The 230,686-nt window shown below is 53.5% G+C and carries 212 protein-coding genes, 1 tRNA gene, 1 other RNA gene, 1 pseudogene and 1 other annotated feature (2 of these 216 cut by a window edge); of the genes and pseudogenes, 122 read left to right on the forward strand and 93 right to left on the reverse strand.

Translation table 11 applies throughout. The features are described from left to right. The 3 genes in view from prpC to prpE are tightly spaced (at most 39 nt apart) and all read left to right on the forward strand, a layout consistent with a single transcriptional unit that may run on beyond the window. Positions 1-1,072, forward strand: partial view of a 2-methylcitrate synthase gene (gene prpC / locus N0B36_RS00555; RefSeq protein WP_016151947.1) — the 3' portion only. The gene continues 98 nt to the left of window position 1, outside the view; only the last 1,072 of its 1,170 coding nucleotides appear in the window; its start codon lies off the left edge, out of view; its stop codon occupies positions 1,070-1,072. 37 nt (positions 1,073-1,109) lie between these two features. After that, positions 1,110-2,561, forward strand: coding sequence for a bifunctional 2-methylcitrate dehydratase/aconitate hydratase (locus tag N0B36_RS00560; protein WP_259685220.1), 1,452 nt, complete (start codon positions 1,110-1,112; stop codon positions 2,559-2,561). Positions 2,562-2,600: 39 nt separating this feature from the next. After that, the gene (prpE, locus tag N0B36_RS00565) at positions 2,601-4,487 is read left to right on the forward strand and encodes a propionate--CoA ligase (protein ID WP_065554251.1); all 1,887 of its coding nucleotides are present in this window, start codon (positions 2,601-2,603) and stop codon (positions 4,485-4,487) included. A 44-nt stretch (positions 4,488-4,531) separates the two neighbouring features. On the opposite strand, the gene N0B36_RS00570 is transcribed toward prpE, so the two are convergent. From N0B36_RS00570 to N0B36_RS00585, 4 genes are all read right to left on the reverse strand, one after another. Then, positions 4,532-4,804 (reverse strand): YceK/YidQ family lipoprotein, encoded by a 273-nt coding sequence (locus tag N0B36_RS00570; protein ID WP_049282024.1) that lies wholly within the window; start codon positions 4,802-4,804, stop codon positions 4,532-4,534. 155 nt (positions 4,805-4,959) lie between these two features. Next, the gene (locus tag N0B36_RS00575; protein WP_016151951.1) at positions 4,960-6,213 is read right to left on the reverse strand and encodes an MFS transporter; all 1,254 of its coding nucleotides are present in this window, start codon (positions 6,211-6,213) and stop codon (positions 4,960-4,962) included. 52 nt (positions 6,214-6,265) lie between these two features. Beyond that, on the reverse strand, positions 6,266-9,349 hold the full coding sequence (locus tag N0B36_RS00580) for a beta-galactosidase (protein WP_259685227.1): 3,084 nt from the start codon (positions 9,347-9,349) through the stop codon (positions 6,266-6,268). Between the two features lie 121 nt (positions 9,350-9,470). Further along, positions 9,471-10,553, reverse strand: coding sequence for a LacI family DNA-binding transcriptional regulator (locus N0B36_RS00585; RefSeq protein ID WP_047497888.1), 1,083 nt, complete (start codon positions 10,551-10,553; stop codon positions 9,471-9,473). Positions 10,554-10,717: 164 nt separating this feature from the next. On the opposite strand from N0B36_RS00585, the gene N0B36_RS00590 reads away from it, so the two are divergent. The 3 genes from N0B36_RS00590 (at position 10,718) to N0B36_RS00600 (ending at position 12,566) form a co-directional block, all read left to right on the forward strand. Continuing rightward, a complete protein-coding gene (locus N0B36_RS00590; protein WP_259685230.1) occupies positions 10,718-11,326 on the forward strand; it encodes a class I SAM-dependent methyltransferase in 609 nt (202 codons plus the stop codon). Between the two features lie 431 nt (positions 11,327-11,757). Then, positions 11,758-12,003, forward strand: a complete 246-nt coding sequence (locus tag N0B36_RS00595) for a DUF2543 family protein (protein ID WP_019076120.1) — start codon at positions 11,758-11,760, stop codon at positions 12,001-12,003. 86 nt (positions 12,004-12,089) lie between these two features. Then, positions 12,090-12,566, forward strand: coding sequence for a cold-shock protein (locus N0B36_RS00600; protein ID WP_016151966.1), 477 nt, complete (start codon positions 12,090-12,092; stop codon positions 12,564-12,566). Positions 12,567-12,693: 127 nt separating this feature from the next. Here N0B36_RS00600 and N0B36_RS00605 read toward each other — a convergent pair whose 3' ends face one another. Next, positions 12,694-13,002 carry a putative quinol monooxygenase gene (locus N0B36_RS00605; RefSeq protein WP_046275619.1) on the reverse strand — a complete coding sequence of 103 codons (309 nt, stop codon included), beginning with the start codon at positions 13,000-13,002 and terminating at the stop codon, positions 12,694-12,696. A gap of 135 nt (positions 13,003-13,137) precedes the next feature. Further along, positions 13,138-13,950, reverse strand: a complete 813-nt coding sequence (locus N0B36_RS00610) for a DNA-binding transcriptional regulator (RefSeq protein ID WP_046275638.1) — start codon at positions 13,948-13,950, stop codon at positions 13,138-13,140. A gap of 192 nt (positions 13,951-14,142) precedes the next feature. Here N0B36_RS00610 and N0B36_RS00615 point away from each other — a divergent pair, with 192 nt between their 5' ends. The 9 genes from N0B36_RS00615 (at position 14,143) to mmuM (ending at position 24,310) form a co-directional block, all read left to right on the forward strand. Next, complete coding sequence (locus N0B36_RS00615) at positions 14,143-15,807, forward strand: bifunctional 3-(3-hydroxy-phenyl)propionate/3-hydroxycinnamic acid hydroxylase (protein ID WP_259685239.1); 1,665 nt, start codon at positions 14,143-14,145, stop codon at positions 15,805-15,807. Position 15,808: 1 nt separating this feature from the next. Continuing rightward, positions 15,809-16,753: a 2,3-dihydroxyphenylpropionate/2,3-dihydroxicinnamic acid 1,2-dioxygenase gene (gene mhpB, locus N0B36_RS00620; RefSeq protein WP_016151972.1), complete on the forward strand. Its 945-nt coding sequence runs from the start codon at positions 15,809-15,811 to the stop codon at positions 16,751-16,753. Positions 16,754-16,781: 28 nt separating this feature from the next. Continuing rightward, positions 16,782-17,648, forward strand: a complete 867-nt coding sequence (mhpC, locus tag N0B36_RS00625) for a 2-hydroxy-6-oxonona-2,4-dienedioate hydrolase (RefSeq protein ID WP_259685241.1) — start codon at positions 16,782-16,784, stop codon at positions 17,646-17,648. A 9-nt stretch (positions 17,649-17,657) separates the two neighbouring features. Then, complete coding sequence (gene mhpD / locus N0B36_RS00630; RefSeq protein WP_016151974.1) at positions 17,658-18,467, forward strand: 2-keto-4-pentenoate hydratase; 810 nt, start codon at positions 17,658-17,660, stop codon at positions 18,465-18,467. After that, complete coding sequence (gene mhpF, locus N0B36_RS00635; RefSeq protein WP_259685242.1) at positions 18,464-19,414, forward strand: acetaldehyde dehydrogenase; 951 nt, start codon at positions 18,464-18,466, stop codon at positions 19,412-19,414. Before mhpD ends, mhpF begins: the two co-directional genes overlap by 4 nt. Continuing rightward, positions 19,411-20,424: a 4-hydroxy-2-oxovalerate aldolase gene (gene mhpE / locus N0B36_RS00640; RefSeq protein WP_016151976.1), complete on the forward strand. Its 1,014-nt coding sequence runs from the start codon at positions 19,411-19,413 to the stop codon at positions 20,422-20,424. Before mhpF ends, mhpE begins: the two co-directional genes overlap by 4 nt. A gap of 68 nt (positions 20,425-20,492) precedes the next feature. After that, positions 20,493-21,704 carry a 3-(3-hydroxy-phenyl)propionate transporter MhpT gene (gene mhpT / locus N0B36_RS00645; protein WP_047357704.1) on the forward strand — a complete coding sequence of 404 codons (1,212 nt, stop codon included), beginning with the start codon at positions 20,493-20,495 and terminating at the stop codon, positions 21,702-21,704. Positions 21,705-21,978: 274 nt separating this feature from the next. After that, positions 21,979-23,382: an S-methylmethionine permease gene (gene mmuP / locus N0B36_RS00650; RefSeq protein ID WP_259685246.1), complete on the forward strand. Its 1,404-nt coding sequence runs from the start codon at positions 21,979-21,981 to the stop codon at positions 23,380-23,382. Then, positions 23,369-24,310, forward strand: a complete 942-nt coding sequence (gene mmuM / locus N0B36_RS00655) for a homocysteine S-methyltransferase (protein ID WP_047497862.1) — start codon at positions 23,369-23,371, stop codon at positions 24,308-24,310. Before mmuP ends, mmuM begins: the two co-directional genes overlap by 14 nt. Positions 24,311-24,380: 70 nt before the next feature. Here the strand turns inward: mmuM and fbpC are convergent, their stop codons facing one another. The 6 genes and pseudogenes from fbpC to N0B36_RS00685 form a co-directional block, all read right to left on the reverse strand. Then, positions 24,381-25,427, reverse strand: a complete 1,047-nt coding sequence (fbpC, locus tag N0B36_RS00660) for a ferric ABC transporter ATP-binding protein (RefSeq protein WP_049270222.1) — start codon at positions 25,425-25,427, stop codon at positions 24,381-24,383. Positions 25,428-25,438: 11 nt separating this feature from the next. Further along, entirely contained in the window at positions 25,439-27,517 is a 2,079-nt protein-coding gene (locus N0B36_RS00665) for an iron ABC transporter permease (RefSeq protein WP_019076131.1), read from the reverse strand. A 69-nt stretch (positions 27,518-27,586) separates the two neighbouring features. Continuing rightward, positions 27,587-28,618: an ABC transporter substrate-binding protein gene (locus N0B36_RS00670; protein WP_016151983.1), complete on the reverse strand. Its 1,032-nt coding sequence runs from the start codon at positions 28,616-28,618 to the stop codon at positions 27,587-27,589. Beyond that, entirely contained in the window at positions 28,615-29,919 is a 1,305-nt protein-coding gene (uhpC, locus tag N0B36_RS00675; RefSeq protein WP_047357663.1) for an MFS transporter family glucose-6-phosphate receptor UhpC, read from the reverse strand. Before uhpC ends, N0B36_RS00670 begins: the two co-directional genes overlap by 4 nt. Before the next feature lie 85 nt (positions 29,920-30,004). After that, positions 30,005-31,545, reverse strand: a pseudogene (locus N0B36_RS00680) (MASE1 domain-containing protein). Continuing rightward, complete coding sequence (locus N0B36_RS00685) at positions 31,545-32,174, reverse strand: response regulator transcription factor (protein ID WP_029139427.1); 630 nt, start codon at positions 32,172-32,174, stop codon at positions 31,545-31,547. The pseudogene N0B36_RS00680 and the gene N0B36_RS00685 overlap by 1 nt, the downstream one beginning before the upstream one ends. A 256-nt stretch (positions 32,175-32,430) precedes the next feature. Between N0B36_RS00685 and tauA the strand changes: the two genes are divergently transcribed. From tauA to tauD, 4 genes are read left to right on the forward strand one after another with little or no spacing between them, the layout of a single operon-like run. Continuing rightward, on the forward strand, positions 32,431-33,393 hold the full coding sequence (tauA, locus tag N0B36_RS00690; RefSeq protein ID WP_049042255.1) for a taurine ABC transporter substrate-binding protein: 963 nt from the start codon (positions 32,431-32,433) through the stop codon (positions 33,391-33,393). Between the two features lie 14 nt (positions 33,394-33,407). After that, complete coding sequence (gene tauB / locus N0B36_RS00695; protein WP_103928963.1) at positions 33,408-34,175, forward strand: taurine ABC transporter ATP-binding subunit; 768 nt, start codon at positions 33,408-33,410, stop codon at positions 34,173-34,175. Continuing rightward, positions 34,172-35,002 carry a taurine ABC transporter permease TauC gene (gene tauC, locus N0B36_RS00700; RefSeq protein ID WP_016155826.1) on the forward strand — a complete coding sequence of 277 codons (831 nt, stop codon included), beginning with the start codon at positions 34,172-34,174 and terminating at the stop codon, positions 35,000-35,002. The genes tauB and tauC overlap by 4 nt, the downstream gene beginning before the upstream one ends. Next, the gene (tauD, locus tag N0B36_RS00705) at positions 34,999-35,850 is read left to right on the forward strand and encodes a taurine dioxygenase (RefSeq protein ID WP_049270213.1); all 852 of its coding nucleotides are present in this window, start codon (positions 34,999-35,001) and stop codon (positions 35,848-35,850) included. The genes tauC and tauD overlap by 4 nt, the downstream gene beginning before the upstream one ends. A 78-nt stretch (positions 35,851-35,928) precedes the next feature. On the opposite strand, the gene hemB is transcribed toward tauD, so the two are convergent. Beyond that, entirely contained in the window at positions 35,929-36,903 is a 975-nt protein-coding gene (gene hemB, locus N0B36_RS00710; protein ID WP_016151991.1) for a porphobilinogen synthase, read from the reverse strand. A gap of 510 nt (positions 36,904-37,413) precedes the next feature. Here hemB and ehaB point away from each other — a divergent pair. Beyond that, positions 37,414-40,338, forward strand: coding sequence for an autotransporter adhesin EhaB (ehaB, locus tag N0B36_RS00715; protein ID WP_259685258.1), 2,925 nt, complete (start codon positions 37,414-37,416; stop codon positions 40,336-40,338). Between the two features lie 89 nt (positions 40,339-40,427). After that, positions 40,428-41,051 (forward strand): hydrogen peroxide resistance inhibitor IprA, encoded by a 624-nt coding sequence (gene iprA, locus N0B36_RS00720; RefSeq protein WP_047497841.1) that lies wholly within the window; start codon positions 40,428-40,430, stop codon positions 41,049-41,051. Between the two features lies 1 nt (position 41,052). On the opposite strand, the gene ampH is transcribed toward iprA, so the two are convergent. After that, on the reverse strand, positions 41,053-42,210 hold the full coding sequence (gene ampH, locus N0B36_RS00725; protein ID WP_047497838.1) for a D-alanyl-D-alanine-carboxypeptidase/endopeptidase AmpH: 1,158 nt from the start codon (positions 42,208-42,210) through the stop codon (positions 41,053-41,055). A gap of 383 nt (positions 42,211-42,593) precedes the next feature. On the opposite strand from ampH, the gene sbmA reads away from it, so the two are divergent. Then, positions 42,594-43,814 carry a peptide antibiotic transporter SbmA gene (gene sbmA, locus N0B36_RS00730; RefSeq protein ID WP_049282012.1) on the forward strand — a complete coding sequence of 407 codons (1,221 nt, stop codon included), beginning with the start codon at positions 42,594-42,596 and terminating at the stop codon, positions 43,812-43,814. 16 nt (positions 43,815-43,830) lie between these two features. Beyond that, on the forward strand, positions 43,831-44,934 hold the full coding sequence (locus N0B36_RS00735) for a DUF1615 domain-containing protein (protein ID WP_049282011.1): 1,104 nt from the start codon (positions 43,831-43,833) through the stop codon (positions 44,932-44,934). Here N0B36_RS00735 and N0B36_RS00740 read toward each other — a convergent pair. Further along, positions 44,919-45,242, reverse strand: coding sequence for a DUF2755 family protein (locus tag N0B36_RS00740; protein WP_016151998.1), 324 nt, complete (start codon positions 45,240-45,242; stop codon positions 44,919-44,921). The two genes, N0B36_RS00735 and N0B36_RS00740, sit on opposite strands and share 16 nt — an antisense overlap. Before the next feature lie 263 nt (positions 45,243-45,505). Here N0B36_RS00740 and N0B36_RS00745 point away from each other — a divergent pair, with 263 nt between their 5' ends. Further along, complete coding sequence (locus N0B36_RS00745) at positions 45,506-45,727, forward strand: DUF2754 domain-containing protein (protein ID WP_019076140.1); 222 nt, start codon at positions 45,506-45,508, stop codon at positions 45,725-45,727. A 25-nt stretch (positions 45,728-45,752) separates the two neighbouring features. Here N0B36_RS00745 and ddlA read toward each other — a convergent pair whose 3' ends face one another. After that, the gene (gene ddlA / locus N0B36_RS00750) at positions 45,753-46,847 is read right to left on the reverse strand and encodes a D-alanine--D-alanine ligase (protein ID WP_047416933.1); all 1,095 of its coding nucleotides are present in this window, start codon (positions 46,845-46,847) and stop codon (positions 45,753-45,755) included. Between the two features lie 301 nt (positions 46,848-47,148). On the opposite strand from ddlA, the gene N0B36_RS00755 reads away from it, so the two are divergent. The 5 genes from N0B36_RS00755 (at position 47,149) to adrA (ending at position 51,982) form a co-directional block, all read left to right on the forward strand. Next, positions 47,149-48,345, forward strand: coding sequence for a multidrug efflux MFS transporter (locus tag N0B36_RS00755; RefSeq protein ID WP_046275379.1), 1,197 nt, complete (start codon positions 47,149-47,151; stop codon positions 48,343-48,345). A gap of 249 nt (positions 48,346-48,594) precedes the next feature. Next, a complete protein-coding gene (locus tag N0B36_RS00760; RefSeq protein ID WP_016152002.1) occupies positions 48,595-48,837 on the forward strand; it encodes a sigma-S stabilization anti-adapter protein IraP in 243 nt (80 codons plus the stop codon). A 104-nt stretch (positions 48,838-48,941) separates the two neighbouring features. Beyond that, positions 48,942-50,357 carry an alkaline phosphatase gene (phoA, locus tag N0B36_RS00765; RefSeq protein WP_200047355.1) on the forward strand — a complete coding sequence of 472 codons (1,416 nt, stop codon included), beginning with the start codon at positions 48,942-48,944 and terminating at the stop codon, positions 50,355-50,357. A 97-nt stretch (positions 50,358-50,454) separates the two neighbouring features. Beyond that, positions 50,455-50,775, forward strand: a complete 321-nt coding sequence (gene psiF / locus N0B36_RS00770; RefSeq protein ID WP_259685269.1) for a phosphate starvation-inducible protein PsiF — start codon at positions 50,455-50,457, stop codon at positions 50,773-50,775. Between the two features lie 91 nt (positions 50,776-50,866). Continuing rightward, positions 50,867-51,982 carry a diguanylate cyclase AdrA gene (gene adrA / locus N0B36_RS00775; RefSeq protein ID WP_088583121.1) on the forward strand — a complete coding sequence of 372 codons (1,116 nt, stop codon included), beginning with the start codon at positions 50,867-50,869 and terminating at the stop codon, positions 51,980-51,982. Between the two features lie 17 nt (positions 51,983-51,999). Here adrA and proC read toward each other — a convergent pair whose 3' ends face one another. Beyond that, positions 52,000-52,809 (reverse strand): pyrroline-5-carboxylate reductase, encoded by an 810-nt coding sequence (gene proC / locus N0B36_RS00780; protein WP_016152005.1) that lies wholly within the window; start codon positions 52,807-52,809, stop codon positions 52,000-52,002. A gap of 148 nt (positions 52,810-52,957) precedes the next feature. Between proC and N0B36_RS00785 the strand changes: the two genes are divergently transcribed. From N0B36_RS00785 to ppnP, 5 genes are all read left to right on the forward strand, one after another. Then, positions 52,958-53,413, forward strand: coding sequence for a YaiI/YqxD family protein (locus N0B36_RS00785; protein WP_155574017.1), 456 nt, complete (start codon positions 52,958-52,960; stop codon positions 53,411-53,413). Between the two features lie 185 nt (positions 53,414-53,598). Further along, positions 53,599-54,144: a shikimate kinase AroL gene (aroL, locus tag N0B36_RS00790; protein ID WP_016155838.1), complete on the forward strand. Its 546-nt coding sequence runs from the start codon at positions 53,599-53,601 to the stop codon at positions 54,142-54,144. Positions 54,145-54,170: 26 nt separating this feature from the next. Beyond that, a complete protein-coding gene (gene yaiA / locus N0B36_RS00795; RefSeq protein WP_016155839.1) occupies positions 54,171-54,362 on the forward strand; it encodes a protein YaiA in 192 nt (63 codons plus the stop codon). Between the two features lie 247 nt (positions 54,363-54,609). Beyond that, complete coding sequence (locus N0B36_RS00800; RefSeq protein WP_153690678.1) at positions 54,610-55,287, forward strand: AroM family protein; 678 nt, start codon at positions 54,610-54,612, stop codon at positions 55,285-55,287. 71 nt (positions 55,288-55,358) lie between these two features. Continuing rightward, positions 55,359-55,643: a pyrimidine/purine nucleoside phosphorylase gene (gene ppnP / locus N0B36_RS00805; RefSeq protein WP_016152010.1), complete on the forward strand. Its 285-nt coding sequence runs from the start codon at positions 55,359-55,361 to the stop codon at positions 55,641-55,643. 50 nt (positions 55,644-55,693) lie between these two features. On the opposite strand, the gene rdgC is transcribed toward ppnP, so the two are convergent. Next, positions 55,694-56,605: a recombination-associated protein RdgC gene (gene rdgC / locus N0B36_RS00810; protein WP_003021479.1), complete on the reverse strand. Its 912-nt coding sequence runs from the start codon at positions 56,603-56,605 to the stop codon at positions 55,694-55,696. A gap of 91 nt (positions 56,606-56,696) precedes the next feature. On the opposite strand from rdgC, the gene mak reads away from it, so the two are divergent. After that, the gene (gene mak, locus N0B36_RS00815; RefSeq protein WP_016155842.1) at positions 56,697-57,605 is read left to right on the forward strand and encodes a fructokinase; all 909 of its coding nucleotides are present in this window, start codon (positions 56,697-56,699) and stop codon (positions 57,603-57,605) included. Between the two features lie 27 nt (positions 57,606-57,632). On the opposite strand, the gene araJ is transcribed toward mak, so the two are convergent. The 3 genes from araJ to sbcD form a co-directional block, all read right to left on the reverse strand. Continuing rightward, positions 57,633-58,805 (reverse strand): MFS transporter AraJ, encoded by a 1,173-nt coding sequence (araJ, locus tag N0B36_RS00820; protein ID WP_259685308.1) that lies wholly within the window; start codon positions 58,803-58,805, stop codon positions 57,633-57,635. Positions 58,806-58,992: 187 nt separating this feature from the next. Next, positions 58,993-62,139, reverse strand: coding sequence for an exonuclease subunit SbcC (sbcC, locus tag N0B36_RS00825; protein ID WP_259685310.1), 3,147 nt, complete (start codon positions 62,137-62,139; stop codon positions 58,993-58,995). Continuing rightward, positions 62,136-63,338, reverse strand: coding sequence for an exonuclease subunit SbcD (gene sbcD, locus N0B36_RS00830; RefSeq protein ID WP_200051351.1), 1,203 nt, complete (start codon positions 63,336-63,338; stop codon positions 62,136-62,138). Before sbcD ends, sbcC begins: the two co-directional genes overlap by 4 nt. A 190-nt stretch (positions 63,339-63,528) precedes the next feature. Between sbcD and phoB the strand changes: the two genes are divergently transcribed. The 5 genes from phoB (at position 63,529) to malZ (ending at position 70,699) form a co-directional block, all read left to right on the forward strand. Beyond that, positions 63,529-64,218 (forward strand): phosphate response regulator transcription factor PhoB, encoded by a 690-nt coding sequence (phoB, locus tag N0B36_RS00835; protein ID WP_003021496.1) that lies wholly within the window; start codon positions 63,529-63,531, stop codon positions 64,216-64,218. Between the two features lie 50 nt (positions 64,219-64,268). Beyond that, positions 64,269-65,564, forward strand: coding sequence for a phosphate regulon sensor histidine kinase PhoR (gene phoR / locus N0B36_RS00840; RefSeq protein WP_029139432.1), 1,296 nt, complete (start codon positions 64,269-64,271; stop codon positions 65,562-65,564). A gap of 405 nt (positions 65,565-65,969) precedes the next feature. Continuing rightward, positions 65,970-67,289, forward strand: coding sequence for a branched-chain amino acid transporter carrier protein BrnQ (brnQ, locus tag N0B36_RS00845; protein WP_016152017.1), 1,320 nt, complete (start codon positions 65,970-65,972; stop codon positions 67,287-67,289). 80 nt (positions 67,290-67,369) lie between these two features. Further along, on the forward strand, positions 67,370-68,743 hold the full coding sequence (gene proY / locus N0B36_RS00850; protein WP_216403687.1) for a proline-specific permease ProY: 1,374 nt from the start codon (positions 67,370-67,372) through the stop codon (positions 68,741-68,743). 138 nt (positions 68,744-68,881) lie between these two features. Beyond that, positions 68,882-70,699, forward strand: coding sequence for a maltodextrin glucosidase (gene malZ, locus N0B36_RS00855; protein WP_259685322.1), 1,818 nt, complete (start codon positions 68,882-68,884; stop codon positions 70,697-70,699). Here malZ and N0B36_RS00860 read toward each other — a convergent pair. After that, positions 70,605-71,597 (reverse strand): LysR family transcriptional regulator, encoded by a 993-nt coding sequence (locus N0B36_RS00860; RefSeq protein WP_409065449.1) that lies wholly within the window; start codon positions 71,595-71,597, stop codon positions 70,605-70,607. The genes malZ and N0B36_RS00860 overlap by 95 nt on opposite strands. 273 nt (positions 71,598-71,870) lie before the next feature. On the opposite strand from N0B36_RS00860, the gene N0B36_RS00865 reads away from it, so the two are divergent. The 5 genes from N0B36_RS00865 to N0B36_RS00885 all read left to right on the forward strand — a co-directional run bounded on the left by N0B36_RS00865 (position 71,871) and on the right by N0B36_RS00885 (position 79,300). Further along, positions 71,871-72,512: a hydrolase gene (locus tag N0B36_RS00865; RefSeq protein ID WP_003021513.1), complete on the forward strand. Its 642-nt coding sequence runs from the start codon at positions 71,871-71,873 to the stop codon at positions 72,510-72,512. A 173-nt stretch (positions 72,513-72,685) separates the two neighbouring features. Next, positions 72,686-73,231, forward strand: coding sequence for an antibiotic biosynthesis monooxygenase (locus N0B36_RS00870; protein WP_259685328.1), 546 nt, complete (start codon positions 72,686-72,688; stop codon positions 73,229-73,231). 21 nt (positions 73,232-73,252) lie between these two features. Beyond that, positions 73,253-75,121 carry an amidohydrolase gene (locus N0B36_RS00875; RefSeq protein ID WP_259685330.1) on the forward strand — a complete coding sequence of 623 codons (1,869 nt, stop codon included), beginning with the start codon at positions 73,253-73,255 and terminating at the stop codon, positions 75,119-75,121. Positions 75,122-75,257: 136 nt separating this feature from the next. Next, entirely contained in the window at positions 75,258-77,900 is a 2,643-nt protein-coding gene (locus tag N0B36_RS00880; RefSeq protein ID WP_259685332.1) for a DUF2339 domain-containing protein, read from the forward strand. Then, positions 77,897-79,300 carry a DUF3999 domain-containing protein gene (locus tag N0B36_RS00885; protein ID WP_259685334.1) on the forward strand — a complete coding sequence of 468 codons (1,404 nt, stop codon included), beginning with the start codon at positions 77,897-77,899 and terminating at the stop codon, positions 79,298-79,300. Before N0B36_RS00880 ends, N0B36_RS00885 begins: the two co-directional genes overlap by 4 nt. 48 nt (positions 79,301-79,348) lie before the next feature. Here N0B36_RS00885 and N0B36_RS00890 read toward each other — a convergent pair whose 3' ends face one another. Together N0B36_RS00890 and acpH are read right to left on the reverse strand one after the other, a co-directional pair. Beyond that, positions 79,349-79,951 carry a peroxiredoxin gene (locus tag N0B36_RS00890; protein ID WP_003021524.1) on the reverse strand — a complete coding sequence of 201 codons (603 nt, stop codon included), beginning with the start codon at positions 79,949-79,951 and terminating at the stop codon, positions 79,349-79,351. 169 nt (positions 79,952-80,120) lie between these two features. Continuing rightward, on the reverse strand, positions 80,121-80,702 hold the full coding sequence (acpH, locus tag N0B36_RS00895) for an ACP phosphodiesterase (protein ID WP_016152027.1): 582 nt from the start codon (positions 80,700-80,702) through the stop codon (positions 80,121-80,123). Between the two features lie 217 nt (positions 80,703-80,919). Here acpH and queA point away from each other — a divergent pair, with 217 nt between their 5' ends. The 7 genes from queA (at position 80,920) to N0B36_RS00930 (ending at position 87,636) form a co-directional block, all read left to right on the forward strand. Beyond that, entirely contained in the window at positions 80,920-81,990 is a 1,071-nt protein-coding gene (queA, locus tag N0B36_RS00900) for a tRNA preQ1(34) S-adenosylmethionine ribosyltransferase-isomerase QueA (protein WP_048212442.1), read from the forward strand. A gap of 55 nt (positions 81,991-82,045) precedes the next feature. Beyond that, the gene (gene tgt / locus N0B36_RS00905) at positions 82,046-83,173 is read left to right on the forward strand and encodes a tRNA guanosine(34) transglycosylase Tgt (protein WP_003021535.1); all 1,128 of its coding nucleotides are present in this window, start codon (positions 82,046-82,048) and stop codon (positions 83,171-83,173) included. 22 nt (positions 83,174-83,195) lie between these two features. Continuing rightward, positions 83,196-83,528 carry a preprotein translocase subunit YajC gene (gene yajC, locus N0B36_RS00910; RefSeq protein ID WP_003021544.1) on the forward strand — a complete coding sequence of 111 codons (333 nt, stop codon included), beginning with the start codon at positions 83,196-83,198 and terminating at the stop codon, positions 83,526-83,528. A gap of 27 nt (positions 83,529-83,555) precedes the next feature. Continuing rightward, entirely contained in the window at positions 83,556-85,403 is a 1,848-nt protein-coding gene (gene secD, locus N0B36_RS00915) for a protein translocase subunit SecD (RefSeq protein WP_003021547.1), read from the forward strand. 10 nt (positions 85,404-85,413) lie between these two features. Then, the gene (gene secF / locus N0B36_RS00920; protein ID WP_003021550.1) at positions 85,414-86,385 is read left to right on the forward strand and encodes a protein translocase subunit SecF; all 972 of its coding nucleotides are present in this window, start codon (positions 85,414-85,416) and stop codon (positions 86,383-86,385) included. A 169-nt stretch (positions 86,386-86,554) separates the two neighbouring features. Continuing rightward, complete coding sequence (locus N0B36_RS00925; protein WP_016152028.1) at positions 86,555-86,920, forward strand: VOC family protein; 366 nt, start codon at positions 86,555-86,557, stop codon at positions 86,918-86,920. 23 nt (positions 86,921-86,943) lie between these two features. Further along, on the forward strand, positions 86,944-87,636 hold the full coding sequence (locus N0B36_RS00930; RefSeq protein ID WP_200079430.1) for a YafY family protein: 693 nt from the start codon (positions 86,944-86,946) through the stop codon (positions 87,634-87,636). Between the two features lie 45 nt (positions 87,637-87,681). Here the strand turns inward: N0B36_RS00930 and N0B36_RS00935 are convergent, their stop codons facing one another. Both N0B36_RS00935 and N0B36_RS00940 read right to left on the reverse strand, forming a co-directional pair. Further along, positions 87,682-88,545 (reverse strand): nucleoside-specific channel-forming protein Tsx, encoded by an 864-nt coding sequence (locus N0B36_RS00935; protein ID WP_003021561.1) that lies wholly within the window; start codon positions 88,543-88,545, stop codon positions 87,682-87,684. Positions 88,546-88,843: 298 nt separating this feature from the next. Next, positions 88,844-89,383 (reverse strand): DUF3251 domain-containing protein, encoded by a 540-nt coding sequence (locus N0B36_RS00940; protein WP_029139433.1) that lies wholly within the window; start codon positions 89,381-89,383, stop codon positions 88,844-88,846. Positions 89,384-89,536: 153 nt separating this feature from the next. On the opposite strand from N0B36_RS00940, the gene nrdR reads away from it, so the two are divergent. From nrdR to pgpA, 6 genes are all read left to right on the forward strand, one after another. Further along, entirely contained in the window at positions 89,537-89,986 is a 450-nt protein-coding gene (nrdR, locus tag N0B36_RS00945) for a transcriptional regulator NrdR (RefSeq protein ID WP_016152032.1), read from the forward strand. Positions 89,987-89,989: 3 nt separating this feature from the next. After that, positions 89,990-91,093, forward strand: a complete 1,104-nt coding sequence (gene ribD / locus N0B36_RS00950) for a bifunctional diaminohydroxyphosphoribosylaminopyrimidine deaminase/5-amino-6-(5-phosphoribosylamino)uracil reductase RibD (protein ID WP_016152033.1) — start codon at positions 89,990-89,992, stop codon at positions 91,091-91,093. Between the two features lie 86 nt (positions 91,094-91,179). Further along, on the forward strand, positions 91,180-91,650 hold the full coding sequence (gene ribE / locus N0B36_RS00955; RefSeq protein WP_016152034.1) for a 6,7-dimethyl-8-ribityllumazine synthase: 471 nt from the start codon (positions 91,180-91,182) through the stop codon (positions 91,648-91,650). 19 nt (positions 91,651-91,669) lie between these two features. After that, the gene (gene nusB / locus N0B36_RS00960) at positions 91,670-92,089 is read left to right on the forward strand and encodes a transcription antitermination factor NusB (protein WP_000801129.1); all 420 of its coding nucleotides are present in this window, start codon (positions 91,670-91,672) and stop codon (positions 92,087-92,089) included. 77 nt (positions 92,090-92,166) lie between these two features. After that, on the forward strand, positions 92,167-93,144 hold the full coding sequence (gene thiL / locus N0B36_RS00965) for a thiamine-phosphate kinase (protein ID WP_019076158.1): 978 nt from the start codon (positions 92,167-92,169) through the stop codon (positions 93,142-93,144). Further along, complete coding sequence (gene pgpA / locus N0B36_RS00970) at positions 93,122-93,640, forward strand: phosphatidylglycerophosphatase A (protein WP_259685491.1); 519 nt, start codon at positions 93,122-93,124, stop codon at positions 93,638-93,640. Before thiL ends, pgpA begins: the two co-directional genes overlap by 23 nt. A gap of 100 nt (positions 93,641-93,740) precedes the next feature. Here pgpA and yajO read toward each other — a convergent pair whose 3' ends face one another. Genes yajO through xseB form a run of 4 tightly spaced genes read right to left on the reverse strand, consistent with a single transcriptional unit; the run spans position 93,741 to position 97,801 of the window. Further along, a complete protein-coding gene (gene yajO, locus N0B36_RS00975) occupies positions 93,741-94,715 on the reverse strand; it encodes a 1-deoxyxylulose-5-phosphate synthase YajO (protein WP_259685493.1) in 975 nt (324 codons plus the stop codon). A 56-nt stretch (positions 94,716-94,771) separates the two neighbouring features. Continuing rightward, positions 94,772-96,634 carry a 1-deoxy-D-xylulose-5-phosphate synthase gene (gene dxs, locus N0B36_RS00980; RefSeq protein WP_019076160.1) on the reverse strand — a complete coding sequence of 621 codons (1,863 nt, stop codon included), beginning with the start codon at positions 96,632-96,634 and terminating at the stop codon, positions 94,772-94,774. Between the two features lie 24 nt (positions 96,635-96,658). Then, positions 96,659-97,558: a (2E,6E)-farnesyl diphosphate synthase gene (gene ispA / locus N0B36_RS00985; protein WP_016152039.1), complete on the reverse strand. Its 900-nt coding sequence runs from the start codon at positions 97,556-97,558 to the stop codon at positions 96,659-96,661. After that, positions 97,559-97,801, reverse strand: coding sequence for an exodeoxyribonuclease VII small subunit (xseB, locus tag N0B36_RS00990; protein ID WP_016152040.1), 243 nt, complete (start codon positions 97,799-97,801; stop codon positions 97,559-97,561). It lies immediately after the preceding gene. A 208-nt stretch (positions 97,802-98,009) separates the two neighbouring features. Here xseB and thiI point away from each other — a divergent pair, with 208 nt between their 5' ends. Continuing rightward, entirely contained in the window at positions 98,010-99,458 is a 1,449-nt protein-coding gene (thiI, locus tag N0B36_RS00995; RefSeq protein ID WP_005125147.1) for a tRNA uracil 4-sulfurtransferase ThiI, read from the forward strand. A gap of 99 nt (positions 99,459-99,557) precedes the next feature. Here thiI and N0B36_RS01000 read toward each other — a convergent pair whose 3' ends face one another. Genes N0B36_RS01000 through panE form a run of 3 tightly spaced genes read right to left on the reverse strand, consistent with a single transcriptional unit; the run spans position 99,558 to position 102,133 of the window. Further along, entirely contained in the window at positions 99,558-100,637 is a 1,080-nt protein-coding gene (locus N0B36_RS01000) for a hypothetical protein (RefSeq protein WP_311044820.1), read from the reverse strand. A 31-nt stretch (positions 100,638-100,668) separates the two neighbouring features. Beyond that, on the reverse strand, positions 100,669-101,259 hold the full coding sequence (gene yajL / locus N0B36_RS01005; RefSeq protein WP_259685528.1) for a protein deglycase YajL: 591 nt from the start codon (positions 101,257-101,259) through the stop codon (positions 100,669-100,671). Beyond that, positions 101,222-102,133, reverse strand: a complete 912-nt coding sequence (panE, locus tag N0B36_RS01010) for a 2-dehydropantoate 2-reductase (protein WP_016155860.1) — start codon at positions 102,131-102,133, stop codon at positions 101,222-101,224. Before panE ends, yajL begins: the two co-directional genes overlap by 38 nt. Positions 102,134-102,307: 174 nt before the next feature. On the opposite strand from panE, the gene N0B36_RS01015 reads away from it, so the two are divergent. Next, entirely contained in the window at positions 102,308-102,799 is a 492-nt protein-coding gene (locus N0B36_RS01015) for a YajQ family cyclic di-GMP-binding protein (RefSeq protein ID WP_003831002.1), read from the forward strand. Positions 102,800-102,893: 94 nt separating this feature from the next. On the opposite strand, the gene N0B36_RS01020 is transcribed toward N0B36_RS01015, so the two are convergent. Then, on the reverse strand, positions 102,894-104,258 hold the full coding sequence (locus N0B36_RS01020; protein ID WP_016152045.1) for an MFS transporter: 1,365 nt from the start codon (positions 104,256-104,258) through the stop codon (positions 102,894-102,896). Between the two features lie 182 nt (positions 104,259-104,440). Here N0B36_RS01020 and N0B36_RS01025 point away from each other — a divergent pair, with 182 nt between their 5' ends. The 3 genes from N0B36_RS01025 to N0B36_RS01035 are packed head-to-tail and all read left to right on the forward strand — an operon-like array spanning position 104,441 to position 105,725. Further along, positions 104,441-104,923, forward strand: coding sequence for a type VI secretion system tube protein TssD (locus N0B36_RS01025; protein ID WP_016155861.1), 483 nt, complete (start codon positions 104,441-104,443; stop codon positions 104,921-104,923). Between the two features lie 11 nt (positions 104,924-104,934). After that, positions 104,935-105,402, forward strand: coding sequence for an STM2901 family protein (locus N0B36_RS01030; RefSeq protein ID WP_016152047.1), 468 nt, complete (start codon positions 104,935-104,937; stop codon positions 105,400-105,402). Then, positions 105,402-105,725 carry a DUF1493 family protein gene (locus N0B36_RS01035; protein ID WP_016152048.1) on the forward strand — a complete coding sequence of 108 codons (324 nt, stop codon included), beginning with the start codon at positions 105,402-105,404 and terminating at the stop codon, positions 105,723-105,725. Before N0B36_RS01030 ends, N0B36_RS01035 begins: the two co-directional genes overlap by 1 nt. Positions 105,726-105,784: 59 nt before the next feature. Here the strand turns inward: N0B36_RS01035 and cyoE are convergent, their stop codons facing one another. From cyoE to N0B36_RS01070, 7 genes are all read right to left on the reverse strand, one after another. After that, positions 105,785-106,675, reverse strand: coding sequence for a heme o synthase (gene cyoE, locus N0B36_RS01040; protein WP_003831005.1), 891 nt, complete (start codon positions 106,673-106,675; stop codon positions 105,785-105,787). An 11-nt stretch (positions 106,676-106,686) separates the two neighbouring features. Continuing rightward, a complete protein-coding gene (locus N0B36_RS01045; RefSeq protein WP_003831006.1) occupies positions 106,687-107,016 on the reverse strand; it encodes a cytochrome o ubiquinol oxidase subunit IV in 330 nt (109 codons plus the stop codon). Further along, positions 107,016-107,630, reverse strand: a complete 615-nt coding sequence (locus N0B36_RS01050; RefSeq protein WP_003831007.1) for a cytochrome o ubiquinol oxidase subunit III — start codon at positions 107,628-107,630, stop codon at positions 107,016-107,018. Before N0B36_RS01050 ends, N0B36_RS01045 begins: the two co-directional genes overlap by 1 nt. After that, positions 107,620-109,611 (reverse strand): cytochrome o ubiquinol oxidase subunit I, encoded by a 1,992-nt coding sequence (cyoB, locus tag N0B36_RS01055; RefSeq protein WP_003831008.1) that lies wholly within the window; start codon positions 109,609-109,611, stop codon positions 107,620-107,622. The genes N0B36_RS01050 and cyoB overlap by 11 nt, the downstream gene beginning before the upstream one ends. A 19-nt stretch (positions 109,612-109,630) precedes the next feature. Next, a complete protein-coding gene (cyoA, locus tag N0B36_RS01060; RefSeq protein ID WP_003847580.1) occupies positions 109,631-110,578 on the reverse strand; it encodes a cytochrome o ubiquinol oxidase subunit II in 948 nt (315 codons plus the stop codon). A gap of 459 nt (positions 110,579-111,037) precedes the next feature. Next, positions 111,038-112,513: a muropeptide MFS transporter AmpG gene (gene ampG, locus N0B36_RS01065; protein ID WP_259685570.1), complete on the reverse strand. Its 1,476-nt coding sequence runs from the start codon at positions 112,511-112,513 to the stop codon at positions 111,038-111,040. A gap of 44 nt (positions 112,514-112,557) precedes the next feature. Next, positions 112,558-113,136: a lipoprotein gene (locus N0B36_RS01070; RefSeq protein WP_016152050.1), complete on the reverse strand. Its 579-nt coding sequence runs from the start codon at positions 113,134-113,136 to the stop codon at positions 112,558-112,560. Between the two features lie 306 nt (positions 113,137-113,442). Between N0B36_RS01070 and bolA the strand changes: the two genes are divergently transcribed. From bolA to fadM, 9 genes are all read left to right on the forward strand, one after another. After that, positions 113,443-113,760: a transcriptional regulator BolA gene (gene bolA / locus N0B36_RS01075; RefSeq protein WP_016152051.1), complete on the forward strand. Its 318-nt coding sequence runs from the start codon at positions 113,443-113,445 to the stop codon at positions 113,758-113,760. A 344-nt stretch (positions 113,761-114,104) separates the two neighbouring features. Further along, positions 114,105-115,403, forward strand: coding sequence for a trigger factor (tig, locus tag N0B36_RS01080; protein WP_003021622.1), 1,299 nt, complete (start codon positions 114,105-114,107; stop codon positions 115,401-115,403). A gap of 247 nt (positions 115,404-115,650) precedes the next feature. Continuing rightward, positions 115,651-116,274: an ATP-dependent Clp endopeptidase proteolytic subunit ClpP gene (clpP, locus tag N0B36_RS01085; protein ID WP_003021624.1), complete on the forward strand. Its 624-nt coding sequence runs from the start codon at positions 115,651-115,653 to the stop codon at positions 116,272-116,274. Positions 116,275-116,400: 126 nt separating this feature from the next. Then, positions 116,401-117,675, forward strand: a complete 1,275-nt coding sequence (gene clpX, locus N0B36_RS01090) for an ATP-dependent protease ATP-binding subunit ClpX (RefSeq protein ID WP_003831013.1) — start codon at positions 116,401-116,403, stop codon at positions 117,673-117,675. 184 nt (positions 117,676-117,859) lie between these two features. After that, positions 117,860-120,214 (forward strand): endopeptidase La, encoded by a 2,355-nt coding sequence (lon, locus tag N0B36_RS01095; protein ID WP_016152052.1) that lies wholly within the window; start codon positions 117,860-117,862, stop codon positions 120,212-120,214. Positions 120,215-120,404: 190 nt separating this feature from the next. Continuing rightward, entirely contained in the window at positions 120,405-120,695 is a 291-nt protein-coding gene (hupB, locus tag N0B36_RS01100) for a nucleoid-associated protein HU-beta (protein ID WP_219352570.1), read from the forward strand. A 267-nt stretch (positions 120,696-120,962) separates the two neighbouring features. After that, entirely contained in the window at positions 120,963-122,837 is a 1,875-nt protein-coding gene (gene ppiD, locus N0B36_RS01105) for a peptidylprolyl isomerase (protein ID WP_259685571.1), read from the forward strand. Positions 122,838-122,983: 146 nt separating this feature from the next. Beyond that, positions 122,984-123,358, forward strand: coding sequence for a helix-hairpin-helix domain-containing protein (locus tag N0B36_RS01110; RefSeq protein WP_047416882.1), 375 nt, complete (start codon positions 122,984-122,986; stop codon positions 123,356-123,358). Positions 123,359-123,463: 105 nt separating this feature from the next. Continuing rightward, entirely contained in the window at positions 123,464-123,862 is a 399-nt protein-coding gene (gene fadM, locus N0B36_RS01115) for a long-chain acyl-CoA thioesterase FadM (protein WP_016152055.1), read from the forward strand. 107 nt (positions 123,863-123,969) lie between these two features. Here the strand turns inward: fadM and queC are convergent, their stop codons facing one another. Beyond that, positions 123,970-124,665 (reverse strand): 7-cyano-7-deazaguanine synthase QueC, encoded by a 696-nt coding sequence (gene queC / locus N0B36_RS01120; protein WP_003021638.1) that lies wholly within the window; start codon positions 124,663-124,665, stop codon positions 123,970-123,972. A 64-nt stretch (positions 124,666-124,729) separates the two neighbouring features. Then, positions 124,730-126,430: an SgrR family transcriptional regulator gene (locus N0B36_RS01125; RefSeq protein WP_200046354.1), complete on the reverse strand. Its 1,701-nt coding sequence runs from the start codon at positions 126,428-126,430 to the stop codon at positions 124,730-124,732. 217 nt (positions 126,431-126,647) lie between these two features. On the opposite strand from N0B36_RS01125, the gene cof reads away from it, so the two are divergent. Next, positions 126,648-127,466, forward strand: coding sequence for an HMP-PP phosphatase (gene cof, locus N0B36_RS01130; protein WP_259685572.1), 819 nt, complete (start codon positions 126,648-126,650; stop codon positions 127,464-127,466). Positions 127,467-127,515: 49 nt separating this feature from the next. On the opposite strand, the gene N0B36_RS01135 is transcribed toward cof, so the two are convergent. After that, positions 127,516-128,571 carry a PLP-dependent cysteine synthase family protein gene (locus N0B36_RS01135; protein WP_259685573.1) on the reverse strand — a complete coding sequence of 352 codons (1,056 nt, stop codon included), beginning with the start codon at positions 128,569-128,571 and terminating at the stop codon, positions 127,516-127,518. 116 nt (positions 128,572-128,687) lie between these two features. Here N0B36_RS01135 and decR point away from each other — a divergent pair, with 116 nt between their 5' ends. From decR to amtB, 5 genes are all read left to right on the forward strand, one after another. Next, the gene (gene decR, locus N0B36_RS01140; protein WP_016152059.1) at positions 128,688-129,146 is read left to right on the forward strand and encodes a DNA-binding transcriptional regulator DecR; all 459 of its coding nucleotides are present in this window, start codon (positions 128,688-128,690) and stop codon (positions 129,144-129,146) included. A gap of 44 nt (positions 129,147-129,190) precedes the next feature. After that, positions 129,191-130,963, forward strand: a complete 1,773-nt coding sequence (locus N0B36_RS01145) for a SmdA family multidrug ABC transporter permease/ATP-binding protein (RefSeq protein ID WP_080858958.1) — start codon at positions 129,191-129,193, stop codon at positions 130,961-130,963. Beyond that, entirely contained in the window at positions 130,956-132,734 is a 1,779-nt protein-coding gene (locus tag N0B36_RS01150) for a SmdB family multidrug efflux ABC transporter permease/ATP-binding protein (RefSeq protein ID WP_016152061.1), read from the forward strand. The genes N0B36_RS01145 and N0B36_RS01150 overlap by 8 nt, the downstream gene beginning before the upstream one ends. Before the next feature lie 256 nt (positions 132,735-132,990). Continuing rightward, entirely contained in the window at positions 132,991-133,329 is a 339-nt protein-coding gene (gene glnK, locus N0B36_RS01155) for a P-II family nitrogen regulator (RefSeq protein ID WP_003021657.1), read from the forward strand. Positions 133,330-133,360: 31 nt separating this feature from the next. Then, on the forward strand, positions 133,361-134,647 hold the full coding sequence (amtB, locus tag N0B36_RS01160; RefSeq protein WP_053388980.1) for an ammonium transporter AmtB: 1,287 nt from the start codon (positions 133,361-133,363) through the stop codon (positions 134,645-134,647). A gap of 49 nt (positions 134,648-134,696) precedes the next feature. On the opposite strand, the gene tesB is transcribed toward amtB, so the two are convergent. Beyond that, positions 134,697-135,557 carry an acyl-CoA thioesterase II gene (gene tesB / locus N0B36_RS01165; RefSeq protein ID WP_016152062.1) on the reverse strand — a complete coding sequence of 287 codons (861 nt, stop codon included), beginning with the start codon at positions 135,555-135,557 and terminating at the stop codon, positions 134,697-134,699. A 212-nt stretch (positions 135,558-135,769) separates the two neighbouring features. Here tesB and N0B36_RS01170 point away from each other — a divergent pair, with 212 nt between their 5' ends. Continuing rightward, positions 135,770-136,339 carry a YbaY family lipoprotein gene (locus tag N0B36_RS01170; RefSeq protein ID WP_016152063.1) on the forward strand — a complete coding sequence of 190 codons (570 nt, stop codon included), beginning with the start codon at positions 135,770-135,772 and terminating at the stop codon, positions 136,337-136,339. 31 nt (positions 136,340-136,370) lie between these two features. On the opposite strand, the gene N0B36_RS01175 is transcribed toward N0B36_RS01170, so the two are convergent. Further along, on the reverse strand, positions 136,371-136,682 hold the full coding sequence (locus N0B36_RS01175; protein WP_259686070.1) for an MGMT family protein: 312 nt from the start codon (positions 136,680-136,682) through the stop codon (positions 136,371-136,373). Positions 136,683-136,844: 162 nt separating this feature from the next. Here N0B36_RS01175 and ffs point away from each other — a divergent pair. From ffs to N0B36_RS01190, 3 genes are all read left to right on the forward strand, one after another. Further along, positions 136,845-136,941, forward strand: an RNA gene (ffs, locus tag N0B36_RS01180) — signal recognition particle sRNA small type. Positions 136,942-137,138: 197 nt separating this feature from the next. Further along, the gene (locus N0B36_RS01185; RefSeq protein WP_259685574.1) at positions 137,139-137,390 is read left to right on the forward strand and encodes a hypothetical protein; all 252 of its coding nucleotides are present in this window, start codon (positions 137,139-137,141) and stop codon (positions 137,388-137,390) included. Further along, positions 137,387-137,605, forward strand: coding sequence for a hypothetical protein (locus N0B36_RS01190; protein WP_016152066.1), 219 nt, complete (start codon positions 137,387-137,389; stop codon positions 137,603-137,605). Before N0B36_RS01185 ends, N0B36_RS01190 begins: the two co-directional genes overlap by 4 nt. 59 nt (positions 137,606-137,664) lie before the next feature. On the opposite strand, the gene N0B36_RS01195 is transcribed toward N0B36_RS01190, so the two are convergent. Continuing rightward, positions 137,665-139,092: a PLP-dependent aminotransferase family protein gene (locus N0B36_RS01195; RefSeq protein WP_046276084.1), complete on the reverse strand. Its 1,428-nt coding sequence runs from the start codon at positions 139,090-139,092 to the stop codon at positions 137,665-137,667. Between the two features lie 87 nt (positions 139,093-139,179). On the opposite strand from N0B36_RS01195, the gene N0B36_RS01200 reads away from it, so the two are divergent. Together N0B36_RS01200 and N0B36_RS01205 are read left to right on the forward strand one after the other, a co-directional pair. Next, a complete protein-coding gene (locus tag N0B36_RS01200; RefSeq protein WP_016155872.1) occupies positions 139,180-139,809 on the forward strand; it encodes a YitT family protein in 630 nt (209 codons plus the stop codon). Between the two features lie 64 nt (positions 139,810-139,873). Continuing rightward, positions 139,874-140,227 (forward strand): DUF1428 domain-containing protein, encoded by a 354-nt coding sequence (locus N0B36_RS01205; protein ID WP_259685575.1) that lies wholly within the window; start codon positions 139,874-139,876, stop codon positions 140,225-140,227. A 51-nt stretch (positions 140,228-140,278) separates the two neighbouring features. Here N0B36_RS01205 and N0B36_RS01210 read toward each other — a convergent pair whose 3' ends face one another. Further along, entirely contained in the window at positions 140,279-141,832 is a 1,554-nt protein-coding gene (locus tag N0B36_RS01210) for an EAL domain-containing protein (protein ID WP_259685576.1), read from the reverse strand. 188 nt (positions 141,833-142,020) lie between these two features. Here N0B36_RS01210 and N0B36_RS01215 point away from each other — a divergent pair, with 188 nt between their 5' ends. Next, complete coding sequence (locus N0B36_RS01215) at positions 142,021-142,281, forward strand: type B 50S ribosomal protein L31 (RefSeq protein ID WP_016152070.1); 261 nt, start codon at positions 142,021-142,023, stop codon at positions 142,279-142,281. Between the two features lies 1 nt (position 142,282). Continuing rightward, a complete protein-coding gene (gene ykgO / locus N0B36_RS01220; RefSeq protein ID WP_005125190.1) occupies positions 142,283-142,423 on the forward strand; it encodes a type B 50S ribosomal protein L36 in 141 nt (46 codons plus the stop codon). Between the two features lie 78 nt (positions 142,424-142,501). Here the strand turns inward: ykgO and N0B36_RS01225 are convergent, their stop codons facing one another. The 6 genes from N0B36_RS01225 to acrA all read right to left on the reverse strand — a co-directional run bounded on the left by N0B36_RS01225 (position 142,502) and on the right by acrA (position 149,295). Next, complete coding sequence (locus N0B36_RS01225; protein WP_016152071.1) at positions 142,502-142,972, reverse strand: YlaC family protein; 471 nt, start codon at positions 142,970-142,972, stop codon at positions 142,502-142,504. Between the two features lie 116 nt (positions 142,973-143,088). Then, positions 143,089-143,640, reverse strand: a complete 552-nt coding sequence (gene maa, locus N0B36_RS01230; protein WP_016152072.1) for a maltose O-acetyltransferase — start codon at positions 143,638-143,640, stop codon at positions 143,089-143,091. Between the two features lie 180 nt (positions 143,641-143,820). Beyond that, the gene (locus tag N0B36_RS01235) at positions 143,821-144,039 is read right to left on the reverse strand and encodes an HHA domain-containing protein (RefSeq protein ID WP_002892050.1); all 219 of its coding nucleotides are present in this window, start codon (positions 144,037-144,039) and stop codon (positions 143,821-143,823) included. A gap of 27 nt (positions 144,040-144,066) precedes the next feature. Then, entirely contained in the window at positions 144,067-144,441 is a 375-nt protein-coding gene (tomB, locus tag N0B36_RS01240) for an Hha toxicity modulator TomB (protein WP_019076175.1), read from the reverse strand. 488 nt (positions 144,442-144,929) lie between these two features. Further along, positions 144,930-148,079: an efflux RND transporter permease AcrB gene (acrB, locus tag N0B36_RS01245; RefSeq protein ID WP_016152073.1), complete on the reverse strand. Its 3,150-nt coding sequence runs from the start codon at positions 148,077-148,079 to the stop codon at positions 144,930-144,932. 22 nt (positions 148,080-148,101) lie between these two features. Next, on the reverse strand, positions 148,102-149,295 hold the full coding sequence (gene acrA, locus N0B36_RS01250; RefSeq protein ID WP_016152074.1) for a multidrug efflux RND transporter periplasmic adaptor subunit AcrA: 1,194 nt from the start codon (positions 149,293-149,295) through the stop codon (positions 148,102-148,104). Positions 149,296-149,436: 141 nt separating this feature from the next. Here acrA and acrR point away from each other — a divergent pair, with 141 nt between their 5' ends. Both acrR and mscK read left to right on the forward strand, forming a co-directional pair. Continuing rightward, positions 149,437-150,087 carry a multidrug efflux transporter transcriptional repressor AcrR gene (gene acrR / locus N0B36_RS01255; protein WP_016152075.1) on the forward strand — a complete coding sequence of 217 codons (651 nt, stop codon included), beginning with the start codon at positions 149,437-149,439 and terminating at the stop codon, positions 150,085-150,087. Positions 150,088-150,214: 127 nt separating this feature from the next. After that, positions 150,215-153,580 carry a mechanosensitive channel MscK gene (mscK, locus tag N0B36_RS01260; RefSeq protein ID WP_047501900.1) on the forward strand — a complete coding sequence of 1,122 codons (3,366 nt, stop codon included), beginning with the start codon at positions 150,215-150,217 and terminating at the stop codon, positions 153,578-153,580. Positions 153,581-153,654: 74 nt separating this feature from the next. Here mscK and rsmS read toward each other — a convergent pair whose 3' ends face one another. Both rsmS and priC read right to left on the reverse strand, forming a co-directional pair. Next, positions 153,655-153,816, reverse strand: a complete 162-nt coding sequence (gene rsmS / locus N0B36_RS01265) for a pleiotropic regulatory protein RsmS (protein WP_019076177.1) — start codon at positions 153,814-153,816, stop codon at positions 153,655-153,657. Between the two features lie 14 nt (positions 153,817-153,830). After that, positions 153,831-154,358, reverse strand: coding sequence for a primosomal replication protein N'' (gene priC / locus N0B36_RS01270; RefSeq protein ID WP_016152078.1), 528 nt, complete (start codon positions 154,356-154,358; stop codon positions 153,831-153,833). Between the two features lie 69 nt (positions 154,359-154,427). On the opposite strand from priC, the gene N0B36_RS01275 reads away from it, so the two are divergent. From N0B36_RS01275 to hemH, 8 genes are all read left to right on the forward strand, one after another. Then, entirely contained in the window at positions 154,428-154,805 is a 378-nt protein-coding gene (locus N0B36_RS01275; RefSeq protein ID WP_029139439.1) for a DUF454 family protein, read from the forward strand. Between the two features lie 193 nt (positions 154,806-154,998). Then, complete coding sequence (apt, locus tag N0B36_RS01280) at positions 154,999-155,550, forward strand: adenine phosphoribosyltransferase (RefSeq protein WP_006685676.1); 552 nt, start codon at positions 154,999-155,001, stop codon at positions 155,548-155,550. A 118-nt stretch (positions 155,551-155,668) separates the two neighbouring features. Beyond that, a complete protein-coding gene (gene dnaX, locus N0B36_RS01285) occupies positions 155,669-157,600 on the forward strand; it encodes a DNA polymerase III subunit gamma/tau (RefSeq protein WP_200079441.1) in 1,932 nt (643 codons plus the stop codon). Then, positions 156,933-156,997: a sequence feature (DnaX frameshifting element), on the forward strand. It overlaps the preceding gene by 65 nt. Positions 157,601-157,658: 58 nt before the next feature. Beyond that, on the forward strand, positions 157,659-157,988 hold the full coding sequence (locus N0B36_RS01290) for a YbaB/EbfC family nucleoid-associated protein (RefSeq protein ID WP_003021764.1): 330 nt from the start codon (positions 157,659-157,661) through the stop codon (positions 157,986-157,988). After that, positions 157,988-158,593, forward strand: a complete 606-nt coding sequence (gene recR / locus N0B36_RS01295; RefSeq protein WP_016152082.1) for a recombination mediator RecR — start codon at positions 157,988-157,990, stop codon at positions 158,591-158,593. The genes N0B36_RS01290 and recR overlap by 1 nt, the downstream gene beginning before the upstream one ends. Positions 158,594-158,703: 110 nt before the next feature. Next, complete coding sequence (gene htpG, locus N0B36_RS01300; protein ID WP_016152083.1) at positions 158,704-160,578, forward strand: molecular chaperone HtpG; 1,875 nt, start codon at positions 158,704-158,706, stop codon at positions 160,576-160,578. Positions 160,579-160,810: 232 nt separating this feature from the next. After that, positions 160,811-161,455 carry an adenylate kinase gene (gene adk, locus N0B36_RS01305; protein WP_003021773.1) on the forward strand — a complete coding sequence of 215 codons (645 nt, stop codon included), beginning with the start codon at positions 160,811-160,813 and terminating at the stop codon, positions 161,453-161,455. A 180-nt stretch (positions 161,456-161,635) separates the two neighbouring features. Then, positions 161,636-162,598 (forward strand): ferrochelatase, encoded by a 963-nt coding sequence (gene hemH / locus N0B36_RS01310; protein WP_016152084.1) that lies wholly within the window; start codon positions 161,636-161,638, stop codon positions 162,596-162,598. Here hemH and aes read toward each other — a convergent pair. Then, positions 162,595-163,554, reverse strand: coding sequence for an acetyl esterase (aes, locus tag N0B36_RS01315; RefSeq protein ID WP_200079442.1), 960 nt, complete (start codon positions 163,552-163,554; stop codon positions 162,595-162,597). The genes hemH and aes overlap by 4 nt on opposite strands. Before the next feature lie 152 nt (positions 163,555-163,706). Between aes and gsk the strand changes: the two genes are divergently transcribed. After that, positions 163,707-165,011 carry an inosine/guanosine kinase gene (gsk, locus tag N0B36_RS01320; protein ID WP_016152086.1) on the forward strand — a complete coding sequence of 435 codons (1,305 nt, stop codon included), beginning with the start codon at positions 163,707-163,709 and terminating at the stop codon, positions 165,009-165,011. A gap of 45 nt (positions 165,012-165,056) precedes the next feature. Here gsk and ybaL read toward each other — a convergent pair whose 3' ends face one another. Together ybaL and fsr are read right to left on the reverse strand one after the other, a co-directional pair. Beyond that, a complete protein-coding gene (ybaL, locus tag N0B36_RS01325; RefSeq protein WP_016152087.1) occupies positions 165,057-166,736 on the reverse strand; it encodes a YbaL family putative K(+) efflux transporter in 1,680 nt (559 codons plus the stop codon). Positions 166,737-166,960: 224 nt separating this feature from the next. After that, on the reverse strand, positions 166,961-168,181 hold the full coding sequence (gene fsr / locus N0B36_RS01330; protein WP_016155879.1) for a fosmidomycin MFS transporter: 1,221 nt from the start codon (positions 168,179-168,181) through the stop codon (positions 166,961-166,963). A 297-nt stretch (positions 168,182-168,478) separates the two neighbouring features. Here fsr and ushA point away from each other — a divergent pair, with 297 nt between their 5' ends. After that, on the forward strand, positions 168,479-170,131 hold the full coding sequence (gene ushA, locus N0B36_RS01335; protein ID WP_200079443.1) for a bifunctional UDP-sugar hydrolase/5'-nucleotidase UshA: 1,653 nt from the start codon (positions 168,479-168,481) through the stop codon (positions 170,129-170,131). Between the two features lie 181 nt (positions 170,132-170,312). Here the strand turns inward: ushA and ybaK are convergent, their stop codons facing one another. From ybaK to N0B36_RS01385, 10 genes are all read right to left on the reverse strand, one after another. Beyond that, positions 170,313-170,792 carry a Cys-tRNA(Pro)/Cys-tRNA(Cys) deacylase YbaK gene (gene ybaK, locus N0B36_RS01340; protein WP_016152092.1) on the reverse strand — a complete coding sequence of 160 codons (480 nt, stop codon included), beginning with the start codon at positions 170,790-170,792 and terminating at the stop codon, positions 170,313-170,315. A 200-nt stretch (positions 170,793-170,992) separates the two neighbouring features. Beyond that, positions 170,993-171,787, reverse strand: a complete 795-nt coding sequence (locus N0B36_RS01345) for a TraB/GumN family protein (RefSeq protein ID WP_047358021.1) — start codon at positions 171,785-171,787, stop codon at positions 170,993-170,995. Positions 171,788-171,989: 202 nt separating this feature from the next. After that, positions 171,990-174,491, reverse strand: a complete 2,502-nt coding sequence (gene copA / locus N0B36_RS01350; protein WP_259685622.1) for a copper-exporting P-type ATPase CopA — start codon at positions 174,489-174,491, stop codon at positions 171,990-171,992. A gap of 146 nt (positions 174,492-174,637) precedes the next feature. Further along, positions 174,638-175,408, reverse strand: coding sequence for a heme ABC transporter ATP-binding protein (locus tag N0B36_RS01355; RefSeq protein ID WP_259685629.1), 771 nt, complete (start codon positions 175,406-175,408; stop codon positions 174,638-174,640). Further along, positions 175,405-176,397 carry an iron ABC transporter permease gene (locus N0B36_RS01360; RefSeq protein WP_016152096.1) on the reverse strand — a complete coding sequence of 331 codons (993 nt, stop codon included), beginning with the start codon at positions 176,395-176,397 and terminating at the stop codon, positions 175,405-175,407. Before N0B36_RS01360 ends, N0B36_RS01355 begins: the two co-directional genes overlap by 4 nt. Before the next feature lie 51 nt (positions 176,398-176,448). After that, the gene (gene chuY, locus N0B36_RS01365; protein WP_016152097.1) at positions 176,449-177,072 is read right to left on the reverse strand and encodes an anaerobilin reductase; all 624 of its coding nucleotides are present in this window, start codon (positions 177,070-177,072) and stop codon (positions 176,449-176,451) included. Then, positions 177,072-177,566: a heme utilization cystosolic carrier protein HutX gene (hutX, locus tag N0B36_RS01370; protein WP_016155886.1), complete on the reverse strand. Its 495-nt coding sequence runs from the start codon at positions 177,564-177,566 to the stop codon at positions 177,072-177,074. Before hutX ends, chuY begins: the two co-directional genes overlap by 1 nt. A 3-nt stretch (positions 177,567-177,569) precedes the next feature. Further along, the gene (hutW, locus tag N0B36_RS01375; RefSeq protein ID WP_259685639.1) at positions 177,570-178,916 is read right to left on the reverse strand and encodes a heme anaerobic degradation radical SAM methyltransferase ChuW/HutW; all 1,347 of its coding nucleotides are present in this window, start codon (positions 178,914-178,916) and stop codon (positions 177,570-177,572) included. Between the two features lie 18 nt (positions 178,917-178,934). Further along, on the reverse strand, positions 178,935-179,759 hold the full coding sequence (locus N0B36_RS01380) for a hemin ABC transporter substrate-binding protein (protein WP_259685644.1): 825 nt from the start codon (positions 179,757-179,759) through the stop codon (positions 178,935-178,937). A 2-nt stretch (positions 179,760-179,761) separates the two neighbouring features. Then, the gene (locus N0B36_RS01385; RefSeq protein ID WP_047501876.1) at positions 179,762-181,906 is read right to left on the reverse strand and encodes a TonB-dependent siderophore receptor; all 2,145 of its coding nucleotides are present in this window, start codon (positions 181,904-181,906) and stop codon (positions 179,762-179,764) included. Between the two features lie 290 nt (positions 181,907-182,196). Here N0B36_RS01385 and cueR point away from each other — a divergent pair, with 290 nt between their 5' ends. Beyond that, the gene (gene cueR, locus N0B36_RS01390; protein WP_029139441.1) at positions 182,197-182,607 is read left to right on the forward strand and encodes a Cu(I)-responsive transcriptional regulator; all 411 of its coding nucleotides are present in this window, start codon (positions 182,197-182,199) and stop codon (positions 182,605-182,607) included. On the opposite strand, the gene N0B36_RS01395 is transcribed toward cueR, so the two are convergent. From N0B36_RS01395 to N0B36_RS01410, 4 genes are read right to left on the reverse strand one after another with little or no spacing between them, the layout of a single operon-like run. Further along, positions 182,604-183,320 carry a DUF3142 domain-containing protein gene (locus tag N0B36_RS01395; protein WP_049282502.1) on the reverse strand — a complete coding sequence of 239 codons (717 nt, stop codon included), beginning with the start codon at positions 183,318-183,320 and terminating at the stop codon, positions 182,604-182,606. The genes cueR and N0B36_RS01395 overlap by 4 nt on opposite strands. Next, on the reverse strand, positions 183,290-185,434 hold the full coding sequence (locus N0B36_RS01400; RefSeq protein ID WP_103765968.1) for a hypothetical protein: 2,145 nt from the start codon (positions 185,432-185,434) through the stop codon (positions 183,290-183,292). The genes N0B36_RS01395 and N0B36_RS01400 overlap by 31 nt, the downstream gene beginning before the upstream one ends. A gap of 19 nt (positions 185,435-185,453) precedes the next feature. Then, entirely contained in the window at positions 185,454-185,912 is a 459-nt protein-coding gene (locus N0B36_RS01405; protein ID WP_016152105.1) for an NfeD family protein, read from the reverse strand. Next, positions 185,909-186,826: an SPFH domain-containing protein gene (locus N0B36_RS01410; RefSeq protein WP_016152106.1), complete on the reverse strand. Its 918-nt coding sequence runs from the start codon at positions 186,824-186,826 to the stop codon at positions 185,909-185,911. The genes N0B36_RS01405 and N0B36_RS01410 overlap by 4 nt, the downstream gene beginning before the upstream one ends. Positions 186,827-186,960: 134 nt before the next feature. Here N0B36_RS01410 and fetA point away from each other — a divergent pair, with 134 nt between their 5' ends. Together fetA and fetB are read left to right on the forward strand one after the other, a co-directional pair. Beyond that, a complete protein-coding gene (gene fetA, locus N0B36_RS01415) occupies positions 186,961-187,638 on the forward strand; it encodes an iron efflux ABC transporter ATP-binding subunit FetA (RefSeq protein ID WP_019076194.1) in 678 nt (225 codons plus the stop codon). Next, positions 187,625-188,404, forward strand: a complete 780-nt coding sequence (gene fetB / locus N0B36_RS01420; RefSeq protein ID WP_016155894.1) for an iron efflux ABC transporter permease subunit FetB — start codon at positions 187,625-187,627, stop codon at positions 188,402-188,404. Before fetA ends, fetB begins: the two co-directional genes overlap by 14 nt. Before the next feature lie 78 nt (positions 188,405-188,482). Here the strand turns inward: fetB and N0B36_RS01425 are convergent, their stop codons facing one another. The 3 genes from N0B36_RS01425 to tesA are packed head-to-tail and all read right to left on the reverse strand — an operon-like array spanning position 188,483 to position 190,821. Then, the gene (locus tag N0B36_RS01425) at positions 188,483-189,337 is read right to left on the reverse strand and encodes a co-chaperone YbbN (RefSeq protein ID WP_047501870.1); all 855 of its coding nucleotides are present in this window, start codon (positions 189,335-189,337) and stop codon (positions 188,483-188,485) included. Between the two features lie 58 nt (positions 189,338-189,395). Next, the gene (locus N0B36_RS01430; RefSeq protein WP_259685663.1) at positions 189,396-190,166 is read right to left on the reverse strand and encodes an SDR family oxidoreductase; all 771 of its coding nucleotides are present in this window, start codon (positions 190,164-190,166) and stop codon (positions 189,396-189,398) included. A gap of 28 nt (positions 190,167-190,194) precedes the next feature. Next, positions 190,195-190,821, reverse strand: coding sequence for a multifunctional acyl-CoA thioesterase I/protease I/lysophospholipase L1 (gene tesA / locus N0B36_RS01435; RefSeq protein WP_101700628.1), 627 nt, complete (start codon positions 190,819-190,821; stop codon positions 190,195-190,197). Here tesA and ybbA point away from each other — a divergent pair. From ybbA to N0B36_RS01465, 6 genes are all read left to right on the forward strand, one after another. Further along, positions 190,789-191,475 (forward strand): putative ABC transporter ATP-binding protein YbbA, encoded by a 687-nt coding sequence (ybbA, locus tag N0B36_RS01440; protein WP_016152113.1) that lies wholly within the window; start codon positions 190,789-190,791, stop codon positions 191,473-191,475. The genes tesA and ybbA overlap by 33 nt on opposite strands. Then, positions 191,472-193,886: a putative ABC transporter permease subunit YbbP gene (ybbP, locus tag N0B36_RS01445; RefSeq protein ID WP_016152114.1), complete on the forward strand. Its 2,415-nt coding sequence runs from the start codon at positions 191,472-191,474 to the stop codon at positions 193,884-193,886. The genes ybbA and ybbP overlap by 4 nt, the downstream gene beginning before the upstream one ends. A gap of 186 nt (positions 193,887-194,072) precedes the next feature. After that, the gene (locus tag N0B36_RS01450) at positions 194,073-195,206 is read left to right on the forward strand and encodes a porin (RefSeq protein WP_259685678.1); all 1,134 of its coding nucleotides are present in this window, start codon (positions 194,073-194,075) and stop codon (positions 195,204-195,206) included. A 245-nt stretch (positions 195,207-195,451) separates the two neighbouring features. Continuing rightward, a complete protein-coding gene (locus N0B36_RS01455) occupies positions 195,452-196,282 on the forward strand; it encodes a MetQ/NlpA family ABC transporter substrate-binding protein (RefSeq protein ID WP_016152116.1) in 831 nt (276 codons plus the stop codon). A gap of 62 nt (positions 196,283-196,344) precedes the next feature. Then, on the forward strand, positions 196,345-197,361 hold the full coding sequence (sfbB, locus tag N0B36_RS01460) for a virulence-associated ABC transporter ATP-binding protein SfbB (protein ID WP_259685689.1): 1,017 nt from the start codon (positions 196,345-196,347) through the stop codon (positions 197,359-197,361). Beyond that, positions 197,354-198,013 (forward strand): methionine ABC transporter permease, encoded by a 660-nt coding sequence (locus tag N0B36_RS01465; protein ID WP_003831085.1) that lies wholly within the window; start codon positions 197,354-197,356, stop codon positions 198,011-198,013. The genes sfbB and N0B36_RS01465 overlap by 8 nt, the downstream gene beginning before the upstream one ends. On the opposite strand, the gene mnmH is transcribed toward N0B36_RS01465, so the two are convergent. The 5 genes from mnmH to ppiB form a co-directional block, all read right to left on the reverse strand. Further along, the gene (gene mnmH, locus N0B36_RS01470) at positions 198,014-199,099 is read right to left on the reverse strand and encodes a tRNA 2-selenouridine(34) synthase MnmH (RefSeq protein WP_259685694.1); all 1,086 of its coding nucleotides are present in this window, start codon (positions 199,097-199,099) and stop codon (positions 198,014-198,016) included. Between the two features lie 97 nt (positions 199,100-199,196). After that, entirely contained in the window at positions 199,197-200,264 is a 1,068-nt protein-coding gene (purK, locus tag N0B36_RS01475) for a 5-(carboxyamino)imidazole ribonucleotide synthase (RefSeq protein WP_259685702.1), read from the reverse strand. Next, the gene (gene purE, locus N0B36_RS01480; protein WP_016152120.1) at positions 200,261-200,770 is read right to left on the reverse strand and encodes a 5-(carboxyamino)imidazole ribonucleotide mutase; all 510 of its coding nucleotides are present in this window, start codon (positions 200,768-200,770) and stop codon (positions 200,261-200,263) included. The genes purK and purE overlap by 4 nt, the downstream gene beginning before the upstream one ends. A gap of 173 nt (positions 200,771-200,943) precedes the next feature. Further along, positions 200,944-201,666, reverse strand: a complete 723-nt coding sequence (lpxH, locus tag N0B36_RS01485; RefSeq protein WP_259685713.1) for a UDP-2,3-diacylglucosamine diphosphatase — start codon at positions 201,664-201,666, stop codon at positions 200,944-200,946. Between the two features lie 2 nt (positions 201,667-201,668). Beyond that, positions 201,669-202,163, reverse strand: coding sequence for a peptidylprolyl isomerase B (gene ppiB / locus N0B36_RS01490; protein ID WP_003021875.1), 495 nt, complete (start codon positions 202,161-202,163; stop codon positions 201,669-201,671). 173 nt (positions 202,164-202,336) lie between these two features. Here ppiB and cysS point away from each other — a divergent pair, with 173 nt between their 5' ends. Continuing rightward, on the forward strand, positions 202,337-203,722 hold the full coding sequence (cysS, locus tag N0B36_RS01495) for a cysteine--tRNA ligase (RefSeq protein WP_006685638.1): 1,386 nt from the start codon (positions 202,337-202,339) through the stop codon (positions 203,720-203,722). Positions 203,723-203,815: 93 nt separating this feature from the next. Here the strand turns inward: cysS and N0B36_RS01500 are convergent, their stop codons facing one another. The 3 genes from N0B36_RS01500 to folD form a co-directional block, all read right to left on the reverse strand. Continuing rightward, complete coding sequence (locus N0B36_RS01500) at positions 203,816-204,340, reverse strand: metal-dependent hydrolase (RefSeq protein ID WP_046276061.1); 525 nt, start codon at positions 204,338-204,340, stop codon at positions 203,816-203,818. A 123-nt stretch (positions 204,341-204,463) separates the two neighbouring features. Beyond that, positions 204,464-204,676: a ribosome-associated protein YbcJ gene (gene ybcJ / locus N0B36_RS01505; RefSeq protein WP_016152124.1), complete on the reverse strand. Its 213-nt coding sequence runs from the start codon at positions 204,674-204,676 to the stop codon at positions 204,464-204,466. 1 nt (position 204,677) lies between these two features. Further along, entirely contained in the window at positions 204,678-205,544 is an 867-nt protein-coding gene (gene folD / locus N0B36_RS01510) for a bifunctional methylenetetrahydrofolate dehydrogenase/methenyltetrahydrofolate cyclohydrolase FolD (protein ID WP_003021887.1), read from the reverse strand. 575 nt (positions 205,545-206,119) lie between these two features. Between folD and fimA the strand changes: the two genes are divergently transcribed. From fimA to sfmF, 6 genes are all read left to right on the forward strand, one after another. Further along, the gene (gene fimA, locus N0B36_RS01515) at positions 206,120-206,674 is read left to right on the forward strand and encodes a type 1 fimbrial major subunit FimA (protein WP_032931075.1); all 555 of its coding nucleotides are present in this window, start codon (positions 206,120-206,122) and stop codon (positions 206,672-206,674) included. Positions 206,675-206,751: 77 nt separating this feature from the next. Beyond that, a complete protein-coding gene (fimI, locus tag N0B36_RS01520) occupies positions 206,752-207,285 on the forward strand; it encodes a type 1 fimbrial protein subunit FimI (RefSeq protein ID WP_016152126.1) in 534 nt (177 codons plus the stop codon). 41 nt (positions 207,286-207,326) lie between these two features. Then, on the forward strand, positions 207,327-208,019 hold the full coding sequence (gene fimC, locus N0B36_RS01525; RefSeq protein WP_016152127.1) for a type 1 fimbria chaperone FimC: 693 nt from the start codon (positions 207,327-207,329) through the stop codon (positions 208,017-208,019). 7 nt (positions 208,020-208,026) lie between these two features. Next, positions 208,027-210,648, forward strand: a complete 2,622-nt coding sequence (locus tag N0B36_RS01530; RefSeq protein WP_047501860.1) for a fimbrial biogenesis usher protein — start codon at positions 208,027-208,029, stop codon at positions 210,646-210,648. A gap of 4 nt (positions 210,649-210,652) precedes the next feature. Further along, on the forward strand, positions 210,653-211,660 hold the full coding sequence (gene fimH, locus N0B36_RS01535; protein WP_047501858.1) for a type 1 fimbria D-mannose specific adhesin FimH: 1,008 nt from the start codon (positions 210,653-210,655) through the stop codon (positions 211,658-211,660). After that, a complete protein-coding gene (gene sfmF, locus N0B36_RS01540; RefSeq protein ID WP_200051379.1) occupies positions 211,653-212,189 on the forward strand; it encodes a fimbria assembly protein in 537 nt (178 codons plus the stop codon). Before fimH ends, sfmF begins: the two co-directional genes overlap by 8 nt. A 49-nt stretch (positions 212,190-212,238) precedes the next feature. On the opposite strand, the gene fimZ is transcribed toward sfmF, so the two are convergent. The 3 genes from fimZ to fimW all read right to left on the reverse strand — a co-directional run bounded on the left by fimZ (position 212,239) and on the right by fimW (position 215,160). Then, positions 212,239-212,871: a fimbria biosynthesis transcriptional regulator FimZ gene (gene fimZ / locus N0B36_RS01545; RefSeq protein ID WP_016152131.1), complete on the reverse strand. Its 633-nt coding sequence runs from the start codon at positions 212,869-212,871 to the stop codon at positions 212,239-212,241. Positions 212,872-213,458: 587 nt separating this feature from the next. After that, positions 213,459-214,181 (reverse strand): hypothetical protein, encoded by a 723-nt coding sequence (locus N0B36_RS01550; protein ID WP_047501853.1) that lies wholly within the window; start codon positions 214,179-214,181, stop codon positions 213,459-213,461. 385 nt (positions 214,182-214,566) lie between these two features. Further along, a complete protein-coding gene (gene fimW, locus N0B36_RS01555; protein WP_016155913.1) occupies positions 214,567-215,160 on the reverse strand; it encodes a fimbria biosynthesis transcriptional regulator FimW in 594 nt (197 codons plus the stop codon). Between the two features lie 37 nt (positions 215,161-215,197). Here fimW and N0B36_RS01560 point away from each other — a divergent pair, with 37 nt between their 5' ends. Both N0B36_RS01560 and N0B36_RS01565 read left to right on the forward strand, forming a co-directional pair. Next, a complete protein-coding gene (locus N0B36_RS01560; RefSeq protein WP_016152134.1) occupies positions 215,198-215,377 on the forward strand; it encodes a hypothetical protein in 180 nt (59 codons plus the stop codon). A 39-nt stretch (positions 215,378-215,416) separates the two neighbouring features. Continuing rightward, positions 215,417-215,493: transfer RNA gene (locus tag N0B36_RS01565), tRNA-Arg, on the forward strand. Positions 215,494-215,501: 8 nt separating this feature from the next. Here the strand turns inward: N0B36_RS01565 and torS are convergent. Further along, positions 215,502-218,288 carry a TMAO reductase system sensor histidine kinase/response regulator TorS gene (gene torS / locus N0B36_RS01570; RefSeq protein ID WP_259685751.1) on the reverse strand — a complete coding sequence of 929 codons (2,787 nt, stop codon included), beginning with the start codon at positions 218,286-218,288 and terminating at the stop codon, positions 215,502-215,504. A gap of 82 nt (positions 218,289-218,370) precedes the next feature. Here torS and torT point away from each other — a divergent pair, with 82 nt between their 5' ends. After that, a complete protein-coding gene (gene torT / locus N0B36_RS01575) occupies positions 218,371-219,402 on the forward strand; it encodes a TMAO reductase system periplasmic protein TorT (RefSeq protein ID WP_200046367.1) in 1,032 nt (343 codons plus the stop codon). Here torT and torR read toward each other — a convergent pair. Next, entirely contained in the window at positions 219,375-220,067 is a 693-nt protein-coding gene (torR, locus tag N0B36_RS01580) for a two-component system response regulator TorR (protein WP_200046368.1), read from the reverse strand. The genes torT and torR overlap by 28 nt on opposite strands. 131 nt (positions 220,068-220,198) lie before the next feature. Between torR and torC the strand changes: the two genes are divergently transcribed. From torC to torD, 3 genes are read left to right on the forward strand one after another with little or no spacing between them, the layout of a single operon-like run. Further along, entirely contained in the window at positions 220,199-221,377 is a 1,179-nt protein-coding gene (gene torC, locus N0B36_RS01585) for a pentaheme c-type cytochrome TorC (RefSeq protein ID WP_016152138.1), read from the forward strand. Then, positions 221,367-223,907 (forward strand): trimethylamine-N-oxide reductase TorA, encoded by a 2,541-nt coding sequence (gene torA, locus N0B36_RS01590; RefSeq protein ID WP_016152139.1) that lies wholly within the window; start codon positions 221,367-221,369, stop codon positions 223,905-223,907. Before torC ends, torA begins: the two co-directional genes overlap by 11 nt. Next, complete coding sequence (gene torD, locus N0B36_RS01595) at positions 223,904-224,518, forward strand: molecular chaperone TorD (protein WP_191220270.1); 615 nt, start codon at positions 223,904-223,906, stop codon at positions 224,516-224,518. The genes torA and torD overlap by 4 nt, the downstream gene beginning before the upstream one ends. A 240-nt stretch (positions 224,519-224,758) precedes the next feature. Here torD and uspF read toward each other — a convergent pair whose 3' ends face one another. Continuing rightward, positions 224,759-225,187 (reverse strand): universal stress protein UspF, encoded by a 429-nt coding sequence (uspF, locus tag N0B36_RS01600; protein WP_016152141.1) that lies wholly within the window; start codon positions 225,185-225,187, stop codon positions 224,759-224,761. A gap of 528 nt (positions 225,188-225,715) precedes the next feature. Between uspF and N0B36_RS01605 the strand changes: the two genes are divergently transcribed. Next, positions 225,716-226,810 carry a NapC/NirT family cytochrome c gene (locus tag N0B36_RS01605; RefSeq protein ID WP_259685766.1) on the forward strand — a complete coding sequence of 365 codons (1,095 nt, stop codon included), beginning with the start codon at positions 225,716-225,718 and terminating at the stop codon, positions 226,808-226,810. Positions 226,811-226,830: 20 nt separating this feature from the next. After that, positions 226,831-229,275, forward strand: coding sequence for a trimethylamine-N-oxide reductase 2 (locus N0B36_RS01610; RefSeq protein ID WP_259685768.1), 2,445 nt, complete (start codon positions 226,831-226,833; stop codon positions 229,273-229,275). Between the two features lie 69 nt (positions 229,276-229,344). Here the strand turns inward: N0B36_RS01610 and N0B36_RS01615 are convergent, their stop codons facing one another. The 3 genes from N0B36_RS01615 to N0B36_RS01625 all read right to left on the reverse strand — a co-directional run. Then, a complete protein-coding gene (locus tag N0B36_RS01615; RefSeq protein ID WP_259685774.1) occupies positions 229,345-230,148 on the reverse strand; it encodes an MBL fold metallo-hydrolase in 804 nt (267 codons plus the stop codon). An 80-nt stretch (positions 230,149-230,228) separates the two neighbouring features. After that, a complete protein-coding gene (locus tag N0B36_RS01620; protein ID WP_016155920.1) occupies positions 230,229-230,480 on the reverse strand; it encodes a membrane lipoprotein lipid attachment site-containing protein in 252 nt (83 codons plus the stop codon). Between the two features lie 14 nt (positions 230,481-230,494). Next, positions 230,495-230,686, reverse strand: partial view of a hypothetical protein gene (locus N0B36_RS01625; RefSeq protein WP_259685778.1) — the 3' end only. It continues 315 nt past the right edge of the window; the window shows 192 of its 507 coding nt (coding positions 316-507); its start codon lies beyond the right edge, outside the window; the stop codon is at positions 230,495-230,497.

The raw sequence follows: 230,686 nt of genomic DNA on the forward strand, positions 1-230,686 counted from the left end.
TACCGTAGGCAAAAGCGGTAACGACCTGCACTATCGCGGCTACGATATTCTCGACCTGGCGCAGCAGTGCGAATTTGAAGAAGTCGCGCACCTGCTGATCCACGGGAAATTGCCCACCCGTGATGAGCTCACCGCCTATAAAAGCAAATTAAAAGCGCTGCGCGGGCTGCCCGCAAACGTGCGTACCGTTCTGGAAGCGCTGCCTGCTGCCTCGCACCCGATGGACGTGATGCGCACCGGCGTCTCCGCGCTGGGCTGTACTTTGCCGGAAAAAGAAGGGCATACCGTCTCCGGCGCACGCGATATTGCCGATAAGCTGCTGGCATCGCTCAGTTCTATTCTCCTGTACTGGTATCACTACAGCCATAACGGCGAGCGTATTCAGCCTGAAACTGACGATGATTCCATTGGCGGCCACTTCCTGCATCTGCTGCATGGCGAAAAGCCGTCGCGAAGCTGGGAAAAAGCGATGCATATTTCGCTGGTGCTGTATGCCGAACACGAATTCAACGCCTCCACCTTCACCAGCCGCGTGATTGCAGGGACCGGATCCGATATGTATTCCGCGATTATCGGCGCGATTGGCGCATTGCGTGGTCCGAAACACGGCGGGGCGAATGAAGTATCGCTGGAGATCCAACAGCGCTACGAAACGCCAGACGAAGCGGAAGCGGATATCCGTAAACGCGTTGAAAACAAAGAAGTGGTGATTGGCTTTGGTCATCCGGTTTACACCATCGCCGACCCGCGTCATCAGGTGATAAAGCGCGTGGCGAAACAGCTTTCTCAGGAAGGCGGTTCGCTGAAAATGTACAACATCGCCGACCGTCTGGAAGACGTGATGTGGGAAACGAAAAAGATGTTCCCCAACCTCGACTGGTTCTCGGCAGTCTCCTACAACATGATGGGCGTCCCGACTGAAATGTTCACACCGCTGTTTGTCATCGCCCGCGTCACCGGCTGGGCGGCGCACATCATTGAACAGCGCCAGGACAACAAAATTATCCGTCCTTCCGCCAACTACACCGGCCCGGAAGATCGTGTCTTTGTCGCGATAGATCAGCGTTGCTAATGCAAAACCTCTAAATATAAAAACAGGAACCCTTGTTATGTCTGCACATATTTCGAACGTCCGCCCGGAATTTGACCGTGAAATCGTTGATATCGTTGATTACGTCATGAATTACGAGATCACTTCGACGGTAGCGTATGACACCGCGCATTATTGCCTGCTTGATACCATAGGCTGCGGCCTGGAAGCGCTGGAATATCCGGCCTGTAAAAAACTGCTGGGGCCGGTAGTCCCAGGGACTGTGGTGCCGAACGGCGTGCGCGTTCCGGGCACCCAGTTCCAACTCGACCCGGTGCAGGCGGCGTTTAACATCGGCGCGATGATCCGCTGGCTGGACTTTAACGACACCTGGCTGGCCGCGGAATGGGGGCATCCTTCCGATAACCTCGGCGGCATTCTGGCTACGGCTGACTGGCTGTCACGCAATGCGGTAGCGGTGGGGAAAGCGCCGTTAACCATGAAAAAAGTGCTCACCGGAATGATTAAAGCCCATGAAATTCAGGGCTGCATCGCGCTGGAAAACTCTTTTAACCGCGTCGGTCTCGATCACGTCCTGCTGGTCAAAGTGGCCTCCACGGCGGTGGTAGCCGAGATGCTTGGCCTGAACCGGGATGAAATTCTCAACGCCGTGTCGCAGGCGTGGGTTGACGGGCAGTCGCTGCGTACCTATCGCCATGCGCCAAATACCGGCACGCGTAAATCCTGGGCAGCTGGCGATGCAACCTCGCGCGCGGTACGTCTGGCGCTGATGGCGAAAACCGGTGAGATGGGGTATCCGTCTGCGCTGACGGCGAAAACCTGGGGCTTTTATGACGTCTCTTTCAAAGGCGAATCGTTCCGCTTCCAGCGCCCGTACGGCTCTTATGTGATGGAAAACGTGCTGTTTAAAATCTCCTTCCCGGCCGAGTTCCACTCGCAGACTGCGGTAGAGGCGGCGATGACGCTGTACGAGCAGCTGCTGGCTACCGGGAAAACGGCGGCGGATATCGAAAAAGTGACCATTCGTACGCACGAAGCCTGTATCCGCATCATCGATAAAAAAGGCCCGCTGAATAACCCGGCGGATCGCGATCACTGCATCCAGTATATGGTCGCCATTCCGCTGCTGTTCGGGCGTTTAACCGCGGCAGATTATGAAGACGGCGTGGCGCAGGACAAACGCATTGATGCCCTGCGCGAGAAGATCAACTGCTTTGAAGATCCGGCCTTTACAGCCGATTACCACGATCCTGAAAAACGCGCCATCGCGAATGCCATCACCCTGGAATTCACCGACGGCTCACGTTTTGAAGAAGTGGTGGTGGAGTACCCAATCGGCCACGCGCGCCGTCGTAACGACGGGATGCCGAAGCTGGTCGAGAAGTTCAAAATCAACCTGGCGCGTCAGTTCCCGACCCGTCAGCAGCAGCGCATTCTGGATGTCTCCCTGGACAGAACTCGCCTGGAGCAGATGCCGGTCAATGAGTATATGGATTTGTTTGTTATCTGAAACCCGACTCATCAGGCGTAAGTTCAACAGGAGAGCATTATGTCTTATAGCGAGTTTTATCAACGTTCTATTACGCAGCCGGAGTCGTTCTGGGCCGAGCAGGCCCAGCGTATTGACTGGCAGCAGCCGTATACGCAGATACTGGACCACAGCAATCCGCCGTTTGCCCGCTGGTTTTGCGGCGGGACGACCAACCTGTGCCATAACGCCATCGACCGCTGGCTGGAGAAACAGCCCGAGGCGCTGGCGCTGATTGCTGTGTCATCAGAAACCGAAGAAGAACGCACGTTTACCTTTCGTCAGTTGTATGACGAAGTGAATATTGTGGCAGCGATGCTGTTGTCGCTCGGCGTACAGCGCGGGGATCGGGTACTGGTTTATATGCCGATGATCGCCGAAGCGCACATTACGCTGCTGGCCTGCGCACGCATTGGGGCGATCCATTCGGTGGTGTTCGGTGGTTTTGCTTCGCACAGCGTGGCGGCGCGCATCGACGACGCCCGACCAGTGGTTATCGTTTCGGCGGATGCCGGCGCGCGCGGCGGCAAGATCCTGCCCTATAAAAAGCTACTCGATGATGCGATCGATCAGGCTCAGCATCAGCCGCGTCATGTGGTGCTGGTCGACCGCGGTCTGGCGAAAATGGCGCGGGTGGAGGGGCGTGACCTCGACTTTGCCGCGCTACGCCAACAGCATCTCGGCGCACGGGTGCCGGTTGTCTGGCTGGAATCGAACGAAACGTCCTGCATTCTCTACACCTCCGGGACAACCGGTAAACCGAAAGGCGTCCAGCGCGATGTTGGTGGCTATGCGGTCGCGCTGGCGACCTCGATGGACACCATTTTCGGCGGCAAAGCGGGCGGCGTGTTCTTCTGCGCGTCGGATATCGGCTGGGTGGTTGGGCATTCCTATATCGTGTATGCCCCGCTGCTGGCGGGGATGGCGACGGTAGTTTACGAAGGGCTGCCAACGTACCCGGACTGCGGCGTATGGTGGAAAATTGTTGAGAAGTATCAGGTCAGCCGGATGTTCTCGGCCCCGACCGCCATCCGCGTGCTGAAAAAATTCCCAACCGCGCAAATCCGCAATCACGATCTCTCCTCGCTGGAGGTGCTGTATCTGGCGGGTGAGCCGCTGGACGAACCGACCGCCAGTTGGGTAACGGAAACGCTGGGCGTCCCGGTTATCGACAACTACTGGCAGACTGAATCCGGCTGGCCGATTATGGCTATCGCCCGCGGGCTGGACGACCGACCGTCGCGGCTGGGCAGTCCTGGCGTGCCGATGTACGGCTATAACGTGCAGTTGCTCAATGAGGTGACCGGTGAACCTTGTGCGGCGAACGAGAAGGGGATGCTGGTGATTGAAGGGCCGCTGCCGCCGGGCTGTATTCAGACTATCTGGGGGGATGACGCGCGGTTTGTGAATACCTACTGGTCGCTGTTTTCCCGCCAGGTGTACGCCACCTTTGACTGGGGCATTCGCGATGCCGATGGCTATTACTTCATTCTGGGCCGTACGGATGACGTGATCAACGTGGCCGGACACCGGCTGGGGACGCGCGAGATAGAGGAGAGTATTTCCAGCTATCCAAACGTCGCCGAGGTGGCGGTAGTTGGTGTGAAGGATGCGCTGAAAGGGCAGGTGGCGGTCGCGTTTGTTATTCCAAAACAGAGCGACAGTCTGGAAGACAGCGACATTGCCCATTCGGAAGAGAAGGCGATTATGGCGCTGGTGGACAGTCAAATTGGTAATTTTGGTCGTCCGGCGCACGTCTGGTTTGTGTCGCAACTGCCGAAAACACGCTCCGGCAAAATGCTCAGACGGACGATTCAGGCGATCTGCGAAGGCCGCGATCCTGGCGATCTAACGACCATTGACGATCCCGCATCGTTGCAGCAAATCCGTCAGGCGATCGAGGAGTAACGTCGTGTGATGCCCGGTGGCGCAATGCTTACCGGGCCTACGTGTTAATCAACTTTCTTATACGGCCCGTGATAGTAATCAAACGGCGCATAAACCGTATCGGCCACGAACGATAACGGCACATCAACAAATAACAGCGCTAAATCGAAATAGTTATAATCGTAAGCGCCCGGGTTTTTTAGTTTATCAATATCATGGCGCATACCCACGTAATACGTATCTGAATCCTCGCCTGCCGTGCGCGCTTCAATGCTGCCACATCCTGTAAGTAATACGCTGATAAAGAGCGTTGTTACCGCAACCGTCTTTTTGCTCATGCTATGACCTGGCTTCTCGCCCCGTTTTACCATAACGATAAAAAAGCGGCGTGTTGTCCTCGGAACTTAAACCACCAGGTCAGGACTCATCGTGTGAGGATGGCACATCGAAGGCCGGATAAACCACGTGAGTGGTGTATCCGGCAAAGAGGCTTTTACAGCGTGACGCTTTCGCGACGACGCAGCAGAGAAAACGGCCCCGGTCCACTTAGGGTAAATACGGAAATCAACGTGAAGCTTAGCGCAATTATCCCCAGCACCAGATACGCCCCCTGGAAACCAATACTCTCATACATTTTTCCGGCCAGAACTGACATGAAAATCATTGCTAACTGTTTGAAGAAACAGAAGCACACCAGGTAAATTGTGGCCGAGAAGCGCACTTCAAACTGACTGGTGATGTATTTGAAGCAACCGACGATCAGGAATGGTATTTCAAACATATGCAGCGTTTTGAGAATGACGACCTCCAGCGCAGAGGTAGCGAAGGAGGAGCCGATGATCCGCACCGACATTATCGTACCGGCCAGCAGCAGGGCGTTCTTTCCGCCAATGCGGTTCACAATCAGCGGCGCAAAGAACATGATAGAGGCATTAAGTAATTCCCCCATGGTTGTGACGTAGCCAAACACACGGGTACCCTGTTCGCCGGTGGCAAAGAACGAGGTAAAGAAGTTGGCGAACTGCTGGTCAAACACATCATACGTACAGGAAACGCCGACCACGTACAGGGAGAGGAACCAGAGTTTCGGTTGTTTAAATAACTCCAGCGCCAGCTTCAGACTGAATGCCGAGTTGTTGGCGCCTACCGCATCCGCAACTTTTGCAGAAGAGGGGACCTCTGTTTTTGAAAAGAGCAGCAGCAATGCCAGAATGACCGCACAGCCGGAACCTAACCAGAAGACAAACTGGTTATTGATGGTGAACATAATCCCGGCAATTGAGGCGCACAGCGCCCAGCCCACGCAGCCAAACATGCGCGCGCGACCAAATTCAAAATTGCTTCGGCGGCTGGCTTTTTCAATATAGGCTTCAATCGCCGGGGCGCCGGCATTGTAGATAAAGCCAAGGTAAATCCCGCCGACAATCGAACCCAGTAAAATATTAACCTGTAATAACGGGCCAAAGACGTAAATAAAGAATGGGGCAAACATTACCAGCATTCCGGTAATTACCCACAGCAGGTGTTTACGCAGGCCAAGCTTATCGGAAAGCAGTCCGAAAACAGGCTGGAATAATAACGAAAATAGTGAAATACAGGCGAAAATGATCCCGGTGTCACCTTTACTAATATGGTTTACATCGTGTAACCAGATAGGGAAGAAGGGAAAATAGGCACCCATAATGAAAAAGTAAAAGAAAAAGAAGAAGCCGAACATCCAAAAGTTAGTGTTTTTCAAATAATACATAATGGACTTCCTTACGATGAATGCGGGCAGGGGGGAACCTGCCCGATTATTATTATTTTTGACCCCAGACCAGCTGGTAGTGGTAGCGTCCGGCACTCAGCAGGAACTCTGGTGAAACGGAAGGACTCCAGGAGTCGTCACCGCCCACGCCCATATGGAAGCCATCAATATTGACCCAGGTACCTGCCTCCGGTTGCAGCAGATGGCGGTGGCTGGTTTCCATCAGTTGCTTCTGGCTAAAGCGGCTGATGTTGAACAGGAAGTCCCCTCGCCATTGATGCGCGCCGTAGCGTAGCTCACGCGTGTTGCAGCGCAGACCGTTTTCGCCAGGGAAAACATACGGGGTGTACATCTCATCAAGTGACAAATCCCAACGATCAAAACAGGCGGCGCTCAGGCGATCCGGGTAGTTCTCATGTGGGCCGAGACCTAACCAGTTCACGCGCTCAGCGACCTGCGCCAGCTGGCAGCTCAGGCCGATGCGGGCCGGATGTGGCGTGCCGCTGGCGACGTCGACATCCACCGTTATCTGCATCTCACCATTGCCGTCAATACGGTAGCTTTTTCGGCTGACGAACAGCGTTTCGCCCTGATACTGCCACGCATGTTCGGTGGCGATCAGTACCGCATTGCTTAGCGTGTCGGCAGCACAGTGCAGTAACGTTGCTTCGACCAGATAATGACCGGCGGCTTTCCAGCGTTCGACCCAGGCGTTAGGGTCGATGCGGGTTGACTCGCTCACGCCGATGTCGTTGTCCAGCGGCGCGCGGGTGAACTGGTCAGTAAGCGGGGTTAACAGCTGGGCTGCGTCGCCAATCCAGTACTGTGTCAGCAGGCCAGACTGACGGTCGAATTGCCAGCGCTTGTCGTTGATCTCAACAGTAAAGGTGTTTTCGCTCACGTTCAGCAGTGGTGCGGTACGGGCAGTTGGCCGTGGCGCCAGGCTGAGTTTCTCTTCCAGCTTCCATTGCTGCCAGGCGCTAATGTGCCCGGCGTCTGACCATGCGGTGGCCTGAGGTTGCTCTACGCGTACCGTTAGCCATAACTGGCCGGCGGTTTCCGGTAGCGGGACATCTGGCAGGGTAATCACCTGGCGACTCTGTGGGGCGATATCCAGCACGATTTCTCCGGCGGCCAGCGGGTTGCCATCCTGGGCAATCGACCAGTGCAGAACTTCGTTATCGCTGTGGCGGAACAGATATTCGCTGGTTATTTCAATCTGGCGTTTGGGTCCCGGCAGCAGTGTAAACTGGAAAAACTGCTGCACATGTTTGGCCTCGTATAATGCCGGATGCGGGGTGCGATCGGCGAACACCAGGCCGTTCATGCAAAATTGACGATCGTTAGGCGTGTCGCCAAAATCACCACCGTAGGCAGACCATGCCTTGCCGTTCTCATCATATTTAATCAGCGACTGATCTACCCAGTCCCAGACAAACCCGCCCTGTAGGCGCGGAAATTGACGGAACGCTTGCCAGTATTTGGCGAAGCCGCCAAAACTGTTGCCCATGGCGTGGGCGTATTCGCAGAGGATCAGCGGACGCTGCTCGCCGGGCATCGACAGCCACTTTTTAATCGACCATTTGGGTACCGCAGGGAAGGGCTGATCCTGATCGACGCGGGCGTACATTGGGCAAATAATGTCGGTCGCTGTGGTATTTGCGCCGCCGCCTTCATACTGTACCGGGCGGGACGGATCTTCTGATTTTATCCAGCGGTAGAGCGCGTCATGGTTGGCGCCATGCCCGGATTCATTGCCCAGTGACCAGATGATGATGCTCGGGTGGTTGCGATCGCGTTGCACCATGCGCGTGACGCGCTGGCTCATGGCTGGCAGCCACGCGGGATCGTCGGTGAGGCGATTCATCGGCACCATGCCGTGGGTTTCAATGTTGGCTTCGTCGACCACATACAGGCCGTAGCGATCGCACAGGGTGTACCACAATGGATGGTTCGGGTAATGGGAGCAGCGCACGGCGTTAAAGTTGTTCTGCTTCATCAGCAGAATATCCTGCACCATCGTCGCCTCGTCCATCACCTGACCGTTGACCGGATGGTGCTCATGACGGTTGGTGCCGCGAATCAACAGCGGCTTACCGTTGAGTAACAGCAGGCCGTTTTCAATACGAACCTGACGAAAGCCGACATCACAGGCTTCCGCTTCAATCAGCACTCCGTCAGCGGTACGTAACTGGACCACAGCGCGGTACAGATTAGGCGTTTCGGCACTCCACAGCGCCGGGTTTTCGACGTTCAGACGCAGGGTAACCCGATCATGATAAGCGCCGCGTTCATCAATAATTTCGCTGCCGAGCGGGGAAGTCGTTTCGTGAGTGAGCGTTTCACCGTCCCACAATTGCAGGGTGACGCGTAAATCTTCGCACTCGTTGCCCGTCACTCTGACTTCTGTTTCCAGCGTGGCGCGGCTGAAATCGTCGTTAAAACGGGTGTTAATGCGCAGGTCGCGGATTTGCGTAGCGGGCTTATGCAGCAAAGATACATCGCGAAAGATCCCGCTCATGCGCCACATGTCCTGGTCTTCCAGATAACTGCCGTCGCTCCAGCGCAGCACCATCACTGCCAGGCGGTTTTCGCCTGGCAGCAGATAATCGCTAAGATCGAATTCTGACGGCAGGCGGCTGTCCTGACCGTAGCCAACCCAGCGCCCATTGCACCACAAATGAAACGCGGAATTCACCCCGTCAAAAATAATGCGCGTCTGACCTTCATCTAACCACGCGTCTTCGATACTGAATGTGAGCGAGTAACATCCTGTCGGATTCTGCGCTGGAACGTACGGGGGGTTAACCGGGATCGGGTAGGTGACGTTGGTATAAATTGGCGCGTCGTAACCGTCCATCTGCCAGTTAGAGGGGACGTTGATAGTATCAGCCTGTGGCAGATCGCTCGTCAGCCAGCTTTCCGGCACGGCCTCAGGCGCGGAAAACCAGGCGAACTGCCACTTGCCATTCAGCGAGCGTAACTGAGTTGAACGCTGATTGGTGCGCGCATCATCCGCTGAGCGCCAGCTACAAAACGGCGGGTGCGCCTCCAGGCGGTTGAGCTGCGTGACGCCGGGATTTTCCCAGTCACGGCGGGCCAGTACAGCGGAGAGTGAATCTGTGTTCAGGTTCATAACGGTATCCTGTTTGAATTTGTTATTCGCTCACAATTTCAATCAAAATACGAATAAGCGATCCCAACTGTAAAGGATGGGGCGCTCAATGAGTGAACTGACTCACATAATTGTTATGCGTTCACAATTTGGGTGTGAGCTGCGAAACTTGCCGCGCTAGCTGGATCAGTGAGTCGGCCAGCACCTGGGGTGAGAGGGTTTGCGTATCGGGAGGCAGAACCGTATTGCGCTTAACCAGGGTTACGGGCAGCAGTTGGTTGCCCACGCTTGAGGTCCCACGGGGAAGTTGCAGCAGTCTGTCGACGCTGGTTTCACCCAGTAACGGAAAATCCTGCCTGATGGTGGTCAGTGGTGGGATGTAGCAGGCGCTGTCTTCGGTGTCATCGTAGCCGATCACCGAGATATCAACCGCCACCCGCAGACCGAACTCGCTGATCGCCCGCATCGCGCCCAGCGCCATTTGATCGTTAGCGACCAGCATGGCGGTGGGGAGATTACCACCATTAAGCATATGCAGCGTTTGCTGAAAACCTGACATCGCGCTCCAGTCGCCTTCCAGCTCCGCGGTGGGTTGCAACTGGTAGTGCGCCAGATATTTATGCCACCCCGCATGGCGAAGTCTTGCCGAAACCGAAGTGTGTGGCCCGCTCAGCAGGGCGATACGCTGATGCCCATGCTGCACCAAATGTTCAACGCCGAGACGTGCGCCGTCGTCATGGGAGAAAATCACGCTGTTAATTGGCGTCTGATCAGAGACATCGAGAAACAGCACCGGCACCGTACCGCAGGCGGCAGCCACGGCAATGGCGTCTTCTTCATCCAACGGGTAGTTGATGATAAGCCCGGTTACGCGTTGAGAAAGCAGGTTGTGGACTGCGGCTTTACATGCCTCAACGCCGCTACGTTCGACCATGGCGATCACCACGCTGGCCCCGGACTGGTCGGCGCGGGATTTTATGGCGGCAACGATTTGCGAGGGGGCGTGCAGGGCAAGGTTCGCCGTCACGACGCCAATCAGTGGCGTCTGTTTGCCCGCCAGCTGCTGTGCGACGCGGTTGGGGATGTAATTGAGCTCCGCCATCGCGGCCTCAACTTTCTGTCGGGTTTTTGCGGAAACGTGGCTGGCCTGATTCACGACGCGCGAGACGGTCTGGTAAGAGACTCCTGCATGGTCTGCCACATCGTATAGCGTTACCGGTTTCACGTTTATCACCCCTGTCATGACGTTATCTGCGCGCTATGATGCCACAGCGGGACGGTTTTGGGGTATTTGCGCATTGGTTCTGCGAGGCGCATTCCAGGGTTGCAAATCGTGTGCTGGAGGATTTATCGTCGTGATGCTTAACAGAATAAAAAAGTGAGGACATCGTGAGCGACTCTGCGGCAAACAACATTCTGTCCATCTACCAACGTCATGCGGAGGCCTTTGCCAGCCAGCGTTCACGCGCACTGTTCGAGAAAAGCTGGCTGGATAAGTTCATCACCGTGATGGGCGGACAGGGCAGCATTGTGGATATTGGCTGCGGCAACGGTCAGCCGATTGCTGGTTATTTTATTCAGCAAGGCTTTCAGCTTACGGGAATTGATGGTTCAGCGGCGATGCTGGCGCGGGCCCGACACTCTTTTCCCGCACAGCGCTGGCTGGAGCAGGATATGCGCGAGCTGGGACTTAACGAGACTTTCGATGGTCTGATCGCCTGGGACAGCTTTTTCCATTTAACTCAGCAGGATCAGCAAAAGATGTTCCCGATTTTTGACCGACTCAGCCGTCCCGGCAGCGCGCTGATGTTTACCAGCGGGACGGAAAACGGTATCGCGATGGGGCAATTTGAGGGCGAGCCGCTGTTTCACTCCAGCCTCGCGCCGGATGAATACCGCGCATTGCTGTCAGCGCACGGTTTTGTGGTGGTAGAGATGGTGATGGAAGATCCGCACTGCGCCGGGCATACCATCTGGCTGGCGCAAAAACGTGGCTAATCGCCGCCAAAGGTGATGCGCTGTGTGGCGTTACGGATTTGCGTGATGTTCATGGTGTTTGCTCCACATGTTGGGTCAGTGGTGTCATCGTAGAGTGTTGCCCAGAAGATGAATGTGGGCAAATGGGCGACTAGCGATGAGATTGGGCCAATAGCAGATGGCAGAGTTCGATAATGTAATTAGAATTAAAGTAATTGAATATTTCCTTTGCGACTCTTTATTTAATTCGCAGCCATTATCTCGTACTGAAAAAAACGTCATTTAAATAAGAGTAGATTTATTAAATTCGAAGCGGCTCCAGAAAATAGTGTTGCTATATGCAACGTATTGCAGCCAATAAAACATATCGCGAACCATGAAATAAGAATGCTATCATTCACACCAGACGCGGCAGGCAACTGCTGGCACACGCATTTACCCCGGGGCACCCGATGAACAACGACATTCCGCTAAAATTTTATGATATCGCCGACGAATACGCGACTGAAGCTGCAAAGCCGGTGAGCGATACAGAACGCGACGCACTGGCACTCTACTTCCAGCAGTTGATCACTCGTTTGATGAACAATGAAGAGATCAGCGAAGAAGCGCAGCAGGAGATGGCAACCGAGGCTGGAGTCGACGCACAGCGTATCGATGATATCGCGGAGTTCCTCAATCGTTGGGGTAACGAGTAGCCAAAGACATGGCCTGTGTTTTACACTGCGCGCAAATTGAGTAGGTATACTCTACAAGTAATAGGTTTAATCAGGCGGAAACAGCAATGAACGGAACAATCACAACGTGGTTTAAAGATAAAGGCTTTGGATTTATCAAAGATGAAAACGGCGACAACCGCTATTTTCATGTGATTAAGGTTGCTAATCCTGAGCTGATCAAGAAAGACGCGGCGGTGACCTTTGAGCCTACCACCAACAACAAAGGCTTATCTGCCTACGCGGTAAAAGTCATTCCCGACAGCAAATACATCTATATCGCGGGTGAGCGTCTGAAGCTCACGGCGATCAAGTCTTACCTGGTCTACAGCGAAGAAGTCCCTGCTGAGACTCGTATCGACAAAGAAAATGCGGTGCTGTCCGTTGGTGTGCTGATGAACAGCATCCGACCGAAATCAGACGTGAAGCCTGGTGAAATGCGCACGCTGAAAAAGCTGGCCATCACCACCTTCCAGGGCACGACGCTGATCTTCTCGGAAGATGAAATCGATATCGACGAGACGGTGAAACTGCTTAAGGTCTGAAGCCCTTCAGAGTGAATGAAAACCGAAATCCTGCTCTCTTCAGAAGCGGGGTTTCGGTTTTTTTATGCGTATTTTTGTCAGAAGGGAATATCCATTAGAGCCAAATAGCAAATTCCATTCTGTTTTTTTATTTTGACGAGGCACCTGGAATTACCACGTCATCCATCAGTATGTAACGTGCTTCCTGGCGCGTGTATTGATCGATTAACGGCACAAGTCGCCGGAAATGCTCACTGGCACAATGTTCATCGAGAGCCGCGTGGTTTGGCCATTCTTCGATAAAAATAAAATGCCCCGGATCTTTTTCATCAATATAGAGGTCATAAGCAATGCATTGCGGCTCTTTCTTCGTCGCCGATATTAGCTCACGGTACCAAGGGAGAACGGTTTCAATATACTCAGGTTTGATGAAATCTTCGGCAATGACCTTTAACATGCAGCCTCCTGGCAGAAAACGAATGCACACTATGTGATGAAGATATATTTAGGGCAAGACGCCACAGTGTTATATCGGTCGGTGAGTGAGTTATCTCAGCTATTAATCAGATGATCCGCTTAACTGTGATCCATCTCACCTCCCGGCAACCAAAATCTCCTGCGACTCAACGCCATCTTCTATCTGTTTCGCCACCTTTTGTAAGGCCGGAAGATGTTTTTCCGCGGCCTGTTCGATGGTCATGGCGCTGGCCATATACACCAGATTCAGGCAGCCGATCACCCGCTGTTCACTGCGAATGGGGACGGCGATAGAGGCGATTTTCTCCTCCTGATCCCAACCGCGAAAGTTCTGGCCAAAACCGTCTTTACGCGCACGGCTCAAAATGGCGTCGAGCTTCAGCGGTTCGCGCGCCAACTGGAACTCATCTCCTGGTCGTGAAGCCAGCATTTCAATCAGTTCCTGACGTTCATTCTCCGGGCTAAATGCCAGCCAGGTCAGGCCGGATGCGGTTTTCAGCAGCGGCAAACGACGCCCGACCATCGCCCGATGAAACGACAGGCGGCTGAAGCGATGGGTGGTTTCACGCACCACCATCGCGTCCACATCCAGCGTGGAAACGTCGGTCGGCCAGATGACCTCGCGCAGCAAATCTCCCAACAGCGGGGCGGCGAGCGCAGAAATCCACTGCTCGTCACGAAATCCCTCACTGAGCTGACGGACCTTAATGGTTAAGCGAAAGCTGTCATCGGACAGACTGCGCCGGACGTAACCCTCATCCTGCAGGGTTTCCAGTAGTCGCCTGACCGTGGTGCGGTGCAGGCCGCTCAGCTCTGCCAGCAGGCCAACGCTGGCCCCGCCGTCGAGACGATTTAACATATTTAATAACATTAGTCCGCGCGTTAACCCGCGCACGGTTTTGTATTCGGTACCGTCGTCACTTTTCATATTTATTGACAAATCTACAGTTAAAACAAAGTTGTGCACTTAGTGCACATCCAGGCATGTTTTGATTGTAGCGCAAAAACTCACTTCTATACTGACCGCACAATAAAAAATTATTCACATTCTTTTAACAAAAAACAATTGCGCCTCACCAGGGTCTGCAATTGCATTTTGTCCGAGTAGTGAGGTTCTGAAATGACAACAATAAATCCAGATATCCAACCCGCTGTGCAGCACACCGTGCAGGTAGCGATTGCCGGAGCCGGTCCGGTAGGGCTGATGATGGCGAACTATCTTGGCCAGATGGGCATTGAGGTGCTGGTGGTGGAGAAGCTCGATACCCTTATCGACTATCCTCGCGCCATCGGCATTGACGATGAAGCGCTGCGCACCATGCAGTCCGTCGGTCTGGTCGAAAATGTTCTGCCGCACACCACGCCGTGGCATGCGATGCGCTTTCTCACCCCGAAAGGGCGCTGTTTTGCTGATATCCAGCCGATGACCGACGAATTTGGCTGGTCGCGCCGCAACGCGTTTATTCAGCCGCAGGTGGACGCGGTGATGCTGGAAGGGCTGTCGCGTTTTCCCAACGTGCGCTGCCTGTTCTCCCGCGAACTGGAAGCTTTCAGCCAGCAAAATGGTGAAGTGACGTTGAACCTGAAAGCGCCGGATGGCCAGCGTGAAACGGTGAAAGCTCAGTGGCTGGTGGCCTGCGACGGTGGGGCCAGCAACGTCAGACGTTCGCTGAATGTGCCATTTGAAGGCAAAACCGCGCCGAATCAGTGGATTGTGGTGGATATCGCTAACGATCCGCTCAGCACGCCGCATGTGTATCTGTGCTGCGATCCGGTGCGCCCGTATGTCTCCGCCGCGCTGCCGCACGCGGTGCGCCGCTTTGAATTTATGGTGATGCCGGGGGAAACCGAAGCGCAGCTCAGCGAACCGCAGAATATGCGCCAGCTTTTGAGCAAAGTGCTGCCGAACCCGGACAACGTCGAGCTGATCCGCCAGCGCGTATATACCCATAACGCACGTCTGGCCGAACGTTTTCGCATTGACCGCGTGCTGCTGGCGGGCGATGCGGCGCACATTATGCCGGTCTGGCAAGGGCAGGGGTACAACAGCGGCATGCGCGATGCCTTCAATCTGGCGTGGAAACTGGCGCTGGTGATTGAGGGTAAAGCCGGTGATGCGCTGTTGGATACCTACCAGCAGGAGCGCCGCGACCACGCCAAAGCGATGATCGATCTCTCGGTGACCGCAGGCAACGTACTTGCGCCGCCGAAACGCTGGCACGGCGCGGTGCGCGACGGGGTTTCCTGGCTGCTGAACTACATTCCGCCGGTCAAACGCTACTTCCTTGAAATGCGCTTTAAGCCGATGCCGCAGTACCACGCCGGGGCGCTGGTGCGTGAAGGCGACGCGAAAACCTCCCCCGTTGGCAAGATGTTTATCCAGCCGAAGGTAACGCTGGAATCGGGTGAAGTGACGCTGCTCGACAACGCCATCGGGCCGAATTTCGCGGTGATCGGTTGGGGCTGTAACCCGCTGTGGGGCATGAGCGAGGCGCAGATCCAACAGTGGCAGGCGCTGGGGACGCAGTTTATCCAGGTGGTGCCGGATACACAGATACAAACCGATCAGGATAACCACGACGGCGTTACCCGCATTGGCGATACGCAAAACCGCCTGCGCGCGTGGTTTGCCCAGCACAACGCCGCGCTGGTGGTGATACGCCCGGACCGCTTTGTGGCCGCCATCGCCATTCCGCAAACCCTGGGTAGTACCCTGAATAAACTGGCGTCGGTGATGACGCTTACCCGCGTTAATGCCCACATTCCCGCTGAAAAGGTGGCCTGATATGCACGCTTATCTTCACTGTCTTTCCCACTCGCCGCTGGTGGGTTACGTCGACCCGGCGCAGGCCGTGCTCGACGAGGTTAACGGTGTGATCGCCAGCGCCCGGGCACGTATTGCGGCGTTCGACCCTGAACTGGTGGTGCTGTTTGCCCCCGATCACTACAACGGATTTTTCTACGACGTGATGCCGCCGTTCTGTTTAGGCGTAGGCGCTACGGCGATCGGCGATTTCGGTAGCGCGGCGGGGGAACTGCCGGTGCCGACAGATCTCGCTGAAGCCTGCGCCCACGCGGTAATGAAAAGCGGCATCGATCTCGCCGTGTCCTACAACATGCAGGTCGATCACGGTTTCGCGCAGCCGCTGGAGTTTTTGCTCGGCGGTCTGGATAACGTGCCGGTGCTGCCAGTGTTTATTAACGGCGTCGCCACGCCGCTGCCGGGCTTTCAGCGTACCCGCATGCTCGGTGAAGCGATTGGCCGATTCGCCAGCTCGCTGAATCAGCGTGTGCTGTTTTTAGGCTCCGGCGGCCTGTCGCATCAGCCGCCGGTCCCGGAGCTGGCGAAGGCTGATGCCCATATGCGCGACCGCCTGCTCGGCAGCGGCAAACAACTGCCTGAAAACGAGCGCGAGCTGCGCCAGCAGCGGGTGATCAGCGCCGCCGAGAAGTTTGTGGCCGATCAAAACACGCTGCATCCGCTTAATCCTGTCTGGGATAACCGCTTTATGACGCTGCTTGAACAGGGACGTTTGCAGGAGCTGGACGCGGTCAGTAACGAAGAACTGTCCGCGATGGCGGGCAAATCAACGCACGAAGTTAAAACCTGGGTTGCTGCCTTCGCCGCTATTTCTGCCTTTGGCAACTGGCGCAGCGAAGGCCGTTATTACCGCCCGATCCCAGAGTGGATCGCTGGATTCGGCTCCCTGAGCGCCACCACACAGAACTGAAACAGAACTGAATATGCAGGAGAACATCATGACTTACCAACCGCAAACCGAAGCCGCAACCAGTCGTTTTCTGCAGGTGCAGGAAGCAGGCGAAACGCTGCGCGTGCATTTCAATGACTGTGGGCAGGGCGAAGAGACCGTCGTGCTGTTGCATGGGTCTGGTCCGGGTGCGACGGGCTGGGCGAACTTCAGCCGCAATATCGATCCGCTGGTGGAGGCTGGATACCGGGTGATCCTGCTGGATTGTCCTGGCTGGGGCAAAAGCGATGGCATCGTTAACCGCGGTTCGCGATCCGATCTTAATGCTCGCATCCTGAAAAGCGTGGTCGATCAGTTGGATATTCAGAAAATCCATCTGCTGGGCAACTCGATGGGGGGCCACAGTGCCGTGGCGTTCACCCTGAGCTGGCCGGAGCGTGTGGGCAAGCTGGTGCTGATGGGCGGCGGGACGGGGGGCATGAGCCTGTTTACCCCGATGCCGACCGAAGGCATCAAGCGCCTGAATCAGCTGTACCGCGAACCGACCATCGAGAACCTGAAGCTGATGATGGAGATCTTTGTCTTCGACACCAGCGACTTGACCGAGGCGCTGTTTGAGGCGCGTCTGAATAACATGCTGTCGCGTCGCGATCACCTGGAAAACTTTGTCCACAGCCTTGAAGCCAACCCGAAACAGTTTCCGGATTTCAGCCCGTGCCTGGGGGAAATCAAAGCCCGGACCCTGATTGTCTGGGGACGCAACGACCGCTTCGTGCCGATGGACGCCGGCCTGCGCCTGCTCTCCGGGATTGCCGGGTCTGAGCTGCACATCTACCGCGACTGCGGGCACTGGGCACAGTGGGAACATGCGGATGCTTTTAACCAGCTGGTGCTGAACTTCCTCGCACGCCCTTAAGGAACGGACATGACGAATCTTAATCTTGAGCAGTTAGCCGCCGATTTACGTCAGGCTGAGGAAAAAGGGGACGCTATCGCACCGTTGCGTGAACTGATCGGCGTGGATAACGCCGAAGCGGCCTACGCCATTCAGCGTATCAATGTGCAGTATGACGTGGCGCGAGGGCGTCGCGTCGTCGGGCGCAAAGTGGGGCTGACGCACCCGAAAGTGCAACAGCAGCTGGGCGTCGATCAGCCGGACTTCGGCACGCTGTTCGCCGACATGTGCTACGGCGACAACGACACCATTGCGTTTGCCCGCGTGCTACAACCGCGTATTGAAGCGGAGATTGCGCTGGTGCTGAACCGCGATCTGCCCAATGCCGATACCACCTTTGACGAGCTGTACAACGCCATCGAGTGGGTGCTACCCGCGCTGGAAGTGGTCGGCAGCCGTATTCGCGACTGGTCGATCAAGTTTGTTGATACCGTGGCGGATAACGCCTCCTGTGGCGTGTATGTGGTCGGCGGCCCGGCACAACGTCCGGCAGGATTAGATCTGAAAAACTGCGCGATGAAAATGACGCGCAATAACGAAGAGGTTTCCAGCGGGCGCGGTAGCGAATGTCTGGGACATCCGATCAACGCCGCCGTGTGGCTGGCGCGCAAAATGGCCAGCCTTGGCGAGCCGCTGCGTGCCGGGGACATTATTCTCACCGGGGCGTTAGGCCCGATGGTGGCGGTGAATGCGGGCGATCGTTTCGAAGCCCATATCGACGGTATTGGTTCAGTTGCCGCCACCTTTTCAGCGGCGGTTACAAAAGGAAGTCAGTCATGAGTAAGCGTAAAGTCGCCATTATCGGCTCTGGCAACATCGGCACCGATTTGATGATTAAAATTCTGCGTCACGGCGTACGTCTGGAGATGGCGGTGATGGTGGGGATTGATCCGCAATCCGACGGTCTGGCACGCGCCCGGCGTATGGGCGTTGCCACCACCCATGAAGGGGTGACGGGGCTTCTTGCGATGCCAGAATTCGCCGACATCGACATCGTGTTTGATGCCACCAGCGCGGGCGCGCACGTGAAAAATGACGCCGCGCTGCGCGCCGTAAAACCGGGGATCCGTCTGATCGACCTGACGCCCGCAGCGATCGGCCCGTACTGCGTCCCGGTGGTGAATCTGGAGGCCAACGTTAACCAGCAGAACGTCAATATGGTGACCTGCGGCGGGCAGGCGACCATCCCGATGGTGGCGGCGGTTTCTCGCGTGGCAAAAGTCCATTACGCCGAAATTATCGCCTCGATCGCCAGTAAATCTGCGGGACCGGGCACCCGCGCCAATATCGACGAGTTTACCGAAACCACCTCGAAGGCGATTGAAGTGGTGGGGGGCGCGGCTAAAGGCAAAGCCATTATCGTACTTAACCCGGCTGAGCCGCCGCTGATGATGCGCGACACGGTGTATGTGTTGAGCGAAGCGGCCTCCCAGCTTGAAGTTGAAGCGTCGATTAATGACATGGCGGCGGCGGTGCAGGCGTATGTGCCGGGCTATCGCCTGAAACAGCGCGTCCAGTTTGAAGTCATCCCGGAGGATAAACCGGTGAATCTGCCGGGTATTGGTCAGTTTTCCGGGCTGAAAACCGCGGTGTATCTGGAAGTGGAAGGTGCGGCGCACTATTTACCCGCCTACGCGGGCAACCTCGACATTATGACCTCCAGCGCGCTGGCGACCGCTGAGCAGCTGGCGCAGTCACTCACCCGTCAGGCAGGAGAAGCAGCATGAACGGTAAAAAACTCTATATCTCTGACGTGACTCTGCGCGACGGTATGCATGCGATTCGTCACCAGTATTCGCTGGAAAACGTGCGCCAGATTGCCAAAGCGCTGGACGACGCGCGGGTTGATTCTATTGAGGTGGCCCACGGCGACGGTTTACAAGGTTCCAGCTTTAACTACGGCTTTGGCGCGCACAGCGATCTCGAGTGGATTGAAGCGGCTGCAGACGTGGTCAAACACGCAAAGATCGCCACGCTGTTGCTGCCGGGCATCGGCACTCTTCATGACCTGAAAAACGCGTATCAGGCCGGCGCGCGAGTGGTGCGCGTGGCGACCCACTGCACCGAAGCGGACGTGTCGGCCCAGCATATTCAGTACGCGCGTGAGCTCGGCATGGATACCGTCGGCTTTCTGATGATGAGCCATATGACCACGCCGGAGAATCTGGCGCAGCAGGCGAAGCTGATGGAAAACTACGGCGCGACGTGTATCTACGTGGTCGATTCTGGCGGGGCGATGAATATGAGCGATATTCGCGCCCGCTTCCGCGCCCTGAAAGCGGTGCTGAAGCCAGAGACAGAAACCGGAATGCATGCGCATCACAACCTGAGCCTCGGCGTGGCGAACTCGATTGCCGCGGTGGAAGAGGGCTGCGACCGTATCGACGCCAGCCTGGCGGGTATGGGCGCTGGCGCGGGCAACGCGCCGCTGGAAGTGTTTATCGCCGCTGCGGATAAGCTCGGCTGGCAGCACGGCACCGATCTGTATGCGCTGATGGACGCCGCCGACGATCTGGTGCGTCCATTGCAGGACCGTCCGGTGCGGGTGGATCGCGAAACGCTGGCACTGGGCTATGCCGGGGTGTACTCCAGCTTCTTGCGTCACTGCGAAGTGGCGGCGGCGCGTTATGGCCTGAGCGCGGTCGATATTCTGGTTGAGCTGGGCAAACGCCGAATGGTGGGCGGCCAGGAAGATATGATCGTCGACGTGGCGCTGGATCTGCGCAATAGCAAATAAAAATGATTACGCGGCTGGCAACGTATCAGCCGCGACTCACCTGCATCGTGACCTCAGAGGTACATCTTATGACTACCCGTACCCCCACATCTTACCGCCTGACGTTAACCGTCGGGCTTTGCTTTTTAGTTGCCCTGATGGAAGGGCTGGATCTACAGGCCGCCGGGATCGCTGCCGTCGGTATCGCCCAGGCATTTTCGCTGGATAAAATGCAGATGGGCTGGATCTTCAGTGCGGGCATTCTCGGGCTGCTGCCCGGCGCGCTGGTGGGCGGCATGCTGGCCGATCGCTATGGGCGCAAGCGCATTCTTATTGCCTCCGTGGCGCTGTTCGGCCTGTTCTCGCTGGCGACGGCGATTTCCTGGGATTTCTCGTCGCTGGTGTTTGCCCGTCTGATGACCGGCGTCGGGTTGGGCGCGGCGTTGCCGAATCTGATCGCGCTGACCTCCGAAGCGGCGGGCCCGCGTTTTCGCGGTACGGCGGTGAGCCTGATGTACTGTGGCGTGCCGATTGGCGCGGCGTTAGCGGCGGCGCTCGGGTTTAGCGGTCTGGCCGCCGCCTGGCAAACGGTGTTCTGGGTTGGTGGAGTGATCCCGCTGCTGCTGGTGCCGTTGTTGATGCGCTGGCTGCCAGAATCACAGGTTTATGCCCAGCAAACGCAGGTGGCCGCCGCGCCGTTGCGCGCCCTGTTCGCACCCGCTACCGCGACAGCCACGCTGCTGCTCTGGCTGTGCTATTTCTTCACCCTGCTGGTGGTGTATATGCTGATCAACTGGCTGCCGATGCTGCTGGTGGAGCAGGGCTTTCAGCCCTCGCAGGCGGCTGGCGTGATGTTTGCTCTGCAAATCGGCGCAGCCAGCGGCACGTTAATTCTCGGGGCGTTAATGGACAAACTGCGCCCGGTGGTCATGTCGCTTCTGATCTACACTGGGATGTTGGCTTCGCTGCTGGCGCTGGGGACGGTGTCGTCATTGAGCGGTATGCTGATGGCTGGATTTGTGGCGGGGATGTTTGCCACTGGAGGACAAAGCGTGCTGTATGCGCTGGCTCCGCTGTTTTACAGCACGCAGATCCGCGCGACAGGCGTGGGTACCGCCGTCGCCGTTGGGCGTCTGGGGGCGATGAGCGGCCCGCTGCTGGCAGGAAAAATGTTAGCGCTCGGCACTGGAACGGTAGGCGTGATGGCAGCTTCTGCGCCGGGCATTTTACTGGCAGGGCTGGCGGTATTTTTCCTGATGAGCCGTAAATCGCAGATGCCGATCCCGACCAGTGGCTCATAAACAATCGTTCGGTTGTATGAGTGGGGATATACGGTTCCCACTTCCGGGTGAACGCCAGCCGGCGATGACGTTGCCAGAGTTTATATAAAGCCTGGCAACGGAGGCGTTATGAGCTGGCGGCCCTTTTTATATTTGATAATTAACCCCCACCCGATATTAAGCGCCCGGCGCGGTCATCTGCGTCTGGTGCAGGGTTGACTTTGCATTGTGTTAACAAACGCGGTATAACACACCTTCTTTGGATGTTTAGATGTCCATACGTTTGGAAGGTTATATGCAAACAACACAACAAAATGCGCCACTGAAGCGCACGATGAAAACGCGTCACCTGATTATGCTCTCCTTGGGTGGCGTGATTGGCACAGGGTTATTCTTCAATACCGGTTACATCATCTCCACTACCGGGGCCGCGGGAACGCTGCTGGCCTATCTGATTGGCGCGCTGGTGGTCTGGCTGGTTATGCAGTGTCTGGGCGAGCTGTCGGTCGCGATGCCGGAGACCGGGGCGTTTCACGTCTATGCCGCGCGCTATCTCGGCCCGGCGACGGGGTATACGGTGGCCTGGCTCTACTGGCTGACCTGGACCGTGGCGCTTGGTTCGAGTTTTACCGCTGCCGGATTCTGTATGCAGTACTGGTTTCCGCTGGTGCCGGTATGGGTCTGGTGCGTGGTGTTCTGTGTGATTATTTTTGGCCTGAACGTTATCTCCACGCGCTTTTTTGCCGAAGGGGAGTTCTGGTTCTCGCTGGTGAAAGTGGTCACTATCATCGCCTTTATTATCCTTGGTGGGGCGGCGATTTTTGGCTTTATCCCGATGCAGGATGGCTCGCCCGCGCCGGGGCTGAGTAATATCACGGCGGAAGGTTGGTTCCCGCATGGCGGCTTACCGATCCTGATGACGATGGTGGCGGTGAACTTTGCTTTTTCGGGAACGGAGCTTATCGGTATTGCCGCCGGTGAAACGGAAAATCCGCGCAAGGTGATCCCGGTGGCGATTCGTACCACCATCGCGCGACTGATTATTTTCTTTATCGGCACCGTGTTTGTGCTGGCGGCGCTGATCCCGATGCAGCAGGCGGGCGTGGAGAAAAGCCCGTTTGTGCTGGTGTTTGAGAAGGTAGGTATTCCGTACGCCGCCGATATTTTTAACTTCGTGATCCTGACAGCCATTCTTTCTGCGGCGAACTCCGGGCTGTATGCCTCCGGGCGCATGCTCTGGTCGCTGTCGAATGAACGTACGCTGCCAGCCTGTTTTGGGCGAGTAACGAAAAACGGCGTGCCGCTGACGGCGCTGTCGGTCAGTATGCTCGGCGGCGTACTGGCGCTGTTTTCCAGCGTGGTGGCCCCGGACACGGTATTTGTCGCGCTGTCGGCAATCTCCGGGTTTGCGGTGGTGGCGGTGTGGCTGAGCATCTGCGCCTCGCACTTTGTTTTTCGCCGCCGTCATCTGCAACAGGGTAAAGCATTGAGTGCATTACATTATCGTGCGCCGTGGTATCCGCTGGTGCCGGTATTGGGATTTGTGTTGTGCCTGGTGGCCTGTGTAGGGCTGGCATTCGATCCAGCGCAGAGAATTGCGTTGTGGTGCGGGTTACCGTTTGTTGCGTTGTGCTATGGTGCATATTTCCTTTCTCAACCCCGTAACGCAAAACAGGAGCCAGAACATGTCGCAGAATAATCCGTTACGCGCTCTCCTTGAGAAACAGGATGTCCTGTTACTGGATGGCGCGATGGCGACGGAGCTGGAAGCGCGAGGGTGTAACTTAGCCGACAGCCTGTGGTCAGCCAAAGTGCTGGTAGAAAACCCGGAGCTTATCCGCGAAGTGCATCTTGATTATTACCGGGCGGGGGCGCAATGCGCGATCACCGCCAGCTATCAGGCGACACCGGCGGGCTTTGCCGCGCGTGGCCTGGATGAAGCGCAGTCGAAAGCGCTGATTGGCAAAAGCGTGGAGCTGGCGCGTAAAGCGCGTGAAGCGTATCTGGCAGAGAACCCGCAAGCGGGCACGCTGTTGGTGGCGGGATCTGTCGGACCTTACGGCGCGTATCTGGCGGACGGCTCTGAATACCGTGGCGATTACCAGCGCAGCGCCGAGGCGTTCCAGGCGTTTCATCGCCCGCGCGTGGAAGCATTGCTGGATGCCGGGGCCGATCTGCTGGCCTGCGAAACTCTGCCGAATTTTGTCGAGATTGGCGCACTGGCTGCGCTGTTGACCGCGTACCCGCGTGCGCGTGCCTGGTTCTCATTTACTCTGCGTGACAGCGAGCACCTGAGCGACGGTACGCCGCTGCGTGACGTGGTCGCGTTGCTGGCGGATTATCCGCAGGTGGTGGCGTTAGGCATTAACTGCATTGCGCTGGAAAACACCACCGCTGCGTTGCAGCATTTACACGGCTTAACGGCGCTGCCGCTGGTGGTGTATCCGAATTCGGGCGAGCAGTACGATGCCGCGAGCAAAACCTGGCATCATCACGGTGAGTCTTGTGCGCAACTGGCCGATTATCTGCCACAGTGGCAGGCCGCTGGCGCACGATTGATTGGCGGGTGCTGTCGCACCACGCCTGCGGATATTGCCGCGTTAAAAGTTCAGGCCCAGGCCCGATAAGACGTAAGCCGCCATCGGGCATTTTTTGCCAGATGGCGATACGGTATGAACCGGAAACATGGGTAACACTTTATGCCGCATCCGCCAGCACAAACATGCCGTACGGATGGATTTCGAGATAATACTGCTCGCCGACGTCCGGCTGCAGACGCGTAGCGTTGACCTGCAATAAAATCTCCTGTCCGTGCCACTCCACCGTGACCTCATATTGGGGTCCCATATACGCGACATGGCTGATTACGCAGCGCTGGCTCTCTTCGCCGCGGTCGCTGAGCGTGATCGCTTCCGGGCGCACGCCTACCATGCCCTCGCCTTGATCGCTAAAGTGCAGTGGGCGCGGCAGATGATAGCCGTAGATATCAACGTATCTGTCGCTGAAGGTGGCCGGGAACAGGTTGGCATCGCCCATAAAGCTCGCCATAAAGCGGGAGGCGGGCTGGCGATAGAGATCTTGCGGCGAGCCGATCTGCATGATGTGTCCCTTGTTCATCACCAATACGGTATCGGAAACCGCAAAGGCTTCGCTTTGATCGTGGGTGACGTACAGCGAGGTGATATCAAACTGCTTTTGCAGCTCGCGGATCTTGTCGCGCATACTGCGACGCAGGTTGGCGTCCAGGTTACTTAACGGTTCATCAAACAGCAGCACTTTCGGTTTGAGGATCAACGCACGGGCCAGCGCCACGCGCTGCTGCTGACCGCCGGAGATCTGATCGACAAAGCGGTCTTCAAATCCTTCCAGATCCACCATCGCCAGCGCCTCTTTGACGCGGGTTTTCACCTCCGCGCGCGACACGCCGAGCATCTTCAGGCCATAACCGACGTTCTCCCCTAACGACATGTGCGGGAACAGGGCATATGACTGAAACACCATACAGATATCGCGCTGCTGAATAGAACGATGGGTAACGTCTTCGCCATCAATGAAAATTTGTCCTTCGCTCGGTTTTTCCAGCCCGGCAACCAGACGCAAGATGGTGGTTTTACCGCAGCCGGACGGGCCGAGCAGCGTTACCATTTGCCCCTGCGGAATGGTGAGATTGATATTGTCGATAACCGTGTTGCTGCCAAATCGTTTAGTGACGTTGCGCAGTTCAACGAAATTTTTCTGAGTCATAGTGCGCTCCATTACGCCTGGTTTTTGGCTTTTGAACGGGAGGTACGTGATTCACCGATCAGCCAGTCAAAGATGAAAATAATCGCCAGCATCACCACGATCAAAATGGAACCGTAGGCAATCGCCACGCCGTATTCGCCGTCTTCTACGCGGTTCAGGATGTAGGCCGTGGCCACGCGGGTATCCGGCGTGACGAGGAACACAATGGCGCTGACGGTGGTAATGGCGCGCACAAAGCTGTAGATCAGCGCTGAGAGGATCGCCGGGCGCAGCAGCGGCAACAGGATGTGCGTAATGGTGCGCAGGGAACCGGCACGCAGACTGAGCGAGGCTTCATCCAGCGATTTATCGATTTGGCCTAAGCCCGCAATGCCTGCCCGGATACCGACCGGGACGTTACGCATCACCATTGAGATAATCACGATGGCGGCGGTGCCGGTGAGGTATACCGGGGCGCTGTTAAAGGCCAGAATGTACGATACGCCCGCTACGGTGCCCGGAACGGCAAAGCACAGCATAGTGGTGAACTCGATGGTTTTTTTGCCTTTAAACTGCTGACGCACCACAACCCATGCGATCAGCAGGCCAAAGATAGCGGTGATCGGCGCGGCAATCCCGGCGTAGAGCAGGGTGTCGAGCAGTGAAGGCCACGCGCCGTCGCTCATTCCCTGACCGAACAGTTTGGTAAAGTTGGCCAGCGTCAGGGTGTAGTCCACGCCCCAGTTAACGGTGAAACTGCCGTAGAAAATGCTGCCGTAGAGCAGGGCGTTAAAGGCAATCCACACCGCCAGCAGCGCGACCACGCTCCATACCAGCGTTACCGGCAGCGGCTGCACGTCGCCCCGATAGGATTTACCGGAAACGGTGACGTACGAGCGTTTACCAATCCACATGTACTGCACGCAGAACACCAGCAGCGAGAACAGTAACAGGAAGGCACCCAGCGTACTGGCGGCCTGGTAGTCGAGCTGGGAACCGGTGATGTAGAAGTAGATTTGCGTTGCCAGCACGTCGAAGTTACCGCCAAGCACCAGCGGGTTACTGAAGTCGGCCAGCGACTGCACCACCACAATTAAAAAGGCGTTTGCCAGCGCCGGTTTTAGCAGCGGGACAAACACGCCGTTAAAGGTTTGCCAGCGGCTGGCGCGCAGGGTGTATGACGCCTCCTCCAGCGACGGATGAATGGTTTTGATCGCCCCGTCGAGGATCATAAACGCCATCGGAGTGAAGGCCAGCACCTGCGCCAGCCAGATGCCGGTAAAACCGTACAGCCAGTTGGTGTTGGTCAAACCAAACCATTCGACCATAAATTCGGTGATGTAACCGGAGCGTCCCATCATCAGCGTTACGCCTAAACCCACAACAAACGGCGGGGTGACGATCGGCAGAATCGAGAAAATACGTCCAATAATGGCGCTGCGTTTCGCAATACGGGTGGTGTAGATAGCCAGCACCAGGCCAAAGAAGGTACAGCCGACGCCGACGGCAATCGACAGCATAATCGAGTTGAGGATCACCTGAATGATATGCGCCTGCGACAGCACATTCATAAACGCCAGCGGAGCAAATTCTCCGGCGTCGTTGGTGAACATCGGAATGAAAATAGCGATACTTGGCCAGACGATAAAAATACCGATCAGCGCGACAATCGCGGTGAGCGAGCCGATGACGAAACGGTCGCCGCCCAGCCATTCCAAACGGGTGAGCGCCAGGGTCATGATCGCGCCAAGTGCCACAAACAGCACGATGGTGGCATAGCCTAAGCCGCGTCCCTCAATAGTCGCGCTGGCGACGATAAACGCCATACAGAAAAACGCCCAGCCCGCGTCAAAATAATGGCGGCTGCGCTGTTCGCGTCTGGCTTCATGGAACGGGCGCACCAGCAGCAGGCTTGGCAGCAGATACCAGAGCCAACTGATATTGAACTGTGACCAGCCGTAGGCGGCGAGAATTTCTTCGCGCGTCGATTCCAGCAGACCGTAGTCCAGGCTCCAGCTCGGCAGCAGGGCAAACGCCAGCCAGCCGAGTAAAATCCAAAGAAATATCGCATCCCGTTTTTTCACGGGATGGAGTGCAAGTGTGTGTGACATAGCGGTTCCGGTATTTCAGGCCGGATATGGCGTTGAGGCCGTATCCGGCAAATGAACGCAAATCTGGGGTTATTTACCCATCTTCACTTCGCTGACCCACTTATTGATCAGGGCTTTACGCACGTCGGTCGAGCCGTACTTATCCATGTCGTAATTGATAAGCTTCAGGTCGTCGAGCTTCAGCGAGTTAGGGGACGTTTCGGCGGTGGTGTTGGTCAGGATCTGATAGGATTTACCTTTCTTCCACGCCAACTCCTGCGCGTCTTTCGACAGTACCCAGTCAACGAACAGTTTGGCGTTATCGAGGTTGCGCGCGCCTTTCAGGATGCTGACACCGCCGATTTCATAACCGGTACCTTCGCACGGTGAGACAAGTTCCAGCGGTGCGCCCTGTTCTTTTTCCAGCGAGTAGTCGTGCAAGAAACCGATGCCGATAGCCGTTTCGCCACGGGCGGCGTTACGCGCCGGGGCAATGCCGGATTTGGTGTACTGCGAGACGTTGGCGTTGAGCTGTTTCAGGTAGTCAAAGGCCTGGTCTTCCCCCCACAGTTGGGCAAAAGTCGCCAGTGCGGTATAGGCGGTACCGGAGCTTTGCGGATCAGCAATCTGGATTTCGCCTTTGTATTCCGGTTTGGTCAGATCCTTCCAGCATTTTGGCACCGGTAGGTTTTTCTCTTTCAGGCGCTGGGTATTGACGCCAAAGCCCAGAATACCGACATAAACCGCCGAGGAGAGGTTGCCCTTTACTTTTGCCGGATCGCGGAACTTCTCCATGATTTGTTCGAGGTTTGGTGATTTATACGGCTGCAGCAGCCCCATTTCACCGGCCTGAGACTGTGGATCCAGCGTACCGCCGTACCAGACATCCGCTTGCGGGTTTTTCTTCTCGGCATCCACTTTCGCCAGCGTACTGCCTGAGCCGTTGCGAATGAATGAAGTCTTCACATCATATTTTTCACCGAAGGCTTTGGTTTCGGTTTCGCACATTTCGTTGGTGGCGCTGCAATACACCACCAGACGACCCTGCGCCTGAGCTGCACTGCTGAAGGCTGCCAGCGTCAGAGCGGAGGCAATTAGGGTAGAGGTAAGCGTCAGTTTCATTGTTTTATCCTTTGACTGAGAGAAGGGGGAATGCCCGCAATGAGCAATGGCATCAGCAATAAACCCATAAAGACAGCGGCAACCGAGAGCAAACTGAACATTCCCGACCAGCCGTAGTGTTCTATGACCAGCGACAGCGGCCAACCCGCCAGCGCGGCCCCCAGATAGGCGAACAGCCCGAGAAAACCAGTAATTGAACCTGCCGCCGCCTTATGTCCGCATTCCACGGCCGCGAGGCCAATTAGCATCTGTGGGCCAAACACAAAAAAGCCCACGGTAAAGAAACACACTGCCAGTAGCGCGTAGTGGTGCACCGGCGCCAGCCACAGCGCGGCGACGGAGACCATCAGCCCCAGTGTGAACAGCAAAATCATTGGGGCACGCTGACCGCTGAACAGCAAATCCGATCCCCATCCGGCAAACAGCGCCCCCAGCAAGCCGCCGACTTCAAACAGCATTACCGTGGCATTGGCGCTGAGCAGGTTCACACCGTGGCTTTCCGTCAGCCAGATGTTGCCCCAGTCGTTGAGCGCAATGCGGATCAAATAGACCAACACATATGACACACCGAGTAGCCAGATCATCGGGTTCTTCAGCATGGTGGTGCGTAACATTTGCCACAGTCCCATCGGCGGGCTTTGCTGCTCCTGACGCAACTCCAGCGGGTCTTGCCGCCATTCCCCAACCGTGGGTAAGCCTTCTTCCCGGGGCGTGCCTTTCAGTTGCAGGGTGAGCCAGATGCCTAACGCCATGCTGATTATTCCCGGCGCCAGCATGGCTGCCTGCCAACCCCACCAGTGGGCGGCAAAGGCGCTAATCAGCGGGATGATGGCCCCACCGATGTTGATCGACATATTCCAGCAGCCCCACCAGAAGCCGCGTTCGTTGCGCGAGTACCAGTGAGTCAGTAGTCGGGCGCAGGGCGGCCAGCCCCAGCCCTGAAAAAATCCGTTCAGCGTCCAGACCACCAGGAGCAGCGTCAGCGATTCACCAAAGGCGAACAGCACGTTTAAAACGCCGGTGGCAAACAGGCCAATGCCCATAAACGCGCGCTGTCCGTGGCTGTCGTGCCATAGCCCGGCGGTGAATTTCGACAGGCCATAGGTCAGATAAAACAGCGATCCCAGCAGGCCGATATCGCCTTTATCCAGACCCAGATCCGTTTGCAGCGCCGGGAGGACGTAGTTAACACTTTTGCGCGTCAGATAAAACGCGGCGTACCCAATCACCATACACATCAGCAGCCGGGGGCGTAGCGCCCGGTATTGTTGGTCTGTTTCGCGTGATGCACGTGCATGCATGGCAGCCTCCGTTTGTGCTGACTATAGGAAAGTGAAAGCAAAATGGGATGAGATAAAGTCCGCAGTGACTAAGACTTTTTCCTGGTTAACGGCTGATTTGTTGCAAATTTGTGGGCAGGTTAACAATTACCCGCGTGCCGTTGTTCGATTCGAGCGTCAGTTCGCCGCCAAGGGCGCTGACCCGCTCACGCATCCCCTGGATACCGAACCCGGGGATTTTCTCCGCGAGAATACCTACACCGTTGTCAGCGACGTGCAGAAATACGCGGTGTTCCTGCTGGCGCAGCGTAATCGACACTTCGCTGGCGTCGGCATGTTTACAGACGTTATTGAGCAACTCCTGCAGCAGGCGATACAGTGTGAAACGCACCGTTTCATTTTCTGGCGTATTTTCAAGCTGATAGTCAAACCAACAGCGAATGCCGCGTTCGGCAAAGGCAAATTCATTCACCAGATGATGCAGTGCATCTTTAAAGGCCAGTTCATCGAGCGCGGGCGGTCGTAGCTGGCGCAGCAGTTGGCGGGTGGAGTGGTGAATGCGCCGGGCAAGGTCGTTGATCTGATTTGCCGCTTCAAGCGTTTGCTCGCGACCCGGCGCGCGCTTGACCAGTTGCGACTGAATTTGAATGGCGGTGATGTTCTGACCAATTTCGTCGTGTAGCTCCCGCGCCAGGCTTTTGCGCGTATTTTCCTCGGTGCGGATCAGTTGTTCGGTCAGCGCGCGTCGCGCTGCCAGTTCGGCTTCCAGACGCTGGCGATAATGGTGCAGGTTTTGCGCCAGATGCTGCTGGCGGCTGATAGCGATCCCCAGCCCTATGCCCAGCAGCGCCTGGGTGGCGAGGAAAATCTCCAACTCCAGTAAATTGCTGAACCCGACGCCGATTTGCCGGGCGATGGTGATCATCATGCTGCCGAGCAGTCCGGACAACACGCCGCCCTGCCAGCCAAATTTCCACGCCATCACCACGTTCGGTAAGAACACCACGATTAGCAGCAGGCGCTCGATCTCTGGTGACAGCACCATCTGGGTACCTATGCCAATAATGAAAAACAGACTGCACCAGATGATAAGCGAGGTACGCAGGGGGGGATTGGTGGTATCCAGTCCGAGCAAATGATAGCGGTGCTGCTGGCGCAGAAACTCATAGATCAGATAGACAAACGGCGTCAGCAGTACGCCGCCAGTAAACGATGCCAGGCCAATTAACGTTGCCGGGCTTTGGATAAACGGTGAAAGCAGGAGGGTATTGAGCAATGACGTGATCGTCACCGCGGCCAGCAGCAGCGTTAAGCGCTGCCAGTAAAGGGGGAAGCGGTGCCAGTATGACTGGCCGATACTCGCCGGGATCAGGCTAATCAACGGCGCAGCCAGCAGGATATAGCCATTCACTAATTGCTCGCTGTGCAGCCAGAACAGCATCAGCATCGGCGGCAGTACCAGCGCGGGCCAGTAACGGCGAGAAAGCAGGATTAGCAGGGCGAGATAGACGCCGTGCGGCAGGAATAGCGCTGCCTGCTGGCCGTTGTGGGTCAGGTAAAACCCAGCGTCCACAGCATCAGCCAGCCCGATCCCCAGGCCAGCAGAATAAACAGAGAAATAACCCCATGACGAAGGCTGCGTGACATTAATGCCCCGTCAGCAACTGGTGGTCGAGTGCAAAATGCACCAGATCGATGGTGCTGTGGCATTGCAGTTTGCCCAGCACGTTCGCACGATGAACGTGCACCGTTTTATGGCTGAGGTCGAGCTTGAAGGCGATCTCTTTTACGCTGTCGCCTTTGACCAGCAGATCAAACACTTCGCGCTCGCGCGGGGTCAGTACCTCCAGTACCTGCGCGGGCTGTTCGCCGCCGCGTAGCGCCCGTAGCGCGTCGGCGCACAGGTAATGCCCGCCCATACCAACCGATCGTACCGCCTGCACCAGTTCCTCCGGTCCGCAACGTTTGGTCAGATAACCGCTGGCACCGGCATCCAGTGCGCTTTGCACAAACGTGGGTGAGTCATAGATGCTGAGAATAATGGCGCGAAAACCGGGCTTCTGCGCCCGCAGTCGTTTTAACAGGCTCAGGCCATTTTCATCCGGCATGGCGATATCCATCACCGCAACGTTGACGTCATCATGCAGTAATGCAGGCCACGCCTGTGCCGCGCTGCTGTACTGGCCAGCAACGTTGAGATCGTCTTCGAGACTGAGTAATTGCGCAAAGCCGGAACGCACCACCACATGGTCATCCACCAGCACAACATGAATCATGATCTTGCTCTCTTGCCTGACAATGGCATCTATGATGCCTGCCAGCGCCGCGCTGGCAATCCCCGTGGCGCGGATATGTAACGAATGTAACAAAATCGCAATAATTTGCCGGCCTGCAATCAAATGCATTTCCGGGCTAAGCATTGCCGCTTTTTTTCTAAAAACAGATCGCTATTAGCCAGAATTTTTAATTCCTTTATCAAATTGTGCCGCAACGAAATACTGCCCCCATAACAAGACAGGGGAGCAGACAATCATGGCTATTTCATCGCGTAACGCACTACTTGCCGCACTGGCATTCATCGCATTTCAGGCACAGGCGGTGAACGTCACCGTTGCTTATCAGACCTCCGCTGAACCCGCTAAAGTGGCGCAGGCGGATAACACCTTTGCTAAAGAGAGCGGGGCTACCGTTGACTGGCGCAAATTCGACAGCGGTGCGAGCATCGTCCGTGCGCTGGCATCCGGTGATGTGCAGATCGGTAATCTTGGCTCCAGCCCGCTGGCGGTCGCTGCCAGCCAGCAGGTGCCTATTGAGGTTTTCCTGCTGGCGTCAAAACTCGGCAATTCTGAAGCGCTGGTGGTGAAGAAAAACATCAGTAAACCGCAAGATTTGATTGGTAAACGCATTGCCGTGCCGTTTATTTCCACTACCCATTACAGCCTGCTGGCGGCGTTGAAACACTGGGGTATCAAAGCAGGGCAGGTGGAGATTGTGAACCTGCAGCCACCCGCGATTATTGCCGCCTGGCAGCGCGGAGATATTGATGGTGCTTATGTCTGGGCGCCTGCGGTAAACGCGCTGGAAAAAGATGGCAAGGTATTAACCGACTCATCGCAGGTTGGCGAGTGGGGCGCACCGACGCTGGACGTGTGGGTGGTGCGCAAAGATTTTGCCGAGAAGCATCCTGAGGTGGTGAAAGCCTTTGCCAAAAGCGCCATCGACGCCCAGCAGCCTTATATCGCTAATCCCGATGAATGGCTGAAACAGCCGGAGAATATCAGCAAACTGTCGCGTTTGAGTGGCGTACCGGAGGCGGATGTGCCAGGGCTGGTGAAAGGTAACACCTATTTGACGGCACAACAGCAAACCGCTGAGCTAACCGGCCCGGTGAATAAAGCGATTATCGACACCGCGCAGTTCCTCAAAGAGCAGGGCAAAGTCCCCGCCGTCGCGACGGATTACAGCCAGTATGTGACCGATCGCTTCGTGCAATAAATAAGGAGGCGCTGATGCTGCAAATCTCTCATCTTGCCGCCAGCTACGGTGGAAAACCGGTGCTGGAAGATATCAACCTGACGCTCGATAGTGGCGAACTGCTGGTGGTACTCGGACCTTCTGGTTGCGGAAAAACCACGCTGTTAAATCTGATTGCCGGGTTTGTGCCGTATCAGCATGGCAGCATTATGCTGGCGGGCAACAAAGTTGAAGGTCCAGGCGCAGAGCGCGGGGTTGTGTTCCAGAACGAAGGCCTGCTGCCCTGGCGCAACGTGCAGGACAACGTGGCCTTCGGGCTGCAACTGGCGGGGATGGAGAAGCCCCAACGTCAACGAATCGCGCGGGAGATGTTGCAGAAAGTTGGGCTGGAGGATGCGGGAAAACGTTTTATCTGGCAGCTCTCTGGTGGTCAGCGTCAGCGCGTCGGCATTGCGAGGGCGTTGGCTGCCAACCCGCAGCTGTTGTTGCTGGATGAACCCTTTGGCGCGCTCGACGCCTTTACCCGCGAGCAGATGCAAACCCTGCTGCTGAAGTTGTGGCATGAGACTGGCAAACAGGTGCTGTTGATTACCCACGATATTGAAGAAGCCGTTTTTATGGCAACGGAGCTGGTATTGCTGTCGCCAGGCCCTGGCCGGGTACTGGAGCGTCTGCCGCTGAATTTCGCTCGTCGCTTTGTGGCCGGAGAGCCGAGCCGCAGCATTAAGTCCGACCCGCAGTTTATCGCCATGCGCGAGTATGTGTTAGGTCGTGTCTTTGAACAACGGGAGGCATTCTCATGAGCGTGGTGATTAATGATAAACCCCGTCGCCAGCGCGCGCTGAATTGGCGCTGGCCGTTCTCGCGGCAGATTACCTTAAGCTTTGGTACGCTGGTCGTCATTCTGGCTGTGTGGTGGACGGTGGCGGCGCTGCAGTTAATCAGTCCGCTGTTTTTACCCCCGCCGGGCCAGGTTTTGCAAAAACTGATGGTTATTGCCGGGCCGCAGGGGTTTATGGATGCCACGCTGTGGCAGCATCTGGCGGCGAGCCTGACGCGTATTGTTATCGCGCTGCTGGCGGCGGTACTGCTCGGCGTTCCGGTTGGGATCGCTATGGGGCTGAGTCCGACGATGCGCGGCATTCTCGATCCGATCATTGAACTGTATCGTCCGGTTCCGCCATTGGCCTATTTGCCGCTGATGGTGATCTGGTTTGGCATTGGTGAGACCTCCAAGATCCTGCTGATCTATCTGGCGATTTTCGCCCCTGTAGCGATGTCGGCGCTGGCGGGGGTTAAAAGCGCGCAGCAGGTGAGAGTGCGTGCCGCACAGTCGCTGGGAGCCAGCCGTACGCAGGTGCTGTGGTTTGTTATTTTGCCGGGGGCATTGCCGGAGATACTCACAGGGTTGCGTATCGGGCTTGGCGTGGGCTGGTCGACGTTGGTGGCAGCAGAGCTGATTGCCGCCACGCGAGGTTTAGGATTTATGGTGCAGTCAGCCGGTGAGTTTCTGGCAACGGATGTGGTGCTGGCGGGGATCGCGGTGATTGCCGTTATCGCGTTTATTTTAGAACTGGGTCTGCGCGCGCTTCAGCGCCGCCTGACGCCCTGGCATGGAGAAGTACAATGAGTGAACGTCTGAGCATTACCCCGCTGGGGCCGAACATTGGCGCGCAAATCACCGGTGCGGATTTGACGCGTCCGCTGAGCGATAATCAGTTTGAACAGCTTTATCACGCCGTACTGCGCCATCAGGTGGTGTTTCTGCGTGAGCAGGTGATTACGCCGCAACAACAGCGGGCGCTGGCGCTGCGTTTTGGCGATCTGCATATTCACCCTGTCTATCCGCATGCCGAAGGGGTTGAAGAGATTATCGTGCTGGATACTCATAACGATAATCCGCCGGATAACGACAACTGGCACACCGATGTAACCTTTATCGACACGCCGCCAGCGGGTGCGATTCTGGCGGCAAAAGAGCTGCCATCGACCGGGGGAGACACCCTGTGGACCAGCGGGATTGCCGCTTATGACGCATTATCTGAGCCGTTTCGCCAGTTGCTGAGCGGCCTGCAGGCAGAGCATGATTTTCGTAAATCCTTCCAGGAATATAAATACCGCCAGACGCCAGAGGAGCATCAGCGCTGGCTGGAGGCGGTGGCAAAGCATCCGCCCCTGCTGCATCCGGTGGTGCGCACGCATCCAGTGAGCGGGAAGCAGGCGCTGTTCGTGAATGAAGGATTTACCACGCGAATTGTCGATGTGACGGAAAAAGAGAGCGAGGCGTTACTGCGCTTTTTGTTCGCGCATATCACTAAACCGGAGTTCCAGGTGCGCTGGCGTTGGCAGCCCAACGATGTGGCGATTTGGGATAATCGCGTGACGCAGCATTATGCGAATGCGGATTATCTGCCCCAGCGGCGCATTATGCACCGGGCGACAATTTTGGGAGACAAGCCGTTTTTTCGGGCGGGATGATTATCGGAGACGCTTCATTTACCGGGCCTACGACCTGTAGGTCCGGTAAAGCGAAGCCGTCATTAGGCAACAAAGTGATTAGCGCAGGATTTTTTTCTCAGCCAGATCCAGTGCGAAGTAGCTGAAGATCAGATCCGCGCCAGCGCGTTTGATCGAGCCTAAGCTTTCCAGCACCACTTTCTCTTCATCTATTGCACCCGCGAGGGCTGCAAACTTGATCATCGCGTATTCACCGCTGACCTGATAAGCGCCAATCGGCAGCTCGGTGCGCTCGCGGATATCGCGCAGAATATCGAGGTATGCGCCAGCCGGTTTGACCATCAGGCAGTCTGCGCCCTGGGCTTCATCCAGCAGCGATTCGCGGATCGCTTCCCGACGGTTCATCGGGTTCATCTGATAGGTTTTACGATCGCCCTTCAGCGCGGTACCTGCGGCTTCACGGAATGGGCCATAGAAAGAAGAGGCAAATTTGGTGGAGTAGGACATGATCGCGGTATCGGTAAAGCCCGCGGCATCCAGCGCCTGGCGAATCGCCTGCACCTGTCCGTCCATTGCGGCGGAAGGGGCGATGAAATCTGCGCCCGCAGCGGCGGCAACGACCGCCTGTTTGCCGAGATTGGCAAGGGTTAAATCGTTATCAACGCCGTGCTCGCATAATACGCCGCAGTGACCGTGCGAGGTGTATTCACAGAAGCAGGTGTCGGACATGACGATCATCTCCGGTACGGTCTGCTTACAGATACGCGACATGCGCGCCACCAGACCGTCTTCTTTCCAGGCATCGCTGCCGGTGTCATCGGTGTGATGAGAAATGCCGAAGGTCATGACCGAGCGGATGCCTGCATTCGCAATGCGTTCAATTTCGCGCGCCAGATGCTTCTCTGGAATGCGCATCACGCCGGGCATGGCCTCGATAGCTTTGTAATCGTCGAGTTCTTCTTCAACAAAGATCGGCAACACCAGGTCATTTAAGCTGAGTGTTGTCTCTTCAAACATAGCGCGCAGCGCAGGTGATTTGCGCAGGCGGCGAGGGCGTTGGATTAGGTCTGTCATGGTATGCCTGATGTTTGTGGAATCGAAGGCCGTAGTATACCCGAACCTGAGGGTGGGTGGTTTACGAAAGTTGGCGTTATATCTGGATTTTCCATGGTGGAAGGCTGAATCATTAGAGCAATTTATTCACATTTATGGCAAATTATTCATATTCATTATTTTGTTTGTTTCTATTTTATTATTTTAAATATCGATGCGTTTATTTTTATAGATGTGGAAATAATTGCATTTCATTTATTGTTTATTTGTTTAGGTGAGTGGTGAGTTATTTATTAATTATATGCTTCAGAAATGTCTTGTGAGATATTTCATTGAAAGAATAAGTTTTTTTTGTCTTTTGTGTCAGAGGCGAGGGTATTCGTGGTGTTGTCCGGTTTCGGACGACTAGCAAAGAATAATTGAACCTTTCCTTTGTGAAACCGCATAATCGTCCCCGCGAAACATAAAATGTTTTCTTTGCATTGATAATTGATGGATCAACTATATTACGTCCCTGAGGAGGGATGACAAATGCACACTTGGAAAAAGAAACTTGTAGTCTCACAATTAGCATTAGCCTGTACTTTGGCAATCACTTCTCAGGCGAATGCTTCTACTGATATTTCTGGGACGACGTACACAACGTTCACCCATTATAATGACGCATCACATGTTGATGACGTTTACTTCGATGGCTATGTCGGTTGGAACAATTACGGCACTGATAGTATTTATAACGGTGATATTTATCCGGTAATCAATAACGCTACTGTCAACGGCGTTATTTCTACTTATTATCTGGATGATGGACTGTCAACCAACGGCAATTATAACAGCCTGACGATTAAAAACAGTACCATTCACGGTATGGTGACATCCGAATGTATGACCACGGATTGTACTAACCGTACGGGTACCGACTATTACTACGATCGTCTGGCGATGAACGTCATCAACTCCACTATCGATGATAACTACGAACATTATACCTACAACGGTACCTATAATGACGTGGCTGATACGCACGTTGTCGACGTTTATAACCTGGGTACGGCTATCACTCTGGATCAAGAAGTTGATCTGTCTATCACCAACAACTCTCACGTTGCGGGTATTACCCTGACTCAAGGTTATGAGTGGGAAGATATTGACGATAATACCGTCATCACCGGCGTAAACAGCGGCGAAGTGTTTAACAACACTATCGCTGTTACCGACTCTACCCTGACCTCCGGTTCCTGGTCTGATGAAGGAAGATCCGGCTGGTTTGGTAACACCAGCAATGCGAGCGACTACAACGGTAACGGTTGGAACGCGAATGATATCGCATTGGCGGTTATTGCTCATCCCGATGCAGATAACGCGATGCAGACCACCGCCACGTTTGATAACGCTACGCTGATGGGCGATGTGCTGTTCTCCAGCAACTTTGATGAGAACTTCTTCCCGAACGGTGCTGATACTTACCGTGATACTGATGCCGATCTGGATACCAACGGCTGGGATGGTACTGACCGTCTGGATCTGACCCTGAACCACGGCAGCAAGTGGGTTGGTGCGGCAATGTCCGTCCATCAGGTTGACGTTGATGGTGATGGCGTTTACGAAAGCTATGCTGAGGGCACTGAAGCCACCGCTACGCTGATTGATATCGCTGCCAACAGCTTGTGGCCTTCTTCAACCTACGGTATCGATAGCGACACAACCTCTTATGACGAAAATGGTCATGTGGTTGGCAATACCGTTTATCAGAGCGGTCTGTTCAACGTGACGCTGAACGGCGCTTCCCAGTGGGATACCACCAAAACTTCTCTGATTGACACTCTGAGCATCAACAGCGGTTCCGTTGTCAACGTGGGCGATTCTGCGCTGGTTTCTGACTCCATCACTCTGACCGGTGCTTCCGCACTGAACATCAATGAAGATGGTCGTGTTGCGACTAATACGCTGTCTATTGACAACAGTACCGCAACGATTGCTGATGATGTCTCTGCCGGCTGGAATGTGCTTAATGCCGCGCTGTATGCCAATACCATTAACGTCACCAACAACGGCGTTCTGGATGTGGGCAACAGCACCGGAAACGCGCTGCAGGTTGATACCCTGAATCTAACCAGCTACACCGATGCTTACAACCATGTTAATGCGGGTGTTTTCGACATCAACAGCGCTAACTATGTGTTGAATGCTGACCTGACCAACGATCGTACCAACGATACGCGCCAGGCTAACTACGGTTATGGCGTGATCGCGATGAACTCTGATGGTCATCTGACTATCAACGGTAACGGCGATTCTGACACCTCAGGCGATCAGTCTGAAGTTGATAACTACGGTGATCACGTAGCAGCGGCAACCGGTAACTATAAAGTTCGCATCGATAACGCCACTGGCGCAGGTTCTGTTGCTGATTACAACGGTAACGAGCTGATCTACGTTAACGACACGAACAGCACCGCAACTTTCTCTGCAGCCAACAAAGCAGACCTGGGTGCTTACACCTATCAGGCTCAGCAGCAGGGTAACACCGTTGTTCTGCAGCAGATGGAGCTGACCGACTACGCGAACATGGCGCTGAGCATTCCGTCTGCCAACACCAATATCTGGAACCTGGAACAAGACACCGTTGGTACTCGTCTGACTAACGCGCGTCATGGTCTGGTAGATAACGGTGGTGCATGGGTGAGCTACTTCGGCGGTAGCTTCGATGCGGATAACGGCAACATTAACTATGATCAGGATGTTAACGGCATCATGGTCGGTGTTGATTCCAAAATCGATGGTAACAACGCTAAGTGGATTGTCGGTGCTGCGGCAGGCTTCGCGAAAGGTGATATGAGTGATCGTACCGGTCAGGTAGATCAGGATAGCCAGACTGCCTATATCTACTCTTCTGCTCGTTTTGCGAACAACATCTTTGTTGACAGTAACTTAAGCTACTCCCACTTCAACAACGATCTGTCTGCCAGCATGAGCAACGGTCAGTATGTTGATGGCAGCACCTCTTCTGATGCCTGGGGCTTTGGCTTGAAACTGGGTTATGACCTGAAGCTGGGTGACGCAGGTTACGTAACCCCTTACGGTAGCGTATCCGGTCTGTTCCAGTCTGGTGATGACTATAAGCTGAGCAACGACATGAAAGTTGACGGTCAGTCTTATGACAGCATGCGTTATGAACTTGGTGTAGATGCAGGTTATACCTTCGCCTACAGCGATGACCAGGCGTTGACCCCGTACTTCAAACTGGCCTACGTTTACGACGACTCTAACAACGATTCTGATGTAAACGGTGATTCTATCGACAACGGCGTAGAAGGTTCTGCGGTACGCGTTGGGCTGGGTACTCAGTTCAGCTTCACCAAGAACTTCAGCGCGTACACCGATGCTAATTACCTCGGTGGCGGTGATGTCGATCAAGACTGGTCTGCAAACGTTGGTGTTAAATATACCTGGTAACAACTTTCTCGCAGAGAAATAAAAGGTAATTTAATTTAGAATAATGCCCGTCACGGATTTGACGGGCATTTATTGCAAGGAATGCCCACATGCTATCTTCAAATAAACCTCTTCTTGAGTTTGGTAAGCTTGATAAATGTTTAGCGAAATATGGTAAACACTTTGAGTGTGAGAACGATAAAGAAATAATTTATTCCGGTGATATTAATAGTGATGATACTTTCGTTATTTTAAGTGGTGTTGTTTCCTTGCGTAGAGGGGAAAGCGTGCTGGTCGGGATTGCACAGGCACCTTTTATTATGGGCCTTTCTGATGGCGTGATGAAAACAGATGTACAATACAAATTAATAACCGAAAGTAATTGTACAGGATACCACCTGCCTGCTTCGCAAACGATAAATATAATTGAACAATGCCAGCTTTGGCGTGAAGCCTTTTGCTGGCTGGCATGGCAAAACTCCATGTTTGAGTTGCGCGATCTGCAACTGATCGGCAATAACTCCTACGATCAGATCCGCGCGACGCTGATATCCATGACAAAATGGGACGACGTACTGCGTTCGCGTATCGGCGTCATGAACTATATTCACCAACGCACGCGAATTTCACGCTCAGTTGTCGCTGAGGTTCTCGCGGCATTGCGTAAAGGTGGTTACATTGAAATGAATAAAGGCAAACTGGTGAGCATTAACCGTTTGCCTTTTGAGTATTAAGTCAGGATGCAGGAATAACCTGCGGTTTGTTCCCGCTCAGCTCAGCAACCAGATCGTTGATACCGTCGCTCATATTGGTAAAGCGGGTTAGCGGAGAGCGGGTCACCACGATAAATGCCCCGACGTTTTGCTGCGGGATCATCGCCATATAGGTAATGAAGCCGCCGCCGCCACCGGTTTTTTGAATAATTCCCGGTCGCCCATTTTTCGGCGCCATATAGACCCAGCCCAAACCCAGCGCATCGGCTCTACCCGGAACATCCATCCCTATCACTTTTGTTAACTGCGTACGCTGATAAATCAGCGTCTGCATACGGTCGGCCTGCTGGCTACGATGGTAAAAATCAGATGAGAGATACTGCTGCATCCAGCGCATCATATCGCCGGGCGTTGAATAAACACCGCCGCTGCCCATTGCCGCCAGGGTATTGTTGCAAGGACTGGCGCCTTTTTCCGCGACCATCAGGCGTCTGCATTGATCGGGGGATGGGGTAAAGGTGGTGTCTTTCATCCCCAGCGGACGGGTAATTTTTTCTTCAAACAGCTGCGGATAAGGCTTTCCGGATGCGGTTCCTAGCGCATCGGCCAGCAGGTCAAACGCCAGGTTGGAATAAGAAGCCTGCGAGCCCGGTGCGGTTTTAAGCGTGGCGGTTGAGAGATAGCTCCAGCGCTGTTCACGGGTTGGCCAGACAAACACTGGGCGCTTCGCCGCGCCGCCAGGTTGTTCGCGCGGTAGCGCGCTGGTATGCGTCGCCAGATTCACCAGCGTAATCGGCGTGCCCTGATAAGTTGGCACGCGCGCGCCAGGCGGCGCATATTTGCTCAATGGATCGTTGAGTTTAACCGTACCCTGATCGAGTAATTTCACCAGCATTTCGCTGGTCATTAATTTAGTAATAGAGGCAATTCGAATAACGGAATCCAGCTGCGGATGAACGTTATTGCCAGGGCGTGTTTCGCCGAAGCTGCGAAATACGCGCTGGTTACCATCAATCACCACGAGCGCCATCCCCGTAGCACCGCTGCCGTAAAATATATGGTCGGCATAACGATCGACGATATCAGAGGCGAAGACCGGATCGGTTATAGGCTGTGCCGCCTGGACAGATGTCAATGACGCCGCACACAGCGCGGCAGAAAAAAGCAGACTACGTTTCAACGGTGGTGTCCATGAGTTAGAGAAAGTGAAAAAGGATGTCGTGCGTATGCGTATTTATACTACTCATCGGCGTATTGCAAAGCGCTTATCAGCCAATGATAGTGTGAAAAACGTAACGATGAGTAAACGCGAGCGTTTCCCGGATTACGGATGTTCGCTTTTGTGATCTCACGCTGTGATAATCTGCACTTGCTGGAACGTTGTCGAGTGTGAAAATCACAGAAACAATTCTTCATACCCGGGGGCGAACTAAGTGCCGCGGTTTTGGTCACACTTGTCGGTTTCAGCTTGTGTTTTTGGGCGTAAGCCGTCTGGCCACCGCACTCCACGGTGGCAAATACACAGCAGTCGTCATAACGATAAGAAGTTAGCAGGAGAGCACTATGTTTAAGTCTTTTTTCCCAAAGCCGGGGCCGTTCTTTATTTCGGCATTTATTTGGGCACTGGTCGCCGTTGTATTCTGGCAAGGAGGAGGGGGAGCCTGGGTTGCACATATTACCGGCGCGTCGGGAGACGTACCGATTAGCGCGGCCCGATTCTGGTCGCTGGATTACCTGATTTTTTATGCGTATTACATTCTTTGTGTTGGTGTGTTCGCGCTGTTCTGGTTTATCTACAGCCCGCACCGCTGGCAGTACTGGTCCATACTGGGCACGTCGCTGATTATTTTCGTGACCTGGTTTCTGGTTGAAGTTGGCGTCGCCGTCAACGCCTGGTATGCGCCATTCTATGATCTGATTCAGTCCGCGTTGAGTGCGCCGCATAAGGTGAAGATTGAGCAGTTCTATCATGAAGTAGGCATCTTTCTTGGCATTGCGCTGATTGCCGTGGTCATTGGGGTGATGAACAACTTCTTCGTCAGCCACTATGTATTCCGCTGGCGTACCGCAATGAACGAACACTATATGGCGCACTGGCAGCATCTGCGTCATATCGAAGGCGCGGCGCAGCGTGTGCAGGAAGATACCATGCGTTTTGCCTCCACGCTTGAAAATATGGGGGTCAGCTTTATCAATGCGATTATGACGCTGATTGCCTTCTTACCTGTCCTGGTCACTCTCTCAGCCCATGTGCCGGACCTGCCAATTGTTGGACATGTTCCTTATGGCCTGGTGATTGCCGCGATTGTCTGGTCGTTGATGGGAACCGGCTTGCTGGCGGTAGTCGGCATCAAACTTCCGGGGCTGGAGTTTAAAAACCAGCGCGTGGAAGCGGCCTACCGTAAAGAACTGGTTTACGGCGAAGATGACGCTAATCGTGCGACCCCGCCGACGGTGCGTGAACTGTTCCATGCGGTGCGCCAGAACTATTTCCGCCTCTATTTTCACTATATGTACTTCAATATCGCCCGTATTCTATACCTGCAGGTTGATAACGTTTTCGGCTTGTTCCTGCTGTTCCCGTCGATTGTTGCCGGTACGATTACGCTCGGCCTGATGACGCAAATCACCAACGTGTTTGGCCAGGTGCGCGGCTCGTTCCAGTATTTGATTAACTCCTGGACAACGTTAGTCGAACTGATGTCTATTTATAAGCGTCTGCGCAGCTTTGAACGTGAGCTTGATGGCCAGGATATTCAGGAAGTTACCCATACGCTTAGTTAATAAAAAAGGAGATGTTATGTCGACGGTTTCCCGTCTTTACCCCTTGTCCGGTCTGGCCGCTCTGGTGCTGGTGGGATGTAGTAGCCAACCCGCGCAGCCGCTAAAAAAAGGGGAGAAAGCCGTCGATGTGGCGAGCGTGGTGCGCCAGAAAATGCCCGCCAGCGTGAAAGACCGGGACGCATGGGCGCAGGATTTAGCGAAGACGTTTGAAAGCCAGAAGCTGGCGCCGACGGTTGAAAATATCTGTTCGGTGCTGGCGGTCGCGCAACAGGAGTCAAACTATCAGGCGGATCCGGCCGTTCCAAACTTAAGTAAAATCGCCTGGAAAGAGATCGACCGGCGCGCCGAGCGTATGCATATCCCGCAGTTTGTGGTGCATACCGCACTGAAGATTAACTCGCCAACGGGCAAAAGCTACAGCGAGCGTCTGGATACGGTGAAAACGGAAAAACAGCTTAGCGCCATTTTTGATGATTTTATCAATATGGTACCGATGGGGCAGACGCTGTTTGGTTCGCTTAATCCGGTACATACCGGTGGGCCAATGCAGGTCAGTATCGCGTTTGCCGAGCAGCACGCCGACGGGTATCCGTGGAAAATGGCCGGAACAGTTCGTCAGGAAGTGTTCAGCCGCCGCGGTGGGCTGTGGTTCGGTACGTATCATCTGCTTAACTACCCGGCGAATTACAGCGCGCCAATCTTCCGTTTCGCCGATTTCAATGCGGGATGGTATGCCAGCCGCAATGCAGCTTTCCAGAATGCGGTCAGTAAAGCCAGCGGAGTGAAGCTGGTGATGGATGGTGATTTGATTCTCTACGGCAGCAGCGAGCCGGGCAAAACCGAGCTGGCGGTACGTAAACTGACCGGGAAGCTGGGGATGAGCGAGAGTGAGATCCACCGCCAACTGCAAAAAGGTGACAGTCTGGCCTTTGAGGATACCGCGCTGTACGAGAAGGTCTATAAGCTGGCGGAAGCGAAGACTGGGAAAGCGCTACCCCGTGAAATGCTGCCAGGCATTCAGCTGGAAAGCCCGAAGATTACACGTAATCTGACTACCGCGTGGTTTGCGAAACGCGTGGACGATCGTCGGGCGAAATGTATGGGTCAGTCATCGTTATGATGACGGCGGCGCCAGCGCACGAATGCCGCGATGGCGCCAAGAATCAGACTTCCGGCAAGGAAAGGGACCAGCCCAAAAAGGGTACCGACGCCTAAGCCAATTTCAACTCGTGGGCGTCCTGTCTCTTGCATTTGCAACTGCATCAGCTGTTCATAGATGCCGGGAGCGTGGGCCAACAGATTTAAAACCTGCGCGCCTGCCCAAAAGCAAAACAGCACAAATACGGCATACGCAATGTTGCCGGGCAGGGAGGAGGTATCCCGATGCTTGCCCTTAAACAGGGATTTTGAGAGCGTAAAATCAGCCATAAAGACCTCCGGAAATAACCTGCTTTTTTGACGTGATGCCTGGAACTGACAGTGAGTCTGACAGGTGATCGGCAATGTCAATATCAGAATGATGGTAATTTCAGGTAGAGATTATTCCTGGATCTCGGTTTTTTGCTGATTGTCACAATTACGTAACCTTAAGTGAGATCAAGTTACATTTCAGAAATTCCGCACAGGCCACAGACGTCTATGAGGAAATGTGCGAGGATGCGCTTTCACGTTGTATTTCCACCGGAGCCGTTATGAACCTGCCTGTTAAAATCCGCCGAGACTGGCACTACTATGCCTTCGCTATTGGGCTTATCTTTATTCTGAACGGTGTGGTCGGCTTACTGGGTTTTGAAGCGCAGGGATGGCAGACCTATGCGGTGGGGTTGGTGACGTGGGTGATTAGCTTTTGGCTGGCTGGATTAATTATCCGTCGCCGCGTGGAAGATGAAGAAGAAGCAAAGGATGCCCAATAGCTCTCGATCAGGCATCCAGGCGGATTTACATACTGGTTTTCAACGCGCTATCCGCCGCATGACGTTCCAGCGCCAGTTCGATCAGGCGAGTGATCAAATCGGTATAGCCTAAGCCGCTCGCCTGCCACAGTTTTGGATACATGCTGATGTTGGTAAAGCCCGGCAGCGTATTGATCTCATTGATCACAACATCGTTCTCTGCGGTTAAGAAAACGTCCACGCGCGCCATACCGGCGCAGCCCAGCGCCTGATAAGCCTGAATAGCAATGTCGCGGATCTTATCGTTAACTTCCGGTGCGATCGCTGCCGGAACAACCACTTTGGCACCGTTATCGTCAATGTATTTGGTGTCGTAAGCGTAAAAATCACTGTTCAGCACGATCTCGCCACAGGTACTGGCCTGCGGTTGATCGTTGCCCAGCACCGCGCATTCGATCTCGCGGCCCTTAATCCCTTGTTCCACCACGACTTTATGGTCGAATTCAAATGCCAGCGCGACGGCCTGATTGTATTGCGCTTCGCTGGTCACTTTACTGACGCCAACGGACGAGCCCTGGTTGGCTGGTTTCACAAACAGCGGCAGGCCAAGGCGGGATTCCACCTCGGCAAAGCTGATGCGGTTGCGATTGGCGCGAGTGAGCGTAATAAATGGCGCGATGTTTAATCCGGCATCGCGCAGTAGACGTTTGGTCACGTCTTTATCCATACAGGCCGCAGAACCCAGGACATCAGAACCGACGAACGGCAGATTCGCCACGCGCAGCATACCCTGCAGAGAGCCATCTTCACCCAACGTGCCGTGTACGATCGGGAAAATAACATCGACCGTTGGCAGTGGCTGACCGTTTTGCGCATCGATCAACTGGTGCTCTTGTTTACCCGGGACCTGAGCCAGGCTGGTCGCGGAAGGACGCAGCGCAATATGCGCTGGATCATCTGAATTGAGCAGATAGTTACTGGCATCGCTAATGTGCCATTGTCCTTGCTTATCAATACCTAACAGCACAACGTCAAAGCGAGTCTTGTCGATGGCATCGACAATATTTTTTGCCGATTGCAATGACACTTCATGTTCCGCTGATTTACCACCAAATACGATTCCTACCCGCAACTTTGCCATCTTAAAAACCCATTCCATGAATGCAAAGCACATACATTACCACGACAAAACGCAGGTTTCCTCGGCTTCTGGCAGATTGTTTTGGTGGGCAACAGAGGAACAGATAAGCGCAAACGCGCAGAACGGACGCGGAGCATAAACCCCTGCTGATATTGTGGGGTTGATGTGAGGTATATCACAAATATGATGAGCGGGAAGATAAAATCCTAAACTGTGATATATCGCACCTGTGGACCCTTATTTGGCTAAGTAATTTGTTAAGCTACTCACAGTTTTCAGCTACTTATCGTTATGAGTCCCTATGGAATCCTGGAGAGTCAACCTCATTTCCGTATGGTTCGGTTGCTTTTTCACCGGCCTGGCAATCAGCCAAATCCTGCCTTTTTTACCGCTCTATATCTCCCAACTGGGGGTAAGCTCCCATGAAGCACTCTCAATGTGGTCCGGCTTAACGTTTAGCGTCACCTTCCTGATTTCAGCCATAGTCTCTCCGATGTGGGGGAGTTTAGCCGACCGTAAAGGACGCAAGCTAATGCTGCTGCGGGCCTCTTTGGGTATGGCGATTGCGATTTTACTGCAGGCCTTTGCCACTAACGTCTGGCAGCTTTTTCTGCTGCGTGGGGTCATGGGGTTAACGTCTGGCTATATTCCCAATGCGATGGCGCTGGTAGCCTCACAGGTTCCGCGCGAACGCAGCGGGTGGGCGCTGAGTACGCTCTCGACGGCGCAAATTAGCGGCGTTATTGGCGGACCACTGATGGGGGGCTTTATTGCCGACCACGTTGGCTTACGGGCGGTATTCTGTATTACCGCGGCTTTGCTGGTAGTGAGTTTTTTGGTCACGCTGTTCTTAATCAAAGAAGGTGTGCGCCCGACAATCAAAAAAAGCGAACGCCTGAGCGGGAAGGCCGTCTTTGCCTCGCTGCCTTATCCGGCGCTGGTGATCAGCCTGTTTTTTACTACGATGGTGATCCAGTTGTGTAACGGCTCAATTGGGCCGATTCTGGCGCTGTTTATTAAATCAATGGTCCCAGACAGTTCTAATATTGCTTTTCTCAGCGGGCTGATTGCTTCGGTTCCGGGCATCTCGGCGCTGATTTCTGCGCCCCGGCTAGGTAAATTAGGCGATCGTATTGGGACCGAGCGGATTTTAATGGCAACGTTAATCTTCGCCGTCGTGTTGTTTTTCGCCATGTCATGGGTCACTACGCCGTTGCAGTTGGGGATCTTACGTTTTCTGCTCGGCTTTGCCGATGGCGCGATGTTGCCCGCGGTGCAGACGCTGCTGGTGAAATACTCCAGCGACCAGATAACCGGGCGCATTTTTGGTTATAACCAGTCATTTATGTATCTCGGCAACGTAGCCGGGCCATTAATGGGGGCAACGGTTTCGGCAATGGCGGGCTTTCGCTGGGTGTTTATTGCCACGGCGTGCATTGTGCTTATCAACATTTGGCAACTGGCTATCGCGTTGCGACGTCGGCGCTGCGCACGCTGAGTACCTGATTAACAACGCTGCCCGTCAGCGTTGTTAATCCATCATTATGCATTTATATATCCAGGTGATTATTAATCCCTTTATCCTTTTATATGGAGAAATTCTGCGCTAAGACTCCTTCTCCCTTATTTTGTGTTGTGATTGTTTTCGCAAAACGTTTTATTTCTTATGAAAATACAACTTTCATCCTCTAGGCAGTTGTGAGTCTTAATGATAACGTGGCCTATATTTGGTTAAGGGAATACGTAAATGAAAAATCTCGTTACTGAGTTGTTACTTAAGCTCGCCCAAAAAGAAGAAGAGTCGCAAGAACTGACGGCGCAGGTTGAAACGCTGGAGCAGGTAATCATCGAAATGCTGCGCAATATGACGTGTAACGATCGGCAAATATTTATTCGCCAAATTGAAGGGGCTTTGGCTGGAGAAGGCCGTATGCCTGCGTTTCTGACCAACGTTCATAACGCTGGCGAGAGTGTGCCAAAAGCGTTTTGAGTAATCCGTGGTGCGTCATCCACAAATTATCATAAAAGTGTCACATCAAATACTTATAGTCGCTTTGTTTTAATTTTACCGTATTTATACATGGAGAAAATAAAGTGAAACAAAGCGCACTCGCTATTGCCCTGTTACCTTTGCTGTTTACCCCGGTTATTAATGCAGAAACCTCTGCCATAGCGGTTATGGATAATCGTGCCGCTCAGGGTGATATCACCACGCCGGGCGGCGCCCGCCGATTGTCTGCCGATCAAACGGCGGCTCTGCGCGAATCTCTGAGCGATAAACCGGCCAAAAATATTATTTTATTGATTGGCGATGGGATGGGGGACTCAGAAATAACGGCCGCGCGAAATTATGCCGAAGGCGCAGGCGGCTTTTTTAAAGGAATTGATGCTTTACCGTTGACCGGACAATACACGCACTATGCGTTGGATAAGAAAACGGGTAAACCCGATTATGTGACGGATTCTGCGGCATCCGCGACGGCGTGGACCACCGGTGTGAAAACATATAATGGTGCGCTGGGCGTTGATATTCATGAAAAAGATCACGCCACAATTCTTGAAATGGCAAAAGCGGCGGGGCTGGCAACGGGCAACGTTTCTACCGCTGAATTGCAGGATGCTACCCCGGCGGCGCTGGTTGCCCATGTGACTTCGCGTAAGTGCTATGGCCCAGGCGTGACACGTGAAAAATGCCCAACCAATGCGCTGGAAAAAGGCGGTAAAGGGTCCATCACCGAACAATTACTGAATGCCCGGGCTGACGTTACGCTGGGCGGCGGGGCCAAAACGTTTGCGGAAACCGCTGCGGCGGGCGAGTGGCAGGGTAAAACGTTGCGTGAACAAGCCCTGGCCCGCGGTTATCAGATGGTGAGTGATACCGCGACGCTGGCGGCGATTACCGAAGCTAATCAGGATAAACCGCTGCTGGGCCTGTTCTCTGACGGCAATATGCCCGTGCGCTGGGAAGGTCCGAAAGCGTCTTATCATGGCAATCTGGATAAGCCGGTTGTGACCTGTACGCCAAATCCAAAGCGTGACGACAGCGTGCCAACGCTGGCGCAGATGACGGATAAAGCGATTGAGCTGTTAAGCAAAAATGAGAAAGGTTTCTTCCTGCAAGTGGAAGGGGCGTCAATCGATAAACAGGACCACGCCGCCAACCCGTGCGGACAGATTGGTGAAACGGTCGATCTGGACGAAGCGGTACAGCGCGCGCTTGCCTTTGCGAAGAAAGATGGCAACACCCTGGTGGTGGTAACCGCTGACCACGCACATGCCAGCCAGATTGTCGCGCCGGATACCAAAGCACCAGGCCTGACCCAGGCGCTGAACACCAAAGATGGCGCTGTCATGGTCATCAGCTACGGCAACTCTGAAGAGGAATCTCAGGAGCACACCGGCAGCCAACTGCGGATTGCAGCCTATGGCCCGCATGCGGCGAATGTGGTCGGCCTGACCGATCAAACCGACCTGTTTTACACCATGAAATCGGCGTTAGGACTGAAATAACCCGACGCCCGGCGGCAATACTTTTGCCGCCGGGTGGTATTTTTATCGTTAGCAGCCAAACTTACCTGTGTGTTGTCGTTCAGAAAAGAAGGATGCTATGAAAATTACATTATTAATGACGCTGCTTTTTGGTCTGATTTTTTTAACTACCGTCGGTGCTGCCGAGAAGACTTTAACCCCGCAACAACAGCGTATGACCACCTGCAATCAGCAGGCAACGGCGCAGACCTTAAAAGGGGAAGCGCGTAAGACATATATGAGTGATTGCCTGAAAAACAGTAAATCTGCGCCGGAGGAAAAGAGCCTGACGCCGCAGCAGCAAAAAATGCGTGAATGTAACGTTAAGGCGACGGAGCAGTCTCTGAAAGGTGATGATCGTAATAAATTTATGAGCGCTTGCCTGAAGAAATCTGCGTAGCACTTACGGGTGAGCAGGTAAAATCGCTCACCCGAAATATCATACTTCCGCCACCAGACCCCTTCCTATAATTTGGGAAATTTGTTTCAGAATATTCCCAAATACAATGAATGATGAAAACTTTTATCAAAAGAAGGTCGTCCCGAATGAAGCATTTTTATCGCTTCATCAAAATGACCACCAACGTTCCGGTCTGCGATTCGCCCGACGAATCAGGCTGCCGCGAGCGGTGGGATTGGGGGGAATGTTTTTCCCTATCGCGTCGGTATTAGTTGCTCAGCCCATTACCGGTGGCTGGTGGCTATTACTGGTGGGATGGGCGTTTGTCTGGCCGCATTTGGCCTGGCAGTTGGCCAGCAAAGCCGACGATCCTCTGCATAGCGAATTTACCAACTTAAAAGCCGATGCCATTCTTGCCGGTATGTGGATAGGGATTATGGGCGTAAACCTGTTGCCATCCACGGCGCTGCTGATGATTATCTGCATCAACCTGATGGGCGCAGGCGGGATGCGAATATTCATCGCCGGCGCCGTTTTGATGATGGTTTCATGCCTGGTGACGTTACAGTTAACCGATATCTCCGTCGCTTTTAGCAGTACTCAACTTAGCGTGCTATTGACGCTGCCGGTACTGGTGATTTATCCGCTGCTGTTTGCCTGGGTCAGTTACCAGACGGTCATCAAGCTGGCGGAACATAAACGCCGTTTACAGGTGATGAGTACGCGAGATGGCATGACTGGGGTGTATAACCGCCGCCATTGGGAACTGTTACTGCGTAATGAATTTGATAATTGCCGCCGCTACCAGCGTGACGCCACGTTACTGATTATCGATATCGACCATTTCAAGAGCATCAATGATACCTGGGGTCACGACGTTGGGGACCAGGCGATTGTCGCGTTGACCCGCCAGTTGCAGATGACCTTACGCGGTAGCGACGTGATCGGGCGCTTTGGCGGTGATGAGTTTGCGGTGATTATGTGCGGCACGCCGGCAACCAGCGCGATTGCGGCGATGTCTCGCGTTCACGAACGACTTGGGCAACTGCGTTTATCCTGCGCGCCGCAGGTTGCTCTGCGGATCAGCGTGGGCGTTGCGCCGCTGACCGCAGAAACCGAGCATTATCGAGAATGGTTAAAGTCGGCGGATATGGCGCTCTACAAAGCAAAGAATTCCGGACGTAACCGCACTGAGGCGGCGGCCTGACGTCCGGCGGTGTTAACTCAGGAGCGGCTGAGTTTTTCCGACTGCTCCATGCACTTAATCATCGCTTCAATCACTGATGAACGAAAACCTCGTTCTTCCAGGACGCGTACCGCTTCAATGGTGGTTCCGCCAGGCGAGCACACCATATCCTTCAGTTCTCCGGGATGTTTACCCGTATCCAGCACCATCTTTGCCGACCCCATTACTGCCTGCGCCGCGAATTTATAAGCTTGCGCGCGAGGCATGCCACCCTGCACGGCGGCGTCCGCCATCGCTTCAATAAACATAAAGACATAGGCCGGTGCTGAACCACTGACGCCAACGACCGGATGAATCATTGCCTCCGCAATGACTTCCGCTTCGCCAAAGCAGCGGAAGATATTCAGCACGTCGGCCGTGTCTTCTGGCGTGACTAAGGCGTTCGGTGTGACGGAGGTCATTCCGGCATTCACCAGTGACGGCGTGTTTGGCATCGCGCGAATGATTTTACGGTCGTGGCCCAGCGCGCGGGCGAGCTGATCGAGGGTGACGCCAGCGGCAATCGAGACGACCAGGGAGTCTTTGTTCAGGCTGGAGGTAATTTCGCTCAACACTTTAATCATGATGCCTGGTTTTACGGCCCCAAAAACGATGTCAGCGATTTGCGCGACCTCTTGCGCAGACTGCGCCGCATTAATACCGTACTGGTCGTGCAATGCAGCGACTTTATCGGGGGAAGGGGTGTAGACCCAGATTTGTCCGGGGAGAACCTGGCCGCTGGCGATCATGCCGCCAAGTATCGCTTTGCCCATATTACCGCAGCCGATAAAACCGATTTTCTTGTCCATTTTGTCACTCCCTATGCGTGATATTCATTGTTTTACCTGGGAAAGCTAAGCTTAGCGCGGATTGAATATGTGCAGAAGGATAAACAGCACTTTGCCTGAAAGTAAAAGCACGCGACAATGTGCAACTGCACATCAGTGGGGAGAAATTATGACAATATGGGTGGATGCCGATGCGTGTCCGAATGTGATTAAAGATATTTTGTACCGCGCTTCTGAGCGCATGCAGATGCCGCTTATTTTGGTAGCCAACCAAAGTTTGCGCGTCCCGTCTTCGCGGTTTATCCGCACATTACGTGTTCCCGCTGGGTTTGACGTGGCGGATAACGAGATTGTGCGCCAGTGTAATGCCGGTGATTTAGTGATAACAGCGGATATCCCGCTGGCGGCAGAAGTCATTGAAAAAGGTGCGGCGGCGCTTAATCCGCGCGGTGAACGTTATACCGAAGCCACGATCCGTGAGCGTCTGATGATGCGTGATTTTATGGATACGCTACGCGCCAGCGGTATTCAGACCGGCGGGCCGGACAGCCTTTCACCACGAGACAGGCAGCATTTTGCTGCTGAGCTTGATAAGTGGTGGCTGGAAGTACAGCGTAGAAAATAAAGCGTGTAATTTATTATTTACACTTTATTCATGGTGAATTCTTGTTATAGTAGGGGTTAATAGGTATCTCTACCCTGTATGTAATTTTTTCTTTACGTTTTGGCGATGTACTAGTTTGGTGATATGATTATATCTTTAACCGCATCAGATCCCGCTCGCTCGCGGCTCCCTGGGGAATTTCTGTAATGACGCAACCTCTTTATCTTGTCGGCCCCCGGGGGTGTGGTAAGACAACTACCGGTATGGCGCTGGCGAAGGCTATCGATTTCCAGTTTGTCGATACCGATCGCTGGTTGCAATCGCACGTGCAGATGACCGTGGCGGAGATCGTCGAAAGAGAAGGATGGGAAGGGTTTCGTGCCCAGGAGACGAGCGCTCTGCAGGCCGTCACAGCCCCGGCAACGGTTGTTGCGACCGGCGGCGGCATCATTCTTACCGAATTTAATCGTCATTACATGCGCAGCCACGGCGTGGTTATCTATTTAAGCGCACCGGTATCAGTACTGGTTGATCGTCTGGAGGCCACGCCTGAAGAGGGATTGCGCCCAACCTTAACCGGTAAGCCGTTGACTGAAGAGGTGCAGGAAGTGCTCGCCCAGCGCGATGTTCTGTACCGTGAAGCTGCGCACTACATCGTTGATGCCACCCATAAACCTGCGCAGGTGGTGGAAGACATTCTTGAGATACTGGCGCAGGCAGCGCCACGGTTACAGGGCGGTGTCTATACTTAATGTTCATCCAGTGAAAAGGAAGAACTATGCCGACAAAACCACCTTACCCACGTCAAGCGAACATTGTTACGGTTGAAAAGGGGACGCCAGGCCAGACGGTAACCTGGTATCAACTTCGAGCCGATCACCCTAAACCGAATACGTTGATCAGTGAGCATCCTTCTGCGCAGGAAGCCATGGATGCCAAAAAACGCTACGAAGACCCCGATAAAACCTGATATTAAGCACCGTCCTGGCACGAGTCTGAAAAGTGCCAGGACGGGCGTTCATCACATTTTCTTAAATTTCGCCGTATACCGTTAAAATTGAAAATTAAGCAATAACAATCCAGTACCGGAATGATTTGGAATCTTTACACAATACACCGCCGATCAGCTGCTACGCTTTTGAGCATTTGTAGCGCAGGTCAGCGCCCGGCACTTGCCCGGGATTTCACAGCAAAGTAAGAAGATGGTGGAGCAACAAATGAGTGCGTCGTTGGCTATCCTCACGATTGGCGTAGTGCCGATGTGTGAGGTGTTACCGCTCCTGACGGAATATATCGATGAACAGCACATTACTCACCACAGTCTGCTTGGACAGATGCGGCGAGAAGATGTGATGGCTGAGTACGGCGTTTCGCCCGGTGACGAGCCTTTATTAACGCTGCTCAGCGACCACCAACTTGCGCATGTCTCACGCCAGAAGGTAGAGCGCTCGCTGCAAAGTATCGTGGAGGTGCTGGATAACCAGGGTTTTGACGTGATCCTGCTGATGAGTACCGCCTCAATCGCTCGCCTGACCGCCCGCAATAGCATTCTGCTGGAGCCGTTACGTATTATCCCTCCGCTGGTGGCCTCGATTGTCGATGGGCATCAGGTCGGGGTTATTGTCCCCGTCACCGAATTGCTCAAAGCCCAGACGCAAAAATGGCAGGTGTTACAAACTCCACCAGTGTATGCCGTGGCGAATCCGATCGAAGGTAGCGAACAACAATTGATTGATGCCGGGAAAGAACTGCTGGAGCAAGGCGCGGATGTGATCATGCTGGATTGTCTGGGGTTCAATCAACGCCATCGCGATTTACTGCAAAAATCGTTGGATGTCCCGGTTCTTCTGTCTAATGTGTTGATTGCCCGACTGGCTTCGGAGCTGTTGGCGTAATTTTGCGTGACAGGTGGAACGTCAGCCCCCTATATTGGTTCTCAACTTAATCACGAGATAGGGCCAGTTGTATGCTTCAAAGTAATGAATACTTTTCCGGCAAAGTAAAATCGATCGGTTTTACCAGCAGCAGTACTGGCCGCGCCAGTGTTGGCGTGATGGCTGAAGGCGAATATACCTTTAGTACTGCGGCGCCTGAAGAGATGACTGTCGTTAGCGGCGCACTGAACGTGCTGCTGCCGGGGGAAACCGAGTGGAAGGTGTATGCCGCAGGGGACGTGTTCAACGTACCGGGCAACAGCGAGTTTCATCTGCAGGTGGCAGAGCCAACATCCTATCTTTGCCGCTATCTGTAAGCATAGAAATGACGAATGGCGACATTGTGCCGCCATTCGGTAAGTACGGCTTAACGTTGAGCTTCGCCGCCTAATCCTTCCACCAGACTTTTAATCAGCGCCGCCAGTTCACCCGTCATCAGGATGAAATCGGCATCAAAACGCTGAGCATAATCTTCGCGGTCAATATCTTCGTTCTGATCGCGCAGCTCGTCGCTAAACTTCAAACGCTTAATAGAGCCGTCGTCACACATCACGAACTGAATGCGCTGCTGCCAGTCGAGGGCCAGCTTGGTGACCAGTTTGCCCGCTTCGATATGCACGGCGATTTCGTCGCAGACCAGATCCTGCTTTTTCGCGCGGATCACGCCGCCGTCTTCAAGGATCGCTTTTAGTTCGGCTTCATCCAGTAACTGGAATCCCTGTGCCGTTGTACCGGAACGAACCCATTCGGTCAGCGTCAGCTCAATGGGGTTTTCCATCGTCAGCGGAACGACCGGCAGCGAACCGAGACTCTTACGCAGCAGCGCCAGCGTATCTTCGGCTTTCTTCGCACTCGCGCAATCAACCATGATCAGATCGTTGACGGTATCGATCCACATCATCGTCTGGCTGAAACGGCTAAAGGCGCGCGGCAGCAATGAGTGCAGAACTTCATCTTTCAGCGAGTCTTTTTCGGTCTTCTTGAGTTTGCGACCTTGCTCAGCTTCCAGTTTGAAAATTTTGGCTTCCAGCGCCTGTTTGATAACCGGCGACGGCAGAATTTTTTCTTCTTTGCGGGCGCAGATAATAATTTGGCCATTGGCGGTATGCGTTAATGCATCGCTGTGCGATCCCATCGGCGGAACCCAGCCCATTTTTGCCATATCCTGGCTACCGCAAGGGGTGAACGTCATTGATGCCAGCTGTTTTTCCATCTCTTCGGCACGCAAAGAAACATCGCGGCTAAGACGGTAAACCATTAAATTTTTGAACCACAGCATGATAATTTCCACGGCCTTGTCGTTAAATCCAGCGGGCATGATAGCGAATTGTCGCTATGCTTGCATTGTTAATCGGGAAGAGGAGCAAACAGTGCGTATAGGTATCGATTTAGGCGGTACGAAAACGGAAGTTATCGCGCTTGGCGATGCAGGCGAACAGCTTTTTCGCCATCGCCTGCCCACGCCGCGTGATGATTATCGGCAAACGATAGAAACCATCGCCGCGCTGGTGGAGATGGCGGAAAAGGCCACCGGGCAGTCGGGAACCGTGGGGATGGGCATTCCCGGTTCAATTTCGCCTTACACCGGAGTGGTGAAGAATGCCAACTCGACCTGGCTTAACGGGCAACCTTTTGACAAAGACCTGAGTACGCGTCTGAATCGCGAAGTGCGGCTGGCAAATGATGCCAACTGCCTGGCGGTTTCTGAAGCCGTTGATGGTGCAGCGGCGGGGGCGCAAACCGTGTTTGCGGTGATTATCGGTACAGGATGTGGCGCTGGAGTGGCGCTGAACGGCCGGGCGCACACGGGCGGGAACGGTACTGCGGGCGAGTGGGGGCATAATCCGCTGCCGTGGATGGACGAAGACGAACTGCGTTATCGGCAGGAAGTGCCCTGCTATTGCGGCAAGCAAGGCTGTATTGAAACCTTCATTTCCGGAACCGGTTTTGCCACCGACTACCAGCGTCTGAGCGGTAAGTCGCTCAAGGGCAGTGAAATTATCAGTCTTGTTAATGCCCGGGATGCCCAGGCGGAACAGGCGTTGAGTCGGTACGAGCTGCGTCTGGCGAAATCACTGGCACATGTGGTGAATATTCTCGATCCGGACGTAATCGTGCTGGGCGGTGGAATGAGCAATGTCGACCGACTGTATCAAAACGTGCCAACGTTGATTAAACAGTTTGTTTTTGGCGGTGAGTGCGAAACGCCTCTACGCAAGGCGCTGCACGGTGACTCCAGCGGTGTGCGCGGTGCGGCCTGGTTGTGGCCGCAGGAGTAATATTCGCGTTGCCGGGTAGCGCAGAGGCTATCCGGCAGCGGGAGTCATCCGGGATACGCTGCGCTTCAGGCGACCATAGAGCAGCAGCGACGACATCGCAGAAAACGACAGCAGCGGCGCCGGCAACGTCACGTAGTTGTAGGCAAAGCCCAGCGTCAGCATCATACCACCGCACCAGGCGCCAATCGCGCTGCCGAGATTAAAGGCAATTTGCCCTCCTGCCGCACCCAGCAGCTCACCCCCTTTAGCATTTTGCAGCAGCAAAATTTGCAGCGGCGCCGACAGGGCAAACAGGCCCGCGCAGCAAATAAAGGCGAAGATCAGCGACGCGGCTTTGATCCCGCCAAAGGCAAAGAGCAGCAGCAGAGCCAGCACAATTACAAAGTCGGTTATTACCGCAATACGCAGCGGCGTATAGCGGCCAGAAAGGCGACCGCTCAGCAGATTTCCCAACACCATTCCCAATCCCACCAGCATCATGATGAAGGTCATCAGCGCTTCGGAAAAGCCGGAGATGAACATCATGTACGGTTTGACGTAGCTGAACCAGGCGAAAACCCCGGCGTTACCAAACATGGTGGCGGAAAAGATGAGCCACGGGGCGGGGGTTTTCAAAAAGTGAAATTGTTCGCGCAGTTTCCCTTTTGCTTCATCGCTGATGTTGGGTACCCAAAAAGTTATCGAGACCATCACGGCGATATTAAAGACGGCTATCAGCAGAAACGTGTAGCGCCAGCTAAATTCCTGGCTCAGCCAGGTGCCGATGGGAATGCCAATCAGATTAGCAACGGTCATACCCGAAACCATGCCCGCGACGGCGGCGGTGACTTTTCCCGGACGGGCCAGCTTCGACAGGATAATCGCGCCAACGCCAAAAAAAGCGCCGTGTGGAAAGCCGGAAACCAGCCTGCCCACCGCCAGCATTAAATATGAGGAGGAGAGGGTGAAGATGGCGTTGCCGATCACGCACAGCGTGACCAGAAACAGCAGAATATGCTTGAGAGAAAAGCGGTTGGAAAAGAGCGCAATAATAGGTGCGCCCAGCACCACGCCAAAAGCGTAAAACGAAATCATATGGCCAGCGGCAGGGATGGAAATTCCCACGTCCTGCGCCAGCTCGGTGAGTACACCCATGATGCCAAACTCGGCCATACCCAGCCCAAATGTCCCCAGAGCTAAAGAGAAAATGACTTTTTTCATACCACCTGCCAACATGAAAGACGCACGATATGCGCCATAGCGGCGAACGTTCGCCGCCAATAGAGATAGCTTGCGGATAAGCGAAGTGGAATGCCATTTCATATCCGTCTTTGTGTATTCACGATCGTGCTATGTGCCGTGCCGGATAGCGCTGGCGCATATCCGGCCTCCAGGTACTGAGCTGCTATCAGGCATCAACTGCAAACATTTTATCGAGTTTGCTGTAGCCCAGTCCGTTGATTTTTTTGACCTTGATCTGCACCGGAATGCGTTCTTTCATCGCTTCAACGTGGCTGATGACACCAATGGTTTTGCCAGTGGCGTTGAGCGCATCGAGCGCATCCAGGGCGGTATCCAGCGTTTCGCTGTCCAACGTGCCGAAACCTTCGTCGAGGAACAGGGAGTCAATTCGCGTTTTGTGGCTGACCAGATCGGACAACGCCAGCGCCAGCGCCAGACTCACGAGGAAGCTCTCGCCGCCGGAAAGCGTACGCGTGTCACGCACGGCATCGGCCTGCCAGGTATCAACCACTTCCAGCTCCAGCGCTTCGCTGGCCTTGCGCTGCAACAGATAGCGACCGTGCAGACGGGTCAACTGGTTGTTGGCAAGCCAGACCAGATTATCCAGCGTCAGCCCCTGGGCAAACTTGCGGAATTTATCTCCCTCTTTCGAGCCAATCAGCGCGTTCAGATAGCCCCAGTCTTCGACCTGCTGTGCGACTTTCGTAATCTCGAGCATCAGCGCCTGCTGCTGCTGGCGGTTTTCACCATCCTGCTTGAGCTGCTGGCGAATTTCGCCCTGACGAGTGGTGTTCTCCCGTAGCTGCTGGGTGAGTTGCGCCAGCGCGTCGTGAAGATGTTGCACGGTGAGCGTGAGATCCACCCCGGTTGGTAGCTGTTGTTGATGAGTCGCCAGCGCCTGCTGCGCCTGATTAAGCAGCGTTTGCGCCTGCTGTCGCTGGCTTTCCAGTGATTGCTTCAATTGTTCAAGACGGTTAAAGGTCTCTTCATCCAGCAGAGCGGCAACAAAGGCGTCGCGATCGGCAAAGATGCTGGCCTGCAATGCGGTATCAAACTGCGCCTGAATTTCTGCAGCGCGCTGAACGTCCTGCGCCTCCTGCTGCTGTAAGGTTTGCCACTGCCCCTGTAAAGAGAGGCAATCGTCGTGCACCTGCCGCCAGTTTTCCAGCGACAGATTCTCAATGTTTTCACCAAGCGCATCGGTTTCAGGCAGCGTTTCCAGCACCGGCGCAAGCTGGGCGATTCGAGCCTGTAATTCAGTCAGTTCGTTTTGGCGCTGCTGCCACATTTGCGCTTCGTTCGCCCGTTCGCTCAGCCATGAGGCGACTTCAGCCTCGGTCGGAAGGGACAGACCATGACGGGCCAGCTCGGTGGTTAACGTTGCCTGACGCTGGTCAATATGCTGCTGGAGCTGAGTAATCTGCTCTGTGTGTGCGGTGATTTGCGCCTGCAGGGTATGACGCAGACTCAACTGGTGAAGCTGCTGCTCGTGCTCTTCCTGGGCGGCAAGCCACGGGGCGATGTCATCCTGCGGTTGCAGCGTCACGTTGAGGCTGGCGGTGACGGTCTGCCACTCTTGAGTAAGTGCTTGCTCTTCCTGAGAAAGCGTTTGTACTTCGCGTTCATCGCGCTGAAGTTGCTGGGTTATCGCCTCGAGTTGACCGCGTAGCGTTGAACCCTCATCGGCAAGCGTTTTGACCTCTTTTTCCAGCGCTTCACGCCGTGTCTGATTCACACTCAGTTCGAGCGTTTGATAGCGCTCAATCGCCGGGTGCGTGGTGGAGCCGCAAAGTGGGCAAGGCATGCCGGATTGCAATAGTGCCCGCTGGCTTTCCAGATCTTTGATGCGGGCTTCCTGCTCGCAAATGATTCTCACATCGGCAAGCTGCTGATTTTTATCTTTATAGCGCTGACGCTTTTCTGTAAGCACCGCATTGCGCTGGGCCAGCTCCTGCTGACGCTGCACAAGCGTGGCGCGTAGCTGCGCCAGTTGCTTTTGCTTCGGGGCGATTTGCCCGTGCAGATTACTCAGCCGCTGGCGTAACGGACGAAGCTGCACATGTTGCGCCAGTGCTTCCGTTACCTGTTGTACCGAAAGGGTCAGCGTGGGAAGCGCCAGCGCATCGAGCTTGCGCGTGTCGTTCTCTCGCAACTGCTGCCACTGGCGCAGTTGGACGCTGGCGTCGGACTGTTGGGCCAGCAGCGCTTTCCATCCTGCCAGTTCGCTACTCCACAAGCGGAAGCGGTCATGTTCCTTCAACCAGTCGGTTAACGTTTGCTGTCCGGCGAGCATAGCGGCTGACTGCGTTTGTGCCTGCTGACGAATACGTCCGCGCAGCGCTAAGCTGCTTTGTAAGCGAGCATTCACTTCCTGAATCTTCTGTCGCGTACGGTCAATCGTAGCCGTTTGTTCCTGGATTCGCTCCCAGTGTGGGCGTAACGCTCTGGCCGGGAGTGCCAGACTCAGCGCCGCCAGTTGCGGCTGCGCGTCTTCCTGCGCCTGAAGTGCAGCCTGTAATGCCTGCTGGTGGCGGTTTATCTCCGCCTGTAGCTCATTTTGCCGCATGAGCCAGTTGAGGTGCTGCTGCTGGGCTTGTTGGCAGGTAAGATATTGTTTTTCTTCGTCAGTAAGTACCTGCAAACTTTCTGTCAGGGATTGCAGCTGTTCTGGCGTTAACAGCGCAACACCGCTGGCCTGGGCCTGCAATTTTTCCAGTTCCGTACGCGCTGATTTGTGCTTTTCAAATACCATGGCGGAGATTTGGCCGTAGATCTCAGTGCCGGTCAGCTCTTCCAGCAGCTCGGCGCGTTCTTTCGGTTTGGCATTGAGAAATGCGGCAAACTGCCCCTGAGACAGCAGCATCGAACGGGTAAAACGTCCGTAATCCAGCCCGGTAAGCTCGGCGGTCATCTCCAGCTTATCTTTGACCTTATCGGCGAGGATTTTACCGTCGGAGCAGCGGGCCAGCTCTACGCGAGGGACCTGCAGATTGCCCTCCGGCTGATTGCGTGCCCGGTTCTGGCTCCAGAATGCGCGGTAGGCTTCGCCCCGCACCTCAAACTCGACCTCGGCCAGACACTCCGCGGTGTCGCGGGTCATCAGGTCGTTTTGCGATTGTGACACGGTATTCAGGCGCGGCGTTTCGTGGTACAGCGCAAGGCAAATTGCGTCCAGCAGGGTCGTTTTCCCCGCACCCGTTGGTCCGGTGATGGCGAACAACCCGTTGCTGGCAAACGGTTCTGCCGTAAAATCGACTTTCCATTCTCCCTTCAGGGAGTTGAGGTTTTTCAGGCGCAGGCTGAGAATTTTCATGCTTCAGCCTCCCCGGCGAGCGTTTGTAAGGTTGTGCTAAACAGCTGGTTAAGCCGCTCACGCTGCGGTTCTTCGAGTTCTTCCAGCGCCAGGCGGCGGTCAAAAACCTCTGCCACGCTCAGCTCGCTTAACGTTTCACGTCGTTCATTGGCCATAATGCGTTCGCGCTGTTCACGACTGCGGCGCACCAGTAGCACCTCTACCGGTAAATCTTCGGTTAAGGCCTGGATCTTACGTTGCATATCATGCAGGTAGTCGTCGGTGGTGATTTCAATATCCAGCCACACCGGTGTCTCTTGCTGCACGCCGCGCCACTGCTCAAGCTGGGTAGTAATGGCGGCTAAATCGCCTTTCAGTACCGCAAGCTGCTGCGTAACCGGCACGGTGAGATTTTCAACGGCGCTGAGTTTCCCCGCGTCAAAGCTCACCAGATGTACACATTTGCTTTTGCCGCACTCGTCAAAACTGAGGGCAATCGGCGAGCCGCAGTAGCGAATATGTTCCGTGCCGCCGATAACCTGCGCCCGGTGAATATGTCCCAGCGCGATGTAGTCTGCCGGTGGGAAGTTTTGCGCCGGGAAGGCGTCCAGCGTACCGATATAAATGTCACGTACGGCGTCGCTTTTACTGGCTCCGACGGTGGTCAAATGCCCGGTCGCAATGATGGGAAGATTGTGGTCGCCGCGTAGCGTGCAGGCATCCTGATACTGCTGCTGATAATAGTCGGTGATTGCGCCCAGTAAATGCTGCTGTTTTTCTTGCCCTGTCAGCCCGGCCTGGCTGGTGATGATGTCGCGCGGACGTAAAAAAGGCACCGGACACAGGATCGCCCCCGGCGTACCGTCGCGTAGCGGCAGTATCTGCGGCCCATGGCCAGCGCTGGCAACCACCGTGGTGTTGAGAAACGCCAGAATATCGCGGGATTCATTGAGCGTGGCGACAGAGTCATGGTTGCCTGCCAGCACCACCAGATGACAGCCGGTTTGCTGCAGTTTGACGACAAAACGGTTATACAGCTCACGGGCATAGCTAGGCGGTGAGCCGGTATCGAAAATGTCGCCTGCCACAATAATGGCATCCACCTGCTGGGATTGTGCCGTTTCCAGCAGCCAGTCGAGAAAGGCCTGATGCTCGGCGGCGCGGCTCTTGCTGTAGAAATTTTGGCCCAGATGCCAGTCAGACGTGTGAAGGATGCGCATAAGAGTTCCATGACGGTAAAACAATGGCGGGGATTATAACCCTTCACGAGTGGGAATATCTTGTCTCCGGGCTGTCATAATTCGCCGGGCTGCGTTAAACCTGGACTATCTTTTCATAAATCTGTCATAAAACTGACGCATAATGGCACTGTATTGATGGCAAACGATTTAATTACAAACAGGGCAAATCATGGCGAGACGTATTCTGGTCGTAGAAGATGAAGCTCCAATTCGTGAAATGGTCTGCTTCGTGCTCGAGCAAAACGGATTTCAACCCGTTGAAGCCGAAGACTATGACAGTGCTGTGAACCAACTCAATGAACCCTGGCCGGATCTCGTCCTGCTTGACTGGATGCTTCCAGGCGGCTCGGGTCTACAGTTTATTAAACATCTCAAGCGCGAAGCGATGACGCGGGATATCCCGGTGATGATGCTGACGGCGAGGGGGGAAGAGGAAGATCGTGTCCGCGGGCTGGAAACCGGCGCGGATGACTATATTACCAAGCCTTTTTCTCCCAAGGAGCTGGTGGCGCGTATTAAAGCAGTTCTGCGTCGTATTTCACCGATGGCGGTGGAAGAGGTTATAGAGATGCAGGGGCTAAGCCTTGATCCCACCTCGCACCGCGTGATGACCGGCGAGGATCCGCTGGATATGGGGCCGACCGAATTCAAATTGTTGCACTTCTTTATGACTCATCCCGAGCGTGTCTACAGTCGCGAGCAACTCCTCAATCATGTCTGGGGAACCAATGTGTACGTGGAAGACCGGACAGTGGATGTGCACATCCGCCGCTTACGTAAGGCGCTGGAGCACAGCGGACACGATCGTATGGTGCAGACGGTTCGCGGGACGGGATATCGTTTTTCAACCCGCTTCTGACTGACAAGAATCAGGGCCTGAAGGATTAGGCCGTATAGGGAGTAAGACGTTTGCTAGAACGATTGTCATGGAAAAGGTTGGTACTGGAGCTGATCCTGTGCTGCATACCGGCATTTATCCTTAGCGCTTTTTTCGGTTACCTGCCCTGGTTTTTACTGGCGTCGGTAACGGGCCTGCTTATCTGGCATTTCTGGAATTTATTACGTTTGTCCTGGTGGCTATGGGTCGACAGAAGCATGACGCCGCCGCCGGGGCGAGGCAGTTGGGAGCCGTTGCTGTACGGGCTGCATCAAATGCAACTGCGCAACAAAAAGCGCCGTCGTGAACTGGGTAATCTGATTAAACGTTTTCGCAGCGGGGCGGAATCGCTACCCGACGCGGTGGTGCTGACCACTGAAGAAGGCGGTATCTTCTGGTGTAACGGACTGGCCCAGCAGGTTCTGGGACTGCGCTGGCCGGACGATAGCGGGCAAAATATTCTTAACCTGTTGCGCTACCCGGAATTTACACAATATCTGAAAACGCGCGATTTTAGCCGACCGATCAATCTGGTACTCAATACCGGACGGCATCTGGAAATTCGCGTGATGCCCTATACCGATAAGCAACTGCTGATGGTGGCACGCGACGTTACCCAGATGCATCAACTGGAAGGTTCACGACGTAACTTTTTCGCCAACGCCAGCCATGAACTGCGTACGCCTCTGACGGTGTTACAAGGGTACCTGGAAATGATGCAGGAGCATCCGCTGGAAGGGACGACGCGTGAAAAAGCGCTGCATACCATGCGCGAACAAACGTATCGCATGGAAGGGCTGGTGAAACAGCTGCTGACGCTGTCAAAAATTGAGGCTGCGCCGACGCTACTGCTGAATGAGAAGGTCGATGTGCCCATGATGCTGCGCGTGCTCGAACACGAAGCGCAAACGCTGAGCCAGCAAAAACATACGTTTACCTTTGATGTTGATAACAGCCTGAACGTGCGGGGTAACGAGGAGCAGTTGCGTAGCGCTATCTCGAATCTCGTCTACAACGCGGTGAACCATACGCCAGCGGGAACGCACATTACCGTACGCTGGCAGCATGTGGCGTCGGGGGCGGAGTTTTGCGTGGAAGACAACGGTCCAGGCATTGCCGCCGAGCATATTCCACGATTAACCGAACGTTTTTATCGTGTGGATAAGGCGCGATCACGGCAAACGGGCGGCAGCGGACTTGGTCTGGCCATCGTTAAGCATGCGCTGCATCATCACGACAGTCGCTTGAGTATCGAAAGCGAACCAGGCGTTGGGACGCGATTTAGTTTCGTGATCCCGGAACGTTTAATTGCCAAAATTAACGGTTAAGGCGCATTCGTAAGATAATCTTTCCAAAAGCCAGCGCAAGCTGGCTTTTTCTATGCGGTCAATATAAGCATCCTGAATTTTACGACGTTTGGTTGTTTTTTGTTCGAACTATTACCCATACCTTTTTCCATGAAATGGTGTTTTGTGCTAACCCCATTTTTCATATCGCTATATTGTTCTGGTTTTGGGATCCCACCTTGCTTTAAAACGTTATAAGCGTTTAAATTGCGCTCCAGGTGCTGTCATACCGACTGCATTTACGCGGTAAATCGAAAAACTATTCTTCGCCGCGCCAGTCTGGGAGTGTTTCCCGCTGGAATTGAGCAAAAATGCCGCTGTATTGTCCCCCAGGGAAAGGCAAAAATTTATTATTTTCAACACCACATCCACAGGCAGTAAGACTTTATGACCCATCAGTTAAAATCGCGCGATATTATCGCTTTGGGATTTATGACATTTGCACTGTTCGTTGGTGCAGGTAACATCATCTTCCCCCCAATGGTTGGTTTGCAGGCAGGTGAACACGTCTGGACTGCGGCTTTTGGCTTTTTGATTACCGCCGTTGGCCTGCCGGTACTTACCGTTGTCGCGCTGGCGAAAGTCGGTGGTGGTGTGGACCGACTGAGCACGCCTATCGGTAAAGTCGCTGGTTTGCTGCTGGCGACCGTGTGCTATCTGGCTGTTGGACCGTTATTTGCTACGCCGCGTACCGCGACGGTCTCTTTCGAAGTCGGGATTGCACCGCTGACCGGTGACTCCGCGCTGCCACTGCTTATCTACAGCGTGGTCTATTTCGCGATTGTGATTCTGGTTTCGCTGTATCCGGGCAAACTGCTGGATACGGTTGGTAATTTCCTGGCTCCGCTGAAAATCCTAGCGCTGGTGGTCCTGTCTGTCGCCGCAATCGTCTGGCCAGCAGGCCCGATCAGCAATGCGATGGAAGCCTATCAAACTGCGGCGTTTTCTAATGGCTTCGTGAACGGGTATCTGACCATGGATACGCTGGGCGCGATGGTATTTGGTATTGTTATCGTCAACGCCGCTCGCTCGCGTGGCGTTACTGAAGCGCGTCTGCTGACCCGTTATACCGTTTGGGCGGGTTTGATGGCGGGTGTGGGCTTAACGCTGCTGTATCTCGCGCTGTTCCGTCTGGGTTCAGATAGTGCAATTCTGGTCGATCAATCTGCTAACGGCGCGGCAATTCTGCATGCGTATGTTCAGCACACCTTTGGTGGCGCAGGGAGCTTCCTGCTGGCGGCGTTGATTTTCATCGCCTGTCTGGTCACCGCTGTTGGCCTGACCTGCGCGTGCGCAGAGTTCTTTGCCCAGTACGTTCCACTGTCTTATCGTACGCTGGTATTTATCCTCGGCGGCTTCTCGATGGTGGTCTCTAACCTGGGTCTGAGCCATCTGATTCAGATCTCTATTCCGGTGCTGACGGCTATCTATCCGCCATGTATCGCACTGGTTGTATTAAGTTTTACCCGCTCATGGTGGCATAATTCTTCCCGCGTCATTGCACCTGCGATGTTTATCAGCCTGATTTTTGGTATCCTTGATGGCATTAAAGCTTCTGCAATTGGCGACGTGTTACCGGCCTGGACCCAGCGTTTACCGCTGGCGGAGCAGGGGCTGGCGTGGTTGATGCCAACAGTCGTGATGGTGGTCCTGGCAGTTATCTGGGATCGTGCAGCGGGTCGACAAGTGACCTCCAGCGCACACTAATATCACTGACAATAAGTTTTAACCACGGGGCTATTAACATGGCCCCGTGGTTTTTTATTGTGTTAACAGGTTAGGAATCGATGGAAAGTAATAACAAGCTAAAGCGTGGGCTGAGCACCCGGCACATTCGCTTTATGGCATTAGGTTCAGCAATTGGTACCGGGCTGTTCTACGGCTCGGCCGATGCCATCAAAATGGCGGGGCCAAGCGTGTTGCTGGCCTATATTATCGGCGGCGTAGCGGCGTATATCATTATGCGCGCGCTGGGCGAAATGTCCGTTCATAACCCTGCTGCCAGCTCCTTCTCGCGCTATGCGCAGGAAAACCTCGGACCGCTGGCAGGCTACATAACCGGCTGGACCTACTGTTTTGAAATCCTGATTGTCGCCATTGCCGATGTGACTGCCTTTGGTATTTACATGGGCGTCTGGTTCCCGGCCGTACCGCACTGGATTTGGGTACTCAGCGTGGTATTGATTATCTGCGCCATCAACCTGATGAGCGTGAAGGTGTTTGGCGAGCTGGAATTTTGGTTCTCGTTCTTTAAAGTCGCCACCATTATCATCATGATTGTCGCCGGTTTTGGCATCATCATTTGGGGGATTGGTAACGGCGGACAGCCTACTGGTATCCATAATCTGTGGAGCAACGGCGGTTTCTTCAGTAACGGCTGGCTCGGCATGGTGATGTCGCTACAAATGGTGATGTTCGCCTACGGCGGGATTGAGATTATCGGGATTACCGCTGGCGAAGCCAAAGACCCGGAAAAATCTATTCCGCGCGCCATCAATTCCGTACCGATGCGTATCCTCGTGTTTTACGTGGGGACGCTGTTCGTCATCATGTCTATTTACCCGTGGAACCAGGTCGGCACTGACGGTAGCCCGTTCGTTCTGACGTTCCAGCATATGGGGATTACCTTTGCCGCCGGGATCCTCAACTTCGTAGTCCTGACCGCGTCGCTGTCGGCCATCAACTCTGACGTCTTTGGCGTGGGGCGTATGCTGCATGGTATGGCGGAGCAGGGCAGCGCGCCGAAAATATTCGCCAAGACGTCGCGTCGTGGCGTGCCATGGGTGACGGTGATGGTGATGACTATCGCGCTGCTGTTTGCGGTGTATCTTAACTACATCATGCCGGAAAACGTCTTCCTGGTGATCGCCTCTCTGGCGACCTTCGCAACGGTATGGGTGTGGATTATGATCCTGCTGTCACAAATTGCCTTCCGTCGTCGTCTGCCGCCGGAAGAGGTTAAGGCGCTGAAATTTAAAGTGCCGGGTGGGGTTGTGACGACCGTCATTGGCCTGATTTTCCTGGTCTTTATCATCGCGCTTATCGGCTATCATCCGGATACCCGCATTTCGCTATACGTCGGCTTTGCGTGGATTATCCTGCTGCTTGCCGGCTGGGTTTTCAAGCGCCGTCGCGAGCGCCAACTGGCTGAAGCGCAGTAATATTTTTGCCGGGTAGCTTAATGTTACCCGGCAATTTTCTCCTCCCCCACACTCCTCCCCCAATAAACGTTAAGATGATGAGTGATCCTGCACTTCGCTATGGCAAGGTGACGTCATTATCATCAAAGGGGATACGTGATGTTGAACGCCTGGCACCTTCCGGTTGCCCCATTTGTTAAGCAAAACAAAGATCAACTGACGATTACATTATGGCTGGCGGGGGAAAATCCACCCCAGCGGGTGACGCTACGCGCAGAAAACGATAACGAAGAGATTTCGCTGGGTATGCACAAGCAACGCAGCCAGCCGCAACCGGGCATGACCGCGTGGAGAGCGGCGATCGATCTCTCCAGCGGACAGCCTCGTCGACGCTATAGCTTTAAATTACTTTGGCTCGATCGTCAGCTGTGGTTTACCCCGCAGGGATTCAGCCGTTTTCCGCCTGCGCGTCTGGAGCAGTTTGCTGTTGATGTGCCGGATAACGGTCCGCAGTGGGTCGCCGATCAGATTTTTTACCAAATTTTCCCGGACCGTTTTGCCCGCAGCCAGTCGCGTGAAGCGACTCAGGATAACGTCTATTACCACCATGCCGCCGGACACGATATTGTGCGGCGCGAGTGGGATGAACCGCTTACGGCCCAGGCCGGTGGCTCCACGTTTTATGGCGGCGATTTGGACGGCATCAGCGAAAAGCTGCCGTATCTGAAAACGTTAGGCGTCACGGCGCTGTACCTGAATCCGGTATTTACCGCGCCGAGTGTGCATAAATACGATACCGAAGATTACCGTCATGTTGATCCGCAGTTTGGCGGCGACAGGGCGCTGCTGCGCCTGCGTCACACCACCCAACAGCAGGGGATGCGCCTGATTCTCGACGGTGTTTTTAACCATAGCGGCGATTCACACGCCTGGTTTGACCGACATAATCGGGGAACGGATGGCGCGTGCCATAATCCGCAATCCCCCTGGCGCGACTGGTATCATTTCTCAGCCGACGGCGTCGCGCTCGACTGGCTGGGGTATTCCAGCCTGCCCAAGCTGGACTTTTCCTCTGAAAGCCTGGTGAATGAAATTTATCGCGGCGAAGACAGCATCGTTCGCCACTGGCTGAAAGCGCCGTGGAGTATGGACGGCTGGCGTCTTGACGTGGTGCATATGCTGGGAGAGGCCGGTGGTGCGCATAACAACCTGCAGCACGTGGCCGGAATTACGCAGGCGGCGAAAGAGACCCAGTCAGAGGCGTATGTGGTGGGCGAGCATTTTGGCGACGCGCGCCAATGGTTGCAGGCCGACGCGGAAGATGCCGCCATGAACTATCGCGGTTTTACCTTCCCGATATGGGGATTTCTCGCCAATACCGATATCTCATACGATCCGCAATTCATTGACGCCCAGACCTGTATGGCGTGGATGGATAACTATCGTGCGGGTTTGTCGCATCAGCAGCAGTTGCGGATGTTCAACCAGCTCGACAGCCACGATACCGCCCGTTTTAAATCTCTGCTCGGTAAAGACGTCGCACGTTTACCGTTGGCGGTGGTGTGGCTGTTTACCTGGCCTGGTGTGCCCTGTATTTACTACGGTGACGAAGTGGGACTGGATGGGAACAACGATCCGTTTTGTCGCAAACCATTCCCGTGGCAGCCTGAAAAACAGGACGCTAACCTGCTGGCGTTGTATCAGCGGCTGGCAACATTACGCCACCAGAGCCAGGCGCTGCGCCATGGTGGTTGTCAGGTGATTTACGCCGAGGATAACGTGGTGGTGTTTGTACGCGTGCTAAACCGCCAGCGCGTATTGGTGGCGATTAACCGTGGCCACGCCTGTGAAGTGGTCCTGCCAGCCTCGCCATTACTGAGCGTCAGCCAATGGCAGCACCAGGAGGGCAAAGGCGTGCTTGCCGAGGATATCCTGACGCTGCCGGCGATTTCCGCCTCGGTGTGGATGGGTCATTGATATATAAGTGCGTAACATCCGGGCTTGCCATCAGCGTTTCCCGCCACCAGCGCTGCGCCAGTCCATCGCGGTTATTGCGCCAGGCCATATAGGCCACGTCTTTTTGGCGAAATGAGATGACCGTTTTTTCCACCAGCTCGCCCGTGGCAAGCCACGGGTTAGCAATATGGCGGGGGAGAAATCCGCAGCCCAAGCCGGCCCGCAGTAGCATCACCTTACTGTGGAAATCATCAACGCGAATCTGCGCCTGCTCCTCCATCAGATTGGTTTGTAACGGATGACAAAAGCGGGCGCTGTCGCTAATGACAATCGCCCGGTGCAGGCACAGCTGTTCGTTAGTCAGGCCATCCGGTGCTGCGGCCAGCGGATGCTCAGGCGCAACGACAAACACATTGTCCAGCGTGCCAAGCATTTTGTAGGACCAGGCCGCTGACGTAGGCGGTTCATTAATCGCCCCCAAAATAATATCTGCTCCATTATGCGTCAGCTCCTCCCAGGAGCCCGCCAGCGTATGGTGGGTGAAGTTAAGGCGGGTTTGCTTATTTAGCGCGTGAAATTCATCGATAATGGGCAACAGCGAGGCGAAAGGGAAGGAGTCGTCCAGCGCAATCGCCAGCTCTTTTTCCCAGCCTGAACTCAGCTGCACCGCCTGCTTTTCGAGATCTTTTGCCGCACTCAGCAGCAAACGTCCCTTTTCCAGCATCATCTGACCGGTGTCGGTAAATTTTGCCCGGTGACCGGAACGGTCAAGCAACTCGATATTCAAATCACTTTCCAGCTTTTGAATCATATAGCTGAGTGCTGCAGGGGTTTTAAACAGCGATTCCGCCGCCGCGGCAAATGAACCCTGTTTATCAAGTGCGTCGAGAATTAGCAAAACATCCAGATTGATGCGCATAAGCAGAAAATATCCTGAAAATTAAACCCCTCTGTTGTACCGAATGGAGAAAAACAATGCCAGTGAATAAATTAGATGAGTCATGCGCATTTTTTTGATGTTGTTTAGGATATATCGCAACACAAAATTAATAGTTTCACTGGATGGTAAGTTTTCTTTAATAACTCGTTAGAAATTTCCCGCTATACTCAACAAGCTTTCTGATTCAGGATCCTGCTGCTGACGGCAGATACAGACCGTTGCCTTTTAACTTATTGATTAAGAAGGTGTGCTATGTCTATTCGGGAACTGATTGACCCTCAAAACTCAACGCTTATTTTTATTGATCATCAGCCGCAAATGTCATTTGGTGTGGCGAATATTGACCGCCAGACTTTGAAAAATAATACCGTGGCATTAGCGAAGGCCGGGAAAATATTTAATGTTCCGGTGATTTATACTTCTGTGGAAACGAAAAGTTTTAGCGGTTATATCTGGCCGGAATTGTTAGCGGTTCATCCTGATGTGAAACCAATTGAACGCACCTCGATGAACTCCTGGGAAGATGCGGCGTTTGTGAAAGCCGTGGAAGCGACCGGGCGTAAAAAATTGATTATCTCCGCGCTGTGGACCGAAGTATGCCTGACTTTCCCGGCGCTGATGGCGCTGGAAGCGGGTTACGAAGTTTATGTGGTAACTGACACTTCTGGCGGCACGTCCGTGGATGCCCACGAGCGTTCTATCGACCGCATGGTACAGGCGGGTGCCGTACCTGTGACCTGGCAACAGGTTCTTCTCGAGTACCAGCGCGACTGGTCCCGCAAAGAAACCTACGACGCCGTCATGGATCTGGTACGTGAGCACAGCGGCGCCTACGGTATGGGCGTGGATTACGCCTACACCATGGTGCATGGCGCGCCGGAACGTAAAGCCTAAATACACCTCATCCTTCATGTTGCCTCTTTGTAGGCATCGTTTGCGTACCCCGGTCACTCACTTTGTCAGCTTCCGGGGTTAGACAATCTTGCCGCTTCGATGCGCCATGAATGATTTTGTGTATTGCTTCCGTGGCCTAAGCGGGCCTGTTTCCTCTCCACAAGGAACCCTTTATGGCGCAGAACAAACATGTGACGTTGGTGATTTCCCACACCCTGCTGCCTGAACAAGCGCAGCGGTATGAGCAGTGGCTGGGGAAAATCATGCCGGTGGCGGCCGAGTTTCCCGGTCATCTGGGGGCGAATGTGATTCGTCCAGCAGATGGCAACAATCTGTGGAACATCATTATCCGCTTCGACACGCTTGAGCATCTGTATAACTGGACCCAGTCCGATACGCGCCGCGTGCTGGTCGAAGAGATTGCCCCGCTGCTGGCGGAAGGGGATAAAACTGAAATCCGCACCGAAGCGGCGTTCTGGTTTACGCCGCCCGCGCCCCATGTACGTCAGCCCAGGCGCTGGAAACAGTTTCTGATAACCCTGCTGGTGATTTTTCCCAGCACCAATCTGGTGCCGTGGTTGACCGGCATTGTGCTGCCTGCCATGAAGGACTCGTTACTCCTGCATCTGATCAATGATGCCTGTGTGGTTGCGCTGGTGGTCTGGTTCTGGATGCCCATCGTAACCCGTCTGTTTGCCGGATGGCTGAAAAAAGCCTGACCGGTTTCTCAGGAGATTGTTATGTCTCAAACTGCCACACTGATTCTGACTCACGGAAAAATTCATACTCTCGAAAGACAAAACCCGCAGGTCGAGGCGGTGGCGATCGCCAATGGTAAGATCCTGGCGACCGGTAGCCACGATCGCATCATGAGTTTTGCCACCGACGGGACGCAGGTTGTCGATCTGCAAGGGCATACGGTGATCCCGGGCCTGAACGATTCGCACCTGCACCTCATTCGCGGCGGTCTGAATTACAACCTGGAATTGCGTTGGGAAGGCGTTCCGTCGCTGGCGGACGCGCTACGCATGCTCAAAGAGCAGGCTGACAGAACGCCATCGCCGCAATGGGTGCGCGTGGTGGGCGGCTGGAGCGAATTCCAGTTTGCCGAACGTCGCATGCCAACCCTCGAAGAACTGAATGAAGCGGCCCCGGATACCCCAGTTTTTGTTCTGCACCTCTACGACAGAGCTTTGCTGAACCGTGCCGCACTGAAAGCAGTCGGCTACACCAAGGCGACGCCGGACCCGGCGGGTGGTGAGATTGTGCGTGATAGCAACGGTAACCCAACCGGGATGCTGATCGCCAAACCCAACGCCATGATCCTTTATTCGACGCTGGCAAAAGGACCAAAACTGCCGCTGGAAATGCAGGTCAACTCGACCCGGCAGTTTATGCGCGAGCTGAACCGTCTAGGGCTGACCAGCGCCATCGATGCAGGCGGTGGTTTTCAGAACTACCCGGAAGATTACGAGATAATTGAGCAGTTACACGCCCACAAACAGATGACGGTGCGCATCGCCTACAACTTGTTTACCCAGCGTCCGCAGCAGGAACTGGAAGACTTTGAACGCTGGACCGATATGCTCAAACCAGGGCAGGGGACCGACTTCTACCGTGCCAATGGGGCAGGGGAAATGCTGGTCTTCTCGGCCGCGGATTTTGAAGACTTCCTCCAGCCACGCCCGGATCTGCCGGAAGGTATGGAAGATGAGCTGGAGCGCGTGGTACGCCACCTCGTGGAGCACCGCTGGCCGTTCCGCCTGCACGCCACCTACGATGAATCCATCAGCCGAATGCTCGCCGTATTCGAGAAGGTGAATCGCGATATCCCGTTCAATGGCCTGCACTGGTTCTTCGATCACGCTGAAACGATTACCGAACGGAATATCGAGCGCGTAAAAGCGCTGGGGGGCGGGATCGCTGTTCAGCACCGTATGGCGTTCCAGGGCGAATATTTTGTCGATCGCTACGGCAAAGATGCGGTCAAACATACCCCGCCGGTGGCGAAAATGCTGGCGGCTGACGTTCCGGTAGGGCTGGGGACTGATGCCACCCGCGTGGCCAGCTACAACCCGTGGACAGCGCTCTACTGGCTGGTTTCGGGACGTACTGTGGGAGGGATGGCGATGTACGATGATAACAATCGCCTGCCGCGCGATGTGGCGCTGGAATTGTGGACGGCCGGTAGCGCCTGGTTCTCCAGCGAACAGGGTAAGAAAGGGCGCATCGAGAAAGACCAACTGGCCGACCTGGTGGTGCTGTCTAAAGATTACTTCAGTGTGCCGGAAGAGGAGATCAAAGGCATAGAGTCGGTAATGACCATTGTCGATGGCAAAGTGGTGTATGCGGCCGGGCATTTCACTCCGCTGGCGCCGCCGGCCATCCCGGTTGTACCTGACTGGTCGCCGGTGGTAAAAGTGCCGGGGCACTATCGCTTAGCGCCGCCTGCTGCGGCGAAAATTGGCGCAATGGTGCAGATGCACCAGTGCTGCGGCAGCTGCGGCGTACACGGTCATCAGCATGATATAGCGCGTAAATCGGCAATTCCGGTGTCAGATGACCGGGCTTTCTGGGGCGCGCTTGGCTGCTCCTGCTTCGCGTTTTAATCCCTCATCACAGCCCCTGGCCAAACGCAGGGGCTGATTGTCTATTCTGAAAAGCGGTTCATCGTGTTAACCGATATGGCGCAACTGCAACAATTTGTGTCATTCTGGTCTGTCTTTATACAGTGAAGGTGGAAACATGGATGAGCTGCTAACCCTTGGCTGCATTGTATTATTCTTCGCGCTGGTAGTAGTTCCTGGCCTCGCGATCGTGGCATTCAGACGCAGTGCGGCTGTACGTTCTGAGCTGGTGGTCTTGCGCCGTCGGGTAGAGGAGCTGGAGCTGCGCGGTGTGGCGCAGACCAGCGCCGTTGAGCCAATGGCAGCAAAAGATATTGTTCCTGCCGATGCGCCAACGGCTGCGATGAGCAGCGTATCGCCGGAGCCAGTAACTGAGCCGCCGCCTGAGCCCGTTAACCCGTGGGCTTCACAGCCGAAGCCGGATAATGCGGCGGTATCTACGCCCGACGTCGAGCGGCCTTCTGCTTTTGGCGGGGTAATGTCATCGCTGGTGCGCTGGTTTATGCAGGGTAACCCGTTGGCAAAGCTCGGTATTTTGCTCCTGTTTTTGGGGCTTTCTTTCCTGCTGCGTTATACGGTCGAACATTCTCTGTTTCCGCTGGAGCTGCGTCTGGTGGCGGCCGCGCTGTTCTCTATTGTGCTGTTGGCATTGGGCTGGCGGTTGCGGCATAAGCAACCGATCTATGCGCTGATATTACAGGGGGGAGCTACCGGAGCACTCTATCTCACCGTCTTTGGCGCGTTCCGGCTGTGGCAAATGCTGCCAATGACGCTGGCATTTGCGCTGCTGGTGGTGATTTGTGCGGCGAGTGTGGGGCTGGCTATTCTGCAAAAGGCGCTCAGCCTGGCGATGCTGGCAAGTCTTGGCGGTTATCTTGCGCCGCTGTTGCTTTCCACCGGCGGCGGCAGTCATGTCGCGCTCTTCTCATTCTATCTTCTGCTCTCGGTCGGCATTCTCGCCATCAGCATCTGGCAGCACTGGCGGGAGCTTAATCTGCTTGGCCTGCTGTTCACCTTCGGCGTTGGCGGGGTGTGGGGCCTGGAGGGCTATCGACCAGAGTATTACCTGAGTTGCCAACTGTTCCTGATCGCCAACACGATTATTTTTGGCGTGCTGAGCGTGGCGTTGTCGCTCCGGGCGCAGGAAAAAGGCAAACAGATTATTGACGGCGTACTGCTGTTTGCCCCACCGCTGATCGGTTTTGGAATGCAGTATGCCATTACCCGGCATATGGCTTATGGTCCGGCGCTTAGTGCGCTGGGTTACGGTGGTTTCTATCTGGTGTTAGCAAAGTTTGCGTTGCGCCGTTCCTCTTCTCTGGGGAGACCTCTGGTATTGTCCGCCCTGGCGCTCGGTGGTGCGTTTACCACTCTTGCTATCCCGTTGGCGCTTTCAGCCCGTTGGACGGCGATGGCCTGGTCGCTGGAGGGGCTTGGGATCCTCTGGCTGGGCGTGCAACAACAGCAACGACGCATGAGTTATAGCGGTACGGCGCTGCTCGTGCTGGCCGTGGGCAGCGCGCTATGGGCGCTGGCGAACGGAACAACCGCGCTCTCAGTCATGCTGATTTTTGCCGTGCTCAGCCTCAGTTGGCTGGTTGCTGCATGGCTATGGCGCAACATTTGGATGCAGGGCAGTTGGGCGCTACTCGCTGGTGGTTTGGTTTTCTGGATCATTGCGCTCGTTGCGGCATCGCAACTCGCTCTGAAACAGGAGCGGTGGGTACTGTCTGGCGTGCTGGCATTAATGGCGGTATCGAGCTGGGGCTGGCGAAGTATCGCGGGTCGCCTGGCGTGGCGGGAGCTGGATGCCAGTAAATGGCTGCTGTGGCCGATGATGCTGGTGATGCTGATGTATCAGATCGCTGTACAGCAGATTTTTGCGGCGGGCTGGCCGAATCTGGCCTGGTGCGCGGCGCTAATTGTTGCGGTAGCGCTGCTCTGGCGTGACGCACAAATATTACCGCCAATGCTTTCCAGACTGGCGCATTTATCGTTCTTCTGGGTGATTTTACTGGCGCTCGCGGTTGAGCTGTTCTGGTTCGCGCAGGGGCTGCCGTGGGGAAGGGCTGCGTGGGGTAGCGGCCTGATGATGGCGGCTGGCGGGCTGCTTATTTTCCTGATTTATCAGTCTGTTCATCGACAAATCTGGCCGTTTCGCATCTGGCCTACCCTCTATTCTGTTCAGGCGATGGTTCCCGTTGTGCTGGTGCTGGTCGGTCTGCTCGTGCTGACCAATTTACAAGATGGCGTAGTTTATCGTCAGACTTATCTGCCGTTGCTCAACCCGCTGGAAGAGGGCGCAGCTTTTGCCCTACTGGGCCTGGTGGTGTTTTATCGCGCGTCTGAACGCTATTTCCCGGTGCAGCTTTCGGTATGTCGCCCATGGCCGGTTGTGGCGCTGATGGCGCTCAGCTTTTGGTGGCTCAATGGTGTGCTGCTGCGCGCATTGTCCTGGTATGGCGAGGTTGCGTGGCGTGTAGACGCACTATGGGATTCACGGCTGATTCAAACCTGTTTTGCTCTGTTCTGGATGCTGGCGGCATTGGTGGTGATGCTGCGGGCGACCCGGCGCCGCTCGCGTCGGGAATGGCTGTGTGGCGCGGTATTGCTGGGGATAGTCATTGTGAAACTGATGCTGGTGGACAGCGCAGGAGGCGGCGGCCTGGCGCGCGCGGTTGCGTTTATCGGTGTGGCCATTCTGGTGTTGATTATCGGGTATTTTTCACCATTACCGCCCAAAGCTGGAGAAGAAAAATGAAATGGATGAAAGCGGTGTTATGCAGCGTACTGCTGGGCGCGACAGGCGCGACAGGCGCGGCGGTAAGCAGCGATGAAGTGAAAGAGTCTCCGGCGGACTACGTAACGGGGGTGACGCTGGAAACTACGGGCACATCGCCGTGGTATCGCGTTTCGCTACCTCCGGCGGTGTATCCGGGTACCGCCTGGGCGGATTTGCGCGATGTCCGGGTCTTTAACCATCTGGGGGAGACGGTGCCGTTTACTCTGGTGGCGCAGAAAACCCAGCCCGTTACGCCAGAGGCAGTGGCGCTGCGTTTTTTCCCGCTTGATATGTCACCGGTTGCGCCGCGTGAGGAGGGGCAACGAGGCGGAGACGCTATTGTTTTACGCTCGAAGAGCGGCATTGAAATTCATTTGCAAAGTGATGATGTCAAAGCGCTCGGCCAGAGCTATTTACTGACGCTCCCGGAAGAGACGAAAGATGCCTTTTCACTGGCGCAGTTACGCCTGAACTGGGACTCGCAGGCGGGCAACTGGCAAGGGAAAGCCTCGGTTTATGCAAGCAGTGATTTGCGCTACTGGCGACCCGTGCAGGAAGATGCGCCGTTAATGGATCTGACACGTGATAACGATCGCCTGAAAATGGACACCATCAGCGCCAGCCTCACGCTTTCTGTGGAGGCGACTCGCTACCTGCTGGTGATCCTCGACTCGCAAAGTCCGGCGCTGACGTTAAACAGCGTGAGCGCGATAGCGGCCAGCAGCGAGCCGGAATCCGAGCGTATCGTGATTGAAGCCCAGGGGATTAAGGTTTCGGATGACGAAGCCGTCTGGCGATGGGCGCAGCCCCAGCCGCTGACCTCGCTTCGCATCGATCTGGAAAGTGAAGGTGTTTTACCGGTGGAACTGGCCTGGCGCAGCGCTGAAAAAGAGCCCTGGCAGCCGCTGACAAAAACCATGCTTTACAATCTGGACTGGAGGAGTGCGGAAGATATTCGTCTTTCCGGTCAGTTGGTTGAGGCCGTCCGGATGACGACCATTAACGCCCGGTTGCCAGAGAGGCTGCCTGAGTTGAGCGGTATGCGCGACAGTTATCAACTGGTGTTTAATACGCAGGGCAAAGGGCCTTATATGCTGGCGTGGGGAAACCGGGCGGCGAAAAAGGCAGATGTTGGTCTCGATATGCTGATCCCGGCGTCGCTGCGTAAATCGCAGGAGATAGATTATCTACCGTGGGCGACTCTTCAGGAGAGCGTGGCGCTTGGTGGTGAAGCGCGATTGACGGCAACGTCAGTAGCTGAGCAACAAAGCCAGTGGAAAACGCTGTTGGTGTGGGGGGCGTTAATTCTTGGGGTCGCCGTACTGGCGCTTATGGCGTGGCGAATCTGGCGTGAAGTGAAAAAGGGTAATCCGACATAAACCAATAAAAGAGGCCCGCATTTGCGGGCCTCTTACGATTCATGCCAATTACAGGCTGGAAACGTTCTCGGTCAGGTATTTTGCTACGCCGTCCGGAGACGCGTTCATACCTTCTTTACCTTTTTCCCACTGTGCCGGGCAAACGTCGCCGTGCTCTTCGTGGAACTGCAGCGCGTCAACCATGCGCAGCATTTCGTCGATGTTACGACCCAGCGGCAGATCGTTAACCACCTGGTGGCGAACAACGCCGTTAGCGTCGATCAGGAAAGAACCGCGCAGAGCAACGCCCGCTTCCGGGTGCTCGATGCCGTAGGCTTTCTGGATTTCGCGTTTGATGTCAGCAACCATTGCGTATTTCACTGCACCGATGCCGCCTTTGTCGACAGGGGTGTTACGCCATGCGTTGTGGACAAATTCAGAGTCGAAGGAAACGCCAACAACTTCCACGCCGCGCTTCTGGAATTCTTCGTAACGTTTGTCGAAAGCGATCAGTTCAGACGGGCAAACGAAGGTGAAGTCCATCGGCCAGAAGAACAGAACGGTAGTTTTACCGTTGGTATGCTGTTTGAAGTTGAAGTTTTCAACGATCTCACCGCTACCCAGTACCGCAGCTGCTGTGAAATCCGGAGCCTGACGAGTTACCAGTACCATATAATTCTCCTGCAATGTTAAGGGGTTTTTTGGAACGCAACGCGGGCCAGTATAGAGAGTGTTCGGGAATAAGACAAAGAGGCGCTGGCAATCAATGAGACAGGTTTTGTCTATCAATCTTTTACCGGATGGCGGCTACTGCTTATCCGGCGGCTAATACGGGCTGTAGTCAAAGGGTTTTACGCTGCGCCTGTTCCATCATTTGCGGATAAAACTGCCAGAACCGTTCCTCTAACGCATCGTAATGCGTATCCAGGTCATACCATGAGTCACGCAGGGCATCGAGTCGTGGGCGGCGGCTGGCCATGCCATTCAGGACGTTCTGGATAAAATCCATGTCCCGATAGCGCTCAAGCCATTTCTCTGACCATATATAGTTGTTTAAATTGATAAAGCGCGGTGGCGATTCAGGCAAAATAGTGGTCACCTGGGTGCGAGCATAGCGCACAAAGTCCGCCAGCGGGAAGTCGGGGGATATTTCCGACCAGTGGCGCGACAGAAAATGATCCCACATTACGTCCAGCGTAATCGGCGCGACACGGCGCGTTTCGCTGCGAAACCACTCTTTGGCTTCACGCACCTGCGGCAGGTTATCGGTCATCACGTCGATACGACGGTGCATGAAGATGCCTTCTACCACGTCAGGCGAATAGTGCGTTTCCGGATTGCCCCGGACAAAGTCGGCCAGCAAATTGCCGGAAAGCGAGCTGTCGGCAAGGTGAGCCAGATGCAAATGTGCAAGAAAATTCATATCCACTTCATCCTTCAAACTGCCTCTTTGTTGGCTGCCTTCACTCACCCCAGTCACTTACTTGAGTAAGCTCCCGGGGACTCATTCAGTTGCCGCCTCGATGCATCTTGAATGATTTTGTGTATAGATTATGTCTTTTAACTTGAGGGGTAAAGGTTGCAGGGAGGACGCCCCGGCACTAGACTACCCGCCTCTTATTTTAGTCTGAGTCAGTGTCATGCGCGTTACCGATTTCACCTTTGAACTACCCGAATCCCTGATTGCCCACTATCCGCAAGCTGAGCGCAGTAGTTGCCGCTTGCTGTCTTTGGACGGGCCGACGGGCGCGCTGACGCACGGTACTTTCACCGATTTGCTCGATAAGCTCAACCCTGGCGATTTGCTGGTCTTTAACAACACCCGCGTTATTCCGGCGCGTCTGTTTGGCCGTAAAGCTAGCGGCGGCAAGATTGAAGTGCTGGTCGAGCGTATGTTGGATGACAAACGTATTCTGGCGCATATTCGCGCCTCGAAAGCGCCGAAACCTGGGGCCGAGCTGCTGCTGGGCGACGACGAAAGTATTAAAGCAACGATGGTGGCACGCCATGACGCGCTGTTTGAAGTCGAGTTTAACGACGAGCGCAGCGTGCTGGATATCCTTAACGCCATCGGCCATATGCCGCTGCCACCGTATATTGACCGTCCGGATGAAGACGCCGACCGCGAGCTGTATCAGACCGTGTATAGCGAAAAACCGGGTGCGGTCGCCGCGCCGACTGCGGGTCTGCACTTTGACGATCCGCTGCTGGCTAAGCTGCGCGATAAAGGCATTGAAATGGCGTTCGTCACGCTGCACGTGGGCGCGGGGACTTTCCAGCCGGTGCGCGTAGACACCATCGAAGATCACATCATGCACTCCGAATATGCGGAAGTGCCGCAGGATGTCGTTGATGCTGTGCTGGCGGCGAAAGCGCGCGGCAACCGCGTGATTGCGGTGGGCACCACCTCCGTACGTTCACTGGAAAGCGCGGCACAGGCGGCCAAAAACGACCTTATCGAGCCGTTTTTCGGCGATACGCAAATATTCATTTATCCTGGCTATAAATATCAGGTGATTGATGCCCTGGTAACCAACTTCCACCTGCCGGAATCAACGCTGATCATGCTGGTTTCCGCGTTTGCTGGTTATAAAAACACCATGCGCGCCTATCATGAAGCGGTAAAAGCGGAATATCGCTTTTTTAGTTACGGTGATGCGATGTTTATCACGTACAATCCGCAGGCTATTTCTGAGCGTGTCGGGGAATAAATCCGCGATATGAGTATTTAAAACGTCGGACTGTTTTTCTGACGCAGGAGTTAAGATGAAATTTGAACTGGATACCACAGACGGTCGCGCTCGCCGCGGCCGCCTGGTTTTTGATCGTGGCGTAGTAGAAACACCTGCTTTTATGCCGGTCGGTACTTACGGTACTGTGAAAGGCATGACGCCGGAAGAAGTTGAAGCAACTGGCGCGCAGATTATCCTCGGTAACACCTTCCACCTGTGGCTGCGCCCGGGGCAGGAAATCATGAAACTGCATGGCGATCTGCACGATTTTATGCAGTGGAAAGGGCCAATCCTCACCGATTCCGGCGGCTTCCAGGTTTTCAGCCTGGGTGATATCCGTAAGATTACCGAGCAGGGCGTGCATTTCCGTAACCCGATCAACGGCGATCCGATTTTCCTCGATCCCGAGAAATCAATGGAGATTCAATACGATCTCGGTTCCGATATCGTCATGATCTTCGACGAATGTACACCGTATCCGGCCGACTGGGACTATGCTAAACGCTCGATGGAGATGTCTCTGCGTTGGGCGAAGCGCAGTCGGGATCGTTTTGATAGCCTCGGCAACAAAAATGCGCTTTTTGGCATCATTCAGGGCAGTGTTTACGAAGATTTACGTGATATCTCCGTTAAAGGTCTGGTAGACATCGGTTTTGATGGCTACGCTGTCGGCGGTTTGGCTGTCGGTGAGCCGAAGGAAGATATGCACCGCATCCTGGAGCATGTATGCCCACAGATTCCGGCAGATAAACCTCGTTACCTGATGGGCGTCGGCAAACCAGAAGATCTGGTTGAAGGCGTACGTCGCGGTATCGATATGTTTGACTGCGTGATGCCAACGCGAAATGCCCGTAATGGTCATTTGTTTGTGACTGACGGCGTGGTAAAAATTCGTAACGCGAAACATAAAAGCGACACCAGTCCGCTCGATGCTGAGTGTGATTGCTACACCTGTCGCAATTATTCGCGCGCTTACTTGCATCATCTCGACCGTTGCAACGAAATATTGGGCGCGCGACTCAACACGATTCATAACCTTCGCTACTACCAGCGTTTGATGGCGGGTTTACGCAAGGCTATTGAAGAGGGTAAATTAGAGAGCTTCGTGACCGATTTTTACCAACGTCAGGGTAGACCAGTTCCACCTGTGAACGTTGATTAATTTTAATAATGAGGGAATTTGAATGAGCTTTTTTATTTCTGATGCGGTAGCGGCAACAGGTGCTCCGGCGCAGGGCAGCCCGATGTCTCTGATTCTGATGCTGGTGGTGTTTGGTCTGATTTTCTACTTCATGATCCTGCGCCCGCAGCAAAAGCGCACCAAAGAACACAAAAATCTGATGAACTCCATTGCGAAAGGCGATGAAGTGCTGACTAACGGTGGTCTGGTGGGTCGCGTGACCAAAGTAGCAGAATCTGGCTACATCGCTATCGCGCTGAACGACACCACTGAAGTGGTTATTAAACGTGATTTCGTAGCTGCCGTTCTGCCGAAAGGCACCATGAAGGCGCTGTAATTTATTGTTTTCCCAAAGGGAACTGCCGTGTTAAACCGTTATCCTTTGTGGAAGTATGTCATGCTGATCGTCGTTATTGTCGTCGGTCTGCTCTATGCGCTTCCCAACCTGTATGGTGAGGATCCGGCTGTTCAAATCACTGGCGTGCGCGGTGCCGCCGCCAGTGAGCAAACGCTGATCCAGGTCCAGAAAACGTTACAAGAAGATAAAATCACACCTAAGTCTGTGGCTCTGGAAGAGGGTGCTATTCTTGCGCGCTTCGACTCCACTGATACCCAACTGCGCGCACGTGAAGTGTTAATGGGCGTATTGGGCGATCAATACGTCGTGGCGCTTAACCTTGCACCGGCAACTCCACGCTGGCTGGCAGCCATTCACGCAGAACCGATGAAACTCGGTCTTGACCTGCGTGGCGGCGTTCACTTCCTGATGGAAGTGGATATGGACACCGCGCTGAGTAAGTTGCAGGAACAAAATATCGATAGCCTGCGCAGCGATCTGCGTGAAAAAGGCATTCCTTATACTACCGTTCGCAAAGAAGATAACTACGGTCTGAGCATCACCTTCCGTGATAGCAGCGCCCGTGATGAAGCTATCTCTTACCTGAGCAAGCGTCACCAGGATCTGGTTATTTCCAGCCAGGGCAGCAATGCTCTGCGTGCGGTGATGACCGATGCGCGCCTGAGCGAAGCCCGTGAATACGCGGTACAGCAGAACATCAACATTCTGCGTAATCGTGTTAACCAACTGGGTGTTGCTGAGCCGGTGGTCCAACGTCAGGGTGCTGACCGCATTGTGGTCGAACTGCCAGGCATTCAGGATACCGCGCGTGCGAAAGAAATTCTGGGCGCTACCGCGACGCTGGAATTCCGTCTGGTGAACACCAACGTTGACCAGTCTGCTGCGGCATCCGGGCGTGTACCGGGTGATTCGGAAGTGAAACAGTCTCGTGAAGGTCAGCCGGTTGTGCTGTACAAACGCGTGATCCTGACCGGTGATCATATCACCGACTCCACTTCCAGCCAGGACGAATACAATCAGCCGCAGGTTAACATCTCGCTGGATAGCGCGGGTGGTAACATCATGTCCAACTTCACCAAGGACAACATCGGTAAGCCGATGGCGACCCTGTTCGTGGAGTACAAAGACAGCGGTAAAAAAGATGCCAACGGTCGCGCAGTGCTGGTGAAACAGGAAGAGGTGATTAACATCGCCAACATCCAGTCTCGCCTGGGCAACAGCTTCCGTATCACCGGTATTAACAACCCGAACGAAGCGCGTCAGCTTTCTCTGCTGTTACGTGCCGGTGCGTTGATTGCGCCGATTCAGATTGTTGAAGAACGTACCATCGGTCCTACCCTGGGTATGCAGAACATTAAACAGGGTCTGGAAGCGTGTCTGGCCGGTCTGGTGGTGTCTATCCTGTTCATGATCTTCTTCTATAAGAAGTTCGGTCTGATCGCGACCAGTGCGCTGATTGCTAACCTGGTACTGATTGTCGGTATTATGTCGCTGTTGCCGGGCGCTACGCTGAGTATGCCGGGGATTGCGGGGATCGTCTTAACCCTTGCCGTCGCGGTCGATGCGAACGTACTGATTAACGAACGTATCAAAGAAGAGTTGAGTAACGGGCGTTCGGTGCAGCAGGCCATCAATGAAGGTTATGCGGGTGCATTTAGCTCCATCTTTGATGCGAACATTACGACGCTGATTAAGGTCATTATCCTGTACGCAGTTGGCACCGGGGCAATTAAAGGGTTCGCGATTACTACCGGTATTGGTGTGGCGACGTCGATGTTTACCGCGATTGTCGGTACACGTGCCATCGTAAACCTGTTGTATGGCGGCAAGCGCGTCAAAAAGCTGTCAATCTGAGGAGTGCGAAGTGGCACAGGAATATACTGTTGAACAATTGAACCACGGCCGTAAAGTCTGGGACTTTATGCGCTGGGACTACTGGGCTTTCGGCATTTCAGGTTTCCTGCTGATTGCGGCCATCGTGGTGATGGGCGTACGCGGGTTTAACTGGGGTCTCGATTTCACCGGTGGTACGGTAATTGAAATCACGCTGGAAAAACCGGCCGATATGGACGTGATGCGCGATGCGCTGGAGAAAGCGGGCTTTGTTGATCCGCTTCTGCAGAACTTCGGCAGCAGCCACGACATTATGGTGCGTATGCCGCCAACTGAAGGCGCAGACGGCGGTCAGGTACTGGGCAGCAAAGTGTTGAGTGTGATTAACGAATCCACCAACCAAAACGCCGCGGTGAAGCGAATTGAATTCGTGGGTCCGAGCGTGGGTGCCGACCTGGCGCAAACCGGTGCAATGGCGCTGATGGCGGCGTTAATATCTATCCTGGTGTACGTCGGTTTCCGCTTTGAGTGGCGACTGGCAGCAGGGGTAGTTATCGCTCTGGCGCACGACGTGATTATCACACTTGGGATCCTGTCGTTGTTCCATATCGAGATTGATCTGACTATCGTCGCATCGTTGATGTCGGTAATCGGTTACTCGCTGAACGACAGTATCGTCGTATCTGACCGTATTCGTGAAAACTTCCGCAAAATTCGTCGCGGTACGCCTTACGAAATCTTTAACGTGTCATTGACTCAGACGCTGCACCGTACGTTGATTACGTCCGGTACGACGTTGATGGTTATTCTGATGCTGTTCCTGTTCGGTGGTCCGGTACTGGAAGGCTTCTCACTGACGATGCTGATCGGTGTTTCCATCGGTACTGCATCTTCTATCTACGTAGCATCGGCGCTGGCGCTGAAGCTGGGTATGAAGCGTGAGCACATGCTGCAGCAGAAGGTTGAGAAAGAAGGGGCGGATCAACCGTCAATTCTGCCTTAAACTATTAAGAGTGAAGATACTGGAATCCCGATCGCAAGGTCGGGATTTTTTTTGCCTGCGATTTGGTAGCAGTCCATTATCTTTTCCGGTCGCCATACTACTGACAGTATGCTGTCAGTAGCCCTGTCTTATAGTCCTTCTGAGATTACCCACACAGGCAGGAGGAAGTATGAATAACGTAATTAGCTGGTTTGAAATCCCCGTGGCACAAATGGAGCGCGCCATTGCTTTTTATGAGCCAGTGATGCAGGTTTCTTTGCGTCGTGAGAATATGGACAGCGCGGAGCTGGCCGTATTTCCACATCAGGATCCCGCTCCCGGCGGGGCGCTGGCTAAATTTGACGGTATTACGCCTTCAGCGCAGGGCGCTATTATTTATCTGCATACGGATGATTTGGCTGCAACGCTTAAACGCGTCGCCACCGCTGGCGGTCAGTGCGTGTTTGGTCCGCTCGAACTGGGGCAGGATATTGGCACTATTGCGCTGTTTACTGACAGCGAAGGCAATCGCGTTGGTTTACATCAACCCGCGTAATATTTTCAGGACTGAGGATTAAAATGACCAGACGCGCCGACCGCTTGTTTCAGATTGTACAAATCCTGCGTGGCAGGCGAGTGACAACGGCGGCGCTGCTGGCAGAACGTCTTGAGGTTTCTGAACGAACGATTTATCGCGATATCCGCGATCTCTCTTTATCCGGCGTGCCCATTGAAGGAGAAGTGGGCAGTGGATACCGCTTAATGGCGGGGTTTGATCTGCCGCCGTTGATGTTAACGCATCGCGAATCAGAAGCGTTAATGGTAGCGATTCGGTTGCTGAAAACATGGGGCGGGGATTCACTCTCACAGGCGCTGGAATCCGCGCAGGAAAAAGTGCTGGCGATATTGCCGCCAGAGTGTCGGCGCAGAGCCGAGCAAACGCGGGTTTTCGCGCCAGATTTTGGCAATCAGCCGCATTCACGCAGTGCTTTTGATCTCATACATCGCGCGGTTTCGGTGCAGCAGGTGCTGGCGCTGCATTATCGCGACGAGTGCGGGAATCTCTCCTGGCGCGACGTTCAGCCGCTGGGGCTATTTTTCTGGGGTGAGCACTGGTTGCTGGTTGCCTGGTGTGAGAAACGTGACGATTATCGCTGCTTTCGCGTTGATCGGTGTCTGAAGATCACGCCGCTCGACAGGCATTTTCGTGAATCTGCAGATCGCTCGCTAAGTGACTTTTTACGTAAAGTACGCTGTGAAGACCAGCCATAAAAAAGCCAGCGGTTAAGCTGGCTTGTCTGCGATAAATTGGCAGGATTAGAAGTTGTAACCTACGACCAGGTAACCACCCCAACCGGTAGATTTCGCGCTGAAGTCGCCTTCGCCCCAGTTCAGAGTATCTCCACCTTTCCACTGGCCGCCGTTATGGAAGTAACGCGCTACTACGGAGTAGTGCCAGTGATCGTAGTTCAGCGCCAGGACGTGGCTGGAAGCGATAGAGTTGCTGGTGCGGTTCGGATCATCACCCAAATCGGAGCCCCAGTCGAAGTTGGTGAAGCCGATGTAGGTCAGTTGGCCGCCCCAAACCTGGGTGATCGGCACAAAGTATTTCACTTTGAAACGGTAGCCATCCCACTCGTTTTCGTTGGATGCGCCATAGTTCTGCCACTGGTATTTAGCATACACGTTCAGGGACAGACCCATCGGCAGACCGGTATCGATATCGGTACCCAGACCCATATACCAGGTGCTCTGGCGGCTGGCTTTGTTATCACCCATATCGTAGATGTAGTTGTTGGCGAAATACCACTCTTTGAACGGACCAAAGCTCAGGTCAGCACCGGTCAGTTTATCGATGGAGAAACGCGGTTCGATTTCCATAAACAGCGGGGAACCGTCAGACCAGATGCCTTTATCGTTGCCGTTACCCCAGTCGAAGGTTTTCGGAATATCGATGTAGCCATAGAAGTCAAACCAGTCTTTTTTGGCAAACGCTTCGTATTCCAGATACACGTCATTGTTCAGTTTCGGAGAGAAACGGGTGTGGTAGCTTCCCACCACGTTGACGCTCTGGTGCCACCAGTCGGACAGATATTGCGGTTTGTCATTTTCTGCAGCGTTGGCAGTAAAAGACGAGGAGAGCGCCAGCACTGCACCGGCTGCAAGTAATGTTTTTTTCATATGTATGCCACTGTTTGAAATCCCTTTCGGGAGTGAAAAAGGCGCAAATTGCGTTTCTAAATATTTCGTGTTTCTTCGGAGCCTATTATAAAAATCATTGTTCACAAAAATATGTGTTGTTTCACAGTTCTATCATTTACGTAATCGATTGCGTTCACGTTTGCTCACTTTAGGCGGCGAATTGTACTGGCTCCCATGAATGTTGCCAAGTTTTACCAGAAATATCGGTTATGTCAGGTGAGTAACAAAACGGGCCGGAGTGATGTTGCGGAACGCACAAAACGTCCCGCAAAAAAGTTTATTGATTAACAGGCTGGATGTCGTGGATACGAACAAATCCTAACTGGTCCGGAGAGAGGCCATTTATCTGCAGCGGAATGTCTACGTCGCTGGGAGCAAGGATACTTGCCGGGGCAGTTACCAATTGGTTCTGAACGTTCGCTTCCTGATAGTTATCCGTGGTGCCCTGAATTTGTCCATACTCGACGGTGGCGCTAAAGGCGGGTAAAGGCGTAGTGGATTCACCCTGAATACGTAATGTGAGCCGCGTGCCGTCGGCGTTCGGCGCAATATTGACAAGTGACATCCGTAACATGCCAATCTGGCTGTCCAGTCGGGCTGGTGTATTGGAACCCGGCAGCAGATAGGCTCCGCTGGTTGATTTGGCATTCAACATATTTTGTTGTGTAATTTTTACCGTTTCCTGATTTAGCTGTGTCATCTCTTTATTCAACGTGCTAACGCTTTGATGCATCTGGCGTACTTCGCTTTGCTGTGCGCATGCGCTAAGACTAAAGAGACTTCCCACCAGGAGAATTCTTAGGTAACGTCTTGTCATTGTGATTACTTCCTTCATTGTCGCGATAGCATAATGGTAGTGCGCACCGAGCACGAAGGCATCGATCCTTTGTCTCAAAAGCGCTGCGCCTTTGTTGTCACGCCAGTTCAGGGTAAAATAGATTTCTGTTAACCACTGAGGACAGGACGCCGTATGCATTGCCCATTCTGTTTCGCCGTAGACACTAAGGTAATTGACTCTCGTCTTGTAGGCGAGGGCTCCTCAGTACGCCGCCGTCGGCAGTGTCTGGTCTGTAACGAACGTTTCACCACTTTTGAAGTGGCTGAGCTTGTCATGCCGCGCGTTGTGAAAAGCAACGATGTGCGTGAACCCTTTAATGAAGATAAGCTGCGCAGCGGCATGCTCAGAGCGCTTGAGAAACGTCCGGTCAGCTCAGATGACGTCGAAATGGCGTTGAATCATATCAAATCACAACTGCGTGCGACTGGCGAGCGTGAGGTGCCGAGCAAGATGATCGGCAACCTGGTGATGGAGCAGTTGAAAAAACTCGATAAAGTCGCCTACATCCGCTTTGCCTCGGTTTACCGGAGTTTCGAAGATATCAAAGAATTTGGCGAAGAGATTGCTCGCCTACAGGACTAAGCCATGCAGGATGAATTGTACATGGCGCGCGCGCTGAAGCTTGCTGCGCGCGGACGTTTTACCACTCACCCCAATCCCAACGTGGGCTGCGTGATTGTCAAAGATGGGGAGATCGTCGGTGAAGGGTATCATCACCGCGCGGGTGAACCACATGCCGAAGTCCATGCTCTGCGCATGGCTGGAGAAAAAGCGCAAGGGGCGACTGCCTATGTAACGCTTGAACCCTGCAGCCATCATGGTCGTACCCCCCCGTGCTGCGATGCGCTGATTGCCGCAGGCGTGTCACGTGTGGTTGCAGCGATGCAGGATCCCAATCCGCAGGTAGCAGGTCGTGGTCTCTACCGTTTGCAGCAGGCGGGCATTGACGTCAGTCACGGGCTGATGATGAGCGAGGTTGAGCAGCTTAATAAAGGCTTTCTCAAGCGTATGCGTACGGGATTCCCCTACGTGCAGCTTAAACTTGGTGCGTCGCTTGATGGGCGTACGGCGATGGCCAGTGGTGAAAGCCAGTGGATAACCTCGCCACAGGCGCGTCGCGATGTGCAACGATTACGGGCGCAAAGCCATGCCATCTTAACCAGCAGCGCTACGGTGTTGGCTGACGACCCTCAGCTTACCGTGCGTTGGTCGGAACTTGGGGAGTCAACCCAGGCGAGTTACCCGCAGGAAAATCTGCGCCAGCCTATCCGCATTGTTGTTGATAGCCAGAATCAGGTCACGCCGGAACACCGTATTGTGCAACAGCCTGGAGAAACCTGGATTGCCCGGACAAAAGATGATCCTCGTAGTTGGCCGGAGACGGTGCGCAGCCTGAAGGTGCCGGAACATAACGGGCATCTGGATCTGGTGGTGCTGATGATGCAACTGGGCAAGCAGCAAATTAACAGCATTTGGGTTGAAGCAGGTCCAACGCTTGCGGGCGCGTTATTACAGGCCGGTCTGGTCGATGAGCTAATCGTGTATGTTGCGCCTAAACTGTTAGGCAGCGATGCACGAGGATTATGTGTGCTTCCAGGCCTTGAGAAACTGGCTGACGCCCCCCATTTCAAATTCAACGAAATACGCCATGTAGGTCCGGACCTTTGCCTGCATTTAGTGGGCGCATGATCTCCCGGTTCGAAAGGGAAGCAGCGCACAGATTATTATGATAAAATCCGCCCCCCTGCGGGGTCTAGTGAATCCGAAGGAAGAATATGAACATTATTGAAGCTAACGTTGCTACCCCGGACGCTCGCGTCGCCATCACCATTGCGCGTTTCAACAACTTTATCAATGACAGCCTGCTGGAAGGTGCGATCGACGCCCTGAAACGTATTGGTCAGGTTAAAGATGAAAACATTACCGTCGTTTGGGTTCCGGGCGCGTATGAGCTGCCGCTGGCAGCCTCAGTACTTGCAAAATCCGGTAAATACGACGCGGTGATTGCGTTAGGTACGGTGATTCGTGGTGGTACCGCGCACTTCGAATATGTGGCTGGCGGTGCAAGCAATGGCCTGGCGCATGTCGCTCAGGACAGTGGCATTCCGGTAGCCTTCGGTGTTCTGACCACCGAAAGTATTGAACAAGCCATCGAACGTGCTGGCACTAAAGCCGGCAACAAAGGCGCAGAAGCTGCACTGACTGCACTTGAAATGATTAATGTATTGAAAGCCATCAAGGCCTGATTTTTGTAAGGGGAAATCCGTGAAACCTGCTGCTCGTCGCCGCGCCCGTGAGTGTGCCGTCCAGGCGCTCTACTCCTGGCAGTTGTCCCAGAACGACATCGCTGATGTTGAATACCAGTTCCTGGCGGAACAGGACGTAAAAGATGTCGACGTTCTGTATTTCCGTGAACTGCTGTCCGGGGTGGCGACTAACAGCGCGTACCTGGATGGATTAATGAAGCCTTATCTGTCTCGTTTGTTGGAAGAGCTGGGTCAGGTAGAAAAAGCCGTGCTGCGTATTGCGCTGTTTGAACTGTCTAAACGTAGTGATGTGCCGTACAAAGTGGCCATCAACGAAGCGATTGAACTGGCGAAAACCTTCGGCGCTGAAGACAGCCATAAATTCGTGAACGGCGTACTGGATAAAGCAGCACCTGTGATTCGCCCCAACAAAAAGTAATCCCGAGGCCGGCTGGATGGTGGAACTTGTTTCCGCTGCCCCCGGCTTTTTCTTTTTTTTCTGCTGAGGCATAACGTATGGCATGCGGCGAATTTTCCCTGATTGCCCGTTATTTTGACCGCGTAAGAACGTCTCGTCTTGATGTCGAAACCGGTATTGGTGACGATTGCGCACTTCTGAACATCCCTGAAAAACAGACGCTGGCGATCAGCACCGATACGCTGGTGGCAGGTAACCACTTCCTCCCCGACATTGATCCCACCGATCTCGCCTGGAAAGCGCTGGCGGTGAATTTGAGCGATCTGGCGGCGATGGGAGCCGATCCTGCGTGGCTGACGCTGGCGCTCACGCTGCCTGACGTCGATGAAGCCTGGCTTGAAGCCTTCAGCGATGGCCTGTTTGAACTCCTCAATTACTATGATATGCAGCTGATAGGTGGTGACACCACGCGTGGGCCACTGTCGATGACGCTGGGTATCCACGGCTACGTCCCTGTTGGACGGGCCTTAAAACGCTCCGGTGCGAAACCGGGGGACTGGATTTATGTGACCGGTACGCCGGGTGACAGCGCGGCCGGGCTGGCGATTTTGCAGGATCGCTTGCAGGTGGCAGATGCAAAAGACGCAGACTATCTGCTTAAACGTCATCTGCGTCCAACACCGCGTATTTTGCAGGGACAAGCTCTGCGCGATCTGGCCAGTGCGGCTATCGATATTTCCGACGGCCTGATTTCCGATCTGGGGCATATCGTCAATGCCTGCGGCTGTGGGGCGCGGGTTAACGTCGATGCGTTGCCATACTCTACGGCATTTGCCCAACACGTTGAGCCGGAACAAGCCCTGCGCTGGGCGCTCTCGGGTGGTGAAGATTATGAGTTATGCTTTACCGTACCGGAAATTAACCGTGGCGCACTGGACGTGGCGCTGGGAAATCTCGGCGCATCGTTTACCTGCATTGGGCAGATGAGCGCGGACGTGGAAGGCATTCACTTTACGCGCGACGGAAAACCCGTCACGTTCGACTGGAAAGGATATGACCATTTTGCCGCGCCTTAAAAAAGATGTCGCCAAAAGCCGCCTGAGTATGCGCAATCCGTGGCACCTGTTGGCCACCGGTTTTGGCAGCGGGCTGAGCCCAATTGTTCCAGGCACGATGGGATCGCTGGCGGCGATCCCTTTTTGGTATTTAATGACGTTTCTGCCGTGGCAGCTGTATTCACTGGTGGTCATGTTGTCTATCTGTATCGGCGTTTATCTGTGCCATCAAACGGCGAAAGATATGGGCGTGCACGATCACGGTATCATTGTCTGGGACGAGTTTGTCGGGATGTGGATAACCCTGATGGCGCTGCCGACCCACGACTGGCAGTGGGTTGCCGCCGGATTTGTGATTTTCCGTATTCTGGATATGTGGAAGCCGTGGCCGATCCGTTGGTTCGATCGCAACGTGCATGGCGGTACGGGGATCATGATTGATGATATTGTGGCCGGAATACTCTCTGCCGGAATTTTGTATTTTATCGGCCATCATTGGCCGGTAGGTATCATTTAAATGGGCTTGCCGGATGGCAGCGTAAACGCCTTATCCGGCCTGGAAACACGATGTCGGTTTTGTAGGCCCGATAAGCGCAGCGCCATCGGGCAATGCCAGATTATTTAAATCCGACCACCGGATGCTGTTTGTACGGCGTTTCCAGCTCGGCAATCTGCTCTGGCTTCAGCGTCAAATCCACCGCATTAAGTAACTCATCCAACTGTTCCTCGCGTGAAGTGCCGATAATCGGCGCTGCCACCCCCGGTTTGCTCAGCAGCCAGGCCAGCGCAACCTGCGCACGCGTTACGCCTAATTCCTCACTGACACCGGTCAGCCGCGCGGCAATTTGCGCGTCGTTTTCATCGCTCTCAGAGTATAAATTTTTACCGACTTCATCAGAAACCAGACGTGCGGTCGTTTCTCCCCAGGGGCGCGTCAGGCGACCACGCGCCAGCGGACTCCAAGGGATCACCGCGACGCCTTCCTGATAGCAAAGCGGCAGCATTTCGCGTTCTTCCTCACGGTAGATCAGGTTGTAGTGATCCTGCATGCTAACGAACTGCGCCCAGCCGTGTTGTTTCTGTAAGGCCAGCGCCTGAGCAAACTGAGACGCGTGCATGGATGAGGCGCCAATATAGCGAGCTTTACCGGCTTTCACTACGTCGTTAAGGGCTGCCAGCGTTTCTTCGATAGGCGTATTGTAATCCCAGCGGTGAATTTGCAGGATGTCCACATAGTCCATACCCAGGCGTCTGAGGCTATCGTCGATTGAGCGCAAGATTTGTGCGCGGGATAATCCTTCCGCTAAATCATCAACCTGGTGAAAAACCTTGGTGGCGACCACGACATCTTCGCGGCGGGCGAAATCACGCAGCGCGCGGCCGATAATCTCTTCGCTGCTGCCAGCGGAGTAGCTGTTGGCGGTATCAAAAAAGTTAATGCCGCCTTCAAGAGCGTGTTTGATTATCGGGCGGCTGCTTTCTTCAGGTAGCGTCCAGGCGTGATTGCCGCGATTGGGCTCGCCAAACGTCATGCAACCCAGGCAAAGGCGGGAGACCCGTAGGTCGGTTTTTCCTAAGGTGTTATATTTCATTAATCCACTCCTGCTATGCTCGTGATGAGTTAAGCATAGCAGGAGCGGGGAGGGGATTATGCCAGCCAGGCCTTGATTTTGGCCTCAATTCCGGCGGCATTAAGTCCCAGTTCGGCGCGAGCCTCGTCCTGAGTCCCCTGCGGGATGAAGAAGTCAGGCAGGCCAATGTTCAGCACCGGAACAGGCTTGCGATGGGCCATTAGCACTTCGTTTACGCCGCTACCAGCGCCGCCCATAATGGCATTCTCTTCGAGGGTGACCAGCACCTCGTGTTGGGCTGCCATTTCGAGGATCAACGTTTCATCCAACGGTTTCACAAAGCGCATATCAACCAGCGTGGCGTTCAGTGACTCTGCGACCTGAGCGGCTTCCGGCATTAGGGTGCCGAAGTTGAGAATCGCCACTTTCGCACCGTGACGCTTCACGATGCCTTTGCCGATTGGCAGATGTTCCAGCGGCGCCAGCTCAACGCCCACCGCGTTACCGCGCGGATAACGTACGACCGTTGGACCGTCGTTGTAGTGATAGCCGGTGAACAGCATCTGGCGACATTCGTTCTCATCGCTTGGGGTCATTATGACCATTTCCGGGATACAGCGCAGGAAAGAGAGGTCGAACGCCCCTTGGTGGGTTTGTCCATCTGCGCCAACGATACCTGCCCGGTCGACGGCGAACAGGACCGGCAGTTTCTGGATGGCGACATCATGCAGTACCTGATCGTAAGCGCGTTGCAGGAAGGTGGAGTAAATAGCCACGACCGGCTTATAACCGCCAATCGCCAGACCGGCTGCAAACGTCACCGCGTGCTGCTCGGCAATCGCCACATCAAAGTAGCGATCCGGGAACTTACGTGAGAACTCCACCATACCGGAGCCTTCGCGCATCGCCGGGGTGATCGCCATCAGCTTATTGTCTTTCGCCGCGGTCTCACACAGCCAGTCACCGAAGATCTTTGAATAGCTCGGCAGGCCGCCGCTGCTTTTCGGCAGGCATCCGCTGGATGGATCGAATTTGGGTACCGCGTGGAACGTAATCGGATCTTTTTCCGCCGGCTCGTAGCCACGACCTTTTTTGGTCATGATGTGCAGGAACTGTGGACCTTTGAGATCGCGCATGTTCTTAAGCGTGGTGATAAGCCCCAGCACGTCGTGACCGTCCACCGGACCAATATAGTTAAAGCCCAGCTCTTCAAACAGCGTACCCGGTACAACCATGCCTTTGATGTGCTCTTCGGTACGTTTGAGCAGTTCCTTAATCGGTGGTACACCGGAGAACACTTTCTTCCCGCCTTCGCGCAGCGAGGAGTAGAGTTTGCCTGAGAGCAGTTGCGCCAGGTGATTGTTCAGCGCGCCGACGTTCTCTGAAATCGACATTTCGTTGTCGTTGAGGATAACCAGCATGTCGGGCTTAATATCACCCGCGTGGTTCATCGCTTCAAATGCCATGCCTGCGGTGATTGCACCGTCCCCAATCACACAAACGGTACGGCGTTCCTTGCCTTCTTTCTCGGCGGCAACCGCAATACCGATACCTGCGCTGATGGAGGTTGAGGAGTGCCCAACGCTCAGTACGTCATATTCGCTCTCACCGCGCCATGGGAATGGATGCAAACCGCCTTTCTGCCGGATGGTGCCGATTTTATCGCGGCGGCCGGTCAGAATTTTGTGCGGGTAAGCCTGATGTCCCACATCCCAGATTAACTGGTCAAACGGGGTGTTGTAGACGTAGTGCAGCGCTACGGTGAGTTCCACCGTGCCCAGACCAGAGGCGAAGTGCCCGCTGGAACGGCTTACGCTGTCGAGCAAATAGCGGCGCAGTTCGTCGCAAAGCTTTGGCAGGCTCTCTTTTGGCAGCAGGCGTAACTCCTGAGTGGAGTCGACCAGCGCCAGGGTCGGGTATTTGGCTATATCAAAACTCATCGCAAGCTCATGGGATATGTTGGTTTATTTATCACGCTGGATTATGTAGTCCGCTAGCGCTTCCAGTGCCGAGGTATCGAGTGACTGTGCGGCCAGCAAACTTAGCGACTGGCGGGCATCCTCAATTAAATCCCGGGCTTTATTCTGGGCTTGCTCAAGACCCAGAAGTGCAGGATAGGTACTTTTGCCAAGCTGCTGGTCAGCACCCTGACGTTTACCCAATGTTGCAGTATCGCCTACCACATCCAGGATGTCATCCTGAACCTGGAAGGCCAGACCGATGCTTTCTGCGTACTTGTCGAGTATTGCCAGGCATTCTCGACCTTTATCGCCAGCGCTTAACGCACCCAGACGCACGGCGGCGCGAATCAATGCCCCGGTTTTATGGCGGTGAATACGCTCCAGCGCATCCAATTCTACCTGATGGCCTTCAGCGTCCAGATCCAGCGCCTGACCGCCGCACATACCGGCGATACCGCTGGCCTGGGCCAGTTCAGAGATCATCGCGATGCGGTCACGATCAGAAACTTCCGGCATCGGGGCGTCGCTGATAATGGAGAACGCCAGCGTCTGTAGCGCATCTCCAGCCAGGATCGCATTAGCCTCGCCAAATTTTACGTGGCAGGTCGGCAGACCGCGGCGCAGGTCATCGTCGTCCATCGCGGGTAAGTCATCGTGCATCAGCGAATAGGCATGGATACACTCGACGGCGGCAGCGGGAGCATCAAGCGTACTCAGGCTGACGCCAAACATCTGACCGGTCGCATACACCAGAAACGGGCGCAGACGTTTACCGCCTAATAATGCGCCATATTGCATGGTTTCGACCACGGGAGTGTTCTGAAAGGGCAATGGCGCGATAAAACGGCTCAGTGCCTGGTTGGCCTGCTCAACGCAAGCCTGTAGCTGCTGCGTAAAATCCATTTACTCATTATCCGGTGTGAAAGGCGTAAGGGCGGCGTCTTCAGTATCTGACAGCAGGATTTGTACGCGCTGTTCAGCCTGCTGCAACTTGACCTGTCCCTGACGTGCTAACTGTACGCCACGTTCAAATTCGTTCAGCGCTTCTTCCAGCGGCAGGTCGCCGCTTTCCAGACGGGTAACAATCTGTTCCAGGTCGCTCAGCGCTGTTTCAAAACTGGCTGGCGCTTCATTTTTCTTCGGCATAATGAATGTCTGACTCTCTGTATTGGCAGCACAAGGCTATGGTAACGGACTCGCACTGATAAGCAAATAACGCACAATGGTAAGGCGATGTGCACAGGATGACCATGATGGTGGTATACTTGCGCGCCTGGATGCAGCCGCAGGGTATGGGCTGCTGTATTTTTTTCCATTACAAGTCATTCAGACTTGCCAAAGAACCATTGCCGCCATGAAGTTTATCATTAAATTGTTCCCAGAAATCACCATCAAAAGCCAATCTGTGCGTTTGCGCTTTATAAAAATTCTGACAGGGAACATTCGTAACGTTTTAAAGCACTATGATGAAGACCTTGCCGTTGTCCGCCACTGGGACCACGTTGAGGTTCGCGCTAAAGATGAAAGCCAGCGCCTGGATATTCGTGACGCGCTGACCCGTATTCCGGGGATCCACCATATTCTCGAAGTTGAAGACGTGCCGTTTACCGATATGCACGATATTTTCGAGAAAGCGCTGGTGCAGTATCGCGATCAACTGGAAGGCAAAACCTTCTGCGTACGCGTTAAGCGTCGCGGTAAGCATGAGTTTAGCTCTATTGAGGTGGAACGCTATGTTGGCGGTGGACTGAACCAGCATATTGAATCCGCGCGCGTGAAGCTGACGAAGCCGGACGTGACGGTTAATCTTGAAATCGAAAACGACCGTCTGCTGCTGGTTAAAGGCCGCTATGAAGGTATTGGCGGTTTCCCGATCGGGACGCAGGAAGATGTACTGTCGCTGATTTCCGGTGGTTTCGACTCCGGCGTGTCCAGCTATATGCTGATGCGTCGCGGCTGCCGTGTGCACTACTGCTTCTTTAATCTCGGCGGCGCAGCGCATGAAATCGGCGTTCGTCAGGTGGCGCATTATCTGTGGAACCGCTTTGGTAGCTCGCATCGCGTGCGTTTTGTCGCGATCAACTTTGAGCCGGTGGTTGGCGAGATCCTGGAGAAAGTCGACGACGGTCAGATGGGCGTGGTCCTTAAACGTATGATGGTACGTGCAGCGTCGAAAGTCGCTGAGCGCTACGGCGTACAGGCGCTGGTAACCGGTGAAGCGCTGGGCCAGGTGTCCAGCCAGACGCTGACCAACCTGCGCCTGATCGATAACGTTTCTGACACTCTGATCCTGCGCCCGCTTATCTCCCATGATAAGGAGCACATCATTAATCTGGCGCGTGAAATTGGTACTGAGGACTTTGCCCGTACCATGCCGGAATACTGCGGTGTGATTTCAAAAAGCCCGACGGTGAAAGCGATTAAAGCGAAGATTGAGGCCGAAGAAGAAAACTTCGATTTCTCTATCCTCGATAAAGTGGTTGAAGAAGCGAACAATATCGATATTCGTGATATCGCCCAGCAGACGCAGCAGACCGTGGTGGAAGTGGAAACCGTGAGCGGCTTCGGCCCGAACGATGTGATTCTGGATATCCGCTCTGTGGATGAACAGGATGACAAACCGCTGAAGGTTGACGGTGTGGACGTCGTTTCTCTGCCGTTCTACAAATTGAGCACCAAATTCGGCGATCTGGACCAGAGTAAAACCTGGCTGCTGTGGTGTGAACGCGGGGTGATGAGCCGTCTGCAGGCGCTGTATCTGCGCGAGCAGGGCTTTGAAAACGTGAAGGTATATCGCCCATAGTGACTTTTGCCTGAGGGTGCTGCGCTTATCAGGCCTGCAAGCGGTATGTTTTGTAGGCCTGATAAATTGTTTACGCTGCCATCCGGTAATATAACAAAATTATTCAAAACGGACGGGGAGCTTTTTCCCGTTCGACTCCCAGACACCCTGATAGACGCCGTCTTTTAACTCCAGCGTTATCTTCTCTTCCGATTGTTCAGCGGCAGACGTCTTAAGTACATAATGTTGATTGTCGGCTGTGTCGCATTTACCGTTTAATTCAATCGGTGCGCCAAATTTCTGGTAAAAGTAAGCCCCTTCAAAAAAATCACTGTATTTGCAGTCGACCTTCAACACAATACGCATGCTTTTTCCCAACGTGCCGTACATGACCTTGCCGTCAATGCCGGGCGCTGGCGAAACCGGTGTAGATCTCTTTGCGGTAGTCAGATACTGGCCGTAAGGCGTGAGCTGATTATGCAGTTCAACGGTCGGGATTTTCGTGGTGAAATCGCCCAGTTCGTCACCCGCGCGATTGGCGTGGTTGCTACAACGTCCGTTCAGGAAAGCCAGATGGTCTTTTTGCAGGGAGAATTTGTCGATGTAGTACAGACCGTCGGTGTAGGTTGCACACGATGCGTAGAATTCGGCAAAGCCAGAATCTCCACCGTCTTCTTTTATTTGCTCCGGCTTTTGTGATTTCTGTGCGACAACAAAGGTATCAATTTGGCTGCGGATATCTTTTCTGATGCGGGTGTTCAATTCGGTCATCGTGGAGCGGGAAAAGAGGTCGTTAAGGGTAATTGTCGAGCCGTTGGCTAAATCGAAGCTGATCGGTACATTGTACGACTCGCAATACGCCCCGCAGCCTTCGACAAACATGTTGAGGGTCAACACTTTGGCGTCGCGATACTCAACCGTGTAGTCAAGGTTTGCGGTGGGATTCATCTCTGATTTCGCAAACTGATTCACGGTCGCTCGTGGATTATTTCCCGGTAGCTGATTGATAAAGCTTGTGAAAATATAATCGTTAATGCGTTTTGCAACCTGTGGGTTATCCGTTGAGGTAAACCACGGCACGCGATATTGCATCTCAGTGCTTGCGGGATAGCGATACTCAAGGCTCTCAATTTCAAGTTGAGTCGCACTGGCGTAGCCGGAAAGGAGCAGTAAAGCCACTCCGCTCAGATATCCTTTCATCATAATTCCTTGAATGCGAGTGGCCTGAAGATTACTCGTAGTAGTTATAAATTCCTGCAGCCATCACCAGTTGTGATGCCACTTCGTAAGCCTTTTCGCGACTCACCAGGAGATCAATGATTTTTAAACCGAAATCGATTGAGGTTCCCGGTCCCTGGCTGGTTAACAGATTGACGCGCGGATCCCATACGACGCGCTTATCCTGCCACTGGTCAGTGGGAATATTGTCTTTCAGCGCCGGAAAACCGGTCATGTTACCGATGGGGAAAATATCGTGTGGGACGAGGACTGTGGCGGCAGCGGCGCAAATTGCCGCGACAATGCGCCCGGAGCGATGAAACTGTTTCACGGTTTCGACAAGCAGAGGGCTGTCGCGAAAACACTCGGCGCCTTTAATACCGCCGGGCAGCACGATAATGTCGAAATCCCCGTCAGCAACTTCCACTAATGGCGCATCCGCCAGTAGTTTTACGCCGCGTGAGCACACCATCGTCAGGCCGCCATCGCTGGCAACGCTTGCGGTCGTGACCTTAATTCCGCCGCGAACCAGCAGATCGATAGTGGTGACCGCTTCGGTCTCTTCACTACCAGGGGCGAGACATACCAGTGCTTGAGCGCTCATACTCACTTTCCTTTCTCTTAACCATTTCAAACAGGCGGGCATTTTCCGGGACGGCGATGCCGTGCGCGCGGGCGCGTTTTAACAAATAACCGGTAATGTAGTCGATCTCAGTATGGCGCAGGGCATGTATGTCTTGCAGCATTGATGAGATATTTTCCGCCGTACTGTCAATCACTTGCTCAACATAATAGCGTAAATCATCTGCTGATGTGTGGTGGCCTTCGCGTTCAATGACCGCCGCCACCTCCTCGCAGATGAGCGCTATTTTTTCAGGATGATGGCGTAACTCTCCATTTGAGCAATCCCATAATGCGGTCAGCGGGTTAATGACGCAGTTGACGGCCAGCTTACGCCACAACTCAGCGCGAATATTGTTGTGCCAGGCGACGTCCGGCAGCACCTCTTGCAGGACTTCAGCCAGATAACTGAAATCACCGTCTTGTTCACGCGCCGGACCAATCCTTGTTGTTCCCTGAGCGACATGAATGATCACGTTGCCGTCACGGCGTGCCGCGTGGGTTGTGGTGCCCATCAGCAGAGGTTGCTTAATGTTATGCAACTCTTCAATCGTCCCCATACCGTTGTGAATCAGCAGAATGGGAGTGGTGTCAGGCAGAATGGCGGCCAGGCCTTTGACCGCATCAGAAACCTGCCAGGCTTTCAGAGTGACAAGCAACAGGTCGCTTTTCGCCAAAAAATCGGGGTCGTTTGCCGTCAGGGATTCATTGAATACTGACCCATCCGTGTCGATCAGGTTAACGCTGCAATAGGGTTGCGGTACGCGTAGCCACCCCTGAACCTCATGTCCATGTTTGCACAGCGTGGTTAGCCAAAGCTGTCCTAACGCTCCACATCCCAGTACGGTAATTTTCATTCTTCCTCCTCACCTGCAACATCACCAGGTGTTAATCCATATCGGCCGTACCCCATTATTGTTCGCAGGTATCAGTACCACGTACAATTAAAGGATACAGCCTAGTATAGCGCTGTCTGTTGTGTAACTTTGCAGGTATTATGCTTCGCATCAAAAATGAAGGGAGAGGAAAAGATGCCATCTTTCGATATTGTTTCTGAAGTTGATCTTCAGGAAGCCCGTAACGCGGTAGATAACGCCAGCCGTGAAGTGGAGTCACGCTTTGATTTTCGTGGCGTTGAAGCGACTTTTGAGCTGAACGAGTCGAATAAGACGATTAAGGTGCTAAGCGAGTCTGATTTCCAGGTCAATCAGTTGCTGGATATTTTACGTGCCAAGCTGCTGAAACGTGGTATTGAAGGCACTTCGTTGGACGTACCAGAAACCTTCGTGCACAGCGGTAAAACCTGGTTTGTTGAAGCTAAGCTGAAACAGGGCATTGAAAGCGCGGTGCAAAAGAAAATCGTCAAGCTGATCAAAGACAGCAAACTGAAGGTGCAGGCGCAGATTCAGGGCGAAGAAATCCGCGTGACCGGCAAGGCGCGTGACGATCTGCAATCCGTTATGGCGCTGGTTCGCGGCGGCGATCTCGGCCAGCCGTTCCAGTTTAAGAACTTCCGCGATTAAGTCGTAATGCCTGATGGCGCTACGCTTATCCGGCCTACAGGTTGCACACGCTATTTGTAGGCCGGCTCAAACGATAGTCGCCATCTGGCACTCTTCACGCCTGACTGATGGCCTGTTCAACCTCAAATCGATTCGTCACTTTGCTGTCGATTTTCACGTAAGCCGAATGCTCTTTCGCTACAATTAACACTTCGCTTATCCCTTCTTTAGCCAGCAGACGCTGCTTAAGGGTGTCATCTGCGGCAATCTCAGGTGGGATTTCCACTCGCAGGCTGCTGACATACGGCGGCTCTTTCATTGTGCTTGCCACCAACAACCAAACTGCCGCCAGAAGCGCGCCGGCCAGGAATACCGCCTGACCATCAAACATTTCGACCACCCAACCGCCGAGCGAACCGCCAATCGCCACGCCAAGAAACTGGCTGGTGGAGTAAACGCCCATCGCCGTGCCTTTATAGCCAGCCGGAGACTCTTTGCTGATAAGCGAGGGGAGGAGGGCCTCCATCAGGTTGAAGGCGAGGAAGAATATCTGAACGCCTGCAATCAGCCCCCAAAAACGCACGTTAGCGCTCCACAATACAATCTCTGCGATAAGGATCAGTAACACGCAGGCGAGGAATACGCGCTTCATCCGCCGCTTCACTTCTGCGTAAATGATGAACGGCACCACGGAAACAAAGGACAGCAGCATCGTCACCAGATAAATTTTCCAGTGCTCTGCGGCGGGGAAACCGGCTTTCGCCAGTTGGCCCGGTAAGGCGACGAAAGTGGACATCAACAAAATGTGCAGACACATGATGCCAAAGTTGAGCTTGAGCAGTTTGGGCTCCGCCAGCACTTTGCTGAAGCTGCCTTTTACCATGCCAGATTCGCGGTTCAGCACGTGGCTGGTGCTATTGGGAACGACCCAAATGGTTAGCACGATGCCGGTGGTTGCAAGAGCTGCAATCATCCAGAACAGCGCGTGTAGTCCCAGCGCATGGGTAACGATCGGTCCTAGCACCATCGCAATGGCGAAGGTGATACCAAAGCTGACGCCGATAAACGCCATCGCTTTGGTACGGTTTTGCTCACGGGTTAAGTCGGAAAGCAGCGCCATCACGGCGGCGGCAATCGCGCCAGAGCCTTGCAAAGCGCGACCGAGAATAATGCCCCAGATTGAATCGGAGAGGGCGGCAATCACGCTGCCGAGAACGAACACCGCCAGCCCGCCGACGATAAGCGGCTTACGACCGATGCGGTCAGAAAGCAGACCAAAGGGGATCTGGAAAACGGCTTGCGCCAGACCATAAATGCCAATGGCAAGGCCAATCAGCGCTTCACTGGCACCCTGTAGCGCCATACCGTACGTGGTCAGAACCGGCAGAACCATAAACATGCCAAGCATGCGCAACGAGAATACGGTCCCTAAACCCCAGGTGGCGCGCAACTCACCGGGCGTCATTTTGTAATCGTTCATTCCCACCTCTGTATTAATTTCGCGCCTAGTGTAAAGCGGGGAAGGAGTGCGGTAAACCTCTACGATATGTGGAATTGTGTAGTGGGAAAATTGAAATAATTACAACTGCAACTAATTTACTTGCGATAATTACAGGTGTAGTCTTTTTGTGGTTATTTCTAATGGAAAGAGGGAAAAGGAAAATGGCGATTCCGGGCAATATGTGGATTTATGACGATGGTGGTGCGCTGATTAAGGGCGGGTGTGATGTAAAAGGAAGAGAATACAGTATTGAATTTAAAGGCTTTCATCACAATTTGTCTATTCCCACTGATAACGGTACAGGCAAGCCAACAGGCACACGCCAACATTCACCGATGATGATCGTCAAAGAGTTTGACTACTCCAGCCCGTATTTATACAAAGCTGTCGCTTCTGGTCAGAATCTTAAGTCTGCAGAGATTCGTTGGTACAAAATCAATGATGCCGGTCAGGAAGTTGAATACTTCAATATGTTTCTGGAAGGGGTGCGGATTGTCTCCGTTTCTCCCTCGATGGCTGGTCCAGAGGACATGAATAATAACCATCTTGAAACCATAGAATTACGCTACGAAAAAATCACCTGGAAGCATTGCGACGGGAACATTATCTATACCGACGCATGGAATGACCGGCAGACGGCATAATGGGGGATTGAATGGACACAACTGAAGAGGCGAATGGAACCTATTGGTATCATGGTCACGCTAACGTAACGTCGGGTGAACTGTTTGATTTGATATTCATTGAGCAGTTGGCAGATTCATTAGGTATCACCACGGAAGCTGTTATGCTGGTTTTGATCGGTCAACCATTTATTCCTGTCAAAGGAAAACTATCAGCAGCCACGAACACTCCAGGCACTAGTATTGCATCAATTCTATGTAGAAAACTTCTGAAAGGGGCTCGGTTCCCGTTTGGTTTAAGACTACACGCTCCTATGGGGAAGTTTTCCAAATTGAAGATGGTTCCAACAAATCAAATAGCAACTTACATAGGCCGTTGGGTTCCTTTTGTCGGGCATGCTCAGTTAATCGTGCTTTTGTTCGCGGTGACAAAACATACCCGCGATAAATACAACCTCATCGCACGACCCAAAGATCGCATACAGTGGACATCTTTCTGATGAGAAATTATGAAGCTGAAGTTATTGAGTACATCATGAAGAATTACCCAATCAGGGAACGTTGGTTTAGGCCTGGTCTTAAGCAGGTCACGAAAGAATGGACCCTGGAGGATGATTTTCAGTTTATTCCGGAAGATGCATATGATTTTTTAGCTGATTTATTTGAGCATTTTGATATTGAATATTCGAACTTTGATGGAAGGAATTATATTGAACAAGAATACCCTTTCTGGAAAAAAGATCCTCCTGAAATTGAATTAAAGCCTTTGACAGTAGAGATGATTATAGAGTCAGCAAAGGCGGGGAAATGGCTTTATGACTGAATAACATCCCTGCCAATAAAAAAGGGTGCCGGAGGCACCCTTTTCGTACCAGCAGATCGTTACCAGACGTAAGTCAGCAGGTTCTGCGAGTTTGGCACCATAAAGTCAACGGACATCATCACGGAAAGCGCGGTAATGGCGATGATGGAGAAACCGAACAGCTTGCGCGCCCAGACCCTGTCATCTTCCACTTTATAACCGCGCAGCGCCATGCCCAACCACCAGACGCTCACCGCCGCAGCAACAATCAGGTATTTATAACCAGCATAGCCGCCCAGGGTGAGCATCAGCGTGGCGATAGCAAACGCCACGATGTACAGCGTGATATGGTTCTTCGCGACCGAAATACCTTTCACCACCGGCAGTACCGGGATGTTGGCTGCCTGATAATCCTTAAAGCGGAAAATCGCAATCGCGTAAGAGTGCGGCATCTGCCACAGGCTGAAAATAGCCAGCAGAATCAGCGCGCCGCTATCGAACTCACCGGTTACGGCGCAGTAGCCAATCACCGGCGGCGCAGCGCCGGAGAGTGAGCCAATCAGCGTGCCATAAACGGAATGGCGCTTCATGTACAGGCTATAGACGCCCACATAGACCACGAAGCCCATTACCCCCAACCAGCAGGCCAGAGGGTTCGCGCCAAACCACAGCAGCATAAAGCCAGCAATACCCAGCAGGGTGGCGTATACCAGCGAGACCGCAGGGGAAATCAGACCTTTAACCAGCACGCGGTTTTTGGTCCTCTCCATCTTCCTGTCGATATCCCTGTCGATGTAGTTGTTAAATACACAACCCGACGCCACAACCAGTGACACCCCAACCAACGTGTAGATAAACAGGGGATAATCAATGCTGCCTTTCGAGGCCAGCAGGAATCCCCCAATCACCGAGATCAGGTTGCCAAAGATGATGCCTGGTTTTGTTACTTGCAGGTATTGCTTAAACATCATAATCGCCGCTCTTAGTGCATCATCATGTTGTAGTTAAGGTTCCACATAATCCAGATGGAGCCCACAACCAGGATGGCGATGATTAGCACAGTAAAGACAAAGGCTGTCATGTTCCAACCTTCATCAGATTTGCTATTCATGTGCAGGAAGCACACCAGGTGCACCAGAATCTGTACCACTGCCATTGCCAGAATAGTTCCCAGAATGACGGCAGGAGAGGCAGAACCTGTCATGACCATCCAGAACGGAATAACCGTCAGGATTATCGACAGGATAAAACCTGTCATGTAGGTTTTTACGCTGCCATGGGATGCGCCGCCGCTCTCGTTAGAATGACTCATTACATCGCCCCCATCAGATAAACAACAGTGAACACACAGATCCACACCACATCCAGGAAGTGCCAGAACAGGCTCAGGCACATGATGCGGGTACGGTTAGTACTGGTCAGGCCGCGACGAGCAACTTGCACCATCAGCACCGCCATCCAGATAAGACCGGAGGTGACGTGCAGACCGTGCGTGCCGACCAGCGCGAAGAACGCAGACAGGAAGCCGCTGCGATCCGGACCCATACCGTTAACAATCAGGTGATGGAATTCATAGAGTTCCATCCCGATGAATCCGGCACCGAACAAGAAGGTCAACGCCAGCCAGGAGATAACCTGGCTCTTGTTGTTCTTGTACATGGCGATCGCCGCCATGCCGTAAGTAATAGAGCTGAATAACAGCAGGAATGTTTCAACCAGAACGAACGGCAGTTCAAAAATGTCCTTACCTGTTGGGCCACCTGCGGTGCCGTTCACCAGAACGGCATAGGTTGCAAACAAAATAGAGAACAGAATGCAGTCGCTCATCAGGTAGACCCAGAATCCGAAGATCTTGGTCTGGCCTGCATCGTGGTGCCCGTGTTCGTGCGCGTGGGCAGTCGCGTGCGTTAAAGTATCAGTTGCCATTTTTCAGCCCTGCCTTAGTAATCTCATCGAAATGCTGGTTTTCCAGTTTTTCGACTTCCGGGACCGGCACGTAGTAATCCACGTCTTCATCAAAGCTTTTCACAATCCAGCTGATAATCATGCCTGCGAAGCTTGCAATCGCCAGCCACCAGATATGCCAGATCATGGCGAAACCAAACAGTGTTGCGAAGGCGGTAATGACGATACCGGCACCGCTGTTTTTCGGCATATGAATTTCTTCATAGTGCGCAGGCTGCTTGTACGCTTCACCTTTTTCTTTCATTTCCCAGAAGGCATCACGCTCATGAACGTGCGGCACAACGGCAAAGTTGTAGAACGGAGGCGGGGAAGAGGTTGCCCACTCCAGCGTACGACCACCCCATGGGTCACCGGTCAGGTCGCGGTTCTGCTCGCGGTCGCGAATAGAAACGAAGATCTGAATCAGCTGGCACAGGATACCCAATGCAATCAGCGCGGCACCGCAGGCGGCAACGACCAGCATCGGATGGAACTGCGGGTCAATCTGCTGGCTGAGGCGACGGGTCATCCCCATAAAGCCCAGCACATACAGCGGCATAAACGCCACGAAGAAGCCGATGATCCAGAACCAGAATGCGCGTTTACCCCAGGTTTCGTTCAGCGTGAAGCCAAACGCTTTTGGCCACCAGTAGGTCATACCTGCGAAGCATCCAAATACGACGCCGCCGATGATAACGTTATGGAAGTGCGCAATCAGGAACAGACTGTTGTGCAGCACGAAGTCCGCACCCGGAACCGCCAGCAGTACGCCGGTCATGCCGCCGACTGAGAAGGTAACGATAAAGCCAATCGTCCACAGCATCGCTGAGTGGAATACGATACGACCCTGGTACATGGTGAACAGCCAGTTGAAGATCTTCACCCCGGTCGGGATGGCGATAATCATGGTGGTAATACCGAAGAAGGCGTTTACGTTAGCGCCTGCACCCATGGTGAAGAAGTGGTGCAGCCAAACAACGAACGACAGAACGGTGATACACACGGTTGCCCACACCAGTGAGGTGTAACCAAACAGACGTTTACGTGAGAAGGTTGCAGCGATTTCGGAGAACACACCGAAGACCGGCAGAACCAGAATGTACACTTCCGGATGGCCCCAGGCCCAAATCAGGTTGATGTACATCATCATGTTGCCGCCCATATCGTTGGTAAAGAAATGGGTGCCTAAATAGCGATCCAGGGTCAGCAACGCGACGGTAACCGTCAGGATTGGGAAAGACGCGATAATCAGGATGTTCGCACACAGCGATGCCCAGCTAAATACCGGCATCTTGAACATGGTCATTCCTGGCGCACGCATCTTAATGATGGTCACAAAGAAGTTGATCCCGGTTAGGGTTGTACCAATACCGGACAACTGGACTGCCCATATCCAATAATCGACCCCGACGCTTGGACTGTACTCTATTCCCGAGAGTGGCGGGTACGCCAGCCAACCGGTCTGTGCGAATTCACCCACGCCCAGAGACAGGTTAACCAGGATTACGCCGACAACGGTGAACCAGAAGCTCAGGTTGTTCAGGAACGGGAATGCAACGTCACGTGCGCCGATCTGCAGCGGAACCACCAGGTTCATCAGACCGATAACAAATGGCATTGCCACGAAGAAGATCATAATCACGCCGTGAGCCGTGAAGATCTGGTCGTAGTGGTGAGGTGGCAGGAAGCCCGCTTCACCTGCAGAAGCCAGCGCTTGCTGACTACGCATCATGATGGCGTCGGCAAAGCCACGAATCAACATGACGATTGCGACAATGACATACATGATGCCAAGGCGTTTGTGGTCAACCGAAGTTAGCCACTCTTTCCACAGGTAGGTCCACTTACCGAAGTAAGTGATTAGGCCCAGTAAGGCCGCACCACCGATGATAATGGCAGCGATCGTAACCATGACAATTGGTTCATGGAACGGCACTGCATCCAGCGTCAATTTTCCGAACATCGTATTCTTCCTCGGCCCCTTAGTGAGCGGATTCCGCGTGGCTCATGTCCATGCCTTCCATTCCTTCGTGTGCGCTGTGCTCACCTTCGGGTTGGGTCATGTCCATGCTCTTACCGTGAGCCATAAATTTGTTAATAACGTCTTTAAACAAATCTGGTTTCACGTTGGAGAAGTATTCCACCTGGTTGTATTCGCTTGGCACAGCCACTTTTTCGAACGCAGCCATGTCGCTCATGGTGTTCGTGGACTGTTTAGCTTTAGCAACCCATTGGTCGAATTCGGCGCGGTCCTTTGTTGCGATAGCCTTGAACTTCATACCGGAGAAGCCTGGTCCGCTATAGCTTGCGGAGATACCATCATAAGTACCGACTTCGTTGGCGATCAGATGCAGTCGAGTCTGCATACCGGCCATGGCATAAATCTGGCTACCCAGACGCGGGATAAAGAAGGAGTTCATCACGGAGTTGGACGTCACTTTGAACTCAACCGGAGTATTCGCCGGGAAGGCGATTTCATTCACGGTAGCGATACCTTGTTCCGGATAGATGAAGAACCATTTCCAGTCCATGGAAACCACTTCAATGGTAATGGGCTTCTCGTCATGCGCCAGCGGTTTGCTTGGCTCAAGAGCGTGAGTGGTTTTCCAGGTCAGTACGGCAAGGAAAATGATGATTAAGATCGGCACCGTCCAGACCACAGCTTCCACTTTATTGGAGTGTGACCAGTTCGGGCTGTACTTCGCATCTTTATTGCTTGCACGATACTTCCAGGCGAAACCAACAGCCATCAAGATGGCAGGAATAACGACAATCAACATCAGGCCAAATGCCGTCAGTATCAGAGAACGTTGTTCCAGTCCAATCTGTCCTTTAGGGTCAAGCAGCGCAGAATTACAGCCACTGAGTAATGCAGTGCCTGCAATTAATGACAACCATCCCAAACTTTTATTGTATTTCCTGAGTCTCATTTAACGACCTCAATTCCACGGGACCGGGTGGCGTTTAAAGTGTGAGGGCATTTTACGGGAAGGTTACATTACTGTAAACATCCTTGGATCTGTGTTACTGGGTTCTGCCGGGCATGTCACATATGTTGCAATATATGTCGTTTTGACTTTAAGAACCTGTTGCAACATCACGTTATAACGAAAGCGGGCAAGCGGGAGACGTGCTGAGGGCAATTGGTATAACCAATACGAAAATAAAACAATTGTTTAACAATTGATTATCAATAAAAAGACAATTGAAGAACAAAAAATAAATCTGTAGTGGCTGAATCGAGTAAGGGAAATAGTATATATAAAAGGCGTCAATAATTTCCAAATTCTTTGGCGCACAAAATAACAAATAATATTTTTAGTAATTGTTGTTTATTTAGCCGTTATAATTACGCAGGGTGATTACAACGGCGATATTAATGTGGATTTTTACGCCAGGCGGGTTTTGCGCAGTGCCAGATAATCCAGCAATCCACCAAAAACGACCCCGCAGACCGCGACCACCACCGAGATTTCCAGCAGTTCCGGCAGGAAGGAGAAGTGGGTGTAATCCAGCGCGTTCATGGTTAATAGCAGCAGCCAAACCACCAGCAGACAGCAGCCCGCAACCAACGTCATTAATGCCAGGCTGTACGCGCTACGAAATTCCGTGCGCGGAATGAAGCTCTCATTTTGCCAGCTATGTTCCAGAGTCTGACGACAAACCAGCAGCAGTATGAGGCCGGGGATAGCGGCAAACACAGAGAACAAATAAAACGTTGGCCACCCATGCGCTTCGACAAACCAACCTGCTACTGGGCCAACGTAAACGCGACCAACGGCGGAAAGCGCGGAGAGCAGAGCGAACTGGGTCGCTGAGAAGGACTTATTGCACAGCGTCATTAATAAGGCGACAAACGCTGCCGTACCCATGCCACCACACAGGTTTTCAAAGAAGACGGCGGCGGCCATACTGAACATGTGTTTTTCAGTGATGGACAATAACCAGTAGCCCGCATTCGACGCCCCCTGCAGGATGCCGAAAATCAGCAATGCGCGAAACAGCGAAAGGCGTTGCATCAGGATCCCGCCGTACAGCGCGCCAACGATGGTTGCCAGCAGTCCGAGCGTTTTATTCACCACGCCTACTTCACCCGCATCAAATCCGACGCCGCGGATTAAAAAGGTTGTAGTCAGGCTCATGGCAAAGGCATCCCCGAGCTTATACAGAACGATAAGCAGCAGAATTAGCCAGGCATTGTTACGACCAAAGAAGTCGCGCAGAGGGGCCACAACCGCCTGCTCCAGCGTTTTGGGCACCGGAATGGCATCAGTCGGTTCGGGCGCTAGCAGGGTAGCAATGATGCAAGGTATCAGCAGCGCCGCCATCAGCCAGTACATTCCTTGCCAGCCCAGCCAGCGGTCGGCCATCCACAGAGCCAGCCCACCGGAAACCAGCATCCCTAAACGATAGCCCAGCACGCTGATAGCCGCGCCGGTGCCGCGTTCTTCGGCGGGTAGCACGTCGGTTTTCCATGCGTCAAAGACGATATCCTGCGATGCCGAGCAAAACGCGATCACCACCGCAAGCGCGGCCATCCAGCGTAGCTGCGTGCCAGGCTCCAGAAAGCCCATCGCGGCGATAGAAATCAGTAACAGCACCTGAGTTGCCAGCAACCAACCACGGCGTCGACCTAAAAACGGCGGCGTGTAGCGGTCCATTAGCGGAGACCAGAGGAACTTAAACACGTAGGCCTGGCCGACCAGAGAAAAGAAACCGATGGTTTTAAGATCGATATTCTCGACCGTCATCCATGCCTGAAGCGTACCCGAGGTCAGAGCGAGTGGTAAACCGGAGGCGAATCCCAGTATGAGCAGGATAGCTGAACGTGGTTGCTGAAAAATACGTAAGTAATGACTGGACATGGGCTTCTATAGGCCCGACGAACGCCGGGCCATATGGGCAGAAATTAACGAGCGTTCTGCTTGATGAAATCGTGAACGCTGGTGTCCTGAGACATATCAGCGATGGTATCGGTCAGCACGCTGTTAACGGCGTCAGCGATATTTTTGTTAGAGGCCTGCAGTGCGCCTTCAACAGAATAGCTTGCGCGGTAGTTTTTGGTCATCTTGTTGCCGTTAGCAGCAGTCGCAATGATGGCGATGTCTGCCTTGGTGGCGATGTTATAGCGCACGCTACCCTGGGACACGTCTGCATACAGCTGGCTAACAATGATTTGCAGGTTAACAGCACCGTTTGGCCCAATCATATAACCGCGTGCGGTCATCTGTTTTTCCAGTACTTCTTGCAGCAGGAAGCGCAGATCGCGGGACGCGGTCAGGGTAACAAGCTGGTTGTCACGGGTAACTTTTGCCAGCGCCTGATCCTGACGCTGGTCGGCACCATTGATGCTAACGGTCACACCCATCAGGCTCGGGTCCTGCTGTGGCAGGGTAATTTTCGGGGAAACTTCAATAGTGGTCGGCGGCGTTGCGCATCCAGCTAACATAAACAGCGCGACAAACGGGACGAGGATTTTTTTAAACATGCCAGGGCTCTCAGCGAATCTAAATTGTATGGTTGGAGAAAATTCCCGCCATCATAACATCGCCAACGATGAGGGGAAGTGGGTAACGCATGTAAATTCATTGTGTTGTCAGTTTTATGTCTTTGTGGAGACCATAAACGGACTTTTTGCAATAAATCGAAGTGAGGATTTAGTGAACTTCATCCATTTGGCTGAGAAAATCAGACAAACGCTAATTTTTTGTTGCTAAGGTGTAATGAAAGCGGTAAAAGCGGCTAGTATTTAAAGGGATGGGTGACATCTCAGCGTTGTCGGAGGAAAAACTTCATGATGATTCGTGAGCAAATAGAAGAAAAATTAAGGGCAGCGTTCCAACCCGTGTTCCTCGAAGTTGTGGATGAAAGCTATCGTCACAATGTCCCGGCAGGTTCTGAAAGCCACTTTAAGGTTGTGCTGGTTAGCGATCGCTTTACAGGTGAGCGTTTTCTGAATCGTCATCGGATGATTTACAGCACCTTAACGGTGGAGCTTTCCACAACCGTTCATGCACTTGCCCTGCATACCTACACCATTAAGGAGTGGGAAGCGTTGCAGGATACGATTTTTGCATCGCCTCCGTGTCGTGGGGCGGGAAGCATCGCGTAAAAACGGATTTGCAACAACCGACGCTTTTCCAGTATGTTGCTACAGATTATGTGAAAACGGCCTGCGGGCCGTTTTGTTTTGTCTGAATTCTGGGGCAGTCGTACAGTATTCAGACAAAAATTAGCCGGGAATTGTGAAAAAAGCCGCAGCAACGCGCGATAACCGTTCTCGACTCATAAAAGTGATGCCGCTATAATGCGCGTCTTATTTTTCGGAATGTCTTCGGGATGATTCTGACGACAGGGAATGTGATTGCTTATGAGAACATCCCAGTTCCGCGAAGCCAACAACCTGTGCTTGCGGAGAAGAGTTGACCGAGCACTGTGATTTTTTGAGGTAACAAGATGCAAGTTTCAGTTGAAACCACTCAAGGCCTTGGCCGCCGTGTAACGATTACTATCGCTGCTGACAGCATCGAGACCGCTGTGAAAAGCGAGCTGGTCAACGTAGCGAAGAAAGTGCGTATTGACGGTTTCCGCAAAGGAAAAGTACCGATGAATGTTGTTGCTCAGCGTTATGGCGCGTCTGTTCGCCAGGACGTTCTGGGCGACCTGATGAGCCGCAACTTCGTTGACGCGATCATCAAAGAAAAAATCAATCCGGCTGGCGCACCGAACTACGTTCCGGGCGAATACAAACTGGGTGAAGATTTTACTTACGCGGTAGAGTTCGAAGTTTACCCGGAAGTTGAGCTGACTGGCCTGGAAGCAATCGAAGTTGAAAAACCGGTTGTTGAAGTCACCGACGCTGACGTTGACGTGATGCTGGACACCCTGCGTAAGCAGCAGGCTACCTGGAAAGACAAAGACGGCGCTGCAGATGCAGAAGACCGTGTAACCATCGACTTCACCGGCTCTGTAGACGGCGAAGAGTTCGAAGGCGGCAAAGCGTCTGACTTCGTACTGGCGATGGGCCAGGGTCGTATGATCCCAGGCTTTGAAGAAGGCGTTAAAGGCCACAAAGCTGGCGAAGAGTTCACTATCGATGTGACCTTCCCGGAAGAGTACCACGCTGAAAACCTGAAAGGTAAAGCCGCTAAGTTCGTTATCAACCTGAAGAAAGTTGAAGAGCGCGAACTGCCGGAACTGACTGAAGAATTCATCAAACGTTTCGGCGTTGAAGATGGTTCCGTAGCGGGTCTGCGCGCTGAAGTACGTAAAAACATGGAACGCGAGCTGAAAGGCGCTGTGCGTAACCGCGTTAAATCTCAGGCGATCGAAGGTCTGGTAAAAGCTAACGACATCGACGTTCCGGCTGCTCTGATCGACAGCGAAATCGACGTTCTGCGTCGTCAGGCTGCACAGCGTTTTGGCGGCAACGAAAAACAAGCTCTGGAACTGCCGCGTGAACTGTTCGAAGAACAGGCTAAGCGTCGCGTAGTTGTAGGTCTGCTGCTGGGCGAAGTGATTCGTACCAACGAGCTGAAAGCTGACGAAGATCGCGTTAAAGGCCTGATCGAAGAGATGGCTTCTGCTTACGAAGATCCGAAAGAAGTTGTTGAGTTCTACAGCAAAAATAAAGAGCTGATGGACAACATGCGTAACGTCGCTCTGGAAGAGCAGGCTGTTGAAGCCGTTCTGGCGAAAGCGAAAGTGACTGAAAAAGCCACTTCCTTCAACGAGCTGATGAACCAGCAGGCGTAATTCGTCGCTTATTTAGCACGAATTTCGTACGCAAGCCCGTCACCTTTTGGTGGCGGGTTTTTTTTTGTCACGGATTTTGCATGGGAAGAGTGCGAAAACAGCGTTTCAGTGTTAGCGTTACAACAAAAGATTGTTATGCTTGAATTATGGCGATGTCGTACCCATTACTGAGGGACTAGCTGATAATCCGTCCATAAGGTTACAATCAGCACAGCAGGTTTTTTCAAATTTTATCCAGGAGACGGAAATGTCATACAGCGGCGAACGAGATAACTTTGCACCCCATATGGCGCTGGTGCCGATGGTCATTGAACAGACCTCACGTGGTGAGCGCTCTTTTGATATCTATTCTCGTCTACTTAAGGAACGCGTCATTTTTCTGACCGGCCAGGTCGAAGACCATATGGCTAACCTGATCGTGGCGCAGATGCTGTTCCTGGAAGCAGAAAACCCAGAAAAAGATATCTACCTGTACATCAACTCCCCTGGTGGAGTGATCACTGCCGGGATGTCTATCTATGACACCATGCAGTTTATTAAGCCGGACGTCAGCACCATTTGTATGGGCCAGGCGGCCTCAATGGGCGCGTTCCTGCTGACTGCCGGGGCGAAAGGTAAACGTTTTTGCCTGCCTAACTCTCGCGTCATGATCCACCAGCCTCTGGGCGGTTACCAGGGCCAGGCAACGGATATTGAAATTCATGCCCGTGAAATCCTGAAGGTAAAAGGGCGCATGAACGAACTTATGGCGCATCATACGGGTCAATCTCTTGAGCAGATTGAACGTGATACCGAGCGCGATCGCTTCCTCTCCGCTTCTGAAGCGGTAGAGTACGGTCTGGTCGACTCGATTTTGACCCATCGTAATTAATGCCCAGCGCGCAGGTGTACCGCTATAATTACCTGGAGCGGCACAACGCTGACTAGCGTCTTGCGCCTGAGAATGGCATTTGCGTCGTCGTGTGCGGCACAAAGAACAAAGAAGAGGTTTTGACCCATGACAGATAAACGCAAAGATGGCTCGGGCAAATTGTTGTACTGCTCTTTTTGCGGCAAAAGCCAGCATGAAGTGCGTAAGCTGATTGCCGGACCATCCGTGTATATCTGCGACGAATGTGTTGATTTATGTAACGACATCATTCGCGAAGAGATTAAGGAAGTAGCACCGCACCGTGAACGCAGTGCGCTGCCGACGCCGCATGAAATTCGCAACCACCTGGACGATTACGTTATCGGTCAGGAGCAGGCGAAGAAAGTGCTGGCGGTCGCGGTATACAACCATTACAAACGTCTGCGCAACGGCGACACCAGCAATGGCGTTGAGTTGGGCAAAAGTAACATCCTGCTGATTGGCCCGACGGGTTCCGGTAAAACGCTGCTGGCTGAAACGCTGGCACGCCTGCTGGACGTTCCGTTCACTATGGCCGATGCCACCACGCTGACCGAAGCTGGTTATGTGGGTGAAGATGTTGAAAATATTATTCAGAAACTGCTGCAGAAGTGCGATTACGACGTGCAGAAAGCACAGCGTGGGATCGTCTATATCGATGAAATCGACAAGATTTCTCGTAAGTCTGACAACCCGTCCATTACCCGTGACGTTTCCGGCGAAGGCGTACAGCAGGCGCTGTTGAAACTGATCGAAGGTACGGTTGCTGCCGTTCCACCGCAGGGGGGGCGTAAACATCCTCAGCAGGAATTCCTGCAGGTTGATACCTCCAAGATCCTGTTTATCTGCGGCGGTGCCTTTGCCGGTCTGGATAAAGTCATTGCTAACCGTGTTGAAACGGGCTCCGGCATTGGTTTTGGCGCAACGGTAAAAGCGCAGTCTGATAAAGCCAGTGAAGGTGAACTGCTGTCGCAGGTGGAGCCGGAAGATCTGATCAAATTTGGTCTGATCCCTGAGTTCATCGGGCGTCTGCCGGTTGTAGCGACGCTGAGCGAACTGAGTGAAGAAGCGCTGATCCAGATCCTGAAAGAGCCGAAAAATGCCCTGACCAAGCAGTACCAGGCGCTGTTCAATCTTGAAGGTGTTGATCTGGAATTCCGTGAGGAAGCGCTGGATGCGATCGCCAAAAAAGCGATGGCACGTAAAACCGGTGCTCGTGGTCTGCGTTCTATCGTCGAAGCCGCACTGCTTGACACTATGTACGATCTGCCTTCTATGGAAGACGTCGAAAAAGTGGTGATCGATGAGTCGGTGATTGGCGGCCAGAGCAAGCCATTGCTGATTTACGGTAAGCCGGAAGCGCAGCAGGCATCTGGCGAATAATTCATCAATTCATACAGACATTTAATTAATAAGGGGGGATTTTATCTCCCCTTTTATTTTTCCGTAAACATGGCGTTGAATGTGTGGGAAACATCCCCATATACTGACATACATGTTAAAGGTGGTGTGGAGCACAGTCGTACCACCTGATTACCTGGCGGAAACTAAACTAAGAGAGAGCTCTATGAATCCTGAGCGTTCTGAACGCATTGAAATCCCCGTATTGCCGTTGCGCGATGTGGTGGTTTATCCGCACATGGTCATACCCTTATTTGTAGGGCGGGAAAAATCTATCCGTTGTCTGGAAGCGGCTATGGACCATGATAAAAAAATCATGCTGGTTGCCCAGAAAGAAGCGTCAACGGATGAGCCGGGTGTAAACGATCTTTTCACCGTCGGGACCGTGGCCTCTATTTTGCAGATGCTGAAACTGCCTGACGGCACCGTAAAAGTGCTGGTCGAGGGGTTACAGCGCGCGCGTATTTCAGCGCTGTCTGACAACGGCGAGCACTTCTCTGCGAAAGCGGAGTACCTTGACTCGCCTGCTATTGATGAGCGCGAACAGGAAGTGCTGGTGCGTACCGCTATCAGCCAGTTCGAAGGCTATATCAAGCTGAACAAGAAAATCCCGCCCGAAGTGCTGACGTCGCTGAACAGCATTGACGATCCTGCACGTCTGGCGGACACCATCGCTGCGCACATGCCGCTGAAGCTTGCTGACAAGCAGTCCGTACTGGAGATGTCCGACGTTAACGAACGTCTGGAATATCTGATGGCGATGATGGAATCTGAAATCGATCTGCTGCAGGTTGAGAAACGCATTCGCAACCGCGTGAAAAAGCAGATGGAAAAATCCCAGCGTGAGTACTATCTGAACGAGCAGATGAAAGCCATTCAGAAAGAGCTCGGCGAGATGGACGATGCGCCGGACGAAAACGAAGCGTTGAAGCGTAAAATCGACGCGGCGAAAATGCCGAAAGAGGCAAAAGAGAAAGCGGAAGCAGAACTGCAGAAGCTGAAAATGATGTCTCCGATGTCAGCGGAAGCGACCGTAGTCCGTGGCTACATCGACTGGATGGTTCAGGTGCCGTGGAATGCGCGTAGCAAGGTCAAAAAAGATCTGCGTCAGGCTCAGGAAATCCTCGATACTGACCATTACGGTCTGGAACGCGTCAAAGACCGTATTCTTGAGTATCTCGCGGTTCAAAGCCGTGTGAATAAAATCAAGGGGCCGATCCTGTGCCTGGTTGGGCCGCCGGGGGTAGGTAAAACTTCTCTGGGACAGTCCATCGCTAAAGCAACCGGACGTAAATACATCCGTATGGCGCTGGGCGGCGTGCGTGATGAAGCTGAAATTCGCGGTCACCGCCGGACCTATATTGGTTCGATGCCGGGTAAACTGATCCAGAAAATGGCTAAAGTGGGCGTTAAAAACCCGCTGTTCCTGCTTGATGAGATCGACAAAATGTCTTCCGACATGCGTGGCGATCCGGCTTCCGCACTGCTTGAGGTGCTGGATCCAGAGCAGAACGTGGCGTTCAGCGATCATTACCTGGAAGTGGACTACGATCTCAGCGACGTGATGTTCGTTGCGACCTCTAACTCCATGAATATTCCCGCACCGTTGCTGGATCGTATGGAAGTGATCCGTCTGTCCGGGTATACCGAAGACGAGAAGCTGAACATTGCTAAACGTCACCTGTTGCCGAAACAGATTGAGCGTAACGCGCTGAAAAAAGGCGAGCTGACGGTCGACGATAGCGCCATTGTGGGCATTATTCGTTATTACACCCGTGAAGCTGGCGTGCGTAGTCTGGAGCGTGAAATTTCCAAACTGTGCCGTAAAGCGGTGAAACAGCTGCTGCTCGACAAGTCGCTGAAACATATTGAGATCAATGGTGACAACCTGCACGACTACCTGGGCGTACAGCGCTTTGACTATGGCCGCGCGGACAACGAAAACCGCGTTGGTCAGGTAACCGGTCTGGCATGGACGGAAGTGGGCGGCGATCTGCTGACCATCGAAACCGCTTGCGTACCAGGTAAAGGCAAGCTGACCTACACCGGTTCTCTGGGTGAAGTCATGCAGGAATCCATTCAGGCTGCGCTGACCGTGGTGCGCGCGCGTGCGGAAAAACTGGGTATTAATCCAGACTTTTACGAAAAACGCGACATCCACGTTCACGTACCTGAAGGGGCGACGCCGAAAGACGGTCCGAGTGCAGGTATTGCCATGTGTACCGCGCTGGTTTCTTGTCTGACCGGTAACCCGGTTCGCGCCGACGTGGCGATGACCGGCGAGATCACCCTGCGTGGCCAGGTTCTGCCTATTGGTGGTTTGAAAGAAAAACTGCTGGCGGCACACCGTGGTGGTATTAAAACGGTCTTAATTCCAGACGAAAACAAACGTGACCTGGAAGAGATTCCGGACAACGTAATTGCCGATCTGGACATCCATCCGGTGAAACGCATTGAGGAGGTTCTGACGCTCGCGTTGCAAAATGAGCCCTCCGGAATGCAGGTTGTGACCGCAAAATAGTGACCTCGCGCAAAGAGCACTAATAAAAACAGGGCTGGCAGGCCATTTCGGACTTGCCAGCCTTTTTTTGTATAGCTAATTTAGATGACGGATTAGGCTTGCCATCATTAACGGGTGTTGTAAGGGCATGGCAGGCCTGATATAACTGCTGCGCGTTCGCACTTTGAAGGATTCAGGTGCGATATAAATTATAAAGAGGAAGAGAAGAGTGAATAAATCTCAACTGATCGACAAAATTGCTGCAGGGGCTGATATCTCTAAAGCTGCGGCTGGACGTGCGTTAGATGCAATTATTGCTTCTGTTACTGAATCTCTGAAAGAAGGTGATGACGTAGCGCTGGTAGGTTTTGGTACTTTTGCCGTTAAAGAGCGTGCTGCCCGTACTGGTCGCAACCCGCAAACAGGTAAAGAGATCACCATCGCCGCGGCTAAAGTACCGGGCTTCCGTGCAGGTAAAGCACTGAAAGACGCGGTAAACTAAGTGATTTCCCCTTTGGGGATGTGACGAAGTACAAGGGCGCATCGACTGATGTGCCTTTTTTATTTGTAATTCCGGTACTTTCTACGCGTTGTGGGCTGACAATTGCCCCTGTTTCTTGTCACAATAGGCCTTTGTACGCAGCGTTCAGGAAACGCTATGCTGCGTGAAGCATATATACTCAAAATCCTTGCCGCCGCTGTTGTGACAACGCGCAGGCGGCTTGAGAGATAACGCGTATAGTCATCTACAGCGGAGTGTGGTTACACCATGATGGACAGCTTACGCACGGCTGCTAACAGTCTCGTGCTCAAGATTATTTTCGGTATCATTATCGTGTCGTTCATTTTGACCGGCGTGAGTGGTTACCTGATTGGCGGGGGCAATAACTTCGCCGCCAAAGTGAATGGCCAGGAGATTAGCCGCGGGCAGTTCGAGAATGCGTTCAACAGCGAACGTAACCGCATGCAGCAACAGCTGGGCGATCAATACTCCGAACTGGCTGCGAACGAAGGCTACATGAAAACGCTGCGTCAGCAGGTGCTGAATCGTCTTATTGACGAAGCGCTGCTGGATCAGTACTCCCGCGAGCTTAATCTCAACATCAGCGACGATCAGGTTAAACAGGCTATTTTCGCCACGCCTGCGTTCCAGGTGGACGGTAAATTTGATAACAATCGCTACAACGCTATTGTTAATCAGATGGGAATGACCGCAGACCAGTACGCTCAGGCATTACGTAATCAGCTTACTACCCAGCAACTGATTAACGGCGTTGCCGGTACGGACTTCATGCTGAAAGGCGAAACGGACGAGCTGGCGGCGCTGGTCGCACAGCAGCGTATCGTTCGCGAGGCGACAATTGACGTTAACGCACTGGCCGCGAAGCAGTCTGTTACCGAGCAGGAAGTTGCCAGCTACTACGAGCAGAATAAAAACAACTTTATGACGCCGGAACAGTTCCGCGTGAGCTACATCAAGCTGGATGCTGCTGCTATGCAGGAGACGGCCAGCGATGCGGATATTCAGGCTTATTATGACCAGCATCAGGATCAGTTCACTCAGCCGCAGCGTAACCGCTACAGCATCATTCAGACCAAAACGGAAGATGAAGCCAAAGCGGTACTGGACGAGCTGAACAAAGGCGGTGATTTCGCTGCGCTGGCAAAAGAAAAATCTGCTGACATCATCTCTGCCCGTAAAGGCGGCGACATGGGATGGCTGGAAGATTCCACCACCCCGGATGAGCTGAAGAATGCCGGTCTGAAAGAGAAAGGCCAGCTGTCAGGTGTGATTAAGTCTTCCGTTGGTTTCCTCGTTGCGCGTCTTGACGACGTGCAGCCTGCGCAGGTTAAACCGCTGAGCGAAGCCCGCGACGACATTGCGGCGAAAGTGAAGCAGGAAAAAGCGCTGGATGCCTACTATGCGCTGCAGCAGAAAGTGAGCGATGCCGCCAGCAACGATAACGAATCCCTGGCGGGTGCGGAGCAGGCGGCGGGTATGAAAGCGGTTGAAACGGGCTGGTTTAGCCGTGACAGTCTGCCGGAAGAGCTGAACTTCAAACCGGTCGCTGACATCATTTTCAATGGTGGTTTGGTTGGTGAGAACGGTACGCCTGGCAGTAACTCCGACATCATCACCGTGGATGGCGATCGCGCGTTTGTACTGCGTATTGCAGAGCACAAAGCTGAAGCCGTTAAACCACTGGCTGAAGTGAAAGATCAGGTAACTGCGCTTGTTAAGCACAATAAAGCAGAGCAGCAGGCGAAGCTTGATGCCGATAAACTGCTGGCGGATCTGAAAGCTGGCAAGGGCGATGAAGCCATGAAAGCGGCGGGTCTGAGCTTTGGCGAAGCGAAAACGCTGAGCCGTACGGGTCAGGATCCGCTGAGTCAGGTGGCCTTTGGCCTGAGCCTGCCGGCGAAAGACAAACCGAGCTACGGCGTGGCGAACGACATGCAGGGTAACGTTGTACTGCTGGCGCTGGACGAGGTGAAAGCCGGTTCTATGCCTGAAGAGCAGAAGAAAGCGATGGTTCAGGGGATTACCCAGAACAATGCGCAGATTGTCTTTGAAGCGCTGATGAGCAACCTGCGTAAAGCCGCAAAAATTAAAGTCGGTGACGCGCTGGAACAGCAGCAATAACCGAGGCTACTCGCAAAAAATTGCAAAAAGTTGTATCAACCAAAGGCCGCTTTCGCGGCCTTTTCCATTTCTGATATTTGCCGTTTGTCTGCCGTTCTGCACCTCGCTATCGTGATTCCACTGTTAACAAACAAGGAGAAAACAGTATGAAACATGGAATCAAAGCCCTGCTTATTACCCTTTCATTGACCTGCGCCGGTATGGCTCAAAGCGCACTGGCTGCAGAGCCAGTCGCCAAAAGCCAGGCGACTCAAGCCAAAGCGGATGCTACGGGAGTAGCACAAAGCAAAGCCACGCAACCGGCTAAAGCGAGCGATGATGAAGGCACCAGGGTAAGCATCAACAGCGCTTCTGCGGAGGATTTAGCGCGAGTCATGAATGGCGTAGGTCTGAAGAAAGCACAGGCGATTGTGAGCTATCGTGAGGAGTACGGGCCGTTTAAAACGGTGGAGGACTTAAAGCAGGTGCCGGGCATGGGGAGTTCGCTGGTAGAGCGCAATCTGGCAGTTTTAACACTTTAATAACTTGCAGAGTGCTGAAAGTTTGCCAGACTGTAGAGGTCATACCAGTTATGACCTCTTACCCTGAAGTGTGTTCCTATAAAAACAACGTAAGGCTCCTGCGCTATGCAAACACAAATCAAAGTTCGTGGTTTTCATCTTGATGTCTATCAGCACGTTAACAATGCTCGCTATCTTGAGTTTCTGGAAGAAGCCCGCTGGGATGGCCTGGAAAACAGCGACAGCTTTCAGTGGATGACCGCACACAACATCGCTTTTGTGGTCGTGAATATTAACATTAACTACCGCCGCCCTGCGGTGCTGAGCGACCTGCTGACCATTACCAGTCAGGTGCAACAGTTAAATGGCAAAAGCGGTGTGTTGAACCAGACTATCACCCTGGAGCCGGAAGGACAGGTGGTGGCAGACGCGTTGATTACCTTCGTCTGTATTGATTTGAAAACGCAAAAGGCGCTACCGCTGGAAGGGGAGTTGCGCGAAAAACTGGAGCAGATGGTGAAGTGATGGAAGGAAGCCTGACGGCGCTTCGCTTATCAGGCTTACGGGCGATATTGACCACGGTGAACGTCGAAAGCCGGATAAGGTGCGTGCACCGCCATCCGGCAAAACGATCACTTTAGTCCTGTTTTCTGCTTCATTGCCGCCATCACTGCTGGTTTATCTGCCAGATAATGGTTCAGGCCGTTGGCGCGCAGATTACAGGCCGCGCAGTGACCGCAACCGTCACCTTTGATACCGTTATAGCAGGTCAGCGTTTCTTCGCGTACCAGGTCCAGCTTGCCCCAGTAATCGGCCAGTGCCCAGGTTTCGGCTTTATCGATCCACATCAGCGGGGTTTCAAAGCGAATATCTTTCGCCATTCCCAGGCTTACGGCATGGTTCAGGGCTTTGACGAACTCATCGCGGCAGTCCGGATATCCAGAGAAATCCGTTTCACAAACGCCGGTAATGACCGCCTCCGCCTGCACCTGATACGCGTAAATCGCCGCCAGCGTTAAAAACAGAATATTGCGCCCTGGCACAAAGGTATTGGGAATGCCGTTCGCATCCGGTTCGTAATCGGGTACCGGAATGTTATCGCGGGTCAGGCTGCTGACGGCCAGTTCGCTGAGCAGCGTTACATCAAGTACCTTGTGCGCACGCGCGCCAAGTTTTAAGGCCAGGTCACGTGCGACATCAATCTCAGCGCGATGGCGCTGACCATAATCAAAGGTCACGCAGTGTACTTCATCATACTGATGCAGCGCTTGCGCCAGACAGGTTGTGGAGTCCTGACCCCCACTGAATACAACAACGGCACGTTTCATGGTTTTTCCTGACAAATAACGAAACCCTTATGGTAGCGCCTGGGCGTGTCGGCGACCAGCTTCTTCACGCCGACGGGGGCGGTAGCCAGGCTTCGGTAAATTCAAACCAGCCGCGAGGATTCAGGCGTACGCCGTTCACGCCCGGCGGAGCGCTAATACGATAGTGATAATTGAACAGCGGTGTCAGGGTCGCGTCATGCATCAGCGAGGCGAAAACGTGTTGTAAAGCCGCATGACGATCGTCCTCATCGGCCTGGATTTGCAGGGCATCCAGGGTGGTTTGCAGATGAGTATATGCCGGCGAGCTCAATACATGTGACCAGAGCTGATCGCAGCGCAGCCACTGTTCGAGGGTATATTCAGGCGCTTCGCCAATCAGCCTGTCTCCCATCATCAGGTCGGCCTGGGCTAAAGGATGGTCGCCATCCCAGTTTTTAGCATTATGAAAAATAAGCGTTAATTCACAGCCGAGTAGCGCTAGCGCCTGGCGAAGCTGTTCAGCCATGGCGTGCAATTCTACCGGCAGGTGATAGGCCAGCGTAAGCTTTTCCGGTAGCGGCACGTCGTCCAGTTCATCCCATTGGGGGATCGTCCATCCCGGCAGCAGCGCATTGCTTGGCGTGATCAGGTTTTCATCCACGTCAAGCGTTTGTAGCAGGGAAGAGCGGTGGATAATATTGACCAGGCGACGGGCCTGCTGCGTATTCAGCCGCGCGCTTTTTCTGAGCGTGAGATAGCAGAAACCGAGGCTGATCCCGCTGCTTACCTGGCTTAGCATGGGAAGCTCTTCGGGTTTACCAATTGCAATTTGAACCGGATGGCGACAGCTGGTGCCCAAATCCTGGGAGAAAAGCTGCGGGGTTATCCAGTATTCAATGGCTTTTAGTAGCGGATGACTCAGGTGGTAGTGATCGTGACTCTCGATGCGCACCAGGTCTGGGGTAAACAGCGTCAACCGAAACGGACCGGTACCAACAAACGGGAGTTCGGGATGTGCCAGGTGACTGCTGTAGCTTGCCAGACGATGCGCCAGCCAGAAGTCGGGGCGATGCAAAATAAAGGTTAGGCACTGGGGATGCGTCACCTCAATGCGCTTTACGCTGATAAACAGCTTATTTAACGCGGGTAGCTCTAACAGCTTCAGCAACTGTTGATGTAGCTGTGTGCTGCTGACCGCATCGCCGTTATGCCAGTACAGGGTGGAGCGAATATAGAAATCCCAGCGCTGGCCGTCGGCGGAGATATTCCAGTGGTGGGCTAAATCTCCGCAGGGGCGTTGCGTAATACTGTCGAACTGGGTCAGGCCCGAGAATATTTGTCCGGCGAGGTGTTGTTCTGCGCGACCAGGGAGAAATCCAGGGTGCAAAGGGTCGAGCTGGCGGTAATAGGGGATGCGCAGGGTTGGCGTGTCGTTTTGCCACTGACCGCCCATAAACGGCTGGAGCAGCGTTCTTAATTCTCCCGGCGCCAGCTGAGCCAGCTCCAGTACGCTAAGTTGCTCCCCCTTTTGCAGCGCTTGTTCCATCATAATGCTGCGTAGCGAATCTGGCGTCACCAAAAAGCGCAGTTGCCCGCGTTTCCCACGCCCCGACTGGGCGTGCCACTCCAGCCAGCCAGCATCCTGCGCTTGCTTCAGCAGAGTACGCACGTGGCGCTCGCTACAAAAACAGCGTTCTGCCAGCTCCCCGACGGTCACCGACTGCGGTTCTCCCGCCGACGGCTGCCACAGGCGTTGGTACTGATTCAGGCGATTCAACAATCTCATATACACGTCATCCTTCAAGCTGCCTCTTTGTTGGCGGCGTTAATTCATCCCAGTCACTGCATGCTCCTGGACGTTCACTCACTTGCCGCCTGGATGCAACTTGAATGATTTTGTGTAATAAACCCGGAACAATTCATTTTATCTATTCACTATTACTTCCGTATATCTCAGGTGATACTGAATCACAAGTTAACCGCGTCACAGTGTGGAGAAAGAAATGGCTCGTCTGGCTGCATTTGATATGGATGGCACCCTTTTGATGCCGAATCACCATTTAGGTGACGAAACGCTTTCAACGCTGGCGCGCCTGCGTGAACGCGAGATCACCCTGACATTTGCCACCGGCCGCCATGTGCTGGAGATGCGCCATATTTTGGGTTCTATCTCACTGGACGCCTTTTTGATCACGGGTAACGGCACGCGCATTCACTCTGTTGAGGGCGATGTATTGCACCGTCGGGATCTGGATCCAACTGTGGCGGATATTGTGTTACATCAGAAGTGGGATACTACAGCCAGCATGCATGTCTTTAATGACAACGGTTGGTTCACCGGACAAGAGATCCCATCGCTGCTACAGGCGCATGTGTATAGCGGATTTCGCTACCAGATCGTCGATGTGAAACGTATCCCGGCTCATCAGGTAACGAAAGTCTGTTTCTGTGGGGATCATGACTCCCTGATCCAATTACGCATTCAACTGAATGAGGCGCTGGGTGAGCAGGCAAATCTCTGTTTTTCCGCGGTTGATTGCCTTGAGGTGCTGCCGCTGGGCTGTAACAAAGGGTCGGCGCTGGAGGTACTAAGCGACCACTTAGGTTATTCAATGGCCGAATGTATGGCGTTTGGCGATGCCATGAACGATCGCGAAATGTTAGGTAGCGTTGGGCGCGGCCTGATTATGGGTAACGCGATGCCACAACTGATTGCTGAACTGCCGCATTTGTCGGTGATTGGGCATTGCCGCAATCAGGCGGTGTCACACTTTTTGACGCATTGGCTGGACAATCCGCATCTACCTTATTCCCCCGAATGAGAGATCCCTTCCAGCAAGCCAGACTTCGCGTCTGGCTTTTTTTATCCCATTAATGGGTGTTCAGAAGCCGGGTGAGTTCCGCTTTCCACGGCGTTAAATCACCGATGTGCGTGTCGATCCACTGCGGGTTGTAGTAGGTTTCAAGATAGCGTTCGCCGCTGTCGCACAGCAGCGTGACCAGTGAACCGCTTTCTCCGGCATCGCGCATACGGGCGGCAAGTTTCAGTGTTCCCCACATGTTGGTGCCGGTTGAAGCGCCGACTTTGCGGCCCAACTGCGTTTCCAGCCAGTGTGCGGTGGCCACGCTTGCGGCATCCGGCACGCGCAGCATTTCATCGACTACGTCAGGAATGAAGGAGGGTTCGACACGTGGGCGGCCGATGCCTTCGATTTTGCTTCCTACCGGGCTGCGTAACTTTGCATCGCGATCCTGCCAGAAGGGCAGAAAGACTGAGTTTTCCGGATCCACCACCATCAGGCGAGTATCGTAGCCCTGACAGCGAATATAGCGGCCAATGGTTGCAGAGGTGCCGCCGGTTCCGGCGCTCATTACAATATGGCGGGGGACAGGGTTGGGCTCGCACTGCATCTGACGGAAGATGCTGTCAGCAATATTGTTATTGCCACGCCAGTCGGTAGCGCGCTCAGCATAAGTGAACTGGTCCATGTAATGACCGTTCAGCTCACGCGCCAGCTGTTCAGAGGCCGCATAGATTTCACAGGCGCTTTCCACGAAATGACAGCGACCACCGTAAAACTCAATCTGTTCAATTTTACGCTTCGCCGTACAGGAAGGCATGACGGCAATAAACGGCAGCCCTAACAGTCGGGCGAAATAAGCCTCGGAGACCGCCGTTGAACCGGACGATGATTCAATGATGGTGGTGCCTTCTTTAATCCAGCCATTGCACAATCCGTACAGAAACAGTGAACGCGCCAGACGATGCTTCAGGCTCCCGGTGGGATGCGTGCTCTCATCTTTTAAATAGATCTGAATGCCCGGGAACGCCGGTAGCGACAGACGAATGAGATGCGTATCCGCAGAACGCTGATAATCCGCGTTGATTTCATTGATGGCGTTTTTAACCCAGAAGCTATTCATCATTAATAGATATCCATTTGTCATTTTGTGCCAAGAATAGCGAAAAGCACGGAAAAAATTGTTGCCATTTAGCCTTTAAAATAGAATGTAAGGAGAAAATTCTTCTCTGTGGAGTGGATATGTTAGACAAAATTGACCGTAAGCTGCTTAGCTTACTGCAACAGGACTGCACCCTTTCTTTGCAGGCGTTAGCAGATGCCGTTAATCTGACTACCACCCCTTGCTGGAAACGCCTCAAACGGCTTGAAGATGACGGTATCCTGCTGGGTAGAGTCGCCCTGTTGGATCCAGAAAAACTGGGGCTGGGGCTGACCGCGTTTGTGCTGATTAAGACTCAGCATCACAGCAGTGAATGGTATTGCCGCTTTGTCACCGAAGTCACCGGTATGCCGGAGGTTCTGGGGTTCTGGCGTATGGCAGGGGAATATGATTACCTGATGCGAGTGCAGGTCGCCGATATGAAAAGCTACGATGAATTTTATAAGCGCCTGGTGAACAGCGTACCGGGCCTGTCTGACGTCACCTCCAGCTTTGCGATGGAACAGATTAAATACACAACTGCGCTCCCTATTGAATAACTCTCCCGGCGCTTATTGCCGGAAATCTTGTCAGGACATAACGCGTGCGATTATTTGCTCAATTAAGCTGGTACTTCCGCCGGGAGTGGCGTCGCTACCTCGGGGCGGTGGCCCTGCTTATCATCATCGCTATCCTTCAGCTTATTCCGCCGAAAGTGGTCGGGATCATTGTGGATGGCGTGACGACTCAACGCTTCACCACCGAGTGGCTGCTGATGTGGGTGGGAACAATTGCCCTGATTGCAGTGGTGGTTTATTTGCTGCGCTATGTCTGGCGCGTGCTGCTGTTTGGCGCATCCTACCAACTGGCGGTTGAGCTGCGGGAAGATTATTACCGTCAGTTGAGTCGCCAGCATCCAGAATTTTATCTGCGTCACCGCACGGGCGATCTGATGGCGCGTGCGACCAACGATGTTGATCGGGTCGTATTTGCCGCCGGAGAAGGCGTGCTGACGCTGGTAGATTCGCTGGTAATGGGATGTGCGGTGCTGATCGTGATGTCAACGCAGATAAGCTGGCAACTGACGTTAATTGCGCTGCTGCCGATGCCGGTGATGGCGTTGATGATCAAACGTTACGGCGATCGACTGCATAACCGCTTTAAGCTGGCGCAGGCGGCGTTTTCCAGTCTCAACGACCGTACTCAGGAAAGCCTGACCAGTATTCGCATGATCAAGGCCTTCGGTCTGGAGGATCGGCAATCGGCATTATTTGCCGCCGATGCCGAAGATACCGGTAAGAAAAACCTGCGCGTGGCGCGCATTGACGCCCGCTTTGATCCCACGATTTATATCGCCATTGGCATGGCTAACTTACTGGCGATTGCTGGGGGAAGCTGGATGGTGGTGCACGGTTCGCTGACGCTCGGCCAGCTCACCAGCTTTATGATGTATCTCGGTTTGATGATTTGGCCGATGCTGGCGCTGGCATGGATGTTTAACATCGTCGAACGTGGCAGCGCGGCGTACAGCCGTATTCGCGCCATGCTGTCTGAAGCGCCGGTGGTGGATGACGGCACTGAACCGGTACCGGAAGGGCGTGGGGAGCTGGCGGTGGCGATTCGCGAATTTTGCTACCCGCAAACGACACACCCGGCGCTGGAAAATGTGAACTTCCAGCTTAAACCTGGGCAGATGCTGGGCATTTGTGGGCCTACCGGCGCGGGGAAAAGTACGGTGCTGTCGTTGATTCAGCGTCATTTTGATATCACTCACGGCGATGTGCGCTTTCATGATATCCCCTTAACGCGATTACAACTGGATAGCTGGCGCAGCCGGCTGGCAGTTGTCAGCCAGACGCCATTCCTGTTTTCGGATACCGTTGGCAATAACATCGCGTTAGGACGCCCTCAGGCCACGCAGGAAGAGATCGAGTATGTGGCACGCCTTGCCAGCGTTCATGAGGATATTTTACGTCTTCCGCAGGGCTACGACACCGAAGTGGGCGAACGTGGGGTGATGTTGTCTGGTGGGCAAAAACAGCGTATTTCTATCGCTCGAGCGCTACTCCTGAACGCTGAAATCTTGATTCTGGATGATGCGCTGTCGGCGGTAGATGGTCGTACCGAGCATCAGATCCTGCATAACCTGCGCCAGTGGGGCGAAGGCAGAACCGTCATTATTAGCGCCCACCGTTTATCGGCCCTGACGGAAGCCAGTGAGATTATCGTGATGCAGCATGGGCATATTGCCCAGCGCGGCGAGCATGATGCGTTAGTGCAGCAACCTGGCTGGTATCGCGATATGTACCGCTATCAGCAACTGGAAGCGGCGCTGACTGATGCACCAGAGATAAACGAGGAGGCGGCTAATGCGTAGTTTTGGGCAATTATGGCCGACCCTGAAAAGATTGCTGGCGTATGGCTCTCCATGGCGAAAACAGCTGGCTATTGCGGTAGTCATGCTGTGGGTGGCGGCTGCGGCGGAAGTCAGCGGTCCGCTGCTGATTAGCTATTTTATCGATAACATGGTGGCGAAGAATAATCTGCCGCTGGCGATGGTCGCCGGGCTGGTTGCGGCATATATCGGTCTACAACTGCTGGCGGCTGGCCTGCATTACGCGCAGTCATTGCTGTTTAACCAGGCGGCAGTTGGCGTAGTACAACAGTTGCGCACCGACGTAATGGACGCTGCGCTGCGCCAGCCGCTCAGCGCCTTTGATACTCAACCTGTCGGGCAGCTAATCTCCCGCGTAACCAACGACACTGAAGTTATTCGCGACCTGTACGTGACGGTGGTAGCAACGGTCCTGCGCAGCGCGGCATTAATTGGCGCCATGCTGGTAGCGATGTTCAGCCTTGAGTGGCGTATGGCGCTAGTGGCGATGGCCATTTTCCCGGCCGTGCTGGTGGTGATGGTGATTTATCAACGCTACAGCACCCCGATTGTGCGCCGGGTTCGCGCTTATCTGGCGGATATTAACGATGGCTTTAACGAAGTCATCAACGGCATGAGTGTTATCCAGCAGTTCCGCCAGCAGGCGCGATTTGGCGAGAGAATGGGCGAAGCAAGCCGCTCGCACTATATGGCGCGTATGCAGACCCTGCGACTGGATGGTTTTTTGTTGCGCCCGCTGCTTAGCCTTTTCTCGGCGCTGATCCTCTGCGGATTGCTGATGCTGTTCAGTTTTACCTCTGGCAGCTCGATCGAGGTTGGCGTGCTGTACGCGTTTATCAGCTACCTCGGCCGTTTGAACGAACCGCTGATCGAGTTGACCACTCAGCAATCAATGTTGCAGCAGGCGGTTGTCGCCGGTGAGCGAGTGTTCGAACTGATGGATGGGCCACGTCAGCGCTATGGTGAAGATGAGCGGCCGCTAAAGAGCGGGGACATTGAGGTGGATAACGTTTCATTTGCCTATCGCGACGACAATCTGGTGCTGCAAAATATCAGTTTGTCCGTGCCTTCGCGCAGCTTTGTGGCTTTGGTCGGACACACCGGCAGTGGTAAAAGCACGCTCGCCAGCCTGTTGATGGGTTACTACCCGCTGACGCAGGGGGAAATCCGCCTTGATGGACGGCCGCTGTCTTCACTGAGCCACGGTGCGTTACGTCAGGGCATCGCCATGGTGCAGCAGGATCCGGTGGTGATGGCAGATACCTTCCTGGCGAACGTCACGCTGGGCCGCGATATCTCAGAAGAGCGGGTATGGCAGGCGCTGGAGACCGTGCAACTGGCTGAACTGGCGCGAGGTCTGAGCGAGGGGATTCATACCCGGCTGGGCGAGCAGGGCAATAATCTCTCCGTTGGTCAAAAACAGCTGCTGGCGTTGGCGCGGGTGTTGGTTGAAACGCCACAGGTGTTGATCCTCGACGAAGCCACGGCCAGTATTGACTCCGGTACTGAACAGGCCATTCAGCAAGCTCTGGCGGCGGTACGTGAACACACCACGCTGGTGGTGATTGCGCATCGGTTATCGACGATTGTCGATGCGGACACCATTCTGGTGCTGCATCGCGGTCAGGCGGTGGAGCGTGGTACGCACCAGCAATTACTGGCGGCGCAAGGCCGTTACTGGCAGATGTATCAGCTACAGTTGGCGGGTGAAGAGTTAGCCGCCAGCACGCAAGACGATTCTGTTATCGCCTGATGGCGCGGCGCTTATCCGGTCTGGGGCCAGCACGGTCTCGTAGGCCGGGTAAGGCGTTTACGCTGCCATCCGGCAATCAACAATCTGGTGCAAAAATGTAACGCACTATGCACCGTTATAGTGCGTTTTTTCTTTTCCTCTCCCGGAAGTACCCTGAGAACCTGAATCATCCCGCCTTTTTCATTCCTGGCACATCCCTTGCAATATTCCTCTCGTGTATCTGCAGCCACTACTGAATTCTGACTGGAGGGGATCTATGAAGCTGGTTACCGTGGTAATCAAACCGTTCAAACTGGAAGACGTCCGTGAAGCATTGTCGTCTATTGGTATTCAGGGGCTGACCGTCACCGAAGTGAAGGGGTTTGGCCGACAGAAAGGTCATGCTGAGCTGTACCGTGGGGCTGAATATAGCGTCAATTTTCTGCCGAAGGTGAAGATTGATGTGGCGATTGCCGACGACCAACTGGATGGCGTGATTGATGTCATCAGTAAGGCGGCATACACCGGAAAAATTGGCGACGGCAAAATCTTCGTCGCCGAGCTGCAACGTGTGATTCGTATTCGTACCGGCGAAGCCGACGAAGCCGCACTGTAACGTCTGGCACACAGTGATAGGAAACCAAAAAATGAAGATAGCAACGATGAAAACAGGTATTGCTTCACTGGCGCTGCTGCCGGGACTGGCGATGGCGGCACCGGCGGTTGCGGATAAAGCGGATAACGCTTTTATGATGATCTGTACCGCGTTGGTGCTGTTTATGACCATCCCTGGCATTGCGCTGTTTTACGGCGGTTTGATTCGCGGTAAGAACGTGCTGTCGATGCTGACTCAGGTTACGGTGACATTTGCTCTGGTTTGTATTTTATGGGTGGTTTATGGCTACTCACTGGCCTTTGGCGAAGGAAATAATTTCTTCGGCAACTTCAACTGGGTATTGCTGAAGAATATTGCGCTAACGGCGGTAACGGGGAGCTTCTACCAGTACATTCACGTTGCTTTTCAGGGCTCGTTCGCCTGCATCACCGTTGGGCTAATCGTCGGTGCGCTGGCTGAACGTATTCGCTTCTCCGCGGTGCTGATTTTTGTGGTGGTATGGTTAACGCTGTCGTACATCCCCATTGCTCATATGGTCTGGGGCGGCGGCTTGCTGGCTTCCCACGGCGCGCTGGATTTTGCCGGCGGAACGGTTGTGCACATCAACGCGGCGATTGCCGGTCTGGTAGGCGCGTATCTGATTGGCAAACGTGTCGGTTTTGGCAAAGAAGCTTTTAAACCGCATAACCTGCCGATGGTCTTCACCGGTACCGCTATTCTCTACATTGGTTGGTTTGGCTTTAACGCTGGTTCAGCGGGTTCGGCAAATGAAATCGCCGCACTGGCCTTCGTCAATACCGTGGTCGCCACCGCTGCAGCCATCCTCGGATGGATCTTCGGTGAATGGGCGCTGCGTGGTAAACCGTCTCTGCTGGGCGCCTGCTCTGGCGCCATTGCGGGTCTGGTGGGCGTAACACCTGCATGTGGCTACATCGGTGTCGGCGGCGCGCTGATTATCGGTGTCGTTGCGGGTCTGGCAGGCCTGTGGGGCGTGACCATGCTGAAGCGTTTTCTGCGTGTGGACGATCCGTGTGACGTGTTTGGCGTTCACGGCGTGTGCGGCATTGTCGGCTGTATCCTGACCGGAGTTTTCGCTGCCAGCTCTTTGGGAGGCGTGGGCTTTGCCGAGGGCGTGACCATGGGGCATCAGCTGCTGGTGCAACTGGAAAGCGTGGCGATCACCATCGTCTGGTCTGGCGTGGTGGCTTTCATTGGCTATAAGCTGGCGGATATGACGGTTGGTTTGCGCGTACCGGAAGAGCAGGAGCGCGAAGGTCTGGATGTAAACAGTCACGGCGAGAACGCTTACAACGCATGATTCTCAATTTGCCGGATGGCAACGCTTTTGCGCCACCATCCGGTAATTCTCAATTGCGATTACGCATTACCCCTTCCTGTACGGTAGAAGCGACCAGCACGCCATCCTGGGTATAAAACTCTCCGCGTACAAAGCCCCGGGCACCGGATGCCGAAGTACTCTCGACGTTATACAGCAGCCATTCATTGATATTAAACGGACGGTGGAACCACATAGAATGGTCAATGGTGGCGATCTGAATCCCTTTTTCCAGGAAGCCAATCCCGTACGGTTGCAGCGCAACAGGCAGGAAGTTCAGGTCTGAGGCATAACCCAGCAGATACTGATGGACGCGCAGATCGTCCTGCAGCACGCCGTTAGCGCGAATCCACACCTGGCGCGTCGGAGGTGCGACGTGACCTTTGAGGGGGTTATGAAACTCGACAGGGCGTACTTCCAACGGACGATCGTTGATAAATTTTTCTTTCAACAGCGGCGGCAGCAAATGCGCCACTGAGCGGGCAATTTCCGTTTCTGATTTCAGCTCATCGGGACCCGGCGCATCCGGCATGGTTTTCTGATGTTCAAATCCGTCTTCCGGTGCCTGAAAAGAGGCGGTCATGTAAAAAATGGGTTTGCCATTCTGGATCGCGGCAACGCGGCGCGCGCTGAAGCTGTTACCATCACGCAGGACTTCCACATCATAGATGATGGGCTTTTGGCTATCGCCGGGGCGTAAAAAGTAGCTGTGAAAAGAGTGTACCAGACGCTCTTCCGGTACGGTTTCTTTTGCGGCATACAGCGCCTGACCGACAACCTGTCCCCCAAAAACCTGACGTAACCCTAAGTCTTCACTTTGGCCCCGAAAGAGTCCTTCTTCAATTTTTTCCAGATTTAACAATGTCAGCAAATTTTTCAGTGCCAGACTCATACGTGCTCTCCAGGTGATATCGATGTCGCAGCGAGGTAGGCAGAGTATAACGCAATTTTAAAAGTGGTCCGATGGGTGCAATTGTCTGAATTACTGGCCTATTACAGGCAAAAATAGCTGTCTTGTGCCACACTTAGTCACGTTATGTTTTTGTTAACCACTCTTCTGGCGAGGAAAGTTCTCGCTGGTGCATAGATGATAAGGAGAATTTAATGAAACTCGTGCACATGGTAAGTGGTTTAGCGGTTGCAGTCGCTCTGGCGGCCTGTGCCGATAAAAGCGCTGATATTCAGACACCTGCGCCAAGCCCTAATACGTCAATTTCTGACACACAGTCTAAAATTCAGCAGCCAAATGTCTCCGGTACAGTATGGATCCGTCAGAAAGTGGCCTTGCCACCCGATGCGGTGCTAACCGTTACGCTGTCAGATGCTTCACTGGCCGATGCGCCGTCAAAAGTGCTGTCGCAAAAAGCGGTTCGTACTGAAGGTAAACAAGCGCCATTCAGCTTTGTATTACCGTTTAACCCGGCAGATATTCAACCTAACGCCCGTATTCTGCTGAGTGCGGCTATTACGGTAAATGATAAACTGGTCTTTATTACTGATACCGTTCAGACGGTCATCAATCAGGGGGGGACTAAAGCCGACCTGACGTTGGTCCCTGTACAGCAAACAGCAGTACCGGTTCAGGCGAGCGGTGGGGCTACTACCACGGTTCCGTCTACTTCACCAACCCAGGTGAATCCGTCATCTGCGGTTCCGGCTCCCACGCAGTACTAAGGTCGTTGTAACCCTCTCCGCCTGGAGAGGGTTAGTACACCCAGCGATAGCGCTGTAAATCGATCTGTCCGCTTCCTGAAACCACTATTCCTTCTGCCAGCAACGCCTGACGTTGTCGTTGCAGGTCGGGACCTGTCAGCGAAATGACCCCATGGCGATTGACCACCCGATGCCAGGGCAGGGCGCTGCCTTCGGGGAGACGCTTAAGCACGCCGCCTACCTGACGCGCAGCGCGCGGCGATCCCGCAAGCCGGGCAACTTCGCCATACGTGGTGACGAAACCTTCGGGGATTGAAGCGACGATTTGCCAGACGCGTTGGGGGAAAGAGTCTTGTATATCCATCATTTATTCCTGCGCTAATCCTCCAGCATAATGCCGAATGGCGAAGGAGTGAAGCCGCATTGCACAAGAAAACAGCATCCGATGCTGGATGGGTTGCAATTACAGGGTGCAGCAGTGATAATGCGCCTGCGCGTTGGTTAACAACGCTCTCAATGGGGGCTCTGTTGGTTCTCCCGCAACACTACTCTGTTTACCAGGTCAGGTCCGGAAGGAAGCAGCCAAGGCAGATGACGTGTGTGCCGGGATGTAGCTGGCAGGGCCCCCACCCATTTCAGCCGTCCGGCAATTTCTCTTCTGTTTATCTTCTTTTCTTTGTCATCGGATCGTCATTTTATTGTCATCAAATACTGTCACTGTGTTTTGGGGATGTTATTTGAGCTTTTGCCGCCGCCATTGCGCTGTAATGACATGGTCTTACATCCGGTGTGTTGTGGCTGACCACAAGGATTTTCTACGATGTCGACCGCTGTATTGAATGTCAAAGTTGATGAGGCGCTAAAAGAAAAGCTTCGCCATTATGCTGAAGTGCATAATGAAAATTTGAGTATCGCCACGGAAAAACTGCTACTGATCGCGTTTTCCGTCATTGAAGAGGTGGGAGTCTCCGCTGAGGATATCGATAGCCAGCATACGGAAGAATCCGTAGTTGACGCACTGACTCCTAAAGAAATCAAAGCATTGCGAAGATTACTGAAGAAGAAAAAATGAAACAACAATCGCTCTCAACCGCCTGTAATTATGGCGAAGCCTGTGAAATGCTGCGCTCCGGTTATGTGAAACACGTTCGTCTGAGCTGGAATGTCGGCAGCGATGAGTTCTTCCGTATTGCCTCCGACTGGTGTGATGCCGGGGCAAAAATTAAGAAAGACGGTGAGAATTTCGTGATTTCCCTGAAGGGTTTTCCGGTTCCTCCTCAGCGGTAGTATTGCCAGGACCTCCTCGTCCATCACGGCATTCAAGAGCGAGTCCTTTAACTCGTCGTTTAGATTATTTTACGCATTTTCCCACTGCTGGCCTGCAAGCGCAGGCTATCCCAAATGGGTTGCAACACTCTGAAGGCGGCACACGCTGTGTCATCCGGCAACGTGAAGGGCATACGCAAAAATCGGTCGAATGCGCCATCAAGGCCGAACCGCGTACCGGTTCCCAACTGAATGCCTGCGCTTTCGGCGCGCGTGGCAAAGAGCGTCGCCAGCGTATCAGGCAGTTCAACCCAGAAAGAGAGTCCTCCTTGTGGCTGGGTAAATTGCCATTCCGGAAAATGTGAGTTCATCAGGCGCGAGCACAGGTCTCGCTGTGATGTGAGCCGGCGTCTTCTGTCAGGAAGAAAGTCCTCGGCGTTATCCAGCAGCCAACTGGTGGCGAGTTGTTCAAGCACCGGGGAGCCCAAATCGAAGGTGTCGCGGGTTTGGACCAGCGCGGCAATGGTACGCGCCGACGCCCGAATCCAGCCCAGACGTAATCCGCCCCAAAAGCTTTTCCCTGCTGAACCGAGCAGGATGATCGGGGCATCGCGATTGAATGCGGCAAGCGGCGGTGGCGGTGGGGCGTCATACCACAGGTTCACCATGGTCTCATCGACCACCAACGTCGTGTGGGTTCTTTCAGCAATATCCGCCACGACCTGGCGAGTAGCGGTGTCCATACAGCGCCCGGTTGGGTTGTGAAAATCCGGCATCAGATAGGCCATTCTCGGTGCAGTTTGCGCGATGGTGGCGACCAGACCCGCCGTATCCCAACCGTGCTCGGGCAGCGACACGCCGACGGGGCGACATGACGCCCCTTGTATTGCTGCAATGGCCAGCGGATAAGTGGGATGATCTACCACTACGCGATCGCCGGGGCCGGTGAGTAAACGCAGGATCAACGCCAGACCGCTGACCGCGCCGTTCACGACCATTATTTCGTCGGGCTGCGTCGGGAGTCCGCGTTCGCAATAATGCCGGGCGATGGATTCACGCAAAACCGACAGTCCCTGCGGTAGATACCCGGAGCTCAGCAGATGCTGCGGCATTGCGAACAGTGCCTGCTGGTAAGCCTGATGAATTTCAGGACCGGCACTCAGCGCTGCCGTGGACAAATCAAGCGCTGTGCCAGTGCTGGTCCGCGTAGGCACATGGCGAATGTGTTCCGGCAGGATCACCCGTGAACCGCTACCATGTCGGCTTTCCAGATATCCCTCCTCACGCAGTTGCGCCATGGCGCTGGCGACGGTGGTTCGGCTGACTTGCAGAACGGCAGCGAGCTCTCGTTCACCGGGCAAGCGGCTATCCAGCGCCAGCCGTCCATCGAGGATCAGCAAACGTAACGCTTCTGCCAACTGTCGCCAGATGGGCGTTCGCGAGGGACTTTCCTGCCAGTGTCCGAGCAGGCGTTGCAAAGACTGGCTTCCGTAACGGCGAGATGACATAGCAGTCCACTTTTTGAAAACTGGACATTAATCATAGTGCCAATTGCGGTGAAGATGAAAGTTATCTGAGAGTAAGAGGGGAAGAACATGCTGCGTCGTTTACTTCAGCTGTTTATTGGGCTGACGCTGTACGGTGTGTCGACGGCGATGTTTGTCCGTGCCGATTTAGGGGCCGATCCGTGGAACGTGTTTCACCTGGGGGTGGCAAATTTACTGTCGATGAATATCGGCGTGGTGATTATTGCCGTGGGTGTGTTGGTGCTTCTGGCGTGGATACCGCTACGCCAGCGCCCAGGGTTTGGCACGTTGAGCAACGTGATTATGATTGGGCTGGCGGCAGATGTCGCGCTGCTGGTGATTCCGGGATTTGAATCCCTGCTGGCGCGCAGCGGGCTGCTGGTGTCAGCGGTGATACTGAATGCGTTAGCAACCGCTCTGTACATTGGTGCCGGTTTTGGCGCGGGCCCGCGTGACGGTCTGATGACTGGAATTCACGCGCGTACCGGCTGGCCAGTACGACGAATTCGAACCGCAATCGAAGTGTCCGTGTTGCTTATTGGTTGGCTGTTGGGGGGAACCGTTGGGTTTGGAACGGTGCTGTATGCACTGGCTATTGGGCCGCTGATTCAAATTTGCCTGCCATGGTTTTGCCATCAGCCGCAGGCGCGTATTCGCATCAGGAATGCGCCTGGGGCACGATCGCCTGCTGGCGACTAAACTTAACCTCGACTGACGCGGCCGGAATCGGCTTGCCGCGCAGTACACTTCGGAGGTTTTTCTCATGAAGTATGTTGATGGCTTTGTGGTTGCCGTACCCGCTGAAAACAAGGAGGCGTATATTGCGATGGCGGTAAAAGCAGCTCCGCTTTTCAAGGAGTTCGGTGCATTGCGCGTGGTGGAGTGCTGGGCAGATGATGTCCCCGACGGCAAACTGACCGATTTTCGCATGGCTGTGAAAGCGCAGGATCATGAGGAAGTGGTATTCAGCTGGATTGAATACCCTTCCAAAGAGGTCCGCGATGCGGCGAATCAGAAGATGATGTCCGATCCCCGTATGAAGGAATTCGGTGAATCTATGCCATTTGATGGCAAGCGAATGATCTACGGTGGATTTGCGCCCATTATGGAAGAGTGATGTGACTGGCTGTGCGGCGTGCCGCCAGCCATCTCACCATCAACAGCCATGCTAAAGCCGTTTTTCTGCCCACAGAATAAATTCTGCTTTCGGCAGCGCTTTACTGTAAAGCCAGCCCTGACCGTATTGCACGCCGTGCTGGCGTAGCCAGGCTTCCTGATTCTCGGTTTCAATACCTTCTGCCACCATCTCCAGCTTCAGCGTTTTCGCGATCTCGATGATATGCGGCGTGACGTTGTTGTACTCCAGCGCATCGACGAACGATTTGTCGATCTTCAGGATATCCACATCCAGATCCTGCAAATAGCTAAGACTTGAATAGCCGGTACCAAAGTCATCAATATAGATCGAATGGCCTGCCTGTCGGTATTTAGCAATAAACGGCGCGCTGTTTTTTGGGTCGGCAAATTCGCGTTCGGTCAGTTCCAGCGCGATTTGTGCAGGCTTAAGTTGCCAGTGGTTCACCTTCTGGCTTAACAGAGCAGGAAGTGTTTCGGAGGTCAGATCGGCTGACTCAAGGTTAATGGATATATGCTGGTGGGGATATTGACGCAGCCATTTTCCTAAATCGTCAAATACGCTTTCAATAATCAAACGGGTGAGCGGCTCTGAAAGCCCGGTCTCTTGCGCCAGTGCGACGAAAATCTCAGGTGACAGATAGCTCCCGTCGGCCTGTGGCCAGCGAGCCAGCGCCTCTGCCCCGACCACTTTCCCCGTTTTGAGCGAGATAATCGGTTGGTAGTAGACCTTGATATCCCGATGCTGGATAGCGTCCTGCAACTGGTGATGAGGGGACTGTAAACGGCGCAAAATACGCAGAATAAAGGCTGCGGTGAGTAAGCCGAGAAGGATCCCTGCCGGCAGCCAGATGAGCGCTTGTCGGTGCCAGCTTTTTTGCAAAGGTACAGTGGATGCCCAGGTTACAACCGTAATGCCCAGTTCGGGGAAGGGGCGGGCGTTATAAATACTGCCGTCTTTCTGCAGATGGGTAATCGAATGCTCTAGTTGCACATGTTGTAAAACATCCGGTGGCAGATCGGTGCTACTGGCTACCACCGTGTTACGCGCGGTACCAAGGATAGCGACTTCAATCGGCCATGAGCCAAACGGGATGACATCAATAAAAGAATCGGGATCGATCATCACGACGTAATGCTTGCTACCTAATGCCGCCATAAAACGCTTGATGCCCAAATCGTTTTGCATGGTCAACCATGCGTGGTAGCCATCGGGCGTGATTTTCATTGCTGGAGGAAACGCGGCTGCCCGGCTTCTTTTTTCCAGGGATGAGCATTGTGGAACGTTATCTTTGAGGTACAGCACTTCCTGAATATAGCGGTAGCTATATGACAAACGACGCATTTCAAGCAGATGCTCTTCACTACAAGGTTCACCCTGAAAAGCTTCAATATGGCGCAACGCTTTTTTGGCTTGTTCACCTACGCGCTCCGTACGTAATGCGACTCGGGTTGAGAACATATCGAGTTCATCGATAAATTTCGTTTCGACCTGACGATGCGCCAGCCACAGGCTTAAACCTACGGGCGCGAGGATGGAAAGAAACAGCACCCCAGTCACCAGGCTTATCAGATGTCGTGTTATCACAGTGATATCCTTATTAACACAGCGTAGGGAAAGTATATCCGAAAGCCGAAAAAGCTATTCGATTGGCATCATATATTTACGGCCACTTATCATCCCGTTTAACTCTTAATCGCGTAAACCAGGTTGTGATTTATACAAGAGTGGTGTATTTTGATTGTTATGTTATAACGTAGCAAATTGAGGTTGCCATGAAGCCGGATATTCATCCTTTTTACCGTACTGTGGTGTTTCACGATACCAGTGCCAATGAATTTTTTAAGGTCGGCTCGACCATTAAAACGGAACGTGAGATTGAGTTTGAGGGGAAAATGTATCCGTACGTGACCCTGGATATCTCTTCCAAATCGCATCCGTACTATACCGGGAAACAAAAAACCTTTGATAACGAAGGCAGTGCAGCACGTTTCCAGAAACGTTTTGGTCATTTTATTGGCACTAAGCGAGGTTAAGATGCAGGTACTCAATTCACTTCGTAGTGCAAAACAGCGTCATCCTGACTGCCAGATAGTGAAACGCAAAGGGCGTTTGTACGTAATCTGCAAAACGAATCCGCGCTTTAAAGCTGTTCAGGGGCGTAAAAAAAGACGTTAGTTTCTTTACCAACATTTCAGGGATTAAAGTGCGTTTCCTTCATCGGGACGCACTTTTTTTATCTGCGTTGAGATGTGGTTACTGGCTGGTCTGGGGACGGGTTAGCGTAAAGACATCGTAAAACGAGAGTTCACCCTTACGCGATATCATCTTTTGCAGCTGCGCTTTATGTTCGCTATCGACGGAAGGTGAGTGCAGGATGGTATCGATGAGTGAAGGGGGGACAAAGCGCGTGTTATACCATTCCCCGTTATAGCAAACTCTGAAATCCAGTACGTCGATATCTTCAAAGCGGTATCGCGGCGCAACGTCGAAAAAGAAAAACGCGTTGAGTATGACGAACAGAACCACCAGCAGCCATACTGAATCGACTAACGTTTCTGACTGCAGCATCACCGCCAGCGTGGCAAACCACGCAACATACATGCCGATGAACAGGCCGGGATGTTTGCGAATAAAACTGATGCTAAAGCGCGGTTTGTTGTCGCGCTTTTCGCGAATATTTAAGTCGTCGATGGTTTCGGTAAGCAGGCGCTGTATTTCTGTCATCTCTTGCCTTTGTGGTGTCTGCGATATTCAGATGCGATCGCCCTATTTTAAAAGGGGATACCTTGTGAAGAAAGTAACAGATTAACCACAATTTAGCATAACAGTTACATTTAAGATTACAGCGTTTTGATAATTCTGGCGGGATTGCCCCCAACCACGCAGTTTGCCGGAACGCTTTTCGTGACCACCGCGCCCGAGGCCACAACCACGTTATCACCCAACGTTACGCCAGGGTTTATCACTGCGCGTCCACCTATCCAGACGTTGTTGCCAATAGTCACGGGTTTGCCGAGCTCCATGCCACTGTTTCGCTCGGTGGCATCCAGCGGGTGGGTGGCGGTATAAATATGGACTCCTGGGGCTAACATGCAGTTGTCGCCAATATGGATCGGGCAGACGTCGAGCATAACGCAATCGAAGTTGGCGTAAAATTCTTTACCGAGATAGATGTTATAGCCGTAATCACAACGAAAAGAGGGTTCAATATAAGCCCCTTCGCTCTGGCCCAACAGCTCATGCAGGATAGCTTGTCGCGCATTTTTTTCATCGGGAGCGGTGAGGTTGTAGCGATGGGTCAACTGACGAGCGCGTAGTCGGTCGTGGCGCAATGTTTCATCCGCCGGGCGATAAAGTTCACCGGCGATCATTTTTTGCTTTTCATTACTCATTACGAATTTCCTGTGTACTGGAGGTCATTTCAACACAGTAAAACGCAATGCAAACAAGGGGAACGTTCCCGCTTCTTCGCTGTGATCGTAGTCACGTGATTTGATTTAAATAACCATTGTAAATACGAAAATGGTCAGCCAGACAAATGTACCGCTATACCTGACTTAACCCGTGAGCAATTAGCGAATGAATTTCCAAACAGAAGTTGGAATCTTGTCGTAGAGCTTATTCATAGTCAATTCAGCAAGGCGGTGATCTGCTGCTGAGTAAAATACAGCCAGTTCGTTGTCGGACAATTCATATTTATTTTTTTCAATAACGCGCTCAAGTGTGTCAATTGTCTGACAACGTCGCAGGCGCATCAAATAATCAGTTTTAGTTAATGGTTTATCGGACATAAATCTTACCTATGATTGTAATAATTTTTAACAAGACAAACTAACAGGATTAGCCCTGGTGGCATTGACAAAACAGCGAAACAGTCGATTACCTGACTTCCGCCATTTCTGCAGATCCTGCGTATTAATACCATAACTGCTGAACAACATAAAAGTGTCATCCAGGTATTCATCTATCTGCGCGACCAGCTTATTGTCCTCATTGTACTTAATTTTATAATTAAGTGCGAAGGTTGCAATATGCTCTATCAGTTCATTGAGCTGCAAGCTGGTGGCAGAGGTAGGGTCATTAACCCAGCCATGGTTACTTTGTTCAAGGTTTGCAAGACAGTCATGATACAGGGTTTCGCAGAGAAATTTAAGCTGCGCGATATCATGTCTTTTGGGTGAGTATTCATCCATAACGCATCCCCTTCTTCGTGGCTTAAACTAACCGAACACCTTCGGGATGGATACAACAGACTACCTGGAACTTGCCCGCGACTCCTGATGATTTAACTATAATCTAGTCTAAAAAAGATTTCATCGTCATATCACGAAAAATTACAATTATGCAAACTTATGATGTCAGGTCATTTTTACATTTTAACAGATAAATGCGGTTATTCGGAATCGGACAATTTCTTTATTCTTCGGGCAATCATCGAGTTATCTTGATTAGGTTTAGCAACGAAAGGTAACAATCGACAATGTGAACCGCTTACCAGGAATAATCTTAATATTTATTAAAGTAAATAAGAACTCTCAATGTTTTTTTAAGAATAGCCTTTAAGGCTACAGGGATTATATCGCTTATTTACCCTGGAGAAAATAAACGATATAGCAATAAGTGATTTTTATGATTTTTCCAGAAAAAAGGCCGCTTGCGCGGCCTTATCTTTAGAGATCTATCAATGATGGTCTACTGAGTGGCTATGCTCAAGATCTTCACTTTTGCGGCTAAAGCGGCGGCGTACCACCACAAAGAACACCGGAACAAAGAAGATAGCCAACACGGTTGCCGTCACCATCCCGCCCATTACGCCAGTACCAACGGCGTTCTGCGCGCCGGAGCCTGCGCCGGAGCTGATAACCAGCGGCATTACGCCCAGAATAAAGGCCAGCGATGTCATCAGGATCGGACGTAAACGCATGCGGACCGCATCCAGCGTCGCCTCTATCAGACCTTTACCCTCTTTATCCATCAAGTCTTTGGCGAATTCGACGATAAGTATCGCGTTCTTCGCCGACAACCCAATGGTTGTGAGCAGGCCTACCTGGAAGTAAACGTCGTTGGTCAGGCCGCGGAACGTTGCCGCCAGCAATGCACCGATAACACCTAACGGTACCACCAGCATGACGGAGAACGGAATTGACCAGCTCTCGTACAATGCCGCCAGACACAGGAATACGACAATCAGTGAAATGGCATACAGAGCAGGGGCCTGGTTGCCGGACAGTCGTTCCTGGTAGGACATACCGGTCCAGTCATAGCCGATACCGGATGGCAGTTTGCTGGCCAGTTCCTCCATCATTGCCATGGCTTCACCGGTACTTTTACCCGGTGCGGCCTGGCCTAAGATTTCCATGGAAGGCAGACCGTTATAGCGTTCCAGACGCGGTGAACCATATTCCCAACGTGAGGTAGAGAAGGCGGAGAACGGTACCATCTGTCCATCGCTACCGCGGACATACCAGTTTCCAATATCTTCCGGCAACATACGGTATTTCGCTTCAGACATGATGTAAACTTTCTTCACACGACCACGGTCGATGAAGTCATTTACGTAGCTTCCGCCCCATGCTGCACCCAGCGTTGTATTAATATCACTAATGGATACACCCAGAGCCTGCGCTTTTTCCTGATCGATATCGATCTTGAACTGTGGCGTATCTTCCAGACCGTTAGGACGTACGCCGACTAACAGATCAGGATGTTTTGCAACTTCACCAAACAGCTGGTTACGCGCCTGGGTTAGCTTCTCATGACCTAAACCTGCCTGGTCAATCAGCTGGAAGTCGAAACCGGTCGCGGTCCCTAATTCCACAATCGCTGGCAGGTTAAAAGCAAAGACCATCGCGTCTTTAATCTGCGAGAATGCGCCCATCGCACGTTGAGTAATTGCCTCAACCTTGTTCTCTTCGCCTGGACGTTCACTCCAGTCTTTCAGAGACACGAATGCGATACCGGTGTTCTGACCACGTCCTGCAAAACCGAAGCCGTTAACGGCAAACACCGATTCAACGTTCGCTTTTTCTTTGGTCAGATAGTAATCCGTCATTTCGTCCAGCACCTTCTGGGTACGCTCTTGCGTTGCACCCGCTGGCAGCTGAGCCATTGACAGGAATACCCCCTGGTCTTCATCCGGCAGGAACGAGCTTGGCAGACGAACAAACAGATAGGCCATACCCACGACGATGATTAGATACAGCGCCAGATAACGACCGGTGCTGCGCAGAATTCCGCCCACACTGTCGGTGTAATGGTGCGTGCTCTTATCGAACATGCGGTTAAACCAGCCAAAGAAACCTTTTTTGCCTTCTCCGTGATCGCCTTTAGCAACCGGTTTGAGCATGGTCGCACACAGGGCAGGGGTCAGAATCAATGCCACCAGGACTGATAACGCCATCGCCGAAACAATGGTGATGGAGAACTGACGGTAAATTGCACCGGTAGATCCCCCGAAGAAGGCCATCGGAATAAATACCGCTGACAGCACCATAGCGATACCAACCAGTGCGCCCTGAATCTGGCCCATCGATTTACGTGTTGCTTCCTTCGGTGGTAGCCCTTCCTCAGCCATTACACGTTCAACGTTCTCGACCACAACGATGGCGTCATCCACCAACAGGCCGATGGCGAGCACCATCCCGAACATCGTCAGCGTGTTTATCGAGAAGCCGAAAATCGCAAGGACGGCAAACGTACCCAATAGCACCACCGGCACGGCGATAGTCGGAATCAGCGTCGCGCGGAAGTTCTGCAGGAACAGATACATTACCAGGAACACGAGGATGATGGCTTCCGCCAGCGTTTTCACTACTTCGTGAATAGAGATTTTCACGAACGGCGTGGTGTCATACGGGTAAACGATCTTCAGACCTGACGGGAAGAACGGTTCCATCTTCTTCAGTTCATCGCGGATAGCGTTTGCTGTGTCCAGGGCGTTAGCGCCTGTCGCCAGCTTGATACCCAGACCGGATGCCGGTTTACCGTTGAACTTCGCAATGATGTCGTAGTTCTCGCCACCCAGTTCGACTTTCGCTACGTCACGCAGGCGCACCTGGGAACCGTCCTGATTCACTTTCAGCAGAATTTTGCTGAACTCATCGGCGGAGGTTAGACGGGTTTGCGCGATGATCGAAGCGTTAAGCTGCTGGCCTTTCACCGGCGGCGTACCGCCTAACTGACCGGCTGCAACCTGGGCGTTCTGCGCTTTGATGGCGCTGATCACATCAACCGGCGTCAGCTGGAAGTTATTCAGTTTGTTCGGATCCATCCAGATGCGCATCGCGTACTGGGAACCGAACAGCTGAACATCACCCACACCTGAAGTACGGCTGATGGCGTCCTTCATGTTGGCGCCCACGTAGTCGGAAATATCCTCCTGCGTCATGGTGCCGTTGGTGTTGATTACGCCGACAACCATCAGGAAGCTACTGGATGATTTCTCAACGCTCACACCCTGTTGTTGTACTTCCTGCGGCAGAAGCGGCATTGCCAGCTGCAGTTTGTTCTGCACCTGTACCTGCGCGATATCCGCATCAGTACCAGACTGAAAGGTAAGCGTGATCTGCACGGTACCCGTGGAGTCACTGTTTGAGGACATGTACATCAGGTTATCGATACCGTTCATATTCTGTTCGATAACCTGCGTAACAGTATCCTGTACTGTTTTGGCATCAGCGCCAGGGTAGGTCGCGGAGATCGTCACTGCTGGCGGTGCAATAGTCGGATATTGCGCTACCGGCAATTTGAGGATCGCGAGCCCCCCTGCCAACATGATGATAATGGCGATCACCCACGCAAATATTGGGCGATCGATAAAGAAATTAGGCATGTCTTAACGGCTCCTGTTTAAGTTAAGACTTGGACTGTTCAGGCTGGCTACCGCTTGCAGCTTGCTGGTTGTTATCAGCGGTGATTTCCTGCGCTTTTACCTGCGCGCCAGGACGTACTTTTTGCAGCCCAGTGACAATCACGCGGTCGCCCGGTTTAAGTCCATCAGTGACTAACCATTTGTCGCCAATCGCTTGTGCGGCAACAATTTGACGGGTTTCAACTTTGTTATCTGCACCGATAACCAATGCACTGGCATCGCCACGCGGTGTGCGGGTAACGCCTTGCTGTGGAACCAGTAATGCAGTTGGGTTAGTCCCTTCTTCCAGACGAGCACGGACGAACATACCCGGCAGTAAGGTGTGATCCGGGTTAGGGAAGATTGCGCGTAACGTAATCGACCCGGTGGTTTGATCTACCGTGACATCAGAAAATTCCAGCGTACCGGACTGCGGGAATTTAATGCCGTCATTGGTCACCAGTTCGACTTTCGCTTTACCGTTTTCCTGCTTCAGCGTGCCGTTGGCCAACTCTTGTTTCAGGCGCAGGAAATCGTTGCTTGACTGCGTCACGTCCACATAGATGGGATCCAACTGCTGAACGGTTGCCAGTGCGGTTGCCTGACCGTTTTGCACCAGAGCGCCTTCAGTAACGGATGATTTACCAATGCGGCCGCTGATCGGCGACGTCACTTTGGTATAAGCCAGATTGATGCGTGCAGTTTCTACCGCGGCTTTCGCGGCGACAACGGAGGCGTTCGCCTGCTGTGCGTCTGCCAGTGCACTATCGTAATCCTGTTGACTGATGTACTTAGTACCCAACAGTTTCTGATAACGTTTGACCGTCAGTTGAGCGATATTTGCTGCGGCTTGTGCTTTTGCCAGATCGCCTTTTGCGCTTTCATAAGCGGCCTGGTAAGTAGCAGGATCAATCTGATAGAGAGATACACCCGCTTCGATGTCACCACCTTCCGTGAAATTACGCTTCAGGATAATACCGCTAACCTGAGGACGAACTTCTGCAATGCGATACGCACTGGTGCGACCCGGGAGTTCGGTTGTTATCTGTAGAGGTTCAGTTTTGAGCGTAACAACTCCAACCTCTGGCATCTGCTGGCCCCCTTGTTGGGCCTGTTTGTCGTCACATCCTGTTAGCGCTAAGCTGCCTGAGAGCATCAGAACGACTGCCAGAGGCGTTAACCCTCTGTTTTTGTTCATATGTAAACCTCGAGTGTCCGATTTCAAATTGATCAATGGCTGAAAGCCCATAAACCCATTGCTGCGTTTATATTATCGTCGTGCTATGGTACATACATTCACAAATGTATGTAAATCTAACGCCTGTAAATTCACTGACCTATGGCACGAAAAACCAAACAACAAGCACAGGAAACTCGACAGCACATTCTCGATGTCGCTCTGCGTTTGTTTTCGCAACAAGGGGTATCATCCACCTCGCTTGCGGAGATCGCAGCAGCCGCTGGTGTCACGCGCGGCGCGATCTATTGGCATTTCAAAAACAAATCGGATTTATTCAGTGAAATCTGGGAGCTAGCAAAACCTAACATTGATGAGTTAGAGACTGAGTATCAGGCAAAATTCCCCGACGATCCACTATCAGTATTAAGAGAAATTTTAATTTACGTTCTTGAAGCTACCGTGACAGAAGAACGCCGACGTTTATTGTTGGAAATTATATTCCACAAATGCGAATTTGTCGGGGAAATGGCCTCAGTTCAGCTAGCTCAACGCAGTCTGTGTATTGAAAATTACGACCGTATCGAACAAACATTGCGGCACTGCATGAACGCCAACATGCTGCCGGAAAATCTGAACACGCGTCGCGTGGCGGTGCTGCTGCGTAGTTATGTTACCGGAATTATCGAGAACTGGTTATTTGCCCCTGAATCTTTTGATCTGAAAAAAGAGGCTCGGGAATACGTCGCCGTGCTGCTTGAGATGTGTCTTCTCTGCCCAACCTTGCGGGTTAACGTAGCGGAAACCTGTTAACTCTCTGGGTCCGCACCAGGAATTCTCCTGGTCATTTTGCCTCCTGCTATTCTGCCGGTCACAGCCGTGATATTCTTGCCGCTTGACTATTTTCGGTCACTTTTCCGGTTCAGAAACCTTCATTCTCATGACTATGTTGCAGCTCTATAAACGTTCACAGCATCTTATTGCTATTACCATTCTTTTCTTCATTCTTTTGCTATCCTGCCAGTCATCTGCATTTGCGCGGGCGCAACAGAGTGGTGAACTGCCGACGAAAGCGGATATTCAGAGCCAGTTAGACACGCTGAATAAACAAAAAGATCTCTCCGCACAGGATAAGCTGGTTCAACAGGATCTCATCGATACCATTGCCACGCTGGATAAAATCGATCGTGTGAAGGATGAAACCGTACAGCTTCGGCAAAAAGTTGCCCAGGCACCGGAGAAAATGCGTCAGGCTACGGATGCGCTAAATTCGCTTAGCGATGTCGATAATGACGATGAAACGCGAAAAACGCTGAGTACGCTCTCCTTACGACAGCTTGAGTCGCGCGTGTCGCAGGTCCTGGATGACCTGCAAAGCTCGCAAAACGATCTGGCCGCTTACAACAGCCAACTGGTATCGCTGCAGACACAGCCAGAACGCGTACAAAATGCGATGTACACTGCGTCGCAACAGATGCAGCAAATCCGCAATCGACTCGATGGCACCACTGTGGGAGAGGCGGCTTTACGCCCCAGCCAGCAGGTGCTGCTGCAGGCGCAGCAAGCGTTGCTGAACGCGCAGATCGACCAGCAGCGTAAGAGCCTCGAAGGGAATACCGTTTTGCAGGATACCCTGCAAAAACAACGCGATTATGTGACGGCGCACAGTAACCGCCTTGAACACCAGCTCCAGCTCCTGCAAGAGGCGGTGAACAGCAAACGACTGACGTTAACCGAAAAGACGGCACAGGAAGCGGTAACGCCGGACGAAGCCGAGCGTATTCAGTCCAATCCGTTAGTGAAGCAGGAGCTTGATGTTAACCATCAGCTCAGCCAGCGCCTGATTGCCGCGACTGAAAACGGCAACAGCCTGATGCAGCAAAATATCAAGGTCAAAAACTGGCTTGACCGCGCGCTGCAATCCGAACGCAACATTAAAGAGCAGATCGCCGTTCTGAAAGGCAGTCTGCTGCTGTCGCGCATTTTATATCAGCAACAACAAACGCTGCCGTCGGCGGATGAGCTTGCCGATATGACCAACCGGATCGCCGATTTGCGTCTGGAGCAGTTCGAAGTCAACCAGCAGCGCGATACGTTGTTCCAGAATGATGCGTTTGTCGCCAAACTGGAAGAAGGACACAGCAACGACGTTAACCCTGAAGTCCATGATGCCCTGCTGCAGGTTGTGGATATGCGTCGTGAACTGTTGGATCAGCTAAATAAGCAGCTGGGCAACCAGTTGATGATGGCGATTAATCTGCAAATCAACCAGCAGCAGTTAATGAGCGTGTCGAAAAACCTGAAAGAGATCCTCACGCAGCAAATCTTCTGGGTTAACAGTAACCGTCCGATGGACTGGGACTGGATCAAAGCCTTCCCGCAAACCCTAAAAGACCAGTTTAAGTCGATGAAAATCACGGTGAACTGGGAAAAAGCCTGGCCCGCCGTGTTTATTGCGTTCCTGGCAGGGCTGCCGCTGCTGCTTATCGCTGGGTTAATCCGTTGGCGTTTGAAGTGGCTGAAGGATTATCAGGCAACATTAGCCGCCGCGGTGGGGAACCTGCGCAATGACAGTCAGCTTAATACGCCAAAAGCGATTCTGATCGATCTCATCAGAGCCTTGCCGGCGTGTCTGATTATCCTCGCGGTGGGTCTGATTCTGCTGACTATGCAGCTGAATATTAGCGACCTGCTGTGGGCGTTCAGTAAGAAGATGACCATCTTCTGGTTGGTGTTTGGTCTGTGCTGGAAGGTGCTGGAAAAAGATGGTGTGGCGATACGTCATTTTGGCATGCCAGCGAAGCAGACCAGCCACTGGCGTCGCCAGATTGTGCGTATTAGCCTTGCGCTGTTGCCGCTTAACTTCTGGTCGGTCATTGCTGAGCTGTCGCCGCTTAATTTGATGGACGATGTGCTTGGCCAGGTGGTCATTTTCCTCAACCTGCTGCTGATCGCCTTCCTGGTATGGCCAATGTGCCGCGAAAGCTGGCGTGACAAAGAGTCGCATGGTCTGCGTCTGGTCACTATTACCGTGCTGTCTATTATTCCGATTGCATTAATGGTGCTGACGGCGACAGGGTATTTCTACACCACGCTGCGCCTGGCGGGCCGCTGGATTGAAACGGTCTATCTGGTTATCCTCTGGAATCTGCTGTACCAGACGGTGCTGCGAGGGTTGAGCGTAGCGGCTCGCCGTATCGCCTGGCGTCGTGCGTTAGCGCGTCGTCAGAACCTGGTGAAAGAAGGGGCCGAAGGCGCAGAGCCGCAGGAAGAACCGACTATTGCGCTGGAGCAGGTTAACCAGCAAACGCTGCGTATAACCATGCTGGTGATGGTTGCCCTGTTTGGTGTTCTGTTCTGGGCCATTTGGTCTGATTTGATCACCGTGTTCAGCTATCTCGACAGCATAACGCTCTGGCATTACAACGGCACCGAAGCGGGTGCGGCAGTGGTGAAAGACGTCACCATGGGCAGCCTGTTGTTTGCGATTATTGCGTCAATGGTCGCGTGGGCGCTGATCCGCAACTTACCCGGCCTGCTGGAAGTGCTGGTGCTCTCGCGACTGAAGATGCGCCAGGGGGCTTCTTATGCGATCACCACGATCCTGAATTACGCCATCATCGCCATTGGTGCGATGACGGTCTTCGGATCGCTCGGCGTTTCGTGGGATAAGCTACAGTGGCTGGCCGCTGCTCTCTCGGTTGGTCTTGGTTTCGGCTTGCAGGAAATTTTCGGTAACTTTGTTTCCGGTCTGATTATTCTGTTTGAACGCCCGGTACGCATCGGCGATACCGTGACCATCGGTACGTTCTCCGGAACGGTCAGCAAGATCCGTATCCGTGCCACCACCATTACTGACTTCGATCGCAAAGAGGTGATCATCCCGAACAAAGCATTCGTGACGGAGCGTTTGATCAACTGGTCGCTCTCCGATACCACCACGCGTCTGGTGATCCGCATTGGCGTGGCCTATGGTTCGGATCTGGACAAAGTGAAGAAGGTGCTGTTGCAGGCGGCGACAGAACACCCGAAAGTGATGCACGATCCGGAGCCTGCAGTGTTCTTTACCGCCTTCGGTGCCAGCACGCTGGATCATGAGCTGCGTTTATACGTGCGTGAATTGCGCGATCGTAGCCACACGGTTGATGAACTTAACCGGGCGGTCGATCGTTTGTGCCGTGAAAATGACATTGATATCGCCTTTAACCAGCTCGAAGTTCACCTGCATAACGCGAAAGGTGACACCGTGACCGAGGTTAAGCGTGACATCATTAAAGGTGACGATCCGACGCCTTCGGTAGGTTAACAGAAATAATCATCAGGCCTGCGAGCTTCGATTCATTCGTAGGCCTGATAAGTGCAACGCCATCAGGTTTTCAGTTACCGCTCTTTTTTAGATAAAGAGAGCAGTTTCTTCTCGTAATCCTGCTTCACAATCTCCAGTGCTTTCAGAACTGTTTCAGGCTCCATCTGATTCTCTTCAAGCAGGACAATCAAATCGACGGCCAGTTTGACTTCATCTGGGGCGTTCTCTAATGACATAAATTCTCCGGGGATTAGCGGGTTAAACGCGCCAGCACATTATCTATTCTTGCCAGTGCATGACGACAGCGTGCCAGTCGTGCCTCGAATGCCTCTACTTCGCGATGCAGTTTTTGCTGTTCTTCAAAGCCCGTAACCTGTGCCAGGCGTTCTTTACGTTCACGCGTCATTTCAACCAGGCGGCGCTCAAACTCCTGGTGTTGAACTCGCTTACGCTGCCAGCGCGCCAGGCCAGGAGAGGCGCTGTCCCACTCCCGGAGCGACCAACTGGCGGTTTCACGTGAAATCGCCTCTAACTGTGAGGCAAGGTGTTCCGTAAGCCAGGTAATTTGTGGTAGTTGTTGCTGTTCAACTGCGCGACGTAGAGCAGTGAGATTATCATCAGCTTCATCCAGACAGGCCTGTAGCAACGTGCTGCGGGTGTGAAACAGATGCCTGTCAAAGCGGGCGCTAAGCGTGGCATGGTGTGCCAGTGGGGCACAACGCTGCCGTAAGCGGTTAAGCTGGTTTTCGAGCGTCTGAAGCAGCATGACGGTTTTCACGACAACACTCCGATGAAAATGAGAACTGTTATGATAAAGTAGCGATTCTCTGTGTTAAGTATTCATATTATGCAACGCATTATTCTAATCATCATAGGCTGGATAGCGGTAGTGTTAGGAACGCTGGGCGTTGTATTGCCTCTGTTGCCGACAACGCCGTTTATCTTGCTGGCCGCCTGGTGTTTTGCTCGCTCGTCGCCGCGTTTTCACGACTGGTTGCTGTACCGTTCGTGGTTCGGCGGGTATCTGCGCCACTGGCAAAAACACCGCGCGATGCCGCCGGGAGCAAAGCCGCGCGCTATTTTGTTGATCCTGGTAACGTTTAGTATTTCACTGTGGCTGGTCAATATGATGTGGGTACGCGGCCTGCTGCTGGTTATTCTCGCCTGTTTACTGATTTTTATGTGGCGGATCCCGGTGATTGATGAAAAACAACAAAAGCAGTAAAGCGCAATAAACGCTGTTGCAATTGTCTCTCACAGCCAGTAAATTCGACCGTTTTCGAGCACAGGCGCAGGTGGTCAAAGGTTAAGCAAATATAACCTTGGCTCTTATACAGACACAAAATCATTCAAGATACGTCGAGGATGAAGTGTATAGTGCGCCGTGAAGTAATACTGTATTAATCAGGCACAAACTTATGACCGCGACTGCACAGCAGCTTGAGTTTCTCAAAAATAGCATCAAAAGCATCCACGATTACCCAAAACCGGGCATTCTTTTTCGTGATGTCACCAGTTTACTGGAAGACCCGAAAGCCTACGCCCTCAGTATTGAATTGCTGGTTGAACGCTACAAAAATGCGGGTATCACTAAAGTGGTTGGTACCGAAGCGCGTGGCTTCCTGTTTGGCGCGCCGGTAGCGTTGGGTCTGGGCGTTGGTTTTGTTCCGGTACGTAAACCCCGTAAGCTTCCGCGTGAAGTTATTGCTGAGAGCTATGAGCTGGAATACGGCACCGATCAACTGGAAATCCACGTTGATGCCATCAAACCTGGCGATAAAGTCCTGGTTGTGGACGACCTGCTGGCAACCGGTGGCACGATTGAAGCGACCGTGAAACTGATCCGCCGTCTGGGTGGCGAAGTGACCGATGCTGCATTTATCATTAACCTGTTTGATCTTGGCGGTGAGCAGCGTCTGGAAAAGCAGGGGCTGACCTGTTATAGCCTGGTTCCATTCCCGGGCCACTAATTTCGGGCTATCTTATCTCGGCAGATTAATACCGAGACACACAACCTCGCCGTCGCTGCGAGGTTGTGTTAGCATTATCTCCCTGTGAATCCACCCTCCAGCCTTTCAGAGCCTGCCAATGAGTTATCAGGTCTTAGCCCGAAAATGGCGCCCACAAACCTTTGCTGACGTCGTCGGCCAGGAACATGTGCTGACGGCACTGGCGAACGGCTTGTCGTTAGGGCGTATTCATCATGCTTATTTATTTTCCGGCACCCGTGGCGTCGGGAAAACGTCAATCGCCCGTTTGCTGGCGAAGGGATTAAACTGTGAAACCGGCATCACCGCTACGCCGTGCGGCGTGTGTGATAACTGCCGTGAAATCGAGCAGGGGCGCTTTGTCGATCTGATTGAAATCGACGCCGCCTCACGCACCAAAGTCGAAGACACCCGTGACTTGCTGGATAACGTCCAGTACGCGCCAGCGCGCGGTCGCTTTAAGGTCTATTTGATCGACGAAGTGCACATGCTGTCGCGCCACAGTTTTAACGCCTTGCTGAAAACGCTCGAAGAGCCGCCCGCGCACGTTAAGTTCCTGCTGGCGACCACCGATCCGCAGAAACTGCCGGTGACTATCCTGTCGCGCTGTCTGCAATTCCATCTTAAAGCGTTGGATGTCGAACAGATTCGCCATCAACTTGAGCATATCCTCAAAGAAGAGCATATCGCCCATGAGCCACGTGCGCTGCAACTGCTGGCTCGCGCCGCGGACGGCAGCCTGCGCGATGCGCTGAGCCTGACCGATCAGGCGATCGCCAGCGGCGATGGTCAGGTCTCGACCGACGCGGTCAGCACCATGCTTGGCACGCTGGACGACGACCAGGCGCTCTCGCTGGTTGAAGCGGTTGTGGCTGCGGACGGCGAACGCGTTATGACGCTGGTGAACGATGCCGCCGCGCGCGGTATTGAATGGGAAGCGCTACTGGTTGAGATGTCGGCTCTGCTGCATCGTATTGCCATGGTTCAGCTTTCACCTGCCGCACTCGGCAGCGATATGGCCGCTATTGAACAGCGTATGCGCGAACTGGCGCGAATCGTCCCGCCAACCGATGTGCAGCTTTACTACCAGACTCTGTTAATCGGGCGCAAAGAACTGCCGTATGCGCCGGACAGGCGAATGGGCGTTGAAATGACGCTGCTACGTGCGCTGGCTTTTCATCCGCGCATGCCGCTCCCGGAACCTGAAGTCCCGCGACACTCGTTTGCCCCGGTCGCACCCACTGCGGTGATGAACCCGACGCAGGTGCCGCAGCAGCAGCCTGCGGCAGCGCAACAGCAACAGAATGTGCCGCTCTCCGATGCTACCAGCCAGGTGCTGGCGGCACGCAGCCAGCTGCAACGCGCTCAGGGAGCAACCAAACCAAAAAAGAGTGAACCGGCAGCCGCTTCCCGCGCGCGGCCGGTGAATAATGCTGCGCTGGAAAGACTGGCTTCGGTGTCGGAACGTGTTCAGGCGCGTCCAGCGGTCTCTGCGCTGGAAAAAGCGCCAGCGAAGAAAGAAGCGTATCGCTGGAAAGCGACCAATCCTGTTGCAGAAGTCAAAGAAGTCGTCGCTACGCCGAAAGCGCTGAAAAAAGCGCTTGAGCATGAAAAAACGCCAGAACTGGCGGCAAAGCTGGCGGCTGAGGCCATCGAACGCGACCCGTGGGCCGCACAGGTAAGCCAGCTCTCGCTGCCTAAACTGGTGGAGCAGGTGGCGCTTAATGCTTGGAAAGAAGAGAATGGCAACGTGGTTTGCCTGCACCTGCGTTCCACGCAGCGACACCTTAACTCCAGCGGCGCGCAGCAAAAACTGGCCGAAGCATTGAGTACCTTAACAGGGTCAACGGTTGAATTGACCATCGTTGAAGATGATAATCCAGCGGTGCGCACGCCGCTGGAGTGGCGTCAGGCCATTTATGAAGAGAAACTCGCGCAGGCGCGTGAGTCGATTATTGCGGATAATAACATTCAGACGCTGCGTCGTTTTTTCGATGCGGACCTGGACGAAGAGAGTATTCGCCCCATTTGATCGTCAGCCCTTACGGTTTGACGGTCGTCATCCCTTAACGTGATTGAGAGAGAAGCCTATGTTTGGTAAAGGCGGTCTGGGTAACCTGATGAAACAGGCCCAGCAGATGCAAGAAAAAATGCAGCAGATGCAGGAAGAAGTCGCCAAGCTGGAAGTGACCGGCGAATCTGGCGCGGGTCTGGTAAAAGTAACCATCAACGGCGCGCATAACTGCCGTCGTGTGGAGATCGATCCAAGCCTGCTGGAAGACGACAAAGAGATGCTGGAAGACTTGGTTGCTGCGGCATTCAACGACGCCGCGCGCCGTATTGAAGAGACGCAGAAAGAGAAGATGGCCTCTGTTTCCTCCGGAATGCAGCTGCCGCCTGGCTTTAAGATGCCGTTCTGATGCAAACCAGCCCGCTGTTAACTCAGCTTATGGAAGCTCTGCGCTGTCTGCCGGGCGTTGGCCCGAAGTCTGCGCAGCGCATGGCGTTCACGCTGCTTCAGCGCGATCGCAGCGGCGGGATGCGTCTGGCGCAGGCGTTAACGAAGGCGATGTCGGAAATCGGCCACTGTGCCGATTGCCGCACATTCACAGAACAGGACGTCTGCAACATCTGCTCGAACCCGCGTCGCCAGGAAAATGGTCAGATTTGCGTGGTGGAGAGTCCGGCGGACATCTACGCCATTGAGCAAACCGGGCAATTTTCCGGACGTTACTTCGTGCTGATGGGACACCTGTCGCCGCTGGACGGTATTGGCCCTGATGATATCGGGCTGGATCGTCTTGAGCAGCGGCTGGCATCTGAGCAAATCAGCGAACTGATCCTGGCGACCAATCCCACGGTCGAAGGAGAGGCGACCGCCAACTATATTGCTGAGCTTTGCATGCAATATGACGTTGAAGCCAGCCGTATCGCCCATGGCGTTCCGGTTGGTGGCGAGCTGGAAATGGTCGATGGCACCACGCTGTCGCACTCTCTGGCAGGACGACACAAGATTAAATTCTGAACAAACGGAGGCCGCGACGGCGGCTTCCGCTTGAAATCCTTCCCGCTTGTCCCCATTTCACCCTCAACCTGTTTTTACCATTGAAAATGGCATTGTTGAGGTAGACCTACATGAAAGGACAAGAAACTCGTGGTTTTCAGTCAGAAGTAAAACAGCTTCTGCACCTGATGATCCATTCTCTGTATTCCAATAAAGAAATCTTCCTGCGTGAGCTTATCTCTAACGCCTCAGATGCGGCAGACAAGCTGCGTTTTCGCGCACTGTCTAACCCGGACCTGTATGAAGGTGACGGTGAGCTGCGTGTGCGTGTTTCCTTCGATAAAGATAAGCGTACGTTGACCATTGCCGATAACGGCGTGGGGATGAACCGTGATGACGTTATCGATCATCTGGGGACCATTGCGAAATCCGGTACTAAATCTTTCCTTGAATCCATGGGATCCGATCAGGCGAAAGACAGCCAGTTGATCGGCCAGTTCGGGGTTGGCTTCTACTCTGCGTTCATCGTGGCGGATAAAGTCACCGTGCGTACCCGCGCAGCGGGCGATAAACCGGAAAATGGTGTGTTCTGGGAATCTGCGGGTGAAGGTGAGTACACCGTTGCCGACATCACCAAAGACGATCGCGGCACCGAAATCACGCTGCATCTGCGCGAAGGCGAAGACGAGTTCCTTGATGACTGGCGCGTACGTTCCATCATCAGCAAATATTCCGACCATATCGCGTTGCCGGTAGAGATCGAAAAATCTGAAGAGAAAGACGGCGAGACCGTAGTTTCCTGGGAAAAGATCAACAAGGCGCAGGCGCTGTGGACCCGTAACAAGTCGGAAATCAAAGACGACGAGTACAACGAATTCTACAAACATATCGCGCACGACTTCACTGATCCGCTGACCTGGAGTCATAACCGTGTGGAAGGTAAGCAGGAGTACACCAGCCTGCTGTACATCCCGTCTCAGGCTCCGTGGGATATGTGGAACCGCGATCACAAGCATGGTCTGAAACTGTACGTTCAGCGCGTGTTCATTATGGACGACGCCGAGCAGTTTATGCCGAATTACCTGCGCTTTGTGCGTGGCCTGATAGATTCTAACGATCTGCCGCTGAACGTTTCTCGTGAGATCCTGCAGGACAGCACCGTCACCCGTAACCTGCGTAGCGCGCTGACCAAACGCGTACTGCAGATGCTGGAAAAACTGGCGAAAGACGACGCAGAAAAATACCAGACCTTCTGGAAACAGTTCGGCCTGGTACTGAAAGAAGGTCCGGCGGAAGACAACGCTAACCAGGAAACGATCGCTAAGCTGATGCGCTTCGCGTCCACGCACACTGACTCCTCCGCACAAACCGTGTCGCTGGAAGACTACGTGTCGCGGATGAAAGAAGGGCAGGAGAAAATCTACTACATCACCGCAGACAGCTATGCGGCGGCGAAGAGCAGCCCGCACCTGGAACTGTTGCGTAAGAAAGGCATCGAAGTGCTGCTGCTTTCTGACCGTATCGATGAGTGGATGATGAACTACCTGACCGAGTTCGACGGTAAGGCATTCCAGTCCGTAGCCAAAGCTGACGAGTCCATCGACAAGCTGGCGGATGACGTTGACGAATCGGCAAAAGAAGCGGAAAAAGCGCTGACGCCGTTCGTTGAGCGCGTGAAAACCCTGCTGGGCGATCGCGTAAAAGAAGTGCGTCTGACTCACCGTCTGACCGACACGCCGGCTATCGTTACCACCGATGCGGACGAAATGAGCACCCAGATGGCGAAACTGTTCGCTGCTGCTGGCCAGGCCGTACCGGAAGTGAAATATATCTTTGAACTCAACCCGGACCACGTGCTGGTCAAACGCACGGCGGATACCCAGGACGAAGCACAGTTCAAAGAGTGGGTTGAACTGCTGCTGGATCAGGCGCTGTTTGCTGAACGCGGCACGCTGGAAGATCCAAACCAGTTCATTCGTCGTATGAACCAGTTGCTGGTGTCCTGATAGCCGTAAGGTAATGCCGGATGATGCTAACGCGTGTCCGGCTTACACCATCTCGTCGATCCCTGGCCGGATACGGTGTTTACACCGCGATCCGGCATTTTCTCTCCTCATTTTTAATTTTCCCACCGTTAACCGTTTCAGCGTCGGGCGTCTTCCTTGAGCCAATTGCGTGATGGTGGTATCGTTTAGCGCTTTTTAAAAAATATCGACAACCTTTAAGGGGATTTTCGTAATGCGTATCATTCTGCTTGGCGCTCCGGGCGCGGGTAAAGGAACTCAGGCTCAGTTCATCATGGAGAAGTATGGTATTCCGCAAATCTCCACCGGTGATATGCTGCGTGCTGCCGTGAAATCTGGCTCCGAGCTGGGCAAACAAGCGAAAGACATCATGGACGCCGGTAAGCTGGTGACTGATGAGCTGGTGATCGCGCTGGTAAAAGAGCGTATTGCTCAGGAAGACTGCCGTAATGGTTTCCTGCTTGATGGCTTCCCGCGTACTATTCCGCAGGCTGATGCCATGAAAGAAGCAGGCATCAACGTGGACTACGTTCTTGAATTCGACGTTCCGGACGAGCTGATCGTTGACCGTATCGTGGGTCGTCGCGTACACGCTGCTTCTGGCCGCGTTTACCACATCAAATTCAACCCGCCTAAGGTTGAAGGCAAAGACGACGTGACCGGCGAAGAGCTGACCACCCGTAAAGACGATCAGGAAGAGACCGTACGTAAGCGCCTGGTGGAATACCATCAGATGACCGCTCCGCTGATCGGCTACTACTCTAAAGAAGCGCAGGCGGGTAACACCAAATACGCGAAAGTTGACGGCACCCAGGCTGTGGCTGACGTTCGCGCAGCGCTGGAAAAAATCCTCGGTTAAGTTTTAGCGCAGTCAATGCCGGATGGCGGTGTCAACACCTTATCCGGCCTACGATTTTATGTAGGCCTGATAAGCGCAGCGCCATCAGGCAAATTCTCGTCTTACCTTTCACAGCAATTAGTTCTTCTTTATCGCTTTTCCGCTACAATTATCAACAATTTGAATCGATAAGAGGCGGTAATGCGTCAGACGAAAACCGGTATCCTGCTGGCAAACCTCGGCACTCCAGATGCCCCAACCCCCGAAGCCGTTAAGCGCTACCTGCGCCAGTTTTTAAGCGATCAACGCGTAGTCGATACGTCACCTGCGCTGTGGTGGCCGCTGCTGCGTGGTGTGATTTTGCCGCTGCGTGCGCCACGTGTGGCAAAGCTGTACCAGTCAATCTGGATGGAAGACGGTTCCCCGCTGATGGTCTACAGCAAGGCGCAACAGCAGGCGCTGGCACAACGTCTGCCAAATACGCCTGTCGCGCTGGGGATGAGCTACGGTTCACCGTCGCTTGAAAGCGCGGTCGATGAACTGCTGGCAAGCGGAGTTGAACACATGGTGGTGTTACCGCTGTACCCGCAATATTCCTGTTCTACCGTGGCGGCGGTCTGGGACGAACTGGCGCGAATCTTAGCGCGTAAACGCAGTATTCCTGGCATCTCATTTATTCGTGATTACGCCGATGACAGCAGCTACATTGATGCGCTGGCCAAGAGCGCCCGTGATTCATTTGCTCAACATGGTGAACCCGATTTGCTGCTGCTTTCCTACCACGGCATTCCGCAGCGCTACGCCGATGAAGGCGATGACTACCCGCAGCGCTGCCGCGATACGACTCGTGAGCTGGTTTCAGCGCTTGGCTTGCCGCCGGAAAAAGTGATGATGACCTTCCAGTCTCGCTTTGGCCGTGAACCGTGGTTAACGCCATATACCGATGAAACGTTAAAAATGCTGGCGGAGAAAGGGACCCGACATATCCAGGTCATGTGTCCGGGCTTCGCGGCTGATTGTCTCGAAACGCTGGAAGAGATAGCGGTGCAAAACCGGGAGATTTTCCTTGAGGCAGGCGGTAAGCAATATGAGTATATTCCGGCGCTGAATGCCACACCGGAACATATCGAAATGATGGTTAAACTGACCGCAGCCTACCGTTAAAGCTGCGCTCTGAAGTAACGCGCGCCCTCCCGCAACGCATCGTCGGCGGTTTTCATCATCCGCGAATAGTGCAGGAAGGCGTGCAACGTACCGGGGTACATTTTGTACTGGCAGGGCTGCTGATGCGCCTGTAGCGTCTGGAATAATAAGCGGCTATCGTCAATCAGCGGATCAAACTCCGCACCGGCGATAAAACACGGCGGCACGTCGCGCGTCAGGTCGTTATTAAACAGGCAATAGTATGGTGATTCGCGATCGTCGGCGCTACGCAGGTACGCGTTTTCGTACATCAGCAGATCCTCGCGAGTTAAACCATCCCAGGCGCCGCCCATTAGCCGTCGGCTCAGTGAATCCTGCAGGCCGTAAAGCCCATACCACAACAGCACGCCAGCCACCTTGCCGCAGGCAATGTGTTTATCCCGCAACCACAACGCGCTGGCAAGCGCCAGCATGGCCCCGGCGGAATCGCCCGCAAAACCAATATGATTCACATTAAGGGTATAATCGCCAGCGTGCTGATAAAAGTACTGACACACGGCGACAATCTCTTCGATGGCTTGCGGGTAGCGGGCCTCTGGCGCAAGCGAATAGTCGATGCCAATGATCGTGCACTGCGTATAGCGCGCCAGTAAACGCATAATGCGATCGTGGGTATCCAGATTACCGAGAATAAAACCGCCGCCGTGCAGGTAATATAGCGTCGCCTGGCTATGGGGCTGCGGAGCGTAAATTCGTGTGGCAACGGGGCCGCATGCGGTAGAAATAACACATTCTCGGGTATTCATCTGTGGGGCATCGGCATTCCACAACTGCCGTTCATGAATGTAGTGTTTACGCTGGGCCACAAAGTCATCAGCAGCGGGCCACGGTGGCAAATCTTCGCGATGAAAATTCACCACACTTTTCATTTCATCCGAAATGTTGTCGAGTACGGGGATCTTGTTTTCCGGCTTCATAAAGCGCTCCTTGTGAAGGTGAGTTATTGTAGAAATTCATCCCAGATAAACTGCGATCTCACCGTCCGATATTGAAACTCAGCGCCGCATCGCATGCGCAGCGGGGAATGTGCTACCATGCATCGCTCAGCTAACCACCCGTAAAATCGACCATGAAATTTCCCGGTAAACGTAAATCCAAACACTATTTCCCCGTCAGCGCGCGCGATCCGTTGCTGCAACAAATTCAGCCAGAAAATGAAACCAGCGCAGCCTGGGTGGTGGGTATTGACCAGACGCTGGTGGATATTGAAGCCAAAGTTGATGATAACTTTGTAAAACGTTATGGATTAAGCGCCGGGCACTCTCTGGTGATTGCAGATGATGTCGCTGAAGCGCTCTACCAGGAACTGGTGCGTGAAAATTTGATCACCCATCAGTTTGCGGGCGGTACTATCGGTAATACGATGCACAACTACTCCGTGCTGGCGGATGACCGCTCGGTGCTGCTGGGTGTGATGTGCAGCAATATCGAGATTGGCAGCTATGCGTACCGCTATTTATGCAATACCTCCAGTCGTACCGATCTGAACTACCTGCAGGGCGTAGATGGACCGATTGGTCGCTGCTTTACGCTGATTGGCGAGTCCGGTGAGCGTACCTTTGCAATCAGCCCTGGGCATATGAACAAGCTGCGGGCGGATAGTATCCCTGAATCGGTGATTGCCGGAGCGTCCGCGCTGGTGCTGACGTCCTATCTGGTGCGCTGCGAGCCGGGCGAGCCAATGCCGGAAGCGACCATGAAGGCGATCGAGTTTGCTAAAAAACACAATGTACCGGTGGTACTGACGCTGGGCACCAAATTTGTCATTGCCGATAATCCGCAGTGGTGGCAGGCATTCCTGAAAGAGCATGTCTCAATTCTGGCGATGAATGAAGAAGAGGCCGAAGCGCTGACCGGCGAAAACGATCCGCTGCTGGCGTCCGACAAGGCGCTGGATTGGGTGGATCTGGTGCTGTGCACAGCGGGTCCGGCGGGTCTTTATATGGCGGGCTTTACGGAAGAAGAAGTCAAACGTAAAACCCAGCATCCGCTGCTGCCTGGGGCCATTGCCGAATTCAACCAGTACGAGTTTAGCCGCGCCATGCGCCATAAAGATTGTACCAATCCGCTGCGTGTGTATTCGCACATCGCGCCGTATATGGGCGGGCCAGAGAAGATCATGAATACCAACGGCGCTGGCGACGGCGCGCTGGCGGCATTACTGCATGATATTACCGCTAACAGCTATCACCGCAGCAACGTGCCTAACTCCAGCAAGCACAAGTTCACCTGGCTGACCTATTCGTCGTTAGCCCAGGTGTGTAAATATGCGAATCGCGTGAGTTATCAGGTGCTGAACCAGCATTCCCCGCGCCTGACGCGCGGTTTGCCGGAACGCGAAGATAGCCTCGAAGAGTCGTACTGGGATCGTTAAATCATGCACATGCCGGATAAGCGATAGCGTCATCCGGCAACGACATCAGCCTGTAACGACCACCTCACCAGCAGGCGGCGTTTCAATCAGTTCCAGCATGGTACGGGCGATTTCACGCTCACCCATGACGACCTGATTGGCGCCGCGTTCGGTAATGTATTCCACCTCGTCGTCATAATGCGCGCGGGCGATAATTTCAATCGACGGGCACTTCTCGCGTGCTGAAGCGACAATTTCACCCGCTTCATAGCCATTGGGAATAGTCAGCAGCAGCCAGCGTGCGCAATCCAGATGCGCCAGATTCATAATTTCTTCGTTGGCGGCATTTCCCAGCACCGCGCGGATCCCGCGCTCGCGCAGTTCATCCACTCGGGTACGTGAGGTTTCGATAACTACCAGCGGGATCCCCGCAGCCATCAATTTCTCGCCCAGCAGGCTACCGACGCGCCCAAAGCCAACCAGCAGGGCGTGATTGCAGATATCCACCGGAATTTGCTTCTCTTCTTCAATAGCCTCTTCTAGCGTCTGTTCTTCCAGCGTTTCTGTTTTGGCGAGATATTTTTCTAACACCGCGAACAGCACCGGGTTAAGCATGATGGACAGGATCGCCCCCGCCAGCACCAGATTCTGTCCGGCCTGCGGCAGCAGGTTTAACGCCATGCCCAGACCCGCCAGGATAAAGGCAAATTCACCAATCTGCGCCAGGCTGGTGGCAATGGTGAGCGCTGTGCGTTGGGAGTGACCAAACAGGCGCACCAGGAAATAGGCGGCAAGGGATTTACCAAAGATGATAATCGCCAGCGTGCCCAGCACCGCCAGCGGCTGCTGAATCAGAATCATGGGATCAAAGAGCATCCCGACGGAAACGAAGAACAGTACGGCGAACGCATCGCGCAGCGGCAGGGTGTCATGCGCCGCACGGTGACTCAGTTCAGATTCGTTCAGCACCATGCCGGCGAAGAATGCCCCCAGTGCAAAGGAGACATCGAACAGCTCCACTGCGCCAAATGCGATACCTAATGCGAGGGCGAGGACTGACAGGGTAAACAGTTCGCGTGAGCCGGTTGCGGCGCTGCGGGCCATAATCCACGGTACCAGGCGACGACCGACCAGCATCATAATTGCGATAAATGCCACCACCTTACCGATGGTAATGCCCATATCTACGGCCAGCGAGGCAAAGCCGACATCTTCTTTTTCCAGCATTCCAGCGACGGCTGGCAGGAGAACCAGCGTCAGCACCATCATCAGGTCTTCGACAATCAGCCAGCCAATGGCGATTTGCCCGCGCTGACTGTCAATGAGCTGCCTTTCTTCAAGCGCACGCAATAGCACCACGGTACTGGCGGTTGAAAGACACAGACCAAACACGATCCCTACCATCAGCGACCAGCCCATCACCGCTGAAAGCGCCATGCCCAGCAGCGTTGCCACCGCTATCTGGGCAATCGCGCCGGGAATGGCGATAGACTTTACCGCCATCAAATCCTTCAGCGAAAAGTGCAGCCCCACGCCGAACATCAGCAGGATTACGCCAAGCTCGGCCAGTTCAGGCGCTAACTTGGTATCAGCAACAAAACCAGGTGTAAATGGACCGGCCAGAACGCCCGCTAACAGATATCCCACCAGAGGAGAAATACGTAGTTTATTGGCAATCATGCCTAATATAAAAGCGAGCACAAGGCCGCCGACAATGGTGGTGATAAGCGGGGTGGCGTGATGCATTCCGTCTCCTTTGGTTGCTGTGATAATCCTGAAAACTCAAACGACGAGTAATAGTTTATGACAATTTTGATGTTTTTGTTTGTGAATAATTATTGAATTTTGATGAAAATAGGATTTTAGACGTAAAAAAGCACGGATCGGAAAAGTACAGCGGTATGTGAGAGGCAAAGGCTGATGGCTACTGTAAGTCTGACGGCCAAAATTTACTTTTGGCCGTCAGAAAATCAGGCTTTATGTCGGTTATCAGGTAAGAATATGGTCAGTATCCCCAGTAGTGGCAGGAAAGCACATATTTTGTAGACCAAATCGATGCTGGTATGGTCGGCAATCAGCCCTAACACCGCGGCTCCCAAGCCGCCCATGCCGAAGGCAAAACCGAAAAATAGCCCAGAAACCATGCCGATACGGCCAGGAAGCAGTTCCTGCGCGTAGACCAGAATGGCAGAAAACGCCGATGCGAGGATAAAACCAATGATCACGGTTAAAATCCCGGTCCATTCCAGCGTTGCGTAGGGTAAAAAGAGGGTAAAGGGTGCTACGCCGAGGATAGAGCCCCAAATAACATATTTTCTGCCAATTTTATCGCCCAATGGTCCACCAATCACCGTCCCGGCTGCGACGGCAAACAGGAAGGCAAACAGGTGAAACTGGGCATTTTGTACCGATAATCCGAATTTTTGCATCAGATAAAAGGTGTAATAGCTGCTGATGCTCGCCATATAGAAGTATTTGGAGAAAATCAGTACCAGCAGGATGCTTACCGCCAGTACCACTTTATTCCGTGGTAACGGATTCACGATGGCGACTTTCGGTTTTCCTTTACTCATCCGGTGCTGCGCGGCATACCAACGGCTGATTTGCGCCAGAACGACAATCGCTAATAACGCAGCCAGCACAAACCATGCCACATTACCCTTACCATATGGCGCGATGATGACAGCCGCCAGTAACGGTCCCAGAGAGCTACCGAAGTTGCCGCCAACCTGGAAAATTGACTGGGCAAGACCGTGACGACCGCCGGAGGCCATTCGCGCCACGCGGGATGATTCCGGGTGAAATACCGAAGAGCCGGTACCAACCAGCGCTGCGGCGAGCAGGACCATATGGAAACTGCCGGCCATGGCCAGCAAAACAAGCCCACTCAGCGTGAAGCACATCCCAATGGGCAGCGACCACGGCATCGGGTATTTATCCGTCCAGTAACCCACAACCGGTTGCAGCAGTGAGGAAGCAAGCTGGAAGGTCAGGGTAATCATCCCTATCTGCATAAACGTCAGCGAGAACTCTGACTGCAATAGCGGATAAATCGCCAGGATCAGCGACTGGATCATATCGTTTAGCAGATGGGAGAGGCTGATTGCCCCTAAAATGCCAAATGAGGTGCGTGCTTTAGCAACCGACGCTGACGCGCCAGCCACTGGCTGGGTTGGTTCACTTATTGCCATAGAAAGTCACTTCTGTTTGGGTTGCGATTATGAGGGTAATCTAATTTGTTATTATTACCTGACTAACATACCTGCGGAAGGTGTTTGAAGGAAGTCTCATTTCTGAAAACATTTTCGGCTATTATTTTCAGTAGCTGTAATTTTATGCCCGAACTAATTCGACTTACAGGTAGGCGGCAAACGCGAGAGTCCCAGGAGCTTACTGCATAAGCGACAGGGGGAAGTGAGCGCAGCCAACGCACATGTAATTTGAAGGATAACGGGTATGGCGGTTGATATTGAGTCAGGGAGTGAAATATGAAGTTTTTAAAACGGGGCGTGGCGCTGGCGTTATTAGCCGCATTTGCGCTGGCAGGTCAACCTGCACAGGCGTACGAAAAAGATAAAACCTACAAAATTACCATTCTGCATACCAACGATCATCACGGTCACTTCTGGCGTAGCGAATACGGTGAATACGGGCTGGCGGCACAAAAAACGCTGGTGGACGGTATTCGTAAAGAGGTGGCTGAGGAAGGAGGCAGTGTACTGCTGCTTTCCGGTGGCGACATTAATACCGGCGTACCGGAGTCCGATCTGCAGGATGCGGAACCTGATTTTCGCGGAATGAACCTGATTGGCTATGATGCGATGGCGGTCGGAAACCACGAGTTTGATAATCCGCTTAGCGTATTGCGCCAGCAGGAAAAATGGTCCAAATTCCCGTTTCTCTCGGCCAATATCTATCAGAAAAGCACCGGTGAGCGTTTGTTTAAGCCGTGGGCCATCTTTAAGCGCCAGGATTTAAAAATTGCCGTACTCGGTTTAACCACTGACGATACGGCGAAAATTGGCAACCCAGAGTTCTTTACCGATATTGAGTTCCGTAAACCTGCTGATGAAGCCAAACTGGTTATCCAGGAACTGAATATGGGGGAAAAGCCGGACATCATTATTGCGACCACCCATATGGGACATTATGACAATGGCAATCACGGCTCGAACGCGCCTGGCGACGTAGAAATGGCGCGCAGCCTGCCGGCGGGAGCGCTGGCAATGATTGTGGGTGGTCACTCGCAGGATCCGGTATGTATGGCCGCGGAAAACAAGAAGCAGGTTGATTACGTACCGGGTACGCCGTGTGCGCCAGACAAGCAAAACGGGATCTGGATTGTGCAGGCGCATGAGTGGGGGAAATACGTGGGGCGGGCGGACTTTGAGTTCCGCAATGGCGAAATGAAAATGGTTAACTACCAGCTCATCCCCGTCAACCTGAAGAAAAAAGTGACCTGGGACAACGGTAAAAGTGAGCGCGTACTCTACACCCCGGAAATTGCAGAAAATCAGCAAATGCTTTCTCTGCTGACGCCATTCCAGAATAAAGGCAAAGCGCAGCTCGACGTGAAAATTGGTAGCGTCAATGCGCGCCTCGAAGGCGACCGTAGCAAAGTCCGTTTCGTGCAGACCAACATGGGGCATTTACTGCTGGCTGCGCAAATGGCGCGAACCAGCGCTGATTTTGGCGTGATGAGCGGCGGCGGTATCCGTGACTCCATCGAAGGCGGTGATATCACCTATAAGAGCGTGCTGAAAGTGCAGCCGTTCGGTAACATCGTGGTGTACGCCGACATGAGCGGGAAAGAGGTGATTGACTATCTGACCGCCGTGGCGCAAATGAAGCCGGATTCCGGGGCTTATCCGCAGTTTGCCAACGTCAGCTTCGTGGCGAAAGACGGCAAACTTAACGATTTGAAAATTAAAGGCGAACCCGTTGATCCAGCCAAAACCTATCGCATGGCAACGCTGAGCTTCAATGCCACCGGCGGCGATGGCTATCCGCGAATTGATAACAAGCCTGGCTATGTGAATACCGGGTTTATTGATGCGGAAGTGCTGAAAGAGTACGTACAGAAGAACTCACCGCTCGATGCCGGTGCGTATGAGCCGAAGGGCGAGGTAAGCTGGCAGTAACAGGGCAATTTGGGGCATCATTTTATCCGCTCCACCGGGCCGCCCTTCATGGCGGCCCAATAATCCTACTTATTACCTCTATGCTCCGGTTCCTGCGCGCTGGCCGAGTCCAAACTGTCTTCACCAATCACAACCTGTAATCGCAGTAGGCGCAATCGCCGTATCAATGGGCAAAAGACAATTAATCACGGCGTGCGATATCGGCGAATTTCGCATCCAGAATTTTCGCCAAATCGCCTGCTGCCAGTTCAATATCCAGCCCGCGTTTGCCGCCGGACACATAAATGGTGTCAAACGTCTGGGCGGGAGCGTCGATGAGCGTCGGCAATCTTTTTTTCTGCCCCAGCGGACTGATGCCGCCTACCAGATACCCGGTGGTTCGCTGCGCGATCATCGGATCGGCCATATCGACCTTTTTGGCTCCCAACGCCCTGGCGACCTTTTTGAGATCCAGTTGACCGGCTACCGGCGTAACGGCAACCGCCAGGTGCTTCATATCGCCATTCACGGCAACCAGTAGCGTTTTGTAGACCTGGTCCGCATTCAGACCTAACTTGCGTACCACTTCGTCACCAAAGTTCGTCTCGGACGGATCGTGATCGTAGGTGTGGATCTGGAAAGAAATTTTGTTTTTTTCGAGTAATTTAACGGCGGGTGTCATAGCAATTTTCCTGGCCCAGACAAAATACGACACAAGCATACGCCTGATGTCTGTCTAAAAAATAGTACCATCTTGCGCAATAGTGTTGGCAGGATGATGACTTTGAGCGACAATCGAACTACACCGATGCTTTAAGCGTCGGGATCATAATAATGATGAAATTCCTCTTTGACGGGCCAATAGCAATATTGGCCATTTTTTTACCGTAACATCTCCGGCAAATTTCCTTCTCCATACAAATGCAGCGCACCAACGGCCACGACATAGTGCCCGGCAGGCATCGCCCTGAGTCGATCGCGCCAGGCCGCATTACGCTGATGCATTAAAACGTCATACAGCGACTGGCTAAAAGTATTGGGTAGAGTGAGTTCGCTATTGCGTGGCGGCGTTTTAAGCCACCAGCCCATCATCTGTTGTAGCAGTCTGGCATTGGTATGCCAGTGCGTCAGGGTATCGTCCAGCAGAGCCAGTCCGTTATCGGGTAACTGACACAACAGCTCGATTTGGCTGGATGCGCCTTCCAGCTCGATTATGGGTTTATGCACCTGTTTTGCCGCATTCAGAAGTTGGTAATCAATGCCGTATTCTGCCCGCAACCCCAACTGCTGCGCCTGCGTTGCCTGCAAGACCATGGCGATTTGCCACAGCGGCTGGGTAGACAGCAGGGAAGGGGAAATACCCAGCTCGTCGGTGACTTTGTGCAGATTATCTAGCAGCTCTGGGCTGATGCGCTCTTCCAGTGCGGCAAAGGTCGGAAGGTTGGCAAACGGCGCGTCGTCGCCGGAAACATCGGCTTCGACAATGAGCGCATCGGCACGCTGGAGCTTTTTGAGTAATTTGGCAGGCAGAGGCGCCATATCGCGGCTGCCCATGTGAATACTGCCAATCAGATGAAAATGGCGGTTACCGGGCAAGGAGATGTCGATGGCAGGCCAGGTATAGTGGTTGCCGCGTAGCGCGGTGAAAAATGATTTTACCCGGTACAACAGATCCATACGGCCTCCCTAAGTAGACTTCCATGCTAGCGCGTGGTCCTGGAAGGTGCAAATACACTTCATCATTCCCTTAGCCTCTTTATTGGCAGCGAGCAAAAACCCCAGTCACATAGTTGGCTATGCTCCTGGGGTTTTTATACTTGCCGCCTTAATGCAACGCGAATGATTTGGGGCTCCGTTCAGAGCGGCATCCGGTAAAGGCTTACTCTTTAGGTTTGAAGCGCAGCAGTCGGTTAGCGTTGCTCACCACGGTAATGGAGGAGAGCGCCATCGCCGCCCCGGCAACGACCGGGTTGAGCAGTGTTCCGGTGAACGGCCACAAAATCCCAGCGGCAACGGGGATACCGATGCTGTTATAGATAAACGCGCCGAGCAGGTTCTGCTTCATATTGCGCAGCGTTGCCCGGGAGATAGACAGCGCATCGGCAACGCCCATCAGGCTATGGCGCATCAGCGTAATCGCGGCGGTTTCAATCGCCACATCGCTGCCGCCACCCATGGCAATCCCTACATCAGCCTGAGCCAGCGCAGGCGCATCGTTGATACCGTCACCGACCATGGCAACCTGACGCCCCTGGCTCTGCAGACGTTTAATTGCCTCGGCTTTACCGTCAGGCAGAACGCCAGCAATCACCTCATCAATACCCGCCTCTTTGGCAATGGCGTTGGCGGTCGTTGGGTTGTCGCCGGTGAGCATCACCAGACGATACCCGGCGCGGTGCAGACGCTGGAGCGCTGCCACGCTGTCGCTACGCAGAGGATCACGTACCGCTAACAGCGCTGCCGCTTTACCGTCAATCGCTAACAGTACCGGGGTTGAGCCTTGGGAAGCCTGAGCGGTGATTTCAGCCTCCATTTCAGTGGTATCTACCTGCTGTTCATTGAGCAGCGCCTGGTTTCCCAGCAGCAGCGTATGACCTTCCGTTTCGCCACTGACGCCTAAACCGCGCAGCGTACGGAAACCGTTGACCTGCGGCAGCGTGACATCACCTGCTTTGTCCAGAATCGCCCTGGCTAACGGGTGGCTGGAACCCTGTTCAAGGGCCGCTGCCAGACGAATTGCCAGCGCTTCGTCGGTATTGCCAAACGTTTTGATGGCGACAACCTGTGGTTTGCCTTCAGTTAGCGTCCCGGTTTTATCAAACACGATGGTATCGAGCGTGCTGGCGCGCTGCAGCGCATCGGCATCACGTACCAGCACCCCAAATTCAGCGGCGCGCCCGACGCCGGAAATAATCGACATCGGCGTTGCCAGACCCAGCGCACAAGGGCAGGCAATAATCAGGACGGTGGTGGCGATTACCAGCGTATAGACAATCTGCGGCGCCGGTCCAAAGAAATACCAGATAGCCGCACTGACTAGCGCAATGGCGACCACGACCGGAACGAACACCGAGGAGATGCGGTCGGCCAGTTTGCCAATTTCCGGTTTGCTGCTTTGCGCCTGGCGCACCATACGAATAATGCGCGACAGCGTGGTGTGACTGCCAACAGCGCTGGCGCGGAACAGCACGCTACCGTCCTGTACGACCGTACCGGCGTGGACGCTATCGCGTGCGCCTTTTTGCTGTGGAATCGGCTCCCCGGTCAGCATGGCCTCATCCAGCCAGGCTTCACCCTGAGTGATTTCGCCATCAACCGGAACGCGGTCGCCGGTGGTCAGACGCAGCAACATTCCAGCCTGCACCTCTGCCAGCGGCACGTTCTTTTCACCTTCGTCAGTGACGACGCGTGCGGTCGGCGGTGTCAGATCGAGCAGTTTTTCCAGTGCTTTAGACGAGCGTTGGCGAGCCCGCGCTTCCAGCATGTGTCCGAGGTTAATCAGACCGATAATCATGGCACTGGCTTCATAATAGAGGTGTCGCGCTTCCATCGGGAACCATTGCGGCCAGAGGTTGACGCTCATGGAATAGAGCCATGCCACCCCCGTACCCAGCGCCACCAGCGTATCCATGGTCGCGGTGCCGTTCATCAGGCTTTTCCACGCATTGCGGTAAAAGTGACCGCCCGCGAAAACCATCACGGCAAGCGTTGCCAGACCAATCATCAGCCACAGGCTGCGGTTGTCGTCGCTCACCATCATGTTGTCGCCAATCATGCCCCATACCATGACCGGGATACCCAGGAGCAGCGCGACGGCTGCCTGCCAGCGAAAACGTTTCATGGTTGCCACGGCGGTTTCTTGCTGACGCTCGCGACGCTTAGCATCATCTTCAATCGCTTCTGCGCCGTAGCCCGCTTTTTCAACCGCCTGTACTAAATCTGCGGCGGAGGCACTGCCCATTACCAGCGCAGTGCGTTCCGCCAGGTTTACCCGTGCCTGCGTGACGCCCGGTACACTTTGCAATGCATTTTGTACGCGGGTCACACAACTGGCGCAGCTCATGCCGTTTAACAGCAACTGTTGGCTGTCATCATCAGCCGTAGCTGCCGGAAGCTCGGAAGGGACCGCTGCCAGTGCTTCCGACGGGATTGATGACTCCGTCAGCGGTTTAGCCTTTGGGTGGCTTAACTCCGCGCCGTAACCGGCTTGTTTGATGGTTTCAATCAGCGCTTCTGCGCTGGCGCTCCCGGTAACATGCGCTTCTGTCACGGTGACATCCGCTTGCTCAACGTCCGGACGTTGTTCCAGGCTTTCTTTAACGCGTTTTACGCAGTGACCACAGGACAGGCCGTCCAGGGTTAGATCGATTGTTTGAGACATAACCAACTCCTTTTTTGCAGGATTAACTGACTGTGATAAAGGTTAAACCTTCCAGCAAGGGGAAGGTCAAGGACGTTTTTAGAAAAGGTGAAAAAAGGGTGTAAAGGGAGAAAAACGGGAACGCCACGTCAGGGGTTCCCGGTCTGTTATTGATTGAGGACGATAATCGGCGTTCGATGCTTCGGTTCATTTATGACCGTGAGATCGGCACCGTACAGCGCGTTCAGCGACCGTTGCTTCAGAACATCCTGCGGATATCCGTTATCAACTATTCTGCCGCGTTCCATCAATACCACACGGTCGGCATAGCGCGCCGCGAGGTTGAGATCGTGCAGGACGCAGCAGACGTTAAGCTGCCGTTCACGCACCAGACGACGTAGCAGACGAAAAAGGTGCTGCTGGTGGTGAATATCCAGCGCGGAGGTGGGTTCATCAAGAAACAACCATTTCGGCCCAGGCTCGGGCTCCCAAAGCTGAACCAGCAGGCGCGCCAGTTGTACCCGCTGTTGTTCTCCTCCCGAGAGATGCCGGTAATCGCGTGCGGCCAGCGCCTGGCAATCACACAATGCCATGATGTGCTCCGTTTCATCGCCCGTGTTGCGCGTACGATACGGATGTCTGCCCATGCGAATGACCTCCTGAACGCTAAACGGGAAGGCCATATGACTATTCTGGCGCATCACGGCACGGGTTTTTGCCAGCTCGGTGATTGACCACTTGTCCAGCGGCTTGCCAAACATGCTACAACGCCCACTGTGGGGCTGCAGATATCCCGTAAGCTGGCGTAGCAGCGTCGATTTCCCGGCTCCGTTCGGGCCAAGAATCGCGATGATCTCTCCATCAGGTAGCGTCAGGGAAACGTCGTCGGTCAGTCGTCTTCCCTGAATGTGGTAGACCAGATTTTCAGCGACGATCATGACACCCTCCGGCTACGCAGTATTAACCACAGGAAATACGGTCCACCGATCAGGCTGGTTAACAGGCCAACGGGCATTTCGGCTGGCTGAACAAGTGTGCGGGCCAACGTGTCGGCAATCAGGAGTAAACAGGCACCGGCCAGCGTAGAGCAGGGAATCAACCAGCGATGATCGGCACCGGTCGTCATTCTGATCAGATGTGGGATCACCAGGCCAATAAAACCAATTACGCCGCTGACGGAAACCGCAGCGCCAACCAGGAGCGAACTGAGCAACAGTAACTGCTGACGCTTACGTTTGACGTTTACGCCGAGGTAATGCGCCTCTTCATCACCCAACTGCAGTAAATTAAGCGTTCCCGCCATGCAGATGGTTACAACAATGGCTGGAAGAACAAACGTGCTGGCAACCAACAGCGTTGGCCACTGGGCCTGGCCGAGATTTCCCATCATCCACAATGTAAGTTGACGTAGCTGCTGCTCGTCGCCCACATAGCTCAGTACGCCAATAGCCGAACCGCACAGGGCATTGATAGCGATACCGGCTAACAGCAGTTGCATCATTCCACCGTGGTTATGACGCTGGCTTATCAGGAAAATAATCGTGCAGACCACCATGCTGCCTGCAACGGCAAAAATCATCTGCTCATACAGCACCAGCACCACGGGGAACGAAAATGGGATAACTATCGCGATGCCGACCATCAGCGCGGAGCCGCTGCTGACGCCAAGTAGGCCAGGATCGGCCATCGGATTGCGAAAAAGTCCCTGCATGATGACCCCTGCCGTCGCCAGCGCAGCACCGACCAGAACGGCCAGCAGCACGCGAGGCAAGCGGATGTTTAACCAGATATCACGATATTCGTCGTTGAACAGGGCGCTGAAGCTAATGTTCAGCGCTCCCTGGCTGGCACCGAAGAGCATCAGAGCAACCAGCAAAAGAGAAAGACCCGTCAGGATGCTGACGGAAGAAAGCGAGTCCTTAAGCACGTAACGCTCCATAACGTCTTTGCGGCGCGGAGTTCCCGCGCCGTGAGGGGTTTACGCGGGTTTCAGCCCCGGCTCAACCAAACTGTAAATCTGGTTATTGAGTGCCGGCGCAGTGGCCAGTTCGTGAATATGCTTCGCAACATCTGCACGCATTACAAAGCCGTGACACTCCTGAGCCTGTATTCGTTGTGCCTGGCCGGTGGCTGCACCGTTTAGCAAACCGCCGGGGCGGAGAATGGCGTAGTCCAGTCGACTGGTTTGTAGCCAGCTTTCAGCCAACGATTTTTCCCGTACAGCCTGACCAAATGCGGCCTTTGCGCGTGAAGAAAGAAAAGGCCAACTGTCACCGCAGCCGAGTGAGGTCACCAGAATCATGCGCTTGATCTCCGCTTTTTCTGCTTCATCAATGACGGTTCTGTGCGCCAGATAATCCTGGGCGCCGCCCATGGAGGAGATCACCGTGGCATGTTGACCCGCTGCGCGACAGGCACAGGCGGTGACCTGACTATCGCAGGCGTCGCCGATGAAGACCTGCACACCTTTTTCCTGCAACCCTGCAGCGACCTGTGCGTTGCGAACGACGGCAATCACCGGACGTTGTTCCGCCAGTGCGAGTTCAAGCGTTTTCGCACCGACGCCGCTACCACCCGCACCAAAAATGAGCCATGGAGCCATCAGGCATGTTCCTTTAAAGATGAAGACAACGCGTGAAAGGCGCTGACCTGTTCGGCCAGTAACTGTCGATGCTCATCCCGACCGAGGAAAATTTTGAACATCGCGCTACCCGCCTGGTTAAAGAAGAGAATGGACGCGGTGTCCATTCCCATAAATTTGCGTTCAATCAGGGCAATATGCGTACAGTTTTCTGCCTTGATATGACCGGTCATGCCTTTTTTACCGCGCAGGTTGAAGTAGCCATGACGGTGGAATCCGGAAGGTAATTCACCGGTGAATTCCAGAATGACATCAGCAGTATGGACCAGGGTGGTGACTTTGCCCCATTCGCTGACGGTTTCCCAGACGGTATCAAATTGATCGCCGGAAACCAGCGTCGGGGAGGGGAGGTTTTTCACCACCTCCAGCAGCGTGGTGTTGTACTGGGCAGCGATAGCTTCCAGCGTACCGTCCGGTTCAGTTTTCAAAAAATCCTGTAAAGAGACATGGCTCATAATTCACTCCTGGTATGGTTGTTCTACCGCAATGCGCGGCGCGTTAAGTGCCTGAATAAGTTCATCAAGAGACTGCAAAATATTGCTCGCCCAAAAACGCCCTTCATTGGTCAGGCGCACACAGGTGCTGGCATCTCGCGTCAGTCCTGCGTGATGCCATTGGGTCAGTAGCGGGGTCAGTTTTTGTGCATGAGGCGTCAGTTCATCCAGCGGGACGCGGGCCGTTTCAATGCCCGCCTGGAGAGTGTGTCGCCACTGGAAACCACGCTCGGCGGTACGCATCATCATCATTAGCGGTTTTTTCCCGGCGGCGATAGATTCATGCCATGTCGTCAGATTGCGCTCGATCATCCAGGAATAGCCATTGACTGATCCCCCGGCGCCTGAGCCGAATGCCAGACAGTCCGCTCCCTGTTTAATCAGCAGGTTGTACAGATTGCGTTCACGCGTGGTACGCGCCCAGTGGCTGTTGCTGATGCAGCGCCAGCCCGCGTTGTCCATGAAATCGCAACCCTGAAGATAGAGATCGCGACGTTCGGCGGGAGAGGGAACGGTTGTGCGCCCGGTTTCAACTGCTTTGCCAAGCGGTGTATTGGGGATCAGGTTCAGCGCATAAAGATCTACGCCGTCGAGGCCGATGTCACGGGCAATCGCCAGATCGTCGCCCCACAGTTTTGCATCTTGTCCTGGCAGACCAAACAACAGATCGCATACCACGGCGGCACGATCCCGTTTTACCAGCCCCTGCATAAAGGCAATTGCGGTTGGGCCGTCCGAGGTGCGCGCCATTTTCTTGCGGATCCGGCTGTTAAAAGATTGAATACCGATCGAAAACCGATTGGCGCCAGCGTCAAGGCAGGCATCAATTCGCGCATCGTCAAAATTGAGCACTCGTCCCTCAATGGTAATTTCGCAGTCCGGCGCCAGCGGTAACTTTTCACGCAGCGCGGTGATGATTCTGCCCAGATCCCGTGCTGACAGCGCTGAAGGCGTACCGCCGCCAAAATAGACGGCGTGAATTGGGGCTGACTGATGTAACGCGCTATCGGCTTCCATCTCGATTTCGCGCAACAGCGCGTTGGTGTAGCGGGCGCAGTGATCTTCTTCGAACCGGTTTTGATAAAAACCGCAGAAAGTACAATGCGTTGCACAAAAAGGGATATGCAAGTACACCAGCCGTTTACGCGGCGGGGTAGGCTGGCTGATAACATCCTGCCAGGTTTGTGACAATAGCTCTTTGGCAATCGGAATCGCCCCGCGCCATGGCATTGTGGCGCGGCGATCCTTAAAGGGCTGACTTCCCTCAAGCGCAAAATGCGCGGTGAGATCCAGCGAGTGTTCAGTTTTCATTCTTTTTTATAAATCCAGTTAGTGAGGCCAGAATTGCTGGTGCAGGGCTTCAACCGCATCGGCGACGCGAGGCCCCATTCCCAGAATCAGCGCCTGGTCTACCGCCACAATGCGCTGATTTTTCCAGGCCGCAGTGTGGGTAATACCGGCAATCGCGCTCAGACGAGCCAGATCGCCATCCACCATTTGCGACGTCACCACGATCACCTCCGGGTTGGCGGCGATCAGCGACTCCGCGCTGTAACTTTTATACTGCGCGTGGGTGGCGACATTTTGTGCGCCCGCAAGGGTCATAATGGCATCGGCAACGCTGCCCTTGCCGGCGACCTGCGGCGCGCTGCCGCCAGCGGAGAGAATGAACATGGCTTTGACCGGCGCATTTTTCGCCGCCACGCTGTGCTGAACACGATCCAGACGTTGATGCAGGCGATTGACCAGCGCTTCACCTTGTTCAGGAATGCGCAGCGTTTGAGCCAGCTCCCGAATGTTGGCGTACATCTGCTCGACGGTGGCCGGTACGCGCGGCAATGTAACGACGTTAACTTTCTGCGCCCGGAGCTGATCCAAAACGATTTGAGGGCCTGCATCCTGCCAGGTGATAAAGCTGTCCGGGTGCAGCGATAAAATGCCCTCGCTGCTTAACTGCTTCCAGTAGCCGATATGCGGGAGTGCGGCAGTTTCAGATGGGTACGAGGTGGTTTCATCGACGCCAACCACCCGGTTGCCGACGCCCATGGCGTAAATCAGTTCGCTAAGCGAACCGCCCGCCGCCACCAGGCGGTCAGCGGACTGGGCGCTGAAAACACAGGCGAGGCTCAGTAAGCCAATCATGAGTTTTTTCATCGTCAGAAATTCCACGCAAAGCCAACAGCGGCATTGAAACCAGCGTCTGGGATAGATTCATGCGCGGTTCTGTAACGCTTGTCGGTCAGGTTGTTGAGCGCGAGGTTGACCTGATACTGGTCCTGCGGACCAAACTCGGTGTTGAATGCGAGGTTAAGCGTGGCCCAGCCTGGATAGTTTATTTCCGTGGTGCCGGTATTATCTTTGGCGCGGGACGCCGCGCGAATAAAGACATCGGACGTCACGTTAGCGACATTCATCAACCAGGTATGTTTCAGGCCAACGCGCCCGGTCAGCGTGGGTTCGCCGGTATCCCAGGTTTTTATGGTGTTGCCTTCGTATTGACGGCGAATGAGATTACCGCTCAGGTAGGGGGAAACCGCCCAGCCGTTGTATTCTGCAGTTAATTCCATGCCCCAGGTTTTGGCACGATCGATGTTGTCGTAGTAGTAATAGCCGCCGCGGGAAGAGGTGGTGTTGCTGTTGCAAACGGGTTGGCCTGAACAGGCCAGACTGGCGATATAGTCTTTGGCTTCGGAGTAATAAATAGCGCCGTCAATCAGCCACATATTCCCTTTATACCGCGCGCCCAACTCATAGTTATTCGAGTGTTCAGCCTTCAGGTTTGGGTTGCCGTAGGTAACGCTGCCGCCGGCGGATGTCTGCATGAACAACTGAGTAAGCGTGGGGAAGACATAGCCCTGGGCGTATGCAGCCCGGAGTTCAAGATCTTCAAAGCCGGAATAGCGCAGGCTGGTCGAGGTCACCAGTTCATCATCGTGAACGGAATTTCCCCCGGTGGATTGCCTGGTGGTGCCGCTGCTTTGGATAGTTTGCGTATCGTTGCGATTGAGTTTCGAAGACAGCCAGTACTGGCGTGCGCCCACGGTCCACGTCCAGTCATCGGCAAAGCGCCAGTCGTTTTGCGCGAACAGTGAGGTGTTGCTTTGTTCCGCTTCGTTATATGACAGGGTACGGGTTTGCGTATCGAAGAAGCCGGTAGCCGCGGTCTGGCGCGTACTGCCGTCCGTGTCTTGTTTTATTTTGTCATGCTGATACTGAGTGCCAATCACCAGCGTGTTGTTAGCCGGAAGGGAGATATTGCCCTGCAGCGTTACACCCTGGGTATATTGTTTGTCGTTGGTATTGGTTTGATTGCTTACCGTCAGCGCTTTAATCATCGGGCTGGGGATAATCTGGGTCGTTTTGACCCGGTTTTCAAATTTGCGCTCTATTGTCTGGGTGTATGCGTCAAAATGGATGTTCTTCAGGTAATCCCCGTCGGCCGCATAGTCGTAGAAAAGACCGATTTTCTCGCGTTCCAGCTTAGGAATTTTGACGCTAAAGTCGTCGAACTGACCTTCGGGATCGTCAAACCAGGTTTGAGTGGATAGCTTATAACGGTCGAGTGAGAGTCCAATTTTGTGGCGATCGAGGTTGTAGCCAAGCCACACTCCCTGGCCGTTATTACGGAAGTTGGTGTCGGGCAATCTTCCGTCAGGTGTATCGCGATCCCCCTGGTCGGAATAGCTGCCATTGATACGGTAGTCAAAGTTACCGATACTTCCCCAGGCTGCCGCTGACTCTTCCCATCCTGCCGTTGCGGAGTTATAAACAGCCTTAACGCTACCACCCAGAGGCTTATCGCCGCCTTTTTTGGTAATAAAGTTCACGACGCCGCCAATTGCCTGCGAACCGTAGAGGACAGAATAAGGGCCTTTGACCACTTCAATACGTTCCAGCGCGGATTCGTCAATCAGTAAACCGGCTCCGTAGTTTTGTCCGGCACGTTGGTAGCTGACGACCTGGCCGTCTATCAAAATCAGCACCCGCGAAGAAGCTTCGCCACGGATACGAATTTGTTTCCGACCTGCGAGAGCGTTATCGGTAACTTCGACGCCGGGGATATCTTGTAAATCATCAGCAAGAGAAACGCTGGTGGAGTTTTGTAGCGTCTGGCGATCGATAACCTGAATGGTTGCCGGGCTATCCCAGAGACTACTTTCTGTGCGGTTAGCCGTAACGATTACTGTATCTTCGTCGGACGTTGAACCGTGTGTTGGAGAGGTCGCTGCAAAAGTAGCGCCGGACATGCATAATGTCAGGGCTGAAAGAATAAATGGCCTTTGATTAATCCGTGGCAACATAAGAGAACCTTTATTGAATGTAAATGATCATCATTATCATTCGCGTTTGTATATAAAATTGTTTCCCTTTGTTCAAGATGAAAGGTGCAGAACTGATACATCTTTTGATTTGAGTCAATTTTGCGTGGTCAATAAATGCTGAAATGTGATCTGAATCGGATATAACAATGTGAATTAAAAGGATTTGTGCATCGCTGTGATGGTGGAAGATGCGCGGGGTTCTTGGGTAAAGGATTACGGCAATGTGGGCTATAATGTGGCTCAGTACCAACAAGATCAGCGGGGGAAACGTGAATATTAGCGATGTTGCGAAAAAAACCGGTTTAACCAGCAAAGCGATACGCTTTTACGAAGAAAAGGGGTTAGTGACGCCGCCGCTGCGTAGCGAAAATGGCTATCGCACATACAACCAACAGCATCTGAATGAGCTTACGCTGTTACGACAGGCACGACAGGTTGGTTTTAACCTGGAAGAGTGCGGCGAGTTGGTGAACCTGTTTAACGATCCGGCGCGTCACAGCGCAGATGTGAAAAAGCGTACGTTAGAAAAGGTGGCGGATATTGAGCGCCATATCAGCGAGCTGCAGGCTATGCGCTTGCATTTGTTGGCGCTGGCGGAGAGTTGCCCTGGCGATGACAGCGCCGAATGCCCGATTATTGATAATCTCTCCGGCTGCTGCCACCATAAAGCGAAGGCTTAACGGAGTGGCGGATTAAGCATAAACACCACCGTGCCACGGTACCACGGTGATTTCTCAAGCTGCGCTTCAGCCTGCGTGTCCCGGCTACCGTTTTGTACCAGCCCCAGCTTAAATGGAATGCGCAGACGACTGAGGGCGGGCAGATACGCCTGATAATTCGGTACCGTGTGACGTCCCTGATAGCTCTGGACCACCAGTTCATCGACCGCCAGCGCGTTCAGCGTGGCGACGTCGCCCGTTTTTGCCCAATCCAGTAGTCCGGTTACGCCAAGTGCAAACTCGGTCGGTAGCCGTTGGCGTAACTGCTGCAGAAAGTGGGCGTAATCGGCAAGCTGATGGGTCGCCGCGTCAAAATCAACCTGCAGGCCGATGACGTGATTCCCGGCCGCCTGCCAGCGTTGCATCAAGCGTATGATGCGCGCCGGAATCTCTTCCGGTACGTCGAGAGTGGTAAAGCGCACGGTCAACCAGATAGAGGGGAAAGTCAGGCGATTAACAGGCAGTCCGAGACGCTGGAACACCACGTTACCTGAACGTACCAGTACCTCGCCCTGATGCAGATAGACCGTTTGTGCGTTTTTCAGCTCGTCACTGGCCTTCACTCCGGACCATAGCCAGAAGGCCGGATGTTCACGGGCGGCGACGATTTCCGCCGCCTGTGCCTGGCCGAGCAGTAGCGCAGTTACCAGTAGTATTTGAGTTTTTGCGCCCACGGACTTCCCGGATACTGCGTTTTCAGTTGGGTGAACCAGCCTTTACGCTGTAGTTTATCCACTTCCTCACCGCCGCACTCGTTAGAGCCTGACGGCGCATAGCACATGATGGCGCGATACAGCGCAAAGCTCTTATCTTCAACCTCTGCTTTTGGCGATGTGATCACCTGCTGGTAGTAGCTTTGCCTGTCGAACTGGCCGAACGGTTTCTTGCGCGAGATTGCTGATTCAAGCACATCGTTGCCGGAACTGTTTTTCCATAAATCAACGTGGGTTTGCGTAGTGCGGAAAAATTCGCCTAAGCAGTTCAGGGCGTGGGCATCATGCGCTTGTTTGCTCAGAACCGTTACCGTTTCATTGAGGCTGCGACAGGTATAACCGCTCTCGGCAGAGTCGCCTTTCCAGTCGAAAATACTCAGATTAACGTCATCAAACGCTTCGCCAATGACCGGCGGCGTAATGGCGCTGGCCAGTTTTCTGTCATTCAGCCAGTCGTCAAAGCGATGCTCAGTGAGATCCCGCACCAGCAGCGTATGCAGGGCGATGGTACGCTCTTCGTTATTAGGACCATGGACGGCTTGCTGGCGCAGTAGTTCAGGCGTGGCCTGGGTTTTCAGCACCTGCGAGCGAAAGCGCAGGTTGGTTACTGCGCTTTCTGGGGCGAAAATTGCCGCCACGTCGCCGCTATAAACCAGCGTCGCGGCTAGCTTAGCCTGCACATACTGCTGCTGTTCGTTGTCCTGGCTGAGCTTCAGCAATGTCTGCCAGAAATCACGTGCGGTGGTCCATTTCTGCTGGCCCATTAGCGCTTCGCCGTACAGCACCTGTTCGCTGAAGGCCAGCGTATCGTGGGCCGGAAGTTTCTGCGCCGGAGTAACTGCCGAAATAATCGCCGCGTAGTTGCCCGTTGCCAGCCACAGATTCAGCTGCAGATCGCGCCATAGCGGCAGTTTTTGGCTCTGCTCAAACACCGGTTTGCTGGCGTCAAGCTGGGCCTGCGTCAGCGTTGGTTTGTTGTTGTTATTCAGGCGCAACGCGCGCAGCAGTTCGATATAGCTGACAAGCGGCGCATCGGGGAAAGCCTCCACCACGGACTGTTCGTAGAACGCCATGCCGTAGACATTATCGTATTCGATGACGATCTCACGCAGTTGCTGTGCGTCAGCCGACTGCTGGAGCGTCTGCTCATACAACCCCGCCAATTGCGGCCACGCCTGTAAATACCAGTTGATACGACGCAGCATACCGTGCGAGGAAGCGGCGTACAGGCCTTGCGGGTAGTGTTGCAGATAGGCTTGCGCCAGCGTCTGAGCCTGAGAAGCGTCCTCGCGGTTAATTTTTGTGATATCAAAATCGCCGTACTCGCCCACGCTGTTCTGGCTGCTTTTGTTCAACGCCGCACGTATCAGCATGTATTGCGCGGTCTCAGCCAGCCACGGACGATCGCTTTTGGCTAGCTGAGCGAAATCCTGTTCGGCGCTGGCATAATTACCTGCATAAAAACTGGCGGCCGCTGCCAGATAGCTTTTGTAGGACTGAGCTGGAGAATCTGCCGGGAGAGTGGCAAGCGATGACTCAATTTGCTCGCGGGTTGCCCCGGATAACAGTCCTGTACGCGCCTGGGCAAGGGCCTGACGCTGATTTACCGTTAACGTTGAGTCGGCCAGCAGTGCGGCAAAAAACGCGCTGACGCTCGCGGTATTGTTCGAAACATGACGGTTCTCAAGCTCAGCGTCGTTGACGTTTATTTCGTCTGCGCTAATGTTCAGTTCGGCTATCTGTCGGGACAGGGGGCTGTCTTCGGCAGATACCTGCGCTGCGGCTGGCTGCGGGGCAATGTCATCCCACTGCGGATGATACGCAAAATAGAAATCGCGGGAGCGGGTGATGTCCGCCGGCATCGACTGCACCGGCAGAGCAAATGATTTCTCCTGGCTCAGCAGCCGCAGCAGGTTATCGCGGCTGTCGTTTTCCGGATTGAAGGTGGGCGTGCCTTTCAGCAGGCAGCTGTCGTCGCTCCATTTGCAGTCTTCCATATCGAAAGAGGCGAATACCTGCGGGGCGGCGACCAATAATGAGCAAAGGGCAAAGGTAAGGGATGTCTTCCTGACCATAGTCTTATTTCCTGTCTTTTCAGTGTGATACCGCTGTAATAATCAGGGTAATTCCCTCAACGGCAATGACTTCAACCTGCGTTCCGGCGCTCAAATCGTCGCGGGCGCTGACGGGCCATGAGCTGTCGCCGACGCGCATATGTCCGCGGCCATTGACCAGGGCAGTTTCCAGAATAAATCGACGGCCAACCAACTGCTGCCCGCGCTGGTTAAGATGGCTGTCGGCGGGTTTCTGATCTTGTACGCGCCTTGCCAGCCACTTCCACCACAGCCAGGCTGCCAGTAGGGTGAGTACGGCGAACATCGCCCCCTGCCACGCCCAGTCAAGCGGGATGAGCCACACCACCAGGCCGGTAATCACCGCCGCCACGCCGCTCCACAGCAGATAGCCGTTACCGCCCAGCATCTCGGCGGCGAGTAGCAGACCGCCGAGGCTGAGCCAGAAGATGTGCGGGTGCACCAGAATCATCGCTATCATGATTTTTTCCGTTCGCTGGCGCTGTCTTTCACCAGTTCGGCGATCCCGGCAATGGACCCCATCAGGCTGCTGGCATCCAGCGGCATCATCACCACTTTGCTGTTATTCGACGAACCGATGTGCTGCAGCGCTTCGGTGTATTTCTGCGCCACGAAGTAGTTCACGGCCTGAATATCCCCGGCTGCAATGGCCTCCGAAACCATCTGCGTCGCGCGGGCCTCGGCCTCTGCGGAACGTTCACGCGCTTCAGCCTGTAAAAATGCCGACTGGCGTTCACCTTCCGCTTTGAGGATTTTCGACTGTTTCTCACCTTCGGCCTTGACGATTTCTGCCTGACGGATCCCTTCCGCTTCAAGAATATAGGCGCGCTTGGTACGTTCGGCTTTCATCTGCGCGTTCATGGCGTCGATAAGTTCCGCTGGCGGACGCACATCGCGGATTTCAATACGGGTGATTTTGATGCCCCAGGGATTCGTGGCCTCATCAACGATATGCAGCAGGCGCGTGTTAATGTTGTCGCGCTGGGAGAGCATTTCATCGAGTTCCATCGAGCCGAGAACGGTACGAATATTGGTCATGGTCAGGTTGATGATCGCCAGTTCCAGGTTGCTGACCTCATAAGCCGCTTTTGGCGCGTCGATCACCTGAATAAAGCAGACGGCATCGATCGCGACGTTGGCGTTGTCTTTGGAGATGACTTCCTGAGAGGGGATATCAAGCACCTGTTCCATCATGTTGATCTTACGACCGATGCGGTCCATGAACGGTACAACAAGGTTTAAACCCGGTTGCAGGGTTTTGGTGTAACGGCCAAAACGCTCGACCGTCCACTGATATCCCTGCGGGACGATTTTGACGCCAGCACCGACGATGACCAGCGCGACAAAAATGAGAATAGGAATAAAAATGAGCATTGATGAAACCTCCTGTTGTGTTGTCCTTTACTGCCTCATTAGTCAAATTATACCCGATTTATCAGGGTGGGCTCCCCTATAATAAATTACAGGGATAGACTGTCTGCACGAAAGAGGTAAAAAAGGGATTGGTAATGGAAGAAAGCAGCATTCTGCTTCAGTTAAAAAATGTCGCATGGCAGGCAGGGGCGACGCAGGTTCTCAATAACATCTGTTTTAATCTCCGGGCCGGAGAATTTAAGCTGATTACCGGCCAGTCTGGTTGCGGTAAAAGTACGTTACTCAAGATTGTGGCGTCATTAATCAGCCCGACTGCCGGTGAAATTCTCTTTGAGGGCAAGGAGATAAACACTCTTAAGCCTGAAACATATCGCCAGCAGGTTTCTTATTGTGCGCAAACGCCCGCGTTGTTTGGTGACACCGTTTACGACAACCTCATTTTCCCCTGGCAAATCCGCGATAAACGTCCGGATCCGGATGTGTTTCTTGCCGATCTGGCCCGTTTTGAGCTACCCGAAACGATCCTTAAAAAAAACATCAATGAGCTGTCCGGCGGCGAAAAGCAACGCGTCTCATTAATTCGTAATTTACAGTTTCTGCCAAAAATCCTGCTGCTTGATGAAATTACCAGCGCGCTGGATGAAGCCAATAAACGGAATGTGAACGAATTAATTCACCACTATGTTCGCGATAAGAATATTGCTGTGCTGTGGGTGACGCACGACAAAGATGAAATTAATCATGCGGATAATGTCATAACCCTTCAACCGCACGCCGGGGAAATGCAGGAAGTAAGCAATGAACGAGCATAATATTACCAATGAATCACTGGCGTTAGCGATGATGCTGGTGGTGGTCGCGATACTGATCAGCAACAAAGAAAAACTGGCGCTGGAAAAAGATATTCTCTGGAGCGTTTGCCGGGCGGTGGTTCAGCTTATTATCGTTGGCTATGTGCTGAAATATATTTTCGGCGTTAACCACAGCATTCTGACCTTATTGATGGTGCTGTTTATCTGTTTCAACGCGGCCTATAACGCGCAAAAGCGCAGTAAATATATTGATAAAGCTTTTCTCTCGTCATTTATCGCCATCACGGCGGGGGCGGGGTTAACGCTGGCGGTGCTGGTTCTGTCAGGCTCTATCGAGTTTACCCCAATGCAGGTGATCCCAATTTCCGGCATGATTGCAGGCAATGCGATGGTTGCGGTAGGGCTGTGTTACAACAATCTGGGACAGCGATTTAACAGCGAACAGCAGCAAATTCAGGAAAAACTCAGCCTCGGTGCGACGCCGAAAGTGGCCTCCGCGCCGCTGATTCGCGACAGTATTCGCGCTTCGCTGATCCCGACGATCGATTCAGCGAAGACCGTGGGACTGGTGAGTTTACCGGGGATGATGTCCGGGTTGATCTTTGCAGGTATTGATCCGGTAAAAGCGATTAAGTATCAGATTATGGTGACGTTTATGCTGCTTTCGACCGCCAGTCTGTCAACCATTATCGCCTGCTACCTGACCTATCGGAAGTTCTATAATTCACGTCACCAACTGGTGGTGACGCATTTGAAAAAAAACTAATGGAGTACCGGATGGCGCGGGCCTACGGGGAGATTGTAGGCCCGATTAGCGCAAGCGCCATCAGGCAAATGCAGCGGATTAGTACAACAGCGCGTACAGCTGGCGGCGGTATTTCGAGGCCAGCGCATCGCCGGTGCCCAGTGCGGCAAGGATCTCCTGGAAGGTTTTACGCGCCTGACCGTCGGCTGCAGTGAGATCTTTCTTCAGGTGACTGAACAGCAATTCCAGTGATTCCTCGTTACGTCCGACCTGGTGTAACTGAATGGCCAGTTGAGTTGCCAGCGCCGCATCCTGTGGATTGCTGGCGACCTGCTGCTGCAACTGTTGGATTTCAGGCGTATCAGCCGCCTGCTTCAGCAGTTCGATCTGTGCCACCAGGCCCTGATAACGGGTGTCCTGATCTTGCAACGGGATAGTTTTCAGTACCGCTTCGGCTTCGTCAGAACGGTTCAGGGCGATTTGCGTTTCCGCCAGCAGCAGGCCAATTTCGCTGCTCTGATTGGAGATCTGCCATGCTTCTTTCAGCAGCGGCAGCGCATCAGCGTGATTGCCGGCTTCGATGAACTCGATCGCCTGGCGCGCTTTCAACTCTTCTTCGCTCGGTAACACTTTCTCCAGCAGCGCGCGAATAACTTCTTCCGGCTGCGGGCCCTGGAATCCATCTACCGGCTGACCGTTCTGGAACAGATAAACCGTGGGGATCGCGCGCAGACCAAACTGGGAGGCGATCATCTGCTCGGCGTCGCAGTCTAACTTGGCGAGAATAAACTGACCGTTGTACTGAGCAACAAGGTTCTCCAGTACCGGCGTTAATTGCAGACAATGCTGGCTGCGCTCAGACCAAAAATAGAACAGGACCGGCGTGGTCATCGACTGTTCAAGGGTCTGCTGGAGGTTCGATTCGTTAATATTAACAATATTCTGTGTGGACATGGAGTTACTCTCTTTTGTCGATTTCATGTTACATGGGGGCTGACGCGCGTGCTTCAACTCAACCCTGTAAAATTTTGTCCATTATGCGGCCTGGCAACAGGCGCTTCAGTAGCATAACTGCCCAGGTCACCAGCGTAACCGGATAACGCAGCTTTGGTTTGTCGCTCTCAAACGCATGACGCACTTTGGCGACAGCCGCTTGTGGCCCCAGCGTAAAACGCGCGGCAATTCCGGGGTTTTCCACGGGAGCATCGCTCTGGGTCTGGTTGACGTTTTCGGTAAAGCGGGTGCGAATAGGGCCTGGCTCAATCAGGCTGACCTTAATCCCGCTGTGGCGCAGTTCCATACGCAGCGCGTCGGACCAGGCTTCCAGCGCATATTTGCTGGCGGCATAGGCCCCGCGCCCCGGCGTTGAGATCAATCCCATTACCGACGAGGTCATCACAATTCGTCCTTCGCCGTGGGGTAGCATAGCGGGTAACAGGCGCATGGTAAGCTGATGTGCGCCAAAGAAGTTGGCGGAAAACTGCTGTTCCATCTGCTCGCGGCTGATGGTGGGCAGTGGGCCATAGACGCCGTATCCGGCGTTGTTAAAGATCCCATACAAACGATTTTCGGTCAGAGCGATCACCTCATCAGCCGCGCGATCTACGCTCTCGGGTGAATCCAGATCCAGCAATATGCCGGTGAATCCCATGCTGTTCATACGCGCCACATCGTCAGGTTTGCGACAGCCCGCCAGAATTTGAAAACCCTGGCGCTTTAGCTCAAGCGCGCTTTCCAGACCGATTCCGCTGGAACATCCTGTTATTAAGACCGATTTTTGCATAACTTTACCTGTCAGGATCTCCGTTGTTTTACGAGTCGTGATTTACTAGAGGAGTGAGATGTTGCGCCATCCAGTCGGCAATAAACGGCTGGGCGTCACGGTTAGGATGAATACCATCATCCTGCATCCACTGGGGTTTCAGATAAACCTCTTCCATAAAAAAGGGCAGCAGAGGTATATCAAACTCTTTGGCGAGTTTTGGATAAATCGCGCTAAAGCTTTCATTATAACGGCGACCGTAGTTTGCCGGCAGACGAATTTGCATCAGCAGCGGTTCGGCATTTGCTGCTTTCACATCCTGCAGAATCGTGCGCAGGGTTTGTTCGGTTTGCGCAGGCGAAAAACCGCGCAGACCGTCGTTGCCGCCAAGTTCGACCAGCACCCAGCGCGGCTGGTGCTGCTTCAGTAATGCAGGCAGACGGGCCAGCCCCTGCTGCGAGGTGTCGCCGCTAATACTGGCATTCACCACCGGCGTTTTGGTTTGCCATTTATCATTAAGTAGCGCAGGCCACGCGGCGCTGGCGGACATACGGTATCCGGCGCTCAGGCTGTCACCCAGAATTAATAACGTGTCCGCTGCGGCGGCGCGGAAAGTTAACAGGACCAGGAACAGGAAAGGCCAATGCCAGCGGAAAACATTGTTGAAGTTCATCATCTTAAGAAATCCGTCGGTCAGGGTGATCATGAGCTATCCATCCTTACCGGAGTTGAACTGGTTGTCAAACGCGCCGAGACCATTGCGCTGATTGGCGAGTCGGGTTCAGGAAAATCCACACTGCTGGCGATCCTCGCCGGGCTGGACGATGGTACCAGCGGTGAAGTCAGCCTGGTGGGGCAGGCGCTGCACACCATGGATGAAGAAGCCCGGGCACAGCTGCGGGCGCGACACGTGGGTTTTGTCTTCCAGTCATTCATGTTAATTCCGACCCTTAACGCGCTGGAAAACGTCGAGTTGCCCGCGTTGTTGCGCGGTGAAAACAGCGGAAAAAGTCGCGACGGGGCAAAAACGTTGCTGGAGCAACTGGGGCTGGGAAAACGTCTTGATCATCTTCCGGCCCAGCTTTCCGGCGGGGAGCAGCAGCGCGTGGCGCTGGCGCGGGCGTTTAACGGTCGCCCTGACGTGCTGTTTGCCGATGAACCCACGGGCAATCTGGACCGCCAGACCGGAGACAAAATCGCCGACCTGCTGTTTTCTCTGAACCGGGAACATGGCACCACCCTGATTCTGGTGACCCATGATTCTCAACTGGCGGCGCGTTGCGATCGGCGTTTACGCCTGGTGAACGGACAGTTGCAGGAGGAGGCATGATTGCACGCTGGTTCTGGCGCGAATGGCGCTCGCCTTCATTACTGATTGTCTGGCTGGCGCTGAGTCTGGCCGTGGCCTGCGTGCTGGCTCTGGGCAATATCAGCGATCGTATGGAAAAAGGGCTGAGCCAGCAAAGCCGTGAGTTTATGGCGGGAGATCGGTCGCTGCAAAGTTCGCGTACCGTGCCGAAAGCGTGGATTGACGAGGCGCGACAGCGTGGCCTGAAAGTGGGCGAACAACTGACCTTTGCCACTATGACCTTTGCCCGGGATACGCCGCAGTTGGCGAACGTCAAAGCGGTGGATGATGTGTATCCGATGTATGGCACGTTGCAAACCAATCCGCCGGGACTGAAACCTCAGCCTGGCTCGGTGCTGCTGGCTCCGCGTCTGATGGCGTTGCTGAACTTAAAAATCGGTGATTCCATCGACGTGGGTGATGCCACGCTGCGCATCGCCGGGGAAGTGGTGCAGGAGCCGGATGCCGGTTTTAATCCGTTCCAGATAGCGCCGCGCCTGATGATGAACATGGCGGATGTCGAAAAAACGGCGGCGGTCCAGCCGGGAAGCCGGGTGACCTGGCGCTATAAATTTGGCGGGACACCGCAGCAACTGGAAGCCTATGAAAAATGGCTGCTCCCGCAGTTAAAGCCTGAACAGCGCTGGTATGGGCTGGAGCAGGATGAAGGGGCGCTGGGGAAATCACTGGAGCGTTCGCAACAGTTCCTGCTGCTGTCGGCGCTGCTAACGCTGCTGCTGGCGGTCGCTGCGGTTGCCGTGGCGATGAGCCATTACTGCCGCAGTCGTTACGATCTGGTGGCTATTCTGAAAACCCTTGGCGCGGGCAGAGCACAGTTGCGCAGGCTGATTGTTGGTCAATGGCTGATGGTGCTAGTGCTGTCTGGCGTGACCGGAGGGTTATTCGGGCTGTTGTTTGAACGCGTGCTGGTGGTATTACTTAAGCCGGTACTGCCCGGCGAACTGCCGCCTGCCAGTCCCTGGCCGTGGCTATGGGCATTAGGCACCATGACGGTCATTTCTCTGCTGGTGGGGTTACGCCCTTACCGTTTGCTGCTGGCGACTCAGCCACTGCGGGTACTGCGCCGTGACGTGGTGGCAAACGTCTGGCCGCTGAAGTTTTATTTGCCGGTGGTATTGATAGTCGTGATTGCCCTGCTCGCCGGACTGATGGGCGGAAGCCCGCTGCTGTGGGCCGTGCTGGCCGGAGCGGTAGTGCTGGCGCTTTTGTGCGGGGTGCTCGGCTGGATGCTGCTCAACGTGCTGCGTGGCCTGACGCTCACCTCGCTGCCGCTGCGTTTAGCGGTCAGTCGGCTGTTGCGCCAGCCGTGGTCAACGCTCAGTCAGCTGTCGGCATTTTCGCTTTCCTTTATGTTGCTGGCGCTGCTGCTGGTACTGCGTGGCGACCTGCTCGACCGCTGGCAGCAGCAAATGCCGCCGGAAAGCCCGAACTATTTTCTCATCAACATTGCCACCGAACAGGTGGTTCCACTCAAGGCTTTCCTGGCTGAGCATCAGGTGATCCCGGAATCGTTCTATCCGATTGTGCGGGCGCGTCTGACGGCGATCAATGAGAAGCCGACCGAAGGCAATCACGATGAGGCGCTGAACCGTGAACTTAATCTGACCTGGCAGGATACCCGACCGGATCATAACCCGATCGTTGCCGGAAGCTGGCCGCCAAAAGCGGGCGAAGTCTCAATGGAAGAGGGGCTGGCGAAACGGCTGAACGTCAAGCTTGGCGATCGGGTAACTTTTATGGGCGATACCCAGGATTTCAGCGCCACGGTCAGCAGTCTGCGCAAAGTGGACTGGGAAAGCCTGCGCCCCAACTTCTTCTTTATCTTTCCCTCCGGCGCGCTGGACGCTCAGCCGCAAAGCTGGTTAACCAGCTTTCGCTGGGAGAACGGCAACGGCATGCTGACGCAGCTTAACCGCGAATTCCCGACTATCAGCCTGCTGGATATTGGCGCAATCCTCAAACAGGTGAGCCAGGTGCTGGAGCAGGTGAGCCGGGCACTGGAGGTGATGGTGGTGCTGGTTACCGCTTGCGGTATGTTGCTGCTATTGGCGCAGGTCCAGGTCGGAATGCGTCAGCGTCATCAGGAACTGGTGGTCTGGCGCACGCTGGGCGCGGGTAAGAAGCTGCTGCGTACCACGCTATGGTGCGAGTTCGCCATGCTCGGAATGGTCGCCGGACTGGTGGCTGCCATCGGCGCGGAAACCGCACTGGCGGTGCTGCAAACCCGAGTGTTTGATTTTCCGTGGGAGCCAGACTGGCGACTGTGGGTCGTATTGCCGCTTTGTGGGGCATTGTTGCTCTCGTTATGCGGCGGATGGCTCGGTTCACGTCTGCTAAAAGGCAAAGCGCTGTTCCGTCAATTCAGTAGTTAATTCATATTCGTGATGATTACGCACCGGTTTTTTAAATCGGTGCGTTTTTTATCTATGTAGCACAAATTGATAACTCATTGATATTTAACAGCACAGAACAATAAAAACCCGACAACACGAGTGTATTAATAAACGTTAATATTTGTATGCTGAATAATTGGCAGGCTATCTATCAAGGTACAAATAATGACTATAAAAAAAACGGCGCTGGCGGTATCGATCGGCGCAGCAGTGGCATTAACGACGTTCGCCTCCCAGGCGGAAATCACGGTCCTGAAACAAGATCCACAGGCGGGCAACCCGCTGAGCCGTCTTAACTTCACCGTTGGCGGGAGTATTCGTCCGCAGTTCCAGAATATGGCCGGTGATGATGGTAAGAATGGCTACAAACGTAATGGTTTCGACGGCGGGACGCGTTTCCGCTTCGCCGCTGATTACTATCTGTTTGATGACATCAGCTGGGTGAGTTATTACGAGCTGGGCGTAAACTTCCCGGCAATGTTCAACTGGGATAATCACTATGCTAACGGCGCCAACGATACCACGCGTCGTATGTTGTACACCGGTCTGAAGAGCGCGACCTGGGGTACGCTGACCTTCGGTCAACAGAACAGCATTTACTATGATGTGGTTGGTGTGAAAACGGATATCTGGGACTACGACATGATCGGTCAGGCACCAGGTAACGGTATCAATGGCGACTATGACGGTTCCTATCGTACGCGTAAATCACTGAAGTATAAGAAAACGGTTGGTGATGTTGATCTCTACGCATCTTATCTGTTCAGCGATGATTACAACCCGAACAACGGTCTGCGCTACAAGCGTAAAGGCGGTGGCTCGCTGGGTGTGGATTATCACATCACCGATGACCTGACCTGGGGTACAGCGTGGAACTACACCCGCGCGGAAATGCGTGGCGACACCAGCAAAACCTACGATCAAAACATCGTCGGTACCGCGCTGAGCTGGAAACCGGACAATTGGACCTTCTCGATGGGCGGCGGTTGGTATCAAAACTTCATGACCACCAAAAAAGTCTCTGTTAACGATTACTTTGCCGGTGATGCCTGGGGTCTGGAATATTTCGCGGGTTATACCTTCCCGGTTGGTCAGTATGCGCTGAAATCCGTTCAACCCTACGTTATGGGCGACCGTATTGAATACGTGAATGGTCGTAACTACCTGCGTACCGACAATGGTGTGGGTATCAGCTTCCAGCTGGACTACGGTTTCCGTGTGGATTACGAACACGTCTTCACCTCCAGCACCGACGATCTGGGTGATATGAACCTGGTTCGTCTGCGTTACGACTTCTAAGTCAATTTCCCTGCCAAAACCGGGTAACCAGAAGGTTATCCGGTTTTTTACTATCCTTTGCTGAAAAACACATTAGTACCTTCAGCGTACATTCAACGACATATCCCGCAACATCATGAAATAATTTCAAGGACAGCAGGTTGTGATCTGTGTCATGTTAACAATCAGCCTGTTAACAGGCCAACAAGAACAACGCCGCAAGAACGGCGTGAGACATGACACCACAACGTTAAAATGGAGAAATTATGGGATTGCGTCAGAGTTTACGCGTCGCGACCGGAGCGCTGTTACTTGCCTGTGGATTACAACTTGCTCATGCGAACAGTGACCCGCATACCATCGTGTTTGGCGTCGCACCTGGTCCGTACGGCGATATGGTGAAACAGGCCATTGCCCCTACGCTGAAAGAGAAAGGCTATAAGGTAGTGGTGCGCGAATTCAGCGACTACGTGCAGCCGAACATGGCGCTTTCCAACGGCAGTATTGATGCCAACTTGTTCCAGCACTCGCTCTACTTTGACAAATTCACCGCTGATAAAGGACTGAAGCTGAGCAAGCTGATTGTGGTCCCGACGGCCGGGATGGGTTTTTACTCACATAAAATCAAAAGCCTGGATGAGTTAAAAAAAGGGGATGTGATCACGCTTTCCAATGATCCAACCAATCTGGCTCGCGGTCTGCGTTTCCTGCAGTCTATTGGCCTTATTACCATCAAAGACACTATCGATCCGACTAAAGCCTCTGAGCGCGATATCGCCAGCAACCCGAAAGGGCTGGTGTTTAAACCGCTGGAAGCGGCGCAGCTGCCGCGTACCCTGGACGGTGTGACCGGCGCGCTGGTCAACGGTAACTTTGCCGTGGCGGCAAAACTGGATCTCGCCAGTGCCATCAAGCAAGAGCATCTTGACGAAAATCTGAAAAATATCATAGCGGTACGCAGTGAAGATGCGGATAAACCGTTCGCGAAAGATATTGTGGCGGCGGTGAAATCTCCGGCGTATCGCGCGGTGATCGACGATCCGCAAAATATCTACAGCGCCTTCCAGAAACCGGAATGGATGTCGGCAGCCCAATAATCGCTGCGCACAAGGTTAACAGGGGCAGCGGCGACTGCCCTTTTCGCATTTCTGAGGTGGCTATGATTGAGATAGAAAAGGTTTGCGTGGATTTTAGCGCAGGCCGTGGACCATCAACCCGGGCGGTTGATTACGTCAGCTTGCGCATAGGCGCAGGTGAGATATTTGGCATTGTCGGGACCAGCGGCGCGGGGAAAAGTACGCTGCTGCGCACCCTGAACGCCTTAACGCGACCAAGCCTGGGAAGCGTAAAGGTTAACGGCGTAGAAATTTCCGCGCTGGAAGGGGCGCAACTACGTAAAGCCCGTCAGCGTATTGGGATGATTTTTCAGCATTTTAATCTGATGCATACCCGTACCGTGGCGCAAAACGTCGCTTTCAGCCTGAAGGCTGCCGGATGGGAGCGCAGTAAAATTGGCCCACGCGTCAGCGAAATCCTGACGCTGGTGGGGCTGTCTGACAAGGCGAACCGCTTTCCTGTGCAGCTCAGCGGCGGGCAAAAGCAGCGCGTTGGTATTGCCCGTGCGATTGCCAATCACCCGGATGTGCTGCTGTGTGATGAACCGACCTCTGCGCTGGATCTGGAAACGTCGGCCACTATTCTGGCATTGCTTAAGCAGATCAACCAACAGCTGGGGATCACGATCGTGCTGATCACTCACGAGATGAACGTGATCAAATCGATTTGCGATCGTGTGGCGGTGATGTCCGGCGGCAAGGTGGTGGAGTCCGGTGAAGTGTTTGACGTTTTTGCTCACCCGCAGCACGCTTTCACGCAGCAACTGGTGTCGCATACCCTCAATCTGACGCTACCCGAACGCTTGCGCCAGCATTTGCCTGGCCAGTTGCTGAAAATTCTGTTCATCGGCGATTCGGCGGAACAGCCGGTGTTGTCAGAAGTCGCGGTTAAATTTGGTGTGGCGGTGAACATTCTGCACGGCAAAATTGAATATATCGGCGAGCGTGCGCTGGGGATTCTGGTGGTGCAACTGACCGCGCCGCATAACCCTTCTGCGGTGGATGTCGCCGTGGAACATATTCGTCAACGCACGGCACAGGTGGAGGTGATTCGTGGATGATTTATTGCCTGATTTGACGCTGGCGTTTAATGAAACCTTTCAGATGCTAAGTATCTCTACGGTGCTGGCGATTATTGGCGGTCTGCCGCTCGGTTTTCTTATTTTCGTCACCGACCGGCATTTATTCTGGCAAAACCGTTTTGTGTATCTGCTCAGCTCCGTGCTGGTGAATATCATCCGTTCGGTGCCGTTTGTGATCCTGCTGGTGCTGCTGCTGCCGCTCACCCAGTTTTTACTCGGAAATACCATTGGGCCGATTGCGGCGTCGGTCCCGCTCTCGGTGGCGGCAATCGCTTTTTATGCCCGTCTGGTCGACAGCGCACTGCGCGAAGTCGATAAAGGCATTATTGAAGCGGCGGAAGCCTTTGGCGCCAGCCCGATGCGCATCATCTGCACCGTTCTGTTACCTGAAGCGAGCGCGGGTCTGCTGCGTGGGTTGACGATAACGCTGGTGAGTCTGATCGGTTACTCCGCGATGGCCGGAATCGTTGGTGGCGGTGGGGTAGGCGACCTGGCGATTCGCTTTGGTTATTACCGCTACGAAACCCAGGTCATGATCGTCACCGTGGTGGCGCTGATTATTCTGGTGCAGGTCGTTCAGGTGCTGGGCGACTGGCTGGCGAAACGCGCGGATAAGCGCGACAGACACTGATCACTGTGCGTTAAGCCATCCGGCAACGTCCTGCCATGTGCCGCGAAAGACGACTTTCGCGGCTTTCTTTTCCAGTTGATAACGATACATCGGGTCGTAATACTCGTTGAGCAACGGTACCAGCCAGCTCATATGGGCGTCGGTACTGCCCGTCGCTTGCTGTTCGCGCAGAGCCACGTCGAGCAGGGCGGTCAGCTCGGCAAAACGTTGTAAACCCAGACGGCGGCGAATAGCAAACAGGCCGTGGTGCAGATACTCGCTATACTCCTGCCAGCCCTGACTCTCGCCATAAGCATGGGTAAAATCGTGGTGCATCCGCACGAAATACTCTTCGCGCAGTCGCTCCAGACGACGCTCAAAAGGATCGTCCACCACTGCAATAGATGCCTGGGTCATGCGTTCGCGCAGGCATTCGGGCAGATGATTAGCCCCGATCATGCGGCCTTCATCTTCCAGTACCCACAGACGCAGATCCTGACGGCTGTCGGTTCTGAGCATTTCGACCGCCAGCAGGTTTTCAAAACTCGCCTGACTCAACTGCGGTTCAATGGTGCGACCAAACGAGGAACCGCGATGGTGCGCCAGACCTTCGAGATCCACGCCGTTCGGCTGCTGTTGCACCAACTGCGTTTTACCGTTCCCGGTACAGCCGCCAATTAAGACGATCGGCTTTTGCACTAATTCTTCAGTCAGCTGAATCGCCGCCTGACGCAGGGCTTTGTAGCCGCCGTGTATCAGCGGGTAGTCAATCCCGGACTCGTGCAGCCACTGCTGCACAATGTGCGAACGCTGACCGCCGCGCGCGCAGCATAAATAACCCGCAGGATTTTGACGACAGGCATCCAGCCAGGCCTTCATACGTTGTTGGCGAGTCTCGCCGCAGACCAGTTGATGGCCGAGCGTGAGGGCTGCCTCGGGTCCCTGACGTTTATAACAGGTACCCACGGCGGCACGTTCGTCATCGTTCATCAGGGGAAGGTTGATTGCGCCCGGCATTGCGCCTTGCAGAAATTCGACGGGGGCGCGTACATCGATTATAGGCGTACCAGCGAGCAAAATTGCGCGATAGTCCGTTCCATCGTTCATGTGTGATCCTGAAAATACAAAAACAGCAATGGAGGGGATTTTACGCGCCAGAGGAGGGGCCGGGGAAGGATAAAATCAAATCCCCGGCATTAATGGCTTATTTCAGCGTTGACTGCGCCCAGATAATACCGCTGGCATATTCCGGCGGCAGCAGGGGGATAAGCGCTTCCAGCGTCGCGCTAAGACGCGCGGTATCGCTGTCGCTCAGGTTCAGGTGTCCCACCTTACGCCCTTCACGCACCTCTTTGTCATACCAGTGCAGATGCACCAGCGGCAGCTTCAGCCAGTCATAGTTCAGGTCGCTACCAATCAGATTTACCATCACCGAAGGAGTGTTCACTACCGGCGTGGGTAACGGCAGGTGGGTAATGGCGCGCAGGTGCAGCTCAAACTGGCTGATGCTGGCACCGTTTTGCGTCCAGTGCCCGCTGTTGTGCACGCGTGGAGCCAGTTCGTTAATCAGCAGACCTTCCGGGGTGATGAAACATTCCATCGCCATCACGCCGACATAGCCCAGCTCCTGCATGATGGCTGAGAGCATCGCTTCGGCCTGTTTCTGCTGTTTGGCGTTAGCCTGCGGGAAGACCACGCTGGTGCGCAGAATGCCGTCCTGGTGCAGGTTATGGGTCAGCGGATAGAAGACGGTGCTACCGTCGTGCGCACGAGCGCCAACCAATGAGACTTCACCAGAGAAGTTGATTCCCTGCTCAACAATGCACTCGCCGTAGCAGTCGTCCGGCAGTTGTTCGGTTTCATTTGCGCGCAAACGCCACTGCCCACGACCGTCGTAACCGCCGACGCGACGTTTCACGATCGCCAACTCACCGAGTTTGTCGAATACTGCAGGCCATTCGCTTTTATCTGCCAGCAACTGCCACGGCGCAGTTGCCAGGCCGAGCTTGTCAAAAAGCTGCTTTTGCGTCAGACGGTCGGCAATAATCGGGAAAACGTCGCGGTTGACAAATGCCGGGTGGCGCGCGAGCTCGCGGGTGAGCGCCGTTTCCGGCCAGCGCTCAATCTCAGCGGTGATTACGCTTTGCTGAAAAGGGACCGCTGCTGGTTCGGCATCCAGCCCGACGGGCCAGACCGCAATGCCCAGCGGCTCACCGGCCTGGCGCAGCATGCGCCCTAGCTGACCGTTACCGAGTACGCAGACCTGCTTCATGCCGCACCTCGCGGGTCCGGATTCTCCAGCACCTCGTCGGTTTGTGCTTTGCGCCAGTCGTTCAGACGCTGGTGTAATGCTTTGTCGTGTGTTGCCAGAATTTGTGCTGCCAGCAGGGCCGCATTTGCCGCGCCCGCTTTGCCGATAGCCAGCGTTCCGACCGGAATACCGCGCGGCATCTGTACGATGGAGTAAAGGCTATCTACGCCGCTCAGCGCCGCGCTTTGCACCGGGACGCCTAAAACAGGCACCAGCGTTTTAGCCGCAATCATGCCCGGCAGATGTGCAGCGCCACCCGCACCGGCAATGATCACCTGATAGCCGTTCTCTTCTGCGCTTTCGGCGAAGCTAAACAGCTTGTCAGGGGTGCGGTGGGCGGAGACGACTTCAACATGATGCGGCACGTTCAGAATTTCGAAGATTTCGGCGGCGAACTGCATGGTAGCCCAGTCGCTTTTGGACCCCATCACGATGGCGACACGCGCCGGGTTATTGCGGGAAGACATGCGTCTGAAAACTCCTGTGATGCACTACACTCGACTTTTGAGGCCACAGAGAATAGCATAATTCGCCGTCAAGGAAAACGATTGCGCGCTTTACACTTCACCCTTCAGGCAGCCTCTGTAGTTGGCTACATCGCAACGAGTTTTGTGTAAAGAGGAACTGGATATCTGCGGAATTAAAACGGAAATGCGATCAGTTCAACGTCATCTGGCGTGACTTTGATCATCGACCCTTCGATGTGCCATGCGCCTAATACCACGCGGAAAGCGGGTTGTTCATTGGCCGTAAGTTCGTGGACTGCCGGGCGGTGGGTGTGGCCGTGAATTAACCACTGGACCTGATGCATTTCCATCTCGGTGATGACGGCCTGCGGATTCACATCCATGATCTCCAGTGACTTGCTGCTGTTGGCCGCTTTGCTGTTGGCGCGCATTTTCGCGGCGATACGTTGGCGAACGAACAGAGGTAGGGAGAGGAACAGCTTCTGTAGCCAGGGTTGATGTACTTTGGCGCGAAACGCCTGATAGCCTGCATCGTCGGTACACAAAGTGTCGCCATGCATGATCAATACCTTGCGGCCATACAGGTTGAGTACTTTTTTCTCAGGCAGCAAGCTCATGCCGCTTTCACGGGCAAAACGTTTGCCGAGCAGAAAATCTCGGTTGCCGTGAATAAAAAAGCAGGGAACGCCAGAATCAACCAGTGATTTTATCGCCGCGGCTATTTCATGATGCAGTGGGGTTGGGTCGTCGTCGCCAATCCAGGCTTCAAACAGATCGCCGAGAATGTACAGTGCATCAGCTTTTCGCGCATCACCGGCTAAAAAACGCAGAAAACCGGCGGTGATCGCCGGTTCTTCTGTGCAGAGGTGAAGATCTGCAATAAACAGTGTCGTCACGATTACTCGCTGACGGTCACGTTTTCGATGATGACGTCTTCTTTTGGCACATCCTGGTGCATACCGCTGCGACCAGTGGAAACGCCTTTGATTTTATCAACCACGTCCATGCCTTCAACAACTTCGGCAAACACGCAATAACCCCAACCCTGCATGCTTTCGCCGGAGAAGTTCAGGAAGTCGTTGTCTGCAACGTTGATGAAGAACTGTGCGGTTGCGGAGTGCGGAGCCTGAGTACGCGCCATCGCCAGCGTACCACGGGTGTTTTTCAGACCGTTGTTCGCTTCGTTTTTGATCGCTTCTTTCGTGGCTTTTTGCTTCATGCCAGGTTCGAAACCGCCGCCCTGGATCATGAAACCGTTAATAACACGGTGGAAAATGGTGTTGTTGTAAAAACCTTCGCGGCAGTAGTCCAGGAAGTTTTTAACTGTTTCAGGCGCTTTATCATCAAACGTTTTGATTACGATATCGCCGTGATTAGTGTGGAAAGTAACCATTTTTGCATCCTGTTCCGATAGATTGGTGCTTCGACCCCGTGAAGGGTCAGAGTTAGGGGTGTGTTATAGCATAACCGCAAGCTGCGATCACCTCGCAAAGTGTGCTGCTTCCGGTCTAAATTATGGGTATTATACAGACTTTACTATCCACACACGTCTACACGGAATCTTCGATGTTAAAAATCTTTAATACACTGACGCGCCAAAAAGAGGAATTCAAACCTATTCATGCCGGGGAAGTCGGCATGTACGTGTGTGGTATTACCGTTTACGATCTCTGTCATATTGGCCACGGACGTACCTTCGTTTCTTTCGACGTTGTCGCGCGCTATCTGCGCTTCCTCGGCTATAAGCTGAAGTATGTGCGCAACATTACTGATATTGATGACAAAATTATCAAGCGCGCGAATGAAAATGGCGAGAGCTTTGTGGCGTTGGTCGACAGAATGATCGCGGAAATGCATAGCGATTTCGACGCGCTGAATATTCTGCGTCCGGATCTGGAGCCGCGCGCTACGCACCATATCGCTGAGATCATTGAAATCACTGAACAGCTGATTGCCAAAGGTCACGCTTATGTCGCTGATAACGGCGACGTGATGTTCGACGTGCCGACTGACCCGAACTATGGTCAGCTGTCACGCCAGGATCTGGATCAGCTGCAGGCGGGCGCACGCGTTGATGTGGTTGATGTGAAGCGCAACCCGATGGACTTCGTGCTGTGGAAAATGTCCAAAGAAGGCGAGCCGAGCTGGCCGTCTCCGTGGGGGGCGGGTCGTCCTGGCTGGCACATCGAATGTTCGGCGATGAACTGCAAACAGTTGGGCAACCATTTTGATATTCATGGCGGTGGTTCGGATCTGATGTTCCCGCACCATGAAAACGAAATCGCTCAGTCCACCTGTGCGCATGACGGTGAATACGTTAATTACTGGATGCACTCCGGGATGGTGATGGTTGACCGGGAGAAAATGTCCAAATCGTTGGGCAACTTCTTTACCGTGCGTGACGTGCTGAAATACTACGACGCCGAAACCATTCGCTACTTCCTGATGTCTGGTCATTACCGTAGCCAGTTAAACTACAGCGAAGAGAACCTGAAGCAGGCGCGCTCTGCGCTGGAGCGTCTGTATACCGCGCTGCGCGGCACCGATAAGTCCGTTGCTCCAGCCGGTGGCGAAGCCTTTGAAGCACGCTTCATTGAAGCGATGGACGATGACTTCAATACGCCGGAAGCCTACTCCGTGCTGTTTGATATGGCGCGTGAGGTTAACCGCCTGAAGGGTGAAGATATGGCGGCGGCTAACGGTATGGCTTCGCATCTGCGTAAGCTTTCCAGCGTGCTGGGCCTGCTGGAACAGGAGCCCGAAGCATTCCTGCAAAGCGGTGCGCAGGCGGATGACGGTGAAGTTGCTGAAATTGAAGCGTTAATCCAGCAGCGTCTGGATGCCCGTAAAGCCAAAGACTGGGCGGCAGCTGACGCCGCGCGTGACCGTCTCAATGAGATGGGTATCGTGCTGGAAGATGGCCCGCAGGGCACTACCTGGCGCCGTAAGTAATGATATTGATTGCCGGATGGCGGCTCGCGCCCTGTCCGGCAATCAATGTACGAATGTCGGTCGGATAAGACACTGTGTGCCGCATCCGGCAAATTAATATTTCCGATACCACCACAGCACACCCATCATCATAACTCCCGGTAGCCATACCCATATCAACTCCGAAATTATCACCTGGTGCCCGTATGGTGTGGCGTAGCGTGATAGCGCAAACGGGGCGACTTTAATCACCTGCCACGGTGCAAAGAAGCGTTCATCCGACCACGGCCACAGCCAGCCGACGCCTTTGCCGCCAGTGGTGACCGAATCCAACAGGCTGTGCGACAGCAGTGAAACCGTCAGGAATAGCCAGCAGCGAATTAAGCCTGCCTTAAACCATCGTCGACCCATCCATACGCAGAGCAGCGGCACCACGAAGGCGAACAGCAGCGAATGGGTAAAACCGCGGTGACCAAACACGTTGCCGTAGGCGACGCCAAGCTTAAACGACAGTACGTCGGCATCCGGCAGCATAGCCAAAATGACGCCAGTAAACAGTAATTGCGGGGGGATGACTTTACGCCCGAGACCTAATCCTAAACAGAGAGGAACGGCAGCGTGGGTAACGATTGTTGGCATGATGATCGCTTCGTGTGGAAAAACAACATGCTAACAGTTCACTGTGAAGTGGTGATGAAGTCATTATCTGAAAAGGAGAGCGGAAGTGGCCGGACAGGGGTTAACCTCATCCGGCTCCTGGGATCACGCCACGACGTTAATGCTGTGGCCTTCAAAGCTGACGGTCTGTCCGGCAACGATTTTGCAGCGTTTACGCGTTTCTACCGCACCATCGACCTTCACTAACCCTTCGCCAATAGCAATTTTTGCCTGGGCGCCGCTTTCGCTCCAGCCTTCCAGCTTCAGTAAATCGCAGAGTTCAACGTGTGGGTGTTTACCCAGTGAAAATGTCGCCATCTTAAACGTCCTTTACATCATGATATTCAACACACGCCTGCAGCGTGTTTTCGATAAGTGTGGCGACCGTCATTGGGCCTACGCCGCCGGGTACCGGCGTGATATATGACGCGCGTGCGGCAGCATCTTCAAAGACCACATCGCCAACAACCTTACCATTCTCCAGACGGTTGATGCCGACATCAATCACAATCGCACCTTCTTTGATCCACTCGCCGGGAATAAAGCCAGGTTTGCCGACGGCAACAATCAGCAGGTCTGCATGCTCTACATGGCGACGCAGATCTTTGGTGAACCGGTGGGTGACGGTGGTGGTGCAGCCAGCCAGCAGCAGCTCCATGCTCATCGGGCGGCCAACAATATTCGACGCGCCAATAACGACCGCATTCAGACCGTAGGTGTCGATATTGTAACGCTCAAGCAGAGTCACAATACCGCGCGGAGTACACGGGCGCAGGCGCGGCGCACGCTGGCACAGGCGACCAACGTTATACGGGTGGAAACCGTCAACGTCTTTATCCGGCGCAATACGCTCGAGAACTTTAACGTTGTCGATACCCGCAGGTAACGGTAGCTGGACCAGAATACCGTCGATGGTGGTATCTGCATTGAGCGTATCGATCAGCTCGAGCAGCTCCGCCTCGCTGGTGGTTTCAGGCAGGTCATAGGAGCGGGAGACAAACCCCACCTCGTCACAGGCTTTGCGTTTACTCGCGACATAAATCTGCGAAGCCGGGTTGCTACCTACCAGCACAACAGCCAGGCCTGGGGCGCGTAATCCAGCCGCTAAACGCGCCTGAACTTTTTGAGCAACCTCAGAGCGCACCTGCTGCGCAATCGTTTTACCGTCAATAATCTTTGCTGCCATCAGAGAGAGGATTCCGTCTGTTACGTTAAATCGAAGGGGATGCCGCTATTTTGTCAGAAGCGGGACGTGCTGTCAGTTTTCGTTTGCATTTTTACGTGCGCCAGGGGGCGTCACGATCTGCGAATGGGGTCAGGACAAAGGCATAAGCCTTGCGGATAATTAATGAGCATGCTAATCAAAATTAACGTGAATGAAACAACTCATCACCCTGGTATTTTCAGGGGTAATGCGCCACAAACCAGTCTGTTACGGTTAATTATGAGGGATTTTACCTCATTCCCACCCAGATTTTTCCTGGGTCCCATTAAGAATTAGCCAGGGTCATTAAAAGGATTTGCAGGTATTTTTCATTAATTGAAATGTTTAATTTATCGCTGTGACGAATAGTCATATTCGCGAGGAATAATTAGTGAATCAAATACTCAGGAGAGTTGGGGTAAAAGGTTAGCTAATTCTCATGCGATATATATCTTTACAGGATGCAGAGATAATTAGCCTGACATTTAATGTCGATAATGATTCAAACGGATCCCGCAGGATGCCGGAGCCGTATGTGTGTAATTCAAGGGAAATCCATGAAACGTAAATTAATGACCTCTTCTGTTATTGCCAGCCTGATGTTAGTCGCCGGTGCAGCGGTTGCAGCCGATCCGGTAAGCGTTAGCGGCGGTACTGTGCATTTTGAAGGTGAACTGGTCAATGCAGCCTGTGCAGTCAGTACTCAGTCATCCGATCAGGTTGTGACGTTAGGCCAGTATCGTACTGCCAGTTTTGCCGCAGTGGGTGACACTACAGCACAAATTCCGTTCTCTATCGTGCTGAACGACTGTGACCCGAACGTTGCCGCAACCGCAGCCGTTGCTTTCTCTGGCCAGTCCGATAATACCAATAACAATCTGCTGGCCGTCTCTTCTGCAGACAACGGTACCACTGCGGGCGGTGTTGGGATTGAAATTCTGGACAATACGTCCACCGCGCTGAAGCCGGATGGCGCAACCTTCTCTACCGCTCAGGCGCTGGTAGAAGGGACCAACACCCTGCGTTTCTCTGCGCGTTACAAAGCCACTGCCGCAAGCGCAACGCCGGGTCAGGCAAATGCCGACGCGACGTTCATCATGAAGTACGAATAAGCCGTTTTGATTTGCGCAAGGAAGACGTTCGCCTCAATGGATGAGGCAATATCCGGGGATGATGAAGGATGCGGCAGATGATAGGGAAAGGCGTGGCGCTGGCGGGAATGCTGTGCGTAATGCCTGTGCTTTCACATACGGTAATACTGGAAAGTGGCCGCGTCCACTTACGGGGACAGCTCGTCAACGGCGCCTGTACGGTCGCCACTGACAGTCAGGATATGCGGGTGCAAATGGGGCAGTATCGCACCAATGCTTTCTCTGGGACGGGAAGCTTCGCCTCTACCAGCGTACCGTTTTCACTGCGCTTAACGTCGTGCAGCTCCGATGTTTATGACCATGTTGGGATTGCGTTTGCGGGCGTGACGCCAGCGGAAGATCCGCAGGTTTTTCTTGCCAGCGGCGATGCGTCTGCGGCTTCGGGGATTGGTCTGGCGTTATTTGACGAGCGCCAACGGCAAATTATACCGAATGCCCTGCCGCTTCATTATGCGCCGATTATAACGCAAGAGATGACGTTTCATTTCACTGCCCGCTATCGGGCTGTCTCGGAAAATATAACGCCGGGAACGCTTCGCTCAGACGTGTGGTTTACGTTGGTTTATCCCTGATTTATTTCCCAACGATAATCGCATCAAAGGTATTTTTAGCTATGTTTAATTATCTAAAATCAGGTTTTATCCTTTTACTGGCCTTATTTTCTGCTGCCAGTGTTCAGGCTGCCGGAGGCATTGCATTAGGCGCCACTCGCGTTATTTATCCGGCCGATGCCAAACAAACGTCCCTGTCTATTAGCAATAGCGATACCAAAGAACGTTACCTGGTAAATTCATGGATTGAGAATAGCGCCGGCGCTAAAGAAAAATCGTTTGTGGTTACGCCTCCGCTGTTTGTTAGCGAACCCAAAAGCGAAAACACGCTGCGTATCATCTATGCCGGTGAACCGCTGCCCAAAGACCGTGAGTCGCTGTTCTGGATGAACGTCAAAGCCATTCCGTCAGTCAATAAAAACAGCCTTGAGGGCAAAAACGTTCTGCAACTGGCGATTCTGTCACGCATCAAACTTTTCGTTCGTCCGAATAATCTGCCGCAAATCCCGGAAGATGCACCAGGAATGCTGACCTTTTCCCGCTCCGGCAACCACCTGAAAATCAACAATCCGTCAGCGTATTACGTCACGTTGGTCAATCTCAATGTGGGGAAAACGAAGGTCGATAACGTGATGGTTGCGCCGAAAAGCGATGCGCAGGTCCTGCTACCCACGGGCGTTCAGGGCAACGTCACGTTCCAGACGGTCAATGATTATGGCGCTGTGACCCCGGCCAAAACGGTTAGTGTGCGTTGAGATAACGATGAATAAGACAACGTATTTTCCTGGCCTGTTACCGGGGGTTACGCCACCGCTGGCGGGGGTGGCGTTGTCCACGCTGGCGGCGCTCTTTCCCTCTCTAAGCTATGGGGAAAGCTATTTTAATCCGGCCTTTTTATCTGCGGATACGGCAACCGTGGCGGATTTATCACGTTTTGAAAAAGGCAATCACCAGCCTGAAGGCGTTTATCGCGTGGATATCTGGCGCAACGATGAGTTTGTTGCCACTCAGGATATTCGTTTTACTACCAGTGCGGCAAAAGCCGGGGAGAAGTCCGGTGGGCTGATGCCGTGCTTTGGACTCGACTGGGTAAAGCGCCTTGGCGTCAATATCGCCGCGTTTCCGGCACTCAGTAAGGATCCGAACGATACCTGTATCAATCTACCTGAGGCGATTCCCGGCAGCGAGATTGCGTTTGATTTTTCTACCCTGCGCTTAAACGTCAGCCTGCCACAGGCGTCAATGTTAAACAGCGCGCGCGGCTATATTCCACCGGAAGAGTGGGATGAAGGGATCCCGGCCGCGCTGGTTAACTACAGCTTTACCGGCAGCCGCGGCAGTGATACTGACAGTTACTTCCTCAGTATGCTCAGTGGTCTGAACTATGGCCCCTGGCGGTTGAGAAACAACGGTGCGTGGAGCTACTCCAAGGGCGACGGATACCACTCACAAAGCTGGAAAAACATCGGTACATGGCTTCAGCGCGCAATTATCCCGCTGAAGGGCGAACTGGTGATGGGCGACAGCAACACTGGCAACGACGTTTTTGACAGCGTCGGGTTTCGCGGTGCGCGGCTCTATTCCTCAGACAGTATGTATCCCGACAGCTTACAGGGCTACGCGCCTACCGTGCGCGGCATTGCGCGTACCGCAGCAAAACTGACCATTCGTCAGAATGGCTATGTAATTTATCAAAGCTATGTTTCACCCGGCGCTTTCTCGATAACCGATCTCAACCCAACGTCATCCAGCGGTGATCTTGAGGTCACGGTGGATGAGAAAGACGGCAGCCAGCAACGCTATACGGTGCCGTACTCCACCGTTCCCTTATTACAACGAGAAGGGCGTTTCAAATATGACGTTGTCGCCGGGGATTTTCGCAGCGGCAATAGCCAGCAATCTTCACCGTTCTTTTTCCAGGGAACATTAATTGCCGGGTTACCAGAGGGCTATACCGCATACGGTGGTACGCAGTTGGCCTCACGTTACACCGCGGTGGTTTTAGGCACCGGTCGAAACCTGGGGGACTGGGGGGCGGTTTCTGTCGATCTTACCCATGCGCGCAGCCAACTGGCGGATGACAGTACGCACCAGGGGCAGTCGCTACGTTTCTTGTATGCGAAATCGCTGAACAATTTTGGCACTAACTTCCAGCTGTTGGGGTATCGCTACTCAACGCGTGGCTTCTATACCCTCGACGATGTGGCGTATCGCAGTATGGAAGGCTATGAGTACGAATACGACAGTGAGGGCAATCGCCACGACGTGCCCAATGTGACGAGTTACCACAACCTGAGCTACAGCAAAAAGGGTCGTTTCCAGATCAACATTTCGCAGAATCTGGGGGATTACGGATCGCTGTATATCTCGGGTAGTCAGCAGACGTACTGGAATACTTCAGACACCAATACCTGGTATCAACTGGGTTATGCCAGCGGCTGGCAGGGGATTAGCTATTCACTCTCCTGGTCGTGGAATGAATCGGTTGGCATCTCCGACACCGACCGTATTCTGGCGTTCAATATGTCAGTACCGTTCAGCCTGCTGAGCGGACGGCGTTACTCGCGTGATAACGCCCTCGATCGCACCTACGCCACCTTTAATGCCAACCGTAATAGCAACGGACAGAACAGCTGGCAGAGCGGGATCGGCGGTACGTTGCTGGATGGGCGCAACCTGAGCTACAGCGTGAATCAGGGGCACAGCAGCACCAATGGCTATAGCGGAAACGCCAGCGCCAACTGGCAGGCGGCCTACGGTACGCTGGGCGTGGGTTACAACTACGACCGTGACCAGCATGACTACAACTGGCAGCTCTCCGGCGGCGTAGTGGGGCATGCGGACGGCATTACGCTCAGTCAGCCTCTGGGCGATACCAACGTGCTGATTAAAGCGCCGGGCGCGCAGGGTGTACGGATAGAGAACCAGACCGGCGTTCAAACCGACTGGCGCGGATACGCGGTGATGCCATATGCCACCGTCTATCGCTATAACCGCGTCGCGTTAGACACCAATTCCATGAACAACAATACCGATGTGGAGAATAACGTCAGTAGCGTAGTGCCAACGAAAGGGGCGCTGGTGCGGGCGGCGTTTGATACACGAATCGGTGTGCGGGCGCTGATTACCGCCAAACATGCCGGTAAACCAGTGCCGTTTGGCTCCGTCGTGCGTGAAAACACCAGCGGCGTGACCAGCATGGTGGGTGAAGACGGGCAAATCTACCTGAGCGGCCTGCCGCTAAAAGGCGAGTTGTTGATCCAATGGGGGGAAGGCGCAAACGCGCGCTGCGTGGCGCGCTATGCCTTGCCAGAGGAGAGCCTGAAACAAGCGGTAACGCTCACGAACGTGACGTGCGAATCTCCGTCAGCACGACAGGAATAATACGATGAAACGACAAACGGGTTTGTTACTGGGAAGCGCTTTACTGCTGATGACCCATTCGTCCTGGGCGACGGTCTGCCAAAACTCGAATGGCACGTCAACGGATGTTTTTTACGATCTGTCGAATGTCTTTAACAGTAGTAACAACCAGCCGGGACAGGTGGTGACGTTACCGGAAAAATCTGGCTGGGTTGGCGTGAAGGCCACCTGTCCGGCCGGGACAACGGTAAATTACACCTATCGAAGCTATGCCACTGAACTTCCGGTGCAAAGTACCGAAGGCGGTTTTCAGTATCTGAAGCTCAATGACTACCTGCTGGGGGCCATGAGCATAACTGATGACTATGCCGGGTTATTTTATCCCCCGCGTAATTACATTCGCATGGGGACTCACCCAAACGTACCTAAGCAGCAGCCTTTTGGCGTGATGGATTCAAAGCTGGTGTTTAAGCTCAAAGTGATCCGCCCGTTTATTAACATGGTGCCGATTCCGCGGCAGACGATGTTTAGCGTCTATGTCACGACCAGTACCGGAGATGCGCTAAGCGTGCCGGTTTATACCATCAGCTACAGCGGCAAGGTGGAGGTTCCACAAAACTGCGAAGTAAACGCTGGGCAGATTGTTGAGTTTGATTTTGGTGATATTGGCGCATCGCTGTTTAGCAAGGCAGGAGCGGGAAACCGGCCTGAAGGCATCAATCCGCAGACCAAAACGGTGGCGATAAAATGCACCAACGTCGCTGCACAGGCCTACTTAACCATGCGTGTAGAGGCCGAGAAAGCCACCGGGCAAATGATGGTATCTGACAATCCCGATTTAGGTTTTATTGTCGCCGACAGCAGCGGTAAACCGCTAACGCCCAATAATCTGTCCAGCACTATCCCGTTTCAACTGGATGATAACGCCGCGGCGAGCGTGGGGATCCGAACATGGCCGGTCAGCGTAACGGGCAATAAGCCTACCGAAGGACCTTTTACAGCCCGTGGCTATCTGCGAGTGGATTATGACTAACAAACAAACGCCAGCCGCAGGGACACTTCTGGCAATGGTGTGCCTGCTGACATTCAGCTCGTTGTGCCATGCCGCTTCGTCGCTGGGGGAAATCAATATTGAACTGCGCGGTAACGTGGTGGACTTTACCTGCGCGGTAATTGCCGGCGACAGCAATAAGTCTGTGGAGCTAGGCACCTGGCCGACAAAGCAGCTTCAGACCAGCGGAGATACCACTCAACCGGTCGCGTTTACGCTGAAGCTAGAAGGCTGCCCGCCGGGTTCCGCTTCGATAACGTTTTCCGGAACTCCGGCCCCGGGCACGACGTTGCTGGCGCTTGATGACGCGGTGATGGCGCAAAAGGTGGCGATCGAACTGCACGACAGCGACCGTACGCGATTGCCGCTCGAGCAGGCCAGCCAGACCGTGGGGATTGATGACAACGGCAACGCCACGCTGACCTTTTTCGCAAACTATATCGCGTTAGCTGCTGGGGTTCAGCCTGGCATTGCCAAGGCTGATGCCACGTTCATGATTAACTATAACTAATCAATGCGCTAACAAAACACTCCCGAACGAAATCTCGCCGGGAGTGTTATTACATTAATTCATGCATTTTTGCGTAATCGATCAGCTCAACGATGGTGTGCAACCCGAGCTTGGAGTAGATATTAGCCTTGTGAGCGCTAATCGTTTTATTGCTGAGTAACAACTGCTCAGCAATTTCCTTATTGGATAGCCCGTTTGCCAGATAACGCAAAACGGTAACTTCACGGTTAGAGAGCGGCATGTCATGTAAGACGCCTTTTTGTGCATTTATATTGTTAATGAAATTAAGGGTATCCGAAGGGAAAAAGGAATATCCCGATAAAATCATTTTTACCGCATTGTAGATATCATTGAGATCCTTTCGTTTACTGACAAACCCATTTGCACCGGCCCGGATAGCACGCCCGGCATAAAACGACTCGGATTTTGAGGACAGAAACAGTACCCGAGTTTTCTCCTGCAATGACTTTATTCTTTTGAGTAATGTAAACCCATCAGAACCAGGCAGTTCAATATCCAGGATGACAAGATCGACAGGGTACGTGCGCAGGTGTTCTATTGCCGTACGGCTGTCATCGGTTTTCAACACTACCTGAATATTACTGTTTTTCTCGAGTAGTACTTCTATCGACATTCTGACAATAGGGTGTTCGTCCATAATGATAACGGATGCTGGTTTCATTGTTGTATGCCTCAAACTGTTTGCGTATCTTGCGAATTTGATAAAACATCAGGCGTTATAATATTGTCAAATAGCCAAGAATTGTTCTGAGGGAGAGCCGAATAAATATTATTTCATCCTTGTTTATTCGGTTGTTCTTCTGCAGAACAATGAATTTGTGGAAAATCCATTTCACACCGGGAAAACTAACAATTAATCAGGAAACTGTGGGGATTATACCTGCTCTGCTCATTCGGAAAAGACTTACAACATCCCGGTTGTTAATGTCAGTTAGGATATTCTGAAAGATCCAGATGTGTTAATGACTATTGGTATTATTTATCTGCGGTTCGAATTATGGCAGATTGAAAATTTTTTTTAAACAGTAAAAACGACACAATAAACCAATTGTTTAGGTTTTGTTAAGACTGCAATGGGACTATTTTCTATTGAAATGCACAGGATCAGTAAGGTTAAGTGTGGGAGTGGCTCCAGGCATAATACCAGGAATAGTTGTAAATATTAAATATTTGTAAAAATTAGATCTGTTTTCTTATTTGAAAATAAGTAATTTCCTAAAAAATCTTATAGCACAATGAGTTATGGTGTTAAATTAAATGGGTAGAGGTAACGTTGAGGCGGTGTATCAGATGCAAAAAGCGCTGCCTGCTGGGTAATCCAAGGCGCGTAATCAACTGATTCAGGCGATAAATGATACGGTGATAGGGTTGTGTCTGTAACAATGCAATCTTTTTTAAGGAGTTACCCTGTAATAGTAAGGTAATCAGCTCCCAGTCGAGCTGATTTATGCGTCTGGAATGAATATAGCTAAGAACCGGAGATAATAAGGCATGACGCATCTCGGGGAGGCGCAAATTGCGTGGCAAGATATAAAATGGACCGGACAGTGTAATAAATGTAGTGAGGTCTTCATCGCGACTGGAAAGCATTATGAAGATTTGGATGTCATTATGCTTCTTAATTAGCTGGCGCAGGCTTTCAAGTATATCGAAATAAGGGGTTGTTAAGCTTTCAATGTCAATCACTAACTGGCTAATTACCGGCTCTTGCATGCTGAGCAAGGTCGATTCAACGCTCTGGAAGATCGCCGTGCGAGTACCTGAGAATAAATGTCGACTCAGCGCATAGGCCAGATAGTAGTCTGTCGTAATTATCGCCTGAGATATAGTGCCGTCTGGTAAGGTGCATTCGAGTTTTTGCGCCAGATACTCGATCCGGTCAAATACCTGTGAGGTACAGTGGGGAAATTGCCAGCTACAGTTAGCGTTTCGTATACGGCGATAGCGGTCCCGGCGTTTTGCACTGTGCATCCTTTTCCATTCCATTTCTGTTGCGGCAGGTCTGGATAAATTGCTGACTACAGACATCCCTGAACCAAACTTTTGTCAGCGCAAAGGTGAGTTGACTTATGCCGTTGGGTTTCAGTGCTTCAACAATCATCAGACTGGCGATTGCGTACCCCATCAGAATAATTTGCCGGAAGTTTTCTGATGTCTTACTCAATGCCCAAAAGATCGTTTTATCCAGTTCAACCTCTCTCTGAGATTAGATAAAATATTACCGGGTGTGTCTTTCTTTTTCCCCGGAAATAGTATGGCCGGATTATTCTCGCAGCCTGAAGCCAGGTACAGTAGGAGCCGATGCTTAATCGATGATGAGATATTTCTCAATAAAAATTAGGCAGAGATACCCCGTCTAATTTTGCAGAAAGTTCAGATGTGCGCGGATGTATCTTAAGAATTGCTGATCGTTTTTCACATGCAACTTTTTCATAATGCTGCGGCGGGTCGCTTTGGCCTGGATATCGCTGACTGAGAGCAGGTGAGCCGTTTCGGCTAACGTATACCCGCTGGCGAGAAACATTAAGAACTGGCGTTCTTCGATAGAAAAGTTGCGGGTGGTGCAGTAATGGCAGATAGTCGCGGGCACGCTAGTGCGCAGTGCGCGTTTTTGCAGGATGAGGACCAGTTTTTTGGTTATCTCGTCTACGTCATCTTCCCGATAAATCAGTGGCAACATGTACAGGCAGGGGCGGAACATCAGCTTATCTTTGTCGTTTTTGCTACAGATGACCACCCGGTGTTGGCGCCTGGTGTGGACAGGAACCATGTAACAATCGGCGCTGAGCCAATCTTCATCCAGTGAGATAAACGCGATTTCAGCGCGATCGATATCTTCGACAGGTAAAAAGCTAATCTCCTGATGCCACTGATTTGCCAGATGGGAGATGATGATTTTCAGCCCATGTTCGAAGTGACTGTTTTCTTCCTTGATGGCGATACTTAACATTAAAGAGTTCCTGAACCACTGGAGAGGGGATAAAGGAATGTTAAGCAAAATCATAAATATTCTAAATACATGCATCCCTAAATCTGACGTTTTGCGGGCTGAGTTGTTACCAGGTGATTTCCTGGATACCTTTGAACGAGCAGAAAAAATCAACATTCGTACACTTCGCCAGCAACCGAAACAAAAGGCATTGACTCAGCAAGCGCTGACCGTATAATTCACGCGTTTCATCTGCATGAAGTAATCACTTCGCAATGCGCCCTTAGCTCAGTTGGATAGAGCAACGGCCTTCTAAGCCGTAGGTCGTAGGTTCGAATCCTACAGGGCGTACCATTTCAACGTCACTTCTGATGTTCAGCTTCGGCTAATCGCGACAAATTTTCTTTTGCCAACCACATTTCCACTTCTGTAAGACTTAGTTGTACTTCCTCTCTGAGTGAAAAATCAGCTAGCGGCTGCTGTTCAAGCGCTGCGCACATCCTGCTGGCAGAACGCATCCCCATGCTGGCGCAGCTGCTTTTTAGCTGATGTGCCAGACGTTTTATCTTCTCGTACTCACATGCTGCACGCGCTGCGTCAATCTCATCTAATACAGGAAGGGTGTGTTGCTTAAAGAGCGCTAACCATTCGTGCACCTTTTGCCATCCCATTAGCTGGATATCCCCGGCTAATTGCTGGGTATCTAACCGCTGGTTGTCATTTTCTAATGCAACCGGGAGAGGGGCGTAACCGTGCAGATAATGGGTAATGAGCCGACTGAGTTCATCCTGGGGAACCGGTTTTTGAATAACGCCGAGAAACAGGGTGCTGGTTCTTTGGCTTAGCGTTTCGTCGATGACGTGTGCGCTAAAGCCCACAAGCTTTAACGTCGGAAACTCGCGGGTTAACTGTTGCGCCAGCGTGATGCCGTCGATATCCGGAAGATCAAAATCAACCAGCGCGGCATTATACTGGGTGTCTTGCTGCAGTATGGTGAGCGCCGCAGCCGCACTGTCTGCAGCCGTGACCTGGGCGCCATTGAGGGTGAGCATTTCTGTACTGATGCGCTGCGTGAGGGGGTTATCCTCGATTAGCAGTAAGCGTAAACCCTGTAACGATATGGCACGTGGAACGGATTTAGCTACCGGCATCGCGCCAGCCCGTAATGGCAGACGCAGACGAAAGCAGCTTCCGACTCCCGGCGTACTGGTGACGCTCAGTTCTCCCTGCATCGCCTGCGCAAGGCTGGCACTGATAGTGAGTCCAAGCCCGGTCCCCCCACGTTTACCGCTAACCTGAACAAACGGCTGAAAAATATCTCGCTGATGGACAGGGTCAATCCCGCATCCCGTGTCCTCAACCTCAATATACCAGTCCTGGTCTTTACATCGGCTACGCAGGGTGATGTGTCCGCGATCGGTAAAGCGCAGCGCGTTGTTTAATAGGTTAGTTATGATTTGCCGAATGCGGCGCGGATCGCCGCGTAGGGAGTCGGGGACATCGTCGGCAAAATCCGTAACCAGCACGACCGGGCGACCCACAACGCGACCGTGCATGAGCTGAAGCGTACTTTCCAGCAAGGGTCTGGGCTCAAAAGGTTCATCGCCGATCGCCACATTTTTTCCGCCCGCTTCGATGGCGGAATAGTCCAGGATATCGTTGAGGATGGTCAGCAGAGACTCGCCAGAGTCAGTGATTGCGCGCAGATTCTCCTGATGCTGCGCCAGAGCGGGATTGTCTGAGAGCAACTGCGCAGTGCCGAGGATCCCATACAGCGGGGTGCGTATTTCATGGCTCATGGCGGCCAGAAACGCCGATTTTGCCTGGTTGGCTTTTTCGGCTTCTGCCCGCGCCTGCCGGTGTTCAGACACCATAGAACGCAGTTCGGCGGTGCGAGCTTTTACCTGAGCGGCCAGATGTTCGCGATGGCTATTAAGGGCGTGAACGCTGCCGCGAAAGGCGTCCATTAACCGCCCGATGGTATCCAGTTCGCGAACGCCCGCGGTTTCCGGAAATGGGGAGTCAATATCACCTTCAAGCAGACGCTGTAACGCCTGGGTTTGCTGCGCCAACGGACGCGTCACCGAGCGGTAAACTACGCGCCAAAGAATGAGAATTAACAAGCACAATGACACCGCACCTAACAGCAGCAGCAGCGTTTGCCCGCGCTGGCTGGCCTGTTTGAGATGCGCCAGCCCGGTCTGATTGCGTTGGCCAATGATTTCTACCAACTGACTGACTTCGCTACTGAAACGGGTAAATTGCTCGATATTGTTCTGCGATAAGATCTGTAAGCGGGTGGTGATGTCATTATCCTGACGATACAGGGCCAGCAGATCGACATAACGGCTTATCGAATTTACAGCGCCGGCAACCTGAGTGCGTACCATCGGATCTTCAATGCGTATTTGTCGGCGGTGAAGCACTCTGACGGCGGCATTAAGCTGGGTTTCCAGCGCTGCAAGGTTATTCTGCGCCTGGTTATTCCCCAGATTCATCACCATTTGCTGCACGCGTAGCGCGCTCAGGCGCAGTTCATTCATCTGGTTATAATATTCCAGATCGATATCGATAAGCCTGTCGAGAGCGTGTTCCGCCGCCTGCCCCTGATGGCTCTCAATCAAGTCATAAATGCTTGCCTGCGTAGCGCCCGCCGAGGTGGCGGCATTACTGGCCTGACCGCGCGCCATTTCGGCAACGTCGGCGGTAGCCTCAACAATATGTTGGCTGAGCTGTTGCTGCCGATTGCGCAGTTTCAGACGTTCGCCAACCAACTCCCCCTGATGGCTTAACGACTGGGCGATCTCTTTTTCCTGTTGTTCAATGGCCGACGTATCAAAGCCCTGCTCGCGCAGGGTTTTCAGTAAAGCGGTAATTTTCAGGCTTTGGGCGGTTAACATACGCCCCTGAGCCAGCCACATATTTTCATTATCTGCGGTGGTCAGATTCTGCGCGGAAAACAGTTCCCAGGCGCTGGCTTCGCTGAGCTGGCGCGCCATGTCCATGGTCGGGATCAGCGCCTGGGTATTGGCCTGCTCAACCTGGCTGACAAAACGCAGGTTATACCAGCCAACCAGCGTACTAATGAGGGTCAGTGCCGCCATCAGCCCGAAGCCTATCCACAGTCGTTTGGTCAGAGATAAATTCACTGTCGGGTCGCCACAGATTAAAAAGGTTGAGTCCAAAAGAGGAAAGCAACTAGGATAAAGCCTTATCAATGTTGAGGCTATCATGCGCGTATTGGTTTTCCTGCTTATCACACTTTTTCCCGGCTTAGGTCACGCGACCGGGTCCGCACTGCTGCGCTGGCAGGATACCCAGCAGGCAGTGCCGGAGCCGCTAACGGACGTTACTGCAAACAAAGTCTGGAAACTGTGCGCGCTGTATCCCAGCCTGAAGGATTCCTACTGGCTTTCCGTGAATTACGGCATGCTGGAGGCGGCGAAAAAATACGGCGTAAGCCTGAAGGTGCTCGAGGCGGGAGGGTATCGCCAGTTCGACACGCAAAAATCACAAATCGCTCAATGCCAGCAATGGGGCGCGGATGCCATTTTGTTGGGCAGCAGCACGACGACTTTTCCGGATTTGCAGGCACAGGTTGGCACGCTACCGGTTATCGAGGTGGTGAATGCTATCCATGACGCAACGGTAAAAGCCCGGGTTGGGGTTCCGTGGTTCCAGATGGGTTATCAGCCAGGCCGCTATTTGGTTAAGTGGAGCGCGGGCAAACAGCTAAAGGTCTTATTATTGCCAGGACCTGATGACGCCGGGGGCAGTCGTGAGATGGTGGCCGGATTCCGTCAGGCGATTGCCGGCAGTCAGGTGCGCATCGTGGATGTGGCGTTGGGCGATAATGATATTGAAATACAGCGTAATCTGTTGCAGGAGATGCTTGAGCGTCACCCGGATGCCGACGTGGTGGCCGGTACGGCAATTGCTGCGGAAGCGGCAATGGGGGAGAAGCGCAATCAGGGCGCGCCGTTAACTGTCGTCTCTTTTTATCTGTCGCATCAGGTGTATCGCGGGCTTAAACGCGAAAGAATCATTATGGCTGCCAGCGATCAAATGGTCTGGCAAGGTGAACTGGCGATTCAGCAGGCTATCAGAGTATTACAAGGACAACCGGTGCCGGAAAATATCAGCCCACCGATCCTGGTGCTCACCCCGAAAAATGCCGACAGCCAGCATGTAAAGTGCTCGTTGTCACCCGGCGGATTCCGTCCTGTTTATCTGTATCAGTACACGTCGGCCGCTAAAAAATAGCCTTCCCCGTGCTGTGTCACCAGTAAATCAGCCCGCAGCTTGTGGCGTAAACGGCGGATCAGTACGTCCACGGTGCGTAAGTCCGGATTGTCTACCCGTCGCGCCGAAAGCATGCGCAGTAAACGTTCGCGACTGAGAATTTCCCCCGGATTGGTGACAAACGCGACCAGCATTTCATACTCGGCGCGGGTGAGTTTGATTGCCTCGTCGCCCAGTTCCAGAGTATGACGGGAGACGTTCAGACAATACCCGGCAAACTGATAGCAGTTGTCTTTAGCCTCCGGTCGCGCCTTGCGGGCAAGGTCGATACGCCAGAGTAAATTTTTCACTCTCACCACCAGTTCACGTAGCTCCAGCGGCTTGGTGACATAATCATCAGCCCCCATTTCCAGGCCAACGATACGGTCAATTTGGTCACTACGACCCGTTACCAGGATGATCCCCACCGTTGAGCGTTCACGCAGGGCGCGGGTCAGCATTAAGCCATTTTCATCCGGGAGATTGATATCTAACAGAATAAGATCGACAGAGTGTTGTGACATGATTTCACGCAGGCCGGCTCCACTGGCTGTGACCGAGACGTGATAACCTTCCTGTTCAAAATAAGCCTGTAATCGTGCCTGGGTAACGGGTTCATCCTCAACAATGACAATGTGATGCGACATCCTGGTTGTTGTCTCTTTCTGTTCATATCTGTTCACATTGTGCCGTAAGCCATTCATCCTGACCAGTGTTGCCGTTCACATTTGCGAAATAAGATCCTCTGTAACTAAACCATATATTTACAGGGGCTATTATGCGGAAACTATGGAGGGCGCTGCTCAGACCGAGCGCACGTTGGTCAGTGTTGGCGCTGGTCGTCATCGGAATGGTGGTCGGTATCGCGCTGATCGTCTTACCGCACGTTGGCATTAAATTAACCAGTTCAACCGAATTTTGCGTGAGCTGCCACAGCATGCAGCCGGTTTATGAAGAATATAAACAGTCTGCGCATTTTCAGAATGCCTCCGGGGTGCGCGCAGAGTGTCATGATTGCCACATTCCATCCGATATCCCTGGCATGGTGAAACGTAAGCTGGAGGCCAGCAACGATATTTACCAGACCTTTGTTGCCCACTCTATTGATACTCCTGAGAAATTCGAAGCCAAACGTGCCGAGCTGGCGGAGCGCGAATGGGCGCGAATGAAAGAGAACAACTCCGCGACCTGTCGTTCCTGTCATAACTATGATGCGATGGATCACGCGAAACAGCACCCTGAAGCTGCGCGTCAGATGAAGATTGCGGCCAAGGACAATCAATCCTGTATTGACTGCCATAAAGGTATTGCGCATCAGCTTCCCGATATGAGCAGCGGTTTCCGCAAGCAGTTTGACCAGTTACGCGCCAACGCAAACGACGATGGCGATACGCTCTATTCCCTGGACATCAAACCTATTTATGCCGCCAAAGGGGATAAAGAACCTGCGGGCTCACTGCTGCCTGCTTCTGAAGTAAAAGTGTTAAAGCGTGACGGCGACTGGCTGCAAATTGAGATTGTGGGCTGGACAGAGAGTAACGGGCGTCAGCGCGTGCTGGCGCAATTGCCAGGTAAACGCATTTTTGTGGCCTCCATTCGTGGCGACATTCAGCAGCACGTGAAAACCCTGGAGCAAACGACCGTCGCGGAAACGAACACGCAGTGGAGCAAGCTGCAGGCCACCGCCTGGATGCAGAAGGGCGATATGGTTAACGACATTAAGCCAATCTGGGCTTATGCCGACTCGCTCTATAACGGAACCTGTAACCAGTGCCACGGCGCACCTGAGAAAGAACACTTTGACGCCAACGGCTGGATTGGCACGTTGAACGGCATGATTGGATTTACCAGTCTGGATAAACGTGAAGAACGTACCTTACTGAAATATTTGCAGATGAATGCCTCTGACACCACGGACAAGCCGCATGGCGATAAGGGAGAAAGCAATGAAAAATAACGATCTCTTTCAGGCATCTCGCCGTCGTTTTCTACTGCAGTTGGGCGGCTTGACCGTCGCTGGTATGTTAGGACCTTCGCTGCTCACACCGCGCAGCGCCAACGCCGCAGAGGTGCAGGGAACTGGCGTCAAAGAGGGGATCCTGACCGGATCTCACTGGGGGGCAATCCGCGCCACCGTGGTTGATGGGCGTTTTATTGAAGCCAAACCGTTTGAGCGTGATAAGTACCCGTCAAAAATGATCGCCGGACTGCCGGATCACGTGCATGGTGGGGCGCGTATTCGCTATCCAATGGTCCGCGTCGACTGGTTGCGTAAACGCCATCAGAGCGATACCACGCAGCGTGGAGATAACCGCTTTGTGCGCGTTTCGTGGGATGAAGCGCTGGACTTCTTCTATCAGGAGCTGGAGCGAATTCAGAAGACCTATGGCCCGAGCGCGCTGCTGACGGCCAGCGGTTGGCAATCAACCGGCATGTTCCATAACGCCTCGGGGATGCTGGCGCGCGCCATTGCGCTGCACGGCAACAGCGTAAGTACCGGGGGCGACTATTCCACTGGTGCAGCCCAGGTGATTCTGCCGCGCGTGGTCGGGTCAATGGAGGTATATGAACAGCAGACCTCATGGCCGCTGGTGCTGAAAAACAGCAAAACGATTGTGCTGTGGGGTTCCGACCTGATTAAAAACCAGCAGGCGAACTGGTGGTGCCCGGATCATGATGTTTATGAATACTACGAACAACTGAAAGAAAAAGTGGCGCGCGGCGAGATCTCGGTTATCAGCGTTGATCCGGTCATCACCTCGACGCACGACTACCTGGGCCGCGACAAGGTTAAACACGTCGCTGTGAATCCGCAGGCCGATGTGCCGCTACAGCTGGCGCTGGCGCACACACTTTATACCGAGAAGCTCTACGATAAGCATTTTCTCGATAACTACTGCGTTGGGTTTGAGCAGTTTCTGCCATATCTGCTGGGGGAAAGTGACGGACAGCCTAAAGATGCCCAGTGGGCGGAAAAAATATGCGGGATTGATGCCGATACGATTCGTGAACTGGCGCGGCAAATGGCGGGCGGAAGAACGCAGATTATTGCCGGCTGGTGCGTCCAGCGTATGCAGCACGGGGAACAGTGGGCGTGGATGATCGTGGTGCTGGCCTCAATGCTTGGACAAATCGGCTTACCCGGCGGTGGCTTCGGCTTTGGCTGGCACTACAACGGCGCGGGCACGCCAAGCCGCAAAGGGATTATCCTGAGCGGTTTTTCTGGCTCCACCACCGTACCTCCTGTGCATGACAGCACTGATTATAAGGGGTACAGCAGCACCATCCCGATCGCGCGTTTTATCGATGCGATTCTTGAGCCGGGTAAACAAATTAACTGGAACGGCAAAACCGTTAAGTTGCCGCCGTTGAAGATGTGCGTTTTTGCCGGGACCAACCCTTTCCATCGTCACCAGCAGATCAATCGTATTATTGAGGGCTGGCGTAAGCTGGAAACCGTTATCGCCATCGATAATCAGTGGACCTCGACCTGTCGATTCGCTGACATCGTATTGCCCGCAACGACTCAGTTTGAGCGTAACGATCTTGACCAGTATGGCAACCACTCCAACCGCGGCATTATCGCCATGAAACAGTTGGTGCAGCCGCAATTTGAAGCACGTAATGATTTCGATATTTTCCGCGATCTCTGCCGCCGCTTTAATCGTGAAGAAGCCTTTACCGAAGGGCTGGATGAGATGGGGTGGCTGAAACGGATCTGGCAGGAAGGAAGCCAGCAGGGGAAAGGGCGCGGCGTTCATCTCCCCGCTTTTGACGTTTTCTGGAATCAGCAAGAGTACGTTGAATTCGAACATCCGCAGATGTTTGTACGTCATCAGGCATTCCGCGAAGACCCCGATCTTGAGCCGCTGGGCACGCCGAGCGGATTGATCGAAATTTTCTCGAAAACCATTGCCGGTATGCAGTATGACGACTGCCAGGGGCATCCGATGTGGTTTGAGAAAATCGAACGCTCACATGGTGGACCCGGGTCGCAGCGTTGGCCACTGCATCTGCAATCTGTTCACCCTGATTTCCGTCTGCACTCGCAGCTTTGTGAATCTGAAGCGCTGCGTAAGCATTATGCGGTAAGCGGTAAAGAGCCGGTGTTTATCAACCCGCAGGATGCCAGCGTCAGGGGGATTCGCAACGGTGATATTGTCCGTGTCTTTAACGCACGTGGACAAGTACTGGCCGGGGCGGTTGTCTCCGATCTCTACTCGCCAGGCGTGGCGCGTATTCATGAAGGTGCCTGGTACGACCCTGATAACGGCGGAGAAACTGGGGCGCTGTGTAAATACGGCAATCCAAACGTATTAACAATCGATATCGGCACGTCTCAACTGGCACAGGCGACCAGCGCTCATACCACGCTGGTGGAAATTGAGAAATATACCGGCAAGGTGGATAACGTGACGGCGTTCAGCGGCCCGATAAAAATGGTGGCGCAGTGCGAATATGTTCCGGCGGAGAAGGTATCGTCATGATAAAACACTCTTCCCTTACAACAGAACAGATGGCCTGCGTTTACGCCTGGCTGGCGCAGTTGTTTTCCCGGGAACGTGACGATGACAGCCTGGCACTTTTGCAGTCCAGCGAAATGGCTGAGTGGTTCGCGGTGCTAAAAGGTGAACCGTCGCTTGAAGCGGAAGTCCTTCAGTTGGAGGAGAAAATTGCTGCGCTTCAGGTGCGTGAGGACGCAACCCTCGAACTGGCGGCTGATTTTTGTAGCCTGTTTCTGATGACGGAAAAACACGCGGCGTTACCCTATGCGTCGGCCCATCTTGAAGGAGGGCCGAATTACGGGGTCATTAAACGATTGTTAGCCGATGCTGGCATGCAGGTAAGCGAAACGTTTAGCGAGTCAGCCGATCATCTGGCAATTTTTATCGAACTGCTGAGTCATCTGCATTTTTCTCTGGGAGAGTCCGGGTTTAGCCGCCAGCGTATTGATGCGCTGCGCAGAGAAACGCTGGCGGGGCTGTTACGCTGGTTACCGGAATTCACCGCCAAATGCCGCCGCTATGATGACTTTGGTTTCTATGGCGCGCTGAGTCAGCTGTTGCTGGCACTGGTCAGGCTGGATATTCAGAACTGAGTGATGGCCTAAGCCACAGAACAACGGGAATGCATTCGCTCTAATGCTTGTCATTTTAACGAAAATGAATGGCCGTAATGAGTAACTGAGAGTGGGACATCCGGAGGCAATGAATCTGTTGCCTCCGGTATATTGCTACATTTACCGCTGAGGTGAACGGAACCCTGAGCAAGCATCACATGTTCTCAAGAATGCTTAACTTATAAACGTTAGTGCAAATTCGCCCCCATTTTGACCCTATCACCGCACAACCAGCACGGGACATTTTGCATGGCGTACTACGGCAGCAGCCGTTGAACCCAGCAGATAAGTGCTAAAACCAGGCTTATGTGAGGCAATAACAATAAGCTCAGCGTCTACCGCTTCCGCCAGTTTGAGGATCTGATCCTTCGGCGGGCCGTAAACGACGTGAGTCTGACTCCTGCCTGCAGGAATATTGAACTGCTTAATAATCTCTTCGAGTTTTTCGCTGGCCTTGGCCTGCAGACCGCTTCTGTCCGGGAATTCTGTTGAGTAAGCCAGCCCCAGCGAGGCATAGAACGGAACGGTAGGAATAACGGCTAAAAAGTGGACCTTAGCGGTTTTGGCATGCGCCAGGACCTGTGGAACAACATGGCGGGTTAAATCGGTTTCAGAGATATCAATGGGTACCAGAATTGAGCGATACATATTCACTACCTCCTGTTTGTTTACCTCTACCCAGAGTGTAGCGAAAATCGAATCTGTATAATAAGTGACCAGATCAAGGTTGCATGCATAAATGCGCGTCAATGATAGGTGTGTGTCACAACTCTTGTCGTGAATGTATATCTGAGCACAACCACAAGAGGGGTATCTTCATTAATACGTGTTATCACGTAATAGAAAAGGGTTCGTTTTTATGTTTTTTCATTGTATATTTTATTATATAGCGACTATTGCCAAGGGCATAATTTTAATGCCATTCAGCACTCATTAAATTTTTATTCTGACGTTTCCATGATTAATGGTTAATTAAACCTTGGGCTTGGTTCAATCCTCTGATTTTAAAAAGGTATTTTATATTTAATTTCGTTCTTATTAATTATGCGAGCGCCTTCAAACTTACCCACATGCTGATTCTCATTTCCCTCTGCGTTTGATGAATATCAATAAGTAGCCGCGTTAGGGTAATTATTGTCTACCCATTAAAGGGTATTCGTCTTGTGGGAATAAAAGATGAGAAAAATAAATAAAACCATCCTCGGGACGATGCTGCTGTGCATTGTTCTTGGTGCTGTTATCGTTTTGGCAGGGCAATGGACGTTGCACAAAACCTCAAGCACGGAATTCTGTTTATCGTGCCATACGATGCAAGCACCGTATGAGGAATATACCGGTTCGGTTCACTTTCAGAATCAGAAAGGTATTCGTGCAGAGTGTGCTGATTGTCATATCCCCCAGGGCGGCCTGGATTATCTGGTGGCTAAACTGCGGGCCTCAAAAGATGTTTATCATCAGTTCATAACCAAAAAAATCGATACCCCAGAAAAATTTGAAGAACACCGTCTGGAAATGGCGCAAACCGTTTGGGCACAGCTAAAAGCGAGCGATTCTGCGACCTGCCGTAGCTGTCACAGCATGGACGCGATGGATCTTGCCGCACAACGCGCAGAGGCCCAGAAAATGCACAAAATGGGCATTGAGGAAAAGCAAACCTGTATTGATTGCCACAAAGGCGTCGCCCATTTTCCACCTGAAATAAAAATGGATGACAGCGCGCTCAAAGGGCTTGAAGCGCAGTCCGCCTCCACCCCTGCTTCGGCAACAGAGCTTTATGCCGTAAGCAACACCGCGCTGGGCGATTTGGGAACCGTTTACCCGGCAACAAAAATGCAGGTTCTGAAAACAACGGACAATACGCGACAGGTCGAGATTCGCGGTAGCCAGATGCAGGGAAATGAACAGGTCATTTACTACGCGGCAGGACAGCGTTTGATTCTTGCCAGCCTGAGTGAAAAAGGTCAGCAATCGCTGAAGATCCTCTCCGACTGGAAAAAAGATGATTACGGCAATGTGTGGCGAGATGTCGTGCTGCAGGGTGAATGGAGCGGTTCCGCTCTCGCCAGCCGTGAACTGATGTGGGATTACGCACGCAAACTCGACAATGTGTACTGCGCGGGCTGCCATGCGCCAATTCCGGCGAATCATTTCACGCTCAACGCCTGGCCTTCAGTAGCAAAAGGGATGGGCGCTCGCACCAATATCAGTGAAAACGAACTGGATATCCTGAGCCGTTACTTCCAGTACAACGCTAAAGACATGAACAAATAAGCGATAAATCAGGAGAAATCATGAAACTCACAAGACGTGACTTTATTAAGACGGCTGGCGCGGCAACCGGGACAATGGCGATTTCTTCGGTGATCCCAATGCCGGCCTGGGCCGAAGGCCAAAATGGCGGAGCGATTCTGACGGCAGCACGTTGGGGCGCGGTATACGTGGAAGTAAAAGATGGCAAAGTGGTTTCCTCAAAAGGCGCGTTGCCTAAAACGGTGCCGAACTCGTTACAGCAAACCGCGCCGGATCAGGTCCATACCAATATCCGCGTAAAATATCCGATGGTGCGCAAAAGCTATCTGGAAAACCCGGGTAATGCGGATGGTAAACGTGGAAGCGATCCTTTCGTGCGGGTTAGCTGGGAGCAGGCACTGAAACTGATACATGAGCAGCATAGCCGGATCCGTAGCAGCTATGGCCCGGCGTCGATATTTGCTGGTTCTTATGGCTGGCGCTCCAGCGGCGTTCTGCATAAAGCGCAAACCTTACTGCAACGCTATATGAGCATGGCCGGTGGTTACGTAGGTCATACCGGAGATTATTCAACCGGTGCCGCGCAGGTGATCATGCCTTACGTTGTGGGATCGGTTGAAGTCTATGAGCAGCAAACCACCTGGCCGATGGTGCTTGAGCACAGTCAGGTCGTGGTGCTGTGGGGTATGAACCCGCTCAATACCCTCAAGATTGCCTGGAGCAGCACGGATGAACAGGGGATTGAATACTTTAATCTGCTGAAGAAATCAGGGAAAAGCGTCATCGCCATCGATCCGATGCGTTCCGAAACCATTGAGTTCTTTGGTGATAATGCGACCTGGATTGCGCCACATATGGGGACCGATGTGGCGATGATGTTAGGGATCGCCCATACGCTGGTGAAGAAAAATCTCCATGACAAAGCCTTCCTGGAAAAATACACCACCGGATATCCGCAGTTTGAAGAGTATTTGCTCGGCAAGAGCGACAAAATAGAGAAAACCGCCGAGTGGGCTTCCGGCGTGTGCGGCGTGCCTGCGGAGCAACTGGAGAAGCTGGCGGAAATTTTCTCCAGCAATAAAACCATGCTCATGGCGGGTTGGGGGATTCAGCGCCAGCAATACGGTGAGCAAAAACACTGGATGCTGGTGACTCTGGCGGCGATGCTGGGGCAAATTGGTACCGAAGGCGGTGGTTTCGGGTTCTCTTATCACTATTCCAACGGCGGTAACCCAACGCGTACCGGGGGGGTATTGCCAGCCATCTCCGCCCAAATTGAGGGTGGGTCATCTGCGGGTAACGACTGGGCGGTTTCCGATGCGGTGATCAGCCTGCCGGTAGCGCGAATTGTCGAAGCGCTGGAAAATCCAGGCGGCAAATATCAGCATAACGGTAAAGAGCAAACCTTCCCGGATATCAAAATGATCTGGTGGGCGGGCGGCGCTAACTTTACCCATCATCAGGATACTAACCGTTTAATCAAAGCCTGGCAGAAGCCTGAACTGGTTGTCATCTCTGAGTGCTACTGGACCGCAGCGGCCAAACATGCCGATATAGTCCTGCCGATCACCACGTCGTTTGAGCGCAACGATCTGACCATGACCGGTGATTACAGTAACCAACATCTGGTGCCGATGAAGCAGGTCATTGAGCCGCAGTTTGAAGCACGCAGTGATTTTGACGTATTTGCCGATCTGGCGGAGATGCTCAAGCCTGGCGGTAAGGCGGTCTACACCGAGGGCAAAGATGAAATGGCTTGGCTGAAGCAGTTCTATGATGCCGCACAAAAAGCCGCCCGCGCCCAGCGTATCGCCATGCCTCAGTTCAACGCGTTTTGGCAGCAAAACAAACTGATCGAAATGCGTGAGAATGAAAAGAATAACAAATATGTACGCTACGCGGATTTCCGCAGCGATCCGGTGATGAATGCGCTTGGAACGCCGAGCGGTAAGATAGAAATCTACTCAAAAACGATTGAAGGCTATCAATACAAAGATTGTCCGCCGCATGCGTCATGGATTGAACCCGATGAATGGAAAGGAACTGCGGATAAAGATCAACTGCAGCTACTGACGGCGCACCCGGCACATCGTCTGCATAGTCAGTTGAACTACGCTTCGCTGCGCAAAGAGTACGCGATTGCCAATCGTGAGCCGGTAACGATTCACCCGGATGATGCGAAAGCCAGAGGTATTGCCGAGGGCGATCTGGTACGCGTATGGAACGCGCGTGGACAGGTGCTGGTGGGGGCACACATCAGTGACGGTATCAAACCGGGAATCATCTGTATCCATGAAGGCGCATGGCCAGATATTGAGAACGGTATCTGCAAAAATGGCGGCGCGAACGTGCTGACGGCGGATATCCCAACCTCAAGGCTGGCGAATGGCTGCGCGGGGAATACCAGCCTGGTATACGCAGAGAAATTCACCGGCGAAGCGCCAAAACTCACCGTCTTTGATGAGCCAGCAATCGTCACTCTGTAATGATGGTTGAAAAGCGGGGGCCGTAAGGCTCCCGCTTTTTATTGCTGGTATGGCAATCTCTTATCGCCGTTACTTTGCCAGCACAATCACATCTCCCGTTGCCGGGGCGTCAGTTCCCGGTAGCCACAATCGACCCCACGAACCGGTGCAATGACAGCCGAGTAGTTTTTCTGGTTGTTGTAGCTTAATAAATTGTCGGGTTCGCCATAGCTTAGCGGGGGAGGCGGTGCGTAAATGGAACCCACCGACGAGGGCGTAAATTTGGTTAACGCCGGTGATGTTTTGGCAATGGCGTACGATATTCTCTATTCCCCGATGCCCGCATCCGGTAATGATGACTAACCCGCGATCAGATTTATAGATCAATACGCCTTCGTCGCTGATGTAATCCGGTTGAGGTGTTTTCTCGCTAATAACGCCATAGGCCTGTGGAGTGGCGACACTAATTTCGCCGGACCACAAAAATCGATCGCTGATCGCCAACGGTTCACGGGTGTATTCCATGATTAGTCGAGAGTAGTCGTTATCACGCGAGAGTTTTTTTATTTTTCTTGGCGTTCCCGCCAGGGTTATTGAGGCGTACCGCTCGCAGGCTATTTGGGGATGGCAAATGATACGACTGTTATCCGCCAGCCACGGCACGCCGCCACAGTGATCGTAATGGCCGTGCGAAAGAACCACGGCGGTCAATTGCGTCAGGTCTACGCCCATTTGCGCGGCATTAAGTATGAAGCTGTCGTCCGGGCCGGTATCAAATAGTATGGTGGTGGTTTCATCCTGAACTAACAGACTTAATCCAGGCTTTGCCCGTAATGATTTATCTGCGCTCGCAGCGCGCCTGTTTTCAAGCAATACCGTGAGGGTTAATGCCATGCCTGACTCCAGTATTAAAACGACATACTGTAATACATGACCGTTGAGAGCGCTGTGATCGCAGCGCTCTTTGTGCTGACTTAGCGGTGATAGTAATGGCCGTCATCATCGGAGTGATGGTGACGATGCCGCCACGCATGCTGGTTCTCCCTTTGCTCGCGCTCCTGGCGTTCATGCTCTTTATCACGGTTGGCTTCACGGTTTTTGTGATTAGCGATCGCCGTGGCAACTGCTGCGGCCCCAATACCAGCAGCGGCTGCAGAAAGGTAAGGATGTTCGGCACAGCCCGACAGACTAGCCATAATAACCAACGTGGAAATCAGTTTTTTCATTGTGGCGGTATCCGTTACTCGCGCACAATTTTGCCAGCATTCCCGGCATCGCTGTCATTCCAGCTACCGCGACCATTCGTTTTAATGGTGTAAGTGGCATAGCCGACACGGAAAGTCATCGTATCCTGATAGGTATTTACGTCACGCACTTCATTACCATTGACGTACACGCTGGAACCCTCGACGTGAATATCAACGCTGCGTTG

The organism is Citrobacter sp. XY323 (assembly GCF_025106035.1).
GTDB lineage: Bacteria > Pseudomonadota > Gammaproteobacteria > Enterobacterales > Enterobacteriaceae > Citrobacter > Citrobacter braakii.

Bases quoted from the DNA above. Each gene is read 5' to 3' on its own strand.
- N0B36_RS00560 (WP_259685220.1), top strand. From the start codon at position 1,110: ATGTCTGCACATATTTCGAACGTCCGCCCGGAATTTGACCGTGAAATC.
- prpE (WP_065554251.1), top strand. From the start codon at position 2,601: ATGTCTTATAGCGAGTTTTATCAACGTTCTATTACGCAGCCGGAGTCG.
- N0B36_RS00570 (WP_049282024.1), bottom strand. From the start codon at position 4,804: ATGAGCAAAAAGACGGTTGCGGTAACAACGCTCTTTATCAGCGTATTA.
- N0B36_RS00575 (WP_016151951.1), bottom strand. From the start codon at position 6,213: ATGTATTATTTGAAAAACACTAACTTTTGGATGTTCGGCTTCTTCTTT.
- N0B36_RS00580 (WP_259685227.1), bottom strand. From the start codon at position 9,349: ATGAACCTGAACACAGATTCACTCTCCGCTGTACTGGCCCGCCGTGAC.
- N0B36_RS00595 (WP_019076120.1), top strand. From the start codon at position 11,758: ATGAACAACGACATTCCGCTAAAATTTTATGATATCGCCGACGAATAC.
- N0B36_RS00600 (WP_016151966.1), top strand. From the start codon at position 12,090: ATGAACGGAACAATCACAACGTGGTTTAAAGATAAAGGCTTTGGATTT.
- N0B36_RS00605 (WP_046275619.1), bottom strand. From the start codon at position 13,002: ATGTTAAAGGTCATTGCCGAAGATTTCATCAAACCTGAGTATATTGAA.
- N0B36_RS00610 (WP_046275638.1), bottom strand. From the start codon at position 13,950: ATGAAAAGTGACGACGGTACCGAATACAAAACCGTGCGCGGGTTAACG.
- N0B36_RS00615 (WP_259685239.1), top strand. From the start codon at position 14,143: ATGACAACAATAAATCCAGATATCCAACCCGCTGTGCAGCACACCGTG.
- mhpB (WP_016151972.1), top strand. From the start codon at position 15,809: ATGCACGCTTATCTTCACTGTCTTTCCCACTCGCCGCTGGTGGGTTAC.
- mhpC (WP_259685241.1), top strand. From the start codon at position 16,782: ATGACTTACCAACCGCAAACCGAAGCCGCAACCAGTCGTTTTCTGCAG.
- mhpD (WP_016151974.1), top strand. From the start codon at position 17,658: ATGACGAATCTTAATCTTGAGCAGTTAGCCGCCGATTTACGTCAGGCT.
- mhpF (WP_259685242.1), top strand. From the start codon at position 18,464: ATGAGTAAGCGTAAAGTCGCCATTATCGGCTCTGGCAACATCGGCACC.
- mhpE (WP_016151976.1), top strand. From the start codon at position 19,411: ATGAACGGTAAAAAACTCTATATCTCTGACGTGACTCTGCGCGACGGT.
- mhpT (WP_047357704.1), top strand. From the start codon at position 20,493: ATGACTACCCGTACCCCCACATCTTACCGCCTGACGTTAACCGTCGGG.
- mmuP (WP_259685246.1), top strand. From the start codon at position 21,979: ATGCAAACAACACAACAAAATGCGCCACTGAAGCGCACGATGAAAACG.
- mmuM (WP_047497862.1), top strand. From the start codon at position 23,369: ATGTCGCAGAATAATCCGTTACGCGCTCTCCTTGAGAAACAGGATGTC.
- fbpC (WP_049270222.1), bottom strand. From the start codon at position 25,427: ATGACTCAGAAAAATTTCGTTGAACTGCGCAACGTCACTAAACGATTT.
- N0B36_RS00665 (WP_019076131.1), bottom strand. From the start codon at position 27,517: ATGTCACACACACTTGCACTCCATCCCGTGAAAAAACGGGATGCGATA.
- N0B36_RS00670 (WP_016151983.1), bottom strand. From the start codon at position 28,618: ATGAAACTGACGCTTACCTCTACCCTAATTGCCTCCGCTCTGACGCTG.
- uhpC (WP_047357663.1), bottom strand. From the start codon at position 29,919: ATGCATGCACGTGCATCACGCGAAACAGACCAACAATACCGGGCGCTA.
- N0B36_RS00685 (WP_029139427.1), bottom strand. From the start codon at position 32,174: ATGATTCATGTTGTGCTGGTGGATGACCATGTGGTGGTGCGTTCCGGC.
- tauA (WP_049042255.1), top strand. From the start codon at position 32,431: ATGGCTATTTCATCGCGTAACGCACTACTTGCCGCACTGGCATTCATC.
- tauB (WP_103928963.1), top strand. From the start codon at position 33,408: ATGCTGCAAATCTCTCATCTTGCCGCCAGCTACGGTGGAAAACCGGTG.
- tauC (WP_016155826.1), top strand. From the start codon at position 34,172: ATGAGCGTGGTGATTAATGATAAACCCCGTCGCCAGCGCGCGCTGAAT.
- tauD (WP_049270213.1), top strand. From the start codon at position 34,999: ATGAGTGAACGTCTGAGCATTACCCCGCTGGGGCCGAACATTGGCGCG.
- hemB (WP_016151991.1), bottom strand. From the start codon at position 36,903: ATGACAGACCTAATCCAACGCCCTCGCCGCCTGCGCAAATCACCTGCG.
- ehaB (WP_259685258.1), top strand. From the start codon at position 37,414: ATGCACACTTGGAAAAAGAAACTTGTAGTCTCACAATTAGCATTAGCC.
- iprA (WP_047497841.1), top strand. From the start codon at position 40,428: ATGCTATCTTCAAATAAACCTCTTCTTGAGTTTGGTAAGCTTGATAAA.
- sbmA (WP_049282012.1), top strand. From the start codon at position 42,594: ATGTTTAAGTCTTTTTTCCCAAAGCCGGGGCCGTTCTTTATTTCGGCA.
- N0B36_RS00735 (WP_049282011.1), top strand. From the start codon at position 43,831: ATGTCGACGGTTTCCCGTCTTTACCCCTTGTCCGGTCTGGCCGCTCTG.
- N0B36_RS00740 (WP_016151998.1), bottom strand. From the start codon at position 45,242: ATGGCTGATTTTACGCTCTCAAAATCCCTGTTTAAGGGCAAGCATCGG.
- N0B36_RS00745 (WP_019076140.1), top strand. From the start codon at position 45,506: ATGAACCTGCCTGTTAAAATCCGCCGAGACTGGCACTACTATGCCTTC.
- ddlA (WP_047416933.1), bottom strand. From the start codon at position 46,847: ATGGCAAAGTTGCGGGTAGGAATCGTATTTGGTGGTAAATCAGCGGAA.
- N0B36_RS00755 (WP_046275379.1), top strand. From the start codon at position 47,149: ATGGAATCCTGGAGAGTCAACCTCATTTCCGTATGGTTCGGTTGCTTT.
- N0B36_RS00760 (WP_016152002.1), top strand. From the start codon at position 48,595: ATGAAAAATCTCGTTACTGAGTTGTTACTTAAGCTCGCCCAAAAAGAA.
- psiF (WP_259685269.1), top strand. From the start codon at position 50,455: ATGAAAATTACATTATTAATGACGCTGCTTTTTGGTCTGATTTTTTTA.
- proC (WP_016152005.1), bottom strand. From the start codon at position 52,809: ATGGACAAGAAAATCGGTTTTATCGGCTGCGGTAATATGGGCAAAGCG.
- N0B36_RS00785 (WP_155574017.1), top strand. From the start codon at position 52,958: ATGACAATATGGGTGGATGCCGATGCGTGTCCGAATGTGATTAAAGAT.
- aroL (WP_016155838.1), top strand. From the start codon at position 53,599: ATGACGCAACCTCTTTATCTTGTCGGCCCCCGGGGGTGTGGTAAGACA.
- yaiA (WP_016155839.1), top strand. From the start codon at position 54,171: ATGCCGACAAAACCACCTTACCCACGTCAAGCGAACATTGTTACGGTT.
- N0B36_RS00800 (WP_153690678.1), top strand. From the start codon at position 54,610: ATGAGTGCGTCGTTGGCTATCCTCACGATTGGCGTAGTGCCGATGTGT.
- ppnP (WP_016152010.1), top strand. From the start codon at position 55,359: ATGCTTCAAAGTAATGAATACTTTTCCGGCAAAGTAAAATCGATCGGT.
- rdgC (WP_003021479.1), bottom strand. From the start codon at position 56,605: ATGCTGTGGTTCAAAAATTTAATGGTTTACCGTCTTAGCCGCGATGTT.
- araJ (WP_259685308.1), bottom strand. From the start codon at position 58,805: ATGAAAAAAGTCATTTTCTCTTTAGCTCTGGGGACATTTGGGCTGGGT.
- sbcC (WP_259685310.1), bottom strand. From the start codon at position 62,139: ATGAAAATTCTCAGCCTGCGCCTGAAAAACCTCAACTCCCTGAAGGGA.
- sbcD (WP_200051351.1), bottom strand. From the start codon at position 63,338: ATGCGCATCCTTCACACGTCTGACTGGCATCTGGGCCAAAATTTCTAC.
- phoB (WP_003021496.1), top strand. From the start codon at position 63,529: ATGGCGAGACGTATTCTGGTCGTAGAAGATGAAGCTCCAATTCGTGAA.
- brnQ (WP_016152017.1), top strand. From the start codon at position 65,970: ATGACCCATCAGTTAAAATCGCGCGATATTATCGCTTTGGGATTTATG.
- proY (WP_216403687.1), top strand. From the start codon at position 67,370: ATGGAAAGTAATAACAAGCTAAAGCGTGGGCTGAGCACCCGGCACATT.
- malZ (WP_259685322.1), top strand. From the start codon at position 68,882: ATGTTGAACGCCTGGCACCTTCCGGTTGCCCCATTTGTTAAGCAAAAC.
- N0B36_RS00860 (WP_409065449.1), bottom strand. From the start codon at position 71,597: ATGCGCATCAATCTGGATGTTTTGCTAATTCTCGACGCACTTGATAAA.
- N0B36_RS00865 (WP_003021513.1), top strand. From the start codon at position 71,871: ATGTCTATTCGGGAACTGATTGACCCTCAAAACTCAACGCTTATTTTT.
- N0B36_RS00870 (WP_259685328.1), top strand. From the start codon at position 72,686: ATGGCGCAGAACAAACATGTGACGTTGGTGATTTCCCACACCCTGCTG.
- N0B36_RS00875 (WP_259685330.1), top strand. From the start codon at position 73,253: ATGTCTCAAACTGCCACACTGATTCTGACTCACGGAAAAATTCATACT.
- N0B36_RS00880 (WP_259685332.1), top strand. From the start codon at position 75,258: ATGGATGAGCTGCTAACCCTTGGCTGCATTGTATTATTCTTCGCGCTG.
- N0B36_RS00885 (WP_259685334.1), top strand. From the start codon at position 77,897: ATGAAATGGATGAAAGCGGTGTTATGCAGCGTACTGCTGGGCGCGACA.
- N0B36_RS00890 (WP_003021524.1), bottom strand. From the start codon at position 79,951: ATGGTACTGGTAACTCGTCAGGCTCCGGATTTCACAGCAGCTGCGGTA.
- acpH (WP_016152027.1), bottom strand. From the start codon at position 80,702: ATGAATTTTCTTGCACATTTGCATCTGGCTCACCTTGCCGACAGCTCG.
- queA (WP_048212442.1), top strand. From the start codon at position 80,920: ATGCGCGTTACCGATTTCACCTTTGAACTACCCGAATCCCTGATTGCC.
- tgt (WP_003021535.1), top strand. From the start codon at position 82,046: ATGAAATTTGAACTGGATACCACAGACGGTCGCGCTCGCCGCGGCCGC.
- yajC (WP_003021544.1), top strand. From the start codon at position 83,196: ATGAGCTTTTTTATTTCTGATGCGGTAGCGGCAACAGGTGCTCCGGCG.
- N0B36_RS00925 (WP_016152028.1), top strand. From the start codon at position 86,555: ATGAATAACGTAATTAGCTGGTTTGAAATCCCCGTGGCACAAATGGAG.
- N0B36_RS00930 (WP_200079430.1), top strand. From the start codon at position 86,944: ATGACCAGACGCGCCGACCGCTTGTTTCAGATTGTACAAATCCTGCGT.
- N0B36_RS00935 (WP_003021561.1), bottom strand. From the start codon at position 88,545: ATGAAAAAAACATTACTTGCAGCCGGTGCAGTGCTGGCGCTCTCCTCG.
- N0B36_RS00940 (WP_029139433.1), bottom strand. From the start codon at position 89,383: ATGACAAGACGTTACCTAAGAATTCTCCTGGTGGGAAGTCTCTTTAGT.
- nrdR (WP_016152032.1), top strand. From the start codon at position 89,537: ATGCATTGCCCATTCTGTTTCGCCGTAGACACTAAGGTAATTGACTCT.
- ribD (WP_016152033.1), top strand. From the start codon at position 89,990: ATGCAGGATGAATTGTACATGGCGCGCGCGCTGAAGCTTGCTGCGCGC.
- ribE (WP_016152034.1), top strand. From the start codon at position 91,180: ATGAACATTATTGAAGCTAACGTTGCTACCCCGGACGCTCGCGTCGCC.
- thiL (WP_019076158.1), top strand. From the start codon at position 92,167: ATGGCATGCGGCGAATTTTCCCTGATTGCCCGTTATTTTGACCGCGTA.
- pgpA (WP_259685491.1), top strand. From the start codon at position 93,122: ATGACCATTTTGCCGCGCCTTAAAAAAGATGTCGCCAAAAGCCGCCTG.
- yajO (WP_259685493.1), bottom strand. From the start codon at position 94,715: ATGAAATATAACACCTTAGGAAAAACCGACCTACGGGTCTCCCGCCTT.
- dxs (WP_019076160.1), bottom strand. From the start codon at position 96,634: ATGAGTTTTGATATAGCCAAATACCCGACCCTGGCGCTGGTCGACTCC.
- ispA (WP_016152039.1), bottom strand. From the start codon at position 97,558: ATGGATTTTACGCAGCAGCTACAGGCTTGCGTTGAGCAGGCCAACCAG.
- xseB (WP_016152040.1), bottom strand. From the start codon at position 97,801: ATGCCGAAGAAAAATGAAGCGCCAGCCAGTTTTGAAACAGCGCTGAGC.
- thiI (WP_005125147.1), top strand. From the start codon at position 98,010: ATGAAGTTTATCATTAAATTGTTCCCAGAAATCACCATCAAAAGCCAA.
- N0B36_RS01000 (WP_311044820.1), bottom strand. From the start codon at position 100,637: ATGAAAGGATATCTGAGCGGAGTGGCTTTACTGCTCCTTTCCGGCTAC.
- yajL (WP_259685528.1), bottom strand. From the start codon at position 101,259: ATGAGCGCTCAAGCACTGGTATGTCTCGCCCCTGGTAGTGAAGAGACC.
- panE (WP_016155860.1), bottom strand. From the start codon at position 102,133: ATGAAAATTACCGTACTGGGATGTGGAGCGTTAGGACAGCTTTGGCTA.
- N0B36_RS01015 (WP_003831002.1), top strand. From the start codon at position 102,308: ATGCCATCTTTCGATATTGTTTCTGAAGTTGATCTTCAGGAAGCCCGT.
- N0B36_RS01020 (WP_016152045.1), bottom strand. From the start codon at position 104,258: ATGAACGATTACAAAATGACGCCCGGTGAGTTGCGCGCCACCTGGGGT.
- N0B36_RS01025 (WP_016155861.1), top strand. From the start codon at position 104,441: ATGGCGATTCCGGGCAATATGTGGATTTATGACGATGGTGGTGCGCTG.
- N0B36_RS01030 (WP_016152047.1), top strand. From the start codon at position 104,935: ATGGACACAACTGAAGAGGCGAATGGAACCTATTGGTATCATGGTCAC.
- N0B36_RS01035 (WP_016152048.1), top strand. From the start codon at position 105,402: ATGAGAAATTATGAAGCTGAAGTTATTGAGTACATCATGAAGAATTAC.
- cyoE (WP_003831005.1), bottom strand. From the start codon at position 106,675: ATGATGTTTAAGCAATACCTGCAAGTAACAAAACCAGGCATCATCTTT.
- N0B36_RS01045 (WP_003831006.1), bottom strand. From the start codon at position 107,016: ATGAGTCATTCTAACGAGAGCGGCGGCGCATCCCATGGCAGCGTAAAA.
- N0B36_RS01050 (WP_003831007.1), bottom strand. From the start codon at position 107,630: ATGGCAACTGATACTTTAACGCACGCGACTGCCCACGCGCACGAACAC.
- cyoB (WP_003831008.1), bottom strand. From the start codon at position 109,611: ATGTTCGGAAAATTGACGCTGGATGCAGTGCCGTTCCATGAACCAATT.
- cyoA (WP_003847580.1), bottom strand. From the start codon at position 110,578: ATGAGACTCAGGAAATACAATAAAAGTTTGGGATGGTTGTCATTAATT.
- ampG (WP_259685570.1), bottom strand. From the start codon at position 112,513: ATGTCCAGTCATTACTTACGTATTTTTCAGCAACCACGTTCAGCTATC.
- N0B36_RS01070 (WP_016152050.1), bottom strand. From the start codon at position 113,136: ATGTTTAAAAAAATCCTCGTCCCGTTTGTCGCGCTGTTTATGTTAGCT.
- bolA (WP_016152051.1), top strand. From the start codon at position 113,443: ATGATGATTCGTGAGCAAATAGAAGAAAAATTAAGGGCAGCGTTCCAA.
- tig (WP_003021622.1), top strand. From the start codon at position 114,105: ATGCAAGTTTCAGTTGAAACCACTCAAGGCCTTGGCCGCCGTGTAACG.
- clpP (WP_003021624.1), top strand. From the start codon at position 115,651: ATGTCATACAGCGGCGAACGAGATAACTTTGCACCCCATATGGCGCTG.
- clpX (WP_003831013.1), top strand. From the start codon at position 116,401: ATGACAGATAAACGCAAAGATGGCTCGGGCAAATTGTTGTACTGCTCT.
- lon (WP_016152052.1), top strand. From the start codon at position 117,860: ATGAATCCTGAGCGTTCTGAACGCATTGAAATCCCCGTATTGCCGTTG.
- ppiD (WP_259685571.1), top strand. From the start codon at position 120,963: ATGATGGACAGCTTACGCACGGCTGCTAACAGTCTCGTGCTCAAGATT.
- N0B36_RS01110 (WP_047416882.1), top strand. From the start codon at position 122,984: ATGAAACATGGAATCAAAGCCCTGCTTATTACCCTTTCATTGACCTGC.
- fadM (WP_016152055.1), top strand. From the start codon at position 123,464: ATGCAAACACAAATCAAAGTTCGTGGTTTTCATCTTGATGTCTATCAG.
- queC (WP_003021638.1), bottom strand. From the start codon at position 124,665: ATGAAACGTGCCGTTGTTGTATTCAGTGGGGGTCAGGACTCCACAACC.
- N0B36_RS01125 (WP_200046354.1), bottom strand. From the start codon at position 126,430: ATGAGATTGTTGAATCGCCTGAATCAGTACCAACGCCTGTGGCAGCCG.
- cof (WP_259685572.1), top strand. From the start codon at position 126,648: ATGGCTCGTCTGGCTGCATTTGATATGGATGGCACCCTTTTGATGCCG.
- N0B36_RS01135 (WP_259685573.1), bottom strand. From the start codon at position 128,571: ATGATGAATAGCTTCTGGGTTAAAAACGCCATCAATGAAATCAACGCG.
- decR (WP_016152059.1), top strand. From the start codon at position 128,688: ATGTTAGACAAAATTGACCGTAAGCTGCTTAGCTTACTGCAACAGGAC.
- N0B36_RS01150 (WP_016152061.1), top strand. From the start codon at position 130,956: ATGCGTAGTTTTGGGCAATTATGGCCGACCCTGAAAAGATTGCTGGCG.
- glnK (WP_003021657.1), top strand. From the start codon at position 132,991: ATGAAGCTGGTTACCGTGGTAATCAAACCGTTCAAACTGGAAGACGTC.
- amtB (WP_053388980.1), top strand. From the start codon at position 133,361: ATGAAGATAGCAACGATGAAAACAGGTATTGCTTCACTGGCGCTGCTG.
- tesB (WP_016152062.1), bottom strand. From the start codon at position 135,557: ATGAGTCTGGCACTGAAAAATTTGCTGACATTGTTAAATCTGGAAAAA.
- N0B36_RS01170 (WP_016152063.1), top strand. From the start codon at position 135,770: ATGAAACTCGTGCACATGGTAAGTGGTTTAGCGGTTGCAGTCGCTCTG.
- N0B36_RS01175 (WP_259686070.1), bottom strand. From the start codon at position 136,682: ATGGATATACAAGACTCTTTCCCCCAACGCGTCTGGCAAATCGTCGCT.
- N0B36_RS01185 (WP_259685574.1), top strand. From the start codon at position 137,139: ATGTCGACCGCTGTATTGAATGTCAAAGTTGATGAGGCGCTAAAAGAA.
- N0B36_RS01190 (WP_016152066.1), top strand. From the start codon at position 137,387: ATGAAACAACAATCGCTCTCAACCGCCTGTAATTATGGCGAAGCCTGT.
- N0B36_RS01195 (WP_046276084.1), bottom strand. From the start codon at position 139,092: ATGTCATCTCGCCGTTACGGAAGCCAGTCTTTGCAACGCCTGCTCGGA.
- N0B36_RS01200 (WP_016155872.1), top strand. From the start codon at position 139,180: ATGCTGCGTCGTTTACTTCAGCTGTTTATTGGGCTGACGCTGTACGGT.
- N0B36_RS01205 (WP_259685575.1), top strand. From the start codon at position 139,874: ATGAAGTATGTTGATGGCTTTGTGGTTGCCGTACCCGCTGAAAACAAG.
- N0B36_RS01215 (WP_016152070.1), top strand. From the start codon at position 142,021: ATGAAGCCGGATATTCATCCTTTTTACCGTACTGTGGTGTTTCACGAT.
- ykgO (WP_005125190.1), top strand. From the start codon at position 142,283: ATGCAGGTACTCAATTCACTTCGTAGTGCAAAACAGCGTCATCCTGAC.
- N0B36_RS01225 (WP_016152071.1), bottom strand. From the start codon at position 142,972: ATGACAGAAATACAGCGCCTGCTTACCGAAACCATCGACGACTTAAAT.
- maa (WP_016152072.1), bottom strand. From the start codon at position 143,640: ATGAGTAATGAAAAGCAAAAAATGATCGCCGGTGAACTTTATCGCCCG.
- N0B36_RS01235 (WP_002892050.1), bottom strand. From the start codon at position 144,039: ATGTCCGATAAACCATTAACTAAAACTGATTATTTGATGCGCCTGCGA.
- tomB (WP_019076175.1), bottom strand. From the start codon at position 144,441: ATGGATGAATACTCACCCAAAAGACATGATATCGCGCAGCTTAAATTT.
- acrB (WP_016152073.1), bottom strand. From the start codon at position 148,079: ATGCCTAATTTCTTTATCGATCGCCCAATATTTGCGTGGGTGATCGCC.
- acrA (WP_016152074.1), bottom strand. From the start codon at position 149,295: ATGAACAAAAACAGAGGGTTAACGCCTCTGGCAGTCGTTCTGATGCTC.
- acrR (WP_016152075.1), top strand. From the start codon at position 149,437: ATGGCACGAAAAACCAAACAACAAGCACAGGAAACTCGACAGCACATT.
- mscK (WP_047501900.1), top strand. From the start codon at position 150,215: ATGACTATGTTGCAGCTCTATAAACGTTCACAGCATCTTATTGCTATT.
- rsmS (WP_019076177.1), bottom strand. From the start codon at position 153,816: ATGTCATTAGAGAACGCCCCAGATGAAGTCAAACTGGCCGTCGATTTG.
- N0B36_RS01275 (WP_029139439.1), top strand. From the start codon at position 154,428: ATGCAACGCATTATTCTAATCATCATAGGCTGGATAGCGGTAGTGTTA.
- apt (WP_006685676.1), top strand. From the start codon at position 154,999: ATGACCGCGACTGCACAGCAGCTTGAGTTTCTCAAAAATAGCATCAAA.
- dnaX (WP_200079441.1), top strand. From the start codon at position 155,669: ATGAGTTATCAGGTCTTAGCCCGAAAATGGCGCCCACAAACCTTTGCT.
- N0B36_RS01290 (WP_003021764.1), top strand. From the start codon at position 157,659: ATGTTTGGTAAAGGCGGTCTGGGTAACCTGATGAAACAGGCCCAGCAG.
- recR (WP_016152082.1), top strand. From the start codon at position 157,988: ATGCAAACCAGCCCGCTGTTAACTCAGCTTATGGAAGCTCTGCGCTGT.
- htpG (WP_016152083.1), top strand. From the start codon at position 158,704: ATGAAAGGACAAGAAACTCGTGGTTTTCAGTCAGAAGTAAAACAGCTT.
- adk (WP_003021773.1), top strand. From the start codon at position 160,811: ATGCGTATCATTCTGCTTGGCGCTCCGGGCGCGGGTAAAGGAACTCAG.
- hemH (WP_016152084.1), top strand. From the start codon at position 161,636: ATGCGTCAGACGAAAACCGGTATCCTGCTGGCAAACCTCGGCACTCCA.
- aes (WP_200079442.1), bottom strand. From the start codon at position 163,554: ATGAAGCCGGAAAACAAGATCCCCGTACTCGACAACATTTCGGATGAA.
- gsk (WP_016152086.1), top strand. From the start codon at position 163,707: ATGAAATTTCCCGGTAAACGTAAATCCAAACACTATTTCCCCGTCAGC.
- ybaL (WP_016152087.1), bottom strand. From the start codon at position 166,736: ATGCATCACGCCACCCCGCTTATCACCACCATTGTCGGCGGCCTTGTG.
- fsr (WP_016155879.1), bottom strand. From the start codon at position 168,181: ATGGCAATAAGTGAACCAACCCAGCCAGTGGCTGGCGCGTCAGCGTCG.
- ushA (WP_200079443.1), top strand. From the start codon at position 168,479: ATGAAGTTTTTAAAACGGGGCGTGGCGCTGGCGTTATTAGCCGCATTT.
- ybaK (WP_016152092.1), bottom strand. From the start codon at position 170,792: ATGACACCCGCCGTTAAATTACTCGAAAAAAACAAAATTTCTTTCCAG.
- N0B36_RS01345 (WP_047358021.1), bottom strand. From the start codon at position 171,787: ATGGATCTGTTGTACCGGGTAAAATCATTTTTCACCGCGCTACGCGGC.
- copA (WP_259685622.1), bottom strand. From the start codon at position 174,491: ATGTCTCAAACAATCGATCTAACCCTGGACGGCCTGTCCTGTGGTCAC.
- N0B36_RS01355 (WP_259685629.1), bottom strand. From the start codon at position 175,408: ATGATCGTCGCTGAAAATCTGGTCTACCACATTCAGGGAAGACGACTG.
- chuY (WP_016152097.1), bottom strand. From the start codon at position 177,072: ATGGCTCCATGGCTCATTTTTGGTGCGGGTGGTAGCGGCGTCGGTGCG.
- hutX (WP_016155886.1), bottom strand. From the start codon at position 177,566: ATGAGCCATGTCTCTTTACAGGATTTTTTGAAAACTGAACCGGACGGT.
- hutW (WP_259685639.1), bottom strand. From the start codon at position 178,916: ATGAAAACTGAACACTCGCTGGATCTCACCGCGCATTTTGCGCTTGAG.
- N0B36_RS01380 (WP_259685644.1), bottom strand. From the start codon at position 179,759: ATGAAAAAACTCATGATTGGCTTACTGAGCCTCGCCTGTGTTTTCAGC.
- N0B36_RS01385 (WP_047501876.1), bottom strand. From the start codon at position 181,906: ATGTTGCCACGGATTAATCAAAGGCCATTTATTCTTTCAGCCCTGACA.
- N0B36_RS01400 (WP_103765968.1), bottom strand. From the start codon at position 185,434: ATGGTCAGGAAGACATCCCTTACCTTTGCCCTTTGCTCATTATTGGTC.
- N0B36_RS01405 (WP_016152105.1), bottom strand. From the start codon at position 185,912: ATGATAGCGATGATTCTGGTGCACCCGCACATCTTCTGGCTCAGCCTC.
- N0B36_RS01410 (WP_016152106.1), bottom strand. From the start codon at position 186,826: ATGCTCATTTTTATTCCTATTCTCATTTTTGTCGCGCTGGTCATCGTC.
- fetA (WP_019076194.1), top strand. From the start codon at position 186,961: ATGGAAGAAAGCAGCATTCTGCTTCAGTTAAAAAATGTCGCATGGCAG.
- fetB (WP_016155894.1), top strand. From the start codon at position 187,625: ATGAACGAGCATAATATTACCAATGAATCACTGGCGTTAGCGATGATG.
- N0B36_RS01425 (WP_047501870.1), bottom strand. From the start codon at position 189,337: ATGTCCACACAGAATATTGTTAATATTAACGAATCGAACCTCCAGCAG.
- N0B36_RS01430 (WP_259685663.1), bottom strand. From the start codon at position 190,166: ATGCAAAAATCGGTCTTAATAACAGGATGTTCCAGCGGAATCGGTCTG.
- ybbA (WP_016152113.1), top strand. From the start codon at position 190,789: ATGCCAGCGGAAAACATTGTTGAAGTTCATCATCTTAAGAAATCCGTC.
- tesA (WP_101700628.1), bottom strand. From the start codon at position 190,821: ATGATGAACTTCAACAATGTTTTCCGCTGGCATTGGCCTTTCCTGTTC.
- ybbP (WP_016152114.1), top strand. From the start codon at position 191,472: ATGATTGCACGCTGGTTCTGGCGCGAATGGCGCTCGCCTTCATTACTG.
- N0B36_RS01450 (WP_259685678.1), top strand. From the start codon at position 194,073: ATGACTATAAAAAAAACGGCGCTGGCGGTATCGATCGGCGCAGCAGTG.
- N0B36_RS01455 (WP_016152116.1), top strand. From the start codon at position 195,452: ATGGGATTGCGTCAGAGTTTACGCGTCGCGACCGGAGCGCTGTTACTT.
- sfbB (WP_259685689.1), top strand. From the start codon at position 196,345: ATGATTGAGATAGAAAAGGTTTGCGTGGATTTTAGCGCAGGCCGTGGA.
- mnmH (WP_259685694.1), bottom strand. From the start codon at position 199,099: ATGAACGATGGAACGGACTATCGCGCAATTTTGCTCGCTGGTACGCCT.
- purK (WP_259685702.1), bottom strand. From the start codon at position 200,264: ATGAAGCAGGTCTGCGTACTCGGTAACGGTCAGCTAGGGCGCATGCTG.
- purE (WP_016152120.1), bottom strand. From the start codon at position 200,770: ATGTCTTCCCGCAATAACCCGGCGCGTGTCGCCATCGTGATGGGGTCC.
- ppiB (WP_003021875.1), bottom strand. From the start codon at position 202,163: ATGGTTACTTTCCACACTAATCACGGCGATATCGTAATCAAAACGTTT.
- cysS (WP_006685638.1), top strand. From the start codon at position 202,337: ATGTTAAAAATCTTTAATACACTGACGCGCCAAAAAGAGGAATTCAAA.
- N0B36_RS01500 (WP_046276061.1), bottom strand. From the start codon at position 204,340: ATGCCAACAATCGTTACCCACGCTGCCGTTCCTCTCTGTTTAGGATTA.
- ybcJ (WP_016152124.1), bottom strand. From the start codon at position 204,676: ATGGCGACATTTTCACTGGGTAAACACCCACACGTTGAACTCTGCGAT.
- folD (WP_003021887.1), bottom strand. From the start codon at position 205,544: ATGGCAGCAAAGATTATTGACGGTAAAACGATTGCGCAGCAGGTGCGC.
- fimA (WP_032931075.1), top strand. From the start codon at position 206,120: ATGAAACGTAAATTAATGACCTCTTCTGTTATTGCCAGCCTGATGTTA.
- fimI (WP_016152126.1), top strand. From the start codon at position 206,752: ATGATAGGGAAAGGCGTGGCGCTGGCGGGAATGCTGTGCGTAATGCCT.
- fimC (WP_016152127.1), top strand. From the start codon at position 207,327: ATGTTTAATTATCTAAAATCAGGTTTTATCCTTTTACTGGCCTTATTT.
- N0B36_RS01530 (WP_047501860.1), top strand. From the start codon at position 208,027: ATGAATAAGACAACGTATTTTCCTGGCCTGTTACCGGGGGTTACGCCA.
- fimH (WP_047501858.1), top strand. From the start codon at position 210,653: ATGAAACGACAAACGGGTTTGTTACTGGGAAGCGCTTTACTGCTGATG.
- sfmF (WP_200051379.1), top strand. From the start codon at position 211,653: ATGACTAACAAACAAACGCCAGCCGCAGGGACACTTCTGGCAATGGTG.
- fimZ (WP_016152131.1), bottom strand. From the start codon at position 212,871: ATGAAACCAGCATCCGTTATCATTATGGACGAACACCCTATTGTCAGA.
- N0B36_RS01550 (WP_047501853.1), bottom strand. From the start codon at position 214,181: ATGCACAGTGCAAAACGCCGGGACCGCTATCGCCGTATACGAAACGCT.
- fimW (WP_016155913.1), bottom strand. From the start codon at position 215,160: ATGTTAAGTATCGCCATCAAGGAAGAAAACAGTCACTTCGAACATGGG.
- N0B36_RS01560 (WP_016152134.1), top strand. From the start codon at position 215,198: ATGTTAAGCAAAATCATAAATATTCTAAATACATGCATCCCTAAATCT.
- torT (WP_200046367.1), top strand. From the start codon at position 218,371: ATGCGCGTATTGGTTTTCCTGCTTATCACACTTTTTCCCGGCTTAGGT.
- torR (WP_200046368.1), bottom strand. From the start codon at position 220,067: ATGTCGCATCACATTGTCATTGTTGAGGATGAACCCGTTACCCAGGCA.
- torC (WP_016152138.1), top strand. From the start codon at position 220,199: ATGCGGAAACTATGGAGGGCGCTGCTCAGACCGAGCGCACGTTGGTCA.
- torA (WP_016152139.1), top strand. From the start codon at position 221,367: ATGAAAAATAACGATCTCTTTCAGGCATCTCGCCGTCGTTTTCTACTG.
- torD (WP_191220270.1), top strand. From the start codon at position 223,904: ATGATAAAACACTCTTCCCTTACAACAGAACAGATGGCCTGCGTTTAC.
- uspF (WP_016152141.1), bottom strand. From the start codon at position 225,187: ATGTATCGCTCAATTCTGGTACCCATTGATATCTCTGAAACCGATTTA.
- N0B36_RS01605 (WP_259685766.1), top strand. From the start codon at position 225,716: ATGAGAAAAATAAATAAAACCATCCTCGGGACGATGCTGCTGTGCATT.
- N0B36_RS01610 (WP_259685768.1), top strand. From the start codon at position 226,831: ATGAAACTCACAAGACGTGACTTTATTAAGACGGCTGGCGCGGCAACC.
- N0B36_RS01615 (WP_259685774.1), bottom strand. From the start codon at position 230,148: ATGGCATTAACCCTCACGGTATTGCTTGAAAACAGGCGCGCTGCGAGC.
- N0B36_RS01620 (WP_016155920.1), bottom strand. From the start codon at position 230,480: ATGAAAAAACTGATTTCCACGTTGGTTATTATGGCTAGTCTGTCGGGC.